The 198825-nt window shown below is 74.4% G+C and carries 190 protein-coding genes, 1 tRNA gene, 5 pseudogenes and 2 riboswitches; of the genes and pseudogenes, 82 read left to right on the top strand and 114 right to left on the bottom strand.

Going from position 1 to position 198825, the window contains the following annotated elements; translation table 11 throughout:
* The 6 genes from ACGF5G_RS20195 to ACGF5G_RS20170 all read right to left on the bottom strand — a co-directional run.
* On the bottom strand, positions 1 to 193 hold a 193-nt coding region (locus tag ACGF5G_RS20195; protein WP_393264821.1), incomplete at its 3' end, for a hypothetical protein.
* Positions 194 to 785: 592 nt separating this feature from the next.
* Entirely contained in the window at positions 786 to 1769 is a 984-nt protein-coding gene (gene hemB, locus ACGF5G_RS20190) for a porphobilinogen synthase (protein WP_393264819.1), read from the bottom strand.
* A 22-nt stretch (positions 1770 to 1791) separates the two neighbouring features.
* Entirely contained in the window at positions 1792 to 3372 is a 1581-nt protein-coding gene (locus tag ACGF5G_RS20185; RefSeq protein ID WP_357457454.1) for a uroporphyrinogen-III synthase, read from the bottom strand.
* Positions 3369 to 4364, bottom strand: a complete 996-nt coding sequence (gene hemC / locus ACGF5G_RS20180; RefSeq protein ID WP_393264816.1) for a hydroxymethylbilane synthase — start codon at positions 4362 to 4364, stop codon at positions 3369 to 3371. The genes ACGF5G_RS20185 and hemC overlap by 4 nt, the downstream gene beginning before the upstream one ends.
* Entirely contained in the window at positions 4361 to 5755 is a 1395-nt protein-coding gene (locus tag ACGF5G_RS20175) for a glutamyl-tRNA reductase (RefSeq protein WP_393264814.1), read from the bottom strand. Before ACGF5G_RS20175 ends, hemC begins: the two co-directional genes overlap by 4 nt.
* Entirely contained in the window at positions 5752 to 6522 is a 771-nt protein-coding gene (locus tag ACGF5G_RS20170; RefSeq protein ID WP_393264812.1) for a redox-sensing transcriptional repressor Rex, read from the bottom strand. The genes ACGF5G_RS20175 and ACGF5G_RS20170 overlap by 4 nt, the downstream gene beginning before the upstream one ends.
* Positions 6523 to 6987: 465 nt before the next feature.
* Between ACGF5G_RS20170 and ACGF5G_RS20165 the strand changes: the two genes are divergently transcribed.
* Both ACGF5G_RS20165 and ACGF5G_RS20160 read left to right on the top strand, forming a co-directional pair.
* Complete coding sequence (locus ACGF5G_RS20165; protein WP_393264809.1) at positions 6988 to 8289, top strand: sensor histidine kinase; 1302 nt, start codon at positions 6988 to 6990, stop codon at positions 8287 to 8289.
* 25 nt (positions 8290 to 8314) lie between these two features.
* Positions 8315 to 8968: a response regulator transcription factor gene (locus ACGF5G_RS20160; protein WP_350707040.1), complete on the top strand. Its 654-nt coding sequence runs from the start codon at positions 8315 to 8317 to the stop codon at positions 8966 to 8968.
* A gap of 9 nt (positions 8969 to 8977) precedes the next feature.
* Here the strand turns inward: ACGF5G_RS20160 and ACGF5G_RS20155 are convergent, their stop codons facing one another.
* From ACGF5G_RS20155 to ACGF5G_RS20145, 3 genes are read right to left on the bottom strand one after another with little or no spacing between them, the layout of a single operon-like run.
* Positions 8978 to 9628, bottom strand: a complete 651-nt coding sequence (locus ACGF5G_RS20155) for an HAD family hydrolase (RefSeq protein WP_393264807.1) — start codon at positions 9626 to 9628, stop codon at positions 8978 to 8980.
* A gap of 60 nt (positions 9629 to 9688) precedes the next feature.
* Positions 9689 to 9940: a glutaredoxin family protein gene (locus tag ACGF5G_RS20150; RefSeq protein WP_350707036.1), complete on the bottom strand. Its 252-nt coding sequence runs from the start codon at positions 9938 to 9940 to the stop codon at positions 9689 to 9691.
* Positions 9933 to 11729: an AMP-binding protein gene (locus ACGF5G_RS20145; protein ID WP_393264805.1), complete on the bottom strand. Its 1797-nt coding sequence runs from the start codon at positions 11727 to 11729 to the stop codon at positions 9933 to 9935. The genes ACGF5G_RS20150 and ACGF5G_RS20145 overlap by 8 nt, the downstream gene beginning before the upstream one ends.
* A gap of 561 nt (positions 11730 to 12290) precedes the next feature.
* Here ACGF5G_RS20145 and ACGF5G_RS20140 point away from each other — a divergent pair.
* From ACGF5G_RS20140 to ACGF5G_RS20130, 3 genes are all read left to right on the top strand, one after another.
* The gene (locus tag ACGF5G_RS20140) at positions 12291 to 13247 is read left to right on the top strand and encodes an ECF subfamily RNA polymerase sigma factor, BldN family (RefSeq protein ID WP_393264802.1); all 957 of its coding nucleotides are present in this window, start codon (positions 12291 to 12293) and stop codon (positions 13245 to 13247) included.
* A gap of 288 nt (positions 13248 to 13535) precedes the next feature.
* Positions 13536 to 14411 (top strand): DUF5667 domain-containing protein, encoded by an 876-nt coding sequence (locus ACGF5G_RS20135; RefSeq protein ID WP_393264800.1) that lies wholly within the window; start codon positions 13536 to 13538, stop codon positions 14409 to 14411.
* A gap of 120 nt (positions 14412 to 14531) precedes the next feature.
* On the top strand, positions 14532 to 15407 hold the full coding sequence (locus ACGF5G_RS20130; protein WP_393264797.1) for an HAD family hydrolase: 876 nt from the start codon (positions 14532 to 14534) through the stop codon (positions 15405 to 15407).
* An 18-nt stretch (positions 15408 to 15425) separates the two neighbouring features.
* Here the strand turns inward: ACGF5G_RS20130 and ACGF5G_RS20125 are convergent, their stop codons facing one another.
* The 6 genes from ACGF5G_RS20125 to ACGF5G_RS20100 all read right to left on the bottom strand — a co-directional run bounded on the left by ACGF5G_RS20125 (position 15426) and on the right by ACGF5G_RS20100 (position 21500).
* Positions 15426 to 16307 carry a lysophospholipid acyltransferase family protein gene (locus tag ACGF5G_RS20125; RefSeq protein ID WP_393265031.1) on the bottom strand — a complete coding sequence of 294 codons (882 nt, stop codon included), beginning with the start codon at positions 16305 to 16307 and terminating at the stop codon, positions 15426 to 15428.
* Positions 16308 to 16564: 257 nt separating this feature from the next.
* Positions 16565 to 17638: an NAD-dependent epimerase/dehydratase family protein gene (locus tag ACGF5G_RS20120; RefSeq protein WP_393264794.1), complete on the bottom strand. Its 1074-nt coding sequence runs from the start codon at positions 17636 to 17638 to the stop codon at positions 16565 to 16567.
* Positions 17639 to 17758: 120 nt separating this feature from the next.
* A complete protein-coding gene (locus ACGF5G_RS20115; protein WP_007465623.1) occupies positions 17759 to 17860 on the bottom strand; it encodes a 30S ribosomal protein bS22 in 102 nt (33 codons plus the stop codon).
* 219 nt (positions 17861 to 18079) lie between these two features.
* Positions 18080 to 18289, bottom strand: a complete 210-nt coding sequence (locus tag ACGF5G_RS20110) for a helix-turn-helix domain-containing protein (RefSeq protein WP_007465625.1) — start codon at positions 18287 to 18289, stop codon at positions 18080 to 18082.
* 486 nt (positions 18290 to 18775) lie between these two features.
* Positions 18776 to 20257: a hypothetical protein gene (locus ACGF5G_RS20105; RefSeq protein ID WP_393264792.1), complete on the bottom strand. Its 1482-nt coding sequence runs from the start codon at positions 20255 to 20257 to the stop codon at positions 18776 to 18778.
* 322 nt (positions 20258 to 20579) lie between these two features.
* A complete protein-coding gene (locus ACGF5G_RS20100; RefSeq protein ID WP_393264790.1) occupies positions 20580 to 21500 on the bottom strand; it encodes a proline dehydrogenase family protein in 921 nt (306 codons plus the stop codon).
* A 130-nt stretch (positions 21501 to 21630) separates the two neighbouring features.
* On the opposite strand from ACGF5G_RS20100, the gene ACGF5G_RS20095 reads away from it, so the two are divergent.
* From ACGF5G_RS20095 to ACGF5G_RS20085, 3 genes are read left to right on the top strand one after another with little or no spacing between them, the layout of a single operon-like run.
* Positions 21631 to 21903 carry a hypothetical protein gene (locus ACGF5G_RS20095; protein WP_393264787.1) on the top strand — a complete coding sequence of 91 codons (273 nt, stop codon included), beginning with the start codon at positions 21631 to 21633 and terminating at the stop codon, positions 21901 to 21903.
* Between the two features lies 1 nt (position 21904).
* Positions 21905 to 23071, top strand: coding sequence for a glutathionylspermidine synthase family protein (locus ACGF5G_RS20090; protein ID WP_393264785.1), 1167 nt, complete (start codon positions 21905 to 21907; stop codon positions 23069 to 23071).
* A gap of 19 nt (positions 23072 to 23090) precedes the next feature.
* A complete protein-coding gene (locus ACGF5G_RS20085) occupies positions 23091 to 23663 on the top strand; it encodes a CGNR zinc finger domain-containing protein (RefSeq protein ID WP_393264782.1) in 573 nt (190 codons plus the stop codon).
* Between the two features lie 145 nt (positions 23664 to 23808).
* Here the strand turns inward: ACGF5G_RS20085 and ACGF5G_RS20080 are convergent, their stop codons facing one another.
* On the bottom strand, positions 23809 to 24615 hold the full coding sequence (locus ACGF5G_RS20080) for a sugar phosphate isomerase/epimerase family protein (RefSeq protein ID WP_393264780.1): 807 nt from the start codon (positions 24613 to 24615) through the stop codon (positions 23809 to 23811).
* 61 nt (positions 24616 to 24676) lie between these two features.
* A complete protein-coding gene (locus tag ACGF5G_RS20075; protein WP_393264779.1) occupies positions 24677 to 25621 on the bottom strand; it encodes a Ppx/GppA phosphatase family protein in 945 nt (314 codons plus the stop codon).
* Positions 25622 to 25695: 74 nt separating this feature from the next.
* Between ACGF5G_RS20075 and ACGF5G_RS20070 the strand changes: the two genes are divergently transcribed.
* Entirely contained in the window at positions 25696 to 26505 is an 810-nt protein-coding gene (locus ACGF5G_RS20070) for a hypothetical protein (protein WP_393264776.1), read from the top strand.
* A 64-nt stretch (positions 26506 to 26569) separates the two neighbouring features.
* Here the strand turns inward: ACGF5G_RS20070 and ACGF5G_RS20065 are convergent, their stop codons facing one another.
* Together ACGF5G_RS20065 and ACGF5G_RS20060 are read right to left on the bottom strand one after the other, a co-directional pair.
* Positions 26570 to 27253: a response regulator transcription factor gene (locus tag ACGF5G_RS20065; RefSeq protein WP_350707007.1), complete on the bottom strand. Its 684-nt coding sequence runs from the start codon at positions 27251 to 27253 to the stop codon at positions 26570 to 26572.
* Between the two features lie 23 nt (positions 27254 to 27276).
* Complete coding sequence (locus tag ACGF5G_RS20060; RefSeq protein ID WP_393264774.1) at positions 27277 to 28563, bottom strand: sensor histidine kinase; 1287 nt, start codon at positions 28561 to 28563, stop codon at positions 27277 to 27279.
* A gap of 194 nt (positions 28564 to 28757) precedes the next feature.
* Here ACGF5G_RS20060 and phoU point away from each other — a divergent pair, with 194 nt between their 5' ends.
* Positions 28758 to 29411 carry a phosphate signaling complex protein PhoU gene (gene phoU / locus ACGF5G_RS20055; protein ID WP_393264771.1) on the top strand — a complete coding sequence of 218 codons (654 nt, stop codon included), beginning with the start codon at positions 28758 to 28760 and terminating at the stop codon, positions 29409 to 29411.
* Positions 29412 to 29479: 68 nt separating this feature from the next.
* Here phoU and ACGF5G_RS20050 read toward each other — a convergent pair whose 3' ends face one another.
* Positions 29480 to 30247, bottom strand: a complete 768-nt coding sequence (locus ACGF5G_RS20050; RefSeq protein ID WP_393264769.1) for a phosphoglyceromutase — start codon at positions 30245 to 30247, stop codon at positions 29480 to 29482.
* A gap of 151 nt (positions 30248 to 30398) precedes the next feature.
* Here ACGF5G_RS20050 and ACGF5G_RS20045 point away from each other — a divergent pair, with 151 nt between their 5' ends.
* Both ACGF5G_RS20045 and ACGF5G_RS20040 read left to right on the top strand, forming a co-directional pair.
* Positions 30399 to 31781 carry an MDR family MFS transporter gene (locus ACGF5G_RS20045; RefSeq protein ID WP_393264766.1) on the top strand — a complete coding sequence of 461 codons (1383 nt, stop codon included), beginning with the start codon at positions 30399 to 30401 and terminating at the stop codon, positions 31779 to 31781.
* Positions 31782 to 31906: 125 nt separating this feature from the next.
* Complete coding sequence (locus tag ACGF5G_RS20040; RefSeq protein WP_393264764.1) at positions 31907 to 33214, top strand: MFS transporter; 1308 nt, start codon at positions 31907 to 31909, stop codon at positions 33212 to 33214.
* A gap of 450 nt (positions 33215 to 33664) precedes the next feature.
* Here the strand turns inward: ACGF5G_RS20040 and ACGF5G_RS20035 are convergent, their stop codons facing one another.
* The 3 genes from ACGF5G_RS20035 to mshA all read right to left on the bottom strand — a co-directional run bounded on the left by ACGF5G_RS20035 (position 33665) and on the right by mshA (position 36735).
* The gene (locus ACGF5G_RS20035) at positions 33665 to 34639 is read right to left on the bottom strand and encodes a hypothetical protein (protein ID WP_393264762.1); all 975 of its coding nucleotides are present in this window, start codon (positions 34637 to 34639) and stop codon (positions 33665 to 33667) included.
* 79 nt (positions 34640 to 34718) lie between these two features.
* Positions 34719 to 35306 carry a YbjN domain-containing protein gene (locus ACGF5G_RS20030; RefSeq protein ID WP_393264760.1) on the bottom strand — a complete coding sequence of 196 codons (588 nt, stop codon included), beginning with the start codon at positions 35304 to 35306 and terminating at the stop codon, positions 34719 to 34721.
* Between the two features lie 73 nt (positions 35307 to 35379).
* Positions 35380 to 36735 carry a D-inositol-3-phosphate glycosyltransferase gene (gene mshA, locus ACGF5G_RS20025; protein WP_393264758.1) on the bottom strand — a complete coding sequence of 452 codons (1356 nt, stop codon included), beginning with the start codon at positions 36733 to 36735 and terminating at the stop codon, positions 35380 to 35382.
* Between the two features lie 182 nt (positions 36736 to 36917).
* Between mshA and ACGF5G_RS20020 the strand changes: the two genes are divergently transcribed.
* Positions 36918 to 37682 (top strand): SDR family NAD(P)-dependent oxidoreductase, encoded by a 765-nt coding sequence (locus ACGF5G_RS20020; protein WP_393264756.1) that lies wholly within the window; start codon positions 36918 to 36920, stop codon positions 37680 to 37682.
* A gap of 19 nt (positions 37683 to 37701) precedes the next feature.
* Positions 37702 to 38499 (top strand): class I SAM-dependent methyltransferase, encoded by a 798-nt coding sequence (locus ACGF5G_RS20015; RefSeq protein ID WP_393264753.1) that lies wholly within the window; start codon positions 37702 to 37704, stop codon positions 38497 to 38499.
* A 24-nt stretch (positions 38500 to 38523) separates the two neighbouring features.
* On the opposite strand, the gene ACGF5G_RS20010 is transcribed toward ACGF5G_RS20015, so the two are convergent.
* Positions 38524 to 39615 carry a UDP-N-acetylmuramate dehydrogenase gene (locus tag ACGF5G_RS20010; protein WP_393264752.1) on the bottom strand — a complete coding sequence of 364 codons (1092 nt, stop codon included), beginning with the start codon at positions 39613 to 39615 and terminating at the stop codon, positions 38524 to 38526.
* Positions 39616 to 39685: 70 nt separating this feature from the next.
* On the opposite strand from ACGF5G_RS20010, the gene ACGF5G_RS20005 reads away from it, so the two are divergent.
* The 8 genes from ACGF5G_RS20005 to ACGF5G_RS19970 all read left to right on the top strand — a co-directional run bounded on the left by ACGF5G_RS20005 (position 39686) and on the right by ACGF5G_RS19970 (position 47802).
* The gene (locus tag ACGF5G_RS20005) at positions 39686 to 40447 is read left to right on the top strand and encodes a maleylpyruvate isomerase family mycothiol-dependent enzyme (RefSeq protein WP_393264749.1); all 762 of its coding nucleotides are present in this window, start codon (positions 39686 to 39688) and stop codon (positions 40445 to 40447) included.
* A gap of 300 nt (positions 40448 to 40747) precedes the next feature.
* A complete protein-coding gene (locus ACGF5G_RS20000; protein ID WP_393264748.1) occupies positions 40748 to 42052 on the top strand; it encodes an ABC transporter substrate-binding protein in 1305 nt (434 codons plus the stop codon).
* Between the two features lie 77 nt (positions 42053 to 42129).
* On the top strand, positions 42130 to 43140 hold the full coding sequence (locus ACGF5G_RS19995; RefSeq protein ID WP_393264746.1) for a carbohydrate ABC transporter permease: 1011 nt from the start codon (positions 42130 to 42132) through the stop codon (positions 43138 to 43140).
* Positions 43137 to 43970, top strand: a complete 834-nt coding sequence (locus ACGF5G_RS19990) for a carbohydrate ABC transporter permease (protein ID WP_393264744.1) — start codon at positions 43137 to 43139, stop codon at positions 43968 to 43970. The genes ACGF5G_RS19995 and ACGF5G_RS19990 overlap by 4 nt, the downstream gene beginning before the upstream one ends.
* Positions 43967 to 45346 carry a GH1 family beta-glucosidase gene (locus tag ACGF5G_RS19985; protein ID WP_393264743.1) on the top strand — a complete coding sequence of 460 codons (1380 nt, stop codon included), beginning with the start codon at positions 43967 to 43969 and terminating at the stop codon, positions 45344 to 45346. Before ACGF5G_RS19990 ends, ACGF5G_RS19985 begins: the two co-directional genes overlap by 4 nt.
* Positions 45347 to 45365: 19 nt before the next feature.
* Positions 45366 to 46373 (top strand): LacI family DNA-binding transcriptional regulator, encoded by a 1008-nt coding sequence (locus ACGF5G_RS19980; RefSeq protein WP_393264741.1) that lies wholly within the window; start codon positions 45366 to 45368, stop codon positions 46371 to 46373.
* A 123-nt stretch (positions 46374 to 46496) separates the two neighbouring features.
* Positions 46497 to 46904: a RidA family protein gene (locus ACGF5G_RS19975; protein ID WP_393264739.1), complete on the top strand. Its 408-nt coding sequence runs from the start codon at positions 46497 to 46499 to the stop codon at positions 46902 to 46904.
* Between the two features lies 1 nt (position 46905).
* Positions 46906 to 47802, top strand: a complete 897-nt coding sequence (locus ACGF5G_RS19970; protein ID WP_393264737.1) for a GNAT family N-acetyltransferase — start codon at positions 46906 to 46908, stop codon at positions 47800 to 47802.
* Between the two features lie 14 nt (positions 47803 to 47816).
* On the opposite strand, the gene ACGF5G_RS19965 is transcribed toward ACGF5G_RS19970, so the two are convergent.
* On the bottom strand, positions 47817 to 48608 hold the full coding sequence (locus tag ACGF5G_RS19965; RefSeq protein WP_393264735.1) for an EI24 domain-containing protein: 792 nt from the start codon (positions 48606 to 48608) through the stop codon (positions 47817 to 47819).
* 74 nt (positions 48609 to 48682) lie between these two features.
* Here ACGF5G_RS19965 and ACGF5G_RS19960 point away from each other — a divergent pair, with 74 nt between their 5' ends.
* Positions 48683 to 49699: a helix-turn-helix transcriptional regulator gene (locus tag ACGF5G_RS19960; RefSeq protein WP_393264733.1), complete on the top strand. Its 1017-nt coding sequence runs from the start codon at positions 48683 to 48685 to the stop codon at positions 49697 to 49699.
* Here the strand turns inward: ACGF5G_RS19960 and ACGF5G_RS19955 are convergent.
* Complete coding sequence (locus ACGF5G_RS19955) at positions 49690 to 50604, bottom strand: SDR family oxidoreductase (RefSeq protein ID WP_357696349.1); 915 nt, start codon at positions 50602 to 50604, stop codon at positions 49690 to 49692. The two genes, ACGF5G_RS19960 and ACGF5G_RS19955, sit on opposite strands and share 10 nt — an antisense overlap.
* Before the next feature lie 78 nt (positions 50605 to 50682).
* On the opposite strand from ACGF5G_RS19955, the gene ACGF5G_RS19950 reads away from it, so the two are divergent.
* Complete coding sequence (locus ACGF5G_RS19950; protein WP_393264730.1) at positions 50683 to 51378, top strand: DNA polymerase beta superfamily protein; 696 nt, start codon at positions 50683 to 50685, stop codon at positions 51376 to 51378.
* Positions 51379 to 51610: 232 nt separating this feature from the next.
* Complete coding sequence (locus ACGF5G_RS19945; RefSeq protein ID WP_393264728.1) at positions 51611 to 52513, top strand: GNAT family N-acetyltransferase; 903 nt, start codon at positions 51611 to 51613, stop codon at positions 52511 to 52513.
* Positions 52514 to 52558: 45 nt separating this feature from the next.
* Here ACGF5G_RS19945 and ACGF5G_RS19940 read toward each other — a convergent pair whose 3' ends face one another.
* The 5 genes from ACGF5G_RS19940 to ACGF5G_RS19920 form a co-directional block, all read right to left on the bottom strand.
* A complete protein-coding gene (locus ACGF5G_RS19940; protein WP_393264725.1) occupies positions 52559 to 53296 on the bottom strand; it encodes an alanyl-tRNA editing protein in 738 nt (245 codons plus the stop codon).
* Between the two features lie 11 nt (positions 53297 to 53307).
* The gene (locus ACGF5G_RS19935; RefSeq protein ID WP_393264723.1) at positions 53308 to 54195 is read right to left on the bottom strand and encodes an alpha/beta fold hydrolase; all 888 of its coding nucleotides are present in this window, start codon (positions 54193 to 54195) and stop codon (positions 53308 to 53310) included.
* Positions 54192 to 54506: a DUF2516 family protein gene (locus ACGF5G_RS19930; RefSeq protein WP_357696340.1), complete on the bottom strand. Its 315-nt coding sequence runs from the start codon at positions 54504 to 54506 to the stop codon at positions 54192 to 54194. Before ACGF5G_RS19930 ends, ACGF5G_RS19935 begins: the two co-directional genes overlap by 4 nt.
* Before the next feature lie 71 nt (positions 54507 to 54577).
* Positions 54578 to 55330 carry a hypothetical protein gene (locus tag ACGF5G_RS19925; RefSeq protein WP_393264721.1) on the bottom strand — a complete coding sequence of 251 codons (753 nt, stop codon included), beginning with the start codon at positions 55328 to 55330 and terminating at the stop codon, positions 54578 to 54580.
* A complete protein-coding gene (locus ACGF5G_RS19920; protein ID WP_393264718.1) occupies positions 55327 to 55947 on the bottom strand; it encodes a helix-turn-helix domain-containing protein in 621 nt (206 codons plus the stop codon). Before ACGF5G_RS19920 ends, ACGF5G_RS19925 begins: the two co-directional genes overlap by 4 nt.
* A 113-nt stretch (positions 55948 to 56060) precedes the next feature.
* On the opposite strand from ACGF5G_RS19920, the gene ACGF5G_RS19915 reads away from it, so the two are divergent.
* Positions 56061 to 56858: an alpha/beta fold hydrolase gene (locus ACGF5G_RS19915; RefSeq protein ID WP_393264716.1), complete on the top strand. Its 798-nt coding sequence runs from the start codon at positions 56061 to 56063 to the stop codon at positions 56856 to 56858.
* A gap of 209 nt (positions 56859 to 57067) precedes the next feature.
* Here the strand turns inward: ACGF5G_RS19915 and ACGF5G_RS19910 are convergent, their stop codons facing one another.
* The 4 genes from ACGF5G_RS19910 to ACGF5G_RS19895 form a co-directional block, all read right to left on the bottom strand.
* On the bottom strand, positions 57068 to 58027 hold the full coding sequence (locus tag ACGF5G_RS19910) for an asparaginase (protein WP_393264713.1): 960 nt from the start codon (positions 58025 to 58027) through the stop codon (positions 57068 to 57070).
* 94 nt (positions 58028 to 58121) lie between these two features.
* Entirely contained in the window at positions 58122 to 58964 is an 843-nt protein-coding gene (locus ACGF5G_RS19905) for a 3-keto-5-aminohexanoate cleavage protein (protein WP_393264712.1), read from the bottom strand.
* 92 nt (positions 58965 to 59056) lie between these two features.
* Positions 59057 to 60169, bottom strand: coding sequence for a YgfZ/GcvT domain-containing protein (locus ACGF5G_RS19900; protein ID WP_393264710.1), 1113 nt, complete (start codon positions 60167 to 60169; stop codon positions 59057 to 59059).
* Positions 60166 to 60594, bottom strand: a complete 429-nt coding sequence (locus ACGF5G_RS19895) for a Fur family transcriptional regulator (protein WP_350706946.1) — start codon at positions 60592 to 60594, stop codon at positions 60166 to 60168. The genes ACGF5G_RS19900 and ACGF5G_RS19895 overlap by 4 nt, the downstream gene beginning before the upstream one ends.
* A gap of 146 nt (positions 60595 to 60740) precedes the next feature.
* Here ACGF5G_RS19895 and ACGF5G_RS19890 point away from each other — a divergent pair, with 146 nt between their 5' ends.
* Positions 60741 to 61589, top strand: a complete 849-nt coding sequence (locus ACGF5G_RS19890; RefSeq protein ID WP_393264708.1) for an aminotransferase class IV — start codon at positions 60741 to 60743, stop codon at positions 61587 to 61589.
* A gap of 27 nt (positions 61590 to 61616) precedes the next feature.
* Here the strand turns inward: ACGF5G_RS19890 and ACGF5G_RS19885 are convergent, their stop codons facing one another.
* Together ACGF5G_RS19885 and mtfM are read right to left on the bottom strand one after the other, a co-directional pair.
* Complete coding sequence (locus ACGF5G_RS19885; RefSeq protein ID WP_350706942.1) at positions 61617 to 62210, bottom strand: FABP family protein; 594 nt, start codon at positions 62208 to 62210, stop codon at positions 61617 to 61619.
* Between the two features lie 64 nt (positions 62211 to 62274).
* Positions 62275 to 62379: a small membrane protein MtfM gene (gene mtfM / locus ACGF5G_RS19880; protein WP_267897534.1), complete on the bottom strand. Its 105-nt coding sequence runs from the start codon at positions 62377 to 62379 to the stop codon at positions 62275 to 62277.
* Between the two features lie 12 nt (positions 62380 to 62391).
* Between mtfM and ACGF5G_RS19875 the strand changes: the two genes are divergently transcribed.
* The 3 genes from ACGF5G_RS19875 to ACGF5G_RS19865 are packed head-to-tail and all read left to right on the top strand — an operon-like array spanning position 62392 to position 65255.
* Positions 62392 to 62766, top strand: coding sequence for a DsrE family protein (locus ACGF5G_RS19875; RefSeq protein ID WP_393264705.1), 375 nt, complete (start codon positions 62392 to 62394; stop codon positions 62764 to 62766).
* Positions 62767 to 62820: 54 nt separating this feature from the next.
* Positions 62821 to 63201, top strand: coding sequence for an SCP2 sterol-binding domain-containing protein (locus ACGF5G_RS19870; protein ID WP_393264702.1), 381 nt, complete (start codon positions 62821 to 62823; stop codon positions 63199 to 63201).
* Positions 63198 to 65255 (top strand): glycogen debranching N-terminal domain-containing protein, encoded by a 2058-nt coding sequence (locus tag ACGF5G_RS19865; RefSeq protein ID WP_393264700.1) that lies wholly within the window; start codon positions 63198 to 63200, stop codon positions 65253 to 65255. The genes ACGF5G_RS19870 and ACGF5G_RS19865 overlap by 4 nt, the downstream gene beginning before the upstream one ends.
* 9 nt (positions 65256 to 65264) lie before the next feature.
* On the opposite strand, the gene ACGF5G_RS19860 is transcribed toward ACGF5G_RS19865, so the two are convergent.
* The 6 genes from ACGF5G_RS19860 to ACGF5G_RS19835 form a co-directional block, all read right to left on the bottom strand.
* Entirely contained in the window at positions 65265 to 66119 is an 855-nt protein-coding gene (locus tag ACGF5G_RS19860) for a hypothetical protein (protein ID WP_393264698.1), read from the bottom strand.
* 95 nt (positions 66120 to 66214) lie between these two features.
* A complete protein-coding gene (locus ACGF5G_RS19855) occupies positions 66215 to 66538 on the bottom strand; it encodes a DUF1416 domain-containing protein (RefSeq protein WP_393264696.1) in 324 nt (107 codons plus the stop codon).
* Between the two features lie 3 nt (positions 66539 to 66541).
* Entirely contained in the window at positions 66542 to 67390 is an 849-nt protein-coding gene (locus ACGF5G_RS19850) for a sulfurtransferase (RefSeq protein WP_357696311.1), read from the bottom strand.
* Between the two features lie 208 nt (positions 67391 to 67598).
* A complete protein-coding gene (locus ACGF5G_RS19845) occupies positions 67599 to 67676 on the bottom strand; it encodes an Ms5788A family Cys-rich leader peptide (protein ID WP_311202345.1) in 78 nt (25 codons plus the stop codon).
* Positions 67677 to 67810: 134 nt separating this feature from the next.
* Positions 67811 to 68599 (bottom strand): DUF2993 domain-containing protein, encoded by a 789-nt coding sequence (locus ACGF5G_RS19840; RefSeq protein ID WP_393264693.1) that lies wholly within the window; start codon positions 68597 to 68599, stop codon positions 67811 to 67813.
* Between the two features lie 81 nt (positions 68600 to 68680).
* Entirely contained in the window at positions 68681 to 69742 is a 1062-nt protein-coding gene (locus ACGF5G_RS19835; protein ID WP_393264691.1) for a hypothetical protein, read from the bottom strand.
* Positions 69743 to 69986: 244 nt separating this feature from the next.
* Between ACGF5G_RS19835 and ACGF5G_RS19830 the strand changes: the two genes are divergently transcribed.
* The 7 genes from ACGF5G_RS19830 to pstB all read left to right on the top strand — a co-directional run bounded on the left by ACGF5G_RS19830 (position 69987) and on the right by pstB (position 77612).
* On the top strand, positions 69987 to 70706 hold the full coding sequence (locus ACGF5G_RS19830; RefSeq protein WP_393264688.1) for a winged-helix domain-containing protein: 720 nt from the start codon (positions 69987 to 69989) through the stop codon (positions 70704 to 70706).
* Positions 70707 to 70873: 167 nt separating this feature from the next.
* Positions 70874 to 71734, top strand: a complete 861-nt coding sequence (locus ACGF5G_RS19825) for a polysaccharide deacetylase family protein (protein ID WP_393264685.1) — start codon at positions 70874 to 70876, stop codon at positions 71732 to 71734.
* Between the two features lie 121 nt (positions 71735 to 71855).
* Positions 71856 to 72782 carry a mycothiol synthase gene (gene mshD / locus ACGF5G_RS19820; protein ID WP_393264682.1) on the top strand — a complete coding sequence of 309 codons (927 nt, stop codon included), beginning with the start codon at positions 71856 to 71858 and terminating at the stop codon, positions 72780 to 72782.
* 618 nt (positions 72783 to 73400) lie between these two features.
* A complete protein-coding gene (gene pstS / locus ACGF5G_RS19815) occupies positions 73401 to 74507 on the top strand; it encodes a phosphate ABC transporter substrate-binding protein PstS (protein WP_393264680.1) in 1107 nt (368 codons plus the stop codon).
* A gap of 51 nt (positions 74508 to 74558) precedes the next feature.
* Positions 74559 to 75650 (top strand): phosphate ABC transporter permease subunit PstC, encoded by a 1092-nt coding sequence (gene pstC, locus ACGF5G_RS19810; protein WP_393264679.1) that lies wholly within the window; start codon positions 74559 to 74561, stop codon positions 75648 to 75650.
* A gap of 76 nt (positions 75651 to 75726) precedes the next feature.
* Positions 75727 to 76815, top strand: coding sequence for a phosphate ABC transporter permease PstA (gene pstA / locus ACGF5G_RS19805; protein WP_393264677.1), 1089 nt, complete (start codon positions 75727 to 75729; stop codon positions 76813 to 76815).
* 20 nt (positions 76816 to 76835) lie between these two features.
* Positions 76836 to 77612, top strand: a complete 777-nt coding sequence (gene pstB / locus ACGF5G_RS19800) for a phosphate ABC transporter ATP-binding protein PstB (protein WP_350684604.1) — start codon at positions 76836 to 76838, stop codon at positions 77610 to 77612.
* A gap of 168 nt (positions 77613 to 77780) precedes the next feature.
* Here pstB and ACGF5G_RS19795 read toward each other — a convergent pair whose 3' ends face one another.
* The 3 genes from ACGF5G_RS19795 to ACGF5G_RS19785 all read right to left on the bottom strand — a co-directional run bounded on the left by ACGF5G_RS19795 (position 77781) and on the right by ACGF5G_RS19785 (position 80361).
* On the bottom strand, positions 77781 to 78614 hold the full coding sequence (locus tag ACGF5G_RS19795; RefSeq protein ID WP_393264675.1) for an NUDIX domain-containing protein: 834 nt from the start codon (positions 78612 to 78614) through the stop codon (positions 77781 to 77783).
* Between the two features lie 111 nt (positions 78615 to 78725).
* Positions 78726 to 79730: an anion permease gene (locus tag ACGF5G_RS19790; RefSeq protein ID WP_393264673.1), complete on the bottom strand. Its 1005-nt coding sequence runs from the start codon at positions 79728 to 79730 to the stop codon at positions 78726 to 78728.
* Between the two features lie 4 nt (positions 79731 to 79734).
* The gene (locus ACGF5G_RS19785; RefSeq protein ID WP_350706910.1) at positions 79735 to 80361 is read right to left on the bottom strand and encodes a DUF47 family protein; all 627 of its coding nucleotides are present in this window, start codon (positions 80359 to 80361) and stop codon (positions 79735 to 79737) included.
* Positions 80362 to 80746: 385 nt separating this feature from the next.
* Here ACGF5G_RS19785 and sigJ point away from each other — a divergent pair, with 385 nt between their 5' ends.
* A complete protein-coding gene (gene sigJ / locus ACGF5G_RS19780; protein WP_393264671.1) occupies positions 80747 to 81712 on the top strand; it encodes an RNA polymerase sigma factor SigJ in 966 nt (321 codons plus the stop codon).
* A 126-nt stretch (positions 81713 to 81838) separates the two neighbouring features.
* Here the strand turns inward: sigJ and ACGF5G_RS19775 are convergent, their stop codons facing one another.
* Positions 81839 to 82345 carry a DUF402 domain-containing protein gene (locus ACGF5G_RS19775; protein WP_350706906.1) on the bottom strand — a complete coding sequence of 169 codons (507 nt, stop codon included), beginning with the start codon at positions 82343 to 82345 and terminating at the stop codon, positions 81839 to 81841.
* Positions 82346 to 82593: 248 nt separating this feature from the next.
* Between ACGF5G_RS19775 and ACGF5G_RS19770 the strand changes: the two genes are divergently transcribed.
* Positions 82594 to 84720: an ATP-dependent DNA helicase gene (locus tag ACGF5G_RS19770; protein WP_393265028.1), complete on the top strand. Its 2127-nt coding sequence runs from the start codon at positions 82594 to 82596 to the stop codon at positions 84718 to 84720.
* A gap of 14 nt (positions 84721 to 84734) precedes the next feature.
* Here the strand turns inward: ACGF5G_RS19770 and ACGF5G_RS19765 are convergent, their stop codons facing one another.
* Positions 84735 to 86033, bottom strand: coding sequence for an AI-2E family transporter (locus tag ACGF5G_RS19765; protein ID WP_393264668.1), 1299 nt, complete (start codon positions 86031 to 86033; stop codon positions 84735 to 84737).
* A gap of 160 nt (positions 86034 to 86193) precedes the next feature.
* On the opposite strand from ACGF5G_RS19765, the gene ACGF5G_RS19760 reads away from it, so the two are divergent.
* Together ACGF5G_RS19760 and ACGF5G_RS19755 are read left to right on the top strand one after the other, a co-directional pair.
* Positions 86194 to 86532: a co-chaperone GroES gene (locus tag ACGF5G_RS19760; protein WP_350686889.1), complete on the top strand. Its 339-nt coding sequence runs from the start codon at positions 86194 to 86196 to the stop codon at positions 86530 to 86532.
* Between the two features lie 102 nt (positions 86533 to 86634).
* Positions 86635 to 86802 (top strand): hypothetical protein, encoded by a 168-nt coding sequence (locus ACGF5G_RS19755; protein ID WP_350706900.1) that lies wholly within the window; start codon positions 86635 to 86637, stop codon positions 86800 to 86802.
* A 97-nt stretch (positions 86803 to 86899) separates the two neighbouring features.
* Here ACGF5G_RS19755 and ACGF5G_RS19750 read toward each other — a convergent pair whose 3' ends face one another.
* Positions 86900 to 88363, bottom strand: a complete 1464-nt coding sequence (locus ACGF5G_RS19750; protein WP_393264666.1) for a PrsW family intramembrane metalloprotease — start codon at positions 88361 to 88363, stop codon at positions 86900 to 86902.
* 63 nt (positions 88364 to 88426) lie between these two features.
* Positions 88427 to 88548, top strand: a riboswitch (SAM riboswitch).
* Between the two features lie 46 nt (positions 88549 to 88594).
* Between ACGF5G_RS19750 and ACGF5G_RS19745 the strand changes: the two genes are divergently transcribed.
* Entirely contained in the window at positions 88595 to 89893 is a 1299-nt protein-coding gene (locus ACGF5G_RS19745; RefSeq protein ID WP_393264663.1) for an aminotransferase class V-fold PLP-dependent enzyme, read from the top strand.
* A 38-nt stretch (positions 89894 to 89931) separates the two neighbouring features.
* Here ACGF5G_RS19745 and ACGF5G_RS19740 read toward each other — a convergent pair whose 3' ends face one another.
* Positions 89932 to 91188 carry an aromatic acid exporter family protein gene (locus ACGF5G_RS19740; RefSeq protein WP_393265025.1) on the bottom strand — a complete coding sequence of 419 codons (1257 nt, stop codon included), beginning with the start codon at positions 91186 to 91188 and terminating at the stop codon, positions 89932 to 89934.
* Positions 91189 to 91262: 74 nt separating this feature from the next.
* Between ACGF5G_RS19740 and ACGF5G_RS19735 the strand changes: the two genes are divergently transcribed.
* A complete protein-coding gene (locus tag ACGF5G_RS19735) occupies positions 91263 to 91898 on the top strand; it encodes a metal-dependent phosphohydrolase (RefSeq protein ID WP_393264661.1) in 636 nt (211 codons plus the stop codon).
* Between the two features lie 88 nt (positions 91899 to 91986).
* Here ACGF5G_RS19735 and ACGF5G_RS19730 read toward each other — a convergent pair whose 3' ends face one another.
* Entirely contained in the window at positions 91987 to 92310 is a 324-nt protein-coding gene (locus ACGF5G_RS19730) for a DUF4031 domain-containing protein (protein ID WP_393264660.1), read from the bottom strand.
* Positions 92311 to 92377: 67 nt separating this feature from the next.
* On the opposite strand from ACGF5G_RS19730, the gene ACGF5G_RS19725 reads away from it, so the two are divergent.
* Complete coding sequence (locus tag ACGF5G_RS19725) at positions 92378 to 93778, top strand: FAD-binding oxidoreductase (RefSeq protein ID WP_393264658.1); 1401 nt, start codon at positions 92378 to 92380, stop codon at positions 93776 to 93778.
* Positions 93779 to 93938: 160 nt separating this feature from the next.
* Here ACGF5G_RS19725 and ACGF5G_RS19720 read toward each other — a convergent pair whose 3' ends face one another.
* Complete coding sequence (locus ACGF5G_RS19720) at positions 93939 to 95756, bottom strand: glycerol-3-phosphate dehydrogenase/oxidase (protein ID WP_393265022.1); 1818 nt, start codon at positions 95754 to 95756, stop codon at positions 93939 to 93941.
* Positions 95757 to 95836: 80 nt separating this feature from the next.
* On the opposite strand from ACGF5G_RS19720, the gene ACGF5G_RS19715 reads away from it, so the two are divergent.
* The 3 genes from ACGF5G_RS19715 (at position 95837) to ACGF5G_RS19705 (ending at position 99670) form a co-directional block, all read left to right on the top strand.
* A complete protein-coding gene (locus ACGF5G_RS19715; protein ID WP_393264656.1) occupies positions 95837 to 98407 on the top strand; it encodes a S8 family serine peptidase in 2571 nt (856 codons plus the stop codon).
* A gap of 46 nt (positions 98408 to 98453) precedes the next feature.
* The gene (locus ACGF5G_RS19710; RefSeq protein WP_393264654.1) at positions 98454 to 99380 is read left to right on the top strand and encodes a GNAT family N-acetyltransferase; all 927 of its coding nucleotides are present in this window, start codon (positions 98454 to 98456) and stop codon (positions 99378 to 99380) included.
* 92 nt (positions 99381 to 99472) lie between these two features.
* Positions 99473 to 99670 (top strand): hypothetical protein, encoded by a 198-nt coding sequence (locus ACGF5G_RS19705; RefSeq protein ID WP_393264651.1) that lies wholly within the window; start codon positions 99473 to 99475, stop codon positions 99668 to 99670.
* A gap of 59 nt (positions 99671 to 99729) precedes the next feature.
* Here the strand turns inward: ACGF5G_RS19705 and groL are convergent, their stop codons facing one another.
* From groL to ACGF5G_RS19690, 3 genes are all read right to left on the bottom strand, one after another.
* Entirely contained in the window at positions 99730 to 101352 is a 1623-nt protein-coding gene (groL, locus tag ACGF5G_RS19700; RefSeq protein ID WP_350706882.1) for a chaperonin GroEL, read from the bottom strand.
* A gap of 275 nt (positions 101353 to 101627) precedes the next feature.
* Positions 101628 to 102713: a hypothetical protein gene (locus ACGF5G_RS19695; RefSeq protein WP_393264649.1), complete on the bottom strand. Its 1086-nt coding sequence runs from the start codon at positions 102711 to 102713 to the stop codon at positions 101628 to 101630.
* A gap of 507 nt (positions 102714 to 103220) precedes the next feature.
* The gene (locus ACGF5G_RS19690; protein WP_013288855.1) at positions 103221 to 103424 is read right to left on the bottom strand and encodes a cold-shock protein; all 204 of its coding nucleotides are present in this window, start codon (positions 103422 to 103424) and stop codon (positions 103221 to 103223) included.
* A 209-nt stretch (positions 103425 to 103633) separates the two neighbouring features.
* On the opposite strand from ACGF5G_RS19690, the gene ACGF5G_RS19685 reads away from it, so the two are divergent.
* Entirely contained in the window at positions 103634 to 104179 is a 546-nt protein-coding gene (locus tag ACGF5G_RS19685; protein WP_393264646.1) for a GNAT family N-acetyltransferase, read from the top strand.
* A gap of 47 nt (positions 104180 to 104226) precedes the next feature.
* On the opposite strand, the gene paaN is transcribed toward ACGF5G_RS19685, so the two are convergent.
* From paaN to ACGF5G_RS19670, 3 genes are all read right to left on the bottom strand, one after another.
* A complete protein-coding gene (paaN, locus tag ACGF5G_RS19680) occupies positions 104227 to 105900 on the bottom strand; it encodes a phenylacetic acid degradation protein PaaN (RefSeq protein WP_393264644.1) in 1674 nt (557 codons plus the stop codon).
* A 52-nt stretch (positions 105901 to 105952) separates the two neighbouring features.
* On the bottom strand, positions 105953 to 106972 hold the full coding sequence (locus ACGF5G_RS19675; protein WP_393264642.1) for a GNAT family N-acetyltransferase: 1020 nt from the start codon (positions 106970 to 106972) through the stop codon (positions 105953 to 105955).
* Between the two features lie 348 nt (positions 106973 to 107320).
* Positions 107321 to 107833 (bottom strand): hypothetical protein, encoded by a 513-nt coding sequence (locus ACGF5G_RS19670; RefSeq protein ID WP_393264640.1) that lies wholly within the window; start codon positions 107831 to 107833, stop codon positions 107321 to 107323.
* Between the two features lie 230 nt (positions 107834 to 108063).
* Here ACGF5G_RS19670 and ACGF5G_RS19665 point away from each other — a divergent pair, with 230 nt between their 5' ends.
* Complete coding sequence (locus ACGF5G_RS19665; protein WP_393264637.1) at positions 108064 to 109053, top strand: LysR family transcriptional regulator; 990 nt, start codon at positions 108064 to 108066, stop codon at positions 109051 to 109053.
* A gap of 27 nt (positions 109054 to 109080) precedes the next feature.
* Here ACGF5G_RS19665 and thrC read toward each other — a convergent pair whose 3' ends face one another.
* Positions 109081 to 110367, bottom strand: coding sequence for a threonine synthase (thrC, locus tag ACGF5G_RS19660; protein ID WP_393264635.1), 1287 nt, complete (start codon positions 110365 to 110367; stop codon positions 109081 to 109083).
* A gap of 10 nt (positions 110368 to 110377) precedes the next feature.
* Positions 110378 to 110513, bottom strand: a riboswitch (SAM riboswitch).
* A 280-nt stretch (positions 110514 to 110793) separates the two neighbouring features.
* Between thrC and ACGF5G_RS19655 the strand changes: the two genes are divergently transcribed.
* Positions 110794 to 111525 (top strand): hypothetical protein, encoded by a 732-nt coding sequence (locus tag ACGF5G_RS19655; protein WP_393264633.1) that lies wholly within the window; start codon positions 110794 to 110796, stop codon positions 111523 to 111525.
* A gap of 85 nt (positions 111526 to 111610) precedes the next feature.
* Here ACGF5G_RS19655 and ACGF5G_RS19650 read toward each other — a convergent pair whose 3' ends face one another.
* Positions 111611 to 112534, bottom strand: a complete 924-nt coding sequence (locus ACGF5G_RS19650) for a hypothetical protein (RefSeq protein WP_393264630.1) — start codon at positions 112532 to 112534, stop codon at positions 111611 to 111613.
* A 342-nt stretch (positions 112535 to 112876) separates the two neighbouring features.
* Between ACGF5G_RS19650 and ACGF5G_RS19645 the strand changes: the two genes are divergently transcribed.
* The gene (locus ACGF5G_RS19645; RefSeq protein WP_393264628.1) at positions 112877 to 113791 is read left to right on the top strand and encodes a DUF4232 domain-containing protein; all 915 of its coding nucleotides are present in this window, start codon (positions 112877 to 112879) and stop codon (positions 113789 to 113791) included.
* Positions 113792 to 113803: 12 nt separating this feature from the next.
* Here ACGF5G_RS19645 and ACGF5G_RS19640 read toward each other — a convergent pair whose 3' ends face one another.
* Positions 113804 to 114679 carry an ABC transporter permease gene (locus ACGF5G_RS19640; protein WP_393264625.1) on the bottom strand — a complete coding sequence of 292 codons (876 nt, stop codon included), beginning with the start codon at positions 114677 to 114679 and terminating at the stop codon, positions 113804 to 113806.
* Positions 114676 to 117540 carry an alpha/beta fold hydrolase gene (locus tag ACGF5G_RS19635; protein ID WP_393264623.1) on the bottom strand — a complete coding sequence of 955 codons (2865 nt, stop codon included), beginning with the start codon at positions 117538 to 117540 and terminating at the stop codon, positions 114676 to 114678. Before ACGF5G_RS19635 ends, ACGF5G_RS19640 begins: the two co-directional genes overlap by 4 nt.
* A gap of 407 nt (positions 117541 to 117947) precedes the next feature.
* On the opposite strand from ACGF5G_RS19635, the gene ACGF5G_RS19630 reads away from it, so the two are divergent.
* The 3 genes and pseudogenes from ACGF5G_RS19630 to ACGF5G_RS19620 all read left to right on the top strand — a co-directional run.
* Positions 117948 to 118502: a hypothetical protein gene (locus tag ACGF5G_RS19630; RefSeq protein WP_393265020.1), complete on the top strand. Its 555-nt coding sequence runs from the start codon at positions 117948 to 117950 to the stop codon at positions 118500 to 118502.
* An 88-nt stretch (positions 118503 to 118590) separates the two neighbouring features.
* A pseudogene (locus tag ACGF5G_RS19625) lies at positions 118591 to 119182 on the top strand (ATPase); the annotation flags it as partial.
* A gap of 71 nt (positions 119183 to 119253) precedes the next feature.
* Positions 119254 to 121005 (top strand): annotated as a pseudogene (locus ACGF5G_RS19620) (AAA family ATPase); the annotation flags it as partial.
* A 33-nt stretch (positions 121006 to 121038) separates the two neighbouring features.
* On the opposite strand, the gene ACGF5G_RS19615 reads toward ACGF5G_RS19620, so the two are convergent.
* The 19 genes and pseudogenes from ACGF5G_RS19615 to ACGF5G_RS19525 all read right to left on the bottom strand — a co-directional run bounded on the left by ACGF5G_RS19615 (position 121039) and on the right by ACGF5G_RS19525 (position 134037).
* Positions 121039 to 121449 carry a gas vesicle protein K gene (locus ACGF5G_RS19615; protein WP_393264621.1) on the bottom strand — a complete coding sequence of 137 codons (411 nt, stop codon included), beginning with the start codon at positions 121447 to 121449 and terminating at the stop codon, positions 121039 to 121041.
* A complete protein-coding gene (locus ACGF5G_RS19610; protein WP_393264619.1) occupies positions 121446 to 121700 on the bottom strand; it encodes a gas vesicle protein in 255 nt (84 codons plus the stop codon). Before ACGF5G_RS19610 ends, ACGF5G_RS19615 begins: the two co-directional genes overlap by 4 nt.
* A gap of 43 nt (positions 121701 to 121743) precedes the next feature.
* Positions 121744 to 122583, bottom strand: coding sequence for a GvpL/GvpF family gas vesicle protein (locus tag ACGF5G_RS19605; protein WP_393264617.1), 840 nt, complete (start codon positions 122581 to 122583; stop codon positions 121744 to 121746).
* 154 nt (positions 122584 to 122737) lie between these two features.
* A pseudogene (gene gvpJ / locus ACGF5G_RS19600) lies at positions 122738 to 122890 on the bottom strand (gas vesicle protein GvpJ); the annotation flags it as partial.
* A gap of 46 nt (positions 122891 to 122936) precedes the next feature.
* A complete protein-coding gene (locus tag ACGF5G_RS19595) occupies positions 122937 to 123293 on the bottom strand; it encodes a gas vesicle protein (RefSeq protein WP_393264614.1) in 357 nt (118 codons plus the stop codon).
* The gene (locus ACGF5G_RS19590) at positions 123253 to 123591 is read right to left on the bottom strand and encodes a gas vesicle protein GvpG (protein ID WP_393264612.1); all 339 of its coding nucleotides are present in this window, start codon (positions 123589 to 123591) and stop codon (positions 123253 to 123255) included. Before ACGF5G_RS19590 ends, ACGF5G_RS19595 begins: the two co-directional genes overlap by 41 nt.
* Before the next feature lie 3 nt (positions 123592 to 123594).
* On the bottom strand, positions 123595 to 124350 hold the full coding sequence (locus tag ACGF5G_RS19585; protein ID WP_393264610.1) for a GvpL/GvpF family gas vesicle protein: 756 nt from the start codon (positions 124348 to 124350) through the stop codon (positions 123595 to 123597).
* Positions 124351 to 124591: 241 nt separating this feature from the next.
* A pseudogene (gvpJ, locus tag ACGF5G_RS19580) lies at positions 124592 to 124768 on the bottom strand (gas vesicle protein GvpJ); the annotation flags it as partial.
* Between the two features lie 35 nt (positions 124769 to 124803).
* Positions 124804 to 126054, bottom strand: coding sequence for an SRPBCC family protein (locus ACGF5G_RS19575; RefSeq protein ID WP_393264609.1), 1251 nt, complete (start codon positions 126052 to 126054; stop codon positions 124804 to 124806).
* Positions 126055 to 126056: 2 nt separating this feature from the next.
* Positions 126057 to 126443, bottom strand: coding sequence for a hypothetical protein (locus ACGF5G_RS19570; RefSeq protein ID WP_393264607.1), 387 nt, complete (start codon positions 126441 to 126443; stop codon positions 126057 to 126059).
* Positions 126444 to 126714: 271 nt separating this feature from the next.
* A complete protein-coding gene (locus ACGF5G_RS19565; protein WP_393264605.1) occupies positions 126715 to 127224 on the bottom strand; it encodes a GNAT family N-acetyltransferase in 510 nt (169 codons plus the stop codon).
* A gap of 159 nt (positions 127225 to 127383) precedes the next feature.
* Entirely contained in the window at positions 127384 to 128283 is a 900-nt protein-coding gene (locus tag ACGF5G_RS19560; RefSeq protein WP_393264602.1) for a hypothetical protein, read from the bottom strand.
* Positions 128252 to 128914, bottom strand: coding sequence for a DUF3618 domain-containing protein (locus tag ACGF5G_RS19555; protein ID WP_393264599.1), 663 nt, complete (start codon positions 128912 to 128914; stop codon positions 128252 to 128254). Before ACGF5G_RS19555 ends, ACGF5G_RS19560 begins: the two co-directional genes overlap by 32 nt.
* Positions 128915 to 128936: 22 nt before the next feature.
* The gene (locus tag ACGF5G_RS19550; protein ID WP_363700859.1) at positions 128937 to 129332 is read right to left on the bottom strand and encodes a phage holin family protein; all 396 of its coding nucleotides are present in this window, start codon (positions 129330 to 129332) and stop codon (positions 128937 to 128939) included.
* A complete protein-coding gene (locus ACGF5G_RS19545; protein ID WP_393264596.1) occupies positions 129329 to 130060 on the bottom strand; it encodes a hypothetical protein in 732 nt (243 codons plus the stop codon). Before ACGF5G_RS19545 ends, ACGF5G_RS19550 begins: the two co-directional genes overlap by 4 nt.
* Positions 130061 to 130319: 259 nt before the next feature.
* Complete coding sequence (locus ACGF5G_RS19540) at positions 130320 to 130778, bottom strand: DUF3263 domain-containing protein (RefSeq protein ID WP_393264595.1); 459 nt, start codon at positions 130776 to 130778, stop codon at positions 130320 to 130322.
* Between the two features lie 298 nt (positions 130779 to 131076).
* Positions 131077 to 132093, bottom strand: a complete 1017-nt coding sequence (locus ACGF5G_RS19535; protein WP_393264593.1) for an ABC transporter permease subunit — start codon at positions 132091 to 132093, stop codon at positions 131077 to 131079.
* A complete protein-coding gene (locus tag ACGF5G_RS19530; RefSeq protein WP_393264590.1) occupies positions 132090 to 133100 on the bottom strand; it encodes an ABC transporter ATP-binding protein in 1011 nt (336 codons plus the stop codon). Before ACGF5G_RS19530 ends, ACGF5G_RS19535 begins: the two co-directional genes overlap by 4 nt.
* Positions 133101 to 133251: 151 nt before the next feature.
* Complete coding sequence (locus tag ACGF5G_RS19525) at positions 133252 to 134037, bottom strand: DeoR/GlpR family DNA-binding transcription regulator (RefSeq protein WP_357696204.1); 786 nt, start codon at positions 134035 to 134037, stop codon at positions 133252 to 133254.
* 195 nt (positions 134038 to 134232) lie between these two features.
* On the opposite strand from ACGF5G_RS19525, the gene ACGF5G_RS19520 reads away from it, so the two are divergent.
* From ACGF5G_RS19520 to nagA, 3 genes are read left to right on the top strand one after another with little or no spacing between them, the layout of a single operon-like run.
* Positions 134233 to 135162 carry an SIS domain-containing protein gene (locus ACGF5G_RS19520; RefSeq protein ID WP_393264587.1) on the top strand — a complete coding sequence of 310 codons (930 nt, stop codon included), beginning with the start codon at positions 134233 to 134235 and terminating at the stop codon, positions 135160 to 135162.
* Positions 135159 to 136079 carry an ROK family protein gene (locus ACGF5G_RS19515; RefSeq protein WP_393264585.1) on the top strand — a complete coding sequence of 307 codons (921 nt, stop codon included), beginning with the start codon at positions 135159 to 135161 and terminating at the stop codon, positions 136077 to 136079. The genes ACGF5G_RS19520 and ACGF5G_RS19515 overlap by 4 nt, the downstream gene beginning before the upstream one ends.
* Positions 136079 to 137188, top strand: coding sequence for an N-acetylglucosamine-6-phosphate deacetylase (nagA, locus tag ACGF5G_RS19510; RefSeq protein WP_393264582.1), 1110 nt, complete (start codon positions 136079 to 136081; stop codon positions 137186 to 137188). The genes ACGF5G_RS19515 and nagA overlap by 1 nt, the downstream gene beginning before the upstream one ends.
* Before the next feature lie 61 nt (positions 137189 to 137249).
* Here the strand turns inward: nagA and ACGF5G_RS19505 are convergent, their stop codons facing one another.
* A complete protein-coding gene (locus tag ACGF5G_RS19505; RefSeq protein WP_393264579.1) occupies positions 137250 to 138461 on the bottom strand; it encodes a DUF4032 domain-containing protein in 1212 nt (403 codons plus the stop codon).
* Between the two features lie 42 nt (positions 138462 to 138503).
* Between ACGF5G_RS19505 and ACGF5G_RS19500 the strand changes: the two genes are divergently transcribed.
* A complete protein-coding gene (locus ACGF5G_RS19500; protein WP_393264577.1) occupies positions 138504 to 139340 on the top strand; it encodes a phosphatase PAP2 family protein in 837 nt (278 codons plus the stop codon).
* Positions 139341 to 139350: 10 nt separating this feature from the next.
* Entirely contained in the window at positions 139351 to 140589 is a 1239-nt protein-coding gene (locus ACGF5G_RS19495; RefSeq protein ID WP_393264575.1) for an APC family permease, read from the top strand.
* A gap of 40 nt (positions 140590 to 140629) precedes the next feature.
* On the opposite strand, the gene ACGF5G_RS19490 is transcribed toward ACGF5G_RS19495, so the two are convergent.
* Positions 140630 to 142411 (bottom strand): potassium channel family protein, encoded by a 1782-nt coding sequence (locus ACGF5G_RS19490; RefSeq protein WP_393264572.1) that lies wholly within the window; start codon positions 142409 to 142411, stop codon positions 140630 to 140632.
* A 121-nt stretch (positions 142412 to 142532) separates the two neighbouring features.
* Between ACGF5G_RS19490 and ACGF5G_RS19485 the strand changes: the two genes are divergently transcribed.
* The 4 genes from ACGF5G_RS19485 (at position 142533) to ACGF5G_RS19470 (ending at position 146706) form a co-directional block, all read left to right on the top strand.
* A complete protein-coding gene (locus ACGF5G_RS19485) occupies positions 142533 to 143021 on the top strand; it encodes an MSMEG_6728 family protein (RefSeq protein WP_393264569.1) in 489 nt (162 codons plus the stop codon).
* A gap of 99 nt (positions 143022 to 143120) precedes the next feature.
* Entirely contained in the window at positions 143121 to 144653 is a 1533-nt protein-coding gene (locus ACGF5G_RS19480; protein ID WP_393264566.1) for an FAD-dependent oxidoreductase, read from the top strand.
* Positions 144654 to 144834: 181 nt separating this feature from the next.
* The gene (locus ACGF5G_RS19475; RefSeq protein ID WP_393264563.1) at positions 144835 to 146004 is read left to right on the top strand and encodes a hypothetical protein; all 1170 of its coding nucleotides are present in this window, start codon (positions 144835 to 144837) and stop codon (positions 146002 to 146004) included.
* A gap of 258 nt (positions 146005 to 146262) precedes the next feature.
* Positions 146263 to 146706, top strand: coding sequence for an HNH endonuclease (locus ACGF5G_RS19470; protein WP_393264561.1), 444 nt, complete (start codon positions 146263 to 146265; stop codon positions 146704 to 146706).
* Between the two features lie 96 nt (positions 146707 to 146802).
* On the opposite strand, the gene ACGF5G_RS19465 is transcribed toward ACGF5G_RS19470, so the two are convergent.
* From ACGF5G_RS19465 to ACGF5G_RS19450, 4 genes are all read right to left on the bottom strand, one after another.
* Entirely contained in the window at positions 146803 to 148434 is a 1632-nt protein-coding gene (locus tag ACGF5G_RS19465) for a serine/threonine-protein kinase (RefSeq protein WP_393264558.1), read from the bottom strand.
* A gap of 89 nt (positions 148435 to 148523) precedes the next feature.
* A complete protein-coding gene (locus tag ACGF5G_RS19460; RefSeq protein ID WP_393264556.1) occupies positions 148524 to 149297 on the bottom strand; it encodes an enoyl-CoA hydratase/isomerase family protein in 774 nt (257 codons plus the stop codon).
* Positions 149298 to 149506: 209 nt separating this feature from the next.
* Positions 149507 to 149926: a VOC family protein gene (locus ACGF5G_RS19455; RefSeq protein ID WP_357696176.1), complete on the bottom strand. Its 420-nt coding sequence runs from the start codon at positions 149924 to 149926 to the stop codon at positions 149507 to 149509.
* A gap of 35 nt (positions 149927 to 149961) precedes the next feature.
* Positions 149962 to 150366: an AraC family transcriptional regulator gene (locus tag ACGF5G_RS19450; RefSeq protein WP_350706794.1), complete on the bottom strand. Its 405-nt coding sequence runs from the start codon at positions 150364 to 150366 to the stop codon at positions 149962 to 149964.
* A 228-nt stretch (positions 150367 to 150594) separates the two neighbouring features.
* On the opposite strand from ACGF5G_RS19450, the gene ACGF5G_RS19445 reads away from it, so the two are divergent.
* Positions 150595 to 151380, top strand: coding sequence for a hypothetical protein (locus tag ACGF5G_RS19445; protein WP_393264554.1), 786 nt, complete (start codon positions 150595 to 150597; stop codon positions 151378 to 151380).
* Between the two features lie 324 nt (positions 151381 to 151704).
* Entirely contained in the window at positions 151705 to 152913 is a 1209-nt protein-coding gene (locus tag ACGF5G_RS19440; protein ID WP_393264551.1) for a low temperature requirement protein A, read from the top strand.
* Positions 152914 to 153148: 235 nt separating this feature from the next.
* On the opposite strand, the gene ACGF5G_RS19435 is transcribed toward ACGF5G_RS19440, so the two are convergent.
* Positions 153149 to 153225: transfer RNA gene (locus ACGF5G_RS19435), tRNA-Thr, on the bottom strand.
* 333 nt (positions 153226 to 153558) lie between these two features.
* Here ACGF5G_RS19435 and ACGF5G_RS19430 point away from each other — a divergent pair.
* Positions 153559 to 154650 (top strand): ABC transporter ATP-binding protein, encoded by a 1092-nt coding sequence (locus tag ACGF5G_RS19430; protein ID WP_393264549.1) that lies wholly within the window; start codon positions 153559 to 153561, stop codon positions 154648 to 154650.
* Between the two features lie 75 nt (positions 154651 to 154725).
* Here the strand turns inward: ACGF5G_RS19430 and rlmB are convergent, their stop codons facing one another.
* Together rlmB and cysS are read right to left on the bottom strand one after the other, a co-directional pair.
* Positions 154726 to 155859: a 23S rRNA (guanosine(2251)-2'-O)-methyltransferase RlmB gene (gene rlmB / locus ACGF5G_RS19425; RefSeq protein WP_393264546.1), complete on the bottom strand. Its 1134-nt coding sequence runs from the start codon at positions 155857 to 155859 to the stop codon at positions 154726 to 154728.
* On the bottom strand, positions 155859 to 157274 hold the full coding sequence (cysS, locus tag ACGF5G_RS19420) for a cysteine--tRNA ligase (protein ID WP_393264544.1): 1416 nt from the start codon (positions 157272 to 157274) through the stop codon (positions 155859 to 155861). Before cysS ends, rlmB begins: the two co-directional genes overlap by 1 nt.
* A 63-nt stretch (positions 157275 to 157337) precedes the next feature.
* Here cysS and ACGF5G_RS19415 point away from each other — a divergent pair, with 63 nt between their 5' ends.
* From ACGF5G_RS19415 to ACGF5G_RS19405, 3 genes are all read left to right on the top strand, one after another.
* Positions 157338 to 157985, top strand: coding sequence for an IclR family transcriptional regulator (locus ACGF5G_RS19415; protein ID WP_393264542.1), 648 nt, complete (start codon positions 157338 to 157340; stop codon positions 157983 to 157985).
* 134 nt (positions 157986 to 158119) lie between these two features.
* Positions 158120 to 159106, top strand: a complete 987-nt coding sequence (locus ACGF5G_RS19410; RefSeq protein ID WP_393264539.1) for a hypothetical protein — start codon at positions 158120 to 158122, stop codon at positions 159104 to 159106.
* A gap of 199 nt (positions 159107 to 159305) precedes the next feature.
* Positions 159306 to 160160, top strand: coding sequence for a BTAD domain-containing putative transcriptional regulator (locus ACGF5G_RS19405; protein ID WP_393264537.1), 855 nt, complete (start codon positions 159306 to 159308; stop codon positions 160158 to 160160).
* Between the two features lie 61 nt (positions 160161 to 160221).
* Here the strand turns inward: ACGF5G_RS19405 and ACGF5G_RS19400 are convergent, their stop codons facing one another.
* The 3 genes from ACGF5G_RS19400 to ACGF5G_RS19390 all read right to left on the bottom strand — a co-directional run bounded on the left by ACGF5G_RS19400 (position 160222) and on the right by ACGF5G_RS19390 (position 165004).
* Positions 160222 to 161931 carry a vanadium-dependent haloperoxidase gene (locus tag ACGF5G_RS19400; protein WP_393264534.1) on the bottom strand — a complete coding sequence of 570 codons (1710 nt, stop codon included), beginning with the start codon at positions 161929 to 161931 and terminating at the stop codon, positions 160222 to 160224.
* A 263-nt stretch (positions 161932 to 162194) separates the two neighbouring features.
* On the bottom strand, positions 162195 to 163901 hold the full coding sequence (locus tag ACGF5G_RS19395; RefSeq protein ID WP_393264531.1) for a vanadium-dependent haloperoxidase: 1707 nt from the start codon (positions 163899 to 163901) through the stop codon (positions 162195 to 162197).
* A 137-nt stretch (positions 163902 to 164038) separates the two neighbouring features.
* Complete coding sequence (locus ACGF5G_RS19390) at positions 164039 to 165004, bottom strand: DMT family transporter (protein WP_393264528.1); 966 nt, start codon at positions 165002 to 165004, stop codon at positions 164039 to 164041.
* A 76-nt stretch (positions 165005 to 165080) separates the two neighbouring features.
* Here ACGF5G_RS19390 and ACGF5G_RS19385 point away from each other — a divergent pair, with 76 nt between their 5' ends.
* A complete protein-coding gene (locus ACGF5G_RS19385; RefSeq protein WP_393264526.1) occupies positions 165081 to 165626 on the top strand; it encodes a CGNR zinc finger domain-containing protein in 546 nt (181 codons plus the stop codon).
* Positions 165627 to 165876: 250 nt separating this feature from the next.
* Here the strand turns inward: ACGF5G_RS19385 and ACGF5G_RS19380 are convergent, their stop codons facing one another.
* Positions 165877 to 167286, bottom strand: coding sequence for a class II fumarate hydratase (locus ACGF5G_RS19380; protein ID WP_363700898.1), 1410 nt, complete (start codon positions 167284 to 167286; stop codon positions 165877 to 165879).
* Positions 167287 to 167461: 175 nt separating this feature from the next.
* Between ACGF5G_RS19380 and ACGF5G_RS19375 the strand changes: the two genes are divergently transcribed.
* Complete coding sequence (locus ACGF5G_RS19375) at positions 167462 to 169000, top strand: hypothetical protein (protein ID WP_393264523.1); 1539 nt, start codon at positions 167462 to 167464, stop codon at positions 168998 to 169000.
* 51 nt (positions 169001 to 169051) lie between these two features.
* Here ACGF5G_RS19375 and ACGF5G_RS19370 read toward each other — a convergent pair whose 3' ends face one another.
* From ACGF5G_RS19370 to ACGF5G_RS19360, 3 genes are all read right to left on the bottom strand, one after another.
* Entirely contained in the window at positions 169052 to 170719 is a 1668-nt protein-coding gene (locus ACGF5G_RS19370) for a fumarate hydratase (protein ID WP_357702141.1), read from the bottom strand.
* A gap of 67 nt (positions 170720 to 170786) precedes the next feature.
* A complete protein-coding gene (locus ACGF5G_RS19365; protein WP_393264520.1) occupies positions 170787 to 172220 on the bottom strand; it encodes a PQQ-binding-like beta-propeller repeat protein in 1434 nt (477 codons plus the stop codon).
* A gap of 128 nt (positions 172221 to 172348) precedes the next feature.
* Positions 172349 to 172837 (bottom strand): Lrp/AsnC family transcriptional regulator, encoded by a 489-nt coding sequence (locus ACGF5G_RS19360; RefSeq protein ID WP_393264517.1) that lies wholly within the window; start codon positions 172835 to 172837, stop codon positions 172349 to 172351.
* Between the two features lie 158 nt (positions 172838 to 172995).
* Here ACGF5G_RS19360 and hppD point away from each other — a divergent pair, with 158 nt between their 5' ends.
* The 4 genes from hppD to hisC are packed head-to-tail and all read left to right on the top strand — an operon-like array spanning position 172996 to position 176957.
* Entirely contained in the window at positions 172996 to 174201 is a 1206-nt protein-coding gene (gene hppD, locus ACGF5G_RS19355; RefSeq protein WP_393264515.1) for a 4-hydroxyphenylpyruvate dioxygenase, read from the top strand.
* A gap of 11 nt (positions 174202 to 174212) precedes the next feature.
* Positions 174213 to 174938, top strand: coding sequence for an RDD family protein (locus ACGF5G_RS19350; protein WP_393264514.1), 726 nt, complete (start codon positions 174213 to 174215; stop codon positions 174936 to 174938).
* 22 nt (positions 174939 to 174960) lie between these two features.
* Positions 174961 to 175857 (top strand): RDD family protein, encoded by an 897-nt coding sequence (locus tag ACGF5G_RS19345; RefSeq protein ID WP_393264513.1) that lies wholly within the window; start codon positions 174961 to 174963, stop codon positions 175855 to 175857.
* Positions 175854 to 176957, top strand: a complete 1104-nt coding sequence (hisC, locus tag ACGF5G_RS19340; protein ID WP_393264511.1) for a histidinol-phosphate transaminase — start codon at positions 175854 to 175856, stop codon at positions 176955 to 176957. Before ACGF5G_RS19345 ends, hisC begins: the two co-directional genes overlap by 4 nt.
* Positions 176958 to 177287: 330 nt before the next feature.
* Here the strand turns inward: hisC and ACGF5G_RS19335 are convergent, their stop codons facing one another.
* The 5 genes from ACGF5G_RS19335 to ACGF5G_RS19315 form a co-directional block, all read right to left on the bottom strand.
* Positions 177288 to 178538 carry a PQQ-binding-like beta-propeller repeat protein gene (locus tag ACGF5G_RS19335; protein WP_393264508.1) on the bottom strand — a complete coding sequence of 417 codons (1251 nt, stop codon included), beginning with the start codon at positions 178536 to 178538 and terminating at the stop codon, positions 177288 to 177290.
* Positions 178539 to 178604: 66 nt separating this feature from the next.
* Positions 178605 to 179078: an SRPBCC family protein gene (locus ACGF5G_RS19330; protein ID WP_350706752.1), complete on the bottom strand. Its 474-nt coding sequence runs from the start codon at positions 179076 to 179078 to the stop codon at positions 178605 to 178607.
* Between the two features lie 102 nt (positions 179079 to 179180).
* Entirely contained in the window at positions 179181 to 179390 is a 210-nt protein-coding gene (locus ACGF5G_RS19325; protein WP_393264507.1) for a DUF397 domain-containing protein, read from the bottom strand.
* A 234-nt stretch (positions 179391 to 179624) separates the two neighbouring features.
* Positions 179625 to 180824 carry a fumarylacetoacetase gene (gene fahA, locus ACGF5G_RS19320; RefSeq protein WP_393264505.1) on the bottom strand — a complete coding sequence of 400 codons (1200 nt, stop codon included), beginning with the start codon at positions 180822 to 180824 and terminating at the stop codon, positions 179625 to 179627.
* Between the two features lie 151 nt (positions 180825 to 180975).
* Positions 180976 to 181887, bottom strand: coding sequence for a hypothetical protein (locus ACGF5G_RS19315; RefSeq protein ID WP_393264504.1), 912 nt, complete (start codon positions 181885 to 181887; stop codon positions 180976 to 180978).
* Positions 181888 to 181982: 95 nt separating this feature from the next.
* Here ACGF5G_RS19315 and ACGF5G_RS19310 point away from each other — a divergent pair, with 95 nt between their 5' ends.
* Positions 181983 to 183149 carry a homogentisate 1,2-dioxygenase gene (locus ACGF5G_RS19310; RefSeq protein ID WP_393264501.1) on the top strand — a complete coding sequence of 389 codons (1167 nt, stop codon included), beginning with the start codon at positions 181983 to 181985 and terminating at the stop codon, positions 183147 to 183149.
* Here ACGF5G_RS19310 and ACGF5G_RS19305 read toward each other — a convergent pair.
* Genes ACGF5G_RS19305 through ACGF5G_RS19290 form a run of 4 tightly spaced genes read right to left on the bottom strand, consistent with a single transcriptional unit; the run spans position 183146 to position 185918 of the window.
* The gene (locus ACGF5G_RS19305) at positions 183146 to 184171 is read right to left on the bottom strand and encodes a tetratricopeptide repeat protein (RefSeq protein WP_393264499.1); all 1026 of its coding nucleotides are present in this window, start codon (positions 184169 to 184171) and stop codon (positions 183146 to 183148) included. The two genes, ACGF5G_RS19310 and ACGF5G_RS19305, sit on opposite strands and share 4 nt — an antisense overlap.
* A 10-nt stretch (positions 184172 to 184181) precedes the next feature.
* Positions 184182 to 184664, bottom strand: a complete 483-nt coding sequence (ispF, locus tag ACGF5G_RS19300; protein ID WP_393264496.1) for a 2-C-methyl-D-erythritol 2,4-cyclodiphosphate synthase — start codon at positions 184662 to 184664, stop codon at positions 184182 to 184184.
* A gap of 16 nt (positions 184665 to 184680) precedes the next feature.
* Complete coding sequence (gene ispD, locus ACGF5G_RS19295; protein WP_357463422.1) at positions 184681 to 185376, bottom strand: 2-C-methyl-D-erythritol 4-phosphate cytidylyltransferase; 696 nt, start codon at positions 185374 to 185376, stop codon at positions 184681 to 184683.
* A gap of 56 nt (positions 185377 to 185432) precedes the next feature.
* Positions 185433 to 185918 (bottom strand): CarD family transcriptional regulator, encoded by a 486-nt coding sequence (locus tag ACGF5G_RS19290; protein ID WP_007073334.1) that lies wholly within the window; start codon positions 185916 to 185918, stop codon positions 185433 to 185435.
* Positions 185919 to 186244: 326 nt separating this feature from the next.
* Here ACGF5G_RS19290 and ACGF5G_RS19285 point away from each other — a divergent pair, with 326 nt between their 5' ends.
* Entirely contained in the window at positions 186245 to 186940 is a 696-nt protein-coding gene (locus ACGF5G_RS19285; RefSeq protein WP_393264494.1) for a hypothetical protein, read from the top strand.
* A gap of 59 nt (positions 186941 to 186999) precedes the next feature.
* Here ACGF5G_RS19285 and ACGF5G_RS19280 read toward each other — a convergent pair whose 3' ends face one another.
* From ACGF5G_RS19280 to ACGF5G_RS19265, 4 genes are all read right to left on the bottom strand, one after another.
* Complete coding sequence (locus tag ACGF5G_RS19280) at positions 187000 to 187779, bottom strand: hypothetical protein (protein WP_393264491.1); 780 nt, start codon at positions 187777 to 187779, stop codon at positions 187000 to 187002.
* A 38-nt stretch (positions 187780 to 187817) separates the two neighbouring features.
* Complete coding sequence (locus tag ACGF5G_RS19275) at positions 187818 to 188867, bottom strand: type III polyketide synthase (RefSeq protein ID WP_393264488.1); 1050 nt, start codon at positions 188865 to 188867, stop codon at positions 187818 to 187820.
* Positions 188868 to 188970: 103 nt separating this feature from the next.
* On the bottom strand, positions 188971 to 190137 hold the full coding sequence (locus ACGF5G_RS19270) for an acyl-CoA dehydrogenase family protein (protein ID WP_393264487.1): 1167 nt from the start codon (positions 190135 to 190137) through the stop codon (positions 188971 to 188973).
* Between the two features lie 43 nt (positions 190138 to 190180).
* Entirely contained in the window at positions 190181 to 191026 is an 846-nt protein-coding gene (locus tag ACGF5G_RS19265) for a methyltransferase domain-containing protein (protein WP_393264484.1), read from the bottom strand.
* A 45-nt stretch (positions 191027 to 191071) separates the two neighbouring features.
* Here ACGF5G_RS19265 and ACGF5G_RS19260 point away from each other — a divergent pair, with 45 nt between their 5' ends.
* From ACGF5G_RS19260 to disA, 4 genes are all read left to right on the top strand, one after another.
* Complete coding sequence (locus ACGF5G_RS19260; RefSeq protein ID WP_393264482.1) at positions 191072 to 191911, top strand: UbiA family prenyltransferase; 840 nt, start codon at positions 191072 to 191074, stop codon at positions 191909 to 191911.
* Positions 191912 to 192050: 139 nt separating this feature from the next.
* Entirely contained in the window at positions 192051 to 192794 is a 744-nt protein-coding gene (locus ACGF5G_RS19255; RefSeq protein WP_393264479.1) for a hypothetical protein, read from the top strand.
* A 90-nt stretch (positions 192795 to 192884) separates the two neighbouring features.
* Entirely contained in the window at positions 192885 to 194333 is a 1449-nt protein-coding gene (gene radA, locus ACGF5G_RS19250) for a DNA repair protein RadA (RefSeq protein WP_393264476.1), read from the top strand.
* Between the two features lie 143 nt (positions 194334 to 194476).
* Complete coding sequence (disA, locus tag ACGF5G_RS19245) at positions 194477 to 195658, top strand: DNA integrity scanning diadenylate cyclase DisA (protein ID WP_393264474.1); 1182 nt, start codon at positions 194477 to 194479, stop codon at positions 195656 to 195658.
* 22 nt (positions 195659 to 195680) lie between these two features.
* Here disA and ACGF5G_RS19240 read toward each other — a convergent pair whose 3' ends face one another.
* The 3 genes from ACGF5G_RS19240 to ACGF5G_RS19230 all read right to left on the bottom strand — a co-directional run bounded on the left by ACGF5G_RS19240 (position 195681) and on the right by ACGF5G_RS19230 (position 197637).
* Positions 195681 to 196406, bottom strand: coding sequence for a hypothetical protein (locus ACGF5G_RS19240; protein ID WP_393264472.1), 726 nt, complete (start codon positions 196404 to 196406; stop codon positions 195681 to 195683).
* 137 nt (positions 196407 to 196543) lie between these two features.
* Positions 196544 to 197128, bottom strand: a complete 585-nt coding sequence (locus tag ACGF5G_RS19235; protein WP_357463450.1) for a peptide deformylase — start codon at positions 197126 to 197128, stop codon at positions 196544 to 196546.
* Positions 197125 to 197637, bottom strand: coding sequence for an ACT domain-containing protein (locus ACGF5G_RS19230; protein ID WP_350686636.1), 513 nt, complete (start codon positions 197635 to 197637; stop codon positions 197125 to 197127). The genes ACGF5G_RS19235 and ACGF5G_RS19230 overlap by 4 nt, the downstream gene beginning before the upstream one ends.
* A 140-nt stretch (positions 197638 to 197777) precedes the next feature.
* Between ACGF5G_RS19230 and ACGF5G_RS19225 the strand changes: the two genes are divergently transcribed.
* The gene (locus ACGF5G_RS19225) at positions 197778 to 198689 is read left to right on the top strand and encodes an A/G-specific adenine glycosylase (RefSeq protein ID WP_393264469.1); all 912 of its coding nucleotides are present in this window, start codon (positions 197778 to 197780) and stop codon (positions 198687 to 198689) included.
* A gap of 55 nt (positions 198690 to 198744) precedes the next feature.
* Here the strand turns inward: ACGF5G_RS19225 and ACGF5G_RS19220 are convergent.
* Positions 198745 to 198825, bottom strand: a pseudogene (locus tag ACGF5G_RS19220) (phytochelatin synthase); the annotation flags it as partial.

The raw sequence follows: 198825 nt of genomic DNA, 5'->3' as shown, positions 1-198825 counted from the left end.
CGCAGCCGGGCTGGTCGTCGGAGCGCGGTTGGTCTTCGCAGCCGGGCTGGTCGTCGGAGCGCGGTTGGTCTTCGCAGCCGGGCTGGTCGTCGGAGCGCGGTTGGTCTTCGCAGCCGGGCTGGTCGTCGGAGCCGGGCTGCTCGTCATGGGACGGCCGGTCGTCGGCCCATGGTGTGGCGAAAATGTCGGTCATCCCGTCACGGTCCCGGCCGTACGGACCCGTTCGCAATCCCGCCTCCCCGGCCTGTGGACAACCCACCTACCTGTGGAGAACCGGCAGCACCCACTTCGACCGGGGTGGCTCCCGGCAACCCCACCAACCCTCACGCTGGGTAACATCCCCAACCGGAAGACTCAATGTGACTGTGAGTGATGGCGCTGGCGCCGCCGACCGAGCTTCGCGGCCGACGATCCGACTCATCACCGCCCTGACCAGTACATGTCCAAAGAACGCCCCGAGGAGCGGCTAACCCTCTATGCGCCCTTTGCTCTGCACCCACATACGCAACAGACACTCTCGGTTGCCGGCGCGTATCCGGGTGCAGAGCAAAGCGTTCGAGAGAGGGGTTCACGACTCGCTTGGATTGGTCGCTCTGGGTAACGGAAACCGCATGCGTGGACCGGGCACGCATGCGGTGAGCCGACATTGGCGTGCCGTCGCGGGTCGCGGGTCGTAGGTCGTCGGGCAGGGCTGCGTCCAGCGCGACCTGGCCGGGGCCGAGGCCGGGGCCGAGGCCGGGGCCGGGGCCGAGGCCGGGGCCGGGGCCGGGGGCGTCAGTAGGGCTTCAGTAGCCCTGGCGGAGGAGCTGGGCGGCCTCGACCGCCCAGTAGGTGAGGATGATCTGCGCACCGGCCCGACGGATCGAGGTGAGCGTCTCCAGCATCGCCCGCTCCCGGTCGATCCAGCCGTTCGCGGCGGCCGCCTCGACCATCGCGTACTCGCCGGAGACCTGGTAGGCCGCGACCGGGACGTCGACCGCCGCGCGGACCGCCGACACCACGTCGAGGTACGGCAGCGCCGGCTTGACCATCACCATGTCGGCGCCCTCGGCGACGTCCAGCTCGACCTCGCGCAGCGACTCCCGCAGGTTCGCCGGGTCCTGCTGGTAGGTGCGCCGGTCGCCCTCCAGGGCCGACTCCACGGCGTCGCGGAACGGGCCGAAGAAGGCCGAGGCGTACTTGACGGCGTACGCCAGCACGGCCACGTCCTGATGGCCGGCGGCGTCGAGCGCCCGGCGCACCACGCCGACCTGGCCGTCCATCATCCCGGACGGCCCGACCACCCCGACCCCGGCGGCGGCCTGGGCAACCGCCATCTCGGCGTACGCCGCCAGCGTGGCGTCGTTGTCCACGCCGCCGTCGGGGGTGAGCAGGCCGCAGTGCCCGTGCGAGGTGAACTCGTCCAGGCAGAGGTCGCTCATCACCACCGTGGCGTCGCCCACCTCGGCGACGATGTCACGGATCGCAACGTTGAGGATGCCGTCCGGGTCGATCCCGCCGGACCCGGTGGCATCCCGCCGCGTCGGCACCCCGAAGAGCATGATGCCGCCGACGCCCGCCTGGACGGCCTCGGCCGCGGCCTTGCGGAGCGAGTCCCGGGAGTGCTGGAGCACCCCCGGGAGCGACGCGATCGCCCGCGGCTCCGTCAGCCCCTCCTTGACGAACATCGGCACGACCAGCTCGGCCGGGTCGACGCGGGTCTCGGACACCAGCCGCCGGAGCGCCGCGTTGCGGCGCAGCCGGCGGGGCCGGATCTCGGGGTACGGCATCACGGGCCTCCTGCTACGACGACTACCGGAACCTCAGGGCGGTCGGCCCCTGGACCTTCGAGCCGCGGCGTTGCTTCGCCGGCATGGCGGCGAGCTTCTCGCGCAGCTCGACGGCGTAGGCGGCGAGCGCCTCCACCAGGTCGGGGACCGAGGCGTGCGGCGGCTGGACGTCGACCCGCAGGCCGAACTCCGTCGCCGTCTCCGCCGTCTTGGGCCCGATCACCGCAACAACGGTACGGGCGTGCGGCTTCCCCGCGATGCCGACCAGGTTCCGCACCGTGGAGGACGAGGTGAAGAGCACCGCGTCGAAGCCACCGGACTTGATCGCGTCCCGGATCTCGGCGGGCGGCGGGGCGGCCCGGACCGTCCGGTACGCGGTCACGTCGTCGACCTCCCAGCCGCGCTCGGTGAGCCCGGCGGCGAGGGTCTCGGTGGCGATGTCGGCGCGCGGCAGCAGCACCCGGCCGACCGGGTCGAGGATCTCGTCGTGCGGCGAGAACTCGGCCAGCAGCCCCTCGGAGGACTGCTCCCCCGACGGGATCAGCTCGGGCTGGATACCGAACGCGCGGACGGCGTCGGCGGTCGCCTCGCCGATGCAGGCGATCTTGACGCCGCCGAAGTGCCGGGCGTCGAGGCCGTGCTCGGCGAACTTCTCCCAGACGGCGCGGACCGCGTTGACCGAGGTGAAGATCACCCAGGCGTACCGGCCGTCGACGAGGCCCTTGACCGCCCGCTCCATCTGGGCCGGGGTCCGCGGCGGCTCGACCGCGATCGTCGGCACCTCGCAGGGAATGGCCCCGTACGCGCGCAGCCGCGCGCTCATCACGCCGGCCTGCTCCTTGGTGCGGGGCACGAGGACCTTCCAGCCGTACAGCGGCCGGTTCTCCCACCAGCTCAGCTTGTCCCGCTGGCCGACGCCCTCGCCGACGGTGAGCACGACCCGGCCGGTGAAGCCGAGCGCCGCCGCGACGAAGGAGTCCACGGTCGACGTGGTGGTGTACTGCGTCTCGCCGGTGCCGTCCCCGGTCACGCCGACGCCGGTGGCGCCGTCCACCCCGGCGGCGAGCAGCCCGTCCCGGATCGCGGCGAGGTCGCCGGCGTCCACGGCCAGGGCCAGGGAGCCCCGGCCGACGGCCGCGGCGAGGGCGTCGAAGTCCAGCGTGCTGACGTCCTCGACGTCGGCCGCCGTGCGTACGCCGGGCAGCGGCACGCCCGCGTAGGTCGCCACGCCCTCCGCCTGGCCGACGCCCGGGACCACCTCGAAGTGCGCGGCGGTACGCGCCACCGCCTGCACCTCCCGGACCACCGACTCGTGGCCGAACGGGTCGCCGGCGACCAGGTGCACCGCGTTCAGCCCGGAGCGGGCCGCCGAGATCAGCACCTTCGCCACGTCGCCCGGCGCGCCCTCGGCCGGGGTGAACTGGGCGTCGGACTTGGCCTGGGCACGGACGGCGTCGAGCAGCGACTCGGGGACTCCCCGGTCGTACACCACCTGGTCGGCGTCGACCAGGGCGTCGTGCGCCCGGCGGGTCAGCAGGCCCGGGTCGCCGGGACCGGCCCCGACGAATGCGATGCGGCCTACGGGCTTACGGGTGCGGGTCATTCTGTGCTCCCAAATTGCTGGGTCCCCGGGCCGGCGTGTCCTTCTTGGCCGAGGATCGAGTCGGCGCCGAGGTCGAGGAGTTCGGCGGCGAGTGCCTTGCCGATCTCCGCCGCGTCGGCGGGCGTTCCGGTGCGGGACAGCCGGAGGTCTCGCGAGCCGTCCGGGCTGATCACCGCCCCGCGCAGGTAGATCTCCTGGACAACATCGCCCTCGGCACCCGAGCCGGTTGGCTCGCCTTCGGCGACGACGGCGTAGGCGGCGACCGGAGCGGAGCATCCGGCCTCCAGGGTGGCCAACAGCGCCCGCTCCGCGACGACCGCGGCGCGGGACGGTGCGTGGTCGAGCACGGCGAGCAACTCGACCATGTCCGGGTCGTCGATCCGGCACTCCACCGCCAGCGCACCCTGGGCGGGCGCGGGCAGCATCAGCATCGGGTCGAGCGTCTCGGTGATCACCTCGGTCCGCCCCAGCCGGGCCAGCCCGGCCCGGGCCAGGACGACGGCGTCCAGGTCGGCCTCCGGGCCGAGCACCCGGGCGAGGCGGGTGTCGACGTTGCCCCGGATCGGGGCTACCTCCAGCTGCATCCCGAGAGCGTGCAGTTGGGCGATGCGGCGCAGCGCGCCGGTGCCGACGGTCGCGCCGGGCGGCAGCTCGGCGAGCGTCCGACCGTCGCGGGCGACCAGCGCGTCCCGCGGGTCCTGCCGGATCGGCACCGCCGCGATGTGCAGCCCGGCCGCCGTGGCGGTGGGCAGGTCCTTGTAGGAGTGCACCGCGAAGTCGATGGTGCCGGCGGTCAGCGCGTCGCGCAGGGCGGAGACGAAGACGCCGACGCCGAGCCGGTGCACCGGCGCGGAGGACCGGTCGCCGGCGGTGACCACCTCGACCAGCTCGACCGGGCGGCCGGTGGCGGCGGTCAGGGCCTCGGCGACGTGGCCGGACTGGGCCATCGCCAGTTTGCTGCCCCGGGTACCGAGGCGCAGGGGCGTGCTCATCGCTCACCTCCGGTGGGCGGGACGTCGGCCGGGCCGGCCGACGACGGGAAGTCGGCGAGGCCGAACGGCGGTACGACGTCGCTGTCCACGACGTCGGGAACGGTGTCGACCGGCGACGTCTGCGGCACCTGGAGGTCGAACAGCTCGCGCAGCAGGGCCGCGTACTGGTCGCCGCCGGGCTCTGCGGCGAGCTGGCGGACCCGCACGGTGGGCTGGTGCAGCAGACGCTGGACCACCCGGTGCACCGTACGGGCCACCTCGGCGCGCTGGTCGTCGGTGAGGTCCGGGCGGCGCTGGGCGAGCCGGCGCAGCTCGGCGGTGACCACGTCGTCGGCGCGGCCACGCAGGGCGGCCACGGTCGGCGCCACGTCGGCCCCGCGCAGCCAGGTGAGGAAGGCGTCGACCTCGCCGGCCACGATCCGCTCGACGGCGGCGGCGTCGGCGGCGGCCGGACCGTCGGCGAGCAGCGCCGCCATCCGGTCGATGTCGATCACCTCGACGCCGGGCAGCTCGGCGACGCCGGCCGCCACGTCGCGCGGCACCGCCAGGTCGAGCAGGACCAGCGGCCCCCGCCCGGGGTCGCGCCCGGCGAGCGCCCGGGTGACCACCTCGCGGGTGAGGACCGCTTCCGTGGCCGCGGTGGCGGCCACTACGATGTCCACTGTGGAGAGTGCGGTGGTGAGTTCCGTCATCGGCGTCGCGCTGGCCCCGTACGCCTCGGCCAGCCGGACGGCCCGGTCGGCGCCGCGGTTGGTCACGGCGAGCGGCCCGGCACCCAGCCGGGACAGCGTGGCCACGCCCAGCGAGCCCATGGCGCCCGCCCCGACCACCAGCGCCGGGCGGCCGGCCAGGTCGCTGCCGAGGTGCTCGGCGGCCAGTTCCAGCGCGGCGGTGACCACGCTCTGACCAGCCCGGTCGATGCCGGTCTCGGCGTGGGCGCGCTTGCCGACCCGCAGCGCCTGCTGCATCAGCTCGTGCAGCAGCCGCCCGGCGGTGTCGGCCCCGGTCGCCGAGTGGTACGCGTCGCGCAGCTGGCCGAGGATCTGCGCCTCGCCCACGACCATCGAGTCCAGCCCGGCGGCGACCCGGAAGACGTGGTCCACCGCGGCGGCGTCGAAGTGCACGTAGAGGTGGTTGGCGAGCCCGGCCGGCTGGCACCCGGCCTGCTCGGCCAGCACGGCGCAGATGTCGCCGAGGCCGCCGTGGAATCCGGACACGGCGGCGTAGACCTCCACCCGGTTGCAGGTGGAGACGAGCACGGCCTCGGTCACGTACGGCTGCGCGACCAGGCGGTCCAGGGTGCGGGTGAGATCGGCGGGGGCGACCGCGAGCTGCTCCAGCGTGGCGACGGGAGCGGTGCGGTAGGACGCACCGACGACGAGCAGTTTCACGTGCCGATCGCCTCCTGCGGGTCGGTGGCCGCGAGCCCGCCGGGCAGGGCGGTGAGGGCGGACCCGCCGGTGGCGGGAAGCGCGGTCAGCGATGCCTTGCGGTGCTCGTGGAAGGACAGGATCTGCAGCTCTATGGCCAAATCGACCTTGCGCACGTCGACCCCCTCCGGAACCGAGAGTACGCATGGAGCGAAGTTCAGGATGCTCGTCACGCCGACGGCCACGAGCTGGTCGGCGACCGCCTGGGCGGCCGGCGCCGGGGTGGCGATCACGCCGATGGCGATGGACTCCTCGACGGCGACCCGGGGCAGCTCGTCGATGTGCCGGACGACCAGCCCGTTGATCTCCTCGCCGACGCGTCCGGGGTCGGCGTCGAAGAGCGCGGCGATCCGGAAGCCGCGGCTGGCGAAGCCGTCGTAGCCGGCCAGGGCGTGACCGAGATTACCCACGCCGACCAGGGCGACCGCGCGGCGCTGGGTGAGCCCGAGCACGAACTCGATCTGGTCGACCAGCAGCGCCACGTCGTAGCCGACGCCCCGGGTGCCGTACGAGCCGAGGTGCGAGAGGTCCTTGCGGAGCTTCGCCGAGTTCACCCCCGCGGCACTCGCCAGCCCCTCGCTGGACACGGTCTCGTGACCGCTTTCGGCCAGGTTGTGCAGGGCACGGAGGTATTCGGGGAGCCGCGCGACGGTCGCCTCGGGCAGGTCCGGGAGCGCCGGTACGGCACCGGCGCGGCCGGGCGCGCCAGGGTGACGGTGCTGACTCATGAGACTCCGTGCGGTGCGATCCTCGGCCAGCTCCAGCGGCCGGCCGTTTCGGGACTCCCGCTGGCGACCGAGATTGCCGGCTGTGCTAGCAGGGCGCGTCGGAACTACAGAGTAGGCGCTTGTGAAGGCGTGCACAAATCGCGATCTTGACAGCTCGCGACGCGGCTCCACCTGGCCCTCCATCCCGCAAGATCGATACAGCGGCCTCCGCCGGCGCCGCTCGGCGATTATTGCTCAATTACGACTTCTCTGACCAATCGCGCGAGCGCGGCTCGCCGCCGATCACGTCACGCCGGGGCCGGCGGGGTCCGACCGCCGGCCCCGGGGCCCACCGCCGGTCGGACCCGGGGCGCCCATCCGCGGGCGGCGCCCGCCGCCCGGACCGTCGCGGTAGGGACAGCCCTACGCCGGAGAGGCCGGCCGGCGGGATGGGTCGGGCACCCCCGCGCTGCCTAGCCTCGTGGTATGACCGCCGTACCCGTCGCCGCCGGCCCGCCCGTGCCGGCGCCGACCATCTCCCGTCAGCTCCTCCTGGACTCCGGCTACGTGCTGCTCGGCCTCCCCCTGGCCCTGGCCAGCTTCGTGGTCCTGCTGGTCGGCCTCGCGGCCGGCCTCGGGCTGGTGGTGACGGTGATCGGCCTGCCCGTCCTCAGCGGCACCCTGTACGCCGCCCGGGGGCTGGCCGACATCGAGCGGCTCCGCCTCCCCGCCGTGCTGCACCAGTCCCGGATCCGCCCGCAGTACCGGCTCCCCGAGCCCGGGGCCAGCGCCTGGCGGCGGATCTTCGTGCCCATGGGGGACGCGCAGTCCTGGCTCGACCTGGCGCACGGCATCCTCAAGCTGGTCGTGGCCGTCGCCACCTTCGTGGTCACGCTGGTCTGGTGGGCCGGCGCCGTCGCCGGATCGCTCTACTGGGCGTACGACTGGACGCTGCCGCACGGCGACCCGGAGGACGTCGGCCTCCCCCAACTCCTCGGCCTGGGCGACTCGACCGTCGCCCGGATCGGGCTGCACACCGCGATCGGGCTGTTCTTCCTGATCACCCTGCCGATCGTGGCCCGCGGCTGCGCGCTGCTCCAGGCGAGCTTCGGCCGGGCCATGCTCACCGGCGTGGCGGAGATGCGCAACCGGATCACCGTGCTGGAGGAGCAGAAGCGGGCCGCCGTCTCCGCCGAGGCGAGCGCGCTGCGCCGGCTGGAGCGGGACATCCACGACGGCCCGCAGCAGCGCCTGGTCCGGCTCGCCATGGACCTCAGCCGGGCCCGCCAGCAGCTCGCCTCCGACCCCGACGCCGCGGCGCGGACCCTGGACGAGGCGGTCACCCAGACCCGGGAGACGCTCGCCGAGCTGCGCGCCCTGTCCCGGGGCATCGCGCCGCCGATCCTGGTCGACCGGGGCCTGCCCAGCGCCCTGGCGGCGCTGGCCGGGCGCGGCCTGATCCCGATCGAGCTGCGGGTGGACCCGGAGCTGGGCAGCCCCGCCGGCCGGCTCGACCCGGCGGTGGAGAGCACGGCGTACTTCGTCGTGGCCGAGGCGCTGACCAACGTCGCCAAGCACAGCCGGGCGACCGAGTGCCACGTCACCGTGGGCCGGCGCGACGGCCGGCTGGAGGTGGGCGTCGGCGACGACGGCCAGGGCGGCGCCCACCTGGCCAAGGGGCACGGGCTGGTCGGCATCGCCGACCGGGTGCGCGCCGCCGGTGGCCGGCTGGACGTGGTCAGCCCCACCGGCGGGCCCACCGAAATCCGCGCGGAACTCCCGCTGTGACCCCGACGTGGTAGACAACTCAACCATGCGGATCGTGATCGCGGATGACGCCGTGCTGCTCCGGGAAGGGCTGGTCCGGCTGGTCAGCGAGCGGGGGCACGAGGTGGTGGCCGCCGTCGCCGACGGCGAGGCGCTGGTGGCGGCGGTCGTCACGCACCGGCCGGACGTGTCGATCGTCGACGTCCGGATGCCGCCCTCGCACACCGACGAGGGGCTGCGCGCGGCGGTGGAGGCCCGGCGGCTGGTGCCCCGCACCCCGATCCTGGTCCTCTCCCAGTACGTCGAGGTGTCGTACGCCGACGACCTGCTCGCCACGACCGGCGGCGGCGGGGGCGGGATCGGCTACCTGCTCAAGGACCGGGTGGCCGCGATCGACGAGTTCCTCGACGCCCTGGACCGGGTGGCCGCCGGCGGGACGGTGCTCGACCCCGAGGTGGTCGGCCAGCTCTTCGCCCGGCGCCGCCGCGACGACCCGCTGCGCGAGCTCACCCCGCGTGAACGCGAGGTGCTCGCCCTGATGGCCGAGGGCCGCTCGAACACGGCGATCGCGCGCACCCTGGTGGTCACCGACGGCGCCGTCGAGAAGCACGTCCGGAACATCTTCACGAAGCTCCAGCTCCCGCCCGACACGGAGCAGCACCGCCGGGTCCTGGCCGTCCTCGCCTACCTGCGCAACTGACCCCGCCGGTCAGGGCAGGGCGGCCGCCAGGGCCACGGCCTCGGTGAGGGTGTCGGCGACCGGGTGGCCGGAGGCGCGCAGGCGGGCCGGGTCGGTGAACCCGCCGGTGTAGAGCACGGCGCGACCGCCCACCGACAGGGCGGCGTCGGCGTCGTCGACGGAGTCCCCGATCAGCACCACGTCCCGGCCGGCCACGCCCAGCTCGGCCAGGTGGTTGCGGAGCGACTCGGCCTTGCGGTCGCCGCCGACGGTGGCCCGCAGCCCGTCCACCCGGACGAAGTGCCCGCTGAGCCCGTACGTCCGCACCGTCGGCACCAGCTCCTCGTGGAACCACATCGAGAGCAGGGACTGGTTGCCCCGCCACGCCGCCATCGCGACCGTGGCGTCGTGCGCCAGCTCACAGGTGGTCAGCCCGGTCCGGTACGCGTCGTGGAAGATCCGGTCCAGCCGGCCGAACTCGTCGTCGTCGACCGCCTGGCCGAGCACGTCGGCGTAGTAGTCGGCGATCGGCCGGCGGAACCTGACCCGGTGCTCGTCGGCGGTGACCGCGGGCCCGCCGACGCTGGCGAAGGCGACGTTGGTGGAGGCGACCACCAGGTGGAGGTCGTTGAGCAGGGTGCCGTTCCAGTCCCAGACCAGGTGGCGGTGCGCAGGGGTCATCGCAGCACCATAAACCGGCGACACCGACCCGCCCTGACCGGCCCGGCGGTCCCGGCGGCGCTACAACTGCGGGGTCGTCAGGTCCCGCAGCAGCCGCTCCTCCTCCACCCGCCAGTAGCCGTGCTCCTTGCCGTCGAGCAGCACCACCGGCAGGCGGTCGCCGTACTCGCGTTCCAGCTCGATGTCGTCGGTGACGTCCTTCTCGGTCCACCGGTCCCCGGTGACCGCCACCACCCGGTCCAGCGCCGCCTTCGCGTCCTCGCAGAGGTGGCAGCCGGGCCGGGTGATCAGGGTGAGTCGGGGCTCACGCATCGGTCTCCTCCGTGGTGCTGGTGCCGGCCGGGGCCGGCGGACGGTTCTCCGGCGACGCCGCCGGCGACGGCGCCGGTGCCGCCGGGGACGACGCCGGCCGGAGCAGGGTCTTGCGTACCTTGCCGATCACCGAGTGCGGCAGCTCGTCGACGAACTCGACGGCGGTCGGGCACTTGAACCGGGCCAGGTTGCGGGCGCAGTGGGCGAGCAGCTCCTCGCCCGTGACCGGGCCCCCCGGCGCCGGCACCACGTACGCCCGGACAGTCTCGCCGGTCCGCGGGTGCGGCACACCCAGTACCGCCGACTCGGCCACGCCGGGATGGGCGGAGAGCACCAGCTCGACCTCGCGCGGGTACACGTTGAACCCGTTGACCAGGATCAGCTCGCCGACCCGGTCGACCAGGAAGAGGTCGCCGTCGGAGTCGGCGTACCCGACGTCGCCGGTGGCCCACCAGCCGTCGGCGTCCGGCCCGCCCCGGCCGTCCGGCCAGTACCCGGAGAAGAGGTTCGCCCCGCGCACCACGATCTGGCCCGGGTCCGTGCCCGGCGCGGCGTCGGAGAGGTCCAGCTCGTCGGCGTCCTCGTCCGGCTCGGCCGCGCCGTCGCGCCACAGGTCGGCCCCGTCCGTCCCGACCAGGCGCAACTCGACGCCGGGCAGCGGGCGGCCGATCGAGCCGGCCTTCGGCTCGCCGCCGACGAGGGTGGAGGTGAGCACCGGCGCGGTCTCGGTCAGGCCGTACCCGACGTGCACCGGACGGCCGGCGACCTCGGCGAAGCGGGCCGCGACGGCCGGCTCCAGCGGCGCCGCGCCGCAGACCACGAGCCGCGCCGACGCCATGGCCGCGGCGACCGCGCCGGCGTCCGCCGTGGACCAGGCGGCCACCATCGACGGTACGCCGACCAGCACGCCGACCCGGTGGCGGGCGATCTCGGCCAGCCCGGCGTCGGGGCCGAGGTCGTCGACCAACACCCCGGTCGCGCCATGGTGGACGACCGCGCCCAGCCCCGAGTTCAGCCCGTACGCGTGGAACAGCGGCAGCGCGAGCAGCACGGTGTCGCCCGGGCCGACGACCGGCGGGTCGATGCGGTCCACCTGCTCGTGGTTGGCCGCCAGCGCCCGGTGCGTGAGCATCGCGCCCTTCGGCCGCCCCTCCGTGCCGGAGGTGTAGAGCAGCACCGCCAGGTCGTCGCCGCCCCGGTGGGGGAACGGACCCCCGCCGTCCGTCATCGGCGGGGCGCCGTGCACGGCGGTGAGCGCGGGCAGCTCCCCGGCGACGTCGGCGACGAGGTCGCGCACCCGCTCCGTGCCGATCAGGACCGAGGCGCCGGAATCGGCCAGCACGTGCCGCAGCTCGGGGGCGGTGAGGCCGGGGTTGACCGGCACCGCCACCAGCCCGGCGCGCAGCGCGCCCAGGTAGCCGACCACGAAGTCCGGCGAGTTGCCGAGCGCGATGGCGACCCGGGGCGGGTGCCGGTCGACGGCGGCGGACGGGCCCGCTGCCGCCCCGGCGGGCGGGGTCCCGGTCGGTGCCGCCCCGGCGGGCGGGGCCTCGGTCGGCGCCGTCCCGGCGGGCGGATTCCCGGTCAGGTCCGCCAGGGCCCGGGCGGCGGCGGTCACCGAGGCGTCCAGTTCGGACCAGGTCAGGGTCCGCTCGCGCCAGTGCAGCGCGGGTCGGTCGCCGTGGGCGGCGGCCGCCCGGCGGACCCGGTCGGCGAGGTTCGACGCGATGCTGTCGGATGCGTCCTGCACGGTGGCTGAGTCTGGCACAGCGCCGGGGTCTCGGGCCATGCCCGCGACGGCCCGGGCCGCGCCCGAGGGACCGTCGGACGCGCCGCCGCCGCGGCGAGTCCCGCCGACAGGACGCCCCGGGGCGCGCGGACGAGACGGATCCGGTCCCGTGTACGGGACACGCCGGCGTGCCGTGCACCCGGGACGCTCCTGAGTCGACCTTCGCGTCGCCCGCCCGCCCCGCGCCGGCCGGCGTGCCCGCTGAGCTGGAAATCCCTTCAGGATCACGCGGCAATCCGAATGTCAACCGCACGCGACGGACAACCGGTCCGCCATTTGTGCGACGCGGCGGGAAATACTTCCGCCCTGTGTAACGGACTTGCCACGCGCGGGTGACGTTGGCCCTATCATCACTCGGGTCGGCTCACCCCATTTGCCGTGAGTCGACACCCCTCAGCCCGAGGAGGCCCCCGTGCCTGTGAGCGCATTGGACCAGCACCTCAAGGGGATCTGCCGCCCGTCGGCACGCCCCGAGCCAGCCCTGCCCGACCGCCCGGGTGGCGGCGCGACGGCGACGCGCCGACCAGCGCGGCCCGTGGCCGGCGGGACGGAGGCGGCGCGGTGACGACCTTCGGTTACGCGGAACGGCCGCTCGGCCTGACCAACCCGGCGACCCGCGCCCCGCTCAACGAGCGACCCGCCACCCGGGGCCCGCTGGACGACACGGGCAGCCTCGCGCTCCGCGGCGAGGGCACGTCGAGCCGGATCCGCCACCGGCCGCACCACAACGAACCGCCACCGCGTCCCGCGACACCGGGGGGCAACGCCAAGCCGGCCGGCGGCCGGGTGGTCGCGCCGGCCCGGCCCACCATGCCGGCGCAGGGCCGCCGCACGACGGAACCGTCGACGGCGTCCGAGCAGTCGGCCGCGGAGACGGCCGTGATCCCGGCGGTGCCGGCGACCGCCGCCCCCGCCGCCTCGACGGGCTTCCCCAGCCGACCGGACCCGTCCGACCCGGCGACCGAGGTCTGGGCCCTGGTCGAACGCGCCCAAGCGGGCGAGTCCGAGGCGTTCGGGCTGATCTACGACCGGTACGTCGACACGGTGTTCCGGTTCGTCTACTTCCGGGTCGGCAACCGCCAGCTCGCGGAGGACCTCACCTCCGACACCTTCCTGCGCGCCCTCAAACGGATCGGCAGCTTCACCTGGCAGGGCCGGGACCTCGGCGCGTGGCTGGTCACCATCGCCCGCAACCTGGTGGCCGACCACTTCAAGTCCGGCCGCTACCGGCTGGAGGTGACCACCGGCGACGTGCTGGACGCCGATCGCGAGGACCGGGGCCCGGAGGGCAGCCCGGAGGCGGCGGTCGTCGAGCACATCACCAACGTGGCCCTGCTCAGCGCCGTCAAGCAGCTCAACCCCGAGCAGCAGGAGTGCATCGTGCTCCGCTTCCTGCAGGGGTTCTCCGTGGCCGAGACGGCCCGCGCGATGGGCAAGAACGAGGGCGCGATCAAGGCGTTGCAGTACCGCGCGGTACGGGCGCTGGCGCGGCTGCTGCCGGACGGCTTCCAGCCGTAGTCCCGGCGACGGGACCGACGGGCGTCGATCCTCGTTCGCCCAGCTCACCACCCTCCCCGCGCCGTGACGGCAATCACTTTCCGTGATTTCGCACCCGGCGGGCCCGTAACCCATGCCCGGTGCGGACCGTTTCTCCGGGTGCGACCGGTGGTAGCCCCGGCATCCCCCCGGGTTCCGAGGTCCGGCAGCGTGGCCGGCCACGACGTTCGTCCGTGGTGTCACGCCGTCACCGGTCGCTGGCGACGACAGCGGCCGACCGGCCGTGACCAGCGAGAGGAGGTGCCTGCGGTGGACAGCGACCTCTTCTCCCGTCGGCGCGCGGAGCGCTTCGCGCAGCTTCTCGACGAGGCCAACGGCGGCCGGCGGCACCACGTCCGTTCCCGCGCCGACGACCAGCTCGCCGCGCTCGTCGCCGTCGGGCAGCGGCTCGGCGCCGCCCCGCCGGCCGTCGAGGTGGACCCGGAGTTCCGCACCGGGCTGCGCGCCATGCTGCTGGCCACGGCCGAACGCGAGGGCATCGGCGCCCCGGCGACCGCCGCCGCGCCGGAGCCGGGTGCCGCCGACACCGGTCGCAGCCGCCTGCTGCCTGCCGTCACCGCCCGCCGGGCCCGTGCCCGCGGCGCCATCCTGGTCGGCGTCGCGGCCGGCGCGGTCGCCCTCTCCGGCATCTCCGCCGCGAGCGAGAACGCGGTCCCCGGTGACGCGCTGTACGGCATGAAGCGCTCGACGGAACGGGCCCAGCTCGCGCTGGCCAGCTCGGACATCAGCCGAGGTCAGCTCTTCCTGGACTTCGCCCGCACCCGGCTGGCCGAGGCCGCCGCGCTGCACGGGGACCGGGACGGCTACAGCGCCGTGCTGGACGACATGGACGCGGGCACCCGCCAGGGCGTACGCCTGCTGACCACCGCCGCGGTGCAGCGCTCCGACCTGGCGGCGCTGGACGCGGTCAACTCCTTCCTCACCGGGCAGCGGCGGGCGGTCGGGGATCTCCTCGACGCCGGCACCCGGGCCGACCGGGACCGGACCCGCCGCTCGCTGGCCCTGCTGGACGCGGTCCGCAAGCGCTCCGACGCGCTCCGCGCGGCGATCTCCTGCGGCCTGCCCGCCCCCGTCGGCAGCGACTCCCTCGGCCCGGCCCCCGCCACCTGCCCCGGCGGTCGCTGACCTGCCCGGCGCGCCGTCCACGCCACAGTTCACCCGCCGGGCGGCCGTCGGCAACCGTCGCCCGGCTACCCTCGACCAGTGGCAGGCGCACGCCGCGCCCGGTCAGCAGAGGGAGGTCGCGTGGCCCGCAGCCGCAAGGTGACGGTCAGCACCGACGTCCACGGTCACACCGCCGGCTGGGCGGAGACCGACCTGGCACCCCTGGCTCCGCCGCAGCCGGATCCGACCGCGGCGGCCTTCTTCGACGTCGACAACACGATGATGCAGGGCGCGTCGATCTACTGGTTCGCCCGGGGCCTCGCCGCGCGCAAGTACTTCACCACGACCGACCTGGCCCGGTTCGCGTGGCAGCAGCTTCGCTTCCGGCTGCTCGCCACCGAGCACGCCGGGGACATGTCGCAGGCCAAGGAGGCCGCCCTCGCGTTCGTCGAGGGCTGGCGGGTGGACGACGTGGAGCGCCTCGCCGAGGAGATCTTCGACGAGCTGATGGCCCCCCGGATCTGGGGCGGCACCCGCCAGCTGGCCCAGCGGCACCTGGACGCCGGCGAACGGGTCTGGCTGGTCAGCGCCGCGCCCGTGGAGATCGGCCGGGTGATCGCCGCCCGGCTGGGCCTGACCGGCGCGATCGGCACGGTCGCCGAGGTGGTCGACGGGGCGTACACGGGCCGGCTGGTCGGCGACCTGATGCACGGCCCGGCGAAGGCCGAGGCGGTCACCCAGCTCGCCGCGGTGGAGGGGCTGGACCTGGCCCGCTGCACCGCCTACAGCGACTCCTGCAACGACCTGCCGATGCTCTCCACCGTGGGTCGGGGGGTGGCGGTGAACCCCGACGCCGCCCTGCTCAGGGAGGCCCGGCAGCGCGGCTGGCAGGTACGCGACTTCCGCACCGGCCGGCGCGCCGTGAAGATCGTGGTGCCGTCCACCGCCGCCGCCGGGTTGCTGGCCGGGGCGGTCACTGCCGGTATGGCCCTGCACCGGCGCCGCCGCAACGGCTGACGTCGCCGGCCGCCCGCGTCACGGGCCGAACGGGTCCGGCCGGCGTTCGAGCAGCTTGTGCAGGGTCTGCTGGATCGTCTCCCGCACCTGGTCGGCCAGGTTGAACACCACGAGCGGGTCGTCGGCGGAGTCCGTCAGGTGCGCGGTGGGGATCGGCGGGCAGAACTCGATCAGCCACTTGCTCGGCAGCGGCACCATGCCCAGCGGCCCCAGCCACGGGAAGGTCGGGGTGACCGGGAAGTAGGGCAGCTTGAGCAGCCGCGCCAGGGGCTTGATGTCGGCGAGCATCGGATAGATCTCCTCGCCGCCGACGATGGCGACCGGCACGATCGGGGTGCCGGTGCGCAGCGCCGCCGAGACGAACCCGCCCCGGCCGAAGCGTTGCAGCTTGTAGCGCTCGGCGTAGAGCTTGCCGATGCCCTTGAAGCCCTCCGGGAAGACGCCGACCAGCTCGCCGTTGCCGAGCAGCCGCTCCGCGTCCGGGTTGCAGGCGACCGTCCCGCCCGTCTTGCGGGCGAGCTCGGAGACGACCGGCATCCGGAAGACCAGGTCCGCGCCGAGCAGCCGCAGGTAGCGGTGGGCCGGGTGCTGGTCGTGCAGGGCGGCCGAAAGGATCAGCGCGTCCAGCGCCACGGTGCCGGAGTGGTTGCCGACGACCAGGCCGGCGCCCTCGGCGGGCACGTGCTCCAGGCCGGTGACCTCGGTGCGGAACCAGTCCCGGTAGAGCACCCGCAGCAGCGGGTGGAAGACCGCCTCGGTGATCTCCGGATCGAAGCCGAACTCGTCGACCTCGTAGTCGCCGGAGAGTCGGCGGCGCAGGAACGCAAGCCCCTTGGCGACCCGGCGGTCCCAGTGGTCGCCCGGTCGGTCCGGCACCGCCGGCCCGGTCGTCGCCGGCACGTCCCCGGCCCCGCCCGGCCGGTCGGCCTCCGTCGCGGCCGGCTCGCCGGGCTCGTCCGTGGCGCCCGACGCGGCAGGCCCGCCAGGCTCGTCCCTGCTGCCAGCGGTGGCCGCTACCGGCTCGTCGGTGGCGGCGGTGTCCGGCTCGTCGGCCGTGGCGGCCCGGCGGTGCCCGTTCGCCCGCGCCGGCTCCGCGCCCGGCTCGGCGACGGTCAGCGGAACGTCGTAGCGGCCGTCGCGCCGCTCCTCCGGCTCGCTCACGAACGCTCCCGCACGGCGGCCCGGACCTGCCGGATCCCCTCCAGCACGAGGTGCTCCGCGACCGCCAACTGGTCCCGGGTCACCACGACGCCACCGTGGTGGGCGCGGATGAAGTCGTCGAACGCGGCGGCGGTGGTGCGGGGCGTGAAGCCGTACTCCCGCTCCAGGCGGGTGGTGTCGACGACCCGGCCGTGCACGAAGAGGTCGACCTGGTCCAGGCCGTAGCGGCCGAAGCCGAGGTTGCGGGCGAACGCGACGGCCCCGGAGAGGCCGGGCTCCAGCACCGGCACGGCGACCCGGCCCGCCCGGCGGATCGCCTGGGAGAGGGAGAGCACCCCGGGACCGGCCACGTTGTACGTCCCCGGATGGTCCTCGACGATCGACCGGTGCAGCACCTCCAACGCGTCGTCGAAGTGCAGGAACTGCAGCCGGGGGTCGCGGCCGAAAACGGTGGGCACGACCGGCTGGGAGAAGTAGCGGGTGAGGGTGGTGTCGGCGGTCGAGCCGATGAACGGCGCGAAGCGCAGCACCGTGGCGGTGACGTCGGGCCGGCGGCGGCGGAAGCCGCGGACGTACCCCTCGATGTCGAGGATGTCGCGGCCGAAGCCGCCGCGCGGCACCTCGCGCGGCTCGGTCTCCTCGGTGAAGACGGCCGGATCGCGGAACGACGCCCCGTACGCGGCCGTCGAGGAGCGGACCACGAGTTTGCGCAGCCGGGGCGCCCGCTGGCAGGCGGCGAGGAGCTGCATCGTGCCGATGACGTTCTGCTCCTTCATCGCCGCGCGACCGCCGTGCTGCTGGTCCGGGGCGGTGACGAGGGCGAGGTGGACCACGGCGTCGACGTCGAGGTCGGCGAGGAGACCGCCGAGCGAGCCGGCGTCGACGCGGACGCGCTCGACACGGTCGAGCAGGTCGGTGAACTCGGCGGCCGGCTCCGACGGATCCACGCCGATGACCCGCTCGATGCGCGGGTCGGCGGCGAGCCGGGCGGCGACGTGCGCGCCGAGGTAGCGGCTGACCCCGGTCACGACGACGACCCCCGGGGCACCTGGGGTGCCACCGGGGGTCATGTCGCGCACCTCCCCCGGCAGGCGGGATCGAGCCGGGACATCCACGGCCTGATCACCTGAGCCTCCGAGGGTCGACAGTTGGCAAGTGACGACGGGTGCCGGGCAGCGGCCCGGCCCCGGTCACTTGCCGAGACGGCGACGCTGGACGCGGGTCTTGCGCAGCAGCTTGCGGTGCTTCTTCTTAGCCATGCGCTTGCGGCGCTTCTTGACCACCGAGCCCATACGACAGCCTTTCGATGCAACATGCGGGGCGACCGGATGACACCACCATCGGGTGCCGTCGACGACCGCGTGCGGACAGCGGACCGGGCCAGCGGGACATGCGGCGGGGCGCATCTGCGGTCACGGTCGGGGTCCAGGGTAGCGGGAGAGCGTCAGCAGGACCAACGCGCCCCCGTCGATGCCCGTTACGTCGCACTCGACGGGTGGCCCGCGGGCGGCTCAGGCGGTCTCCTGAAAGGCACCCCGCAGGTATTCGTGCACCGCGTGTTCGGGAACCCGGAACGACCGGCCGACCCGGACCGCGGTGAGCTCACCGCTGTGCACCAGGCGGTAGACCGTCATCTTCGACACCCGCATGACCGTCGCCACCTCGGCGACGGTCAGGAACTTGACCTCCGACAGCCGACCGTCGGACTGCGACCCGGCCATGGCTCACCGACCCATCCCATGCCCGGCGCGTGCCACCGGACGGGATCCTCCCCGCCCGGACCGGCGACGCGCGTGTTACCAGTACGGTAGCGGGGCGGCTGTGACCGGCGCGATCCCTTCGTACAACTGATCATGGTTCGGGGGGTCGGTCCACCCGACCGGCTACGTCGTTGTCGAACCTGTTGCGCCCGGCGTCCGGTCGGCCCTCGTTCCGCCCGCGGCGCGACCACCGGGAGCCGAGCGCCACCCGCCTCGCCGCGCTCACGAGCCGCCCCCGTCGCGCGGAAGGCGCCCGGTGGTTCCGGCGGCGCCACCGGAACCACCGGGCGGGTGCCCCGGGCCGCTTCCGGACGCGGACCGGGGCTCCGCGCTGGGAGCGGCACCAGTGTGTCAGGTCGGCCGGCACCGCCCGACAGCGGTCGATCATGAACGCCCCCGACCGCCCCTGGGCTGCGCCACCCAGGCGACGCCCACACGACGTGTCGCTCAGGCGGCCACGGCCCGGACGTACGCGACGCACTCGTCGTGCAGGGCGCTCCACGGCTCGCCGAAGGTCGCCTCGGCCGCGTCGGCCACCGGGCGGCGCTCGTGCACCACCGCCGCGAAGAAGGCCAGCAGCCGCTCCGGGCCGAACCGGTCGACCAGGTGCCGGACGGCCAGGTAGGAGATGCCGTAGCTGCCGCTGACCCGCTCGGCCGGCGCGTCGTCGGCCGGGTTGAGGCCGTCGAGCCGGCCGTCCCAGCCACCGGTCAGCCGCCGCACCTCGGCCAGTCCCTCGTACCGCTCGACCGGCTGGCCGTCGGCGCCGGCGTGCTCGGCCAGCCCCTCGACCAGCCACCAGATGCCCTTGCCCGGGTAGCCCCGCTCGGGCAGCGAGGCGGCGTGGGTCAACTCGTGCCGGAGGAGGTCGTCCACCCCGCTGGACACCAGCCCGTCGGCGTTGAGCACCACCTCGTGGTGGCCGCCGCCGACGGTGACCGCGTACCCGCCGGTCCACTTCGGCCGGCCCCCGCCGTACCAGCGCTGCCACTCCGCGCGGCCCGCGTAGAAGACCCGGTACCGGTCGGGCGGCCGGCCGGCGACGACGTACGTGTCGGCGACCGTGGCGGCCGCCTCGGCCTGGGCGAGCAGGCCGGGCAGTTGCCGGCGCAGGGCGGGGGTCGTGGCCACCAGGGTGCGCGGGCCGACGGCGACGACCAGCTCGCTGACCTCCCAGGGCCGGGTGCCGGTCTCCGCCGATCGGGACGGCTCCACGGCGAGCAGCCGGGGCCGCTCCCCCGCCCGCCAGCGGGTGCCGGTCAGCACCCGGCTGGTGCGGCAGTCCGGCACGACGAAGCAGTACCGGAATTCGACCGGCAACCGCCACTCGCCGGGCCGGCCCTCGACCGGGGTGGGCAGGCCGGTCGCCTCGGCCTGCCAGGCGGTCACCCGCAGCGCCCGCAGCGCGGCGTACCGGCGGCGCAGGTCCGGGTGCGCGACGGGTTCCGCGACGGCCAGGAACGCGGCCCGGTCCCCGGCGAGCAGCGCGGCCGACTGCCGCGCCAGCTCCGCCGTCATCCGCTCGCCGAGCTGGCGGGCGGCCCGCTCGGCGGGGTCGTCGGCCCGGGTGCCGGAGGCCCCCGGCATCGGCCTGGCGTCGTCGCGCACGAGGCCGGCCAGCAACGCCGTGGGCAGGCCGCAGGTGACCATCACCACGACCGCCGCGAGCGCCGCCCAGAGCGGCCACAGCCGCCGCGACGCCCGCTCCGCCTGCACCGCGACGGGACCGGGCTCGGCCGACGCCGTGGGCACGGTCGGCAGGCCCGGCCCGGCGGGCACGGGCGACGTGGCCGGCCCGGCGGGCGCGACAGGGGTGCCCGGCGTGGGCGGCTCGGTGGGCGTGGACGATGCCGCGGGCGGTGTCGTCGCGGTGGCCTGCGCGTCGTCCGTCGCCGGCCGACCGTCGGCCTCGGGCTGCCCGTCAGTCACCCGGCGAAGGGTACGACCATCCGGTCGCCCCGGCGACCACCGACCCGGCCCGACGCCGCACCCGGGCGGGTCGCGCCGGCACCGGTGGCGGCGGGCCCGCCGGGGCGGCTCAGGCAGGGCGGCCCGACCGCCGGAGCAGGGCGACGGTGAGCGCCCAGACGACGACCAGCGCGACGCCGACCAGCGGCCGTCCGAGCAGGGCGTACATCGGGGGACGAGGGTCTCCGCCGGCCCGTACTGGGACCGCTGGGGGGGGTGACGGTGGTCGATCCGGACGGCTACCGCCTGGTGCTGAGCACCCGGGGCTGGTCGAACGGCTGAGTCACTTCCTGCTGAGCACGGCCCGGCCGAAGAAGGCCAGGTTGGACGGGCGCTCGGCGAGGCGGCGCATCAGGTAGCCGTACCACTGGTCGCCGTAGGGCACGTAGGTGCGCACGGTGTAGCCCTCGCCGACCAGCCGGGTCTGCTCCTCCGGCCGGATGCCGTACAGCATCTGGAACTCGAACCGCTCGGGGCCGCGGTCGAACCAGCGGGCCCGGTCCTCGCCGATGGCGATCAGGCGCGGGTCGTGGGTGGCCAGCATCGGGTAGCCGTCGCCGGACATCAGGATGTTCAGGCAGCGGACGTACGACTTGTCCACCTCGCGGGCGGACTGGTAGGCCACCGACTCCGGCTCCTTGTACGCGCCCTTGCACAGCCGCACCCGGGACCCGGCCGTGGCCAGCTCGCGGCAGTCCGACTCGGTCCGCCGCAGGTACGCCTGGAGCACCGCCCCGGTGGACGGGTGGTCCTTGCGGAGCTTGGCCAGGATGTCCAGGGTCGAGTCGGTGGTGGTGTGGTCCTCCATGTCCACGGTGACCGTGGTGCCCGCCTCGTCGGCTGCGGCGCAGATCGCCCGGGCGTTGTCGTAGGCGAGCTGCTCGTCGAACATCTGGCCGAGCGCGGAGAGTTTGATGCTCACCTCGGCTGCCGGGGTCAGCCCCGCGCCCGAGAGCCGCGTCAGCAGCCGCAGGTATTCGTCCCGGGTGGCGTTGGCCTGCTCGGGGGTGACGGTGTCCTCGCCGAGGTGGTCGAGGGAGACCGCGAGACCGTCGTCGACGAGTTCGCGGGTCGCGCGCAACGCGTCGTCGGTCTTGGCGCCGGCCACGAACCGGCGGACGAGGTCCCGGGTGACCGGGGCCGTCGCGACGAGCCGCTCGACCTGGGATGACCGGGAGGCGGCGAGGATGACGGAACGGAGCATGGACCGAGCGTAACGCCCGACGACGCCTGCGCGCCGGGCGGCGGCGGCACTGCCCGCGCCCAGGTCCCAACCGCGTCACAGGCCCCGCCCGGGGCGGACGGCGCTGGTGTCCATCGGTTACAACCATGACGTGGAACATCGCCCCCGCCGCCGGCTCCGGTCGGCCTCCGTGCAGCTCGGCGCGCTCACCGCCTTGGCGCTCGCCCTCTCCGCCTGCAACACGACCTCCGACGACGACGATGACGACGACTGTGCCCTCGGGCCTGTCGGCGGCGGCGGCACCGTGGCCGTCGCGCTGCGGGTGCCCGAGGTCGCCGCCGGCGGCACCGCGCCGGAACCGGTCACCGCGGCCGTCCCCGACCGGGGCGGCTTCGGCACCCACCTCGCCGCCTGCGGCGGCTGACGTGCGCCGGGAGTCCGTCACCCCCCGCCCCGGCTGGGACGCGACCATCCGCTCGCAGGGCCTGGTGTACGTCGACACGGAGCTGCCCGACGGCGGGATCATGTCGTACTGGGACGAGACCGCCGCGTACGCCTTCGAGCTGGAGGAGGTGCTGCGGCTGGAGGAGGCGACGGAGGAGCTGCACCGGATGTCGGTGGCCGCCGCCGAACACGTCGTCGCGCGCCGCCGCCACGCCGAGTTCGGCATCCCGGACTGGGCGGCCGAGGCCGTGGCCCGGTCGCTGCGCGAGTCGCCGCCGACCCTCTACGGGCGCTTCGACCTCTGGTACGACGGCAGCTGGCCCCCCAAGCTGCTGGAGTACAACGCCGACACCCCCACCGCCCTGGTCGAGGCGAGCATCGTCCAGTGGTACTGGCTGGAGCACACCCGGCCGGAGCTGGACCAGTGGAACAGCCTGCACGAGCGCCTCGTCGGCGCCTGGGCGAAGATCGGCGCCGGCCTGCACGACCGGCGGGTGCACGTGGTCTGGTCGAACGAGGAGGAGTCCGGCGAGGACCAGATGACCGCCGGCTACCTCGCCGAGACCGCCCGGCAGGCCGGGCTGGACGTCGTGTTCCAGCCCGTCCAGGAGATCGGCTGGGACGGGCGGCGCTTCGTCGACGCGGCGGACCAGCCGGTCACCACCTGCTTCAAGCTCTATCCCTGGGAGTGGATGCTCGCCGAGCCGTACGGGTCGCTGGCGCTGCGGCCGGGCACCCCGACCACCTGGATCGAGCCGGCGTGGAAGCTGCTGCTGTCGAACAAGGCGCTGCTCGCCGTGCTCTGGGAGCTGTACCCCGGCCACGAGCTGCTGCTGCCGGCGTACCTCGACTCGCCGCGCGGCATGTCCGAGTACGTCGCCAAGCCGCTGCTCGGCCGGGAGGGCGGCTCGGTGCGGATCGTCACCGACGCCGGGGAGATCACCAATCCGGGGATCTACGGCGACGAGGGCTTCTGCTACCAGGAGTTCCGCGCGCTGCCGGAGTTCGAGGGCAACCGGATGGTGCTGGGCAGCTGGGTGGTCGACGGCGAGTCGGCCGGTGCGGGGGTGCGGGAGAGCGCGAGCCTCATCACCGACGGCTACGCGCGGTTCCTGCCGCACTACATCGACGCACCACGCGGCTCCTGAGTCGTCTACCGTTGTGGGCGTGAACTTCGACGCGTACGCCCGGACCGGCGTTGACCTCGTCAACGCCCGCCTGGACGACCTCGACGACCTGCGGGCCCTCTTCCCCGACGACAACGCGTGGATGCGTGACGAGGTGGCGGAGCGGGACCTCGCGACCTTCCGGCGGGCGCAGAAGCGCCTGCGCGACGTCTTCGAGTACGGCACCTCCGGGCGGGACGCCCACGCGGTGGCCGAGCTCAACGCCCTGCTGGAGGCGTTCCCGGTGCAGCCCCGCATCTCCGGGCACGACTCCAGCGACTGGCACATGCACGTGACCAGCCGGGGCGCCTCGGTGAGCGCCGAATACCTGGCCGGCGCGGTCTGGGGCCTCTCGGTCTGGCTCTGCGAGTACGGCAGCGCCCGGTTCGGGGTCTGCGCCGACGAACGCTGCGGCAACGTCTACCTGGACACCTCGTCCAACTGCTGCCGGCGGTTCTGCTCGGAGCGCTGCGCCACCCGCTCGCACGTGGCCGCGCACCGGGCCCGCAAGCGCGCCGCGGTGGGCGAGCAGGCCGGCGCCGCCAGCAAGGAATCCCTCACCACGGTCGCCTGACGCCCGGCCCGGGTCGGCCACCGGCCCGGGCCGGAGCTGTCGACCGGCACCCTGGACCGGCTCGCGGCGCGGCCCGCCGCGCCCGGTCTCCCGCCACGGCCCCGCCCGACCCGCGTGGTGCGGTGCCGCGTCGAGGGTAGGCGCGTCAGGCGTCGACGGGGGACGGGGTGCCGAGGTGCTGGCGGGCGAACTCCAGCGCCTCGCGCAGGTCGGCCTCCCGCACCGCGCGGCTCTTCGCGCCCCGGGTGGTGACCTCCACGGCGACCGAGCCGGTGAACCCTCGCCCGGCGAGCGAGGAGAGCAGCTCGGCGCAGGGCTGGGTGCCGCGCCCGGGCACGAGGTGCTCGTCGCGCCCCTCGCCGGTGCCGTCGCCGAGGTGGACGTGCGCCAGGCCGGCGCCCATCCGGTCGGCCATCGCCATCGAGTCGGTGTGCGAGGCGGCGCAGTGCGACAGGTCGAGCGTGTAGGAGGGGTAGCCGGTCTCGGTCGGGTCCCAGCCCGGGACGTACGGGACGAACTGCCGGCCGGCCATCCGGACCGGGTACATGTTCTCCACCGGGAAGTGCAGGCCTGGGAACTCGCCGGCGATCCTGGCCAGCCCGTCGGCGAAGTTGCGCGCGTAGTCGCGCTGCCAGGTGAACGGCGGGTGGACCACCACGGTGGGCGCGCCGAGCGTCGCCGCCATCTCCGCGGACCGGCGCAGCCGCTCCCACGGGTCCGGGCTCCACACCCGCTGGGTGACCAGCAGGCAGGGCGCGTGGACGGAGAGCACCGGAATGCCGTAGTGCTCGGCGAGCCCGCGCAGCGCGCCGACGTCCTGACTGACGGCGTCCGTCCAGACCATCACCTCGACGCCGTCGTAGCCGAGCGCCGCGGCCAGCTGGAACGCCGCCGCGGTCCGCTCAGGGAAGACCGAGGAACTGGACAGGAGCACGGGGACGCGGGAAGTCACACCATCGAGGGTAGCGGGGGTCGATTGACACCTCATGACGAGAACCCGCAAAGCGCCCGTATCACCCGGAACCGAGCTGGTCGAGCCGGCGCAGGATCACCCCCTCGCGCAGCGCCCACGGGCAGATGTCCAGCGCCTCCACGTCCAGCCGGCGCATCGCCGCCTCGGCGACCACCGCCCCGGCGAGCAACTGGTGGGCCCGGCCCGCGCTGACCCCCTCCAGCTCGACGAGCTGGGCCGGCGGGATGTGCCGGATGAACCCGAGCACCTGCCGCAGCCCGCGGCGGGTGAGCCGGCGGGGGGCCCACAGGCCCGCGCCGGAGGGGGCCGCACCGGCCAGCCGGGCCAGGGTCCGGAACGTCTTCGAGGTGGCCACCGGCCGCTCCCAGCCCACCGCGGTCATCCGCGCGACGACGGGCTCCAGCAGGCCGTCGGCGTACGCCCGCAGCTCGTCGACCGCCTCGGCCGGCGGCGGCGCCGCGCTGTCCGGTTCCACCCGGAGCCGGTCCCGGGTCAGCCGGCCGGCGCCGAGCGGCAGCGACACCGCCTCGTCCGGGTCCTCGTCGATGCCGGCCGCGATCTCCAGTGAGCCGCCGCCGATGTCCAGCACCAGCAGCCGCCCCGCGGACCAGCCGAACCAGCGCCGCACCGCGAGGAAGGTCAGCCGCGCCTCGTCCGCGCCCGGGAGCACCTCCAGGCGTACGCCGGCCTCCTCGCGGACCCGGGCGAGCACCTCGGGGGCGTTGGTGGCGTCCCGCACGGCGGAGGTGGCGAACGCGATCAGGTCGTCGGCGTCCAGCCCGTCGGCGGCCGCCCTGGCCATGCTGACCGCCTTGACCAGGCCGTCCGCGCCCGCCTCGGTGAGCGCGCCGTCCGGGCCGATCTGCTCGGCGAGCCGCAGCACCACCTTCTCCGAGTGCGCCGGCCACGGGTGCGCGCCGTGGTGGGCGTCGACCACCAGCAGGTGCACCGTGTTGGAACCGACGTCGAGGACACCCAGTCGCATGTCCAAGACACTAGGGGCAACGCGATCGCGCGGCTCGGCGGACCGGGCCGGGCTCCGGGCGTACGCTGGGCCGGGTGACAGGGCAGATCGAACTCCGAGTGCTGGTGGACGACCCGGACGACCCGCGCAGCCGCGAGGTCCCGCTGGACTTCCCGCGGGAGTGGATCGAGTTCGCCGACCCGGCGGACGAGAACCATCTGGTCCGGGCCGACCTGACCTGGCTGCTCTCCCGCTGGACGTGCGTCTTCGGCCGGGGCTGCCACGGCATCGTCGCCGGCCGGGCCGCCGACGGCTGCTGCTCGCACGGCGCGTTCTTCACCGACTCGGACGACGAGCAGCGGGTCCGGGCCGCGGTGAAGCGGCTGAGCCCGGCGACGTGGCAGCACCACCGTCGCGGGTTCAAGAACTGGACCGAGAACGACACCATCGACGGCAAGAACCCGGCCCGCCGCACCGCCACCCAGGCGGAGGACGGCCCGTGCGTCTTCCTCAACGACGCCGGTTTCCCGGGCGGCGCCGGCTGCGCGCTGCACGCCCAGGCGCTGCGCGACGGGGTGCACCCGCTGGAATACAAGCCGGACGTCTGCTGGCAGCTGCCGATCCGCCGCGACCAGGAGTGGGTCAAGCGGCCGGACAACACCAAGGTGCTGGTCTCCACGCTGGCCGAGTTCGACCGGCGGGGCTGGGGTGCCGGCGGGCACGACTTGGACTGGTGGTGCACCTCCTCCACCGACGCGCACGTCGGCGCCGAGCCGATGTACGTCTCCTACGGCCCGGAGCTGACCGCGCTCATCGGCGCGCCCGCGTACGCGAAGCTGGCCGAGCTGTGCGGGGCGCGCAGCCGGCAGGGCATGGTCGCCCCGCACCCGGCCGACGGCGCCTGACCGACGCCGCACCACGTACGAAAGGGGCCCGCGCCGGCGCGGGCCCCTTTCGCGCGTACGCCGATCAGGGCTCGAACTTGTAGCCCAGGCCCCGCACCGTGACGATGAAGCGCGGCGCGGACGGCTCCGGCTCGATCTTGGAGCGCAGCCGCTTGACGTGCACGTCGAGGGTCTTGGTGTCACCGACGTAGTCGGCACCCCAGACCCGGTCGATGAGCTGCCCCCGGGTCAGCACCCGGCCGGCGTTGCGCAGCAGCAGCTCCAGCAGCTCGAACTCCTTGAGCGGAAGCTGCACCGGGGCGCCGTCGACGGTCACCACGTGCCGCTCGATGTCCATCCGGACGGGGCCGGCGGCCAGCGTCGGCGCGCCCGACTCGGCGACCTCGGAGCTCTGCCGGCGCAGCACCGCCCGGATCCGGGCGACCAGCTCCCGCGGCGAGTACGGCTTCGTCACGTAGTCGTCGGCGCCGATTTCCAGGCCGACCACCTTGTCGATCTCGCTGTCCCGCGCCGTGACCATGATGATCGGCACGTGCGAGCGCTGTCGGAGCTGCCGGCACACCTCGGTGCCGGACATCTCGGGCAGCATCAGGTCGAGCAGCACGATGTCGGCGCCGGTCCGGTCGAACTCGGTGAGGGCGGAGGGGCCCGTCGCGGCGACGGACACCTCGAAGCCCTCCTTGCGGAGCATGTACGACAGGGCGTCGGAGAACGACTCCTCGTCCTCGACCACCAGAACGCGGCTCAACGGGGATTTCCTTTCCATTGCTGTCAGACCTGCCGGAGCTCGGCCGGGCCGGCCTCGATCCCAGCAGACGGCAGTGTCGCCAGGATCTCGTCGGGGGGACGGGCGGGCAGCCGCAGGGTGAACGTCGACCCACCACCAAGAGTGCTCGACACCTCGACCCGCCCGCCATGGTTGCCGGCGATGTGTTTGACGATGGCGAGCCCCAGCCCGGTGCCGCCGGTCGACCGGGACCGCGCCTGGTCGGCCCGGTAGAAGCGCTCGAAGATGCGGTCGACGTCGGTCGGGCCGATACCGATGCCCTGGTCGGCGACGGCGATCTCCACGTGTTCGTCGTCGGCGCGGGCGGTGATCCGGACGGTCGTGTCCTCGCCCGAGTAGTTGATGGCGTTCTCGACCAGGTTCGACACCGCCGTGGCGAGCTGGGTGTCGCTGCCGTGGACCGTGAGCCCCCGTTCCCCCTCGACGACCACGTCGATGCGGCGGGCGGCGGCGGAGGTGCGGGTCCGGTCGACCACCTCGGCGACCACCCAGTCGACGGCGACCGGCTCCGGGGGCGGCTGCGCCTCGGCGCCCTGGAGCCGGGTCAGCTCCAGCAACTCCTGCACCAGGCGCCCCAGCCGGGTCGACTCGTGCTGGATCCGCTCGGCGAAGCGTCGGGCGGCGACCAGGTCCTCGGAGAGGTCGGGCGCGCCCGCGCCGGCCGGCTCGGTGGCGTCGAGCAGCGCCTCGGCGAGGAGTTGCAGGGCGCCGATGGGGGTCTTCAGCTCGTGGCTGACGTTGGCCACGAAGTCCCGGCGCACCCGGGCCAGCCGGTGCGACTCGGTGACGTCCGCCGCCTCCACCGCGATGTAGCCCGCGCCGAGTCCCATCGCCCGCAGGTGCACCCCGAGCGGGTTCACCCCGGTGTTGTCGCGGCCCCGCGGCAGGTCCAGCTCGATCTCGCGCCGCACGCCGGTGCGCCGGACCTGCCCGGCGAGCGTACGGATCAGGGGGTGGGCGGCGATCGAGCCGGGGGTCGGGCCGGTGCGGAGCAGCCCCATCGCGCGGGCGGCGGGGTTGACCAGGACGGGCAGGTCGTCGGGGTCGAGCACCACCACGCCGGCGCGGAGCGAGTCGATGGTCCGGCGGCCGAGCCCGGACTGCGGATCCTCGGCTATCGGGAGCCTCCCACGCGTGAGGGGGAAGCCCGGCCGGCTCCCCGTCGAGGTGGAGCGCCCGCCCAGCCCGGGTACGAACCGGGGCAGCAGCACCCCGGCGACCAGTCCGGCCACCAGCCCCACGGCCAACGCGACCGTCACCGCCCACTCCACCCGGCGATCGTAGGGCGATTGTTAACCTGGCAACCACTACAAATAGGGTGAATCACGCTCGCTTCCGGGAAAATTCACTCCCGCGTCCGGCGTCGTTCACCGTGGTTCATCTGTGGTCCGTCCGTCCGACCTACCGTGGGCGGCGCACCTGCTCCCTCGCCGCCCTCGGCGACCACCGACCACAGGACGTGACAATGCGCGACGAGTTCCGGGCTGACCTGCAGATCGTCAGCCAACTGCTGGTGGACATGGCGGAAGGGGTCCGGGCCGCGATGCGGCAGGCCACCCGCGCCCTGCTCACCGCGGACCGCCGGGCGGCCGAGACGGTGATCGAGCGGGACGCCGAGATCGACGACCTCTACCGGCACGTCGAGGAGCGGGTCTGCGACCTGCTCGCCCGGCAGGCGCCGGTCGCCTCCGACCTGCGCGCGATGATCACCGCGCTGCACGTCGCGGCCGACCTGGAGCGGATGGGCGACCTGGCCGACCACGTCGCCAAGACGGCCCTGCGCCGGCACCCGTCGCCGGCCGTGCCGGCCGAGCTGCGGCCGATCTTCACCGACATGGCCGCCACCGCCGACCGGATGGCCGTCAAAATCGGCTCGGTGCTCGCCAAGCCCGACGCCGACCTCGCCGCCGAACTGGACCGCGACGACGACACCATGGACGACCTGCACCGGAGCCTGTTCGGGGTGCTGCTCGGCGACGACTGGCCGTACGGCGTGGAAACCGCCATCGACGCCACCCTGCTCGGCCGCTTCTACGAGCGCTTCGCCGACCACGCCGTCAACGCCGGCGAGCAGGTGGTCTACCTGATCACCGGCCAGACCCCGCCCCCCGCAAGCTGAGTTGTAAGGAAGGGCCCCTTGTTAACGCTATGCGTTAACAAGGGGCCCTTCCTTACACGGCACGTGGGTCAGCGGCCCTGGTTGGCTACAGCGGCGGCGGCCGCCTTGGCGGCGGTCGGGTCGAGGTAGGTGCCGCCCAGCGTCAGCGGGCGCAGGTGCGGGTCGAGGTCGTAGCGCAGCGGGATCCCGGTCGGGATGTTGAGCTTGGCGATCGCCTCGTCGGAGATCTGGTCCAGGTGCTTGACCAGGGCACGCAGCGAGTTGCCGTGCGCGGCCACCAGCACCGTCCGGCCGGCCAGGATGTCCGGCACGATCGAGTCGTACCAGTAGGGCAGCATCCGCTCGACGACGTCCTTGAGGCACTCGGTGCGCGGCATCAGCTCGCTGGGCAGCAGCGCGTAGCGCGGGTCGCCCACCTGCGAGAACTCGTCGTCGTCCGCGATCGGCGGCGGCGGCGTGTCGTACGAGCGGCGCCAGAGCATGAACTGCTCCTCGCCGTACTCCTCCAGGGTCTGCTTCTTGTTCTTGCCCTGCAACGCGCCGTAGTGCCGCTCGTTGAGCCGCCACGACCGCCGCACGGCGATCCAGTGCCGGTCGGCCGCGTTGAGCGCCAGCTCGGCGGTGCGGATCGCGCGGCGCATGACGCTGGTGTGCACCACGTCAGGCAGCAGGCTGTGCTCGCGCAGCAGCTCGCCGCCGCGGCGCGCCTCGTTCTCGCCCTTCTCGGTCAGGTCGACGTCGACCCAGCCGGTGAAGAGGTTCTTGGCGTTCCAGTCGCTCTCGCCGTGCCGCAGCAGGACCAGCGTCCCGACGGTGGGCCCCTCGCTCGCAGTCATGCCGATCATCCTGCCGCACCCGGCGCGGGGACACGCGGGCGGTGGTCGTGACGACCACCACGTGGAAAAGGCGGTGACCGGAAAACTGGCCCCACACTAGGTTGTAAGGCGCAACAGTCAGGACGGTCATTACGCGAGCGGGGGCGCCGACGTGCGGACGATGCGGGGTTGGTTCCGGGACACGACAGGTGGCCTGCCGGTCACCTTCTGGTACCTCTGGGCCGGCACGCTGATCAACCGGCTCGGCTCGTTCGTCCTGGTCTTCCTCGCCATCTACCTGACCCAGGAGCGCGACTTCTCCGCGTCGCAGGCGGGCCTCGTGATCGGCCTGTGGGGTGTCGGCGGCGCGGTCGGCACCACCGTCGGCGGCACCCTGACCGACCGCTGGGGCCGCCGGCCGACCCTGCTCACCGCGCACCTCGGCGCGGCCACCATGATGCTCGCCCTCGGCTTCGCCCGGGAACTCTGGGCGGTGGCGCTCGGCGCGCTGCTGCTCGGCATGTTCGCCGAGGCCGCCCGCCCGGCGTTCGGGGCGATGATGATCGACGTGGTGCCGGAGAAGGACCGGCTGCGCGCCTTCTCGCTGAACTACTGGGCGATCAACCTCGGCTTCGCGTGCGCCGCCGTCCTCGCGGGCCTCGCCGCCGAGGCCGGCTACCTGCTGCTCTTCGTGGTCGACGCGACCACCACCGTGATCACCGCGCTGATCATCTTCGCCAAGGTCGGCGAGACCCGGCGGGCCCCCGCCGTCGGCGCCCGCCACAAGGGCCCCGGGGCGCCGGCCGGGGCGCTGCGCACCATCCTGACCGACCGCGTCTACCTGGGCTTCGTGACGCTCAACCTGTTCGGCGCGCTGGTCTTCCTCCAGCACATCTCGATGCTGCCGATCGCGATGGGCGAGGACGGCCTGAGCCCCGCCACGTACGGCTCGGTGATCGCGCTCAACGGGGTGCTGATCGTGGTCGGCCAGCTCTTCGTACCCCGGCTGATCAAGGGCCGGAGCCGGTCGCACGTGCTCGCCCTCGCCTCCGTGGTGATGGGCGTCGGGTTCGGTCTCACCGCGTTCGCGGACGCGGCCTGGTTCTACGGCCTGACCGTGCTGATCTGGACCGTCGGCGAGATGCTCAACTCGCCGTCCAACGCCACCCTGATCGCCGAGCTCTCCCCCGCCGAGCTGCGCGGCCGCTACCAGGGCGTGTTCTCGCTCTCCTGGCAGGTCGCCGGCGCCGTCGCGCCGGTCCTCGGCGGCCTGGTTCGTGAGCAGGCCGGCAACGGCGAGCTCTGGCTCGGCTGCGCGTTGGTCGGCGGGCTGATGGCGATCGCCCACCTGGTCTCCGGCCCGGCCCGGGAACGGCGGGCCGTCGCCCTGCGCGGGGCCACCGAGACCGTCGTGCCGGTGGTGGCGGTCCGACCACCCGCGCCGGAGGCGGCCGAGGCGGCGGCCACCGCGCCCGCCGAGCCGCTGGTGCCCGGCGCGGACGCCGGCCCGCCCGCCGACCCGCGGCGGACGGCCGAGTCGACAGGCGTGCGGTGAGTCGAGCGCGCGCCCGGGAGGGCCTGACCGGAGTGCGGTGATCAGCGACACGCTGGCGCGCCGGACCCGGGCTTCCTACGGTCGAACCTGAAACCGTTAACAAACACAACTGTCTGGAGGGGCGGGTGCGGTCCCTGCGTCGCTGGCTGGACGACACCGCGGGCGGCCTCCCCGCCACCTTCTGGTACCTCTGGGCCGGCCTGCTGATCAACCGGGCCGGCGCCTTCGCGATGCTCTTCCTGTCGCTCTACCTGACCGCTGCGCGCGGCGCGAGCGAGGCGCTGGCGGGCACGGTGGTCGGGGCGTACGGGCTGGGCGGGGCGGGCGGCGTGCTGCTCGGCGGGGTGCTGGCCGACCGGTGGGGACGCCGGGCCACCCTGCTCGCCGCCCACCTGGTCACCGCCGGGCTCATGGTCGCCCTGGCCTTCAGCCGGCACCTGGTGGTGATCGCCGTGCTCGCCGCCCTGGTCGGGATGGCGCACTCGATGCCCAGCCCCGCCTTCGTCGCGGCGATCGTCGACGTGGTGCCCGAGCGGCGCCGCGCCCGCGCGTTCAACCTCCAGTTCTGGGCGTTCAACCTCGGCATGGCGGTGGCCTCACTGCTGGCCGGCCTGCTCGCCGAGGCCAGCTTCCTCGCGCTCTTCCTGGTCGACGCCGCCGCCACCCTGGTCGCGGCCCTGGTGATCGCCTGGAAGGTCCCGGAGACGCTGGCGCGGGTGCGGGTCGGCCGGGCGGCGGGACACCGGGAGCGGGCGGCGCGGCGGCGGGGGCGTCCGCGCCCGCCCGGGCTGCACACGGCCCTGATGGACCGCACCTTCCTCACCTTCGTGGGCCTGACCTTCGTGCTGGCCGTGCTGACCATGCAGACCTCGACGATCATGCCGCTGGCGATGCGGACGGACGGGCTGCGCCCGTCGGCGTACGGCGCGGTGGTCGCGCTCGGCGGGGTGCTGATCGTGGTGGGGCAGCTCTTCGTGCCGAGGCTGATCGAGCGGCACCGCAAGCACCACGTCCTGGCCGTGTCGACCGTGCTGCTGGCGGCCGGCTTCGCCGTCCTCGCCGTCGCCGACGACCTGGCGGTGTACCTGGCCGCGGCGCTGGTCTGGACGGTCGGCCAGATGCTCGCCGCCCCGCCGAACGCCCAGATCAACGCCGACCTCGCCCCGCCCGAGCTGCGCGCCCGCTACCAGTCGGTGTTCTACCTGGCATTCCCGGCGGCGTCGTTCGTGGCGCCCACGCTCGGCGGGGTGAGCCTGCAGTACCTCGGGGACGGGCACTGGCTCGTCGTCGGCGGGTTGGGGCTGCTGGCGGCCGGCTGCCACCTGCTGACGGGCCCGTCCCGCGACCGCCGGGTGGCCGCCCTCCGCGCCGCCCACACCCAGGCCCGCCCCCGGCCCGCGGCCCCGGCCCGGACGCCCGCACCGGCGCGCTGACCCGTACGGCCGGGGGCGGTCAGGAAGGGCCGGCATCGCCGCGCACCCGGCGAGAGACGGGCGCGTCCCCCGAGGAAAGCAGAGCGCCCATCACGGCCTGTGGTCGTGATGGGCGCTCGCACGGTATGACCGGCGGCGGCGGGCGATACCCACCCCCGTAGGCGTCGCCCGCTCGCGCCGCCGGTCCAAACAGGTGGCCACCGTCCCCCAACGGTGTTGTTCCACCCGTCCCCTGCACCTCGCTCGGTGCACGGATCTGATCGATCCGCCGCTCCCCCGAACGTTTCCGAGCGTGGTGCGGTGCAATAAAGTTAGTTCGCCCGGATTCCCGATTCAAGCTGGATCGGCTGTCTCGCCGGTCACAGCACCCGGTGTCCCACCCGGATGTAGTTGCCTCGGTCCTCCGTCGTGGCCAACGGTGGATACCCGTCGGCCATTCCCCCAAACACGTCAGGCGTCCTCACGATCCGGGGATTCCGTACGGAAGAAGTTGCTGGGCCGGCCGTCGCGGAGCTGCTCCTGGTAGATCAGGTTCAGCTTGCGATCGTCGAAGGTGCGGAACCACTCGTCCCAGGTGATCTCGCGCACCCGGCTGCTTTCCCGGTAACCGGGGATGTTGAACGTGAGCACGCCGGCCCGGCCCTCCCGCTCGGTGCCCGCGATCGTGGCCGGCGTCGCGCCGCGCTCCTGCGCCCAGCGCCGGATCACGTCGTGGTTCGCGGTGACCAGACTGCGGCCGGGGCGCTCGGGCCGGTCGGCGATCGAGGTGATCACCTGCGAGGAACGCACCGACCGCGAGGAGGCACGGCCGGTCCGGACCGGGGTCGCCTTCGTCGCCGTACCGCCACCCGCCAGGCCGGCCCGCGACGACGCCGGCGCGGACTTCCTCGCCGCCGTGGTCTTCCGGGCCGGCGCGATCTTCTTCGCGGGCGCGGTCTTCTTCGCCGCCGCCTTCTTGGCGGGGGCCGCCTTCTTGGCGGGGGCCGCCTTCGCGGCGGCCTTCCGGGCCGGGGCCTTCTTCGCCGGGGCCTTCTTCGCCGGGGCGGTCTTGTTCGCGGCCTTCGCCCGGCTCGGGGCGGCCTTGCCCGCGGCCCGTCCGGCAGCCGCCTTCTTCGTGGCGGCGGCCCGGCCGGCCGATGCCTTCGTCCCCGTCGCGCGGCCGGCGGGCCCGGTGCTGCGGCGGGCGGCACCGCCCGCGCGGCGCTCCGCACTCAGGGCCCGCACCAGGGTCTTCACCAGTTCCGGCTTGCGCAGCGCGGAGATCCCGGAGACCCCGCGCCGGCGCAACTGCCCCCGGATCTCGTCCACCTTCATCCGCGAGATGTCGGACTCGGAGATCCCCGGCGTGTTCGGGGTCTGGTTGCCCGCCTGCCGTTTCGTCCTGGTCGCAGTCCCGCCGCGACCTGAGCTGTTCCGCTGAGCCATGGGACGCTCACGCTCCTCGACAGTTGGTCCTCGGCGCGCGGCGGGTCCCAGTGCCGCGCCGCGCGGTGCGGCATACCCGTCAGGACCGGTCCGAACCTCCCGCCGGGGCACCCGCACCGGGAGCGCCGCCCCCGGTGCCGGCGGCCCCCGCGGAGCCCGCGCCGGCGGCGGCCGGGGACGGCTCGAAGAGGTGCGCGAACGCCGCGAGGTTCGCGGTGGATTCGCCCCGCTTGACCCGCCACTCCCACTCCCGGCGGATCGAGCTGCCGAAGCCGATCTCCAGCATCGTGTCGAAGGACTCGTCGGCGTACGTCAGCACCGCGCCGAGCAGCCGGTCCAGCTCGTCGGCGTCGATCCCCGCCGGGTTGACCCGGCCGGTCAGGTAGACGTCGCCGACCGCGTCGACGGAGAAGGACACCCCGTACATCCGGGCGTTGCGTCGCAGCAGCCAGGCCCACAGCTCCTCGCGGCGCTCGTCCGGCTGGCGCATCACGAACGCCTCGATCCGCAGCGCGTGCTCGCCGACGATCAGGTTGCAGACCGTCTTCAGCTTGTGGGTGCCCGGCAGCGTGACCGCGTACGAGCCCGGGCCGGTCGACTCCCAGGCCAGCTCCCGCTCGTCGCAGACCGCCTCGATCAGGGCCGCCAGATCGTCCTTCGCGCTCATCGGCCCACTCTACGGCCGCCCCCGCCCCGGCACCCGGTGGCGACGGACGGCCCGCCACCGGCGACCGGGCCGATCACCAGGAGCAGGACATCGCCGCGTCGCCGGCCAGCTCGGAGGCGAGCCGGGCCCGGTGGCCGGCGATCGCGTCGCCGTAGACGGCGAGCAGCCCCGAGGCCGTCCGCTGCCAGGAGAACGCGCGGGCGTGCCGGGCCGCGCCCCGGGACAGCTCGGCCCGGCGGAGCCGGTCGGGCAGCAGACGGCCGAGCGTACGGGCCCAGTCGACCGGGTCGTGGCCGTCGACGAGCAGGCCGCTGACCTGGTCCCGGACCGCGGTCACCAGCCCGCCGACGGCGGCGGCCACCACCGGCGTGCCACAGGCCTGGGCCTCCAGCGCCACCAGCCCGAAGGACTCGTTGTGCGACGGCACCGCCACCAGGTCGGCCGCCCGGTACAGGGCGGGCAGGTCGTCGCCCGTCTGCGGCGGCAGGAACCGCACCCGGTCGGCGACGCCGAGCGAGGCGGCCAGCTCCATCAGGGCGGTCGGCCGGTCCAGGCCGCTGCCGCTGGGGCCGCCGCAGATCACCACGGTCACCTCGTCGGCGAGCGCCGGGTCGCGCTCGCGCAGCGCGGCCACCGCGCGGACGAGCACGTCCGGGGCCTTCAGCGGCTGGATGCGGCCGACGAAGGCCACCACGTACCCGGTGGCGGGCAGCCCGAGCCGGCGGCGGGCGGCGCGCTGGTGACCCGCGGGGGCGGGGCGGAACCGGTCCAGGTCCACGCCGGGCTCGACGATCGCCACCTGGGTCGGGTCCGCGTCGTACCGGTCGATCAGGTCCCGGGCCTCGACCGCGGTGTTCGCGACGAGCCGGTCGGCCTCGGCGACCACCTGTTCCTCGCCGATGACGCGGGCCTTGGGTTCCGGCCGGTCCCCGGCGGCGAGCTGGGCGTTCTTGACCTTCGCGAGGGTGTGCGCGGTGTGCACCAGCGGCACGCCCCAGCGTTCCTTGGCCAGCCAGCCGACCTGGCCCGAGAGCCAGTAGTGGGAGTGGATCAGGTCGTAGTGGCCCGGTGGGCGGGACGCCTCGGCGCGCAGCACGCCGGCGGTGAAGGCGCAGAGCTGACCCGGCAGCTCCTCCTTCGTGAGCCCTTCGAGCGGGCCGGCGGTGACGTGCCGGACGTGCACGCCGGGGGCCGTCTCGACGACCGGGGGCAGGTCGCCGGAGGTCGCCCGGGTGAAGATCTCCACCTCGACGTCCGCCTCGGCGAGCCGCCGCGCGACCTCGAGGATGTAGACGTTCATGCCGCCCGCGTCGCCGGTGCCCGGCTGGTGCAGGGGCGAGGTGTGCACCGAGACGGTGGCGATCCGCCGGGGGCGGGGCCACGGACGCGCACCGCGCTGACGACCCACACCGGTGTGCACTTCCGCCACGTCCGCTCCCTCTGTCACGGTTTATGCCGTCCCGCACGCCCGGCGCTTTTCGGACAACGTCCTCGCCGGATGTCATCTTCCCGATCCCGCCCCGCTGATGCGCGGGGGCGACCCCCGGGCGTGACGGACCTCATCACCGCGCCGAGGGCGCCCGGCGCGGCCGGCCGGGTGAGAATGGCCGGATGACCTCTGTCGCCGTCGTCACCGGAGCGTCCAGCGGGATCGGCGCGGCCACCGCCCGCCGGCTCGCCGCCGAGGGCTTCCACGTGCTCGCCGCCGCGCGGCGTACCGACCGGTTGGCCGCCCTGATCGCGGAGATCGAGGCGGCGGGGGGCGCGGCCACCGCCGTGCCCTGCGACGTCACCTCCGACGAGTCGGTGGCCGGGCTCGCCGAGGTCGCGGCCGCTGCGCCGGGGCCGGTCACCCTGCTGGTCAACAACGCCGGCGGCGCGCGCGGCCTGGACCCGGTCGAGTCCGGGTCGGTCGGCGACTGGCAGTGGATGTACGACGTCAACGTGCTCGGCACGCTGCGCGTCACCCAGGCGTTGCTGCCCGCGCTGGAGGCGTCCGGGGCCGGCACCATCGTGATCGTCTCCTCGACCGCCGGCCTCACCGTCTACGAGGGCGGTGGCGGCTACACCGCCGCCAAGCACGCGCAGACGGCCGTCGCCGGCACCCTGCGCCTGGAGTTGTGCGGCCGCCCGGTCCGGGTGGTGGAGATCGACCCCGGCATGGTGAAGACCGACGAGTTCGGGCTGGTGCGCTTCGGCGGGGACGCCGAGAAGGCGGCGGCGGTCTACGCCGGGGTCGCCGAGCCGCTGGTCGCCGAGGACGTCGCCGACTGCGTCGCCTGGTGCGCGACCCGCCCGCAGCACGTCAACGTCGACCGCCTCGTGGTACGCCCGCTGGCGCAGGCCGCCCAGCACAAGGTGCACCGGGTCGGCTGAGCCGGACCGGCGGTCGACGATGGCGGGCACGGCGCGGCACCGGCCGCTCGGCGTGGTGACCCGGGGGACGACCAACCCCAACCGGCTCCGCCGGGTGGACAACTGGATCGTCGAGACCTGCGGGGAGGCGCTGCGCGACGCCGCCGACCCGCTGGTGGTGGACCTCGGCTACGGCGCCACCCCGGTCACCGCCGTCGAGCTGCGCGCCCGGCTCGCCGCCGGGGTCCGCGCCGACGTGCGGGTGGTCGGGCTGGAGATCGATCCGGTACGCGTGGCCGCCGCCCAGCCCGCCGCCGACCCGCCCCGGCTGACGTTCGCCCGGGGCGGGTTCGAGCTGGCCGGGCTGCGTCCCGCCCTGGTCCGCGCGTTCAACGTCCTGCGCCAGTACGACGAGCGCGAGGTGGCCGACGCCTGGCGGACGATGACCGCCGCGCTGGCCCCGGGCGGGCTGCTGGTGGAGGGCACCTGCGACGAGCTGGGCCGGCTCGGCGGCTGGGTGCTGCTCGACGCGGAGGGCCCCCAGACGCTCACCCTGGCCGCGAAGCTCACCACCCTGGGCACCCCGGCGGAACTGGCCGAACGGCTACCCAAGGCGCTCATCCACCGCAACGTCCCCGGCGAGCGGATCCACGACCTGATCGGGGCGCTCGACGACGCCTGGCACGCCGCCGCCGGCTACGCCCCGTTCGGCCCCCGCCAGCGCTGGCTCCACGCGGTGTCCGCCGTACGCGCGTCGGGCTGGCCGATCCTCGACGGCCCCCGCCGCTGGCGCCACGGCGAGCTCACCCTCCCCTGGCCTGCCGTCTCCCCCACCTGACCGCGCCAGCCGCCGGGGCGAGCATCAGATGGTGCAGTTGACGAGGACGGGTTCGGGGTGGAGGGTGACGCCGAAGCGGCGGTGGACGCCGTCGCGGATCTCCCGGGCCAGCTCGACCAGGGCGGCGGTGCTGGCGGTGCCGCCGCGGTTGGTCAGGGCGAGGGTGTGCTTGCCGGAGATGGCGGTGCCCTCCGGGCCCGGGTGGCCCTTGCCGAAGCCGGCCTTGTCGATCAGCCAGGCGGCGCTGATCTTCACCATGTCCCCGGGGCAGGGCCACGACGGCGGCTCGCCCAGGTCGGCGGCGCGCTCGCACAGCAGCTCGTACGCCGCGCGGTCCAGCACCGGGTTGGTGAAGAACGAGCCGACCGACCGGGTGTCCGGGTCGGTCGCGTCGAGCACCATGCCCTTGCCGGCGCGCAGCCGCAGCACCGTGGCCCGGGCGTCGGCCAGCGGCACCCGGTCCCCCACCTCCACGCCGAGCGCCCGGGCCAGCTCGGCGTAGCGCACCGGGCCGGACAGCGGCGAGCGGGCCAGCCGGAAGTCGACCGACAGCACCACCCAGCGGTCGCTGTACTTGAAGACGCTGGAGCGGTAGGCGAAGCCGCAGTCGGCGGCGGCGATCCGCCCGACCGTCCCGTCGACCCGGTCGTGGACCCGCACGCCGGTGATGGTCTCGGCGACCTCCTGCCCGTACGCGCCGACGTTCTGGATCGGGGTGGCGCCGGTCGAGCCGGGGATGCCGGAGAGGCACTCCAGACCGGACCAGCCGTTGGCCACGGTGGCGGCGACCAGGTCGTCCCAGGGCTCGCCGGCCTCGACGCGTACGGTGACGGTCGCGGCGTCCTCGTCGACCACCCGGAGGCCCCGGGAGCGGACCAGGACCACGGTGCCGGGGAAGCCGGCGTCACCGATCACCACGTTGCTGCCGCCGGCGAGGACCAGGACCGGCTCGTCCCGTTCGCCCGCCTCCCGCACCGCCCGGACGATCTCGTCCGCGTCGGTGCCGGCCACGACGCGTCCGGCCGGTCCACCCAGGCGCAATGTGGTGTATCGCGCCAGTTCGCACGTAGCGGCGGGTTCGGTGCCGGTTGTCGGCTGGGCGTAGACGTCAGACACGCCTTTCACCCTAGGCTGAGGGGTAGCCGCGGCGCCCACTGGTGGCCCGGTCACCCCCGGGAGGATGGCGATGAGCAGACTGCACGGCACGAAGGACTTCTGGATCGGTGCGCTCCGGGCGGAGGGCCCGGCGTTCGCCGCGGCCGTGGCGGAGGCGCCACCGGAGACCCCGGTGCTGTCCTGTCCCGGCTGGACCGTCGCCGACCTGACCCTGCACCTCGCCGCCATCTACCGCTGGGTGCACTCGTTCGCGGGCGCCGGCGCGGCCAGCCGGCCGCCGGGCCGGCCCGAGCGGATCGAGCCGGAGGCCGGCGTCGCCCCGCTCCGGCTCTGGCAGCAGGAGTACGACCAGCTGATGACCCTCTTCGACGCCCTCGACCCCGAGGCCCCGGCCTGGAACTGGGCCCCCCAGCCGAAGAAGGCGGGCTTCTGGCCGCGCCGGATGGCGCACGAGACCGCGGTGCACCGCTGGGACGCCCAGCTGGCGATCGCCGCCGGTGAGCCGGTCGAGGCCAAGCTCGCCGCCGACGGGGTGAGCGAGGTGCTGGACACCTGGCTGCCCGCCGGCCGGCGCCGCACCGCCGGCCAGTGGCACGGGGTGGTGCAGCTCTCCGCGGTCGACGCCGCCCAGCAGTGGTTCCTCCGGCTGCGCGGCGAGGGGGTGGCCCTGCTGGACACCGCCACCATCTTCGACCACGACGACCACCACGCCCGGGCGCAGGTCAGCGGCACGGCGAGCGACCTGCTGCTCGCGCTCTGGGGCCGGGTCAGCTTCGACACGCTCGACGTGGCCGGCGACCCCACCCTGCTGGAGGGTCTGCGCGTCGGCTGACCTCCGCGCGGAGCCGGGCCCCGAGGGCTCCGCGCGGTTACGCCGCACGTCCGCCAGTGGCCGCCCCCGTCCCGGGGGCGGCCACTGGCGTCGCAGCCCTCGCCGGCTCCGGTCGGCGGCCAACTCCGCCTCGGCCGTGCGGTCCGTGGCCGGCCCGGCGGCGGCGGTCTCCGTACGGCATTGAGAGCGCTCTCTTGACACCGCCCCCACCAGGCACCACCCTGTCGTGAGAGCGCTCTCTCAGCTCTGTTCCACCACCTGCCTCGCCACCTCAGACGACCTGAGAGGGGTCCGACAGAAATGGGTGTCTTTCCGCGCCGCCGCCTGGCGGCGGTGGCTCTCGTCGCCGCCACCGCACTGTTCGTCGCCGCCGGCTGCGCCGGCGGCGACGAACCCGCCGACAACGGCCAGATCACGCTGACGGTCGACGTGTTCAGCCAGTTCGGCTACGAGGAGCTCTACAAGGAGTACATGGCCAGCCACCCCGGCGTGAAGATCGTCGAGCGGGGCACCGGCACCAACCTCGACGACTACTCGCCGAAGCTGACCCAGTGGCTCGCCGCCGGCAAGGGCGCGGGCGACGTCGTCGCCATCGAAGAGGGGTTGATGGTCGAGTACAAGGCCAACCCCGACAACTTCGTCAACCTGCTCGACCACGGCGGGGCCGAACTCCAGGGCAACTTCCTGGAGTGGAAGTGGAAGGGCGGGATGACCCAGGACGGCAAGCTGATCGGCCTGGGCACCGACGTCGGCGGCATGGCGATGTGCTACCGCAAGGACCTGTTCGCCAAGGCCGGCCTGCCCACCGAGCGCGACGAGGTGTCGAAGCTCTGGCCGACCTGGCAGGACTACATCAAGGTCGGCGAGCAGTTCAAGGCGAAGAACACCGGCGCCTCGTTCCTGGACGCCGCGACCAACATCTTCAACACCATCGTGCTCCAGACAGCGGGCAACGCGCAGGGCTACCACTACTACGACACCGCCGACAACCTGGTGGTGGACAGCAACCCGGCCGTCCGGCAGGCCTGGGACACCACGATGGACATCGTTGACTCCGGGCTGTCCGGCAAGTACGGCTCCTGGTCCGAGGAGTGGGTCTCGGCCTTCAAACAGGCCAAGTTCGCCACCATCGCCTGCCCGGCCTGGATGACCGGCGTCATCGAGGGCAACGCGGGCGCCGAGGCCAAGGGCAGGTGGGACATCGCCCGGGTGCCCGGCAACGGCGGCAACTGGGGCGGGTCCTGGCTCGCCGTGCCCGCGCAGAGCAAGCACCGCGCCGAGGCGATCGAGCTGGCGAAGTTCCTGACCAGCGCCAAGGGCCAGATCGGGGCGTTCAAGGCCAAGGGCCCGCTGCCCTCCTCGCCGCAGGCACTCGCCGACCCGGCGATCGTCGACGCCAAGAACGCGTACTTCTCGGACGCCCCGGTGGGGCAGATCTTCGGTGAGGGCGCCAAGACCCTCAAGCCGGTCTACATGGGGCCGAAGAACCAGGCCGTCCGCACCGAGGTCGAGAACGCCGTCCGCACGGTCGAACTCGGTCAGCGCAGCCCCGAACAGGGCTGGACGGACGCGGTGAACAACGCGAAGAAGGCCGCCGCCAAGTAGCCCGAACCGGAAGTGCGGGCGGGTGGGCGCCGGGGGCGCCGATCCCGCCCGCACCGGGAAAGGAGTGTGGTTCGGGCATGACCGCCCAGCTCGACGCGCGCCCACCGGTCGCACCGGCGCCCCGCACCGGCCGACGTACGCCGGGGATGCGGCTCAGCCGCCTCGACACGAAGTTCTCGCCCTACCTCTTCGTCGCCCCGTTCTTCGTGCTCTTCGCGGTGTTCGGGGTCTACCCGCTGGCCTACACGTTCTGGGTCTCGCTGCACGACTGGGACCTGCTCGGCAGCGACCACCCGTTCGTCGGCCTCGACAACTACAGCCGCCTGCTGGCGGACACCGACTTCTGGCACGCGGTCGTCAACACCCTCGGCATCTTCGTCATCTCCACGGTCCCGCAGCTACTGGCCGCGCTCTGGCTGGCCAACCTGCTCAACCGGCGGCTGCGGGCCCGGACGACGTTCCGGATGGCGGTGCTGATCCCCAACATCACCTCGACCGCCGCCGTCGCGATCGTCTTCGGGGTGCTCTTCGGCCGCGAGTTCGGCATGGTCAACTGGCTGCTCGACCTGGTCGGGATCGACGCCGTCGAGTGGAAGTCCAACCGGTTCGCGTCCTGGGTGGCCATCTCGGCGATGGTCGACTGGCGGTGGACCGGCTACAACGCGCTGATCTTCCTGGCCGCGATGCAGGCCGTCCCGCGCGACCTGTACGAGTCGGCCGCCATCGACGGCGCCGGCCGGGCCCGGCAGTTCTGGTCGATCACCGTGCCGCTGCTCAAGCCGACGATCATCTTCACCGTCATCATCTCCACCATCGGCGGGCTCCAGCTCTTCACCGAGCCCCGGCTCTTCCACTCCGGGACCAACCCGATCCGCGGCGGGCCGCTGCGGGAGTCGCAGACCGTGACCATGTACATGTTCGAGAACGCCTTCGCGCCCCACTACAACTTCGGGTACGGCTCGGCGGTGGCGTGGCTGCTCTTCGCGCTGATCGCGGTCGTCGCGGCGGTCAACGTGCTGCTCCTGCGCCGGCTCGGTGCCTCGCGGCCCCCGAAGGTGGACGCGAGGCCGAAGGAAGGACCCCGATGACCCGCCTCTGGGCCGCCAGCCGGCTCACCTACGCCGCGCTGATCGCCGCCGGGGTCCTGTCGATCTTCCCGATCTACTGGATGTTCGTGGTGGCGAGCCGCTCCAACGACGCGATGGGCCAGCTCCCGCCCCCGGTCACCCCCGGCGGCAACCTCGGCGCGAACATCTCCCGCCTGCTCGGCAACACCGACGCGTACTTCGTCACCGGTTTGGTCAACTCGGCGATCGTGGCGTCCACGGTCACCGTCTCGGTGGTCTTCTTCTCCACCCTGGCCGGGTTCGCCTTCGCCAAGCTGCGGTTCCGGGGACGCAACGCACTGCTCATGGTCATCATCGCGACGATGATGGTGCCCACCCAGCTCGGCGTCATCCCGCTCTACCTGCTGATGACCAGGCTGAACTGGAACGACCGGCTGCCGGCGGTGATCGTGCCGGCCCTGGTCACCGGCTTCGGGGTGTTCATGATGCGGCAGTACGCCGGCCAGGCCGTCAGCAACGAGCTGATCGAGGCGGCCCGGATCGACGGCTGCGGCACCGCGCGGATCTACTGGAACGTGGTGCTGCCGGCGCTGCGCCCGGCCGCCGCCGTGCTCGGGCTGCTCACCTTCATGACGACCTGGAACGACTTCCTCTGGCCGTACGCCGTCCTCAACGATCCGGAGAACCCGACCGTGCAGCTGGCGTTGCGCACCCTCTCCGACGGGTACTACACCGACATGTCCCAGGTGTTCACGGGGACGGCTATCGCCACCCTTCCGCTGCTCCTGGTCTTCGTCCTGTTCGGCCGCCAGATCATCGGCGGCATCATGGAAGGTGCGATCAAGTCGTGAGCACTCTGCGATTCCCCGAGAACTTCGTCTGGGGCGCGGCGACCGCCGCGTACCAGATCGAGGGCGCGGCCACCGCCGACGGTCGCGGCCCGTCGATCTGGGACACCTTCAGCCGTACGCCGGGCAAGGTCCACCACGGGCACACCGGCGACGTCGCCTGCGACCACTATCACCGGTACGCCGACGACGTGGCGCTGATGGCGGAGCTGGGGCTGAAGGCGTACCGCTTCTCGGTGGCCTGGCCACGGATCCAACCCGACGGCAGCGGCCCGGTCAACCCGCGCGGCCTGGACTTCTACGACCGGCTCACCGACGCGCTGCTGGACCGGGGCATCGACCCGATCATCACGCTCTACCACTGGGACCTGCCGCAGAACCTCCAGGACCGGGGCGGCTGGACCAACCGGGAGACCGCCGAGCACCTCGCCACGTACGCCACGGCGGTGCACGCCCGGCTCGGCGACCGGGTGCGCACCTGGACCACGCTCAACGAGCCGTGGTGCTCGGCGTACCTGGGCTACGGCAACGGGGTGCACGCCCCCGGGGAACGGGACCCGGGCGCGGCCTTCGCCGCCGTACACCACCTGTTGCTCGGGCACGGCCTGGCGGCCCGCGCGCTGCGCGCGGCCGGCGCGGAGACCGTCGGGATCACCGTCAACCCGGCCGACGTGCGCCCCGCCGACGCCGACAGCGCCGCGGACGCGGCGGCGGTCCGCCTGGTGGACGGCCTGCACAACCGGATCTTCCTCGACCCGCTGCTGCGGGCGGCCTACCCGGAGGACGTGCTGGAGCACGTGGCCCGGATCGTCGAGCCGACGTTCGTCCGGGACGGCGACGAGAAGCTGATCGCCGCCCCGATCGACCTGCTCGGGGTCAACTACTACGCGCCCACCTACGTCGCCGGCCGGCCGGACGGCGCGGGCGGCAGCGCGTATCCGGGCACCGACGGCGCGGTCGAGTTCCTGCCGCCGGTCGGGCCGCTGACCGACATGGGCTGGATGATCGAGCCGGCCGGGCTGACCCGGCTGCTGGAGCGGCTCGCCACCGACTACCCCGGCGTGCCGCTGCTGATCACCGAGAACGGCGCCGCGTTTCCCGACAAGGCCGGCACCGACGCCCCCGACGGCGCCGGGCAGGTGCTCGACGCCGACCGGATCGCCTACCTCGACGGGCACCTGCGCGCCGCGCACGAGGCGATCTCCCGAGGGGTGGACCTGCGGGGCTATCTCGTATGGTCGTTGTTGGACAACTTCGAGTGGGCCGAGGGGTACCGCCGACGGTTCGGGATCATCCACGTCGACTACCTGACCCAGCGCCGCACACCGAAGTCCAGCGCCCGGTGGTACCAGGAGGTGATCTCCCGGAACGGGCTGTGACGAGGCGGTGGTAACGGGGATGACGACGGCGCAGCGGCCGACACTGGAGGCGGTGGCCCGGCGGGCGGGGGTCTCGCGGGCGACCGTCTCCCGGGTGGTGAACGGCTCCACGACCGTCGCCGAGCCGATCCGGGAGGCGGTCCGCCGGGCGGTGGCCGAGCTGGGATACGTGCCGAACCTGGCCGCCCGCAGCCTGGTCACCCAGCGGACCGACTCGGTCGCCCTGGTGCTGCCGGAGGCCGCCACCCGGGTCTTCTCCGACGACCAGGTGTTCCCGGGCATCATCCGGGGCGCCGCCCAGGAGCTGGAGGCCGCCGACAAGCAGCTCGTGCTCATGCTCGCCGGCTCGCCGGCTGGGCACGACCGGGTGGAGCGCTACACCACCGGGCGGCACGTGGACGGGGTGCTCTTCGCCTCGCTGCACGGCGAGGACCCGCTGCCCGGCCGGCTCGCCCGGCTGGGCATCCCGGTGGTGTGCAGCGGTCGCCCGCTCGACGGCGCCGACGTGCCGTACGTCGACGTCGACCACGTCGGCGGGGTGACCACGGCGGTCCGGCACCTGATCGCGGGCGGTCGCCGGCGCATCGCCACCATCGCCGGCCCGCAGGACATGGTGGCCGGTATCGAACGGCTCACCGGCTATCGGAACACGGTCGCCGAGGCCGGGCTGCCGGAGCTCGTGGCGACCGGCGACTTCACCCGCGAGTCCGGGACGACGGCGATGCGGCAGCTCCTCGCCGAGCACCCCGACCTGGACGCGGTCTTCGCCGCCTCCGACCTGATGGCGCACGCTGCCCTGCGGGCGCTGCGCGAGGCGGGGCGGCGGGTGCCGGACGACGTGGCGGTGATCGGCTTCGACGACATCGAGACGGCCGCGTACACCGAGCCCCCGCTGACCACCGTCCGCCAGCCGATCGTGGAGCTCGGCCGGCGGATGACCCGGCTGCTGCTGCGGCTGGCCGCCGGGGAGGCGATCGAGCGGGCCGTGGTGCTCCCCACCGAGCTGGTGGTCCGCGGGTCGGCCTGATGTGTAAGGAAGGGCACCTTGTTAACGCCTTCTGTATAGGAAGGGCCCCTTCCTAACGCCGCACCCGTCCGGTGCCGGATTAATCCGTAGAGGCGCAATACGGGCGCCGGTAGCGTCGCGCGCGTGACCGCGAACCTGATCCGCGTACCTGCCCTCTCCGACGTCGCCGAGTACGCGTACGCGGCCACGGTCGAGCCGCCGGCCCGGCTAGTCTTCACCGCCGGCGCCTGCCCGCTCGACGCCGAGGGGCGGACCGTCGCGCCCGGCGACCCCGTCGGCCAGGCCCGGCAGGTGATGGCCAACCTGGAGACCGCCCTCGCGGCGGCCGGCGCCCGGCTCACCGACGTCGTCAAGACCACCGTCTACGTGGCGTCGTCCCGCCAGGCCGACCTGGTGGCCGTGTGGGAGGTGGTCCGGGACGTGTTCGGCGACCACGAGCCGCCCAGCACCCTGCTCGGGGTGGCCGTGCTCGGCTACACCGACCAGCTCGTCGAGGTCGAGGCCGTCGCCGCCGTCCGCGAAGGGGCCTGACATGCGGGTCCGGACCGCCCGCCCCGACGACGCGCCGGCCGTGGTGGCGCTGCGCGCGCTCGTGCATCCCTACCTGGTGCGCGGCGTCGACTCGACCCGACGCATGATCGCCCAGCCCCCGCCCAGTGAGGACTGGACCGCGTACGTCGTCGAGGTGGACGACACGGTGGTCGGCTGGGTGTCGGCGTACCGCAACGACCGGACCTCGGAGCCCGACGTCGGGGAGGTCTCCACCCTGCACGTGCACCCGGAGCACCGGGGCCGGGGCGGCGGCACCGCGCTGCTGACCGCCGCGCTGGGGCACCTGCGGGACATCGGGGCGCGCCGGGTACGTACCTGGGCGCTGCCGGAGTCGCTGCCGTTCGCCCGCCGGCACGGGTTCACGCCGAGCCGGGAGCTGCGTTACTCCGCGCTGGACCTGCGGCCGGCCCCGCCGATGCCGGAGCCGCCGCCGGGCGTACGGCTGCTCCCGCTGACCGACGTGGACCCGCGTCGGGTCTACCTGGCCGAGACGGCGGCGGCGGCCGACGAGCCGGGGGACGTGCCGGCCGACTCGATCAGCTACGAGAGCTGGCGCTCCGAGGTCTGGGACAACCTGGGCCTGGACCGCGCGGCCAGCACGGCGGCCGAGGTCGGCGGCGAGGTGGTGGCGTTCAGCCTCGTCAAGCGGGACGGCGACCGGATGTGGTCGGACTACACCGCCACGGTGCCGGAGCACCGGGGGCGCGGGCTCGCCCGCCTGGCCAAGACGGCGGCGCTGCACCGCGCCGCCGCCACCGGGGTACGCGTCGCCTACACCTCGAACGACGAGGCGAACGCGCCGATGCTGGCGGTCAACGTCCGGCTCGGCTACCGCCCGGTCGGATCGAGCTGGTCCTGCCTGCGCGAGCTGTCCTGACGGCCCCGCACGCGTCAGCCCGCCGTGATGGGCTGGCCTAGCGAGCGGCGGGCCAACAGGGTCGCCCCGGCGACGGCGGCCGGCATGACCAGCACCGCGCCGAGCGGGATCAGGAAGCAGACGAAGACCGCCACCCCGAAGCCGAGCGTGGTCGGCCGGTCCGCCTTGAGGATCGACCGGCGCTCCGGCAGCCGCATCCCGCGCCGGTAGAAGGGGGCGCCGACCAGTTCCACGGCGAGCAGCCAGCCGCCGACCGCCGCGCCGATCACCGGCACCACGGTCTGGCCGACCACCGGGACGAACCCGACGGCGAAGAGCGGGATGCCGAACAGCACCGACAGGCCCACCAGCCGTACCGAGTCGGCGAGGCTGCGCCGCAGCGACGGCCAGAACGCCACGTCGACCGCGCCGGGCGTGCCGCCGAGGCGCTCCTCGACCCGTTCGGAGATCTTCTCGTAGAACGGGTCGCCGATGACCAGGGTGACCGCGGTGAAGCTGACCACCGCGAGCAGGCCGCCGATGCCGAGGAAGGCCAGCCCGGCGACCACCCGGACCAGGTTGCGCCAGGTGGCCGACCAGTCGTCGGCGAACGGCGTGACCAGCGCGGCCAGGTCGTCGACGAAGTACGCCAGGGTGGCGAACGCGGCCACGAAGAGCACACCGGAGATCAGCGCCGGCACGATACCGAGCAGCATCAGCCCGGGGCTGCGGACGTAGAGGCCGAGGCCGCGCAGGAGCAGGCCCACGCCGGTGAAGAACCGGCCGACGGCGCCGGTCACGGGCGCGGCGATACGGGGTGCGTTCACGACCGCAGAGCCTAGTGGTCGCCGACGGCCGATGCCCCGACAGCGGTCGTACGGCACCGGGGCAGGATGGACGGGTGCGGGCGGCCCGGTTGATCTCGTTGGTGTTGCTGCTCCAGGCGCGGGAGACGATGACCGCGGCCGAGCTGGCGCGGGAGTTGGAGGTGTCCGAGCGGACCGTCTACCGGGACGTGCTGGCGCTCTCCGCCGCCGGGGTGCCGGTCTACTCCGACCGGGGGCGAACCGGCGGCTACCGGCTGCTCGGCGGCTACCGGACCCGGTTGACCGGGCTGACCCGGGACGAGGCGGAGGCGCTCTTCCTGGCCGGGCTGCGCGGGCCGGCCGGCGACATGGGGCTCGCCGACGCGGTGGCCTCGGCCGAGTTGAAGGTGCTGGCCGCGCTGCCGCCCGCGCTGCGTGACGCGCCGGCCCGCACCGGGCAGCGGTTCCACCTGGACGTGCCGGGCTGGTTCCGGGAGGTGGGGCCGCCGCCGTGGCTGACCGAGCTGGCCGGGGCGGTCTGGCGGGACCGGGTGGTCGAGCTGCGCTACCGGCGCGGGGACCGCGAGGTCACCCGGGAGCTGTCCCCGTACGGCCTGGTGCTCAAGAGCGGCGTCTGGTACCTGGTCGGCCGGGTCGGCGACGACGTGCGCACGTACCGGGTGGACCGGGTGACCGAGGTCGCGGTGCGCGGGGAGACGTTCGACCGGGACGAGGGCTTCGACCTGGCCCGGTACTGGCGGGAGCAGGCCGAGGCGTTCCTCCGGGGCATGCTGCGGGACCGGGTCACCGTCCGGCTGAGCCCCGCCGGCCTGCGCCAGCTCCGGCACCTGGCCGACGCCCCCTTCGCGTACGACGAGGCGGTCGCCGCCGCCGACGGTCCCGACGGGCAGGGCTGGGTGACGACCCGGCTGCCCGTCGAGTCCGTCGACGTGGCGTACAGCCAGTTGCTGGGTTTGGGGCCGGAGGTCGAGGTACTCGACCCGCCGGGGCTGCGGGCGCGACTGGCCGAGGCCACGTCCCGCGCCGCGGCGCTCTACGCGACGCGGCCTCGGCCCGGGACGGCGCGGGCGGACGCCGACGGTCAGCGGTAGCCGGTGACGTCGGCCGGCCGACCGGGGTCCTGCACCTCGACCAGGTACCGCCAGGCGTCCGGGCGGCTGCCGTCGAGGTCGGTGAAGCCGTACACCTTGGCCAGCTCGCCGCTGGACACGGACCGGCCGTTCCAGCGGGCCCGGTCCTCGTCGGCGGCCAGGGCAGCCACCGCGCGCCCGACGAACGCCGGCGACTCCGAGATGGCGAAGTGCGGCTGCTTGTCCAGGGCGTCCCGCCAGTTCTCCTCGGTGACCCCGAAGAGCTCCAGCATCGCCTCCGACCGGAGCCAGCCCGGGGTCAGCGCGACGGCCGTGCACCCGTGCGGCCCCACCTCGTGCGCCCAACTCGCCGCGAGCCGGTTCACGGAGACCTTCGCGAGGTCGTAGAAGACCGAGAGCCGGTAGTTGGCGTCGTTGTACTCCCTGGTGCCGTCGCCGACCTCCACCACCAGGCCGCCGGGGCGGCGGACCAGCAGCGGCAGGGCGAAGTGGCTGGTGATGATGTGCGTGTCGACCGCCAGCCGCAGGGTGCGGAAGCCGGCGTCCAGCGGCTGCTCCCAGACCGGCTTCTCCCAGGTGATCAGCGGGTCGCCGCCCCAGATGTCGTTCACCAGCACGTCGAGTCGGCCCTGCTCGGCGTCGATCCGGGCGACCAGGTCGCGCACCTGCTCGGGGACGAGGTGGTCGACCCGGACGGCGATGCCGGTGCCGCCGGCCGCCGTGACCAGCTCGGCGGTCTCCTCGATGGTCTCCGGCCGGTCCATCTCGGAGCGGCCGGCCCGGGTGCTGCGGCCGGTGGCGTAGACGGTGGCGCCGGCAGCGCCCAACTGGACGGCGATCTGCCGGCCGGCGCCCCGTGTCGCCCCGGCGACGAGCGCGATCTTCCCTGTCAGCGGTGTCGTCATGCCCGCCAGCCTGTCAGCAATACCTGACAGCGGAAGTCCGGTTTTCCGCACCCGGGGCCGTGCGTCATGCTCGGCGGCATGCACCTGCTGCTCTCCGGCATCGTCGGCTCGGTCGCGTACGGGCTGGCCGGGCCGGGCTCCGACGTCGACCGGATCGGCGTCTTCGCCGCGCCCACCGTCGCGTTCCACGGCCTGCGCCCGCCCCGCGAGTCGGTGGTGACCACCGCCCCCGACACGACCCTGCACGAGGCCGCGAAGTGGTGCCGACTCGCGTTGAGCGGAAACCCGACCGCCACCGAGCTGGCCTGGCTGCCGGACGACTGCTACGAGACCCGGACGGAGTTCGGTGACCGGTTGATCGCCATCCGGTCGGCGTTCCTCAGCGCGCCCCGCGTCCGCGACGCCTACCTCGGCTACGCCGGCCAGCAGTTCCGCAAGCTGGAGTCCCGGGGCGACGGCACGTTCTCGGCCGACACGCGGCGGCGGACCGCCAAGCACGCCCGGCACCTGGCCCGGCTGGTGCACCAGGGCCGGCTGCTCTACACGACCGGCGTGCTGGAGATCCGGCTCGCCGACCCCGGGTGGTTCCGGGCATTCGGCGAACGGGTGGCCGACGGCGAACTGGAGGAGGCGCGCACGCTCCTCGCCGAGACGGAACGCGACTTCGACCGCGCCCGCTCCCCGCTGCCGGACCGCCCCGACGAGGCCACCGTGGAACGCTGGCTGCTCGACGTCCGCGCCGCCCACCTGCCGCCCGAGCTGACCGCGCCCTGACCCGGGCGGCGGGCGGCGGGCGGCGGGCGGCGGGCGGCGGGCGGCGGGGCATTCGAGGACCGGGCCGGAAATTCGGTTGGACCGGCCGGTGGCCATTGCTAGCCTGCTCGGGCGTCCTCGATCTTGGAAGGGAGGTGGGCACCGTGTTCATCACGACATCGCTGTGCTCCCACCCGGCCGCGAGGACGCCACGGTCCTGACCCGGGAGCACGTCACACCCGGAAGGATCCCCATGACCGACCTGGTCATCCGCCCACTCACCGTGGGCGAGGAAAAACTGTTCGACTCGCTGCCCGACCCCGGGCTGGTGGGCCGCGCCGCGTTCGGCCAGAACTACTCCGACATGGCCACCGACGGCCAGTACCGTCCCGAGTGGAGCTGGGTGGCCCTGCGCGGCGACGTGGTGGTGGCCCGCGCCGCCTGGTGGGGCGGGCCGGACGACGCCGCGCCGCTGGCCCTCGACTGGTTCGACTTCACCGACCGGGAGGCGGCGGTCCGGCTGCTCCGGACCGCGCCGCTGCGGGCCGAGTACTCGCTCTCGCTGCCGCCCGGCTGGCGGGACGACCCGGCAGTCCGCGCCCAGGCCGAGGCCCGGATCGACGCCGCTACGGCAGCCGGCATGTCGGTGCTCGTCGAGCGGTACCGCTACCGCTGGAAGCCGGAGCGCGGGCTGCCCGCCCGCCCCGGCCGGCTGGAGTTCCGACCGGAGCCGGACGACGCCGTGATCCTCGACGTGCTGCGCCGGGTGGGCGAGGGGAGCCTCGACGCGCACACCCGGCACACCGCCGCCGAGCACGGGCCGGACGCGGCGGCGCAGGAGGAACTCGACCTGTTGCGCTGGCTGCCGAGCCCGCGCGACTGGTGGCGGCTGGCCTGGACGCCCGAGGGCGAACTGGTCGGCGTCACCGTGCCAGCCCGCAACCACAGCGACCCGATCGTCGGCTTCGTCGGCGTGGTGCCCGAGCAGCGCGGGCACGGGTACGCGTACGACCTGCTGGTCGAGGCAACCAACCTGCTGGTCGAGGCGGGAATGAAGGAGATCGTGGCGGCCACCGACCAGACGAACCACCCGATGGCCGCCACCTTCGCCAGGGCGGGCTACCCGATCGAGCGGGAGCGGATCGACCTGGTGTGACGGCTCGGCTCCCGGCGTCGGTGTCCGGCGCCGGGAGCCACCGGATCAGTCGGTCAGCCGTACGCGGACGCGACGGTTGGCGCGACCCTTGCTCTCCACCTTGACCACCTGCACCTTGCCGATCTGCGCGGTGGACGCGACATGCGTGCCGCCGTCGGCCTGGACGTCCAGCCCGACGATGTCGACGATCCGGACCTCCTGCTCGCTCGGCGGGATCAGGTTGGACTGGGTCCGGATGATGTCCGGCAGGGCGAGCGCCTCGGCCCGGGGCAGCACCCGCACGGCGACCGCCCGGTCGGCGGCCACCTCGGCGTTGACCAGCTCCTCGATGCGGCTCTTGAAGTCGGGCGGTACCTCGGGCAGGTTGAAGTCCATCCGGGCCTCGCCCGGCTCCATGTTGCCGCCGGTGACGAGCGCGCCGAAGTCGCGGAACACCACTCCGCAGAGCACGTGCAGCCCGGAGTGGGTCCGCATCAGCCGGGTGCGCCGCTCGTCCTCGACGGCACCGGTCACCGCGGTGCCGGCCGGCGGCAGCGGGTCGCCCTCGGCCGGGATCAACCAGAGGTCGTCGCCCTTGCGGGTGCCGACGATCCGGGTCTGCACCCCCTGCCAGAGCAGTACGCCGTGGTCCGGCGGCTGTCCGCCACCGCCCGGGTAGAACGCCGACCGGTCCAGCACGATCCCCTGCTCCGGGTCGGCGTGCAGCACGGTGCACTCCCACTCCCGCAGCGTCGGGTCGGCGAGGTCCAGCCGGTGCGTACGACCGTGGTGTGTGACGCCCATGTCAGGGCACATTACTCGTTGAGGAAGGCGGATATCCGGCTGCGCAGGTCTGCGCGTTCCGTCCAGAGGACGCCGGGCCGGTCGTACACGTGCAGTGTGGCCCGGGGCAGTGTGGCCGCGAGCTGCTCGGCGACCTCGGCCGGGTGCAGGTCGTCGCCGGCGCAGCCGATCACCAGGGCGGGCGCGGTGACCGCGGCCAGCGACCCGGCGTCGCGCAGCGGCGCCTGCTCGGGCAGGCTGGCGAGCCCGGGGGCGAGCCCGTCGCGGAGGAGCTGGTCGAGCCGCTGGCGCAGGTAGGCCCAGCCGGCCGGGGTGTTGCGTACCGCCGACGGCAGCTCCGCCTGGACCACGTCGGCGACGGCGGAGGCGTCCCCGCTCTCCACGGCGTCGAACAGCGCGGTCAGCCGGGCCCGGGCGACCTCGCCGCGTGGCCGGTCCAGCACCGCCGGCAGGAAGAAGACCAGCCGGTCGAAGCGTTCGGGGCTCTCGGCGAGCAGCCGGCAGAGCGCCCCCGCGCCGAGGCTGGCGCCGAAGGCCCGGGTGGCGCCGCCCAGGTCGGCGACCGCGCGCAGGTCGCGGGCGAGGTCCAGGTAGCTCCACGGGCCGGGTGGCGCGTCGGAGCGGCCGTGCCCGCGGAACTGGAAGAAGAGCTTGCGGCCGGTCACCCCGCTGCCGAACGGCCGGGTGGTGGCGATGCCGTTGCCCAGGCCGTGGGCGAACACGGTGGTCGGGTCACCCGCGCCGGTGACGAGCTGCTCCAGCCGTACGCCGTGCGGTGTGGCGACCAGCTCGGTCTCCGGCTCGGGCAGGGCCGGCCTGCCGGTGCGTGGGGCACCGGGGCCGGGCCCCCAGGTGCGGGGCCCGCCGTCCGGCGGGGGCGGCCAGCGGAAACCTCTCACCAGAACCCTCTGCCGTCGCTCAGGTCGCGCAGGCCGACCCGGACGTCGAGCAGGTAGATGAGACCCGCCGCGATGCCGATCAGGCCGAAGAGGCTGATCGGGCCGAAGCCGAGCAGGGTCAGCACCAGGCAGACGGCGAGGATGGCGACCCAGCCACCCTTGGGCAGGGTGCCGATGGCGGCGAAGGCGTCGGAGCGCTGGGTGATGGCGTGCACCAGGGCGACGCCCTGCACGATCAACGCGAACACGAGCAGGATCAGCTCGATCACGTAGCGGACTTCGAAGGCGAAGAGCGGCGCGGCGTGGGCCATGACGGCAAGCTTATGCCGGCGACCCCGGAAACGTCCGACAGGACGCCTCCGGGGTCGCCGGCGCAGCGGGACTACTCGGCGGCCGGGCGGGTCCGCTTGGTGGCCCGGGGCAGCTTCGCCGACGGCGTGGCGGCCGGCTTGGCGGCGGCCTTGGTGGCCCGGGGCGCCCGGGTCGCCTTCTTGGCGGCGGCCGGCTTGGCCTCCACGACCTCGGCCACGTCGGCCGGCGTCGGCACCTCGGCGGTGGTCGGGGTGGTCGGCGTCGTCGCGGCCGGCTTCGCGGCGGTCCCGGCCGGCTCGACCTCGGCCTCGGTGGCCTCGATGTCGGCGTTCACGGTCTCGGCGGCCTCCAGCACGCCGGCGCCGACGACCCGCTCACCCCGGGCGACCAGCGCGACGTACGCGGCCTGCGCCCGCTCCTGCGCGGCCTGGGCGCCGGCGACCACCACGGCGGCGTTGCGGGTCGCCACCTCGCGCAGCTTGTCCAGGTCGGCGACCTCGCGCAGCTTGTTCAGGTCGGCGACCTCGCGCAGCTTGTCGAGGTCGGCCGCCTCGCGGAGGCGCTTCAGGTCGAGGTCGGACGAGGCGGCCTTCTCCCGCAGGCCGCTGGCGGTCAGGTTCGCCGTGCGGAGCGTGTCGTTGGCCTTCTGCCGCAGCTCGAAGCCGGTGACGACGGCCTTGCCGCCCAGGTCGGCGACGACCCTGGTGCCGAGGTCGGTCACCACGGCGGGAAGCTTGCGGAGCTGCTGGAGGGCCAGTTCGCCCGCGCCGGCGGCGGCGTAGATCGGGGCCGGGATGCGGTGGGTCTTCGGCTGGGTCATCACTTCTCCTCTTCGGCCGCGTCGGCGGCCTTCCGGACCGCCCTGCGGGCGGCCTTCTTCTCGGGCGTGTCGGTCGGAGCGGGGGCGGGGCCGGCCTCGGTGACGGCGACCGACTCGAGGACGGCCTCGGTCGGGGTGCCCTCCGGCGTGGTGGGCCCGGTGGCGGCGAGGTTGGCCAGGTCCGGCGCCTCGGCGGCCTCGGGCGCGCCCGGGATGGCGCCCTCCGGCGTGGCGCCCTCCGGCGTGGCGCCGGCGGCCGCCGCGGTCGCCTCGACGAGCCGCGCGTTCTCCCGCCGGAACGTCTCGTAGATCTGGGTGAGGGACTGCTTCTGCGCCATCGTCAGGTCGGGGTCGACCGCGATGGCCGCGAGCACGCCCTGGCCCTCCTTGTCGTCGAGCAGCCCGGCGCGCAGGTACATCGCCGGGGTGGAGACCCGCAGCGCGCTGGCGAGCTGCTGGAGCACCTCCGCGCTCGGCTTGCGCAGGCCGCGCTCGATCTGGCTGAGGTACGGGTTGCTGACCCCCGCCTGCTCGGCGAGCTGTCGGAGCGAGATCTTCGCGTTGCGGCGCAGATCGCGAATGAACCCGCCGACGTCGGGAAGGTCTTTACCAGTGGCCATACCCCGACGGTAGCCCGCCCCGCTAGCTCTTGCAAGCAAAGTGCTAACCAGAGTTAGCGAGGTCTCACGTGTGCAAGTTGCGTGCCCGATCGCCACCTGCGTACCTTCCTGCGATGACCAAGATCGAAGTGAACGGCGCGCTGCTCGCGTACGACGACACCGGTAGCGGCACCCCCGTCGTCCTGCTGCACGCGGGGATCGCGGACCGCCGGATGTGGCGGGGACAGATCGGCCCGCTGGCCGAGCGGCACCGGGTGATCGCCCTGGACCTGCGCGGCTACGGCGACTCGGAGCTGCCACCCGCCCCGTTCGCCCACCACGACGACGTGGCGGGGCTGCTCGACGCGCTCGACCTCCCCCGGGCCGCCCTGGTCGGCTGCTCGTTCGGCGGCGCGGTCGCCATCGACACCGCACTGGCCCACCCCGACCGGGTGACCGCGCTCGCCCTGCTCGGCACCGCCGTCTCCGGGCACGAGTGGTCCGAGGAGGCGAACGGCCTCTGGGACACCCTGGTGGGCGAGGTCGACCCGGAGGACTTCGCCGCGAGCGCCGCCGGTGAGGTGCGGTTCTGGGTGGTCGGCCCCGGACGCCGCCCGGAGGACGTCGACCCGGAGCTGGTCGCGTTCGCCGTCGAGATGGACCGGCGGGCGCTCGCCGCCGAGCAGGCCCTCAGCGCGGTGGACGTCGCCGAACTCGACCCGCCCGCGATCGGGCGCCTCGGCGAGCTACGGGTGCCGGTCCTGGTCACCGCCGGCGCCGCGGACGTACCCGACATCAACCGGCTCGCGGACCGGATCGCAGCCGAGGCACCGGGCGCGACCCGCCTGCCCGACGTGCCGGACGCGGCCCACCTGCTGCCGCTGGAGCGTCCCGCCCCGGTCAACGCCGCCCTGCTCGATTTCCTGCCCTGACGCCCGACCCGGCCCGGTGCTCGGCGGTCGGTGCGCTGACCGTCGCGGCGCCGGCCGGGCGTCCGGCGTCGGCGGGCTGGGCGTCGCGGCATCGCCGGGCTGACCGTCGCAGCGTCGCCGGTTGACCCTCGCGGCATCGCCGGGCTGGCGTCCGGCGTCGGCGGGTGACCGTCGGTCGCGGCGTCGCCGGGCAGGGCGCGCGGCGGCGGCTACCAGACGGGGCGTACGGCGCCGACCGGGAGGCCGCCGCCGAAGAGCGGCACCTCGGCGTACTCGGCCAGCACCGGGGCGTCCAGGCCGAGGCGGCGCAGGGCGGAGACCAGCACCGGCATCCGCGCCCGGCCCGCACCGTCGTCGATCTTGACGGCGACCGCGCCGGTCCCGGGCACCGCGGCGGCGATGACGCCCTCGGCGCCCACCTTGGCGAGCAGCCTGGGGACGCCGCGCATCAGCCGGGTGTCGTCGGCCTGGGTGCCGCCGACGATCTCCGGATGGGCGCGCATCGCGTCGGCCACCGTCCGGGGCACGGAGCCGGGCTCCGCCGAGACCAGCCGGAGGTACGCCCCGGCCAGGCCGGTCAGCGACACCGCGAGCACGGGAGCGCCGCAGCCGTCCACCCCGACCGCCGCCGCCCGCTCACCGGCGAACTCCTCGACCGCGTCGCGGAGCCGCTGCTGCAACGGGTGCTCCGGGCGCCAGTAGCCGTCGAGCGGCCAGCCGGCCGCCAGGCAGGTCAGCAGCATCCCGCTGTGCTTGCCGGAGCAGTTCATCTGCGTACGGGTGGGACCGCCGCCGGCGCGCAGCACGGCGGCCCGCGCGTCCTCACCCACCGGCAGGTCCGGCGGGCAGTGCAGGGCCGACTCGTCCAGCCCCGCGCCGGCCAGCAGCGCGCCGACCCGGGCCAGGTGGAAGTCCTCCCCGGCGTGGCTGGCCGCGACCAGCGCCACGTCCGCCGGGTCGGTCAGCGCCAGCCCGGCGCGGAGCATCCCGACCGCCTGCATCGGCTTGTTGGACGAGCGCGGGAAGACCGGGGAGGTCACGTCCCCGGCACCGGCCACCGACGCGCCGTCGGCGTCGAGCACCACCACCGAACCCCGGTGCACGCCCTCGACGAACCCGGACCGGACCACCTCGGCGAGCGGCACGCCGCCCTCGTACGTCTTTCCCACGGTGTGGACGGTACCGACCGCCCGGCCACCCCCGGCGGGCGGGTGACCAGGCAGTCGACACCCGGGCGTACAGGAGTGCCGGCGGGGCCGCCGCTTACCGCCCGGCGGCCGGCACGCCGAGCAGCCCACGCGCCTCGGCGGTGGTCAGCGGCGGCCGCTGGGCGAGCTGGGCGAAGCCGACAGCCCGGGCGACGAGCTGCATGTTGGACTCCACCGGGCGGCCCTTGGCGTAGGTCACCGTGTCCTCCATGCCGACGCGCAGGTGCCCGCCGGCCGAGAGCGACGCCAGCATGACCGGGATGGTGCTGCGGCCGATGCCGGTGGCCGAGAAGGTCGTGCCCTCGGGCAGGTCGCGCAGCGCCTGGTGGGCGGCGACCAGCGCCGAGGTGGTGCCCGGCATGCCGCCCGGCACGCCCATCACGAAGTCGACGTGCACGTGCCCGCCGGCCGGCAGGCCGTACTTGCCGAGCAGGCGCTGCAACGCGGTCAGGTGGCCGAGGTCGAAGATCTCGTACTCCGGCACGATGCGGCGCTCCTGCATCCGGGTGTGCAGGTCGACGATGAACTCCCACCGGTTGAGGAAGACGTCGTCGCCGAAGTTGAGCGTGCCCATCGTGCAGGAGGCCATGTCGGGCCCCGCGTCGAGCACGGCGAGCCGGTCGGCCTCCGGGTCGGTCACCGCGCCGCCGGAGGAGAGTTGCACGATCAGGTCGGTGCTCTCCCGCAGCGCCGCCACGGTCTCCCGCAGCCGCCCCTGGTCCAGGGTCGGCTTCGCCTCGTCGTCGCGGATGTGGACGTGGATCACGGCGGCGCCGAGCGCCTCGCACTCCTTGGCGGTGAGCAGCAGCTCGTCGAGCGTCACCGGCAGCGCCGGCACCTCCGCCTTGGCCGACTCCGCGCCGGTGGGGGCAACCGTGATCAACGTCCCTGTCGTCATGCCCGGATCCTAGACCGAGGTCAGGGAGCCAGTCGACCGGAACTTTTCCGGCCTCGGCGCCGCGAAGGAGAGATTCTTTCGCCGCCGGAGTGTTAGGCCGGATCGATCGCGGCGGCGGTCTCGCCGACGAGGAGGCGGGCGTCGTCGGCGACGTTGCGCTTGACCACGGCCAGGGCGACCTGGCCCAGCTCGTGGTGGTGCACGGCGGTGCCGACGAAGCCGACCGCCCGGCCGTCGAGGGTCACCGGCGTGCCGGCGACCGGCGGCTGGTCGGTGGTGACCCCGTCCAGGTGCAGCAGGACGAGCCGACGCGGCGGCCGGCCCATGTTGTGCACCCGGGCCACGGTCTCCTGGCCCCGGTAGCAGCCCTTGTCGAGGTGCACGGCGGGGGCGACCAGGTCCACCTCGGCCGGGATCGTCCGGTGGTCGGTGTCCACCCCGACCCGGGCCCGCCGGGCGGCCACCCGCACCGCCTCGTACGCCCACAGCCCGGCCACCGGCACCCCGTTGCCGCGCAGCTGGGTAACCACCTGTTCCATCGCGGCCCGGGGCACGAGCAGGTCCACGCCCAGCGGGCCGCGTCGCGCCCACCCGCCGACCGGGAGCGGCTTGACGTCGTACAGCGCGGTCGGCCGGGGCGGCACCTCGCCGGAGCGGAACTTCGGGCCGGGCACCGCGACCACGTCGGGGGCGGCCAGCCCGGCCGCGCCGAGCGTCTCCACCGCGGCGGGGGCCTCCGGCCCGACCAGCGAGAGCAGCGCGTGCTCGCCGGTCGCGTCGCGCGGCTCGACCCGGCTGAAGAACCGCATCTTCTCCAGGTAGGACAGCAGGCCGGTGGTGGCGCCCGGCTCGGTGTCGAGCCAGGTGGTGATGCCGTCCTCGGCCACCATGGCGTGCTGCTCGACGTGCCCGTGCGGCGAGAGCACCAGCAGCTCGGTGCCCTGGCCGGCGGCGAGCTGCGCCAGGTGCTGGGTGGTGAGGGTGTGCAGCCAGCCGATCCGCTCCTCGCCGGGCACCGCGACGACGCCCCGGTGCGAGCGGTCGACCAGGCCGACTGCGGTCTCGAGGGTGCGCTGCTCGCGCATCGGGTCGCCGTAGTGCGCGGCCACCCCCCGGACGCCGGCCGCCACGTGCGCCGGTTCGGGCTGGTCCCGGCTGGCCTCGTCGATGCTCTCGACGCTCACCGCGCCCGCGATGTCGATCATTTCCGGTCCCCGTTCTCGCAGCGGTCGCAGACGCCGAAGAGGGAGACGTGGCCGATGTCCACCCGGAACCCGCGCTGCTGCGCCAACCGGTCGGCCAGCGGGCGCAGCAGCTCCGGATCGATCTCGTCGATCGCGCCGCACTCCCGGCAGACAAGGTGGACGTGCTGGTCCTCGCCGGCCGCGTGGTAGGTCGGCGAGCCGTGCGAGAGGTGGGTGTGGGTGACCAGGCCGAGCCGTTCCAGCAGCTCCAGCGTGCGGTAGATGGTGGTGATGTTGACCCCCGCGGCCACCTCCCGGACGGCCGTGTGCACCTGCTCCGGGGTGGCGTGCCCCAGGTCGAGCACGGCCTGGAGGACCAGTTGCCGCTGCGCCGTCAGCCGCAGCCCACGGGCGCGGAGCATTTCCGCGAGGGAGGATTCGGACACCGTCCGATCATAGTTCGCCCGACCGCCCCGGCCGCCGGGTCGAACGGCCCGTCGAGTTCCCGCGCCACCGGCGACCGCGTCGGGCGGGCGGTGGCCTCCCGCCCGGGCGGCGGCGGTACGCAGGCCCGCCGCTACGCTCGGCGGTCATGGTGGCGTCGAGGATCGCCGTGCCGGGGCGCGGGCTGGTGCCGCCCGGGGAGCCGGTGCTGCGCGGCGACGACCGGGGTGTGCTGCACGGCGACGGGCTCTTCGAGACCATGCACCTGCGGGGCGGGCGTCCGTGGCTGCGCGACGCCCACCTGGCCCGGCTGGTTCAAGCGGCGACGGCCGTCGAGCTTCCCCTGCCCCCCACCGACGTGCTGGTCGGCCTGCTGGAGACCGTGAGCGCCGGCTGGCCGGCCGAGGTCGAGGGCGCGCTGCGGCTGGTCTGCACCCGAGGCCCGGAGGGCGGTGGCCCGCCGAGCGTCCACGCCACGCTGGGCGAGGTGCCGGCGGCGACCCGGGCGGCCCGCCGGGACGGGATCACCGTCGCCACCCTGCCGCTCGGCGTCGCGGCGCGGGCCCGCGCCGCACTCGACTGGCTGCCCGCCGGGGTCAAGTCCACGTCGTACGCGGTGAGCACCGCCGCCCGCCGCTGGGCGGCCCGCAGCGGGGTGGACGACGCGCTCTGGGTCTCCTCCGACGGGTACGCCCTGGAGGGCCCGACCGCCAACCTGGTCTGGCTGGCCGGCGACACCCTCCGCACCGTGCCCGCCGCCGAGACGGGCGTCCTGCCGGGCGTGACCGCCGCCTGGCTCCTCGCCCACGCCCACGAACTGGGTCTACGCGCCGACGAGCGCCTCGTCACCCCGGCCGAGCTGCACTCCGCCGACGGCGTCTGGCTCACCTCGTCCGTCCGTGGCCTGGCGGAGGTCCGCACCCTGGACGACGTCCCGCTGCGCCGCTCCCCGCACACGCCGGCCCTCCAGTCCCTGCTGGGCTTCCCCCTCCCCTGACCGGGGAGGGGCGACGGGTCGGGCGGGTCAGCCGGCCACGCGGGTGAGGCGGGCGGAGAGGTGCGGCGAGAGGCCGTGGCCGACGGCGGCCATCTCCTGGGCGTAGAGCAGCGCGCCCTCGACGATGCCGAAGAGGCGGTGACCGGCGGTGACCTCCTTGGCGGTCGCCGTCCGGACCACCGCGTCGGTCACGAACTCGAGCTGGGTGCCCTTGCGCTTGCCGATGTGCAGCTCCATGACCCCGGTCGGCGTGGTCATCAGCGCTTCCAGCTCGTCGGTGACCCGCTCGCCGTCCATCACCGGCCGCCACCAGCCGACCTCACGGCCCGCCGGACGGACCGGCCGGCTCTGCTCGTCCAGGATCCAGGCGCGCGACTCGTAGAACAGGAACGGCCGGCCGTCGTGGCTGATCCGGATCTCCTGGGCGTAGTCGAAGTCCTCGATCGTGGGGAAGCCGCCCCGGCCACGGCCGCGCCACACCCCGACGTACGGCAGCAGGCCGTCCAGCGACGGGTGCAGCTTCGGGCCGACCCGCAGGTCGTGGCTCTCCTCGTAGGGGTACGGGTCGACCGGCGGCGCGTTCAGCCACGGCGGCGGCTGCAGGGGGTTCTCGTCGCTCACCGGTTCACTCCGCCTCTCCTCGTTCGCGACTGCGGGGCTCGCAAGACCGGCTCACTCCTCGCGCTCACCAACGTCCTCTCGATATGCGTACGGCAAGGTAGACCAGGCCACCGGCGAGCGCGCCCAGGCCGGCGACCAGCAGGCTGACGAACCCGATCTCGGTAACCATCGCGACCATCCTATGCTGGGCCCCATGGCCCGCACTCTCGTCGTCAAGGCCACCGCCGGCGCGGACGCCCCCGAGCGGTGCGCCCAGGCATTCACCGTCGCCGCCACCGCGGCCGCCGCCGGGGTGCACGTGTCGCTCTGGCTGACCGGGGAGTCGACGTGGTTCGCGCTGCCGGGCCGGGCGCAGGAGTTCGAGCTGCCACACTCGGCCCCGCTGGCCGAGCTGCTGCACGTGATCCTCACGACCGGCACGGTGACCGCCTGCACCCAGTGCGCCGCCCGTCGGGACATCGGCCCGGACAACGTGCTGCCGGGCGTCCGCATCGCCGGCGCGGCGGTCTTCGTCGAGGAGGCGATGGCCGAGGGGGCGCAGGCGCTGGTCTACTGACCCTCGCCCCTCGATACCGTCCCGGCACTTCGGGCGAATGCCTACGATTCAGATGTGACCGAGGCGACGGAGCGGTTCTTCGAATCACTGCCGGCGCGCGCCCCGCAGGTGCTGCGCAGTCCGGTCAGCGGGACGATGCAGATCGACCTCGCCCGGGGCAACCAGACGGTGCACTGGCTGGTCCGGCTTCAGCTGGGCGCGATCGACGTCAGCCGCAACCGGGGGCCGGCCGACGCGATCTGGTACACGAGCGAGGAATTGTTCGACCGGCTCGTCACCGGCCGGACCCAGGCGATCTCGAGCGTGCTGCGCAACGAGAGCAGCTTCAGCGGCGAGGTCGTGCTCTTCCTGGCGTTCCGCCGGTTCTTCCCCGACCCACCCGGCACCCGGGATCCCCGCGAGGTCGTCCGCGAGCAGGCCGGACGGCTGCGGTGAGGGAGTCGGTCAGCATCCTGGACGGCAACACCTTCCTGGTCAGCGACCGGCACGGCGACATCGAGCCGTCCCTCGACTTCCCGACGGGGCTCTTCTCCTTCGACACCCGGTTCCTCTCCACCTGGGTGTTGACCCTCGACGGCGAGCGGCTGCACGCGCTCAGCGTCGACGACGCGGAGTCCTTCCGCACCCGCTTCTTCCTCGTCCCCGGCGAGCCGACCCACTACCTGGACGCGAAGGTGTCGGTGATCCGGCGCCGGTCCATCGGCGACAGCTTCGAGGAGGAACTGACGCTGCTCAACCACGCCGGGAGGGAAACGGAGTTCACCGTCCGGTTGGACATGGGGGCCGACTTCGCGGACCTGTTCGAGATCAAGCACGTCCGGCAGAAACACGGCCACACCACCGCCACCGTCGGCGACGACGAGCTGCGCCTCACCTACCGCCGGGAGAACTTCCACCGCGAGACGGTGATCAGCTCCAGTGCGCCCGCGCACGTCGAGGTGTCCGGCATGACCTTCCGGATCCGCCTCGCCCCGCACGGCGAGTGGCGCACCCGGCTGCGGGTGGCCACCGTCGTCTACGGGGCGCGCGGCGAGGACGTCCGGGCCAGCCTGCCGCTCTACGGGGGCAGCCGCACCTCGGCCGCGATCCGGGCCGAGCACGACGAGCTGATCGCCCGGGCGCCGAAGCTCGGCTGCGACTGCCAGCCGCTGGCCGGGGCGTACCGGCAGAGCCTGGCCGACCTGGCGGCGCTGCGCTACGAGTCGATCACCCTCGGCGTGCGGCTGATGGCCGCCGGGCTCCCGTGGTTCATGACCCTGTTCGGTCGGGACAGCATCATCACCTCGCTCCAGGTGGTGCCCTTCCTGCCGGAGCTGATCCCGGCGACGATCTTGATGCTGGCCGGCCTCCAGGGTTACCGGATCGACGACTTCCGGGACGAGGAGCCGGGCAAGGTCCTGCACGAGCTGCGCTACGGCGAGACGGCGGGCTTCGAGGAGCAGCCCCACTCGCCGTACTACGGGTCGGCGGACTCCACCCCACTGTTCGTGATCCTGCTCGACGAGTACGAGCGGTGGACCGGTGACGCCGGGCTGGTGCGGCAGTTGGAGGCCCAGACCCGCGCCGCGCTCGCCTGGATCGACACGTACGGCGACCTGCTCGGGACCGGATACCTGTGGTACCAGACGCGCAACCCGCAGACGGGGCTGCAGAACCAGTGCTGGAAGGACTCCTGGGACTCGATCTCCTACCACGACGGCCGGCTGCCCGGCTTCCCCCGCGCCACCTGCGAACTCCAGGGGTACGCGTACGACGCGAAGATCCGCGGCGCGCGGCTGGCCCGGACGTTCTGGGGCGACCCCGCGTACGCCGACCGGCTGGAGCGGGAGGCGGCCGAGCTGAAGATGCGGTTCAACCGGGACTTCTGGATCCCGGAACGAGAGTTCTACGCGCTCGCCCTCGACGCCGACGGCCGGCACGTGGACGCGCTCAGCTCCAACATGGGGCACCTGCTGTGGAGCGGCATCGTGGACGAGTCGCGGGCCCACCGGGTCGCCGAGCACCTGCTGGGCCCGCGGCTCTTCTCCGGCTGGGGCGTACGGACCCTCGCCGACGACCAGGGGCGGTACAACCCCGTCGGCTACCACGTGGGGACGGTGTGGCCGTTCGACAACTCGATCATCGCCTGGGGCCTGTGGCGGTACGGGTTCCGCCGGGAGGCCAGCGAGATCTGCGAGGCGATGCTTGCCGCGTCCCGGTTCTTCGGGGGGCGGCTGCCGGAGGCCTTCGCCGGCTACGAGCGGAGCCTCACCGAGTACCCGGTGGAGTACCCGACCGCGTGCAGCCCGCAGGCCTGGTCGGCGGGCACCCCGCTGCTGCTGCTACGGGTGATGCTGGGGCTGGAGCCGCAGGGCGAGCACCTGATCATCGATCCCGCCGTGCCCGAGGGAATGGGGCGGGTCGAGCTGCTCGACATCCCCGGCCGCTGGGGTCACGTCGACGCGCTCGGGCGCAGCCGCAGCCCGCACGACCACGCTCCCGGCCACTGACCGCCGGTCTCAGGCCGGACAGCCGGTGGTGGCGGAGAGGGCGACCCGGTCACCCGAGAGACCGGCGATGACCATGACGCCGCCGCGCCGGTAGGCGTACGCCTCGGGGGTTTGCAGCATCGGGACGCGGGCGACGGGGGCCAGCGCGGCGGCCAGGGACGGCGGGGCCGGGACGGCGGCGGCGCGGGCGGTGCGGGCGGCGCCGCCGGCGGGGCAGGGCGCGACGACCACCTCGGGGGCCGCTCCGGCCGGGCCGCCGAGGGCCCGCAGCGCCACCGCCAGGGCCTCGGTCTCCGCGCCCGTGGTGCCGGTCGCCGGCGCGGCGTAGCCGTCGCCGATCGGCCGGCAGCCCGTGTCGGCGGTCAGCCGGACCCGGCCGTCCCCGGCGACCGTGCCCTCGACGGTGACGAACTCGCCCGCGTCGGCGCGCAGCCGGGGGCCGGCATCCGAGGTCACCCGGACGCCGGCCCGCCAGTGCCCGGGGAGCCGGTCCGCGACCCGCTCCAGCAGGGCCCGCTCCAAGCCGACGGGGACGAACACGTCCACCCCGCGGGTCAGGATGGCGCCGTCGGCGAACGGCGTGACCCGGCAGCCCCGCTCGATCTCGGGCGGGGTCAGCACGGCGGTGTCGCCGGCCGCCGCGACCAACTCGCCGGCCGCGCGGTCGACGACCGGGCCGGCCTCGGCCAGGCTGCGCTGCTCCCGGACGGTCGGCGGGTCGTCCCGCACCGACGCCCAGGTGAGCACCGTCAGCAACACCGCCCAGGCCACGGTGGCGGCGAGCAGCCAGGGCAGCCACCGCCGGGACGCCGGCCGGTCGGGACCGGTGGGCGGGGCCTGCCCCGCCGCTACGACACCGTTCACGACGCCATCGTGTCACGCCGGTGGAACGCGCCCGGAGACGGTCGTGGCCCGCCCCCTCGGCGAGGGGGCGGGCCACGGGCCGATCGGAGCGTGGGTCAGGAGGCGACGGTGACGGCGACCTCGTTGATGCCCCGGCTGGCGGTCACGGCGGTGTCGCCGTTGCCGTGCCGGGAGAGCGCCCGCAGGGTCCAGGTGCCCGGCGCGGCGAAGAACCGGAACTGGCCGGCCGGCGAGGTCACCACCTCGGCGGTGAACTCACCGGTCGAGTCGAGCAGCCGGACGTACGCGCCCGGCACGGCCTCGCCCGCGTGGGACCGGACGACGCCGGTGATCACGGTCTCCTTCTCCAGGTCGAGGCTCGCGGGCAGCGGGGCGGCCTGGTCGGGAGCGGCGCAGCCGGCAGCGGTGGGTGCGGTCATGGCTCAGGCCTCCCCGGGCTCGTCGCCGAGCGCGACCGGCACGCCGACCAGCGAGCCGTACTCGGTCCAGGATCCGTCGTAGTTCTTCACGTTGCGGTGCCCGAGCAGCTCCTGGAGCACGAACCAGCTGTGCGAGGAGCGCTCGCCGATCCGGCAGTACGCGATGGTCTCCCGGCTGTCGTCCAGCCCGGCGTCGGCGTAGATCTTGCGCAGCTCGTCGTCGGACTTGAAGGTGCCGTCCTCGTTGGCCGCCTTCGACCACGGCACGCTGATCGCGGTGGGGATGTGCCCGGCCCGCTGCGCCTGCTCCTGCGGCAGGTGGGCGGGGGCGAGCAGCCGGCCCGCGAACTCGTCGGGGCTGCGCACGTCGACCAGGTTCTTGGTGCCGATCGCGGCCACGACCTCGTCGCGGAAGGCCCGGATGGAGGTGTCCGGCTCCTGCGCCACGTACTGCGTCGCCGGGCGGGTCACCGCGTCGGTCACCAGCGGGCGGGCGTCCAGCTCCCACTTCTTGCGGCCGCCGTCGAGCAGCTTCACGTCGCGGTGGCCGTAGAGCTTGAAGTACCAGTACGCGTACGCGGCGAACCAGTTGTTGTTGCCGCCGTAGAGGATGACGGTGTCGTCGTTGCCGATGCCGCGCTCGGAGAGCAGGGCCTCGAACTGGCTCTTGTTGACGAAGTCCCGGCGCACCTGGTCCTGCAGGTCGGTCTTCCAGTCCAGCTTGATCGCGCCGGCGATGTGGCCGGTGTCGTAGGCCGAGGTGTCCTCGTCGACCTCGACGAAGACGACGCCCGGGGCGTCGATGTTCTTCTCGGCCCACTCGGCCGAGACGAGTGCGGTGTCGCGACTCATCAGATCACTCCCTGGTGAGGATGGATGGTGAGCCAACGCGCGGAGAGCGATGAACATGACTGTCGCACCACGCGCGGGACCCATAGCGAGAAACGGATCACGGGTTCGTGCGACGGCGCCGCTGCCGGGCGTTCGGTGGGAGAGCACCGGGGGTACGCGGACCCTGAGTGCCGCTGGCTGCGCCAGGCAGCCGAGGACAGCCCCGCCGTCAGATGACGGGGCGACACAGGCAGGTGGCCACGCGGCACAGGTCGACCGCGCGCCGTTTGGTGAGGAGCGTCCCCATGGGCAGGGAGCCTATCAGCCACGCCCGATGACGCCACCGGACCGACCAGCATCCGGGACGCCGCCGCGCCACCGGCCCGTCACTCCCGGTCGCGTCGCCCCCGCGCTCGCGCCGGCGGGCGGACCGCCGGCGGCTCAGCCGGCGGCCGAGTTGATCGGCACGTTCTTCGCGTCCGCGGTCACCGCCAGCCCCTCGGGCAGCGGCCGGACCTCCCGGATGGCGAGCTGGAACGGCAGGTCGGGCAGGGGTACGTCGACCGAGATGCTCTTGGCGTAGTTGTTGAGCATCGCCCGGGCCAGCGGCACGTTCGGCAGCCCCTCGGCGTTCAGGTCGTTGAAGCGCAGCGCCACCTGCCCCTCCTTGCCGACGATGATGTCGGCGGTGCCGGTCACGGTGAGCCGCTGGCCGAGGATGTCGACCGGGGCGGTGACGGCGAGCCGGCCGCCCTGCTCGCCGAGGGTCAACCCGGGCCGGTCGAGCAGCTTGGCGAGGCTGTCGTAGCTGATGGTGCCGGTGCCGTCGACCGTCTCGGCGACCACGTCACCCTGCCCGGAGCGGATCGTGTCCAGCGACGCGCGGACGTTGCGGGCGTCCACGTCGAGCTTCGGCAGCGCGACCACGTCGCCCTGCACCGGGCCCTGCACGTCCCGCAGCCCGATGGAGATCCGCTCGTACCGGCCGTCGAGCACCTGGGTGAGGAACGGGAAGCCGCCGACCTCGACCTCCGGCGCCGAGGACTGCGCCCCCTGCTTGGCGACCTCCTGCCGGATCTGGTCGGCGATGGCGCGCTCGGCCACCCCGGCCGCGACCCGGTCGGCCACGACGAGCAGGCCGCCGACGACCAGCAGCAGGACGACGAGGGTGACGAGCACCTTGCGCCCGCGTCGACGGGGCCGCTCCTCGTACGTGTGATCCTGCGCCACGCCGCCTCCTGTCGTGAGTGCCCGGGGTGCCGCGTAGCGGCCTATCGGTGGTACCCGGACGGGGAAATCCTCAACCGCGCGTCAGAGGACCAGCTTGCACATGGCGTACGCGGCCGGCGCGGCGAGGGCGAAGCCGCCGAGTGGCCCCTGCATGTGCCGGGCCACCCACATGGTCGGCGGCTCCCCCGCCATCAGCCGGCCCGCCTCCGCGTACCCCACGGCGAGGTCGGCCAGCACGGCGGCGACCGCCGCGACCAGGCCGATGATCGCGGCCCTGGTGGGGGTGAAGGGCGTCACCAGGTAGCTGCCGAGGACGGCGCTGACCAGCGTGCCGACCATGGCGCCGCCGACCACGCCGGCCGCGCCCCGGGGCACCTGCGGTGCCAGCCGTGGCCAGGGCGCCACCGCGTCGGTGAGCCGGGCGACGGTGAGCGCGACCCCGCTGGCGGTGAGGCAGACGGTGATGGCCTGGGTGCCGGCCGGGATCCGGCTGAGCGTGATCAGGGTGGCGAAGGCGACGACGCCCACCACGATCAGCAGGGTGCCGCCCAGGGAGTCGGTCACCCGCACGCGGTCGACCCGCCGGACGAGTTGGCCGAGCACCCCGAGGAGGAAGGCGCCCGCCGCGACGTAGCCCAGCGGCGCCAGTCCGGCGACGTCCGTCTGCACGGCGGCGGCGTCGGCCGCGACCGCGGCGGCCACGCTGACCAGGGCGACCAGCAGCAGCGCCGGCGGCCGCATGGCCATCGTCCAGGCCAGCACGAAGAGCAGTTGCACGCCGAGGACGATGCCCGCGAACGGCAGCCGGTGGCCCGGGCCGGAGGTCTGCGCCCCGAGCACCAGGCCGATGCCGAGCAGGACCGCGAACCCGGCGACGGCCAGCGCGAGCGGGCGGCGCACCTCGACCGGCTCGACCACCTCCTCGTCCGGCTCGGCGTCCGCCTCGTCGTCGGGCCGGCGCGGCGGCTCGCCACCGCGGCGGGCGCGACGCGGCCCGCCGCGCTCGCGGCGGGCGCCGTCGTCGTCTGGGGCCGGCCCGGTGCGCGGCGCCGGCGGCTGGCCACGGGACGGGCCCGACGGCCCCGGGCGGGGCCCGTCGGACCACGGGTCGCGGCCGGTCTCGGGCGAACTGGAGGGAAACACGCCCCGATCGTGCCAGACCGGCCGGCCGGCGCGGAGGTCACGGTTTCGGCAACGTTAAAACCTGAGGCGCGATCATGGGCAAGCCGGGCAAACGGGAAAGGACGCGGAGGTGACGCCGGGGCCATCGGTTACGCTCAAGCCGCTACCCGCCCGTCAGCGACGCCGGGACCCACGCAAGTTCATCAGCGCCACACCCCCTGCGGAAAGCGCTGGTCGCGCGCGGCCGACGGCCGCCGGGACGGAGGTGATCGTGGAGATCCTGCTGCTGGTGACCGCACGCGCCGGCGAAGCATCCGCTGTGCTGCCGGCACTCGACCTGCTGCCGCACTCGGTCCGCACCGCGCCGCGCGACGTCCGCACCCTGGTGGCCGGCCCCAGCCCGGACGCGGTGCTGGTCGACGCCCGTTCCGAGCTGAGCGAGGCCCGGGCCACCTGCCGGATGCTGCACGCCACCGGGCTCGGCGTGCCGCTGGTCGCGGTGGTCACCGAAGCCGGGCTGATCGCGCTCAACGCGGACTGGGGCGTCGACGACGTCATCCTCGCCTCGGCGGGCCCGGCCGAGGTGGAGGCCCGGCTGCGGCTGGCGGTCGGCCGGCTGAGCAACGCGACGTCCGGCGCCGGCGGCTCGATCCGCGCCGGCGAGCTCACCATCGACCCGGACACGTACGCCGCGAAGCTGAAGGGCCGGCCGCTCGACCTGACCTACAAGGAGTTCGAGCTGCTGAAGTTCCTGGCGCAGCACCCCGGCCGGGTGTTCACCCGGGACCAGCTCCTGCGGGAGGTCTGGGGCTACGACTACTTCGGCGGCACCCGCACGGTCGACGTGCACGTCCGGCGGCTGCGGGCGAAGCTCGGCTCCGAGTACGAGTCGATGATCGGCACGGTGCGGCAGGTGGGCTACAAGTTCGTCGTGCCGCCGCCCCGGTCGCTGCCGGAGTCGGAGCACGCCCCGCTGCCCGTCTGACCCTCCTCCCCTTCCGGGGAACTATTCGCGTACGCCACCTTTGGCATAGCTCGTCGGTTTTAGTCTGACTGCCGGGTTTGCTAGCAAAGGGGGGCGGCGGCGTGCGCATCGACCACGGGGGCAACGGTTCGGCACGGACAGGCACGACTATCCGGGACCCCTCCGCCGTGCGCGCCGTCGGCATCGTCGTGCTGGTTGTGACCGCCCTGCTGGGCACCGCGTACGCGCTCGGCCGCAGCCTGGTCCCCGACCGGCCCGCCTCCGACGTGACGACCAGCACCGGCCAGCACTACGCTGACCAGCCGCCGACGGACGACCCCGACCGGCCCACGCCCGGCGACGACCGGAGCACCGGGCCCGCGGTGGCCGGGCAGGACGGCGCCAGCCCGAGCGGCACCCCGAGCGGCACCCCGACCGCGGCCGACGGGCCGTACGGCACGCAGACCACCAGCGGCACGTCGCAGGTCGCGCTGACCTTCGACGACGGACCGGACCCGCAGTACACCCCGCAGGTGCTCGCCCTGCTCCGCGAGCACCACGTCCGGGCCACCTTCTGCGTGGTGGGCGAGAACGCACAGAGCCACCCCGACCTGATCCGGGCGATAGTGGCCGACGGGCACACCCTGTGCAACCACACCTGGAACCATGACGTCACCCTCGGTCAGCAGTCGCCGAACGCCATCCGGGCGGACCTGCTGCGTACCAGCGAGGCGATCCGGGCGGCCGTGCCGAACGCCCCGATCGCGTACTACCGCCAACCCGGCGGAGCCTGGACCCGCTCGGTGGTGTCCGTGGCCCGGGAACTCGGGATGACCCCGCTGCACTGGACGGTCGACCCGGCGGACTGGGAGACGCCGGGGGCCGACCGGATCGCCGGGATGGTCCTCACCAGCGTCGAACCCGGCTCGGTCGTGCTGCTGCACGACGCCGGCGGCGACCGACAGGGCACAGTGGACGCGCTGCACGAGATCCTGCCGGCCCTGACCAGCCGGTTCAAGGTGGCGGCGCTGCCCAACGGCGCGACGTGAGGCTCGGCGGACCGCCCGGCGTGGTCGCCCGCCCGGCCCGCCGGCGTGACCCCCGCTACACCAGCCGGCGGGCCGGTTGAAGGTCGGCGGGACCGGCGGCCGACCGGACTACGGTGACGACATGAGCAGCGCCGCACCGACCAGCCAGCAGGTGACCCGGACCGACCGCCTCAGCCCCGCGCAGATCGCCGACGTACTGGCGCTCGCGGGGGCCGCCGGCGACACCGACGGGGCGGACCCGTTCGACGAGCACGTCCTGCTCCGGCTGCGGGACCCGGACGCGGCCGCGGTGCACCTGACCGCCCGGGCCGCCGACGGGACGCTGACCGGGTACGCCCACCTGGACACCACCGACGGCGAGGCCGGGACCGGCGTGGAGTTGGCGGTGCACCCGGCATACCGGCGGCGCGGGACGGGACGGGCGCTGGCCCGGGGCGTGCTGGCGGCGGCCGTCGGCCCGCTGCGGGTCTGGGCGCACGGCGACCACCCGTCCGCCGCCGCCCTCGCCGTCGACCTGGGCCTGCGCCGGGCACGGGTGCTCTGGCAACTGCGCCGGCCGCTGACCGCGCCGATCCCCGAGCCCCGACTGCCGGACGGGGTGACGCTGCGCGCGTTCCGGCCGGGTGACGACGACGACGCCTGGCTCGCCCTCAACGCGCGGGCCTTCGCCGAGCACCCCGAGCAGGGCCGCTGGTCCCCCGCCGACCTGCGGGTACGCCTCGCCGAGCCGTGGTTCGACCCGGACGGCTTCCTGCTCGCCGTCGAGGCGGCCACCGGCCGGCTGGTCGGCTTCCACTGGACGAAGGTCCACGAGCGCCCCGGCTCGGCCCGGATCGGCGAGGTCTACGTCCTCGGGGTGGACCCGGCGACGCACCGGGGCGGGCTGGGCCGGGCGCTGACGGCGGCCGGCCTGGCGTACCTGCGGGACCGACGGGGCCTGGACCGGGTCATGCTCTACGTCGACGAGTCGAACACCGCCGCGGTGGCCCTCTACGAGCGGCTCGGCTTCGCCCGCTGGTCCGCGCACGTGAACTACCAGTCGGCCTGACCGACACCGGCCGGGCCACACCCCGTCGGTGGTCGCGTGACGTCCGTGCCTGGATGTCGGTTGTGCGGTACGGCTGTGGCGAGGCGTCCGCAAAGCGGCGTTGTGAGGCGTCGGCGTGGCTTTGGGGTGGTGTCGGCTGCGGGGTGGCGACCCGTCGACCCGCTGTCGGCAGATCCGGGTGGGTCGGGTGGCGTGGGCGCTGTCGAGCTGCCCCATCTGTGGGACCATCCGTCACGCCAAGCTCGGCCGTCTGCGGCGGCACGTCTGCCCCATCTGTGAGGGCAGCTCGACAGCGGCCGGGCGGCGGCACCCGTGAGGTCCGGTTGTGTCCGACACGCCCGGGCCAGCGGGTCACCGGCGGATAACGGCGGCGCGTCGGCGAGATAACGGCCTACCGGAAAAATCCCCATACTTCCGACAGGGGCATCCGAGTTCACTTAACGGACAACTCACCCTCAGCGAGCGGTCACCTGCACTGCCGCACCTGTTCACCTCGCGTTCACGTGCGACCGGCGAACCGGCTACCTGGCGCTCCTAACTTTTGGACCAGCCGGTCAGCGCCGGCACCCCGGGCCCCCAATCCGGGTGCGAAGTCAGACGTGAAGGGAAACCCCTCAGGTGAAGCTCCAGCGGCACGGCACTCTCGCCTGCCTCGCTCTTACCGCGACGCTCGCTCTCAGCGCATGCGGCTCGGACAACAACGAGCCCGCGAGCAGCGCCTCCGCCTCCGGGTCGGCCGCCGCCGCCGACTGCGCCACCGGCACGCTGAACGCCCAGGGCTCGTCGGCGCAGAAGAACGCCATGGACGAGTGGATCAAGGCGTACCAGCAGAAGTGCTCCGGTGCGAAGATCAACTACGAGCCGTCCGGCTCGGGCGCCGGCATCCAGGCCTTCATCGCCGGCACCGCCGACTTCGCCGGCTCGGACTCCGCCCTCAAGGAGGAGGAGCAGCCGCAGGCCAACGCCAAGTGCGTCGGCGGTGCCGCGATCAACCTGCCGATGGTCATCGGCCCGGTCGCCATCGCCTACAACGTCAACGGCGTGGACAACCTCCAGCTCAAGCCGGCCACCCTGGCGAAGATCTTCGCAGGCAAGGTGACCAAGTGGGACGACCCGGCCATCAAGGCCGACAACCCGGGCGCCACCCTGCCGTCGACCGCCATCAACGCGGTGCACCGCTCGGACTCCTCCGGCACCACCGACAACTTCACCGACTTCCTCGCCAAGACCGCCGCGTCCGACTGGACCTTCGGCAAGGCCAAGGAGTGGAAGGCCCCGGGCGGCACCGGTGCGGCCAAGTCGGACGGCGTGGCCAGCGCCATCAAGGGCCAGGACGGCACCATCGGCTACGTCGAGTGGTCGTACGCCGAGAACGGCGGCCTGAAGACCGCCAAGGTCGGCAACGGTGCGGGCGAGTTCGCCGAGCTGACCGCCGAGTCGGCCGGTAAGACCATCGCCGGCGCCGAGGTGGTCGGCCAGGGCGACGACCTCAAGATGAAGATCGACTACAACACCAAGGAGGCCGGGGCCTACCCGATCGTCCTGGTGACCTACGAGATCGTCTGCACCAAGGGCCTCGCCGCCGACAAGCTGCCGCTGGTCAAGGGCTTCCTCGGCCACGCCGCCAGCACCGCCGGCCAGGCCGACCTCACCGAGCTGGGCTACGCCCCGCTGCCCGAGTCGGTCCGCACCAAGGTCGAGGCCGCGGTCAAGAACCTCGCCTGACCCGCCTCACCGACACCATCACCACCACCTCAACTCGAAGCGAGCGAGCAGATGGGTGAAACCCCTCAGCGCTCGGCCGACGCCGGCACCGGCGGGACCCGCGTGACCAAAGGTCACGAGCGGCCCGCCGGTGCCTCGGCGCGTCTGGCCGAGCCACCAGTCAGCACCCGTACCCCGGACGGAGCCGGGCTGGGCGGCGGTGGCGCGCTGCCCCGGGCCCGGGCGTTCGGCGCAGAGCGGGCCTTCCGGGGCCTCACCCTGGCCGCCGGCGTCGCCGTCCTGGTCATCATCGCCGCGATCGCGGTCTTCCTGATCGCCAAGGCCGTGCCGGCGCTGCGGGCCAACACCGAGGGCTTCTGGACCTTCGAGGGCTGGTTCCCGAACGACGCGGAGCCGAAGTTCGGCATCGGGGCGCTCGCCTTCGGCACCGTGCTCAGCTCCGCCCTGGCCCTGCTGATGGCGGTGCCGGTGGCCCTGGGGATCGCGCTCTACCTGTCCCACTACGCGCCGCGCCGGCTCGGCACCACGCTGGGCTTCCTGATCGACCTGCTGGCCGCGGTGCCGAGCGTGGTCTTCGGCCTCTGGGGCCGGGACGTCTTCATCAACCCGGTCCGGGACTTCTCCGCCTGGCTGAACACGTACTTCGGGTGGATCCCGATCTTCGGCGGCGACGGCCCGTTCGGGAAGTCCATCATGCTGGGCGCGCTGGTCCTGGCGATCATGGTGCTGCCGATCATCACGTCGCTCTCCCGCGAGGTGTTCCTGCAGACCCCGACCGCCAACGAGGAGGCCGCCCTCGCCCTCGGCGCCACCCGCTGGGAGATGATCCGCACCGCGGTGCTGCCCTACGGCCGCCCCGGCATCGTCGCCGCGGTGATGCTCGGCCTGGGCCGGGCGCTCGGTGAGACCATCGCCCTGGCGATGACCCTCGGCATCACCTTCAACATCTCGTTCAACCTCATCGAGAGCGGCGGCAACACCATCGCCGCCAACATCGCCAACACGTTCGGCGAGGCGAACGACACGGGTCGGGGCGCGCTGATCGCCTCCGGTCTGGTGCTCTTCGCCATCACGCTGATCGTCAACATCACGGCGCGGGCGATCATCCACCGCCGCCGGGAGTTCACGGAGTCGGCCGCATGAGCGAGCGTCAGCGAGCGAATCATCGTCACAGCGCATCGGTGCCTCATGGCGCCACGGAGCGAAGCGGAGTGGCGGCATGAGCACCACCGTCACGTCGCACCGCACCCGCCCGCCGGCCCAGCCGCCCACCCTGAAGGCCCGGCGGCTGCCGAGGTACGCCGCACCGGCCATCGCGGCGGCCGCGCTGCTGGTCGCCGCCGCGGTCGTGTACGGCGCCGGCATCGGCGGCCCGGTGCTGGTCGTGGTACTCGGCGCGGGGCTCTACCTGGTCGGTCTCTTCGCCGCGGCGAACGCGGTCGAGGGGCGCCGGTCGGCGCGCAACCGCACCTGGAGCGCGCTGATCCACTCCGCGTTCGTGCTGGCCGTCCTGCCGCTGGCCTCGGTGGTCTGGACGCTGGTCAGCAAGGGCGCCGAGCGGCTGGACGGCGACTTCTTCCTCACCTCGATGAACAACATCGGCGCCCGCGACCCGAACGGCGGGGCGTACCACGCGATCGTCGGCACGTTGCAGCAGGTCGGCATCGCCGCCCTGATCACCGTCCCGCTCGGCATCCTCTGCGCGATCTACGTCGTCGAGTACGGCCGGGGCCGGTTCGCCTTCGCGATCCGGTTCTTCGTGGACGTCATGACGGGCATCCCGTCGATCGTCGCCGGCCTGTTCGTGCTGGCGTTCTGGGTGCTGATCGTCTCGCCGTGGTTCAACGACGGCCGGCCGAGCTTCTCCGGCTTCGCCGCCGCGCTCGCGCTGAGCGTGCTGATGCTGCCCACCGTGGTCCGCTCCACCGAGGAGATGCTGCGTCTCGTCCCGGCGCCGCTGCGCGAGGGGGCGTACGCCCTCGGCGTGCCGAAGTGGAAGACCATCCTGCGGGTCGTGCTGCCCACCGCGCTGCCGGGCATCGTCACCGGCGTCATGCTCGCCATCGCCCGCGCGGCCGGCGAGACCGCTCCGGTGCTGCTCGTCGCCGGCGGCGGCGCGGCGATCAACTTCAACCCGTTCGAGAACAACCAGTCGTCGCTGGCCCTCTTCGTCTACCAGCAGGCGGGCGACGCGTCCCGGTACGCGCCGGCGCGGGCGTGGACGGCGGCACTCACCCTGGTCGCCCTCGTGCTGATCCTGACCGTCGCGGCGAAGCTGCTGGCCCGCCGCAACCGGCTCGGCCGATGAACCCCGGAGGTACCACCACCATGGCCAAGCGCATCGAAGCCTCGAACGTGACCGCCTACTACGGCGCCTTCAAGGCGATCGAGAACATCAACCTGACGGTCGAGCCGAAGACGGTGACCGCCCTGATCGGCCCGTCCGGCTGCGGCAAGTCCACCTTCCTCCGATCGATCAACCGGATGCACGAGGTGCTTCCCGGCGCCCGGGTCGAGGGCAGCCTCACCATCGACGACCAGGACATCTACGACCGGGACGTCGACGTCACCGCCGTCCGCCGCATGATCGGCATGGTCTTCCAGCGGCCGAACCCGTTCCCCACCATGAGCATCTTCGAGAACGTGGTGGCCGGCCTGCGGCTCAACGGGGTCCGCAAGAAGTCGATCCTGGACGAGGCGGCCGAGAAGGCGCTCCGCTCGGCCAACCTCTGGGACGAGGTGAAGGACCGGCTCGGCAAGCCCGGCGCCGGCCTCTCCGGCGGTCAGCAGCAGCGGCTCTGCATCGCCCGGACCATCGCGGTCGAGCCGCAGGTGGTGCTGATGGACGAGCCCTGCTCGGCGCTCGACCCGATCTCCACGCTGGCCATCGAGGACCTGATGTTCCAGCTCAAGGACAAGTTCACCATCATCATCGTCACGCACAACATGCAGCAGGCCGCCCGCGTCTCGGACCGGACCGCCTTCTTCTCCATCGAGAAGACCGGCGACCCGGGCCGCCTGATCGAGTACGACAACACGCAGAAGATCTTCAGCAACCCCGGGGTGAAGAAGACCGAGGACTACATCACCGGCCGCTTCGGCTGAGCCGGCCCCGTCCCCGCCCACCGGCGTCCCGTCCCCGTCCCGGGCGGGGCGCCGTCGGCGTCTGCGCCCCCGGCTCCCGACCCCGACGGCCGTCGGCCGACCCCCGTCCCGTCGGTCCGGGACCCGGGCGCACGGCAGTGCCGGCACACGGCGGCGCGGGTGCGGCGGTCAGGCCAGCACGAAGCGGGGTTCGCCGTCGTCGGGCACGTCGAGGCGCGGGGTGACCGGGGTGGCGGCGTCCCGGGTCGCCGCCGCCGCGGCGACGCCGGCCAGGTCGCCGCCGGCCGCCACCTGGGCCAGGGTCACCAGGGTCGGCGGCAGCATGGTCAGCTCGCCCGCCTCCGCCCGGGCCAGGGCGTCCGCCGGGCGGATCCACAGGGTGTGGTCGGCCTCGCCGGAGACGTCCCGGGTCCGCTGCCCCTCGGGCAGGAGGGCCACGAAGAAGTACGTGTCGAAGCGGCGCGGCTCGAACTCCGGCGTGATCCACCGGCTCCACGGCAGCAGCAGGTCCGATCGGAGGGTGAGCCCGCGCCGGGCGAGCAGGCCCGCGAAGCCGCCCCGGCGCTGCTCCAGCGCCACCCGGTCGGCCTCCCAGTCGTCGCCGCTCACGTCGCCCACCACGGCCCCGGCGTCGGGGCCGGCGAGCAGGACTCCGGCCTCCTCGAACACCTCGCGGGCGGCGGCGCAGACCACCGCCTGGGCGGCCGCCGGGGTCAGCCCCAGCCGCTCGGCCCAGCCGGCCGGCGTCGGGCCGGCCCAGTCCAGGTGTGCCTGCGAGTCCGAGGGGTCGACTCCGCCGCCGGGGAAGGCGTACATCCCGCCGAAGGCCATCGCGGCGACCCGTCGGATCAGGTACACCTCGAAGTCGTCGCCGGCCGGGCGGAGCAGCAGCACGGTGGCCGCGACCCGGGGCGCCGCCGGGGTGGCGCCCTCGGCGCGGAACCGGCGGGCGTGCTCCACCAGCGCCGGGGGTGCGGGGAAGCCGTCGGCGTGGATCGTCATGCGCCGAGCCTAGTTCCTGTCTCACGGCCGGCCGGGCGGTGCTGCCGGGAGCCGTGTAAGGAAGGGCTCCTTGTTAACGCTATGCGTTAACAAGGGGCCCTTCCTTACACGTCAGCTGAAGAGCGGGCGGGCCAGGAAGTACATCAGGGCGCCGATCGAGCCGGCGGCCGGGAAGGTGAGGATCCACGCGCCGACGATGTTGCCGGCCACGCCCCACCGCACGGCGGAGAGCCGCTTGGTGGCGCCGACACCCATGATCGCCGAGGTGATCGTGTGGGTGGTCGAGATCGGGGCGCCGAGGACCAGCGCGTTGAAGTAGAGCACCGAGCTGGCCACGGTCTCGGCCGCGAAACCCTCCGGCGGCTTCAGGTCGATGATCTTCCGGCCGAGCGTCCGGATGATCCGCCACCCACCGGCGTACGTGCCGGCGGCCAGCACGGCCGCCGAGGTCCAGAACGCCCACTCCGGGATGAAGCTCGGGTCCTTCTGGTAGCCGCCCACGTAGAGGGCGAGCACCACGATGCCGATGGTCTTGGCGGCGTCCTGCATGCCGTGGCCGACCGACATCGCGGCGGCCGACGCGGTCTGCGCCCAGCGGAAGCCCCGGTTGAGCTTGCCGGGGTGACCCTTCCGGAAGATCCACTGCACGGCGATCATGACGATGTAACCGAGCAGGAAGCCGACCATCGGCGAGAGGACCATCGGGATGATCACGCTCTCCCCGATGCCGCTCCAGAGCACGGTGCCGGACGCGGCGACGGTCGAGCCGACCAGTCCGCCGATCAGCGCGTGCGACGAGGACGACGGCAGGCCGAAGTACCAGGTGATCAGGTTCCACACGATCGCGCCGATCACGCCGGCGAAGACGATGCCGAGGCTGGCCTGCCCGGTGGGTAGTTTCACCAGGCCGCTGCCGACGGTCTTGGCCACCTCGGCGCCGAAGTGGGCGCCGATGAAGTTGCCGACCGCCGCCATGGCCAGGGCCACCCGGGGTGTGAGCGCCCGGGTGGAGATGCTGGTCGCGATCGCGTTGGCGGCGTCGTGGAAGCCGTTGGTGTAGTCGAACGCCAACGCCACCGCGATCACCGCCAGCACGGCGATGAGTTCGGGGCTCACAGGATCAGGACTCCTTGACCGCGATGGTCTCGACGGTGTTCGCCACGTGCTCGAAGGAGTCGCAGGCGGCCTCCAGCTCGTCGGCGACCTCCTTCATCTTCAGCACGGTCAGTGCGTCGTACTCGCCGGAGAAGAGGCGGACCAGCAGCATCCGGTACGCCTGGTCGCCGTCGTTCTCGAGCCGGTTGCACTCGATCCAGTAGTCCTCGAGGTCCTTCATCGACTTCAGCCGCGGCATGGCCTCTGCGGTCAGCTTCGCCTGCGCGTCGAGGACGTTGATCAGCTCGTGCATCTCCCGGGGCAGCGACGGGATCTTGGTGAGCCCGTAGAGGTAGAGCAGGTTGCCGACCGCCTCGAGGTGGTCCATCACGTCGTCCAGCAATGAGCCGAGCCGGTAGATGTCCTCCCGGTCGAACGGCGTGATGAAGGTGGAGTTGATCTTCTTGTAGAGCTCGTGGGTGATCTGGTCGCTGTCGTGCTCCACCTCGGTGAGCCGCTCGCTGACCGACTGCACCTCCACACCGGGCAGGGCCAGCTCGTTGAGCAGTTCGGTGCCCTTCACCAGGTTCTGCGCGGCCCTGGTGAAGAGCTCGTAGAAGGCGCCCTCGTTCGGGCGGAAGGAAAACTTCACAGCACGGACCTCGTCGTGTCGGTGGAAGGGTACGGCCGCCCGGAGGGATGCCCGACTGGGAATGCTAGGAAACGACGGAAGCGGGAATTCCGCGGCCTCCCCCTGGTCAGGCCACATTCATCGGTCGTTCACCTGCCGTTCACCTATGACGTTTCCCTCAGATCCCAGCAGCCGCTCCCGTTCCCGCCGGACGTCGAAACCGGCAGGCGGATACCCCAGATCGAGGGGTGCCGAACGTCTCCCTGAGCAGGTGCGCGACCGCCCGGTCGCGGTACCACTCGCGGTCCGCCGGCACCGCGTACCAGCCCCGCCCCGTCGAGGCGGGACGGTGGGTGGGACGGGGTGGCGGGAGAATGGGGCGACGGATCGGTGCTGGGAGGTTCGGGTGCGGGATCTGGCGACGGAGTTCGAGGCCGAGCGGGGGCGGCTGCTGGCGGTCGCGTACCGGATGCTCGGCAGCCGCGGCGAGGCCGAGGACGCCGTGCAGGAGACCTGGCTGCGGTACGCCGCCGCGCTCGCCGACCCGGCGGCCCGCGCCGAGATCCGGCACCTCGGCGCCTGGCTGACCACCGCCTGCGCCCGGATCTGCCTGGACGTGCTGCGCTCGGCGCGGGTGCGGCGGGAGACGTACCCCGGCCAGTGGCTGCCGGAGCCCGTGGTGACCCCGCTCGACCAGGGCCCGCGCACCGACGGCTTCGCGCCCGACCCGGCGGAGCGCGCGGTCCGCACCGACCAGGTCGGCACGGCGCTCATGGTGGTGCTGGAACGGCTCACGCCGGAGCAGCGGGTCGCCTTCGTGCTGCACGACGTCTTCGCCGTGCCCTTCCCCCGGATCGCCGAGGCGCTCGGCACGACCGACGCCGCTGCCCGCCAGCTCGCCTCCCGGGCCCGCCGGGCGGTGCAGGCGCCCGACGCGCCCCGAGACACCGCCGACCCGGCAGAGCAGCGCCGGGTCGTCGCCGCGTTCGTCGCCGCCGTCGAGTCGGGCGACCTGGACGCGCTGGTGCGGGTGCTCGCCCCGGGCGTGGTCCTCATCGGCGACAGCGGCGGCCACTTCCCGGCGGCCCGCCGCCCGGTGGTCGGCGTCGACGCGGTGGCCCGGTTCGTCCTGGGCCTCTTCGGCCGAGCCGGCCGCTACAGCGCCACGGTGCGCGCCCGCCCGGTGCTCGTCGACGGCGCGCTGGGGATGCAGATGGAGATGGTGTACTCCGACGGCCGGCCGCTGCGGCTGGTCGCCGCCCTGGCGGTGGACGGTGGCCGGGTGACCGGGATCTTCCACCAGCTCAACCCGGAGAAGCTGCGCGACGTGCCGCCGCTGGGGGCCGAAGACGGCTGGCCGCCACGCTGGTGACCCCGGCGCCGGGTCGGCGACATCCCGGCACCGCGTCACGGGCACCCGGACGCCGCGTCGGTGCCCCGTGGGCCGCCGTGTCGGTGGCGGCGCTCGGGCGCGCCCGGCCACGGCGACCGCGCCGGCTCAGACCACCAGGGCGAGCCATTTCCGGTACGACGTGGCGAACGGCTCGGTGCCGTCGCCGAGCGCGCCGAGGAGCCACCGGGCCGCCGCCTCGGCCTCCGCCACCACGTCGTCCGGATAGCCGAAGCGGGCCCGGTGCTCGGCGAACTCGTCCTCGTCGCGCAGCTCGACCGCGCCGGTGGCCCGGCGGCGCACCACGTCCAGGTCCAGGTCGATCAGGTGGACGGTGTGGTCGTCCTCCCAGCGGGCCGGGCTGGCGATGTCGCAGTAGACCTCGCTGGTGCGCGGCGGCGGGTTGAACATGCCGGTCCACCAGCCCTGGTGGGGCACCAGGAGCACGAACGGGATCTGCTCGACCGACGGCCGGCCGTGGTAGACCGACTTCGTGCCCTCGGTAACGCCGAGCCAGACGCCGAGGTCGTCCTCGGCCAGCCGGCGGGCCGGGTAGTCGCGGTGGGCGCTGCCGTCGTACTTGCGGTAGATCACGCGGACCACGTCGCTCGGCATGAGTCGCACCCTAGCCGATACCGCCCATCGGTCGCCGCACGGAAGTTACCGGACTCGGCCCGTGGGATTCCGTACCGTGACGACGCCACGCCCGGATCGGCACGGCCGGTGTCGGCGGCGGCGGGTACCGTCGCACGGTGACTCCGCGCCTCGCCACCGGTTCCACCGCCCCCTCGCCCCGCACCGGAGGCCGCCGGCGGGGCTCCCGGCCGAGCGGGGCCGAGCTGCTCGCCGCCGCGGTCGGCGCGGTGCCCGGCGGCGCCGCGCGCCCAGGTCAGCAGCAGATGGCCACCGCCATCGAGGAGTGCGTGCGGGCGCGCGAGCACCTGCTCGTGCAGGCTGGCACGGGCACCGGCAAGTCGCTGGCCTACCTCACCCCGGCGCTGACCGTGGACGGCCCGGTGGTGGTCTCCACGGCCACCCTGGCGTTGCAGTCCCAACTGGTCGACCACGACCTGCCCCGGCTCGCCGACGCCGTGGAGCCGGTGCTCGGCCGCCGGCCCACCTTCGCCGTGCTCAAGGGGCGGCACCACTACCTCTGCCTGGCCCGGCTGGACAACTCCACGGAGGACGAGCCGGAGGACACGCTCTTCGACGCCCCGGCGGCGCGCCCCGCCGGCGGCACGAAGTGGCTCGGCGAGGCGGGGCGGCTCGGCAAGCAGATCCAGCGGCTGCGCGACTGGGCGGAGAAGACCGACACCGGCGACCGGGACGAGCTGGACCCGGGCGTCGACGACCAGGCGTGGCGGTTGGTCTCCATGCCGGCCCGGGAGTGCGTCGGCGCGGCCCGCTGCCCGTTCGGCGCGGAGTGCTTCGCCGAGGCCTCCCGCGCCCGGGCCCGCGAGGCCGACATCGTCGTCACCAACCACAGCCTGCTGGCCGTGGACATGCTCGCCGGCCGGCACATCGTGCCGCCGCACAAGCTGCTCATCGTGGACGAGGCGCACGAGCTGGCCGACCGCGTCTCCTCGGCCGCCCAGGCCGAGCTGGTGCCGGAGCTGATCGACCGCTCCGCGAAGCGGGCCCGCCCACTGCTGCGCCCGGAGACCGCCGAGTCGCTCACCGCGGCCGGCGACGCCCTGGCGGTCGGGCTGGCGGAGGCGCCGGCCGGGCGGATCACCTCCGGCTTGCCGGCCGCGCTGCGCGAGGCGTGCACCCTGCTCGACGCGGCCACCCGGGCGGCGCTCGACGGCATCGGCGAGATCAAGGCCGACGACCCCGATCCGGTGCGCAAGCAACAGGCCAAGGCGGTGCTCGACGAGCTCTCCGCCACCGCCCAGCGACTGTTGGAGGAGGCCGACCACGACGTGGCCTGGGTGGAGAAGAACGACAACACCGGCCGCCGGGCGCTGGTGGTCGCGCCGCTGTCGGTCGCCGGCACCCTCGCCACCCACCTGTACGACGAGCGCACGGTGGTCGCCACCTCGGCGACCCTGACGCTCGGCGGCCGGTTCGACACGGTGGCCCGGGCGCTCGGGCTGGAGGCGCCCCCGGCCGACCCGCCGTCACCGGCCGCCGCGGCCCTCGCCGCCCGCTCCGCCGGCCGCACCGACCCGGCGGGGCGCGCCGGGGTCACATCGGCCGCCGGGGCCGGCCCGGTCGGGGCCACGGGTGGCGGCGAGGCGACCGGACGCGCCGGGTCGGCGGGGAGCGAGCCGCCTGGTCCTGCGACCGGCACGCCCGGGCTGCCGGCGACGTCGGGGCCCGGGTGGCGCTCGCTCGACGTCGGCTCGCCGTTCGACTACGCGCGGCAGGGCATCCTCTACGTCGCCGCGCACCTGCCCCGGCCCAGCGTCTCCGGGCTGCCCGACGCGGCCGGCGAGGAACTGCTCGCGCTGGTCACCGCGCTCGGCGGGCGTACGCTCGGCCTCTTCTCCTCGCGACGGGCCGCGCAGCAGGCGGCGGAGCTGCTGCGCGCGCGGACCGACCTGCCCGTCCTGCTCCAGGGCGAGGAGGCGCTGCCGCTGCTGGTACGCCGGTTCCGGGAGGAGAAGGCGAGCTGCCTGTTCGGGGTGATGTCGCTGTGGCAGGGCGTCGACGTGCCCGGCGACTCCTGCCAACTGGTGGTCATCGACCGGCTGCCCTTCCCCCGGCCGGACGAGCCGCTCGCGGCGGCCCGGGCCGCCGCGGTCGACGCCAACGGCGGATCCGGTTTCGCCGCGGTGAGCGTGCCGATCGCCGCGGTCCGGCTGGCGCAGGGGGTGGGGCGGCTGATCCGGTCGACCGGCGACAAGGGCGTGGTCGCGGTGCTCGACTCGCGGCTGGAGACCGCGCGGGGCTACGGAGCCTTCCTGCGCCGCTCGCTGCCGCCGTTCTGGTACACCACCCGGCCGGAGGTCGCCCGCGGCGCCCTCGAACGCCTCGCCAAGGTCTGACCCGCCCAGGCGGGTCAGGGGGCCTTGGAGGCGACGACGACGGCGTCGGGCGGGGTGTCCGGGACGGTGCGGGCGGCGAGCCGGCGGACGGCCGTGTTCAGCACGGCGATCAGCGGCACCGAGACGAGCGCGCCGGTGATCCCGGCGAGCACCACGCCGGCCGCGATCCCGATGATCACCGCGAGCGGGTGGATGGCCACCGCGCGCCCCATGATCAACGGCTGGAGCACGTGCCCCTCCACCTGCTGCACCCCGATCACCACGCCGAGAATGATCAACGCGGTCACCAGGCCGCTGTCGACCAGCGCGACCAGGACCGCGACGACGCCCGACAGGGTCGCCCCGACGATCGGGATGAACGCCCCGAGGAAGACCAGCGCGGCGAGCGGGAAGGCGAACGGGATGTCGAAGACGACCAGGAAGATGCCGATGCCGACCGCGTCGATGAAGGCGACCAGCACGGTCGCGCGTACGTAGGCGACCAGGGTCGACCAGGAGGCCCGGCCGGCGTCGTCGACCTTCCAGCGGGCGGCCACCGGCAGCAGCCGGACCAGGAAGCGCCAGATCCGGCTGCCGTCACGCAGGAAGAAGAAGGTGGCGAAGAGCACCAGCAGCGTGCCGGTCAGCACCTCGGCCAGCGTCGTGGCCGTGGAGAGGGCGCCGCTGGTGAGCTTCTCGGTGTTGTCGTTGACCCACTTCTGGCCCTCTTCGATGTAGCGGTCGAGCTGGCCGTCGGAGAGGTGCAGCGGGCCCGTCTTGAGCCAGTCCTGGATCTGCCGGACGCCCTCCGACGACTTCTTGCTCAGCTCCGGCACGCCCTGGATGAACTCGTTCACCACCAGGGTCAGCGTGCCGATCACCGTGGCCAGGCCGCCGACCAGCACCACCGCGGTCGCCAGCGAGCGGGGGAAGCGCGCCCGCAGCAACCAGCCGACGGCCGGCGCGAGCAGCGCCGAGAGCAGCAGCGCGACCGCCAGCGGGATCACCACGATCTTGATGGTGCCGACGATCTTCAGCAGCGCCCAGGCGACGATGCCGATCACGATCAACCGCCACGACCAGGCGGCGGCGATCCGCAGCCCGCGCGGCACGTCGGCGTCGTCCCGGCTGGAGGTGGAGGTGTGCATCGCTGCGGGCGGCTCCGCCCCGACCACGGTCGCCGACGGCGCCGCCACCGGCCCGGGGGACGCCGGCGAGGCCACCCCGGCCGACTCGGGAGCCTCGACCGGGTCCGTACGACGGGGGCGCACCGATTTCCGGCCCGACTCGTACGCGCGACGGAGCCGTCCGCGTACCCGCTCGAAGCGGCTCAAGCGCACCTCCTGGCTTCAGAACCTGGCCGTGCCCGCCCCGGTGGGCGGACAGGATACGTCCGACCACGCCACCGTAGGGCAGTTCCGCCACCCGGTGCCCCCCGCCCCCGGCGCGTAACCGCTCACGGCCGCCCGACCGGGACACGGTAGCGTTTCCGGCGTGACCGCCGACAAGAATCTCGACTCCGGCCTGCCGATCCGCCTGCTGCACGACCGCGTGCTGGTGCGGATGGAGGGGAGCGAGGGTGAGCGCCGCTCCACCGCCGGCATCGTGATCCCGGCGACCGCCGCCGTGGGCAAGCGGCTCGCCTGGGCCACCGCTGTCGGGGTGGGGCCGAACGTCCGCGCCATCGTCTCGGGCGACCGGGTCCTGTTCGACCCGGACGACCGCTCCGAGGTCGAGCTGCACGGTCGCGGGTACGTGCTGCTGCGCGAGCGCGACGTGCATGCCGTGGCCGCCGAGCGCGTGGAGAACGACTCCACCGGCCTCTACCTCTGAGCCCTCCCCGCCCGCCCCGCCGCGCGTGGCTGCGGGTGCCGGTGTCGTTTGCGGCGCTCCCGGCCGGGAAGCCAGCCGCACCACCGGCCCTGGGGAGGGACGATGCCGGTATTCGTAAAGAAGCTGCTGCTCTGGGGAAGCGTCGCGTTCCTGATCTACTTCATGGCGTTCCGGCCGGAGGGCGCGGCGGAGATGTTCAAGGCGATCGGGGCGGGGCTGATGGCGATGGCGCAGGGCCTCGGCGACTTCCTCACCAGCCTGATGACCTGACGACCCGGACCACCACGGGGCGACCCGGGGCGCCGCCTCAGCGGTGACCGCCGGCCGGGGACCGGGGCAGTGGTGGCCGGGCGGCCAGGGACCGGAGTCAGTGGTGACCGGGCGGCCAGGGACCCGCGGGTCGCGCGCCGGGCCAGCCGGGCGGGCCGTAACCAGGGGCCCCGTAGCCGGCGGGGAAGGCCGGGGGCGGCGGGGCGAGCACCACCGGGATCGGCACCACCGGCTCGTCCGGCGCCTCGACCGGCCGCTGCGAGCCGTCCGGGAACCGCAGGTGGTAGCGGTGCCCGTCCCAGATCCCGGTTGGCGCCTGCGGATCCCTCCCCACGAAGAACGACCGGTACGCGGCGATCGCCTCCAGCAGCTCCCGTTCCTCCCGCGCCGTCCGTTCCCGGTCCGCCGGCCTGCGGTCCAGGCCGCGCAGCGCGCCGTCGCGCAGCAGCGCCAGCCGGGTCGCCGCGAACTGGTAGCCGCGCATGGCCCGCACGCCGGCGTCCCCGGCCACCCGCTTGGCCCACACCCGGGCCGCGTGCCGTCGCCCCAGGCTGCTCAGCGCCGCCACCTCCGGCGGGGTCAGCCAGCCGGCCCGGACGTAGTCCGGCAGGGTGCGTTCGGTGAGCCGCCCCTCCCAGGCCCGCAGCCACACGGCCAGCCCGACCATGCCGAAGAAGATCGGCACCATCACGCCGATGAAGCCGTACAGCATGATCAGCGCCTCGCCGGTGGCCTGGGTGAGCGTGGGCAGCAGGTTCCACAGGCCGTGCAGCATCATCGCCAGCAGCAGGCCGGCGATCGGGGCGAGCACCCGGACGCGCCGGTCGGCGGTGCGGGCGGCAATGCCCAGCCCGACCCCGGTCATCGAGGTGAACAGCGGGTGGGCGAAGCCGAAGAGCAGGATCCGGACGATGAAGATCGCGATGACCTGCTGCGTGCCGGTCGCCGGGCCGTACCGTTCGACGCCGGTGGCGTAGCCGTAGCCGCCCAGGTAGAGGATGTTCTCCACCATGGCGAACCCGATCGCGGAGAGCCCGCAGTAGACCAGGGCGTCGGTGATCCCGGAGATCTCCCGGCGGCGGAAGATCAGCAGCAGGATCGGCCCGAGCGCCTTGGTGAGCTCCTCGATGAACGGCGCGACCAGCACCGCCGTCAGCGCGGTCGGCAGCCCCCAGTCGTCGAAGAGCCCGGACGAGAACTCGTTGACGGTCAGCGAGGCGGCGGTCGAGACGAACGCGCCCCAGGCGAAGCAGAAGATCAGGTATTTCAGCGGTTCCGGTTCGTACCGGTCGAGCCAGAGGAAACAGCCCACCAGCACCGGAACCGGGAGGATCGCCGCGACCAGGCCGATCAGCAGCGCCTGCACGCCGAGGCTCTCGCCGAGCGTGAAGACCATGAACACCGCGCAGGCGGCGATCAGCAGGACGACCCCGGCCAGCACCAGGGCCCGCCGCCAGCCCAGCCGGCGCAGCGGCATCCGGGGAGCGGCCGCGCCCGACGGCGGGACGGCGGGCACGGTCGGCGACGGCGGCAGGGGTGCGCCGGGCGGGGTGTCGGCCATGCGGTCAGCGTAGTCACCCCCGGCCGGCTGGACCGGGCGCATCCGCGCGCTATGCTGCTGGCAGGTCACGAGCGCCAGCGTCAAGCCCCGGCTTGCTGGCCGGCAACCCTCGTCGAGGTTCGCGGTGGGGTGCCCCGGGTGATGACCGGGCCCGGCCCGATTCGCGTGCCGGGCAAGCGCGGACCCCGCCCGGTGTGCCCACCCGGGGTCCCCGGACCCGGAGGTCGGCCGATGACCGTCACCCTCGTACCCCCGCCCGCTCCGCACCCGACGCGGACCGCGCCGCCGCCCGCGGCCGCCGGGCCGCTCGACGTGCTCGGCGTGCCGGGCCAGGTCAACCTGGACTACGCGGCCACCGCGCCGTGCGCGCGGGCCGCCGCCGACGCGGTGGCCGAGCTGCTCCCCTGGTACGCCAGCGTGCATCGCGGCGCGGGGGCCCTGTCACGGCGCTGCACCCTCGCCTACGAGCGCGCCCGGCAGACCGTCGGCGACTTCTTCGGCGCCCGCGCCGGCGACCACGTGCTCTTCACCCGCAACACCACGGACGCGCTGAACCTGCTGGCCCGGGTGCTGCCCGCCGGCACCACGGTGGTGACCTTCGGCGGGGAGCACCACGCGAACCTGCTGCCCTGGCCGCGCGGATCGGTCCGGCTGCCGGTGCCGCGGGAGCCGGCCGAGGCGGTCCGGGCGCTGGACGCCGCCCTCACCGAGCTGCGCAGGCCGGGCGCGGGGGGCGGCCCCGGCGCCGACCGCCACCCGCCCGTGCTCGTCGCGGTGACCGGGGCGAGCAACGTGACCGGCGAGCGCTGGCCGGTGGCGGAGCTGGCCCGGGTGGCCCGGCGGCACGGGGCCCGGATCGCCGTGGACGCCGCGCAGCTCGCCCCGCACGCGCCGGTGGACATCGCCGCCCTCGACGTCGACTACCTCGCGGTCTCCGGCCACAAGCTGTACGCGCCGTTCGGCGCGGGCGTGCTCGTCGGGCGGGCGGACTGGCTGGACGCCGCGCCGCCGTACCTGGCCGGCGGGGGCGCCACCGGTCACGTCGGCGCGGCCACCCACGACGTACGCTGGGCGACCGGACCGGCCCGGCACGAGGCGGGCACGCCGAACCTGCTCGGCGCGGTCGCCCTCGCGGCGGTCTGCGGCGCCCTGGCCGGGGCCGACCGGGCGGCGCTGCACGACGCCGAGCAGGCCCTGCTGGCCCGGCTGCGCCGCGGCCTGGCGGCCCTGCCGCACGTGGTGGAGCTGCGCACCTTCGGGCCGGACGCGCCGCGGGTGGGCATCGTGTCGTTCGTGGTGGCCGGCCGGGACTCGGCGGACGTGGCGGCGGACCTGGCCGGCAACCACGACATCGGGGTGCGCGACGGCCTCTTCTGCGCCCACCCGCTGGCCCGGCGACTGCTCGCCGAGGCGGCGGCGCGCAGCGGCCGGCGGGACCTGCCGCCGACCGCCCTGCGCGCGAGCGTCGGCCTGGGCAGCACGGCGGAACACGTGGACCGGCTGCTCGCCGCCCTCGCCGCGGCGGCCTGAACGACCGCCGCCGCACGGCTGGCCCGCGGGGCGGCGGGTCAGCCGACCGGCGGGGCGGTGGGCGGCTTCGGGGCGGCGGCCGGCTCGGCCTGGCCGCTCGGGGTGTCCTGGTCGCCGAAGGACTCCCGGACCAGGCGGTTCGCCTCCTCCTGGCTGATCCCGGAGGCCACCAGCAGGTCGCTGGCCGTGGTGCGCACCTGCGCGATCACCACGCTGCCGGAGAAGCCCACCCCCGCGGCGTACGCCCGGCCGGCCTCGCTGACCGCGCGCAGCGCCCGCTCCCGTGCCTTCTCCGGCTCCTCGCCGACGGCGAACTCGTGCTTGAGCAGGCGTACCGACTCGGCGAGGTGGGCCGCCGCATCCGGCATCGGCTCCGGCACGGGCTCCTCGTCCTCGATCAGGGTGACCGCGCGCCGGATCAGCGTGCCGGCGTTGCGCATCGCCCGGTCGATCGGGTCGGCGGCCTCGGCGTAGTGGGTGAGTTCGTCCCGCCGGTGCCACCGGGCCGGCGAGAGGACGGCGGTCTCCTTCGCCCCCTCGATCGCCTCGGTGAAGGTGGACAGCTCCTCCTGGTTGTTGCGCAGCCGGTCCAGGGCTTGTTGGGCCTTGTCGCGGTCCCGTTGGCGGAGGGCGTCGGCGGCGCCGTCGAGCTGGGCGGCGAGCAGGTCGAGCGCCGGCCGGGCGGCCCGGTTGATCACGCGGAGCGGATTGAGCGGCAGCAGGACCGAGGTGACCAGCAACGCGATCCCGCCGCCGACGAACGCGTCGACGAACCGGGGGATCTCCAGGTTCGCGGTCTTCGGGCTCAGCGTGACGATCAGCACGGCCGTGGCCGCCGCCTGGATGACGATGGAGACGCTGGCGCCGGCGAAGATGGTCAGCACGATCGACCCGGTCACCACGAGGCCGAGCTGCCACGCCCCGGCGCCGACCAGGTAGATGAGGAAGTCGCCGACGGCAACGCCGACCGCGACCCCCACGATCAGCTCGACCGTGCGGCGGAGCCGCTGGCCGACCGAGGCGGCGAGGGTGCCGACCGCGGAGATCGGCGCGAACACCGGCTCCGGGTTGCCCAGCAGATTGTGCGCCGCCCACCAGGACAGGCCGGCGGCGAGGCCGGCCTGCACGGCCAGGCCCCACGCCATCCGCACCCGGTGCAGCCGGTCGTGCAGGGTCGCCCTGCCGCGGTGCCGCAGCTTCTCCATCGCGTCGGCGATGCGGGCCGCGTCGATGTCCGTTCCGCCGTCGCGTCGGATGGCGCGCCGCACCAGCGAGAGTCGACGGTCCCGGGCCACGGCCATGGCGGGGACTACCCGTACCGGGGCGGGTGAATCCTCCGTGTCGGCGGCGGTGCGGCAGACTCGGCCGCATGGCCGACCTTCTCGACCGGTGGCGGGCGGCGGCCCGGGGCGCCGGGGCGACCGACCCGGCGCAGCGGGACCGCGCCGGGGCGGAGCTGCTGGGGCGCTGGCGGGAACCGCACCGGCACCACCACACGGTCGCCCACCTGACCGTCGTCCTCGACGTGGTCGACGCGCACGCGTCGTCCGCCGCGCGGCCGGACCTGGTGCGCCTCGCGGCCTGGTGCCACGACGCGGTCTACGACCCGCGCGCCGAGGGCGACGCCAACGAGCGGGACAGCGCGGCGCTCGCCGACGCCCTGCTCACCCGGTCGGGGCTGCCGGCCGACGCCGTGGCCGAGGTCCGCCGGCTGGTCCTGCTCACCGCCGGGCACGCCGTCGACCCGGGCGACGCCGACGGCGCGCTGCTCTGCGACGCCGACCTCGCCGTCCTGGCCGCGCCACCCGGGGCGTACGACCACTACGCCGCCGCGATCCGCCGGGAGTACGCGCACGTGCCCGACCCGGTCTTCCGGGCCGGCCGCGCCCGGGTGCTCGCCGGGCTGCTCGCCCTGCCGGCCCTGTTCCGGCTGCCGCCGCTGGCCACCCGCTGGGAAGCCCGGGCCCGCGCCAACCTCACCCGCGAACTGGCCACCCTCCACTGACTCCCGGCCCCCACCCTCGGCCCCCACCCCCGGCCCCCACCCTCGGCCTCCGCGATCTTGCAGTTTCGGCACGGGCGAAAGCCGTGAATCACCGCATAGACAGGGCCGGAACTGCAAGATCGCCGGAGGGGTGGGCGGCGGGGGTGCGGGGGCGGGTCAGGTGCTTCGGTCGGCGCAGGCCGGCCTGCCGGAGCAGGCGCACGAGCTCCCGGCTCGGCACCACCCGGGCACCCAGCCAGACCGCCGCGGCGAACCGCTCGGCGGGAATGTCGTAGTGGTCCCGGTCGAAACCCCGGCGGGGCACCCCCAGCGCCTCGGCGAAGGCGTGCAGCTCCGCGTGGGAGACGTCGCTGATCAGGTGGGACCAGAGCCGCCCCCGCCACGGCCAGGCGGGCCGGTCCAGGTAGAGCATGCCGGCCAAACTACCCGGTGCGAGGGCCGGTTGTCGGTCGCGTGCGGCCGACCGTAGCCTCGGCGGCATGGCCGGACCCCCTCTCCTCGACGACCTGCGGGCGGCGCTCGGCGACGACGCCGTGCTGACCGACCCGGACCTGCTCCGGATGCACGAACGGGACGAGGCGGATCTCTGCGCCGCCGGCACGCCCCTGGTGGTCGTTCGTCCCCGCAACACCGCCCAGGTCTCCGCCGTGCTGCGGGCGGCCGCCCGGCACGGCGTGCCGGTGGTCCCGCAGGGGGCGCGGACCGGGCTGGCCGGCGCGGCCAACGCGGTCGACGGCGCGGTGGTGCTCAGTACGGTCGCGATGGACGCCATCCTGGAGATCGACCCGGTGAGCCGGATCGCCGTGGTGCAGCCCGGCGTGGTGAACGCGACGCTCGCCGCCGCGGTGGCGAAGCAGGGGCTGTGGTACCCGCCCGACCCCGGCTCGTGGGAGTCCTCCACCATCGGCGGCAACGTCGCCACCAACGCGGGCGGCATGTGCTGCGTCAAGTACGGCGTCACCACCGAGTACGTCCTCGGCCTGGAGGTGGTGCTCGCCTCCGGCGAGGTGCTGCGCACCGGCCGGCGCACGGCCAAGGGCGTCGCCGGGTACGACCTCACCCGGCTCTTCGTCGGCTCCGAGGGCACCCTGGGCGTGATCACCGAGGTGACCGTCGCGCTGCGTCCCGCCCCGGCGGAGTCGCTGACCATGGTGGCGGTCTTCCCGTCCACCGCCGCGGCCGGCGCGGCCGTCGCCGAGATCGCCGCCCGGGGCCTCTCCCCCAGCCTGCTGGAACTGCTGGACCAGACCCACCTGCGGGCGATCGAGGCGTACCGGCCGATGGGCCTGCGGACGGACGCGCAGGCGCTGCTGCTGGCCGCCGCCGACACCGGCGCCCGGGCGGCCGACGACCTGGCCGGGCTGGCCGCGGTCTGCGAGGCAGCCGGCGCCGACGAGGTGTACGCGGCCACCGACGCCGTGGAGGCGGCCGCCCTGTTGCAGGCCCGCCGGCTCGCGCACCCGGCCATGGAGAAGTTCGCCGCGGACGCCTACCCGGGTGGCAACGGCGGCCTGGTCATCGACGACGTGGCGGTGCCCCGGGGCGCGCTGGCGGCGCTGCTGGACGGGGTGGCCCGGATCGCGGCGGAGTGCGACGTGCCGATCGGCGTCGTCGGTCACGCCGGCGACGGCAACATGCACCCGAACATCGTGGTGGACCGGGCCGACCCGGCGAGCCTGGAGCGCGGCCGGCGCGCCTTCGACGAGATCATGCGACTCGGCCTGGAGCTGGGCGGCACCTGCACCGGCGAGCACGGCGTGGGCCTGCTCAAGCGGGACTGGCTGGCCCGCGAGATCGGCCCGGTGGGCGTCGCCGTGCACCAGGCGATCAAGGCCGCGCTCGACCCGACCGGCCTGCTCAACCCCGGCAAGGTCCTCTGACGGTGAAGATGTGGGAGCGGGTCACCCCGCCGGTCTGACTCACCCTCTGACCGGCCCCTGCCGGGGCCGACGCGCGGCGGTAGCCGCCAGGCGTGGCGGGGCGCCGCGCGGGGCGGCGGGACACCGCGGTCGGCCGTCGAAGGTTGGGGTGGGGGAACGGTCAGCGGGACGACGACGGTAGTTCGACGGGATCGTCGTCCGAGCCGCGGTCGGCCGCGAAGCCCCGGACGTCGGGCGCGCCGAGCCGGGCGGCGTCCGCCGTGGCGTCGTCGGGCATCAGCTGGGACTGGCGTTCCGCCTCCACCCTGGCCCGGTAGTGCTCCACCTCACGGGCCCGGGTGGCCTCGTCCCAACCGAGCACCGCGCCCATCAGCTCGGCGGCGTGCCCGGCCGACTCCAGGCCGCGGTGCGCGGTCTCGATGGAGATCCGGGTCCGCCGGGTGAGCACGTCCTCCAGGTGCAGCGCCCCCTCCGCCCGGGCCGCGTACGTCACCTCGGCCGCGAGGTATTCCGGGGCACCGGCCAGCGGGGAGGCGAGCAGCGGGTCGGCGTCGACCAGCGCGAGCAGCTCCACGGTGAGGGTGCCGTAGCGCTCCAGCAGGTGCTCGACCACCCCGACCGGCATCCCGTGCCGGCGGGCCAGGTCCGCCCGGCCCCGCCACATCGCCGGGTAGCCGTCCGCACCCAGCAGCGGCAGGTCGGCGGTACGCGAGGGGCGTACGGCGCCGAGCCGGTGGGCGGCCCGGTCGACCACGTCCGAGGCCATCACCCGGTACGTCGTGTACTTGCCGCCGGCGACCAGCAGCAGCCCGAGCATCGGCTCGAAGACGGCGTGCTCGCGGGACAGTTTCGAGGTGGAGTCGGCCTCGCCGGCCAGCAGCGGCCGCAGCCCGGCGTAGACGCCCTCGATGTCGGCCGTGGTGAGCGGCCGGTCCAGCACGGTGTTGACCTGCTCCAGCAGGTATTCGATGTCCCGGGCGGAGGCGGCCGGGTGGGACCGGTCGAGCCGCCAGTCGGTGTCGGTGGTGCCGATGATCCAGTGCCCGCCCCACGGGATGACGAAGAGCACGCTGGTCGCCGTACGCAGGATCAGCCCTGCCTCGCCGGTGATCGCCGAACGGGGCACCACCAGGTGCACGCCCTTGGAGGCCCGGACGCGGATGCCGGGGCGCAGCCCGACGTCGTTCAGCATCCGGGACATGTCGTCGCTCCACACGCCGGTGGCGGCGATGACGGTGCGGGCGCGCACCTCGAACTCGGCGTCCGGGGAGCCGGCCGGCGCCTCCAGGTCGCGGACCCGGACGCCGGTGACCTCGCGGGCCTGCCGGATCAGCCCGACCGCCCGGGCGCTGGGCACCACGGTCGCGCCGAGGCTGGCCGCGGTGCGGGCCAGGGTCACCACCAGCCGGGCGTCGTCGACCTGCCCGTCGTAGTAGCGGATCGCGCCGGCCAGCGCGTCGGCCCGCAGGCTGGGAAAGACCCGGCGGGCGCCCTCGCGGGTCAGGTGGCGGTGCAGCGGCATGCCCCGGCCGCCGCCGAAGATCCCGGCGAAGGCGTCGTACGCCGCCACTCCGGCACCGTAGTAGGAGCGGCGGAACAGCCGGCCGGGCAGGTCGCGCGCCCCGCGCCCGCCGGGCAGCGGGACCAGGATGGGCACCGGCCGCACCAGGTGCGGGGCGAGCCGGGTGGCGAGCAGGCCGCGCTCGGTGAGCGCCTCGTGCACCAGGTGGAACTCCAGCTGCTCCAGGTAGCGCAGGCCGCCGTGGATCAGCTTGCTGGAGCGGCTGGAGGTGCCGGCGGCGTAGTCGCGCGCCTCCACCAGGGCCACCTTCAGCCCCCGCGAGGCCGCGTCCAGGGCGGCGCCCGCCCCGGTCACCCCACCGCCGATGACCAGCACGTCGAAGCGTTCGGCCCGCAGGCGGCGCAGGTCGGTGGCCCGGCGCTCCGGGGAGAGCTGGCTGGCCTCGGTTCGGGACACGTTGGGGTCGCGCACCCGTCCACGGTAACCGTCACGGCCACACCGGCGGCACACACCGTCCGCGTCGTACTGTCTGAGGAATGGAGATCGGCCCCCCGTTCCCCGCTGGTCAGCCCGCCCCGCTCCCGCCGGCCGCGCCGGCCCGGTCGAGCCCGTGGCCCGTGGTGGCGGCGGTGGTCGCCGGTTGCTGGACGGTCGGGTTCGTGGTGGTCAGCCAGCTCGGCGGGTGGCTGGCCGACCAGATCGTGCTGGCCTCCGGGCTGCACCGCGTGGTGTGGCTCTGGCCGGCGACCGTGCTGTTCACCGTGCTGCTGGTCGGCGCGCCCGCGCTTTCGCTCGCCCTGCTGCCCCGCTCGCCGGCGGTCCGCGCCACCGGCCGGGCCTGGCTGGCCGCGGCGCTCGTGCTCGGCGCGCTGGGGCCGCTCCGGGCGCTCCCGCCGGTGCACCACGAGGCGTACCTCGCGGCGCTGGCCGCCACGGCCGCCCTGGCCGCCCTCGTCCTGCGGGCGCTCGCCCGCCGCGCCGCCGCCTCGCGCCGGCCCTCCGCCCCGACCGCCACCCTGCTCGGGGTGGCCGGCGGGCTGGCGCTGCTGCTGCCGTGGGTCTGGCTGGGGGCGCTCGGCGGGCTGCTGGAGACGGTGCTCGCCGGGCTCGCCGCCGCCGCCCTGGGCGTGCTGGCCGGGGCGCTGCTGGACGACGCCTTCTGGTCCCGCTTCGCCGTCGGCGAGCCGCCCCGGCCAGCCCGGCTGGTGCTGGTCGGCGGGCTGGTCGCCGGGGTCGCGCTGCTCGTCCTCGCCGCCGGGGTCGGGCAGTCCGGGGCGCAACTGTCCCTGCTGCTGACCCTGCCGCCGGCCGGCTTCGCGCTGGCCGCCCTGCACGCGGCGGCCCGCCGCCCGGCCGCCGCCACCCCGGCCGCGCCGCCGGACACGGCGCCGGCCGACCCGTCGGGCACCGCCCCGGCCGCCCTGTCGGGCACCGCCCCGGCCGGCCCGTCGGGCACCGCCCCGGCCGGCCCACCGGGCACCGCAGGAAGTGAGCCGGGCGGGCGCGAGCCGGGCGGGCGGGCCGGGGTCCGCGCCGCCACCCGCTGGCTGGTCGGGCTCGCCGTGTTCGGCCCGCTGGCCTTCACCGATCCCGAGGAGATCACCCTCGTCCTGGCCAACACCCGCGACGTGCCGTTCTGGGTGGCGGCAGCCGCCGGCGCCGGGCTCGCCGTCGCGGCCGTGCTCGCCGTGGCGTACGGCGTGCTGCTGGCCCGGCCCCGCAGCCGGCGGCCGAGCCGGCGGGTGGCCGGGGTGACCGCCGCGGCCCTGCTGGTCACGGTCGGCGCGGTGGCCGTCGGCGCGGGTCAGCCCGGCCTGCACGGCGAGCGGCTGTTCGTGGTGCTGCGCGAGCAGGCCGACCTGGACGGGGTGCCGGCGACGGCCGGACGGGCCGGCCGGGACGCGCGGGCCGGCGAGGTCTACCGGCGGCTGGTCGACACCGCCGAGCGGACCCAGGCCGACCTGCGCCGGGACCTGCGCCGGCTGCGGCTGGACCACACCCCCTACTACCTGGTCAACGCGGTCGAGGTGGACGGCGGGCCGGCGGTGCGGGCCTGGCTGTCCCGCCGGCCGGAGGTGGCCCGGGTGCTGGTCAGCCAGCGGGTGCGGCCGCTGCCCGCGCCGGCCGGCCGCAGTCGGGGCACCGCGCCCGCGCCGGCCGGCCCGGAGTGGAACGTCCGGATGATCGGCGCGGACCGCGTCTGGTCGCAGCTCGGGGTGGACGGCTCCGGGATCGTGGTGGGCAGCTCCGACTCCGGGGTGGACGGCGGGCACCCGGCGCTGGCCGCCGGCTTCCGGGGCGGCGACGACTCCTGGTACGACCCGTGGGACGGCACCCGCTCCCCGACGGACCAGGGCGGGCACGGCACGCACACCGTGGGCAGCGCGGTGGGCCGAGGGGGGATCGGGGTGGCCCCGGGCGCGCAGTGGGTGGGCTGCGTCAACCTGGACCGCAACCTGGGCAACCCCGGGTACTACCTGGGCTGCCTCCAGTTCATGCTGGCGCCCTTCCCGCCCGGCGGGAACCCGTTCACGGACGGGCGCCCGGCGCGCGCCCCGGAGATCCTCACCAACTCGTGGGGCTGCCCGCCGATCGAGGGCTGCGACCCGCGCGCGCTCCGGCCGGCCACCGCCGCCCTGGAGGCCGCCGGCATCCTGGTCGTCGCCGCCGCCGGCAACACCGGCCCGTACTGCGGCTCGATCGACGACCCGCCCGCGCCGTACGCGGACGTGCTGACCGTCGGCGCGGTGGACCAGCGGCGCCGGGTCACCGACTTCTCGTCCCGTGGACCGGTGGCGGGGGCGGCGAAGCCGGACCTGGTCGCCCCCGGCGACGAGGTGCTGTCGGCGATGCCCGGCGGCGGGTACGCCGCCCTGAGCGGCACCTCGATGGCGACCCCGCAGGTGGCCGGCGTCGTGGCGCTGATGTGGTCGGCCAACCCGGCGCTGGTGGGCGACCTGCCGCGCACCCGGCAGATCCTGCGGGACACCGCGACCCCGGCCGACGCGACGTACGCCTCCCGGACGGAGACCTGCGGCGGCGACGCGAACATCACCGGCGCCGGCCTGGTCGACGCGTACGCGGCGGTGCGGGCGGCCCGCGGGTGAGCGGCCCCTGCCCTCCCCCGCACCCCGTGCTCTAGGGTCGGCGACCATGGATGCGGAGATCGTCGAGCTGACCGCCGACCGGGCGCCCGCCGTGGTGGAGCTGTGCCGCCGGGCGCTGGACCTGCCCGAGGACGCCGCCGAGGCACCGGCCCTCGTGGCCGCGCTCTGGGCCCGGGCGGCCGCCGACCGGCCGGTCGTCGCGCTGGGCGCGTACCGGGGGGCGGAGCTGGTCGGGGCGCTGGTCTGCTCCCTGTCGGGGCGGGACGCCGGGCTCGGGCACGTGGACCTCGTGGTGGTGCACCCCGACCACCGGCGCCGGGGCGTGGGGCGGGCGCTGCTGTCGTCCGCCGAGCGGACCCTGGCCGGTCTCGGCGCGGCCGAGGTGCTGCTGGCGGGGAACCCGCCGTACTACGCCTGGCCCGGGATCGACGTGCGCTACACCCCGGCGGTCTGCGCCGCGCTGGCGCTCGGCTACCGGCAGGACCGGACGGCGTGGAACATGACCGCCGACCTGTCGTACGACGACTCCCCCGCGTTGCGCTCCACGGAGGCGGCGGAGGCACGGCTGGCCGGCCGGGGCGTCTCGGTCCGCCGCGCCGAGCCGGCCGACCTGCCGGCGCTGGCGGAGTTCGCCCGCGCCACGTTCGGCGGCGCCTGGGACGCGGAGCTGGCCGGCTCGGTGGGCCGGGAAGGGGCGGGCTGCCACCTGGCCGAGCGCGACGGCGAGGTGCTCGGCTTCGCGGCGTACGGGTCGTCCCGGCCGAGCTGGTTCGGGCCGATGGGCACCGCCCCGGCGGCGGAGGGCTCGGGGATCGGCGGGGTGCTGCTGCGCCGCTGTCTGCGCGACCAGCGGGCGGCGGGCGTGACGGCGGCGCAGATCGGCTGGGTGGGGCCGGTGCCGTTCTACTCGGGCAGCGCGGGCGCCCGGGTCGAGCGGGTCTTCTTCCTGTACCGCAGGACGCTCGGGGAGTGATGGAAGGGGGCGAAGGGGATATAGACGCCGATAACCCCATTCGCCCCCATCTTTGATCGACGCCCCCTACCGTTTCGGTAGAGGAGGCAGCCATGACCACGGACGACGAACGCCCCGGCCCGTTGCCGTTCGACCGGCTCGACTACGGCGACGCCGAGCAGCAGGCGGAGATGAGCGGCGCCGACGAGCCGACCGACGAGCCGGTGGCGCTGGTCGACGAGCCGGTCCAGATCCCGCAGCCGTACGGCCGGGCGCAGAAGAGACGCAACCAACGACCACTGCCGACCTGACGGCGGAAGGGGCGGACCGCTGACGCGGCCCGCCCCTTCCGGCGTACGTGGAGCTGGACTCAGAAGTCCATGTCCCCGCCGCCCGGACCAGCCGGGGCGGCCGGGGCCTTCTCCGGCTTGTCCGCCACGACGGCCTCGGTGGTGAGGAAGAGCGCCGCGATCGACGAGGCGTTCTGCAGCGCCGAACGGGTCACCTTGGCCGGGTCGATGATGCCCGCGGCCAGCAGGTCGACGTACTCGCCGTTGGCGGCGTTGAGGCCGTGACCCGGCTCGATGTTGCGGACGTGCTCGACGACCACGCCGCCCTCGAGGCCGGCGTTGACGGCGATCTGCCGCAGCGGGGCGTCCAGCGCGATCTTGACGATCTGCGCGCCGGTCGCCTCGTCGCCGGTCAGGTCCAGCTTGTCGAAGGCGGTCTTGCCGGCCTGCACCAGCGCGACGCCACCACCCGGGACGATGCCCTCCTCGACGGCGGCCTTCGCGTTGCGGACGGCGTCCTCGATGCGGTGCTTGCGCTCCTTCAGCTCGACCTCGGTGGCCGCGCCGACCTTGATCACCGCGACGCCGCCGGCCAGCTTGGCCAGCCGCTCCTGCAGCTTCTCGCGGTCGTAGTCGGAGTCGCTCTTGTCGATCTCGGCCCGGATCTGGTTGACCCGGCCCTGGATCTGCTCGGCGTCGCCGGCACCGTCGACGATGGTGGTCTCGTCCTTGGTCACCACGACCTTGCGGGCGCGGCCCAGCATGTCGAGGCCGACGGCGTCCAGCTTGAGGCCGACCTCCTCGCTGATGACCTGGCCACCGGTGAGGATGGCGATGTCGGCCAGCATGGCCTTGCGGCGGTCACCGAAGCCCGGCGCCTTGACGGCGACCGACTTGAAGGTGCCCCGGACCTTGTTGACGACCAGGGTGGCCAGGGCCTCGCCCTCGATGTCCTCGGCGATGATCAGCAGCGGCTTGCCCGACTGCATGACCTTCTCGAGGATCGGGAGCAGGTCCTTGACCGACGAGATCTTGCTGTTGACGATCAGGAGGTAGGGGTCGTCGAAGACGGCCTCCATGCGCTCCGGGTCGGTCATGAAGTAGGCCGAGATGTAGCCCTTGTCGAAGCGCATACCCTCGGTGAGCTCCAGCTCCAGGCCGAAGGTGTTGCTCTCCTCGACGGTGATGACGCCTTCCTTGCCGACCTTGTCCATCGCCTCGGCGATGATCTCGCCGACGGTGCTGTCACCGGCGGAGATGGAGGCGGTGGAGGCGATCTGCTCCTTGGTCTCGACGTCCTTGGCGAGCTTGGACAGCTCCTCCGAGACGCTGGCCACGGCGGCCTCGATGCCCCGCTTCAGGGCCATCGGGTTGGCACCGGCTGCCACGTTGCGCAGACCCTCGCGGACGAGGGCCTGGGCCAGGACGGTCGCCGTCGTCGTGCCGTCACCGGCAACGTCGTCGGTCTTCTTGGCGACCTCCTTGACCAGCTCGGCGCCGATCTTCTCGTAGGGGTCCTCGAGCTCGATCTCCTTGGCGATGCTCACACCATCGTTGGTGATGGTGGGGGCACCCCACTTCTTCTCGAGCACGACGTTGCGGCCCTTGGGGCCGAGGGTCACCTTCACGGCGTCGGCGAGCTGGTTCATGCCCCGCTCGAGGCCCCGGCGCGCCTCTTCGTCGAACGCGATCATCTTGGCCATACGGCGTTGTCCTCCTGGACACTCACGGGCCACCCGGAGGTTGTGTCCCGGATGGGCCGCCTGGTGTACGCACCTTGGGGACGTCGCCACCTGGCGACGACGACGTCTCCTCGGCCGGGCCGGATAGCCCGCGACGACCGGCCATGTGCCGCACCGACGTGTGGACGCCCGTGCGGCCGTGGCCCTACCGCCCCGACCATTGGCACTCACGGTATGCGAGTGCCAATGACTTGTTTAGCACTCTCCCCTGCCGAGTGCAAGCACGACCGCCCCGCTCAGCCGAGTTCACCGGCTAGCCGCGCGCTGTCCACCGGCCCCTCGTGGGCGCGCTGCTCGGCGTACGTGACGACCAGGCCGACCAGCTGGGCGAGGTGGGTGGGCAGGCCCAGCACCCCGCCGAGCACCGCCACCGCGATCGCGCCCACCGCCGTGCCCGGCGACTCCAGCGGGGTGACGCCGAACGGCAGCGAGCCGATGCCCTCCACCAGGCCGGCCGCCCCGCCCCCGACGATCACCGCCGCCGCGACGAGCGCCACCCGGCCGAGCAGCAGGCCCAGCCGGTCGTGGAACATCCGGTACGAGCGGCCGATCGGGTGCTGCCGTTCAAAGAGGTAGACCGGGCCGGCCATGCTCAGCGCGAAGGCGAAGTAGATGCCGGGGATGACGCAGAAGCACACCCCGAGCCCGATGATCACGCTCATCAGCAGGGTCCAGCCCCAGAGGCCCGGCGCCCGGCGCAGGCCGTAGCCCAGCGCGGCGCCGACGGTCACCGGCTGGCCGGCCGCCTGCCGGGCGACCACCCAGGTGCCGGCGGCCCAGCCGAGGCTCTGCACCAGGCCGAAGACCAGTGCGCCGCCGATCAGCACGGCCATCATGGTGCCCAGGTCGGCCAGGAAGGTGTCGGGCAGCGCGGCCGGGTCGTCGGCCATCGACTCGTCCCACTTGGCCGACGGGTCGACCACCAGCGCGAGCACCGACAGCACCACGGCCGGCAGCACCTGGGTGAGCAGCAGGATCGGCAGCAGCGTCCGCCAGCCCCGGCGCACCGCGCCGACGCACCGGTCGAACCAGCCACTCACGCTGCCGCCGGGCGGCGTGACCAGCGGGTCGGCCGGGTCGAGGCCGTGGCCGGGCGGGTACCACCCGTGGACCGGCTGCCCCGGGTACGCGACCGGCGCGCCCGGATACACGACCGGCGCGCCCGGATACCACGGCTGCCCGCCGTACGGGCCGGAGCCGGCCGGGAACCCGCCGGTGGGCGGGAAGACCCACCCCTGCGGCTGCGGCGCGCTCGCATCGCCGGCCGTGGCGGGGTCGGGATCCCCCGACGGCGGCGTGCCCTGGGGTGGCTGGTCGGACATGAACCCTCCTCAGCGACGGCTGAACCGGCTCACGATCTTCCCTGCCTGGCACCCCGTACCGCAGCCCGGGGTGCCACGACCACGGGCCACGACCACGGGCCACGACCACGAACCACGACCCGTCCCGGCCACGGTTCGCGTCCAACGATGCCGCAGGTCACACCCCGAAACCGGACCCCGCCGGTGCCGCTGCCCGGCCCCTGTCGAGCTGCCCTCACAGATGGGGCACACCACGCCTCGCAGGCGGCCGAGCCGGATGCGAGGCATGGTCATACCGAGACGGGTGGTCCTACAGACGGGGCAGCTCGACAGCGCCCACCACACGCCACCATTTCGCCCGCCGAACCCATGTGTCGAAGCGGGTCACCCGACCGGCTCACCCGCCGGAGCGGATCGACGGATGTCGTTGGCACCGCCGCGCGGGGCGGTCGGCGGCGGAAAGGGCCCGGCCTGCGGCGGAAGGGCCCAGGTCTATGGCGGACGGGCCCGGTCTGCGGCGGACGGGGGTCAGGCGATGACGCGTACGCGCTCGGCCTGGGGGCCCTTCTGGCCCTGGGCGATCTCGAACTCCACCCGCTGGCCGTCGTCCAGCGCCTTGTAGCCGTCCATCTCGATCGCGGAGAAGTGGACGAAGACGTCCTGCCCGCCGTCGACGGCGATGAAGCCGTAGCCCTTTTCGGCGTTGAACCACTTAACGGTGCCCTGTGCCACGGTCCACTTCCTCACTCTGCACGGCGTCTCACAACCCCGGAGGCCGGCGGACCGGCACCGGAGGACCACCGAACCGGCGGTCGGGGAGGCCGCTGCATTCGGTGACCGAAATCGCACGCTACACGAGGCGTGACGACGGCGCACGACCCCAAATCGGGCATATTCCGATCGAGGGGCATCGTCATCCGTCGCTGTGGTAGGCATTCGGCATGACGAGGACGCCGGACGGGCCGGAGCGGGGGTCGGCGGTCACCCGGCACGCGGAGATCCGGCGGGTCCGGCCCCGGGACGCCGCCCGGATGCGGGCGCTGCGGCTGGAGATGCTCGCCGACGCGCCGCTGGCCTTCCTGGAGACCCTCGCCACCGCGGCGGCCCGGCCGCACGCCGACTACGCGGCCCGGATCGCGCACGTGTCGGCCGGCACGGACACCGCGCAGTTCGTCGCGGACCCGGGCGGCCGGCTGGTCGGGCACGCCGGGGGCACGGTGACCCCGGAGGAGCCCGGGCTGACCGTCGTCTACGCCGTCTACGTCACCCCGTCCTGGCGCGGCACCGGCCTGCTCGGCGAGCTGGTCGAGGCGGTGGCCGCCTGGTCCCGGAAGTGCGGCCGGCCCGAGCTGATGCTGGAGGTGGTGGTCGGCAACGACCGGGCCTACCGCGCCTACCGGCGGCTGGGCTTCGTCGACACCGGCGTACGCGTGCCGCACCCCACCGTGCCGGCGCTCACCGAACTCCAGATGCGCCGCTCCGCCTGACACGGGAGGGTTTCCGGGGCAGCCCACCCCGGAAACCCGACCGCGACTCAGGCGTGCCGACGGGACTGCACGATGCGGAACCGGTTGGCCACGTAGGCGCCGTCGGTGAGCGCGGAGTTGGCCGCCGCGTTCGCGCCGCTGCCGTGGAAGTCGGAGAAGGCCGCCGACTGGTTCACGAAGACCCCGCCGGTCAGGTTGCAGGACAGGTGCACCCCGACCTCGATCGCCGCCGCCTCGGCCGCGTCGAGGACCGCCTCGTCGGTGGAGTAGACCGCCGCGGTGAGCGCGCCCTTCTCGCCGACCGTCGACCGCAGGATCTCCAGACTGTGCGCCGTCGAGTCGGTCGCGATGGCGAACGAGATCGGCCCGAACCACTCCTTCGAGTAGGTCGCCGTGTCGCCGGCCGCCAGCTTGACCAGCGTCGGGGTGCGGACCACCGCGCCGGGGAAGGCCGGGTGCTCGACCGTACGCGACTCCAGCACCGTCTCGCCGACCTTGGTGACCTCGTCGAGGCGCTCCAGCACCCCGTCGTTGACGATCGCGCCGGTGAACTCCACCCCGCGCGCCGGGTCGGCGGTGAGCTTGCCGATCGCGGCGGCGATCCCGCCGGCCACCTCGTCGAAGCTCTTGTGTCCCTGGTCGGTGGCGATTCCCTCGGCGGGGATGAGGATGTTCTGCGAGGTGGTGCACATCTGGCCGCTGTAGAGGGTCAGCGTGAAGCCGAGGTTGCGGCACATCCCGGCGAAGTCGTCGGTGGAGTCGACCACCACCGTGTTCAGGCCGGCCTTCTCGGTGTAGACCGCCGCCTGCCGGGCGTTGGCCTCCAGCCAGTCGCCGTACTCGGTGGAACCCGTGAAGTCGACGATCTTCACGGCCGGGTGCAGGGCCAGCGTGGAGGCGAGCTTCTCGCCGGGGGCCTCGGGGGCGAGCAGCACCAGGTTCGGGTCGAAGCCGGCCTCGGCGAGCACCTCCCGGGCGTACCTGACGGTGATGGCCAGCGGCAGCACCGCGCGCGGGTGCGGCTTGACCACCACCGGGTTGCCGGTGACCAGCGAGGCGAACAGCCCCGGGTACGAGTTCCAGGTCGGGAAGGTGTTGCAGCCGATCACCAGCGCCACGCCGCGGGGCACCACGTGGAAGGTCTTGGTCATCCGCAGCGGGTCGCCCTTGCCGGCGGCCTTCTCCCAGCCCGCCGTCCCCGGGTGCCGGGTCATCTCCGCGTACGCGTAGGCGACCGCCTCCAGCGCGCGGTCCAGCGCGTGCGCGCCGCCGGCCTGGAAGGCCATCACGAACGCCTGGCCGCTGGTGAACTGCACCGCGTTGGCCAGCTCGAAGATGTGCTTGTGCAGCCGGTCGAGGATCTCCAGGCAGACGCCCACCCGGGTCTGCGGGCCGGCGTCGCGCCAGCTCGGCAGGGCGGCGGAGGCGGCGGCGACCAGCTCGTCGGCCCCGGCGTGCGGGTAGCGGACGCCCAGCTCGACGCCGAACGGGCTGGTCTCGGTGGCGACCCGGTCGCCGGCGCCCGGCTGGTCGAGGGGGAAGTCGCCGCCGAGGTACGCCTCGAAGGCGGCCTTGCCGTCGGCGGCGGCGGTCTCGCCGTAGACCCGTGGGCTGGGCGACTCGGGGTAGGCGGACCAGTACCCGCGCTCCGTGATCGCGGTCAGCGCACGGGTCAGGGTGTCGGCGTGCCTGTCGTACAGGGGGTGCGGGGTCTCCGTCATGCCCGCCATCATGCAACAGGAAGCCCCAGGATCAGTAGGGCCGTGTCACAACTCAGATCGTGAGCTGCCAGTCGGTCCAGCCGTCGACCCGGCGGAATCCGAGCTGCTCGTTGATCGCGATCATGTAGCTGTTCTCGGCCGCGTTGAAGGTGTCGATCGCGCGGACCGCCGGCTCGTGGGCGAGCAGGTGCCGCAGGTTCTCGATCTTGACGAGCAGACCGAGCCGGTGCCCCCGGTGAGCGGGGTCGACGATGGTGATCTGCTGGAACGCGTGCCAGTCGGCGGAGGCGCCCACGTCGAGCAGCGTCCAGGCGGCCACCCGGCCGGACGCCTCGTGGCGCACCGCCGTGTGGTAGCGCCGCCGCCCCCGCGCCTCCAGCGCCCGCTCGATGCCACGGACCCGTTCGACGTCGATCCGCTCGGGCTCCCACTCCACGTCGCCGAGGGGCGCGTCGGCCATCAGCCGGCCGTCGAGGTAGGCGATGTCGGCGACGTACTCGTCGGGGGTGCGCCCCTGCCAGCGGAGGACGCGGTAGCCGTCGGCCCGGGTGCGGGCGTCGGCCAGCGCGGCGTCCAGCCCGTCGTGGTCGAGCCGGGTGGTGTCGAGCCGGCTGCGGATCTCGGCCAGCGCCGGCCGGGCGCCGGTCGACGCGGCGAAGGCGGCGCCGGCCCCGGACCGGGGCGGGCCGCCGGGCAGCGCGGCGACCGCCATCCCCAGCACCCGCTTGCGGCCCCGCTCGCGCAGCAGCCGCACGGCGTGCTCGTGCAGCGCCCGGCCCACCCCGCGGCGCCGGTGGGCCGGGTGCACGATCAGGTCGGCGCTGGCGTTCTCGGTGTTGTCGAGCTGCGGCAGGTCCAGCGCGAGGTAGCCGGCCGGCACGCCGTCGAGCCGGGCCAGCGCCCAGATCGCAGCGCTGCCGGGCATCGGGTGCCGGATCGCGGCCTCGAAGCGCCGCCGGCAGAAGGGTGGGAAGTCCGGCAGGTCGGCGTCGTTGGCCGCCGCCCCGATCCGGTAGGCCGCGTCGATCGCGGTCTGGTCGGCGGCGTCGATCGGCGCGATCGTGATGCTCATGCCCCGAGGGTGGCCCGGGAACGACGATCGGGCCAGCGATTTAACCGCTGGCCCGATCGGACGTTGGTCGGGAGGGACACTCGCACAACGCCTCCGGCGTTGGGTCGCAAGAACTAAAAGTCTCCGGCGAGACGCCCTCCCGCACGAAGCATCTTGCGCCGCCCGGTTCCTGCCGTCAAGTCCTTGTCGGCGCGTTTTCCGCACTCACAGCGAAAAGCCAGTTACCCGGCGGATCGACCCGATCCCCCGTCCGGGTGGGTCGCCCCTCCCCCGTTCCTCCCGGCCCCCCGTCCCGGGACGACAACGGGCGGCCGGCGCCCCGTGGGTGCCGGCCGCCCGTTCGCCGCGTCAGCCCGCCTTGCTGAACTCGATCGAGATCGACTCGACCGCCTTCTTGCGGGTCATCGACCGCTCCAGGCCCATCGCCTCCAGCGCGTCGTTGACGCTGTCCACGTACGCCGTCAGGCTCGGCGTGGCGGCGTAGTAGGTGCCGGTCGTGGTCTGGGTGGACGCGCACGTCGTGTCGGTGATCCCACACGCCATCGTGTAGTGCGTGGCGCTGGTCCACTGGGTCGAGGCGCCCTGCACGAACAGCCGGGTGTTCACCCGGCACGCCGCGAACAGGTACGGGTTGCGGACCGTGGTGGTGAACGTCGCGGTGTCGGTGCCGGGCCAGTAGCTCACGGTCGACTCCGCCACACAGCCGCCGTCGAAGCTGCTCGACGACTTGCTGACGGTGTACTTGTCCAGCGTCCCGGCCGCCGCCGGCGTGGCGCCGAGGGCCACCACACCGAGGGAGGCGGCCAGCATGGTGAAGGCGGTCACGGCCGCCCGGGTGACGCGGGCCGGTGCTGCGTTCATGGGAACCCCTCTCGTGCCGGCCGGGTGGTCGCGGCCGACCGCAATTCGTCGCCAATGTGACAGGCGGCGGTGGACCCCGGGAGATTCCGGGTGCCGCCACCTGCAGATTCTTCGGCCGGGTCGGGAGGGCTGTCCAAGACGCGACACCGATGGGCCATAGGACGGACCTATGAGTACTGGTAGATCTTCTGATCGTCGATGCCCGCGGGGGTCGGGCGAGGGGGATCGTCATGGTGGAACTACGTCAACTCCGGTACTTCCTCGCCGTCGCCGAGGAGCGGTCCTTCACCCGCGCCGCCGCGCTGCTGCACGTCAGTCAGCCGACGCTGAGCCAGCAGATCCGCGCCCTGGAGCGGTCGGTGCGCGCGCCGCTGTTCCACCGGGAGCCGGCGGGCGTCCGACTCACCGAGGCCGGATCCGCGCTGCTCGAACCGGCCCAGCGGGCCGTGGTCGGGGTCGCCGACGGCGTGCGGGCGGCCCGGGACACCGTCGGCACCGGCGACGGCACGCTACGCGTCGGCTTCAGCACCGGCGGGGCGGGCGACCTCATCGCGTCGATCCTGCCCGCCTGGCAGCGGGCCGCTCCCGAGGTACGGCTGGTCCTGCGCGAACTGACCGTGGGCGGGCTGTACACCGCCCTGCTGGAGGACCAGATCGACGTGGCGCTCACCCGGCTGCCGCTGGACCCCGAACGGCACGACTGGACGGTGCTGTTCGCCGAGCCCCGCGTCCTCGCGCTCAGCGCCCGGCATCCCCTGGCCGACGCCGGCGCGGCGGTGTCGCTGGCGGACGTGCTCACGCTGGCCATGCCCCGGATCGAGGACGTGCCGACGATCCGCGACTACTGGCTGCTCAACGACTACCGCGACGGCTGCCCGCCGCAGCAGCGCGGGGTGACGGTCACCTCGCCGGCGGAGATGGCGTACCTGATCCTCCAGGACCCGGCGGTGGTGGCCGTGGGCCCCCGCACGGCACGCGGGCTCTCGCCCCTCGCGGAGCTGCGCTTCGTGGAGCTGTCCGAGGTCGCCCCGGTGCCCTTCGTCGCGGCCGCCCGGCGGCACGACCGCCGTGCCGCCGTGCTCGCCTTCCGTCAGGTCGCCGCGACGGTCGCGCGCCACCTGCACGGCGCGACCACGCCGGCCGGTGGCAGACCGGACCGGGTGGCCGGCGTCGGGACGCGTCGCGCGACCGGTGCCGGGGCGGGCCGGGCCGGCGGCTGAGCCGCGAGCGGTCACCGGCCTCGGACCTCAGCCGAGGAGGCCGGCGTCGCGGGCGGCGCGCAGCGAGGGCCTGATGCGGTGGGTGGGGCCGGCCTGGGTGGCGATCGCGTCGAGGGTCTTGAGCCCCTCGCCGGTGTTGAAGACGACGGTCTCCGCGGTCGGGTCGAGCCGGCCGGACTCGACCAGCTTGCGCAGCACCGCCACCGTCACCCCGCCGGCGGTCTCGGCGAACACGCCGGTGGTGCGGGCCAGCAGCCGGATGCCGGCGCGGATCTCGTCGTCGTCGACGTACTCCATCCAGCCCCCGGTGCGGCGCACCGCCTCCAACGCGTAGAGGCCGGCGGCCGGGTCGCCGATGTTCAGCGACTTGGCGATGCCCGTCGGCTTGACCGGGGTGATCGTGTCGGTGTCGGCGTGCAGGGCGGCGGCGATCGGGTTGCAGCCGGCCGACTGGGCGCCGAAGACCTTCCAGCCGCCGGCCGGCGCCTCGACCAGGCCGATCTCGACCAGCTCGGCGAACGCCTTGTCGATCTTGGTGAGCAGCTCCCCGGAGGCCATCGGGATGACCACCTGGGCCGGGATCCGCCAGCCGAGCTGCTCGGCCACCTCGTAGCCGAGCGTCTTCGACCCCTCGGCGTAGTAGGGGCGGACGTTGACGTTGACGAACGCGGTGTCCTCGAACTCGTCCGTCTCCACCAGCTCGCCGCAGAGCCGGTTCACGTCGTCGTACGAGCCGTCGACGGCGACCAGCTCGCCGCCGTAGACGGCGGTCGTGACGACCTTGCCCTGCTCCAGGTCGCCGGGGATGAAGACCACCGACGGCGCCCCGGCGCGGGCGGCGTGCGCGGCGACCGAGTTGGCCAGGTTGCCGGTGGAGGCGCAGGCGTAGCGGCTGAAGCCGAGCGCCCGGGCGGCGGTCAGCGCGACCGAGACCACCCGGTCCTTGAACGAGTGGGTCGGGTTGCCGCTGTCGTCCTTGACCCAGAGCGGGGCGGTGATGCCCAGCTCGGCCGCGAGGTGCGGGGCGGCGACCAGCGGGGTGAAGCCCGGGTCGAGGGTGACCCTGGTCGCCGGGTCCTGGCCGGCGGGCAGCAGCGCGGCGTACCGCCAGATGTTCTGCGGACCGGCCTCGATCTGCTCCCGGGTGACCGTCGCCAGCGCGGCGGCGTCGTAGTCGACCTCCAGCGGGCCGAAACACTCGTAGCAGGCGTGCTGGGCGGCGAGCGGGTAGCGGGCCGAACAGGCGCGGCAGACCAGGGCGCGGGCGGGGCTGGTGGTGGTGTCGATGCCGGAGACGGCGAACGTCGACGTCATGTCGAGGGTCCTCTCATCTTTCCCCGCATCGCACCCTGCGGCGGGGACGGAATTGGCACCTGCCCCGTCGGTCGCTCAGCGGTGAGCGCGCGGGGTGGTTGCCGGGGCGTCGTCGGGCCGTATCCCTCAGCCCCTCTGGATGAGGTATGCAGTTGTACCTGCGAGTTTAAGCACCGACGCCGCCCGGATCGATGGCAGATCCCAGGATGTGAGCGATCCCGCAGTCGCCGCCGAGCCGCAGGGGCGGCCTCTCCTCGACGGTACGGATTCAGGCTGCCGCGGAGCGGGAACCGGCGGCGGGGCGCCGGGCGCGCAGCAGGGTGTCGCGCCCACCTGCCCGGACCGAACACGGCGACCAGCAGCGGTCGTGTGCCCCTGGCGCGCTCCCGTTACCGTGCAGGCACATTGACGGAAAGGAACGCGCGAATGCGTCGCAAGCTCGTCCCGGTGGTGGCGCTCTCCATGGCCTGCCTGCTGGCGGTGACCACCGCCTGCTCCGCGGGCAACCGGAAGAAGCGGGACCGGTCCGCCGACCGGCCCGCCAGCGCGAAGCGGGACGACGTCGACGCCGCCTGGGCGACCCCGACCCCCCGCCGCACCGGCGACCAGCTCACCTGCCTCGAACTGCGCAACACCCGGATCGGCAGCAGCCGGGTCCGCTACCGCGGGTACGCCGCCCCGATCCGCCTCGCCGCCGGTCGCTGGTCCGACCGGGACGGCACGACGGTGGAGTTGCAGCGGCCGTGCGCCATCGGCGACCTCGACGGCGACGGCGCGGGCGACGCGATCGGCGTGATCATGCTCGACGGCGGCGGCACCGGCCGCTTCTTCACTCTCGCCGCCTGGCGCAACGTCAAGGGCGAGCCGGACTACCAGGCCCAGGTCGACCTCGGCGACCGTACGCCGGTGGAGAGCATCAGCGTGCGCGACGGCAGGGCGACGGTGGTCTACCTGACCCGGCCCGCGGACGGCCCGACGGCCGAGCTGAGCATCCGGCGTACCGCCGTCTACCAGCTCAGGGGAACGACGCTGGCCGAGCTGAGCCACACCGACGCCCGGGTTGCCGACGCGTCCGACGACGGGGAAACCGTCGGCTCCGGCACCGCGCCAGACTCCCCCGACTCCCCCGACCGCAAGCGCAGGCCCCGTTCCCGCTGACGTCCCGCCGGGGGTCGTACCGGGCCCAGGACCGCGCCGGCCGATCCGCCGGCGCGGGCTCCGGTCGTGCCGGGCGGGGGCCAGCTCAGCCTGGAACCGGCCGGTGGGCTGGTGGCCTCGGTAGCCGTATGGACCCGGTGGACGGGCAACCCTGCTGACTCACCGCGCCGAGGCAGCCCCACCCCGAGGCCGGGGGACGCTCGAAGTACTGGACGGGCTGCGACGGGATGGCCTCGGTGGTGAACGTGGCGGCGCCGCTCGGGATGCGTTGCTCGTGGGCACCGGTCGTGTCGGTGTAGGAGGCGACGATGTGCCACTCGCAGGTGTGGGTGGACACCTCCGGCTGGATGCGGAACGCCATGTTCGACTGACCGTTGCCCAGCTCGACGACGTTGCGGCGGAAGTACAGCCGACCCTCCTGCGGCTCGCCCTCGTCCAGGACGTACGGGCCGTGCGGCTCGTCCGTCGGCCCACCGGTCAGGTCCCACAGCAGCCCCTGCCGGGACTCCGCGCCCGCCGGCGGAAGGGTGACGACGGTCTGCGCCGTGGGTACGCGGCACGAGTCCTTGACGGCGGTCATGTTGTTGATCGTGAGTCCGGCGGCGCGATCGCTGTTCAGGTTCAGGTCGAACGTCTGGGCGTGACCGCGGTTCTCGTTGCCGTCCTCGAACGGCGCCACATAGGACGCGTGCTCGACCACCCGGCCGCCGAGCGGCTTCAGGAACTCCCACACCTCTGACGCGTCGCCGTTCAGGGCGGTGAGGATGGCCTGCTCGCCTTCGGTCAGCGGCCGGTCGAGCAGCACACTGAAGGCCTCGGGCAGGTCCCGGTCGTAGTCGAGGGGAGTGACGGTGGACACGAACGCGGCCTGCTCACGGTCCACCGCCTTCTCAGCCTGCCTGTCCGAGCGGGCCCGCTCGGTGGCCGTCGACCGGTCCAGGAGGAAGTTCGCCTGGTAGGCGAACAGCATGCCGACCACGACGATGACGGCGGCGGCGGTCGCGTACACCGCGCGCTGCTTCGGCGAAAGCCCGCGAAACCCGGGCAGTCGCTCATCCGCCAGCACGGCCCAGGCTTTCGGCCCGGGCGCCCGCCCGGACGGCTGCTCCGGTGGCGGTGCGGACGGCGGCGCGGGCGACGGCGCAGCCGCCGGCACGGACGGAGACGCGGGCAACGGCGCAGCCGCCGGCACGGACGGCGGCGCAGGTGGCGACACGGACGGCGGCGCAGGTGGCGACACGGAGCGGGACGTGGACGGCTCAGCCGGTGGCACGGGCGACGGCTCGGCGGGCGGCTCAGGCTGCGGCACGGCGGGCGAGGTGGGCATACCCGATTCTCACTCACCGGCGCCATGCCATTACGGACCGCTCGGCGCCGCCTGGGTCCGCACACCGATCACCTCGCCCAAGTTGGGACGGGTGATGTCGTAGACGATTCAGCTCGACAGGCACCGCGCGGGTGGCCCGGTCCGGCCGGCCCCTCAGGTGGGGCAGCTCGACAGCACCGCCGGACCCTCCGCCGGCCGGGTGTCCGAGGCTCGGCGACGCACCGGTGCGATGATCAGGCGATGGCGACCCCCGCGCACCGACCCGTACCGTGCTCGCGCGGTGGAGTTCCAGGACCGGCACGGGCACTCGGGGTCGCGATGGCCGGCCTCGTCCTGCTCGGCGCCTGCTCCCCGGCGACCGAACCGCCGTCGGCCGATCCGGCACCGAGCAGGATGCCGAGAGCGGGCGCGCCAACGCCGAATTCCGGGGGCGCCCCCGCCGCCGAGTGCCCGGAATCCGGCGTTCGGATCAGTTCGCCGGGCTCCAACGCCGCGATGGGTCTGCGGGCCCTCGGGCTGGAGCTGGTCAACTGCGGCACGGAGCCCTACCCGTTGAACGGCTACCCGGCGCTGCGTCTGCACGACGGCGACGGCAACCCGATACCGGTCCGGGTGGTCAACGGGGCCAAGGAGATCACGCCGGGCTTCGACGCCCCGTCCCGACCGCTGACCCTGCGGCCCGGCGAACGGGCCGGGGCCGCCGTGCTCTGGCGCAACCTGGTCACCGACCCGACGGTCGTCGCCACCAACGGCGAGCGCCTGGAGGTCGCGCCCGCCGCCGGCCGGCCCGCGCAGGTCGTCGACCTGGACGGACCGATCGATCTCGGCAACACGGGCCGGATCGGGGTCAGCGCCTGGAAGAAGATGGCGACCGACCCGACGCCGACCCGGCCGGTGCCGGGCACCTCGGCGCCGAGCAGCTCCATGCCGCTGCCGTGAGTGTCCGGTGCCTCAGCTGGTGACGTCCTTGCGGGTGAAGCGCCAGAAGGCGAGGCCCCAGAACAGCGTCGCGTAGCTGATCGCGGAGATCGCGCCGCGTACCACGTCGTCGGTCTGCACCGGCGTCGACAGCAGCCCCAGCCAGGCGTTGGCGTAGTGGGTCGGCAGGAACGCGCGCAGCGCGCCGAGCGCGGTGATCTGGTCGAGGATGCTGGAGAGGATCCAGAGCAGCACCGCGCCGCCGACCGCGCCGAGCGCGGCGTCCGTGACCACCGACAGCAGGAACGCCAGGCCGGCCACCACCAGGAGTACGACGGCCAGGTAGCCGAGCACGCCCAGCAGCCGCAGCAGTCCCTCCCCCGGTTCGAGCTGGGCGGCGACGGTGCTGCGCAGCGGCTCCCACCCGTAGCGCAGCGTGCCGATCAGCAGGGCCGTGCCGGCGAGCAGCGCCAGCGCCAGCGCCGAGTAGACGAGCGCGACCAGCAGCTTCACCGTCAGCAGCCGGGCCCGGGGCACCGGCACCGCGAGCAGGTAGCGCAGGCTGCCCCAGCTCGCCTCGCTGGCCACCGTGTCGCCGAAGAACAGCGCCACCACCACGACCAGCAGGAACGACGCCGAGACGAAGATGGTGAACAGGGTGAAGTTCAGCCCGCCCGAGGTGGCGAACTCGACCAGGCTGCCGAACTCCCCGCGCCCGTTGTCGTCGTCGTCGCCCGTGTCGAACTGGAAGGCGATCAGGATGATCAGCGGCAGCAGCACCATGAACCCGAGCGCGAGCTGCGTACGCCGCCGGGATGCCTGCCGCCGGAACTCGGCGCCGAACGGCAGGGTGGCCGACGGCCGGTAACCCGCCGCCGCGCCCACCGTGGGTGACGTCCCCGCCATCATCGGTCCCCGCTTCCCCGAGAGTTCTCACCGACCAGGGCGAGGAACGCGTCCTCCAGGCGGCGCCGCGGCACCACCCGGTCCACCCCGATGCCGGCCCGGACCAGCTCGGCGACCACCTCGCTGCGGGCGGTCCCGTTGGTGTCCACCACGAGCTGGCCCTCGCCGTCGGGAAGCACCCGCACCCCGTGCAGGCCGTCCAGCACCGCGCGGGCGGCCGCCGGGTCGGTCACGTCGAAGAGCACGCTCGGCGACTCGCCCACGATCTCCTCGACCGGGCCCGAGGCGACGATGCGGCCCTTGTTCACCACCACCGCGTGCGTGCAGGTCTGCTCAACCTCGGCGAGCAGGTGGCTGGAGACCAGCACCGCGCGGCCGTCGGTGGCGTAGCGCTGCAACACCCGGCGCATCTCGGCGATCTGCGGCGGGTCGAGCCCGTCGGTCGGCTCGTCCAGCACCAGCAGCTCGGGCAGGCCCAGCATCGCCTGCGCGATGGCGAGGCGCTGCTTCATGCCGTGGCTGTAGTTCTTGATCCTGCGGTGCACGGAGTCGCCCAGGCCGGCGATCTCCAGGGCCTCGTCGAAGTGCGCGTCCCCGGCCGGCCGCCCGGTGGCCCGCCAGTACGCCCTCAGGTTCTCCAGACCGGACAGGTGCGGCAGGAAGCCGGGGCCCTCGACCAGCGCGCCGATCCGGGACAACACCGGCGAGCCGGGTACCAGCCGGTGCCCGAAGACGTAGATCTCGCCGGCCGTGGGCTGGGTCAGCCCCATCAGCACCCGCAGCGTGGTGGTCTTGCCGGCGCCGTTGGGACCGAGCAGGCCGACGACCTGGCCGGGGTGCACCTCGAAGTCCACGTTGGAGACGGCGACGAAGCCGTCCGCGTACTCCTTGCGGAGCTGCCGCACGGCGAGCGGGACGCCCGCGTACGCCGGGTGGACGGAGCTGTCCTGGCGGCGGTGCCGGCGGCGGGCCACGGTCACGACCGCGACGAGCCCGACCGCGATCGCGGCGACCAGCCCGACCAGCACCCAGCGCCACACCGTGGCGGCGGTGGGGATCGGTTCGCCGGCGACGGTCGGCAGGGCGACCGCGCCGCCGGCCGCGACGGTGTGGACGGTGGGCTCGACCGGGGTGGCGTACGCCTGGTCGGAGGTCGCCACCACGACGCGCAGCCGATGCCCCGCCTCGACGCGACGGACGATCGCCGGCAGCGTGACGGTGACCGGCTGCGCCGCCTCGATCTCGCGCGGCAGGCCGGTGAGCCGGACCGGGGCGACCAGGCCGTTGGGCAGGGTGGCCGCGCCGTTGGGGTCGACGTCGTAGAGCTTGACGAAGAGCACCGCCTCGCCGGTCGGCGACGCCGCCCGGATGTCCACGGTCGGCGCGCCCACCACGTCCACCGCCTCGGTCAGCGGCTCCGACTCGAACCGGGCGTGCTGGCCGGGGATGTCCCCGGCGACGCCGCCGAGCAGGGACGACAACTCGCCGGCGAAGGGCACCGAGGAGATGGCGGCGGGGTTGCCGGCCGGCGGATTGGCGACCGGCTGGGCCGGGCCGGCCACCGGAACGTCGCGGCGGGCCGTGCCGGCGACGCCCGGGTAGTCGGCGGTGCGGTAGCCGGTGGCCACCAGGCCCCGGTCGAGGGCGTCGAAGCCGGCGATGCGGGACCAGGTGAAGTCGGCCCCCGGGGCCTCGCCCTCACCCTTGACGTAGTGGTCGAGCCACTGCACGGTCAGGAACTTCACCCGGTCCGAGTCGGTCCGCGGGCCCTCGCCGCCGTCGTGCCCGCCGGTGAACCAGGCCACCCGCACGGGCGTGCCGGCGGCGGCGATGCCGCGCGCATTGGCGTCCGCCTCGCCGAGCGGGAAGAGGGTGTCCGCCGCGCCCTGCACCAGCAGGGTCGGCGCCTTGATGCGGTCCAGCACGCCGGCCGGGCTGGACCGGCGCAGCAGGTCCACGGCGGCCTGGTCGGCCCGGCCGGTGGTGGCGATCCGCAGGTACGCGGCGCAGATGTCGGCGGCGAACCGGCCGCACGACGGGTCGGCGGCCCGGGCCGGCGCCCGCCCCGGACCGGTTCCCGGGCCGGCGCCCGGCCCCGGGCTCGGCGGGCCGGCGGAGGCGGGCGCCCCCTCGGGCTCGGTGGCGCCGGCCCCGGAGAGCCCCGCCGGCCCGGAGCCGACGTTGCCGCCGCCGCCAAAGAAGAGGCCGGCCCAGCCGGACTTGAAGACGCCCTCGGTGGGCTGCTTGCCGGTGCTCTCGGGCAGGAAGGAGCGGGACAGGTCGTGCCAGGTGATCATCGGGACGATCGCGTCGACGCGCTGGTCCTGTGCCGCGAGCAGGAGCGCCAGGCCGCCGCCGTACGAGCCGCCGACCACGCCGACCTTCGGGTCGCCCGTGGCGTCGGTGCGGATCTCGGGGCGGGCGGCGAGCCAGTCCAGCAGGCGCTGGGCGTCCCGGACCTCGTAGTCCGGGTGGTCCAGGTGGATCTGCCCGCCGCTGCGGCCGAAGCCGCGCGCCGTCCAGGTGAGCACGGCGTAGCCGCGCCCGGCGAACTCCTCGGCGTCGGCGCGGACGGACTCCTTGGTGCCGCCGAAGCCGTGCGCCAGCAGCACCGCCGGCACCCGCCTCGCCGCCGAGGCGCCCTCCGGCAGGTAGAACGTGGTGTCCAGGTCGACGGGCTGGTCGCCGGCCGGTCCGGAGCGGACCGTCAGCATCGCCGACTCGGCGCGGACGTCCGGCCCCTGCGGGACCACCGCCCAGGTCACGGCGGCGGCGAGCAGCACCACGGCCGCCGCCGCGGCGACCGCGCGCCGGCGGGTGGGCAGGGCACGCCGGATCCACGCGGCCGACGACGGCGATCTCATGCGGCACACGGTACGGCCCGAACCCTGAGCGTTGGCTGAGATCCTCCGTACGGCCGTCCGGTTGGTCCGATCGGCGGCCGGACCGGTGCGACCGCCGCAGGTCCCCGACCCTCCCGGAGAGACGGATTCGGATCACGTGAATTCCGATTTTCGGTGAGAAATCCCCTCCGATCCATCCATGCCACTCTCCCGAACGGCACCCAGCGTGGCCGGTTTCGGGACGAACGGTCACCTGGCACCTCATGACGGAAAGCTGACCGTTCGACGGCCGGACCACCCCTCGCTGTTCGGTTAGTTTCCGGTCCGATGCACGGGACTCCACGGTCGATGCCCGATCGGGCCACCCGGGGAGGAAGACCGGGGTCGGCCGGGGGGTTCGACCCGTTCACGTGAAGGGGGCGGTCGTGATGAGAGGTGGACTGGACGAGACACTGGCCCGGTTGGCCCGGCGCGAGGAGGCGCTGCGCCGGCGGGCCGCCGACCAGGGCGGGGCGGCGGACGGGGAGGCCGCCGCACCGCCGGCAGTGCCGGACGGGGTGGCCCGGGCCCGCGCCCGGGTCCGCACGTCGCACTCGGAGCAGCTCGCCGACGGCCGGGGCGAGACCCCCAACGCCGGGCCCGGCTGGGGCGACGCCCGGCGGGCCGGCGAGCCCCGCGACCCGGTGGCGGAGGTCGCCGACGCGGTCCGCCGGGTGGTGGTGGGCCACCCCGGCATGGCCGTCACCATTCGGGTCGAGCACGACCGGAAGGCGTACCCGCTGCGGATCGCCTGGACCGGCACGGGCGTGACGGTCGGCGCTGAGACGCCCGCCGTACCGCCGCCGCCGGCGGGGCCGGCGTTGGGCAGGACGCCGCCGGCCTGGACGCCCGGCCGGGAGGGGCCGAGCGCCGACCCGGCGGCGCGGCTGACCGAACTGCTCCGCGGCGACCCGTCCCTGCTCGACGACGGTTCCGCCGGTTAGGCAGCGCGTCGTGCGGGGAGCGCGGTGCAGGGCTGCCTGCCTCGGAGCACGACGGGTGCCGGATGACATCGGGAGCTAGGGTCGGGCGGTGGCGGAACCCGACCTGACCCTGACCGCGAGCCTGCGGCCGGCCGCGCTGGACGCCCGACGGGGCATCGTCCGGCTGCACCCGGAGGTGCTCACCGCGCTGGCGCTGCGCCCGGGCGACCCGGTGCGCCTGGCCGGCCGGCGGGTGACCGCCGGGATCGTCGCGGCCGATCCGACCGCGAGCACCGCCCTGCTCCACGCCGACGACCTGATGCTGGGCAACCTCGGCGTCCGCGACGGCGGCCAGGTGACCGTGAGCCCCCTCCCGGTCACCGCGGCCCGCCGCGTGCTCCTCGCCGGGCCGGCGCCGGTCGCCGCCGTGGTCTCCCCCGAGATGCTCCGGCTGGCCCTGCTCGGCAAGGTGGTGACGACCGGGGACGACGTGTCGCTGCTGCCGCAGGACGTCCTGCCCGACGCCTCGGTACGCAGCCTGGTGGAGGCCGCCCGACGCAGCCTCTCCAACAGCGTCGGCTACGCCTGGACCAGCACCCTGCTCACGGTGGTCGCCGCCGAGCCCGGCACCGGCTCCCTGGTCACCATGGACACCGTCGTCGGCTGGGAACACGGCCCGGCGACCCACGGCTCCGCCGGCACGGCGGGCTCGCCGGTCGCCCGGGCCGCCGGCACGGCGGGCGGGTCCGGTCAGGCCGCCGGCGCGGCAGGCCCAGGCCGGGCCGCCGGCCCCGGCAGCGCGCCGGGGGGCGGGCCCCGCCCGGCGCACGTCGGCGCGGCCGACCTGGGCACCGGCGGCCCGGCCGCCGGCACGCACCGGGCCCGGCGTGAACCGGCGACCGCGGACGCCACGAGCCGGGCCGGCGCGGGCGACGGCGCCACGAAGACGGACGAGGAGGCCGTGCCGTCGGTGGACGAGCTGCCCGGGCTGCGGTCCCAGGCCGAGGAGTTGACCGAGCTGCTCGACCTCGGCTTCCACCACCGCGAGGTGCTCGGCCGGCTGGGCACCACCGTCTCGCTGGGCGTACTGGTCGCCGGGCCGGCCGGCTCCGGCAAGGCGGCGCTGGTGCGCGCGGTGGCCGCCCGGGTCGGGGCCCGGGTCTGCCCGCTCTGGGCACCCGAGTTGGCCGCGCTGACCAACCAGGCCGCCGCCGACCGGCTGCGCGCGGCCGCGGCCGAGACGCAGACGGGCGGCCCCGCGGTGCTGCTGGTCACCGACGTGGAGGCGCTCGCCCCGGCCGACGGGCCGGGACCGCTGGCCACCGTGTTCCGCCAGGTGGTCGCCGAGACCGTCCGGTCCGGCGCGGCGGTGGTCTGCACCACCGGCCGGCCCGAGGCCGTCGACCCGGCGCTGCGCGCCCCGGACCTGCTCTCGCTGCGGATCGGCGTCCCGCTGCCGGACCCGGCGCTGCGCCGGGAACAGTTGACCGTGCTGACCCGGCAGGTCCCGCTCGCCGAGGACGTGCGGCTCGACGAGGTCGCCGGGCGTACCCCCGGCTTCGTCGCCGCCGACCTGGCCGCGCTGGTGCGCGAGGCCGGGGTGCGCGCCGCGCTGCGGCAGAAGTCGGCCGAGACGCCGACGGTCGCGATGACCGACTTCACCGCCGCCCTGGAGGTGGTCCGGCCGACCTCCATGGCGGCGTCCACCCTGGAGCTGGCCTCGGTGACCCTCGACGACGTGGGCGACCTGACGGAGGTAAAGGAGACGCTGACCGAGTCGGTGCTCTGGCCGCTGACCTACCCGGACACCTTCGCCCGGCTCGGCGTGCAGCCACCACGCGGGGTGCTCCTCTACGGCCCCCCGGGCTGCGGCAAGACCTACCTGGTCACCGCGCTGGCCGGGTCGGGCCGGGCGAACGTGCTCTCGGTCAAGGGCGCGGAGCTGCTGTCGAAGTGGGTGGGCGAGAGCGAGCGCGCCGTCCGCGAGCTGTTCCGCCGGGCCCGCGAGGCCGCGCCCACGCTGGTCTTCCTCGACGAGGTGGACGCGCTCGCGCCGGTGCGTGGCCAGGCCAGCGACGGCGGTACGACCGACCGCGTGGTCGCCGCGCTGCTCACCGAGCTGGACGGGGTGGAGGCGCTGCGCAACGTGGTGGTGGTCGGCGCGACGAACCGGCCCGACCTGGTGGACCCGGCACTGCTGCGCCCCGGGCGGCTGGAACGGCTGGTCTACGTGCCGCCGCCGGACGGGCCGGCGCGGGCGGAGATCCTGCGCGCCGCGTCGCGGAACGTGCCGCTGGCGCCGGAGGTGGACCTGGCGGCGCTGGGCGCGGAGCTGGACGGCTTCTCGGCGGCGGACTGCGCCGCACTGGTACGGGAGGCGGCGCTGGCCGCCATGCGGGAGTCGCTGACCGCCTCCACGGTCACCGCCGCGCACGTGGCGACGGCCCGCTCCCGGGTCCGCCCGTCCCTGGACCCGGCCCAGGTCGCGTGGCTCGCGGCGTACGCCGAGAAGCGCGCCAGCTGACCACGGGCGCGGTCTTCCCGGGCCGGCCGCCGGTCAGTCGGTGGGCAGCAGGGGGCCGAGCGGGCCCAGGTCGAGGTTGAGGTCCTCGGGGGCCAGGCCGAAGTACTCGCGCAGCCCCGTCATCTGCTCCTCCAGCGCCATCAGCGTCGTGCCGATCCGCTCGACCTGCTCCTCGGTGAGATCGCCGAGGTCGACGCGGCGCAGCGCCTGCCGCTCCATGAGCTGCCGCAGCAGCTCGATCACGGTGAGCACGAGGCTGGCCAGCCCCCGCTCGACGGAGTCCCGGTCGACCGCGAGCCGGCGGTCCAGCGGGGTCACCCGGGGCGGCTGCCACCGGGTGTCCCCGAGCGCGGCGGCCAGTTCGGCGGCCTCGTCCCGGCGGGTCCCGGCACCTGAGGCGGTGATGCCGCCCGGGGCGTTCGGGCCGCCGTCCGGGGCGGTCATGCCGGTGCCCCTGGTGACGAGGCGGCCTCGGCCACGGCAGCGTCCCGCAGCTCCGGCGGGGCGAGCGCGCCGACGGAGGCGACCAGGGCGCGCAGGGAGATCCGGACCAGGTCGACGTCGGCGATGGCGATGGTGATGTCGCCGCTGATCACCACGCCGGTGGCGAGGACCCGGTCCAGCAGGTCCACCAGCGCCACCGGCCGGTAGGCCAGCGGGTCGTCGGCGCTGCTCGGCGCGAGCGAGGTGGTCACCACGCCGGCCCCCGGGCGGTCGGCGCGGCGGCGCGGCGGGCGGTCAGCACGCCGGCTCCCGCACGGTCAGCGCGGGCTCGGGCGGTCGCTCCTCGGCGAAGGAGTACGGCGGCCACGGCCCGGTCAGCTCCAACCGGATCTCCGGGTGCCGCCCGGCGAGCGTGTCGACCAGCCGGCTGAAGGCGGCGAGCGCCTCCTGCCCGACCAGGTACGCCCCGTTGAGCACCATGGCGGTGGGCGCGCCGGAGAGCCGGCGGTCCTGCGGTGGGTGCCGCCGGGCGGCCACCGCGTGCCCGGCGAGGGCCGCGTGCACGGCGGCGGCGGCGTCGGCGGCGATCCGCTGCCCCTCCTCCCGGGCGGTGAGCTGGGCCCGGCGCCGCCGCAGGTACGCCGCCCCGGCCCCGCCCGACCCCCCGGGCTCCGCCGCCCGGGGCGTCGCGCCGGGCACGACGTAGCCCTTGACGCCCCACTCGTCCCGGCCGGCGAGCCGGTCGAGCAGGGCGGTCAGCTCGGTCCGCCGGGCGGCGAGCTGGCCCGCCACCCGGGCGTCGTCGTGGTGCACGGTGGCCAGCCGGGCGGGCACCACCGCGCCGGCCCGGGACAGCGCGGCCACCACCGCGTGGTGCGCCCGGGCGGCGCGCTCCAGCCAGGCCAGGTCCTCCAGGTTGCGGCGCAGCGCCTCCTCGCCGTACTCGGTCAGCGGCGCGGTGCTGACCACGGCGACCAGCCCGGCGGCCGGCACCGCGCGTACCGGCGCGCCGTCCATCCCGGCGGTCGCGGCGAGGAGGGCCCGGTCCGCCTCCCGCGTCACGCCGTGCAGCCACACCCCGGCGTCCAGGTGCGCCGCCGGGCCGGCGGACGCGAGGTCAGCCGTCGATCTCATCCCACTCCTCCCTCCGGGCGGCCCGCCGGGCGACCCGGGGGCGGCGCTCCGCCTCCACCTGCTCCGGGTCCCGCGGGCCGGGCTCGACCGGCGGCCTCGCCCGCGAGCTGAGCCACGGGTCGTGTTCCCACCAGTCGATGCCGATCTGCCGTGCCGTGTCGACGGAGGCGATGACCAGCCGGAGCTTGAGCGTCAGCAGCTCGATGTCGAGCAGGCTGACCCGGATGTCGCCGGCGATCACGATGCCCCGGTCGAGCACCCGTTCCAGGATGTCGCCGAGGTTGGCCGGCTCGTGCCCGGCCGGCAGGACCTGGCCGGAGTTCTGCACCACCGGTGGCGGTTGCACGGTCATCTCAGCCCACCTCGCCCTTCCCGCGCTGGTAGCGCCGCACCCGCCGGTAGCCGAGCAGGCCGCCCTCCAGGTCCAGCTCCACCTCGTAGAGGCCGAGCAGGTCGGTGGAGGCGGGGATCCGGCGGTCCTCGATCACCTCCACCCCGACCAGCCAGCCGTCCCGCACCGACTTCAGCGAGGTGGTCCCCACCGGGTCCCGGCCGGTCAGCTCGACGATCTGCCGCATCCCCTCGCGGGCGGCCTCGGCGGCCGAGATCGGTTCGAGGTACTCCTCCTCGTCGTCGTACCGGTCGTCGTACCGGTCGTCCGGCTCGTTCCTACGCGCCCGGCCGCCGTCGCCGCGGATCCGGTCCGCCATGCCGCTCACCTCCCTCGCCGCCGTCGCGCGGCACCCGCCGCGCCCGTTCCGCGCCGGCCCCCCGGCGGGGGCGGGTGCCGCCGGTCAGCCGCTCCAGCACCTGCTGCTGCCCCCGGTCCCGCTCCGCGGCGGTGATCTCCCCGGCGGCCTCCGCCGCGTCCAGCGCCTCCAGCTCGCGCCGGACGTCGACCGGGTTGCGCTGCCGCGACTCCGCCTCCCGGGCGATCACCTTGACCACGGCGGTCACCCCCCGCACCGGCGCGTACGGCAGGGTCAGCAGCGTCCAGAGAATGTCCACCGGTCACTCCACCAACTGGTGGGCGCTGACGAAGTCGTACGGGGCGAGCGGGCCGAGCAGGCGCGTGTGGAGCAACTCCCGGCGCTGCTCGGCGTACTCCTCGACGGCCGCGACGAACTCGTCCTCCCGGTCCCGTTCGACCAGGAAGGCGGCGTTCGCCGCGTCCAACTCGTTGCTCGGCGGTCGCGGCGCGCTCGCCACGACGAGCGGGCCGAGAGCGTCGACGAGCTGCCGGTTCTCCGCCTCGCGGCGCAGCTCCACCGCCTGGCTGATGATCTCGCCGAGCCGGATCCGCTGCGGCCGGGTGGCCGCCTCCGGCTGCCCGCGCACCTGGTCGGCCAGCTCGGCCGCGGCCGGGTTCTCCGCCAGGATCTCCGCGATCAGCTCCGGCTCGTGGTAGCGGCCGTGCACGACGTACTGGATCCGCCCCTCGAACTCGTCGAGGGCCGCGGCGAACCGTTCGTGGTGCGCCTCCAGCAGGTCGGCCACCGCGTCGGGGCCGGTGACGACCGTGCCGAAACGCACCGGCAGCACCGGGGCCACGGCCGCCGTGCCGTCCACGAGTTCCTGGTACGCGGTCAGGTCCGCCGGCCGGCCGATCGGCTCGGTCAGGCTCACCTCGCTGACCAGCGCGGCCAGCTCACCGTGCCGGATCGCGGCCACTTCCCCGGGCGGGTCGCCGATCCCGGGGGCGTCCGGGGTCGGCTCCACGTCGGAGGGCACGATGCCGTAGATGAACAGTCCGGTCTCCTCGGCCATCTCAACGCTCCTCGTCCCGGCGCCGCCGGGGTCGGTCGAGGTCGCGATCCCGGTCGCGGTCACGGTCGCGGTCGCGGTCGTCGGAGCCGAGTTCGCCGACGGCGTCCCGGACCGCACCGCCGATCGCGCCGACGGTCTTGCCGATCCCGGACGCCGCCTTGCGGGCGCCGACCGCCCCGGAAGCACCCTCGACCAGGTCGGGCAGCCCCTTCTGACCCTTCGGCGTGATGTCGAACCGGTCGACCGCCTCGGCGAAGCGCAGGTACGTCTCCACGCTGGCGATGACGATCCGGGCGTTGATCTCCAGCAACTGGATGCCGACCACGGCGACCGACACCTGCGCGTCGATCACCACGCCCTTGTCCAGGACCGTCTCGACGACGTCGGCCAGGCTGGAACCCGCTCCGCCGCGCTCCAGCGCGCCGCCGACCTGATCGTCACTCGTTGCGATCGTCACTCCCGCTCCTCCCGTCGACGGCGGACCACGGGCCGGCGGGGCGCCTCCGGGGCGCGTCGCGGCCGGGCCTCCTCGCGGGGCAGCGGCTCCTCGCGCGGCTGCGGGCGCCGGGCCCGCTCCGGGGCGCGGCGACGCGGCGGCGCCTGTTCCTCCTCCGGCTCCTCCTCGTACTCGCCGTAGTCGCCCTCGTCGTACTCGTCCTCGTACTCCTCCTCGGCGGGACGGCGCCGCAGCGGCGGCCGACGGCGGCCACGCTCGACGGGCCGGCGCTCCGCGCGCGGCTCCTCCTCGACCTCCTCCTCCGGCTCCGGTTCGGGCTCGCCCCGGCCGCGCTCGCGCTCCGGTCGCCGCCGCCCGCGCTCCTCCCGCTCGGCCTGTTCCCGCTCGGCCTGCTCCTGCCGGTCGCGCTCCTCGCGCAGGGCGGTCTCGTGGTCCGTGACCACCTGCCCGTCCTCGATCTCGCCCCGCCAGCCCTGCACGGAGTCCGGGTCGAGGACGGTCTGCGTCATCACGTGCCGGACGAAGTGCTTCAGCTCCAGCCGGACGCGGCGGCCCTGCGCGCGCCACAGGTTGCCGGTGTGCTCGAAGAGCCCCTGCGGGTGGTACTCCAGCACGACCAGGATGCGGGTCAGGTCGGACGACAGCTCGTGGAAGCTGACCGTGCCGTCGACCGAGCCCTTCTCGCCCTTCGAACGCCAGTGGATCAGCTTGTCGGGGATCTGCCGGACGATGGTCGACTCCCAGGTGCGGTGCGACCAGAAGACCTGCGCCTTCCAGGTCAGCTTCTCGTCCGCCTCGGTGTCGACGTTCTCGACCTTCTTCATGAAGCTCGGGAAGTCGCCGAACTGGGTCCACTGGTTGTACGCGACCCGGACGGGCACACCGACCTCGATCGCCTCCACGATGTTGGTGACCTTGAGCTTCTTCCCGCCGCCCTTGCCGCCCTTGCCGCCCTTGCCGAGCGCCGACATCACCTTCTCCTTACCGCCGGCCAGTCCGGCATGGACCAACGCCTTCACCGGCGACCCGCCCTCGGCGAGCTTCTGCGCGCCCGTCGCGGCGGCGATCAGGCCGGGGCCACCGCCCTGCTTCGCGTAGTCGCTGAGGCGTCCGGTCGCGCCGGTGATCCGCTCCGTCACCACCTGCACGGCGCGTTCGCCGATGGCGCTCGCCAGGTTCCGCGCCTCGCCGGCGAGCTGGCCCCGGACCTTGTCGCCGAGGGCGCCGGGATTCGTCGTGCCCACCATGGTCACCGCCCCCGCTGGTCGGCGTCGGTGTCCCGGTCCGGCCGGTCGTCGTCCGACCCGTCGTCGGGCGCGCCGGCGCCGCCCCTGCGGCGCAGCGCGTCGGCCGAGCCGCGCAGCTTGCCGCTGATCGCGTCGATGCCGCTGCCGGCCGCGGCGGTCGCAGCCGCCTTGGAGGCGGCGGCGAGCGGCCCGCCGAGGCGACCGAGGTTGGCCAGCTGGGGGGACGACTGCAGCAGGTTGCCGCCCGCCTTCAGCAGCCCGCCCGGCTCCCGGCTGGCGCGGCCGGCCGCGACCGCGGCGGCCAGGGTGAGGGCGGTACGCAACCTGCGCCGGCGGCCGAGCAGATAGCCGAAGCCCACCGCGAGCCCGATTCGTGCTCCGCTGTTCATCAGTTCTCCTTCGCTCCCCGGAGCGGCAGACACCTGACGGCAGCGGTCGAAAATGGCCGCCGGGGATCAGCACGTGCCGGACCGCAATCAGGTGTCCCGTTCAATCGGACCCGGCGGGCAGTACCCGATGGCCTATCGGCGAAACATTTCCGCCTTTTCTCGGAACCATTTCCGGAGCCCACGGCACGGCCCTCGTCAACCGCGCAAATCGGGCAGTCGAACCGCTACGAGCAGCGAGAACCTCAGAAAGGAAAGATCTGACGAATGGTCGTCACAAAGCGGGCGGCGTCGAATCGAGGCATATCTCGGCGTGCACCTTGCCGTCACCCTCGCGCAATTTTGCCCCGCACTTGGAGAGCACCGACAACGCCCCGTGATTGTCGACGGTGGTCTCGGCGACCACGAGCCGCATTCCGGCCGCCGCCGCCTCGTTCAGCAGCTCACGCAAAGCGGCCGGGCCGATGCCCTGGCCCCGGGCGGACCGGCCGAGCCACATCCCGGTCTCGACGGCGCCCGGCTCGTCGCGGCGGCTCATCCGGATCATGCCGACCACCTCGCCGCCGGCGAGGATCGCGTACATCTGGGTCCCGGTGGGACCGCTCAGGCCGGCGAAGCTCGCCCGGTGGAACTCGCGGAACGCCTCCCGGCGGGCGTGCGACCAGCCCGCCGGAGCCTCCACCGGCGGCATCACATCGCCGGGCTCCGCCTCGGCAGCCGCTACGGAGAGCAACGGCTCCAGGTTCCGCTCGTCCACCGGCTCCAACCGGACCGTTCCCGCCACGTGCCGCAGTCTGCCGGCCCCACCGGCCCAAGTCCACCCCATCGAACTCCGACTAGCGGTCCGGCGGAAGGTATCGGCCGGTCGGACCGCATCGTGTTCCACCTCACGCTCCGCTGTCGGCGGGCGCCCACCGGCGCCCCGGCCGCCCGTCCCGCGCGGTCACGGAGCGTCGGCGTCGAACTCGCAGAGCACCACCGAGGCGTCGTCGGCCGGCTTGTGCCGGCGCAACCGGTCCGGGTGGTCGCGCTCCGCCGCGCGTACCCGGTCCACCAGCGCGCCCGGGCCGTCGGCGCTCACCACGTCCAGCAGCCCCGCCCAGTCGAGGAGACCGAACTGCTCCACCACGGCCGACGCGCCGTCGCTGAGCAGCGCCGCCCGACGTACGGCGCCCGGCCCGCGCAGCGGCAGCGTCCCGGTCACCGCGTGGAACGCCGCGTCCGGGTCGGCGGCTGCCACCCAGTAGCCGTGGGTCCGGTTCATCCGCTCCCGCTGCACGGCGACCGCCTGCCGGAGCCGGGTGGCCCGGTCGGCCGGGCCGGCCGGCACCGCCGCCGCCGTGTCCCGCAACTCCGCCATCGCGGCGTCCAGCCGGTCGTCGGTGACCACGCTCACCCGGCCGCCGGCCTCCAGCACCAGCGGGCTGTCGCAGAGCACCAGGTAGTCGAGGTGGTCGCCGCCGTCGCGCAGCAGGCAGACCGTGCTCGACGGGGTGCCCGGATGGCCCAGGTCGCACTCGTCGCCGTGGTCGGACCGGACGGCCAGGATCGCCGCCGCCAGGTTGCTCGTCAACGTCGCCGTCGGCCGGATCGCCTCGGCCAGCCCGAGCCGGGCCGCGAGGTGCCGGACGTACCAGGACGGCCCGTGCACGCAGCCGGTGTCGAAGCCCTCCGGCACGGTGGCGCCGTCCAGCACGCCGACCAGCGGCCCGAACCGGAAGACCAGGTCCTCGTTGACCGGCCGGCCGGGGGGCGGCGCGGACGCGGAGCTCACCCGCATCGTCCGCGCCGCCCCGACCACCCGGGTCGCCTCAGCGGCGACGGAGGTCGTCGGCGGCCGCATGCGCCTGCCCCTGCACCTGGTGGGCGGCCGACCGGCCCTGCTCCCGTACGGCCGACGCGCCCCCGAGGGCCGTGGAGCCCACCGACTGCGCCGCCCGCTGCGCCGGCCCGCGCATGTTGTCACGCAGGTTGTCGCGCATCTGGTGGCCGACCTGGCTCGCCTGCTGGCGCAACTGCCCGGAGTGCTCGGTCACCTTGCCCCTGGCCTGCCCGGCCAACTGCCGTTCGGGCCGGCTGGGCGGAATCAGCGACGAGACCAGCAGTCCGGCGCCGAAGGCGATCAGGCCGGCGGCGAGGGGGTTGCCCTGCGCCTGCTGGCGGGACTGCTGCCCCAGCGAACGGGCGTCGTCCCGCACCGACATGGCCGCGTGCGACATCTGCTCGCGGGACTGCTCCCCGAACGCCCGCGCCGACTCGGTCGCGTGCGACATGCGCTGACCGGCGCCGTGCCCGTCCGACTGCACGCCCATCACCTTCTCCCTGGCCCGGGTGAGCGCGCCACGGGCCTGCCCGACGCGCTCACCGGCGACCCGCCGCGGGTTGACCTTGTCGGCCAGCGCGTCGACGTCGCTGCTCAGTTCGTTCCGGGTGTTCTCGATCTCCCACCGGATCCGGTCCGGATCGTTGGACATGATCTGCTCCCTCCCGGCTGGTTCACCGGCCTCGCACCGCGTTCGGCATCTCCCGTGCGGTCTGTCTCGTCCTGGGCAGCACCGAGCGGAGCTGCGCCATCTTCGTTCGCGCGTTGGCGAGCAGGCCACCGGCGACCGCGGCCCAGATGACGGCCACGATCAGCGCGGCCCAGCCCTGGTCCATCACGTTCGACAGTCCCCACCACAGCGCGTACGACACGAACAGCACCGTCAGGAAGCCGGCCAGTGCGGCACCGCCGAACATCCCAGCGGCCTTGCCCGCCCGGGTCGCCTCCTCGCGCAGCTCGGCCTTGGCCAGTTCGATCTCCTTGCGGACCAGCGTGGAGACGTCCCGGGTCACGTCGCCGAGCAGGTCGCCGACCGACGCCTGGGTCCGCTCCTTCTCCGGGGCGCTCACGGCGCCACCCCGCCCGGGATGTCCGGCCCCGGCCGGCCGGGCGGCGAGGCGTTGCGCACCCGGGCCATCCCGGTGTACGCCTCCTCGCGCGGGTACGCCTCGCTACGCGGGTACGCCTCCTCTGCGGTGTACGGCGCCTCGACCGCCCGCTCGTACGGCTGCGGCCCGCCAGTCCCGGGCTCGGCGCCCGGCTGCGGCGTCGACGGCTGGCCGGCGCCCCCCGCCCCGTCACCGGAGGCGGTGAGGTTCCGGGTGAGCCGCCCGACGAGCACCCCGGCCACGGCCGCGCCGGCCAGGAACGTCCCCGGGTTCCGGCGCGCGTACGACCGCACCTCGTCGACCACCGCCCCGGGCTCGCGTTCGTCGAGCCAGCCGGCCGCCTGCTGGGCGGCGTCCGCCGCACGGCGGACCATTTGGGCGGCCGTCCCGGAGTCCTCGCTCCGCTCCGCCATCGAGCCGAGTTCGCGCCCGATACCGCGCAGCCCGTCGGCGGCCCGCCGCTGCTGCGCCTGGGCCTGGTCGCGCAACTGCGTACCGGCCTCACCGGTCAGGTTCCGCGCCTGCCGCCGGGCCTCGGAGACGACCTGTCCGCCCTGTTCCGCGGCGGCGTGCGCGACCTGCCCGCCGGCCTGGGCCGCGTGGTGCCCGACCCGGGATGCCTGCTGCCGGGCCTGCTGCCCGGTGCCGGTCGCACCGTCCGGTGGCCGGCTCGGGTTGATTCCCGTCATCGCCCGCTCCCTCCGTCGGCCCCGGGCCGCAGGGTCACGACCCGGAACGTGAACCAGCCGCGGGACGCGGCGGGTTCGTCAGCCGCCTACCCGCGCGGCTCGTCGACATTCCGTCCCGCCGGTCCGGGCAGGACGGGAAACCGGACCGGAACGACCGACCCGTACGGAACCGGCCACAGGGCGCGGATGGCAGTGCCGAACACCGCCCAGGAGGCCAGGCATGGCGCTGCGGCGCGGCTCCGGGGCGGCGGGACGGCGGTCAGCGGCGGCGGTTACGGGCCCGGGAGGAGCGCAGCCGGCGCAGCCGGCCGACCAGCACCGGCTCGGCGGCCAGCGCGGCCGGGTTGTCCAGCAGCGCGTTCAGCAACTGGTAGTAGCGGGTGGCGGAGAGGCCGAAGGTGTCCTGGATGGCCTGTTCCTTGGCGCCGGCGTGCCGCCACCACTGCTGCTCGAAGGCGAGGATGCCCCGCTCCCGCTCCGTGAGCCCGCCGGCCGGCCGGCCGTCCGCCGGGGCGTCGGTCTCGCCGGGCGGCGTCCCGGCCGCGCCCGCGCCCGGCTCGGCCGCCGTGCGGGGCTGCGGCACGGCCGGCACCCCGGGGTCGGAGCCCGACCGGGGCTGGGGGACGAGGGCGCCCGCGTCGTGCGCCTCGCCGGTCGCGTCCGCCCGGTCCGCCGTGGACGGCTCGGTGGCGGCCGGGGCGGCGTCGGCGGGCTGCATGGCGCTCCTCATGGGCAGGCCGGCGGCACAACACGACGCCGACCGGGGGGACCTCAGCCTAACCAGGGCCCACCCGGTTCGCATCGGACGACAGTGCCGCAACGTGACCGGGCCGGTTCGCCCCGTGTCCGCCGGCCAACGGCACACACGCCGTCGGCGGCGGCGGTGTGCCGATCGTCACCGGGACGATCGGTGGCCCGGTGGAGGGCGCGGCGGGTCGTCGGGCGCCCGCCTGTCACGTCCCGCCCGGGGCGGTGCGACCGGGGGCCGGGGAGAGCCGCCGGTCGCACCGCCGGGATCAGGAGATGTCCCGCCGGCGCATCGCCCAGAGCGCCGCGCCGAGGATCACCGTCAACCCGACCGCCAGCAACACCGAGGAGTGCTGCCAGGTGATGTCCAGGGTCTCCGGCTTGCACTCGCCGAAGTAGGTGGCCTGGCAGGCGTTCCAGTCCTCCAGCGTCACCTTCTTCTGCATCCACGCCGCCGCGTAGGTGGGCAGCAGCCACGCCTCGGCGAACTGCACCCCGGCCATCTGCAGCAGGATGCCGAGGCCGAACTGCCCGACGACCATCAGGCCGATCGCCCCGCCCAGCGCCATCGCGGTGTGCCGTCCCAGCGAGGCGAGCGCGAAGCCGATCGTCGCGGTGATCAGGGCGAGCACCACCCCGCGCAGCCCGGTGAGGGCGAAGGACTGCCAGACACCGGAGGTCATCTTCTCCGTGCTGCCGCGGAAGGTGGCGACCAGCCAGAAGCTGCCGAACCAGACCGCCGTCGTCGGCACCGCCAGGGCGAGCAGCCCGGTGAGCAGCGCCGCCAGCTTGGTCAGCAGTACGGTCAGCCGCTTCGGCCGCCACAGCAGCAGGTTCATCATGCCGCCGGTGTTCCACTCCGCCCCGACGAAGGAGGCGCCGACCACGAACCCGACCAGCGCCAGGATCGCCGCGAGCGGCAGCAGCGTGAAGCCGAAGTTCTCCCGGAAGTCGAAGGTGGAGGGCAGGAACCACCGCGACTCGACCGCCTCCCGGGGCGGCGGCTGGATCAGCGCGCAGTCATCCGGGAAGCCGCTGGCCTGGCTGTTTCCGGCGGCCTTCGCCCGCTCGCACTCGGCGCGGTACTCCTCGTTGCGGATCACGTCCTGCTGCCACTGCTGCTCGGCGGCGCGCTCGGCCTTCGCCAGCGCGGCGGCATCGATCTTCTCGTTGGTCAGGAAGACCCCGACCACCACGGCCGCGAGCACCAGCAGGCCCAGCAGGCTCATCCAGCGGGTGAAGCGCCGCTTGGCCAGCCGGCGCAGCTCCGTACGGTAGAGGCTCACGCGCCCCACCCTCCTCCGGCGGCACCGGGTTGCCCCGCCCCGCCTACCTTCGTGGACTGGTCGACCTGCCGGTGCTGGCCGGGTACCGGCGCGGTGGCGGTCAGTTCGAGGAAGACGCTCTCCAGGTCGACGGCGACCGGGGCGAGCTCGCTGACGTAGAGGCCCTGCTCGGCGAGGATCCGGGTCACGGTGGCCGGCTTGTCGACGCCGGCGAGCATCAGGTGGTCGGGCTGGCCGTCCACCCGGATCCCGGCGCGGGTCAGCGCCTCGGCGGCGATCGGCAGGTCGGTGACCGCCTCCAGCCGCACCCGGACGGCGCCGGACGAATGCCGGGCGAGCACCTCCTCGACCGGGCCGAAGGCCACCCGTCGGCCCAGCGAGATGATGGTGACCGAGTCGCAGATCAGCTGGATCTCGCCGAGGATGTGGCTGGACAGCACCACGGTCATCCCCGACTCGGCGAGGGTGCGCATCAGCGTGCGCATCTCCCGGATGCCGCCCGGGTCCAGCCCGTTGGCCGGCTCGTCGAGGATCAGCAGCTTCGGGTTCTTCAGCAGGGCCGAGGCGACGGCGAGCCGCTGCTTCATGCCCAGCGAGTACGTCTTGACCCGCTCGCCGGCGCGGTCGCGCAGCCCGACCAGCTCCAGCACCTCGTCGATCCGTCGCGGCGGCACGTCACCCGCGCCGGCCAGCAGGGACAGCGTGTCCCGCGCGGAGAAGTGCGGGAAGAACTGCGGGCTCTCCACGATCGCGCCGACCTGGCCCGCGACGGCGGGCAGCGCCTCGGGCACCTCGTGGCCGAGGATGGCCATCCGGCCGCCGTCGGGCCGGATCAGACCGAGCAGCGTACGCAGCGTGGTGGTCTTGCCCGACCCGTTGGGGCCGAGGAAGCCGTGCACCTGCCCCACCTCGACCCGCATGTCGAAGCCGTCGAGCGCGTTGCGGGTGCCGCGCCGACGACTCTTGTACGTCTTGCGGAGACCTTCGATCTCCAGGACAGCTGGCAAGCTGCACCTCCCCCGATGGGCGTATGACACGCGACACCATACGCGGTATGCAGCGGAGTGCAATACCCGGTATGCATCGCCACGCCGATCGGATGAAAGGAAGGGCCCCTTCCTATGCACCAGACGTTAGGAAGGTGCCCTTCCTTTCACGTCAGGCGCAGATGACGGTGACGCCGGCGGCGCGGAACGCCGCGACCACGTCCGGGTTGGCGCCGGAGTCGGTGACCAGCGTCTCCACCCGGTCCACCGGGCAGATCCGGGCGAAGGCGTGACCGCCCAGCTTGGACGAGTCCGCGATGATCACCACCCGCTTGGCCCGGGCCACCATCAGGTTGTTCATCGCCGCCTCACCCTCGTGGTGGGCGGCGGCGCCGAGCTGGGGGTCGATCGCGTCGACGCCGAGCAGGGCGACGTCGAGGGTGACCTCGCGCAGCAGCGCCCCGCCCAGCGGGCCGACCAGCTCGAACGACTTGGGGCGGACCACGCCGCCGGCCACCACGACCTTCATCCGGGAGCGGACGAGCAGCTCGTTCGCGATGTTCAGCGCGTTGGTGACCACGGTGAGCTGGGCACCTTCGGCGCTGGTGTTCAGGTCGGGCCGCACGGCGAGGGCCCGCGCGACCTCCGTGCTGGTGGTGCCACCGTTGAGGCCCACCACGGTGCCCGGGGAGACCAGCGCCGCCGCGGCCGCGCCGATCCGCTGCTTCTCGGCCGAGTGCTTGGCGGTCTTGTAGCGCAGCGGCAGGTCGTACGAGACGCCGTTGGCGACCGCGCCACCCCGGGTCCGGGTGATCATCTGCTGCTGGGCGAGCTGGTCGAAGTCACGCCGGATGGTGGCCTGGGAGACGTCCAGCCGCTCGGCGGCCTCCTCGACGCTGACCCGGCCGCTGTCGGTCAGCATTTCGAGCAGGGCGTTCCATCTGGCGTACCGGTCCACCCCAGGGCCTCCAGTTACTGCGCGGTCGGTGATTGATTGCGTGCACAGTAGTGCGCGAAACTACGAGGGCGCAAAACCATGTCCTGCTCGATGACGGGGCTGGTTGCCACGGCCAGCCGAGTTCGCGCAGAATAACGCGCGAAAGACGGCTTTAACGAGCCGTATTGCGCACCGCTCCCCTGCGTAGGAGTTCTCATGTCGTACGTCGACGCGGAGATCGCGAGCCAGCCCGACTGCTGGCGGGAGGCGGCGCGGGTCGCCGCCACCGCGGCCGACCACCTCCCCCGCCAGGGCGAGCGGGTCGCCGTCGTGGGCTGCGGCACGTCGTGGTTCATGGCGATGGCGTACGCGGCCCGCCGCGAGCAGGCCGGCCAGGGCGAGACCGACGCCTTCCAGGCCTCCGAGTTCCCCGCCGGGCGGCGCTACGACCGGCTCGTCGCGATCACCCGTTCCGGCACCACCACCGAGGTCACCGAGCTGCTCGCCGCGCTGCGCGGGCGGGTGCCGACGACCGTCCTGGTCGGCGACCCCGCCTCCCCCGCCGCCTCGCTGGCCGACGCGGCGGTGCCGATGCCGTTCGCCGACGAGCGCTCGGTGGTGCAGACCCGCTTCGCGACCACCGCGCTGGCCCTGCTCCGCGCCCACCTCGGCGACAACATCACCGCGCTCTCCGCCGACGCGGAGGTGGCGGTGCGCGCCCCGCTGCCGATCGAGCCGGCCCGGATCGAGCAGGCCACCTTCCTCGGTCGGGGTTGGACGGTCGGGCTGGCCCAGGAGGCGGCGCTGAAGTGCCGCGAGGCGGCCACCTTCTGGGCCGAGGCGTACCCGGCCATGGACTACCGGCACGGCCCGATCTCGATCGCCGCTCCCGGCCGGTTGGTCTGGGCGTTCGGCGAGCTGCCCGACGGGCTGCCCGAGGACGTGGCGGCGACCGGCGCGGCGTTCGTGCACAGCCGCACCCACGGCTGCCGCACGGTGCTCGGCAGCTGGGCCGCCGGTCGTACGCCGGTCGACCCGATGGCCGACCTGATCCTGGCGCAACGCTTCGCCGTCGCGCTCGCCACCAGCCGGGGCCTCGACCCCGACGCGCCCCGGCACCTGAGCCGGTCCGTGGTTCTCGCATGAGCGCAGGCGACGTCGTCGTCGCGCTGGACGTCGGCGGCACCGGGATGAAGTGCGCCCTGGTCCGGCCGGACGGCGCCGTGCTGCACGCCGAGCGGCACCCCACCGACGCCGGGCGCGGCCCGGACGCCGTGGTCGACACCGTCCTGGCGGTCGCCGAGGGGCTGGCCGGCAAGGCCCGCGCCGACGGGCTCACCCCGGTCGCGCTCGGCGTCGCCGTGCCCGGCGTGATCGACGAGGCGCGCGGGGTCGCGGTCTGGTCCGCGAACGTGGGCTTCCGGGACGTACCGCTGCGGGACCTGGCACGGGCGCGGCTCGGGCTGCCGACGGCGCTCGGCCACGACGTGCGCGCCGGCGGCCTGGCCGAGGCGCGGCTCGGCGCCGGCCGCGACTCCGCGCACGTCCTCTTCGTCGCGATCGGCACCGGGATCGCCGCGGCGCACGTGGTCGACGGCACGGCCGTCACCGGCGCGCACGGCGCCGCCGGGGAGATCGGCCACATCCAGGTACGCGCTGGCGGGCCGGCCTGCGGCTGCGGCCGTCCCGGCTGCCTGGAGGCGGTGGCGTCGGCGGCCGCGATCGGCCGGCGCTACACGGCCCTGGCCGGTGTCCCGGCGACCGCCGCCGACGTGGCCGACCGGGCCGCGGCCGGCGAGCCGCTGGCGGCGGACGTCTGGCGGGAGGCCGTCGAGGCGCTCGCCGACGGCCTCGCCACCGGCCAGGCCCTCTTCGACGTGGAGACCGTCGTGCTCGGCGGCGGCCTGGCGCAGGCCGGCGCGCTGCTGCTCGAACCGCTGCGGGCCGCGCTGCACGAGCGGATGACGTTCCACCGGGAGCCGCGCCTGGTCGCGGCGGCCCTCGGCGACGAGGCCGGCTGCCTCGGCGCCGCCCTGCTCGCCCTCGACAGTCTGGAGAAGTGATGGCCACGCGGGTGAACGGCAAGGTGGTGACCCCGACCGGCGTGATCCGGCAGGGCTGCGTGGAGCTGGACGGGGGCCGGATCACGGCGGTGGCCGAGTACCCGTCCGTGCGCGACGGGCACTGGATCGTGCCCGGCTTCGTCGACATGCACACGCACGGCGGCGGCGGGCACACCTTCACGACCGGCGACGCCGAGCAGGCCCGGCAGGCCGCCGACTTCCACCTGCGGCACGGCACGACGACCCTGCTGGCCAGCCTGGTCAGCTCGCCGTTCGAGCTGATGCGCGCGGCCACCGCGGCCTTCGCGCCGCTGGTCGGCGAGGGGGTGCTGGCCGGCATCCACTTCGAGGGGCCGTACCTCTCCTCGGCCCGCTGCGGCGCGCAGAACCCCGAGTTCCTCCGCGACCCGTCCCCGGACGAGCTGGCAGAGCTGATCGAGCTGGGCGACGGCGCCGTCCGGATGGTCACCCTCGCCCCCGAGCGGGACGGCGCGTTGGAGGCGGTCAAGCTGCTCGTCGCGCACCGGGTGGTCGCCGCGGTCGGCCACACCGACGCCACGTACGACGAGACCCGCGCCGCCGTCGCGGCGGGCGCGAGCGTCGGCACCCACCTGTTCAACGGGATGCGGCCGGTGCACCACCGCGAGCCCGGCCCGGTGGTGGCCCTGCTCGACGCCCCGAACGTGGTCTGCGAGCTGGTCGCCGACGGAGTCCACCTGCACGACGGAATGCTGACCTTCGCCACCTCGACGGCGGGCCCGGAGCGGGCCGCCCTGATCACCGACGCCATGGCCGCCGCCGGCATGCCCGACGGCGACTACGAGCTGGGCGGCCAGGCCGTCACGGTGGCGGGCGGGGTGGCCCGGCTGGCCCGCGACGGCGCGATCGCCGGCAGCACCCTGACCATGGACGAGGCGCTGCGGCACGCGGTGGCGGCCGGCATCCCGATCGCGGACGCCGTGCGGATGGCGGCCACCACGCCGGCCCGCGCGATCGGCCTCGGCGACCGGCTGGGCGCGCTCCAGGTCGGGCTCCGGGCCGACCTGGTGGTGCTCGACGACGACCTGAACGTGGTCCGGGTGATGCGCGGCGGCTCCTGGGTGGAGTGACCGACCGGCGCCGGGACGGCTCGGTTCCCGGACGGCCACGCCGGCGGGCCGCGCCGGCGGGTCAGCCGGCGGTGGGGACCTCGACGCCGAGCACGGCCTGCTCGTCGGGGCGGTGCACGAGCACGTCGGAGAGGTACGAGTGCACGGCCGGAGCCATGCCGACGTCCCGGCCGGCCTGCTCCGAGAGCAGCCACTTGTGCTCGATGATCTGGGCGAAGAGTTCCTGCGGCTCCAGCTTGCGGCGCAGGTGCGCCGGGACCGCCCGGACCACCGGCTCGAAGACCTCGGTCAGCCAGCGGTGCGCGGCCTGCTGCTCGTCGGTGAGGTCGCTCTCGGCCCGGTAGGCGTCCAGGTCGTTGAGCAGCCGCCGGGCCTGGTTCTCCTCGGCGTCCAGCCCGGTCAGGCGGAGCAGCCGCCGGGTGTGGTACCCGGCGTCGACCACCTTCGGCCGGACCAGGTAGCGCCCGTTGTCGATGGTCGACATGGCCACCTCGGCGACGTCGAAGCCCAGCTCGTTGAGGCGGCGGATCCGCCCCTCGATGTCGTGCCGGGCCTCCCGCTCGACCTGCTGCTCGTAGGTGATCTCGTGCCACAGCCGCTCGTAGCGCTGCACGACCTCCTCGCAGACCACCTCGGGGTCGATCGACTCGTGCAGCAGCCCGGCGGCCTGGAGGTCGAGCGCCTCGCCGAAGATGTTGACCCGGGCGATCTCCAGGTCCTCGCCGCGCTGACCGTTGGAGAGCGAGCGGTGCAGCGCCCCGGTCTCCGCGTCCACCAGGTAGGCGGCGAACGCGCCGGCGTCCCGGCGGAACAGCGTGTTCGACAGCGAGCAGTCGCCCCAGAAGAAGCCCGTGAGGTGCATCCGCACGATCAGGGCCGCCAGCGCGTCGAGCAGCCGACCCATCGTCTCCGGGCGCAGCGTGTGCGAGAAGAGCGCCCGGTAGGGCAGCGAGAACTGCAGGTGCCGGGTGATCAGCACCGGGTCGAGCGGCTCGCCGTCGTCGGTCTGCCGGTCGGCGACGATCGCCACCGCCTCCACGGAGGGGAAGTCGATCCGCTCCAGGGCGCGCAGCAGGTCGTACTCGCGCTCCGCGACCCGCTCGCCGGTTTCCTTGACGGCGTAGACGTAGCCGCCGAGCCGGACGAACCGGACGATGTGCCGCGAGATGCCCTGGGGCAGCGCCACCAGGTGCTGCGCAGGCCACTGCTCCAGCGGGGTCGACCAGGGAAGGTCGAGCAGCGCCGGGTCGACGAGGGCCGAGGTGATCCGCACGGCCCCAAGTCTGACGGTCGTCCGGGCCGAGCGCCTCCCTTCGTGGCTCGGCACACAGCCGCCCCGGGCCGCGCCGGCCGGCCGCCGCGCCGGGCCGGTAGCGTGGTCCGGGTGCGGGAGACCACGACGGTACGGCCCAGAGCACGGCTGAGGCCGGTCCGGCCGGCCGGCTGGTGGTTCGACGCGCTCCTGCTCGCCGCCCTGTTCGGGCTGACCGTGGCGCTCACCGCCGAACGGTTCTTCGGGATCGACCGCGCCATCGCCGACTGGTCGGAGGCGCACCGGCCCACCGCCGCCCGCGTGACGGCGGTGTTCCTCAACTACCTCGGTCAGGGCACCCCGCTGACGTTGATCGCACTCGGTCTCGGGGTGCTGCTCGCGGTCCGGCTGAGATCGTTGCGACCGGTGCTGCCGCCGGTGCTCGCCTTCGTCCTCAGCTACCTCACGATCGGGCCGCTCAAGGTGTGGACCGCCCGGCCCGCCCCCAGCGCGAGCGTCAAGGAGCCGTTCCTTCCGCCCGAGCAGACCCTCCCGCTGTTCCAGGACGAACTGCCGCTGCGGTTCGCCCAGTCCTACCCCTCCGGCCACGTCGCGAACGCGATCCTCTGGTACGGCGTCATCGCGCTGCTGCTCGCCCCGCTGCTGCGCACCTACGGCCGGACGGTGCCGCCCCGGCTGGTCACCGTGGTCCGGGTGGTGCCGCCGGTCGTGGTGCTGTGCACCACCACCTACCTGGGCTGGCACTGGCTGACCGACTCGGTGGCCGGGCTGCTGCTCGGGCTCGTCCTCGACCGGGTGCTGCACCGGGTGCCCTGGGACGACCTGCCGTTGCCCGGGGCGCCGCGCGACTGGGACCGGCCGTTCATCTCGACCCCCTAGGGTGCCCGCTGTGGATCAACTGGCGCGCCGGCTGGGCGTACCCGACGCGGTGGTCATCGGGCTGGGGTCGATGCTCGGCGCGGGCGTCTTCGTGGTCTTCGCGCCCGCCGCCGCGGCGGCCGGCGGGGCGGGCCTGCTGGCGGCGCTGGTGCTGGCCGGCTTCGTCGCCTTCTGCAACGCGACCAGTTCGGCCCGGCTCGCGGCCCGCCACCCCGAGTCCGGCGGCACCTACGTGTACGGCCGGGAACGGCTCGGCCCGTTCGCGGGTTTCCTGGCCGGCTGGGGCTTCGTGGTCGGCAAGACGGCAAGCTGCGCGGCGATGGCGCTGACCATCGGGGCGTACCTCTGGCCGGGGCAGGCCCGGCTCGTCGCCGTCGGCGCGGTGCTGGCGGTGACCGTCGTGAACCTGCGCGGCATCGGCAAGACCGCGACCGCGACGAAGGTGCTGGTCGGCGTGGTGCTGGCGGTGTTGGCCCTGGTCGCGGTGGCCGGGGCGGTCGGCGGCGACGTCTCGCTGGCCCGGCTCGGTGACCTCGACACTTCCGGGCGGGGCGTGCTCACCGCCGCCGGGCTGCTCTTCTTCGCCTTCGCCGGGTACGCGCGGGTCGCCACCCTCGGCGAGGAGGTACGCGACCCGGAGCGGACCATCCCCCGGGCGGTGCCGCTGGCGCTGGGCGTGGTGCTGGCGATCTACCTGGTGCTGGCGGTGGTCGCCGTCGGCGTGCTCGGGGCCGATCGGCTGGCCGCGTCCGCCGCTCCCCTGGCCGACGTGGTGACGGCCGCCGGGCTGCCCGGCCTCGCCTGGCTGGTCCGGGCCGGGGCGACCGTGGCGGTGACCGGGGTGCTGCTCTCCCTGCTCGCCGGGGTCGGGCGCACCGCGCTGGCGATGGCCCGCCGCCGCGACCTGCCCGGGGCCCTCGCCGCCGTCCACCCGGTGCACCGGGTGCCGCACCGCGCCGAACTGGCCGTCGCCGCCGTGGTGGTGCTGGTCGTGGCGCTCGGCGACGTCCGGGACGCCATCGGCTTCTCCAGTTGCACCGTGCTGGTCTACTACGCGATCACCAACGCGGCCGCGCTGACCCTGGGCCGCGACCCGGGGCGGCGGCTCCCGGTGCGGGCGCTCGCCGTGCTGGGGCTGGCCGGCTGCCTGCTGCTCGCCGTCAACCTGCCGCTGTCCAGCGTCCTCGCCGGCTTCGCCGTGCTCGCCGTCGGCGCCGCCTGGTACGCCCTGCGCCCCCGCCGGGCCTGACCCGCCGAGCCCCGGACCACCGGACCGTCGGAACGGACGGTCACTCCTCCGGCTGCCGAGGCGCCGGCGCGGCGGGATCCTCCGGCGGGGGCGGCGCCGCCTCGCGGAGCAGGGCGTTCAGGCCGGCCCGGCGGGCCACCACCGTCAGCCGGTCCCCCGCGACGATCACCAGGCGCGGGTCGGGCGCCCAGTCGAGGCGTTGACCGGCCCGGGCGTGCGCGAGCAGGCGTACGCTCTCGGCCCGCCCGACCACGGCGAGCGGCCGCCCGTCCAGCGACGATCCGGCGGCGACGGAGACCTCGGTGACCAGCAGCGCGTGCCGGCCGACGGGGATGGTGGCGATCACCGCGCGGTCCAGCAGCGCGGCGGCGAACGACGGCGCGGCCAGGTACGACACGCTGCGCGAGACGCCGATGCCGAACGCCTGCTGGACGCGCTCGGCGAAGTGGCCGTCGAAGAGGCGCAGCACCACCTGGAGTTCGGGGTTGACCGCCCGGCCGTTCAGCGCCGCCTGGAGGTTCGTCTCGTCGTCGGTGGAGACCACCACCAGCGCCTGGCAGGTGCCCACGGACGCCGCCTGGAGGGTCTCCTCCAGCGCGGCGTCGCCCACGATCAGCGGCACGCCGAGCCGGCGGGCGAGCGCCGCACCGCGCGGCACGGGCAGCTTGTCGATCGCCACCACCTCGACGCCGAAGTCGCAGAGCTGGGCCATCACCCGGGTGCCGACGTTGCCGAGCCCGACCACGACCACGTGCCCGGACCGCTCCGGCTGGATCCGGCCGGAGTGCAAGGCCAGCCGGGCGTTGACGATCCCGTCCACCACCACGGCGGTGATCAGCGGGATCAGCGCCAGCCCGGCGAGGTTGAGCACCACCTGCATGACCTGCTGGGCGACCGGCTTGTTCGGATCCGGGTCCTGGCCGCTCAGCGCCGTCACGAGCGTGAGGTAGAGCGAGTCGCCCCAGTTGGCGTTCGTGGCGCTGCCGTTGAGCCAGCCGAGCACCCCGATCACCGCCAGCAGCGTGATCACCGCGATGCCGATCTTGCGGGTGGCGAAGCTGCGTACCGCGCGGAGCAGCACGGCCACCGGGCGGCGCCGCCGCCGGGCCCGCACCAGCCGGCGCGCGGCCAGCTCGGTGCCGGGCGGCGCCCCGGTCGCCTCGGCGAGCACCACGTCCGCGGCGGACTCCTCGGCGGGCAGCACCCGGACCTGCTGCGGGTCGTGGGTGTCGGCCACCCCGCAGACCACGTCGCCCGGGCGTACGTCGTCGCGGCGGGCCACGTAGAGGGTGCGCCCGCCGTGCCGGAAGTGGGTCGGGGCGACCTCGCCGAGCGCGGCGGCCACGAAGGCGGGGGCGGCCATCGACGCGTCGGAGAGCACCGCGGAGTCGGGGAAGATCTGCCGCACCCCGTTGGCGAGCCCGGTGTTGAACATCCGCACCACCAGCCGCAGCCGGGGCTCGACCTCCTGGGCACAGAGCGCGGCGTGCATGTTGCCGACGTCGTCCTGGTGCAGCAGGGCCAGCCCGTCGGCGCCGGCCAGCCCGGCCCGCTGGAAGGTGACCTCGTCCAGCCGGTCGGCCCGGACCACCTCGACGCCCTGGAGGTCCCGCCCGTCCGGCTCGTCGGAGCGCGGTCGTTCCGGCACCACCAGGGTGATCCGGACGCGACCCGTCGCCTGCAACTCGGTGGCGAGCAGCGCGCGCACCACCCAGTAGGCGAGGGCGTCCCGCCCGCAGACCACGTAGTGCGCCCGCGCGTCCCCGTTGACCCGGAGCCGACGCCCCGCCCGCCGCGCACGATCCAGCAGGGGCTCCGCCATGCGCCGCATCGTAGTCAGCCGGTCGCGCCCCGCGCAGCCCCGCGATCATGAATGCTGGTCGTCGGTCAGGTCGCGCCGCGAGGGGCAGATTCCGCAGCCCCTCGGCGGGTAGACCAGCGGCATGCAGACGTTCCTGCCGTACCCGGACTTCCTGGCCAGCGCCCGGACGCTGGACCAGAGGCGGCTGGGCAAGCAGCGGGTGGAGACCATCCAGGTGCTGCGCGGGCTGACCCGCCCCACGTACGGCTGGCGCAACCACCCGGCGGTGAAGATGTGGGCCGGGTACGAGGAGGCCCTCACCCGGTACGGGCTGGACGTGTGCGCGGTCTGGTGCGAGCCCGGCCGGGCTGACACCTGCGCGACCACGATGACCACCGACCTCGCCGCCGCCTGCGGGCTGACCCGCGTCCGCACCCAGGCGGAGCTGGCCGAGGCCGGCGAGCTGCCGCCCTGGCTGGGCCGCGACGACCTGCACCTGAGCCACCGCTCGTCGCTGCTGCGCAAGGACCCCGGGCACTACGGCCCGATCTTCGGCGACGACGTCCCGCCCGACCTGGAGTACGTCTGGCCGGCCTCCGACCGCGAACGCCGCTGCCTCCCGCCGCGGTGAAAGGAAGGGCACCTTGTTAACGCCTGCGGTAGAGGAAGGGGCCCTTCCTAACGTCCGAACGGGGCAGACTGGAGGGTCCCCCGGGGCGGGAAGGTGCACATGGCGCTGTCGCAGGTGGTCGGTCGGCTCCTCGGCGTACGCCAGCACGAGGTGGACCCGGGCGGCGGTGGCGCCCCCCGCGTGCCGCGCCCCGTCGAGGTGGTGGTGGTCGGTGGCGGGATCGCCGGCATGTCGGCGGCGGTGGTGCTGGCCGAGCGCGGCGTGGCGGTGACCGTGCTGGAGGCCGCGCCGACCCTCGGCGGCCGGCTCGGGGCCTGGCGGGAGACGCTGGTCGACGGCACGCGCCAGACGAACGAGCACGGCTTCCACGCGTTCTTCCGGCAGTACTACAACTGGCGGTCGATCCTGCGCCGCGCCGACCCGGGGCTCGGCTTCCTCCGCCCGGTCCCCGGCTACCCGATCCTGAGCGCCCGCTGGCCGACCGAGGAGTTCGGCCGGTTGCCGCCCGCTCCTCCGGCGAACCTGCTGGCCCTGCTGCTGCGCAGCCCGAGCCTGCGCCTCGGCGACCTGCGCGGCATGGACCGGGACGCGGCGCTGCCGCTGCTCACCTACGACCCGGTGCGCACCTACGCCGAGTTCGACGACACCACCGCCGACGAGCTGCTCACCTCGCTGCGGCTGCCGGACCGGGCCCGCGCGATGCTCTTCGAGGTCTTCTCCCACTCGTTCTTCAACCACGAGGCGGAGATGTCGGCGGCGGAGATGATCGCGCAGTTCCACTTCTACCTGCTGGGCAACCCCGAGGGGCTGGCCTTCGACTGCCCCGACGAGGACTACGCGACGGCGATCTGGGGGCCGCTGGCCCGGCACGTGGAGAGGCACGGCGGCCGGGTGCGCACCGGGACCTGCGCCACCGCGCTGACCCGCGACGGCGCCGGGTGGCGGGTGGCCACCGCCGACGGCACGTCGTACGCCGCCCGGCACGTGGTGCTCGCCGTCGACCCGCCCGCCCTGGCCGCGCTGGTCGCCGCCTCGCCCGGCCTGGTCGACCACGCGCCCGCGCTGGTGGAGCGGATGCCCGCGTTCGGCCGGCCCGGTCCGCCGTACGCGGTGGCGCGCTACTGGTGCGACGGGGACGTGGCCGCCGGGCGGGCGGTGTTCAGCGGGGTGTCCCGGCAGCCGACCCTGGACTCGGTGACCCTCTACCACCGGCTGGAGGACGAGCCCCGCCGCTGGGCCGCCCGCACCGGCGGCTCGGTGCTGGAGCTGCACGCGTACGCGTGCGAGCCGGGCGTGCCCGCGACGGAGCTGGCCGAGCGGATGCGGGCCGAGCTGACCGTGCTGTGGCCGGAGGCGGCCGGGCTGCGGGTCCGGGAGGTGCGCGCCCGGGTGGCGGCGCAGGCGCCGGCGTTCACCCGGGGCAGCCACGCGTGGCGGCCGGGGGTGCGCACCGAGGCCGACGGGCTCTACCTGGCCGGCGACGGCATCCGGACCGACTTCCCGAGCGCGCTGATGGAACGCGCGGCGGCGACGGGGATCGTCGCGGCCAACCACGTCCTGCGGGCCGAGGGCGGCGCGGCCGAGCCGGTCCGCTCGATCCGGCCCCGGGGCCTGCTCGCCCGGCGACGGTGACGACCACGGCGACGGGCACCGGGTGGCGGGTTGCGGGTGGGGGTTGCGGGTTGCGGGTGGGGGTCGGCGGGCGGCGGGCGGCGGGCGGCGGGCGGCGGGCGGCGAGGGTAACGAAAACGGGCAAACAGGTCGCTGGGCTCGCCTAGGCTGATCGCCTGGGGTGAGGCGGGAGGTCAGCGGGATGTCGCCGCGCGGGGACGACGGCCCGCTCGTCGCCGACGTACCGCGGGACGACGCGTACCCGCTGATCCGGGACGAGCGGGCCTGCATCGTGACCGCCCTGCGGCTCGGGTGGTGGATGGCGGACGCGTACCACCACGCCCAGACCGCCGAGCTGCTCGACGCCGGAGACGGCCGGCCGGCGGGCGCGCCGGCGAAGCTGTCCAACCTGACCGAGATGTCGGGGCGGCGGCGCATGCAGATGTACCTGGACGGGGTGGAGGTGGCGCTCGGCCAGATCGCCGAGCTGACCCGGCGCGACGCCCCCGCGCCGTCCACGGCCGGGGCGAGGGAGCGGGTGACGGGCGGAGCCGGGGAGGACCTGCTGCTCGCCCTCGACGACCTGAACGTGGACGTGCTGCGCTGGACGATGGCCACCAACCACCGGGTCGGGCTGGCGTACCGGCTGGGACGCTCGCTGGCCGACACGGTGCGGCACGGCGACGCCGACCAGGTGGCGGGGCGCTTCGGCGGCCGGCAGATCCAGCTCAGCCGCTGGCTGGACGAGTTGGCCACCGTGCTGCCGCCGTACTCGGCCGCGGTGGTCCGCCGGTCACTGTCGGCGTGGGCGTCGGCGGTCACCCGGGCCGGCGTCGGCGACCCGACCGAGGCGGGGCTGCCGGACCTGGCCCGCGAGCTGCGCAACCAGGGCGACCTGTGGCGGGGCGTGCTCACCGGCGGCCTGCACCCGAGGGACCTGCTGGACGAGGAGGACTACGCGGTCGTCGCCCGGAACCTGATCATCCGGGACCGCCGGCTGGTGGTGCAGGCCGCCCGGGGGATCTTCTGGCCGGTGCTCGTACCGCTGCTCGCGGTGCTGTTCGCCGTGGTGGGGGTGAGCGCGCTCGCGGCGGCCGGCTCGCCGGCGACCCGGGCCGCCGTGGCCCTGCTCGGGCTGGGCGCGGGAATGGCCGCGATCTGGCGCACGGTCTCCGGGCCGGCGCTCGCGGTCGCCGGGGAGGTCAACCGGCCGCTGCTGGAGAGCGAGCTGACGGTACGGATGGCGCTGCGGATCGACCGGCCGCTGGCCGCCGCGCGGGCCGCCGGCCGGGCCCGCCGGCAGCGGCGCCCCGACGAGACGGTCGCTCGATCGAAATCCGTTGCCCGTCTCTCGCCCGCCGACCTACCGTGATCCCGCAAGGTCAACCACCGCCGCGGGAGCCGTCCATGTCGATGTCGCACGTCACCTGTGTGCCGTCGTGGCTGCCCGGCCCGGCGCGCCCGGCGTCGTCGGCGGGTGGCGGCGGTTGCCGAGCCGAAGGCCCCGAGGGTGGCCGGCCCGGCTGACGCGTGCCCGCACGCCGTCGAGCCGCCCGTCCGCACCCCGGACCGGGCGGCTCTTTCGCTGTCCGGCCCGTCCAGATCGTCACCGCCACGAAGGGAGACACCGGTGGACGCCGTCCTCGTCGTCAACGCCGACCTCGGCCCGCTGCACCGGGTCACCGTCCAGCACGCGATCCGGATGCTCTGCCGCCGGGTCGCCGAGATCCACGAGGCCGAACCGGACCGGGTGATCGGGGTCTTCCCGGTCCCCCGGGTGGTCCGCCTCGTTCGCTACGTGGTGACCCGCTGGCGGTTCAGCGCCGGGCCGGCGTGGTCGCGGGCCGGGGTGCTGCGCCGGGACGGGCGGTGCTGCGCGTACTGCGGCAGGCCGGCCGGCACCATCGACCACATCCTGCCCCGCTCGCGCGGCGGCCGGAACACGTGGCGGAACACGACCGCCGCCTGCTACGACTGCAACCAGCGCAAGGGCGACCGGACGCCAACCGAGGCGGGCATGCCGCTGCGGCGCGAGCCGGCGACCCCGAGCTGGGCGGCGCTGGCCGGGCGGTGACGGACCGGCCGGCGGGAACGGGGGGCCGCGTCGGGGGTACGACCCCTGGCGCGGCGCCCGCCGGCCCCTCCCCGGGGCGCGGCCCCGCCGCCCCGGCTACCGGGACTCCCTGGTCCGGGACTCCCTGGTCCGGGACTTCTTGGTCCGGGACTCCTTGACGCGGGGCACCGGGCGGCCGTCGGCGCAGCGCACGGTGATCACACTGCGGCGGTCGGCGGCGACCAACTCGACCCGCACCTCCCGCGCCGGGCCCGGCGCGTACTCCTCGACGTGGTGGCCGGCGGCGGGCGCCACGTCGACCACCTCGGCCAGTTTCCCGTCGCAGCGGACCGTCACCACCCCGCCGCGCGAGTTCACGTCCACCCCGGACGGCCGGCCAGGCGTGGGAGACGGCTCGGCGCTACCGGTCGGCGCCGGGGCGGTCGGGCTGGCTCCGGTGGGGGCGACCGGCCCGGGGCTGGACCGGCCCGCGGTGGCCGACCCGGCCGGCGGGCCCGCGCCGGGGGCGGCCGGCCGCTTCGGCGCGTCGGCGGTGACCGGCAGGGCGACGCTGGTGGAGCCCCCCGTGCCGATGCCTGTGCGGGGCTCGTGGGGCAGGCCGGGCCGCCGGACGGCGGGGTCGTCGAGCGTCGCGGCCACCGCCACCACGCCGACCACCGCCGCGCCCACCGCCACCAGCACCCACGAACCCCGCCTCGACCGCCAGCCCCGGTGCCCCGGGCGGGCGTCGCCCCCGACGGCCGGCGCGGTCCCGACCGGCGCCGGCTCGGCACGGTCACGCCCGCCGCCGGGCCCCGCCGGCACGCCCCGGTGTCCCGCCGGCACCTCGCGGCGACCCGCCGGCAGGTCCGCGCGGCCCGCCGGCACGTTCGCATGGCCCGCCGGCACGTCCGCGTGCCCCGTCTCCGAATGCGGCATCCGGGCGAGCGCCCCGGCGAGGACGCGCGCCGCCTCGGCGGCCGAGGGCCGGTCGCTTGGGTCCTTGGCCAGGCACCGCCGGTACAGCCGGCCGACCTCGGGGGGCACGCCGTCGACCTCCGGCAGCGGGCCCGGCTCGGCGTACGCGTGGGCGCGCAGCATCTCGGTCTGCGTCTCGCTGTGCCACGGCAGCCGGCCGGCGAGCGCCTGGTGCACGAGCAGGCCGAGCGCGTAGACGTCGGAGGCGGGCAGTACCTCGCCGGCGGCGAGCCGCTCGGGGGCCAGGTAGGCCGGGGTGCCGAGCAGCCGTCCCTCGAAGTCGATCTCGGGCGTGCCGGCGACGGCGGCGATCCCGAAGTCGACCACCTTCGCTCCCGTCGGGGTCAGCACGACGTTCTCGGGCTTGACGTCGCGGTGCACCAGCCCCTCGGCGTGGGCGGCGCCGAGACCGGCGGCGACCTCCGCGCAGACCCGCAGGGCGTCCCGGGGCGGCAGCGGCCCGGTGGCGAGCCGCTGCGCGAGCGTACGGCCGGAGAGCAGTTCCATGACCACGAAGGGCGCGTACCGGTCGAAGAGGAGGGACTCCCCGTAGTCGTGGACGGCGGTGACGTTCGGGTGCGAGAGCCTGGCCGCCGCCTTCGCCTCGGCCTGGATCCGCCGTCGGGCCGACGGGTCCGCCGCCACGAGCACCTTCACCGCGACGTCGCGCTCCAGCACCTCGTCGTGCGCCCGGTAGACCTCGGACATGCCGCCCCTGCCGAGACGCCCGCCCAGCCGGTAGCGGCCTGCGAGCAACTGATCACGCTGCACAGCGGACAGCCTGCCCCACCGCACCGCCCGGCACCACCCATGCGCGGACCGTGTCCGGCACGCGGCCCGGTCGGGCCGGTCGGCGGCGGTCAGTGCCGGGCCGGCGGTGTCCAGCCGAAGCGGGGCGGGCGACGCTCGTGGACGGCCGCGACGCCCTCGCGGGCCTCGCCGCTGGCCCGCACCTGCCCGTGCCACCAGGCGACCCGGTCCTCGTCCGCCCGACCGTCGATGATCTCCTTGGCGGCCGCCACGGTGAGCTGCGACCGGGCGACCACGGCGGCGGTGACCTCGTCCACCCGGGCGGCGAGCCGGTCGACCGGCAGCACCTCGTCGACCAGCCCGATCCGCAGCGCGCGGTCGGCGTCGATCAGCTCGGCGGTGAAGAGCAGGTGCTTGGCCGCGGCCGGCCCGACCAGCCGGGCCAGCCGGCGGGTGGTTGGCGCCGGATAAACCAGGCCCAGCCGCGCCGGCGGCACGCCGAACCGCGCGTCGGTGGCGGCGATCCGCAGGTCGCAGGCGACCGCGAGCTGGCAGCCGCCGCCCACGCAGGCGCCCTGGACGGCGGCGACGGTCGGCTTGGCGAAGGCGGCCAGCCGTTGCTCGGCGGCCACCACCGTGTCGAGGTCGCCGTCGTCGAGCAGGTCGTCCAGTTCGGCCAGGTCCGCGCCCGCGCAGAAGGTGCCCTCGGCGCCGGTGAGCACCAGGACCCGGACGGCCGGGTCGGCCTCCAGCTCGTCGAGCAGCCCCGGCAGCCGCCGCCACATCCCGGCCGTCATCGCGTTGCGCCGCGCCGGGTTGTGGATCACCACCGTCGCCACCGCCCCGGTCACCTCGACGAGGAGTTCCGCGTCCGCCACCGTCACCACCCCTTCGCCTGTGCCGCCGGCTCGCCGCGACGCCGGCCGCCCTGGTCGGCGGCCCCGGTGCGGCGACCATAACGGCGGGAGCCCGGCGACCATCCGCGCGGGGTGGCAGGTCAGTAGAGCAGGCGGGTCCCCACGTCGTCTCCCCACGTGCGATCGGTAGGCGTGCTGCCGCAGCGCGCCCACCGATCGTGCCGGGCCGTCGCCAGTCAGCCCCGGGGGAACATCTGGCCGATGCGGATCTTGTTGCCGAACGGGTCGCGGATGCCGAAGTCGATCCCGTACGGGCGTTCCATCGGCTCGTCGGTGATGTCGACTCCCTTGGCGACCAGATCCTCGTACGTCTTGTGGGCGTCGTCGGTGGTCATGAAGAGGAACCCGCCCAGCGCCCCCTTGGTGAGCAGCTCGCGGACCTGCTCGGCGGTGGCCGGGTCGAGGGCCGGCGGGCCGGGCTTCTCCAGCAGGATCTCGCGCTCCGGGTCGCCGGGCAGGTTCACCGTCAGCCAGCGCATGAAGCCGAGGTCCTGGTCGGTGTTGACCTCCATGCCGAGCTTGCCGACGTAGAAGTCGAGGGCCTCGTCCTGGTCGAGGACGTAGATCTGGGAGCGGGAAATCGCGTTCATCGTCATGCCGAAGACGCTACGGGGCGACCCTGACCTGCTGCTTATCCAAAACTGCTGGGCCGGGTCCAGGCCTTGGTGAAGCAGCTCGGCACGACCGCGGCGACCGGGGCCCTGCGCCTGCGGTACTCCGACGGCGGTTCCCCGACGATCTGGCGGAACGTGCGGCTGAACGTGCCCAGGCTGGAGAAGCCGACCGCGTAGCAGATGTCGGTGACGTCCCGGTCGGAGTGCAGGAGCAGGTACATCGCCCGCTCCACCCGCCGCCGCTGGAGGTAGCGGTGCGGGGTCTCGCCGAAGGTGGCCCGGAAGGTGCGGATGAAGTGCGCCTCGGAGACGTACGCGATGCGGGCCAGCGCCGGAATGTCCAGCGGCTGGTCGTACGCCCGGTCCATGGCGTCCCGGGCGCGCAGCATGGCCCGGTTCGACTCCTCCGCCGCCCTGCTCACCGGCCCAGCATAGGCGCTGGTCACCGGGTGACCCGACCCTGCCGGCCCGGCGGACGGCGCCCGCGGCGGGCACGGCATCGACGGACGTGGAGCAGATTCGGGGGGCGCCGGCGCGGCGGAACCACGGTACGGGGACAGCCCGCTGCCTGAGCGCCCGTACGACGGGACGGCGGGAGCGACGGTGTCGGCGTACGATCCGCTCTCCCATACCGGACGACGAGGGTGGCCATGACGACCAGGGACGGGCGCGACGAGCGCACCCGACGGACCACCCTCGCGGCGGCGACGGCCGTCATCGCACTGGCGCTCGTCGGCGGTCTCCTTCTCCGGCACCGGGCCACCGACGAGGCAGCACCCGGGCCCACCGCCGAGGCGGCAGCGTCGCCCGACGGGTCGTCCCGGGTACCGTGGTCGGCGGCGGTGGTCGGCCGCGACGACACCACGGTCACCGTCCACGTCGGCCCCGGCGACGCACGGTGCAGGGACCTCGTGCAGCCGCGGGCGACGATCACCGCGCGGGACGACGCCCAGGTGGTCGTCGCGGTCGAGGCCCGAATCGTGCCGGTCGCCGACTGCACCACCAGCGGCGCCCGGGTCCCTCTCGTCGTGTCCCTGGCGGAGCCGCTCGGCGACCGGGTGCTCCGCGACGCGGCCGGCACGCTGCCGCCGCCGACCTACTTCGAGCGCCATGTGCCGGACCTGCCCGCCGACAAGCGGTGGAGCCCCTTCTCGACCGGATGCGACGAGGGCTGGTGCCAGGGCTACAACGGCCCGGGCGGTGCGACGCTGCTCGTGACCGCGCGCCGCACCGCCGACGTGGCACGCCCTGCGCCTGTGGCGACCGTCCGCGTCGGCCCGCACCGGGGTGTCGTCACCGGCGCCCCGGAACGCTCGTGGACGGTGTGGTGGGAGGCCGGGGACGCGACCTACAGCCTGCGGCTGGCCCCTGCCGAGGGTGCCTCCTTCACCCTCGCCCAGTTCGAGCGGGAACTCGCCAGGCTGAGGTGGAGCTGACGACCCTCGCCGCAGGGCGCCCGGCGACGCGGGGTGGGCGACCGGTCGGAGTCGCACCCTCCCCGGCGGGCACACGCCCGCGCCGGGCGCGGGACGGCCGACGGAATTGGAGCCCCCGGCCGGGATCGAACCGGCGACATCTCGCTTACGAGCTCTGTGCACCACGTCCGCGTTCGTTCGGGAACGATCGCATGCTCGAACTGACGTCTCTCGCTGGGCTTGCCTGCGCGTCGCCGTCCTGGCCGGTTGCTGTCGGCGTTGCTGTCGAGCCGCCGCGAACGCATTCGGCGACCTGCCTGAAGCGATCAAAAGTAGCGTCACCACATGGCCATGGAGAGCAGGGCGGGTGAGCAGCCGGGGACGTACAAGCAGTCCCAGCGGGCCGGCTTCGTGGAGCTGCTGTTCGACGTGGTTTTCGTGTTCGCGTTCACCCGACTCTCCGACCGACTGGTCTCTGACCTCAGCTTGCGAAGTGGCTACGCCACATTCGTACTGACGCTGGCGCTGTGGTGGGTGTGGTACCGGCTGGTATGGGCGACCAACAGGTACGACTCGACCCGGCCAGCAATCCAGATACTGGTCATCGGCACCACGCTCGGCAGCCTGCTGATGGCCATCGCAGTGCCCGGGGCCTACGGCGACAGTGGTTTCCTCTTCGCGGGGGTCTACGTCACGATCCAGATCATCCGTCCGCTCTGGATCATTCTGATCGGCACGAACAAAGAGATACGCCTGGTCAGCGTCCGGAACCTCTTCTGGGCCCTCATCTCAGCGGTGCCGTGGATCGCCGGCGTTTTCACACAGAGCGGAGCGCGACTGGCCTGGTGGAGCGTGGCCGTCGCCCTGGACTACATCGCGGGCGTCCTCGACTACCCCACGCCGCGACTCGGCCGGGCCGGGTTCCGAGCCCATCCGATCCAAGAAGACCATCTCACAGAGCGCTACCGGCAGCTCCTCATCATCGCGTTGGGCGAGGCGATTCTGATCTCCGGCATCCAGATAAGCCCGTACGGCCTCGAGCGGGACCGAGCCGTAGCGCTGCTGGTGTCGTTCGCCACCACGGTTCTGCTGTGGCAGATCTACTTCTACCGGGCCGGCGAGTTGCTGGCCGTCGCGATCGCATCGGCACCGTCTCCGGCATACGTCGGCAGACTCGCGTCATACGCGCACCTCATCATGATCACCGGCGTCGGCCTCACCGCCGTCGGCGACGAACTGATCATCTCGCACCCGCTCGGTCACACCGAGCCGCCCTGGGTCCTGGTTATCCTCGGCGGTCCTGCGGTGTTCCTGTTCGGGCGGGCCCTGCTCGACTACGTGACCTTCAGCCACGTCTCCTGGTCCCGACCGATCGGACTGCTAACGCTTGCCGTACTGGCACCCGTGACGCTCCTGCTCCCCCCGGTCCTGGTCGCCGTCGCGGCCACCGCCGTACTCACCGGAGTCGCCATCTCCAACGTGATCTCATGGCGGCTGTTCCCGCGGGTACCCAAGCCAGCAGCACCCGGCCACATGTTCTCCTACCGACCGTGAACTGACTGCGGCGCGAGAACGTGAGGAGCTGGGCGTCCCGCCGCACGTCGTCCAAGCGATCGCCCGGCACGCCGACGTGAAGATCACCCTCAAGGTCTACGCCATGCCAACCTCGACGCGATGCGTCAGGCGCTCGGGAAGCTCGACGGGCGGCTGTCGTGACCCCGGCTGCTGTCAGCGTTGCTGTCAACCGGCCGGCTCACGACAGTGCCCGGCGAGGTATGCCTGATGAAATTGGAGCCCCCGGCCGGGATCGAACCGGCGACATCTCGCTTACAAGGCGAGTGCTCTGGCCAGCTGAGCTACAGGGGCGCGTGGTGCCGACGTCAGCATAGCGACTGACGTCCGGATTTCCCGCTCGGCAGGCCCTGCGAGCACCGGAAACGTCCACGCGCCGGCCCGACACTCGAAAGAGCGGGGGCGATTGATGTCCGCCCGTGCCCGAGTGCCCGGAATGTGTATGCCATCCGTCCCATCCGATGCTCCGCGCCTTGGCATGCCGGGGAAAGCCGTTTACCGTGCAGTGACACGGATGACACCTCGATCATCGGCGCGTCGCCCGTGGGCCGGTGCACACACGTGCCGGCCGCTCCTTCCACTCGGATCGTCCGGCACGTTCCTGCCGGTGAAAGGAAGCACCTGACCATGGCTACGGTCACCTACGCCAAGGCGTCCCGGATCTACGCGGGCACCGAGCGTCCCGCCGTCAACCAGCTCGACCTGGAGATCGGCGACGGCGAGTTCCTCGTCCTGGTCGGCCCCTCCGGTTGCGGCAAGTCCACCAGCCTGCGCATGCTCGCCGGCCTGGAGGACGTCGACCAGGGCTCGATCTACATCGACGACCGGGACGTCACCCACCTGCCGCCGAAGGCCCGCGACATCGCGATGGTCTTCCAGAACTACGCCCTCTACCCGCACATGACGGTGTACGAGAACATGGCGTTCGCGCTGAAGCTGCGCAAGACCTCCAAGGCCGAGATCGACCGGCGGGTCAAGGAGGCGGCGGGGCTGCTCCAGCTCGAGGATTTCCTGGGCCGCAAGCCGAAGGCCCTCTCCGGCGGTCAGCGCCAGCGGGTGGCCATGGGCCGGGCGATCGTCCGCGAACCGCAGGTCTTCCTCATGGACGAGCCGCTGTCGAACCTCGACGCGAAGCTGCGTGTGCAGACCCGTACGCAGATCGCGTCGCTGGTGGCGAAGCTGGGTGTCACCACCGTCTACGTCACCCACGACCAGGTCGAGGCCATGACCATGGGCCACCGGGTGGCGGTCATGCTCGACGGCGTCCTCCAGCAGGTGGACACCCCGCGGGCGCTCTACGACACCCCGGCCAACGTCTTCGTCGCTGGCTTCATGGGCTCCCCCGCCATGAACATCAAGACCGTGCCGCTGAGCGAGCGGGGCGCCTCGTTCGCCGACCTGACCATCCCGCTCACCCGTGAGCAGGTCGAGGCGGCCCGCGTCGACGGCGGCGAGGGCAAGGTGACCGTCGGCTTCCGGCCGGAGGACTGCGACCTGGTCAGCCCGACCGAGGGCGGCATGCCGGTCGTCGTCGAGCTGGTCGAGGATCTCGGCTCGGACGCCAACGTCTACGGCCACGCCGCGCTGGAGGGCAACAACGAGCGCTTCGTGGTGCGTAGCGACCGGCGCACCATGCCGAAGATGGGCGACACCGTGTTCGTCAAGCCGCGCGAGGGCCGCAGCCACGTGTTCAACGCGGCCACCGGCAACCGCATCTGACGTACGGCGCTGAGCTGACGTAAGCGAGAACGGGCGGCCCGCCACCGGCGGGCCGCCCGTTCCGTGTCTGCGGGCTCAGCCCTCGGCGGCCCGGCGGCGGGCCACCTCGGCGAGGGTGACCGCGGCGGCGACGCTGGCGTTGAGCGACTCGACGTCGGACACCATCGGGATGCTCACCGTGAGGTCGCAGGTCTCGCCGACCAGCCGGGACAGCCCCCGACCCTCGGAGCCGACCACGACCACCAGTGGGCCGACCGCGGCCTCCAGGTCGTAGAGGTCGGTCTCGCCGTCGGCGTCCAGGCCGACCACCACGAAGCCGGCGTCCTGGCAGGCCTTCAGTGACCGGGTCAGGTTGGTGACCTGGGCGACGGGCACCCGCGCGGCCGCGCCGGCGCTGGTCCGCCAGGCGGTCGCGGTGATCCCGGCCGCCCGCCGCTCCGGTACGAAGACACCCTGCGCGCCGAAGGCGGCGGCGGACCGGATCACCGCGCCGAGGTTGCGCGGGTCGGTCACGCCGTCCAAGGCCACCAGCAGCGGGGCGGTCTGCTCCAGCGCCGCCGCGACGAGGTCCTCGAAGGGCTCGTACGCGAACGGCGGCACCTGGAGCCCGATGCCCTGGTGCAGCACCCCGCCGGTCATCCGGTCCAGCTCGGCGCGGCTGATCTCCAGGATGGCGATGCCCCGGTCGGCGGCCGTCCGGACGATCTCGTTGACCCGGTCGTCCATGTCGATGCCCTGCGCGGTGTAGAGCGCGGTCGCCGGCACCTGGGCGCGCAGCGACTCCAGCACCGGGTTCCGCCCGACCAGCAGCTCCGGGGCGTCCTTGGCCGGGTTGGACTTGCGGCCCGGGGCCACCCGGGGACCGCCACGGCCGGCGGGGCGAGCGCCCCGGCCGGCGGTGCCGCGCCCGCCGCCGGCCGGCGTGCCACGACCGCCGCCCTTGCCCCAGGTGGTGTCCTTGGTGCCGGGCTGGCCGATCTTGGGGGCGCGCCCCTCCTCGGCCGCCGCCCGGCGCTCCTTGTCCTGCTTCCAGGCGGTGCGCTGGGGCAGCTTCTCGGTGCCCGAGTAGGCCTTGTGCCAGGGCCGCTCGTCGGCGGGCAGGGTCCTGCCCCGCCCGGCGAGGGCGTCCTTGTTCTTGCCGCCAGAGCCCTTCGGGGCTCCCGCCTTCGGCGTCAGTCGCCGGCCACGGCGCTGCGAGTTGCCGGCCATCAGTCCTGCTCTCCAATAGTCCAACGGGGGCCCTGGGGGGTGTCCTCGACCACCACGCCGGCCTGCTTGAGCTGGTCGCGTACCGCGTCGGCGGCGGCCCAGTCCTTGCGACCGCGGGCCTGCGCGCGCTGTTCCAGGGCCAGCGCGATCAGGGAGTCCACCACGCCGCGCAGGTCGTCCGCGCGACCGCCACCGGTCCACGCCGGGTCGAGGGGGTCGACCCCGAGGATATCCAGCATGGCGCGGGCGGCGGCCAGCGCCGTGCGGACGGTCACACCGTCGCCGCCGGTCAGCGCGGTGTTGCCGTCGCGGACCACCTCGTGCAGGACGGCGAGCGCGGCGGAGGTGTTCAGGTCGTCGTCCATCGCCGCCGCGAAGGCACCCGGCAGCTCGCCGAGCTGGCCGGCGCCGACGCGCTCGGCGGCCCGCTGCACGAAGCCCTCGATCCGGCGGTACGCGACGGCCGCCTCGCGTAGCGCGTCCTCCGAGTAGTCGATGCGGGAGCGGTAGTGCGCGGCGGCGTAGTAGTAGCGCAGTTCCACCGGGCGCACCCCGAGCGAGTCGACGTACGCCAGGTCGAGGGCGTTGCCGAGCGACTTGCCCATCTTGGCGCCGGCGATGCTGAGCAGCCCGTGGTGCACCCAGTAGCGGGCGAACGGCAGCCCGGCCGCCTGCGACTGGGCGATCTCGTTCTCGTGGTGCGGGAAGGTGAGGTCCAGCCCGCCGCCGTGGATGTCGAACTCGGCGCCGAGGTAGCGCCAGCACATCGCCGAGCACTCGATGTGCCAGCCCGGCCGGCCGCGCCCCCACGGCGACGGCCAGTAGGCGTCCGCCGGCTCGTCGGGCTTGGCGCCCTTCCAGAGCGCGAAGTCGCGCGGGTCCCGCTTGCCCCGTTCGGGAGCGTCCCCTGCCGACTGCATGTCGGCGGGTGACTGGTTGGACAGCGACCCGTACGCCGGCCAGGAGCAGACGTCGAAGTAGACGTCGCCGGAGCCGTCGGTGGCCGGGTAGGCGTGCCCGTCGGCGATCAGCTTGGCGATCAGCTCGTGCATCTCCGGGATGTGCCCGGTGGCCCGCGGCTCGTAGGTCGGGGGCAGCACGTTGAGCGCCCGGTAGGACTCGGTGAGGATCAGCTCGTTGGCGTACGCGATCGACCAGAACGGTCGCCCCCGCTCCACCGCCTTGACCAGGATCTTGTCGTCGATGTCGGTCAGGTTGCGGATGAAGGTGACCTCGTAGCCGGCGGCGAGCAGCCAGCGGCGCAGCACGTCGTAGTTGACACCGGAGCGAAGGTGGCCGATGTGCGGCGGGGCCTGGAGGGTGAGACCACACAGGTAGACCCCCACCTTGCCGGCTTCCCGCGGGACGAAGTCCCGCACCGATCGGGTGGCGGTGTCATACAGGCGTAGCGTCACCGTACAAGGGTAGCCGTCCACGCTTTCCCGGGTCGTCCGGAGCCGGGTCGTACGCTGCTGGGCGTGGACACGACGGCGCGGGGCGGGGAGACGGCGCAGACGCTGGACCGGGGGCTGCGGCTGCTGCACCTGGTCGCCGACGCGCCGGGCGGGCTGACCGTCACCGAGGCGGCGAACCGGCTGGGCATCGGCCGGGCGGCGGTCTACCGGCTGGTGGGCGCGCTGACCGCGCACGGGATGCTGCGCCGCGACGGCGAGGGCCGGCTGCGTCTCGGCGCCGGGGTGCTGCACCTGGCCCGGCGGGCCCAGCCGCTGCTGGCCGAGGGGGCGCTGCCCGCGCTGCGCCGCCTCGCGGAGCAGGCCGGCGCGACCGCCCACCTGACCGTCGTCGAGGGCGGGGAGGGGGTCGCGCTCGTCGTGGTGGAGCCGACCTGGACGGCGTTCCACGTCGCGTATCGGACGGGGGCACGGCACCCGTTGGAGCGCGGGGCGGCCGGGCGGGCCATCCTCGCCGGCCGGGCGGGCGCCGCCGGCCCGGTGAGCACCGCCGGGGAGCTCCAGTCCGGGGCGTACGGGGTGGCCGCCCCGGTGCTCGGGGTGCCGGGGCTGGAGGCGAGCGTCGGGGTGGTGGCGCTGGCGCCGCTGGACACCGAGGCGGTCGGCGCCCAGGTCCTCGCCGCCGCCACCGCCATCGCCACCGCCCTCTCCTGACCACCCGCCGACCGAGCGCCACTACCACATCCGCCGGCCGTCGTGTCGGTTGTCCACAGGAGGCTCCCGGGCGGGCGGGCCGGCTCGTCCACAGGGACGCCGGGGCGGGCGGCATGGTCGGCACCCTGGTCCACATGCCACCCTCACCGCACCGGCCCAGCGCCCTGGCCTGGCAGGTCTTCCGCGGCTCCGACGCGGTCCGGCGAGGTCTCGTCACCGAGCACCAGCTGCGCAGTTCCGCCTGGATCCGCCTCCGCCACGACGTGTACGCCGACGCCCGGCTCGACCGTGACCACGCCCTGGCGTGTCGGGCGGCCGCCCTGCGGCTGCCGCCCGAGGCGGTGGTGGCCGGCCCCTCGGCGGCGTACCTGCACGGCGTCGCGCACGCCGCCACCTTCACCGACGACGTCCACGTCCTCCTGCCGAGGACGATCCGGGTCGGCCCCCAGCGTGGTCTGCGCGCACACTCCGTGGGACCGGCCACGACGCCACCGACCGCACCGGCGGCGGTGGCCGGCCGGCCACCGGACCAGGTCCAGCCGTCCGCCGGTCCGGCCGACGGCACGACGCCGGCGCTGCCCATGACCGCCGGGCCACCGCCGAGGACGGCACCGGCCGCGGCGGCGTGGGAGTCGGCGGTCTGGTTGGAGCCGCTGCGTGCAGTCGGCATCGTCGACGCCCTGCTCAGACAGGGCCTCACCAGCCGCGACGCGCTCGCCGAGACCGCCGACCGGAACGCCGACCGCCCCGGCGGCAGGCGGGCGCGCTGGGTGTTCGGCCTGGCTGATCCGGGAGCTGGGTCGCCGGCCGAGTCGCAGCTGCGGGTCCGGCTGGTGCTGGCCGGGCTGCCGCGCCCGGTCACCCGGCACCCCGTCCGCCTGGCCTCAGGAGTCGTCCTGCACCCCCAGCTGGCCTGGCCTCGGCACCGGGTCGCCCTCGAGTACGCCGGACGCCGGCACGCCGGCACCGACCACCCGCAGCTCGACCGCCACCGGTCCGACCAGCTCGTCGGAGCGGGCTGGCTCGTGCTGCACGCGACGGGCCGACGCCTGCACCAGGAGTTCCCGGCGTTGCTGGTCGAGGTCCGCGCCGCCCTGGCGGCCCGCGGCTGGCGGCACTGACCCACGTGCCCGGTGCCGGCAGGGTGGCCGGGCCGCACCACCGTGGGCAGTCGGGTGCCGGGTGACAGATCCGACTCTCCGCAGCATTGTCATTGCATCGTGCAACTTCTATGGTTGCGGCAGCTTCGCGTTCTCCTCGATACGGGGGTGGAGGACTGATGGGGTGCCCGTGGTCTGCGCCGTCGCACGACGGATCGACATGAGGTTCCAACTGCTGGGCCCGCTCGCCATCGAGGCGAACGGTCGCCCGCTTCGCCTGCACGGCAAGCGGCCACGAGCGGTGCTGGCCCTGCTGCTGCTCAACCCGGGCGCGCTGGTCCCGGTGGACCGGATCATCGACGCGGTGTGGGGCGACTCCCCGCCGCGGACCGTCCGGACCCAGGTGCACGCCCAGATCTCGGTGATCCGGCGCTGCCTGCTCGCCCTGCCGGACGTGGAGATCCGCACACACGCCACCGGCTACCTGCTCCGGGCCGACCCGGACACCATCGACGTGGTGGTGTTCCGGGAACTGGCCCGTCGGGCCGGGACGCTCGCCGCACTCGGTCAGCCGGTCGCCGCCGCGGAGGCGTACCGGGCCGCGCTCGGGCTGCACGTCGGGCCGCCGCTGGGCGACGTCGACGCCCCCTTCGCCCGGGTCGAGGCGGCCCGGCTGGCCGAGGAGCGGCTCGGCGTCCTGGCCGAGCTGACGGGGCTCGACCTGCGCGCGGGCCGCTACCACGAGCTGATCCCGAGACTCACCAGCCTGGTGGAACAGCACCCCCTGCACGAGCCGCTCTGGCGCCACCTGCTGGTCGCGCTGCACCGCGCCGGGCGGCGCAGCGAGGCGATCGCCCGCTACCACCGGGCGCGCACGCTGCTCCGCGACGAGTTGGGGCTCGACCCGGGCCCGGAGCTGACCGCGACCTACCGGGCGCTGCTCAGCGACGATCCGGCCCCGCCCACCGGCGTACGCGACGACCTGCTCGACCGCACCCTCTCCCGGCTCGCCGAGGTCGAGCGGATGCTCCAGGACATCCGCCGACAGTTGGAGACCGGCGAGCTGAGCCACTGACGCCGTACGCGCCGCTGGCGCGGCCGGGAGCCCCCGGCCGCGCCAGCGCCAGTGAACCGGCTCAGACCACGTCGCAGTCCACCGTGATGGTGTGGCGGGAGCCGTCGCGCAGCAGGACCGAGAACGGCTGCGGTCCGCTGCAGCTCCGGTTGGCCGAGGCCGACACCTCGAAGCGGCCCTTGCTCGCGTTGAACGTCGGCAGCGCCAGCGACGACTGGGTGCCGCCGAAGTAGCCGTGCCAGCTCACCCCGACCACGGCCCCGGAGTCGGTCACCAGCTGGCCGGCGGAATTCCGCAGCGCGAACTCGAACGTGAAGGACTGCGGCGGTGCCGCGTAGACGACCTGACCCAGCGGCGTGGTGCCACCGGGGGCGTAGAAGCCGTCGAAGGTGTACGACGTGGCGGGCCGGAGGACGTTCGCCACGACGTGGTCGGCCAGTGCGGTGCCCGAGGAGAGCCCGGCGTCCGCGTCGAACTGGTAGTGCACGCCGAGGTAGATCCGGCTGCGGGCGTTCTCCGTGGCAGCGGAGCCGAAGCTCGCGAAGCGGCGGGTCACGCCCTCTGCCTGGTCGTCGTCGGTCGTGGCGGTGAACTGGTAGTCGTCCGTGCCGAAGAAGCCCCTCATCGCGCCCGCCCACGCCCCGGCGAAGGTGGCGTGGCCGGACGCGTAGGCCGGGAACGGGGGCGAGAAGCGGAGCCCGTTCTCGTCGATGGAGAGCGGCTTCCAGTCGGCGTCGGGCTCGGTGGCCGGGTTGCCGTCGGTGCCGGCCAGCGTGATGGCGCTCTGCGGCCGCCACAGGTCGACGGTGGTCTGGTACTTGGCGTCCCAGGCCACGATGGCGGCGTCGCCCATCGCGATGCCGACCAGCCCGAAGAGCCGGGCGTTGCCCGCCTGGGTGAGCTTGGCCGACTGCGACGCGATCCGGGTGTGCGCGAAGAGCTGGCCCGGCGGCTTGTACGTGCCGTCCAGGTCGTTGGCCCAGAACCAGGCGGCCTGGGTCTGGTCTGCCGTCCGGACCGTGCTGTCGTACGCGCCGAGGCTCTTCACCTCGTTGACCTGGGCCGCGTACGCGTCGCTGCCGAGCAGGCTCTCGTAGGTGGCGAAACCGGCCGGCGGACCGGGCCGGAACTGGGTGTTCGAGGTCATCGCGAACGGCTTGACCAGCCCCCAGTTCGGCGTGGCGGCCTGCCGCCCGGGGTCGGTGTCGGTCCTGCGCCACTGGCCCGGCACCGTGCCGTCGGCGTACGTCGAGGTGTCCGGCGCCCCGTCGCCGGCCCGGAAGCTGATCATCGCCTGCGCGCTGGCCGAGCCCATGCGCTGACCGTCGCTGCGGGCGGGGGAGCTGACGATGCCCTCCTGCGCGGCCGCCAGGTCGGCGTCGAAGTTGATGCCCGGGTAGACGCTGCGCAGCGTGTCGTACGCCGCGTAGTCGATCGCGGTCGCCAGGTCCGGGATGACCCCGGCGGTCGGGGCGACCTTGATCCGGTACTGCTGGCCCAGGCAGCGGTCGGTTCCGGTGGCGCAGAGCGCCGAGTTGGCGGCGTCGTAGATCGCGCCGTGCACCATCGCCCCGGCGCGGGCCAACGGCCCGGGAGCACCGCCCACCTGGCGGTATGTGCGGAGCAGGACGTCGTTCCAGTAGAGGACGTGGTCGGCGGGACCGGCTGCCGACGCGGGGGCGGTGGGCGCCACCGCGGCGACGGTGCCGAGACTGACGGCCGTGAGCGCCAGCGCGCTCCAGCGGCGAGGGGACGTACGAAGCCAGCCCAATGCGACTCCTCGATGAGATACCTGTATCGGCCGCTGATGATGTCCACGGCCACCGAGAGCGTCGACCGGTCCGCTACGCCCCCGCTACGCTGCGGCTACCGACCGGCAACGTGACGTGGTCGGCCGGCCGGCATCGCCACCCGCACCTCGGGCGGCGGACCGCCGGGACGGTGCACGCACGGGAGCCGTCCGGCACACCGTGGGCACCGCACGGAGGCTGGCGTGACCGGGGCGGTCACGCCAGCCTCGAGGCGCCGGTGGCGTCAGGCGGCGCAGCTGTAGCTGATGGGGTGGCTCGTACCGTCGCGGAGCAGGACAGTGAGGGTCCAGGTCTTGCCCGCGCAGGCCGGCCACGTGGTCACCGGGATCTCGAACCGGCTGGTGGTGGCGTTGAAGGTCGGGGTGCCGACGGAGCTGGGGCCCGTCCAGCCGTTCCACGAGGTGCCCACGATCGCCCCCGGGTCGGCGATCAGCGTGCTGCCGGAGCGGAGGCCGAAGCTGATCGTGTGTGCGCCGGGCGTGTGGTTCTGGACCGAGGTGAGCGGCCCGCTCCCGCCGAGGTAGAAGCCGTCGAACTCGTACGTGGCGGTCGGCCGCAGGTAGTTGGCGGTGACGTGGTTGGCCACCGAGGTGCCGGAGGAGAGCCCGGCGTCCGCGTCGAACTGGTAGTGCACGCCGAGGTAGACCCGGCTGCGGGCGTTCTCGGTGGCGGCGGCGGCGAAGGTGGTGAACCAGCGCACCTCGTCGGGCGCGGAGTTCGGGTCCTCGGTGGTGGCGTTGAACCGGAAGTTGTCGGAACCGAAGAAGCTCCGCATCGCACCCGCCCAGGCGCCGGCGAAGGTGGCGTGACCGGAGGTGTACGCCGGGAATGACGGGGAGAAGCGGACCCCGCCGTCCACCGAGAGCGGCTGCCAGGTCGAGTCCGGCACCGTCGCGCTGTTGCCGTCCGACTGGGGCTCCTGGATCGCCGTCTCCGGGCGCCACAGGTCGATGCCCGTCTGGTACTTGGCGTCCCACGCCGTGATGGCCGCGTCCGCCATCGCGAAGGCGACCAGCGCGAAGAGCTTCGCGTTACCGGCCTGGGTCAGCTTCCCCTGCGTCGCCATGATCTGGGTGTGCTCGAAGAGCTGGCCCGGAGGCAGGTAACCGCCGGGCAGGTCGTTGGCCCAGAAGAAGGCCTGGCGGGTTTGGCCCGGCGTCCGCTCGGTGCTGTCGTGGCGGCCGAGGCGGCGGACCTCGTCGACCTGGGCGGCGTAGCCCTCGCTGGCGAGCAGGGCGCCGATGTCCGGGATGCCGAGCGGCGGACCGGGCCGGAACTGCGAGCCGGAGGTGAGCGCGAACGGCTTGACGCGGCCCCAGTTCGGGGTGACCGCGGGCTTGCCCTGCGTCGGACGCCACGCGCCCGCGGTCTCGCTGTACGTGTAGGCGGTCGTGTCCGTGGAGCCGTCGTCAGCCCGAAAGTCGATCATCGCCTGGGCGGCGGCGGAACCCATCCGCTGGCCGTCCGTACGGGACGGCGACGCCGCGATGCCCTCCTGGGCGGTCGCCAGCTCGTCGTCGAAGTTCAGCGTCGGGTAGAGGGTGCGCAGCACGTCGTAGGCGGCGTAGTCGATCGCGGTGGCCAGGTCGGGCTTGACGCCGATCGTCCGCGGCACCTGGATCCGGTAGGGCGTGCCCAGGCACTGGAGGGTCCCCGACACGCAGAGCACCGAGTTCGCCGCGTCGTAGATCGCTCCGTGCACCATCGCGCCGCTGCGGGAGAGCGGGCCCGGCGCGGCGGTGGCCGGACCGGGGGTCATGCCGCTCGCCAGCCGGAACGTGTCGACGAGCACCTGGTTCCAGTAGAGGACGTGGTCGGCCGGCCCGGCGGCCTGCGCCGGACTGGCGGGAACGATGACGGCGGCGGTGCCGACGCTGGCGGTGGCGACGGCCACCGCCCCCCAGCGTCGGGTCTGCCTGAACCAGCCCATAGGACTCCCTGTCGAAGCCTCGAACGGTCACGGGCACTCCGTGATCCGCTCGAAGCCTGGGCCGGCCTGCTATCCGGCGACTACGCAGGCGCTACGGCTCCACTGGGCGCCGACCAGAGTCGCTCGACCCGACGGTCTCACGGAAGGGCGGGCTCGGCGGGGCGCGGCTCCGGGCGTTCCTCGGGCCGGGGCGCGCGCAGCTCGTCGACACGCACCAGCGCGACGCCGGCGACGATCAGGGCGCCGCCGAAGAGCTGGACGACGGTCGGCAGCTCGCCCAGCACCAGCCAGGCGATGAGGACGGCGAACATCACCTCGGTCAGCCCGACGAACGACGACAGGCGGGCCCCGAGGATGCGGGTCCCGGCGATCCCGGCGAGGTACGCGACCACGGCGGCGACCAGCGACAGGCCGACGATCGGGAGCAGCCAGCTGGTGCGCTGCCCCGCGAAGGTGACCTCGCCGAAGGTGGCCCGCAACGGCAGCGCCCCGACCGCCCCGAGCAGCAACAGGACGGCCGCGCCGACGGCCATGCCGCCGCTGGCCATGGCCACCGAGGGCAGGCCCGCGTCGACCCGGCCCGCGAGCACGAAGTAGCCGGCGAGGCCGACGGCCGCCGCCAGCCCCCACAGCACACCCACCGGGTCGAGCCCGGTCGCGCCGGTCAGGTCGAGGACGAAGAACAGGCCGGCGATCGCCGCCACCGAGCCGGCCACGGTCAACCGGCGGGGGCGGTGCCCGTGGACCAGCCACATCCAGCCCACGACCAGGATGATGCCGAGGTACTCCAGCAGCAGCGCGACGCCGACCGGCAGGTAGCGGACCGCGTTGAAGAAGCAGACCTGCGCGGTGGCGACCCCGAGCAGCCCGAACACGCCGATCGCGGCGAGGTTGCGCCGCAGCACGTCCCACTTCCCCCGCAGGGACAGCGCCGCGGGGATCGCCACCACCAGCGCGGCGATGCCGACCCGGGCCGCCACGGCGGCCTCGGCGGACCACCCCGCGTCGATCAGGGAGCGGGCGAACGTGCCCGACGTGGCGAACGTGACGGCGGAGAGCAGGGCGAGGCCGAGACCGAGCCCGGCGGCGGGTGGTTGGCGCATCGGTCCGCTCCTAGCTGTCATGAGTCAACTGCCGCTATGCTCATGACGCTAGGCCGGCACCCCGACAGGAGTCAAGTTGCCTTTCGCTCATGACACGGACTGCTCCCTGACCGCCGCCGCCGCACTCGTCAACACCGACCGCCCGGACGGCGAGGGGCTGCCTGACATCGCCGCCCTGGACGCCTTCTACGTCGCGCACGGCTACACCGGGCGGCACGAGCACACCGGGGCCGAACTGCGGTCGGTACGCGACCTGCGCCCCCGGCTGCGCCGCCTCTGGTACGCCGACACCGACGAGGTGGTCGCCATCCTCAACGGGCTGCTCCGCGAGAACCGCGCGTTGCCGCAGCTCATCACGCACGACGACGAGCCGTACCACTTCCACGCCGTGCCGCGCGACGCGCCGCTGGCGACCCGGATCGCCGTGGAGGCGGCGATGGCGATGGCCGACCTGGTGCGCTACGGCGAGCTGGGCCGGCTGCGGATCTGCGACCACCCCGACTGCGCGAACGTGCTGGTCGACCTGTCGAAGAACCGTTCCCGCCGGTTCTGCGACGCGGGCTGCGGCAACCGCGCCGCCGTCGCCGCCTACCGGGCCCGCAAGGGCCGCCCCCGGCCCTGACGCGGCCCCGAGCGGCCCTGAAGCGGCCCTGAGCCGGGCCCAGCGGTCGAGGGTCGGGGGTCGGGGGTCGGGGGTTCGCCGGCGACGCGACACCCGGCGCGCCTCGGCGCACGCTGTCGAACTGTCCCGTCTGGGCGACCGCAGGCGGGACGGAACCCCGGTCCTGTGGACGGGGCAGCTCGACAGCGCCCGGCCTACTGACGCGGCCCCCGCGACCGACCGGGGCTGAACCGACCGGCGACGGCGGGGCTCAGGGGTGGGTCATCCGGAGCAGGTCGAGCGCCTCGTCGAGCTGGGTTTCGCTCAGCTTGCCCGAGTCGACGTGCCCCCGGGAGATGACCACCTCCCGGATCGAGACCTGCTTGGCCAGCGCCTCCTTGGCGATCGAGGCGGCCTCGTCGTACCCGAGGTGGCGGTTGAGCGGGGTGACGATCGAGGGCGAGCCCGCCGCGTACGCCAGACAGACCTCGGCGTCCGCGACCAGGCCGACCACCAGGCGGTCGGCGAAGAGGCGGCTCGACGCGGCGAGCAGCCGGACCGACTCCAGCAGGTTGCGACCCATCACCGGGAGCATGACGTTCAGCTCGAAGTCGCCCTGCGAACCGGCGAAGCCGACGGCGGCGTCGTTGCCGATCACCTGGGCGCAGACCTGCCGCATCGCCTCGGCGACCACCGGGTTGACCTTGCCCGGCATGATCGACGAGCCGGGTTGGAGGTCGGGGATGCGCAGCTCGCGGAGGCCGGCCCGGGGACCCGAGCCCATCCAGCGGATGTCGTTGGCGATCTTGTAGAGGCCGACGGCGAGCGTGCGCAACTGCCCCGAGGTCTCCACCAGGGCGTCCCGGGCGCCCTGCGCCTCGAAGTGGTTACGCGCCTCGGTCAGCGGCAGCCCGGTCGCGCCGCGCAGCCGCTCGATGACCTTCGCGGCGAAGCCGAGCGGAGTGTTGATGCCGGTGCCCACCGCCGTCCCGCCGAGCGGCAGCTCGGCCAGCCGGGGCAACGCCCCCTCCAGCCGCTCGATGCCGTAACGCACCTGGGCGGCGTACCCGCCGAACTCCTGACCTAGGGTCACCGGGGTGGCGTCCATCAGGTGGGTACGCCCGGCCTTGACCACGGTCTCGAACTCCGCCGCCTTGCCCTCCAGCGCCTCCGCGAGGTGGGCCAGCGCGGGCAGCAGGTCCCGCGCGACGGCCTCGGTGGCGGCCAGGTGGATCGACGACGGGAAGACGTCGTTGCTGGACTGCGAGGCGTTCACGTCGTCGTTCGGGTGCACGTCCCGGCCCAGCTCCCGGCTGGCCAGGGTGGCGATGACCTCGTTGGTGTTCATGTTCGACGACGTGCCGGAGCCGGTCTGGAACACGTCGATCGGGAACTGGTCGTCGTAGCCGCCGTCGGCCACGTGGGCCGCCGCGGCGGCGATCGCCGCGGCCACGTCCGCGTCGATCACGCCCAGCTCGCCGTTGACCTGGGCCGCCGCCCCCTTGATCTGGGCCAGCGCCCGGATCTGGGCCGGCTCGATGCCCCGGCCCGAGATCGGGAAGTTCTGCACCGCGCGCTGCGTCTGCGCCCGCCACAACGCCTCGGCGGGCACCTCCACCTCGCCCATCGAGTCGCGTTCGATCCGGTAGCCCGTCGCCTCTGGAGTCGTCACGCGTACCATCCTGCCGCGCTGGTCGTCGGGCCGCAGGGAAAGCTGCCCGGCGCTGTGCGGGGCCGGCAGCCCGACGCCGCGGCGACGCAACTCGATCCTCCTCGTACGACCCGAAATCTCGATGCCGTCCTTGCCCGACGAATCTAAGGTCATAACAACTTTCCGCACCTCACTCGGAGGTTTCATGTCGATTCGACACGGGGGCTCGGCGCGCCGGGCGGCAACGACGGCGGCTGCTCTCCTACTGGCCACGGGCGGACTGGTGGCCGTAACCGGGCAGCCAGCGGCGGCCGTGATCGACTACGTCACCCCAACCAGCGTCACGTGGACCGACGCCCAGCAGCCGGCCGGGTCCTTCTCCCCTTCGGACGACACGGTGCCCGTGGGTAGTTGGGTGGCCGACGGGGAGATGCACACCGCCCGGGCGTACTTCACCTTCGACCTGACGCCCTACCAGGGGCAGCGGGTCATCTCGGCCCGCGCGATCACCGGTGAGACGAGCGTCAACGACTGCGACAAGCCGCGCGAGATCGAGCTGTGGCGGACCGACCCGCCCGCCAGCGCCCCGACATGGAACACCGCCCCAGCGGTACGGGAGAAGGTGGCGGACATCACCTATCCCAACCTGCCCTGCGGGAGCAGCTTCATCGGGGTGATGATCACGGAGGCGGTGCGCCAGGCGGTGGCGGACGGGCAGAACCAGCTCACGCTGATGGCCCGGATCGCCGGCGACCACGAGGGGAACAAGCACTACGGCCGCCGGATCAGGAGTGTCGGCATCTCCCTGGACCACAACACACCGCCGAACGTTCCCGACCAGCTCACCGTCGACGGCACGGCGTGCGACAACCCGCTGACGATCCGCAACACCGGGCCGGCGCTCCGGGCGCGCGTCTCCGACCCCGACGTCAACGAGACCGGGGGCCACGACCAGGTGGCCGCGACCTTCGCCTGGTGGCCGGTCGACCGGCCGGCGGAGCGGACGGAGGCGACCCTCGACGGTGTGGTCGCCCCGCACCAGTACGTGTACCAACTCCCGCGGGGCCAGCTCACCCACGGGAACACCTACGCCTTCTCGGTGCGGGCGTCCGACCGGCACGACAGCTCGGACTGGTCGCCGGAGTGCCGGTTCACCGTCGACACGGTGGCGCCGGCCGCCCCGACCGTCTCCTCCGCCGACTACCCGGAGCACAGCGGCGGGCCGGGCACCGGTGGCCCCGGCATCCCGGGCAGCTTCACCTTCACGGCCGACGCCGACGACCTGACGGGCTTCTACTACGGCGAATACGGTTCGGCCCGGCACTTCGTCCCAGTGGACGCATCGGGCCGGTCGGCGACAGTGAGCTACGCGCCCGAGCGGGACGGGCCGAACAGGCTCGTCGTGCAGAGCATCGACCGGGCTGGGAACTTCTCCGAGGACACCGTCTACGAATTCTGGGTCCGCTACACCGCGCCGACGATCACGGACGAGGACCCGGAGGCGCCGGCCGGTACGCCGCGTCGGTTCACCTTCGCTCCGACCATGGAGAACGTGGTCGAGTACACGTACCGGCTCAACGAGGGCGAGGAGACCACGGTCCGTGCCGATGCCGACGGCACCGCCCAGGTCACCATCACGCCGGGGGTCTCCGACGTGTACGTCCTGTACGTCCGCAGCAGGACCGCGGACGGGCTGCCCTCGGGCGAGGCATCGATGGCCTTCTGGGTGCCGGAAGCGGCATGACGACGTAGGGGCGCCGGGCTGACCGCCCGACGCCCCTACGGCATCCACGGGTCAGCGGCGGCCGACGGTGAGCACCGGCTTGGTGACCTCGGCGAAGAAGTCGTTGCCCTTGTCGTCGACCACGATGAAGGCCGGGAAGTCCTCCACCTCGATCTTCCAGACCGCCTCCATGCCCAGCTCCGGGTATTCCAGGACCTCGACGTGCTTGATGCAGTCCTGCGCGAGCCGGGCGGCGGGGCCGCCGATCGAGCCGAGGTAGAAGCCGCCGTGCTGCTGGCAGGAGCGGGTGACCTGGGCGGACCGGTTGCCCTTGGCGAGCATCACCTGCGAACCGCCGGCGGCCTGGAACTTCTCCACGTACGCGTCCATCCGGCCGGCCGTGGTCGGGCCGAACGAGCCGGACGCGTAGCCCTCCGGGGTCTTGGCCGGGCCGGCGTAGTAGACCGCGTGGTCGCGCAGGTACTGCGGCATGGGCTCGCCGGCGTCCAGCCGCTCGGCGATCTTGGCGTGCGCGATGTCGCGGGCCACCACGAGCGGGCCGGTCAACGACAGCCGGGTCTTCACCGGGTACTTCGACAGCTCGGCGCGGATCTCGTCCATCGGCCGGTTCAGGTCGACCCGGACCACCTCGGCGGCGTCGAGCTGCGCGTCGGTGACGTCGGGCAGGTACCGCGCCGGGTCGGTTTCGAGGCGCTCCAGCCACACGCCCGACGGGGTGATCTTGGCGACCGCCTGCCGGTCCGCGGAGCAGGAGACGGCGATCGCCACCGGGCAGGAGGCGCCGTGCCGGGGCAGCCGGACCACCCGCACGTCGTGGCAGAAGTAGCGCCCGCCGAACTGCGCGCCGATGCCGAAGTTGCGGGTCAGCTCCAGCACCTCCGCCTCCAGCTCCAGGTCCCGGAAGCCGTGCGCGGTCATCGAGCCGGAGGTGGGCAGCGCGTCGAGGTACTTGGCGCTGGCGTACTTGGCGGTCTTCAGCGCGTACTCGGCGGAGGTGCCGCCGATGACGATGGCCAGGTGGTAGGGCGGGCAGGCCGAGGTGCCGATCAGCCGCAGCTTCTCCTCCAGGAACTGCATCATCCGCGTCGGGTTCAGCAGCGCCTTGGTCTCCTGGTAGAGGTACGACTTGTTGGCCGAGCCGCCGCCCTTGGCCATGAAGAGGAACTTGTACGCGTCGGGGTGGCCGTCCGGGTCCTCGGCGTAGAGCTCCACCTGCGCCGGCAGGTTGCTGCCGGTGTTGCGCTCCTCCCACATGGTGAGCGGGGCGAGCTGCGAGTAGCGCAGGTTGAGCCGGGTGTACGCCTGGTAGACGCCGCGCGAGACGGCCTCGGCGTCGCTGCCGTCGGTAAGCACGTGCCGGCCGCGCTTGCCCATCACGATCGCGGTGCCGGTGTCCTGGCACATGGGCAGGACGCCGCCGGCCGCGATGTTGGCGTTGCGCAGCAGGTCGAGCGCGACGAACCGGTCGTTCGGCGAGGCCGCCGGGTCGTCGATGATCGACCGAAGCTGGGCCAGGTGGGCGGGGCGCAGGAAGTGCGCGATGTCGTGCATCGCCTCCGCGGTGAGGGCGGTGAGCGCCGTCGGCTCCACGGTGAGGAACCGGCGGCCTCCCGGGCCGTTGACGACGTCGACGCCCTCGTCGGTGACCAGGCGGTATTCCGTCTGGTCCGGACCGGTCGGCAGCAAGGGAGCGTACGAGAACGCGGCGGCACTGCTCATGAGCGGAAAGCCTAGGGCAGAAGGGTCGATCAGTTGCACCCGCCGGGTCGGTCCTGGGATGCCGCTCTCACCCGGGGCAGAGTTCCCGCTTCGGGCCGCAGCTGTCCGCCGGCCCGGGAACCCCCGCCGTGCCGCCCGGGACACCGCCGGGACCGGGTACGCCGCCGTCGCCCGGGCCCGCCGGGGCGCCGGCCGCGCCGCCGAAGCGGACGTACCCGATCTCCCGTCCCTCGCCGATGACCATGCCGTTCGGGCCGACCGCGAGCGCGTTCGCCGCGGTCCGCAGGCTCGCCAGCTCCCTCCCGGTACGCGGGTCGAGCGCCACCAGCCGGGACGGCTTCTCGTCGGCGAGCACCGCCGCGTACGGAGTGAGCGCAGCGCCCGCCTTCGCACCGGCCGGACGGGTCCACCGGACCCGCCCGGTGCCCAACTCGTGGCTGACCACCGCCCGCTTGTCGGCCGGGCGGACCAGGGCGTGGCGGTCGTCGACGGCGAGCAGCCGCTCCCCGGCGGCGGCCACCAGCAGCAGCCGCCCGTCGTACCCGTCGAGGACCGCCTCGCGGGCGTCCGGGGCGACGCCGATCAGCACGTTCCGCGCCCCCTGCGGGTCCTCCCGCTGCACGCAGCCGGCGTTGTCGGCGGTGCGCAGGTTGAGCCCGGCCCGCTGCCAGGTCTCCCGGCCCGTCGCCGGGTCGCGGCCGGAGATGGCGAAGTAGCAGGTGCCGTCCTGGGATCGGGCGGTGATCCGCAGGAGCCGACCGCCGACCACCGACAGCCGCTCGTCCCGGCCGGGCTCGACGTTCTGGAGCACCCGCCCGGTGGCGGTGTCGAGCACGTGCACCCGGCCGTCGATGGGGAAACCGAGCAGCGGCGGCACCGCCTCCGGCCCCGCCACCTCCTCGTCGATCCGGACGGCGTCGAGCCGGCGGGTGCCGAGCAGCCCCGGGTTGTCGCCGAGCAGCCCGCTGCGCACCCCGGGCACGAAGGCCGTCCACACCGGGGCGGTGCCGCGTGGCTCCCAGGCGCTGATCGTGCAGTCGGTGGCGTCGACGCAGCGGGCGTCGAGCAGCAGGTTGCGGTACGTCCAGACGGCCACCGCGTCGCCGTCGCGCCGCCGCGTGGCGCCGGTGGTCGGGTCGAGCACCTCGTACCCCTTGACCAGGAGCTTGCCCACGACGACGACCGCGTCCCGGTCGCCGCCGGCGACCGCGGACCAGTCGGCCTTGCGCTCCCACAGCTGGTCGCCGGTGGCGAGGCTGCGCGCCTCCACCCGGGTGCGCTGCTCGACCACCACGGTGTTTCCCGCGATGGTCACGCTGCGCGGGGTGCCGCCGACCCGCTGCTGCCAGACCACGTCCGGCTCGGAGATCGGCTCGCTGCGGTCGACCCAGTCCCACACGCCGGGGAACGGGTTCCACACCCCGGTCGCGGCGAGCGCGACGACCACGATCAGCGCGAGCAGCAGCCCGCCACGCCATCCGAGGCCGCCCGCCTTCGCCACACGCACACCGTAGCGACGACCGCCGCGCTCCCGCCGTCCCGCGCCGCCGTGTCGCCGCCCTTTCTCCGCGCGGGTGCGGTAAGGAAGGGCCCCCTGTTATCGCTTTCTGTATAGGAAGGGCCCCTTCCTTACCTCTCGGCGGCGGAGCGGACCAGGGGGAGGGTGCGGTAAGGGATCTGCTCGGCCAGCGCGATGATCGTCGAGGCGCGGCGGATGCCCTCGTACGAGACGATCTGGTCGATCACCCGCTGGAGGTCGGTGTTCGAGCGGGCCACGATCCGGCAGAGCAGGTCGCTGGAGCCGGTGATGGTGTGCGCCTCCAGCACCTCCGGGATCGCGGCCAGGTGCGCGGCCACCAGGTCGTGCCCATGCCGCTGGCTGATCTCCAGCGTGACGAAGCTGGTCACCCCGAACCCGATCGCCGCCGGGGAGATCTCCGGACCGAACCCGCCGACGACCCCCCGCTCGACCAGCTTGTCGAGCCGGGCCTGCACGGTGCCCCGGGCGACCCCGAGGCGCCGGGAGCACTCCAGGACCCCGATCCGCGGCTCCTCGGCGAGCAGTTCGATCAGCCGCGCGTCGAGGGCGTCGAGCTGTACAGACTGACCAGTGTTCATGACTGAACACCCTACTTAATGCGCAAGCTGACCAGCTTCCTGGCCGACAGTTGCCCAGTGCGCCGGGTCACCGCGATCCTCGCCACAGAAACAGCAGAACCACCCGCACCGACCACGGCGGCGGCCACGAGGCCGACCGGTACTTGAGGGAGACCGCGATGACCCAGGCGATCGACCGACCCCACGGGACCGACGACGTCGACATCGACGTGCTCGTCGGCGCCGTCGACCACGACATCAGCCGCGACCCGTTCCCCGTCAAGGGCCTCGACCACGTGCACTTCCTGGTGGGCAACGCCAAGCAGGCGGCGCACTACTACTCCACCGCGTTCGGAATGACGTGCGTGGCGTACCGGGGGCCGGAGCAGGGCTACCGCGACCACGCCCAGTACGTGTTGACCAGCGGCTCGGCCCGGTTCGTGCTGACCGGCGCGGTCCGCCCGGACGCGCCCGGCGCCGAGCACGTGACCAAGCACAGCGACGGCGTCTCCGACATCGCGCTGGAGGTCCCGGACGTCGACGCCGCGTACGCGCACGCCACCGCGCAGGGCGCGACCGGCCTCGTCGAGCCGCACGACGTCAGCGACGAGCACGGCACCGTCCGGCTGGCCGCCATCGCCGCGTACGGCGACACCCGGCACACGCTGGTCGACCGGTCCCGCTACACCGGCCCGTTCCTGCCCGGCTTCGTGGCCCGCAAGCCGATCGTGGACCGGCAGCCGATGATCGACGCCGGCGTCCAGCCGAAGCGCTTCTTCCAGGCCGTCGACCACGTGGTCGGCAACGTCGAGCTCGGCCGGATGGACGAGTGGGTCGAGTTCTACAAGCGCGTCATGGGCTTCTCGAACATGGCCGAGTTCGTCGGCGACGACATCGCCACCGACTACTCGGCGCTGATGAGCAAGGTCGTCGCCAGCGGCACCCGCAAGGTGAAGTTCCCGCTCAACGAGCCGGCGATCGCCCGCAAGAAGTCGCAGATCGACGAGTACCTGGAGTTCTACCAGGGCCCGGGCGCCCAGCACATCGCCGTGGCCACCAACGACATCCTGGCCAGCGTCGACGCGATGCGCGCCGCCGGCGTCGAGTTCCTGGACACCCCGGACTCGTACTACGACGACCCGGAGCTGCGCGCCCGGATCGGCCAGGTGCGGGTGCCGATCGAGGAGCTGAAGGCCCGCAAGATCCTGGTGGACCGGGACGAGGACGGCTACCTGTTGCAGATCTTCACCAAGCCGGTGCAGGACCGCCCGACCGTCTTCTTCGAGCTGATCGAGCGGCACGGCTCGCTCGGCTTCGGCAAGGGCAACTTCAAGGCGCTCTTCGAGGCCATCGAGCGCGAGCAGGAGAAGCGCGGCAACCTGTAACACTGTCGAGCGTGACGCAGCCTCCGTCGTACCCGACGCCGCCGGCCGGTGGGCCCACGCCCGCCGCCGGCGGCTTCGCGCCGCCCTCCGGCCCGACCAGCCAGGGGTACGCGGTGCCGCCGCAGTACGCCCCACCCGGACACGTCCCGCCGCCGGGCTGGGTTCCGCCGCCCCCGGGCTGGGGCGGGCCGCCCCGCCCGACCCCGACGCTCGCGCCCGGCGGTCAGCCGCTCGCCAGCTTCGCCGACCGGCTGCTCGCCGCGCTGATCGACGTCGGGCTGAGCACGCTGGTGGCGATGGTCCTCTTCCTGCCGGCGTTCCTGCTGCTCTGGTGGAACATGATGACCGAGCTGACCCGGACCAACCCGGACGGCACCCTCGTCGAGCCGGACCCCGGGTCCTTCATGACCGACTTCATGCTGCCGATACTCCTGCTCGAACTGGGCCTGTTCGTGCTGATGCTCGGGCTCTACTGGCTCTACCACGTGGAGTACATGAAGCGCACGGGGCAGACCTTCGGCAAGCGGGTGATGAAGCTGCGGGTCGTGCCGCTCGACCCGGCCGCCACGCTGGACCGGCGGATGGCCGGCAAGCGGTACGCCGTGCAGCACGTCGCCGCGATGTTCCTCCCCGGCCTCAGCTACCTCGACGGGCTCTGGCAACTGTGGGACAAGCCCTGGCAGCAGTGCCTCCACGACAAGTTCGCCGGCACCGTCGTCGTTAAGGTGTCTGCGTGAGCGAGCGCAGCGAGGCCAGGCCGTGAGCGTCGAACCGGGCTGGTACGTCGACCCGGCCGATCCGGACACCCGACGCTGGTGGGACGGCGAGGGCTGGATCGGCGCGCCGATCCCCGTCGACGCCACCCCGCCCGAGGGACCACCGCCGCCCGCGCCCGCGCCCGCCCCGACGCCGCCCGCGGCACCGGTCTCCGCGCCGGGCGCGCCCGCGGGCCGGCAACCCCACCCCGGGCAGCCGTACCCGTGGCAGCCGCCGGGGGGCCACGGTCATCCGCAGGGGCCGCCGCCCGGCTGGGCGCCGGGGAACTGGCCGGGACGGCCGCCGGAGCCCCGCCCGCACGGGCTCCCGCTGGCCGGCTTCGGCGCCCGGCTGGTCGCCCGGCTGATCGACTTCGCCATCGTGTTCGCCCTGAACGCCGTGGTGAACGGCTGGTTCGTGTGGCGGCTGGTCGAGGAGGTCACCCCGTACTGGCGGGAGGTGTTCCGGCGGGCGCTGGCCGGCGACACCTCCACCGAGGGGCTGCCGCAGCCCAGCGAGCAGGCCGGCGGCCTCCAGGTCGTCATCCTGCTGATCGCCACCGCGCTCTGGCTCGCGTACGAGGTGCCGACGACGGCCGCCGGCGGGCAGACCTTCGGCAAGCGGGTGGTGGGCATCAAGGTGCTCCCGGTGGCCGCCGACGAGCCGCTCGGCTTCGGTCGGGCGCTGCGCCGGTGGAACACCCTCGGCCTGCCCACCCTGCTGTGGTACTGCTGCGGCCTCGGCCTGCTGCTCCAGCTCGTCGACGCGCTCTCCCCGCTCTTCGACCACCCGCTGCGCCAGGCCCTGCACGACAAGCGGGCGCAGACCGTGGTGGTCCAACTACCCCGCACCCGCCGGACCACCCCGGACCGCACCGACCCCTCGGGAGACACCCCATGACCGACACCGGACGCCACCAGCCGGCGCTGCGGCTGACCCGCGCCGACCTGGACGCGCTGCCCAACTACGTGCCCGGCCGCAGCCCGGCCGACCTGGCCCGCGAACTCGGGCTCCCCGAGGCGATCAAGCTGGCCAGCAACGAGGTCCCGTACGGGCCGCTGCCCGGCGTGGTGGAGGCCGTCGCCGAAGCCGTCACCGGGGTGCACCGCTACCCGGACATGGGCGTGGTCGCGCTGCGCGAGGCGCTGGCCGAGCGGTACGGCGTGGACCCCGACCGGATCGCCACCGGCTGCGGCTCGGTGGCGCTGGCCGAGCACCTCGTCCGGGCCACCTGCCTGCCCGGGGACGAGTTGCTCTACTCGTGGCGCTCCTTCGAGGCGTACCCGATCATCGCGGCGACCAGCGGCGCGACCAGCGTGCGGGTGCCCAACGACGCCGGGCACGGGCACGACCTGGCCGCGATGGCGGCGGCGGTGACCGACCGGACCCGGATGATCCTGGTCTGCAACCCGAACAACCCCACCGGCACCTCGGTACGCCGGGCCGAGCTGGACCGGTTCCTCGACGCGGTCGGCGAGGACGTGCTCGTGGTCATCGACGAGGCGTACCGGGAGTTCGTCACCGACCCCGATGTGCCGGACGGGCTCACCTACCTCGACCGGCCGAACGTGGTCGTGCTGCGGACGCTCTCCAAGGCCTGGGGCCTGGCCGGCCTGCGGATCGGCTTCCTGGTCGCCCAGCCGGCGGTGGCGGCGGCCGTGCGCAAGGTCGTCACGCCGTTCTCCACCAGCATGGCCGCGCAGGCGGGCGCGCTCGCCGCGCTCGGCCAGGCCGACGAGGTTCAGCGGCGGTGCGGCCTCGTCGTGGCGGAGCGCGACCGAGTGACCGAGGCGCTGCGCAAGCTCGTCCCGGACGTGCCGGACAGCCAGGCGAACTTCGTCTGGCTGCCGCTGGGCGACCGGGCGGTGGACTTCGGCAAGGCGTGCGAGGCCCGGGGCGTGATCGTCCGGCCGTTCCCCGGCGACGGGGTCCGGGTCACCATCGGCACCCCGGCCGAGAACGACGCCTTCCTCGCCGCCGCCGAGGCGGCGCTGGCCTGAGCCGGGTCGCCCCGATCCGGCCGGCTGCGGGACGCCCGTCGGCCGGCCGGGTCGGGCGCCCGGCGGTGACCGGGCCGGTCCGCCATCCCCCCGCGGACCGGCCCGGACGTCTCAGGCGGCCGGGCACTGGCGGCCGGAGACCAGGGACCGTCGGGCAGGCGGCGGTCCAGGACGACCCGGACGGTGGCCGTCCGGCCGGACGGCGCGGCGTCGGCAGGCGAGGCGGTGACCAGGATCAGGATCGCGCCCAACAGGGCAGCCAGGAGACGCACAAGTGGGACTATAGGTAACTTATGTCCGTTTTGTCGAGTAGCCGGGCGGGCGGCGTCCTCACGTCGCGGCGAGGATCACCGGTTCCGAGGTGAGGTAGTAGCGCTGATCGTCCCCCGTCGGGTCGACCGGCTCGCGGAGCCGCTCCACGGCCACGAAGCCGTCCGCCGCGTACGCCGCGCCGGGCACCCAGCCGATCCCGTCCGAGCCCGCGTTCAACGCGAACCAGGACCGCTGCGCCCCCGTCACCGGGTCCAGCGTCACCAGGTCGTTCGTCTCGGTCAGCAGGTGCACCCGGCCGGGCTGGACGGCGATCAGCCGCGCCGCCGGCAGGTCGGGACGGCGCCACAGCTCCGCGCCGGTACGGGCCGAACGGGCGACCGGCACCCCGTCGACCACCGCCACCGCCGTCCCGTCGACGAGTTCGGCGTCCGGCCGGTCCAGGGCGGGGACGGGGACCGGCTCCCCGTCGCCGACCAGCCACCCCCGGCCCGCGTCCTCCCCCGGCGCGGCGGTCCGCAGGGCGGTGCACCCGACCCGGCCGGTCCCGCAGCCCACCGGCGTCGCCACCAGCTCGTCGCCGGCCCCGGGCGGCCGCCAACGGACGCCGACCACGCCGGTCGCGACGTCGCGGAACTCCACCACGGCCGGACCCGCGCACGCGTCCACGGTGATCAGCTGCCCCGACGCCGTCGTGCCGACCGCCTCCCGGCAGCCGGGGTCCGCGTCGGCCCGCCAGAGCTCACGGCCGTCGGCCAGGTCGATGCCGCGGGCACCCACGCCCGTCGCCACCACCACCTGCCGGCCGTCGGCGGCCCGGGCGACGAAGACACCTCGGGGATCCCAGACCGTGGCCGCGCCGGTGCGCCGAACCGTCCGCTCCCCGACCGGCGCCGGCCCCGCCGCCTCCCAGGCCACCCGGCCGGTACGCGCGTCCAACGCCACGAGCCGCCCGTCCGACCAACGGCTGACCACCGTCGTCCCGCTCGCGACCACCCCGTCCAGCTCCGCCGGCCACCGCCGGTATGACCAGTACGGGGTGGTCCGGTGCCGGCCGCCGACCGGCCGGTCGGCGTAGATCTGGCGGTGGGCGGCGTAGACCCGCAGCCGGCCGTCCACGATCAGCGGGGCGACCGGGAGCCGGCCGACCACGCCGACGGCCGCGGCGGCGGCCGGCGGGTACGCGCCCCGGGCGGGCGTGCTGACCTCGGCGGGGGCGAGCACCCGGTGGACCGTCGCCGCGACGGCGGCGGTGGCGAGCAGCGCCGCGACCGCCACCACGATCCGTCGCCGGCCCTTCGGGAACCCCATGCGCACCTCCGCCCGGCACCCTACCCAGCGGGGCCGGTCAGGGCCCTGTCAGGTCGCCGCGCGCCCTCAGGCCGCCTCGGCGGTGCCGGTGGCCGCCGCCGCGGCCAGGTCGGCGAGGTCCTGCCGCAGGGCGCGCTCGACCGCCCGGGCGGCCAGCCCGCCGAGCAGCAGCGCGACCACCCGGCCGTACGGGGCGGTCGGCACCGCCTCCTGCTCGACGGTGACGGCGGTGCAGCCGCGGCGACGCCGCTCGACCGGGCGCAGCGTCCAGGTGATCCGGTAGTCCACCCCGGCGCCCCGTGAGCCGAGCACCAACCGCCGGGGCGGCTCGGCCTCGATGACGACGAACTCCTCGACCAGCGCCGTGCCGTCGGGCTGGGAACGGGTCTCCCGCCAGGCGGTGCCCGGGCCGAACGCGCCGGGGGTGAGCACCTCCACCGGGCCGGTGAAGCGCCGGGTGCGGGTGGTCAGGTCGGTCAGCAGCCGCCAGAGGTCGGCGTCGTGCGCCTCCACGAACTCCGTGACCGCCACCGTCGACATGCCACCTCCCGTGGCGTCGACGGTACGCCGGGTGAGCGCGGAACGGGGCCCCCGGGAGCGGAATTCCGCCGCCGGAGGCCCCGATCCCGGGCCGGGGCCCGGTCAGCGGCCGAACCGACCGGCCCGGATCCCGCCCACGAAGGCCGCCCACCCCGGCGGGCTGACCGCCAGCGTGGGGCCGGACTGGTCCTTGGAGTCGCGTACGCCCACCACACCGAGGACGTCGACCAGGTTGTCCGCCACCTCCACGCAGAGGCCCTGGTCGTTCGAGCGGCTGCTGGTACGCCAGACCGCGCCCGGGAGATCGTTCATCGTCGTCACCTTTCCTGTCGTCGGGACGCCCGCCGGCGGCCGGGACCGGGACCGGAAAAGGAGGCGTCCGGCTCGGCCCGGCGCGGCATGGCGACGGAATCCGCGACGATCAACGGGGAAACGACGGACCCCGGTCGCACCATCTGTGCGACCGGGGTCCGTCGTGCGCGGAGGTGGGCGGGGACGGGTTGGCGCAGGTGACGCCGGCCGTTCGCGCGCCCGTCGGCGGGCAGGTCAGCGCGCGGCGGTGACCGTCCCGGTCACCTCGCCCAGGGCGATGGTGGTGCCGTCCGGGCCGGGCGCGGTGGCCGTGATGCTCACCGTGTCGCCATCCTCCAGGAACGTGCGGGTCTCGCCCCCGGCGAACTTCACCGGCTCGGCCCCACCCCACGTCAGCTCCAGGAACGAGCCGACCTGCCCCCGCTCCGGCCCGGAGACGGTGCCCGAGGCGTAGAGGTCGCCGGTGCGCAGCGAGGCGCCGTTGACGGTCAGGTGGGCCAACTGTTGCGCCGGCGTCCAGTACATGGTGGCGAACGGCGGCTCGCTGACGCGCTCACCGTTCCACTCCACCGCAAGGCGCAGGTCCAGCCCGAGGTGCGGCACGTCGCGCAGGTAGTCGGCGACCGGCGGGTCCTGGTCGGGCGCGGGGACGAAGGCGTCGCCGAGCGCGTCCAGCGGGGTCACCCAGGCGGACACCGAGGTGGCGAAGGACTTGCCCAGGAACGGGCCGAGCGGCTGGTACTCCCAGGCCTGGATGTCCCGGGCCGACCAGTCGTTGACCAGCACCACGCCGAAGACGTGGTCGGCGAAGCCGTCGGCGGGGACCCGCGTGCCCAGCCGGCTGGGCACGCCGACCACGAAGCCGACCTCGGCCTCGATGTCGAGGCGTACGGACGGGCCGGTGACCGGGCCCTGCGCGGTGGCCCGCTGCCCGCTGGGCCGCACGACCGGGGTGCCGGAGACGACCACCGTGCCGGCCCGGCCGTGGTAGCCGATCGGCAGGTGCTTCCAGTTCGGCAGCAGGGGCGGCTGACCGGGGCGGAAGATCTGCCCCACGTTGCCCGCGTGGTGCTCGGAGGAGTAGAAGTCGACGTAGTCGGCCACGTCGAACGGCAGCACCATCCGCACCTCGTCCAGCGGCACCAGCAGCGGCTCCACCGCCGGCCGGTGGGCTGCGTCGGTGAGCAGCTCGGTCACCCGCTGCCGGACGGCCGTCCACTGTGGGCGACCGAGGGCCATGAAGTCGTTGAGAGTGGGCCGGCCCAGCGTGCCGGCCGCCAGCACCAGGCCGGCCGCCTCCGCGCCGGCCAGGTCGAGCACGAAGTCGGCGATCCGTACGCCGACGCGCGGCTCGCGCTCCCCCTGGCGGAACACCCCGTACGGCAGGTTGGCCACCCCGTACGGCGATCCGTCGGCACCCGTCACCCAGCTCATGCCGGCCCTCCGCTGCGCCGAACGGTCCGAGCCCCGGCCGCGTCGGTGGATGCCGCAGCATCGACACGGCCTCGGCCGGGGGTCGGACCGTGAGCAGTGCCGCCCTGAGGCGTCACCGGCCTGCAAAGATGATTCGCTCGCTGACGCTCGCTCATGCGTCGAAGCCCCCGTTCACCAGCCCCAGCCGGATCAGATCGGTCAGTGGTTCCAGGATGCTGCACGAGCCGAAGCCGACCCACAGCGGGCGCGCGGCGGCCAGCGCGTCCTCGACGCGCTGCACCAGCGGGCGCGGGTCGGTCGCGGTGAGCAGCTCGGCGACCCGCTCCACCCCGGCGCCCTCGGCGGCGGCCAGCGTCGCGGCCAGCACGTTGGCGAAGCCGTGGTGGGTGAAGCCGGTCTCCGGGTCGAGGTGCCGGACCGCCTCGTGCAGCCCGGCGGTCAGCTTGAACGGCAGGCCCCGGTCCCGGCAGGCGCAGATCACCGCGGCCAGCTCGGCCGGGGTCGGGAAGAGCTCGGCGGCCAGCCCGCCGGTGCGGAACTTCGCCGCGACCGGCAGCCCCTCGGCGCGGGCCGCGGCGAGCGCGTCCAGCGCCCCCATCAGCCCGAACGTCAACGGCACCTCGGCGTAGACGGCGAGCCCGCCGGCGGCGGGACCGTCGGCGGCGGGACCGTCGGCGGCGGGACCGTCGGCCCGGTTCGCCCGCCGGGCCAGCCCGACCAGCTCGGTCAGGCCCGGCAGCGGGTCCTCGCCGCGCTTCGCGACCGCGGCCTCGACCTGCCGGACGCGGATGCGCGGGTCGACCCCGGCCCGCGCCTCGTCGAGCCGGGCGACCGGCACGTCGCCGATGACGCCGACCTCGATCTCCTCCCCCGGGTCGAGCAGCCCGGCCAGCTCGGGCAGCCGCGAGGCGGGGACCAGGAGCGGGCCGACCAGGTCGGCGTACCAGGAGGCGCGGTGCCGCCGGTGCGCGGCGACGGCGTCGGGCAGCGGCGCGCTGCCGGGCGGGAAGACGGCGGCGTCGTCGACGAGGCCGTCGAGAAGCGCGGGCACCTGCGTTGACACGAGACAAGAATGTACGGGACGCTACGAGGAACGGACAACAGCGTCCGATTATCGGACGCCGTTGGATCGGTGAACGGGACGAACCGGGAGGCGAGATGCCGTACTACCGCAGCGTCGGCGAGGTGCCACGCAAGCGCCACACCCAGTTCCGTCAGCCCGACGGCAGCCTCTACGCCGAGGAGCTGATGGGCCAGGAGGGCTTCTCCTCCGACTCGTCCCTGCTCTACCACCGGCACGCGCCGACCGCGATCGTGGCGGCCGAGGAGTTCGCCCCGCCGGCGTTCACCCGGGTGCCCAACCTGCCGCTCAAGCCCCGTCACCTGCGCACCCACAAGCTCGACGGGGCCGGCGCGGACCCGGTGCTCGGCCGGCAGTACCTGCTCGCCAACGACGACGTGCGGATCGCGTACGTGCTGGCGGACCGCCCGTCGCCACTGTTCCGGGACGCGACCGGCGACCACTGCCTGTACGTCGAGTCGGGCACCCTACGGGTCGAGTCGACGTTCGGCGTGCTCGACGCGGTGGCCGGCGACTACGTGGTCATCCCCACCTCGACCATCCACCGGCTGTTGCCCACCGGCGACGAGCCGGTCCGGCTGCTCGCCGTCGAGGCGGCCGGCCACATCGGCCCGCCCAAGCGCTACCTCTCCGTCCGGGGCCAGTTCCTGGAGCACTCGCCGTACTGCGAGCGGGACGTGCGCGGGCCGGACGCGCCGCTGCTGGTGGACGAGACCGACGTGGAGGTGCTGGTCCGGCATCGCCGCGGCTGGACCCGCCACGTCTACGCCCACCACCCGTTCGACGTGGTCGGCTGGGACGGCCACATGTACCCGTGGGTCTTCTCCATCCACGACTTCGAGCCGATCACCGGCCGGATCCACCAGCCGCCGCCCGTGCACCAGACGTTCCAGGGCCCGAACTTCGTGATCTGCTCGTTCGTGCCGCGCAAGGTGGACTACCACCCGGACGCCATCCCGGTGCCGTACAACCACCACAACGTCGACTCCGACGAGATGCTCTTCTACACCGGCGGCAACTACGCGGCCCGGCGCGGCTCCGGCATCGAGCAGGGCTCGATCTCGCTGCACCCCTCCGGCTTCACCCACGGCCCCCAGCCGGGCGCCGCCGAGCGCTCGATCGGCGCCGACTTCTTCGACGAGCTGGCCGTCATGGTCGACACCTTCCGCCCGCTCGACCTCTGCGACGCCGCCCGGTCCTGCGAGGACGACGGCTACGCCTGGACCTGGGCGCGTCGCCCCTAGACCGTCGTACGCGACAGAACGGCGAGCTCGGCGGCGGTGGCCGTGGCGATGGCGAGGACCAGCGGCCACGGGGTGCCGACCAGGGCGTAGAGCAGGATCAGCGCGGGCGCGGCGGCCGCCGCGTAGACGGCCAGGGCCAGCGTGCGGTCGGAGCGCAGCAGGCCGGGCAGGATGGTCCGGGTCAGGCCGGGCAGCCTGGCGGCGAAGCGCCAGACCACGAGGGCCCCGCCGAGCGCCGCGAACGCCGCCGCGAACCGGGACAGCCCGGCGCTGCCCGGCGCCATGCACGCGATCAGCACGGCGGTGACCATGGTCCAGCCCGCGCCGTAGACCACGAGCTGACGCAGGCCGGTCGAGATGGTGCGGCCGGAGTCGACCCGGCCGGGGCTCATCGCGGCGGCCTCGGCGAGGTGTTCCAGCGCCTCGCTCCAGCGCCGCTGCTCCAGCCGGAGCACCCCGATGTCGTGCCGGGCCTCCGCGAGCTGCGGGTCCAGCCGCAGCGCCTCGCGGTAGGCCCGCTCGGCCAGGTCGAACAGCTGCATGTTGGCCGCCACCAGCCCGAGCACCAGATGTGCCTGCGGGTTCTCGGGGGCGAGCTCCACCCCGCGCCAGGCCGCGTTCAGCGCCGGCTGCCCGTTGCGCGAGCCGGCCAGGATCGCCGCGGCGCTGCGCTGGGCGTACGCGTCGTCGGGACCCAGCGCCAGGATCCGGTCGGCGGTACGGGCCGACTCCGCGTACTCCTCCAGGTCGCCGAGGGCCAGTCCCCGGGCGACCAGCGCCGGGACGCTGTCCGGGGCGGCGGCGACCGCGGCGTCGGCGGCGGTCAGCGCCTCCTTGGGCCGGTCGGCCGCGAGGTGGACCCGGGACAGCATGGTCAGGGCCTCGGCGTTCGCCGGGTCCAGGGCGACCGCGTAGGAGACCTCGGCGGCGGCCTCGTCGTAGCGGCCCAGTTCGGCGAGGAGATGGGCGCGCTGGAGGTAGCCGTCGGCGGCGGACCGGTCGGAGGTGGCGTCGCTGGACATCGCGGCGAGCCTAGGCGGCCGGAGCGTCGTACACCAGGGCCACCGCGATGCCGGTGAGGCCCTCGCCGCGCCCGGGGAAGCCGAGGCCGTCGGTGGTGGCCGCGGAGACGGTGACCGGCGCGCCTACCGCCTCGGAGAGCACCCGCTGGGCCTCCTCGCGGCGCGGACCGATCTTGGGCCGGTTGCCGATCACCTGCACCGACACGTTGCCGATCGCGAAGCCGGCGGCCCGTACCCGGCGGGCGCTCTCGGCCAGCAGCGCGACGCCCGACGCGCCGGCCCACTCGGGCTGTCCCACCCCGAAGTTGGCGCCCAGGTCTCCGAGGCCGGCCGCGGAGAGCAGCGCGTTGCAGGCGGCGTGCGCGGCCACGTCCGCGTCCGAGTGCCCGGCCAGGCCGTCCTCGTCGGGCCAGAGCAGACCGGCCACCCAGCACGGCCGGCCCGCCTCGAAGGCGTGCACGTCGGTGCCGATGGCCACCCGGGGAACGATCATGCGACGAGGGTACGCGTCAGCCGCCGGCGGCCAGCAGGTGCTCGGCCAGCGCCAGGTCGAACGGGCGGGTGACCTTCAGCGCGTACTCCGAGCCGGGGACGCAGAGCACCGGGACGCCCTGCTTCTCGACCAGGCCGGCGTCGTCGGTGAGCGGGTCGCCGGCGGCGGCGTGCGCGGCGGCCAGCACCGCCCGGCGGAAGCCCTGCGGGGTCTGCACCGCCCGCAGGGCGGAACGGTCGACGGTGCCGAGGACGACCTCGCCGGCGCCGACCTCCTTGATCGTGTCGACCACGGGGAGCACGGGGATCACCGCGTCGTGCCCGGCGCGGACGGCCGCCGCGACGGACTCCACCAGGTCGGGCGGGGTCAGCGCCCGGGCGGCGTCGTGCACGAGGACGATCTCCGGGCCGGCCGGCACGGCGGCGAGGGCGGCGGCCACGGAGGCCTGCCGCTCGGCGCCGCCGGGCACCACGGTCACCGGGGCGACCGGGCCGAGCAGGTCGCGGACGGCCGTCACCTCGGCGGCCGGAGCGGCCACGACGATGGTGTGCACCGAGGGCGCGGCGGCGAGCCGGCGGACGGCGTGCACCAGCAGCGGTTCCCCCGCCAGCAGGCGCAGGGCTTTGGGCCGGCCGGGCCCCAGGCGTACGCCGGCACCGGCCGCAGGCACGAGGACCGCGACGTCACCGCACGGATTGAGCTGCGCGGTCACGTCGCGGTCCTCGGTGGTTTCTTCGCTACGAATCGGGTACGACGATGCTGCGGGGACTAGGCCTCGGTGAGCACCTTGTCGAGCAGCGTCTCCGCCTCGTCCTTGGTGCTCTTCTCGGCCAGCGCGACCTCGCCGACGAGAATGTCGCGGGCCTTGGCGAGCATGCGCTTCTCGCCCGCGGAAAGGCCCCGCTCCCGCTCCCGGCGCCACAGGTCGCGGACGACCTCGGCGACCTTCAACGGGTTGCCCGAGGCCAGCTTCTCCAGATTCGCCTTGTAACGCCGCGACCAGTTGGTCGGCTCCTCGGTGTGCGGTGCACGGAGCACGTCGAAGACCTTGCCGAGGCCCTCTTCGCCGACCACCTCGCGCACACCCACGATCTCGGCGTTCTCGGCGGGCACCCGGACCGTCAGGTCACCCTGCGCGACCCTCAGGACGAGGTATTGCTTAGGCTCGCCCTTGATGACCCGAGTCTCGATTGCCTCGATGAGTGCGGCCCCGTGGTGGGGGTAAACAACGGTCTCGCCGACACTGAAAACCATAGGTTCGAAACCCCTTTCGCTGTGTCTAGGGTAACACGCTCAGGCACCGATGTCTCACCGCTGTCCTGACCGTTGGCGCAGCTCAGAGGCCCTGTGAGAGGTATTTCTTCGGCTTGACAGACCATCAAACCGATGATTCAAACACGCTCCGTAACCTGTGGATGACGGGCCGGTACGAGTGACGCGAACGTCGAGATCAAGGGCTATGCGCTCCTCCCATGGTATCCCGCCGCCCGCGTACGCGCCCAGGTGTAGCGGTACGAGAGCCCGTGCGGGACGCTGGAGGTCGAGCCGCTGTCCGCTCACCGAGACGTCCTGGGGGTCCGATGGGCAAGCCCGACGCAGACGGCCCCGAACTACCCGACCTGCCGCCGGAGTGGGGCCGGGTGGTCGTGCCGGACGACGCCTCCGCCCTGGCGGCCGAGGCCGAACAGGTCCGCCGCGAGCTGCGCGCGCGGGCCGGTCACGGCGGCCCCCGCCGGGTCGCCCGGTCCCCGCTCACCCTGCCCCTGCTGGTCCTGCTGGTGGCGGTGCTTGCCACGGTCGCCGGCCTGATGACGGTCACCTGGCCCCGCTCCGGCCGGACCGCCCCGGGGCCCACCCCCGCGCCGTACGCCCCGCCGGCCGGGATGACCGGACGGCCGCTGCCGGCGCTGGACCTGGTCGACGCGGGGCAGTCGCCGGTGCCGCTGCGCGGGCTGCTGCCCGCGATGATCATCCTGGTCGACGGGTGCACCTGCCCGGACGACGTGGCCACCGCCGCCGCCCTGGCGCCCGCCGGGGTCACGGTCGTCACCGTCGCCGGGGACCGGCCCGTACGCGTCTCGCCGCCGCCCGCCGGGGCGACCGTACGACCGCTGGCCGACCCGGCGGGCGGGCTGCGCGCGTTCCTGCACCTGCCGCCCCGCCCCGGCGTCGCCGCCGCGCTGCTGGTCGACCGGGCCGGGATGCTGGTCACGGTGGTGCCCGAGGTGCGCTCCGCCGAGGACTACCGCGCCGACCTGGCCGGCCTCGCCGCCTGACCCGGCGCCCGACGTCTCCCCGGCGGCCCGGCGGCACCGGGGCACCGGGGCACCGGCGGTCAGGGCAGGCCGACCAGCTGCGCGTCCACGCGGAGCGGTTCGGCGTCGGCGGTCGACAGCGAGACCCGGAACGGCCCGCCCGCGGCGGTCAGCTCGATCGACACCATCGACCCGTCGCACCCGACCGTCGGGACGGGAACGGCGGCCCTGACCCGCTCGAGCACGACCAGCAGCTCACCCGGCCCCGTGCAGCGGTACTCGAGCAGGAAGCGGGTGGCAGCCTCACCGGCGGCCTGCTTGACCACCCGACCGTTCTCCCGGCCGAGCGTCGCCCGCTCCTGCCAGATCGTGTTCGGAAGGCGGCCGAGCCGAGGCGCCTCGGGATCGACCCGGACGCCGGCCCGCCCGCCGGAGTCGACCCGGAACGCGGCACCGGTGAGCGGGTCGACCCGGAACGCGGCACCAGTACGCGGCTCGACCCGGAACGCGGCACCGGTGCGCGGATCGACCTGGACGGTGGCTCCGCCGTCGCGGTCGCCGGGCAGGGCCCAGACGGAGACGCCCCCCTCACCGTCGACGGTCACCATCGAGGAGACGATGGCGTCACCGTTGCCGGGCACGTACCGGCTCTGCGCGGACGGGGCCGGCGCGCCGGCCGCCGGGCCGGTGACCGGCGCGCTGGTCTGCCACCACCAGCCCCCGGCGACCAGAGCCGTCAGGGCCGACCCGGCCAGCACCGCCGCGCGCAGCCGGTCGCCGGCCGCCGCGGGTTCCCGGACCGCCCCGGCGCGCGGGCCATCCGCCTCTGTCCACGGCCGGTCTGCCGCCTCCGCGTCCATTACCAGAGGGTAACCTCGGCGCGCCCGCGGCGTCGCTGTCAGTCCTGCCGTTCGAGAAGCGCGGCGTAGAGGGTCAGGCCCGGCCCGAACGCCAGCATCACCACCCGCCGCGGCGGCGACGCGGCCCGGCGCAGCCGGTCGAGGATCAGCAGCACCGTGGGCGACGAGCAGTTGCCGTGCTCGGCCAGCGTCGCCCGGGACGCCGCCAGCCCCTCCGGCGGCAGGGCCAGCTCCCGCTCGACGACGTTGAGGATGCGCGGGCCGCCCGGGTGCACCGCCCAGCCGTCCACCCCGGACAGCGTCGCGCCGTGCCGGGCCAGCAGGTCGTCGACCAGGCCCCGGACGTGCCGGGAGAGCACCTGCGGCACCTTCGGCGACAGCCCCATCCGGAAGCCGGTGTCGGTGACGTCCCAGGTCATGTGGTCGGCGGTGGAGGTGTCCGTGACCGAGGTGACCTCGCGCAGGGCGTACCCCCGGCCCCCGGGGACGACCACGGTGGCGACCGCGGCGTCCGAGAAGAGCGCGTGGGAGACGATCTGCTGGGTGTCCACCCGGGCGCTGGACGGCTGGATGTGCAGGCTGGTCAGCTCCGCGCAGAGCAGCAGCGCCGGCCGGCCGCGGGCGGTCACGAAGTCGCTCGCCGCGCCCAGCCCGGGCAGGGCCGCGTAGCAGCCCATGTGGCCGACGAACATGCGCTGCGTGTCCGGGGCCATGCCCAGGTCACGGGCGAGCAGGATGTCGAGCCCCGGGGTGGCGTACCCGGTGCACGAACAGACCACGAAGAGCCCGACGTCCCCCGCGGCCAGGCCGGCGGCCGTCAGCGCCCGGCCCACCGCCTCCTTGCCCAACGGCAGCGCCTCGACCTGGTAGCGGCGCATCCGCCGCTCCGTCGGCCAGTCGGAGACGTCCTCCAGCAGCGGGTTGACCGCAGCCTGGCGGCGGGTGACCCCCGAGTGGGCGAAGATCCGCTGCGCCAGCGCCCGCGTGCTGCCGGCGAAGTGCTTCGAGAAGAAGCCGTCCCACAACTCGTCCTGCGCCGCCGACGGAGGGTGTGCCGTCCCCAGCCCCGCGATCACCGGTACGGCCACGATGCCCACCTCTCGTCCGGCCCTGCGCAGCGGGCAGCCCGCCCCGCCGCCGTCCCCCGTGCCGGGGGCCGCTCCGTCCGCCGCCCCGACGGACCTCCCACGCTCACCAACGAGGGACCGATCCGTCGCGGTCCGGGTCGCCGCCCAACGCGGCGATGCCCAGCCAGTCGGCGCAGACGTCCGAGGTGGCCGGGTGCAGCGAGCCGCAGCGGGCATCCCGGTAGAGCCGCTCCAGCGGATGCCCCCGCCGGGTGGCGGAGGTGCCGGCCGCCTCCAGCACGGACGCCGCCACGTCGGCGGCGGTCGTGCCGGCGAGCAGCTTGGCCCGCCACACCCAGCGGTTGGTCTCCGCGTCCCCCGGCGCCTCGTCCACCCGCCGGGCGGCCTCGGCGACCACCAGGTGGGCGGCCGCCACGGCGGCGTCGGCCCGGCCGAGGCGGGACCGGACGGCCGGCAGGCCGGCGAGGTTGCGGGCGTTCAGGTGCTCGGCCGCCGCGTCGACCGCCGCCCGGGCCACCCCGACGTAGACGGCGGCGTAGCTGGCCACCAGCCAGTGCGGCATGAGCTGGGCGACCACCAGGGCCAGGCCCTCCACGCCGCCGAGCAGCCGGTCGGCCGGCACGGTCACGTCCAGGTGCAGGTCGTGCGAGGAGGTCGCCCGCATGCCGAGCGAGTCCCACGTGGGCTCGACGGTCAGCCCGTCCCCGGCCGGCACCAGGAACTGGGAGACCACCGACTGGTCGACGGCGCTGCGGGCGGCCACCAGGTAGCCGTCGGCGTGCCCCGCCCCGGAGCAGAACGTCTTGCTGCCCTTGAGGTGGTATCCGCCGTCGACCGGCTCGTAGACGGTGCTGAGCTGGGACAGCCGCGCGCCGGCGCCGCGCTCGCTCATCGCCACCGCGTACCAGGAGCCCTGGGCGGCGGCGGTGAGGAGCCGGTCCCGGGCGGCCAGCGCCACGTCCGGCACGCCGAGCGCCTCGGCCAGTTCCTCGGTCACCGCGCCGAGGGCACCGGTGACCGAGGCGTGCATGTTGAACACCAGGGCCGTCGCCCCGTTGCCCCGGGCCAGCTCGGTGGCGACCGCCGCGTACTCCGCAAAGGTGGCGCCCGCTCCGCCCAGCTCGGTGGGGACCATCAGGCCGAACAGCCCGGCCTCGCGCAGATCCCGGAAATCCTCGACCGGGAACGAGCCGTCGCGGTCGTGCTCGGCCGCCCGGGCGGCCAGCCTCGGTGCCAGGCGGCGAGCCGCCTCCAGCGCGTGCAGCGTCATACAGCCCCCTCCTCGGCCCTGTCCTACCCAGGGACCCGTTCCGCTATCCGCTCCGCGTGCCCCGCCCCTGGTAGAGCACGGCGGTCGACCAGGTCGGCACGATCCGGGGCGCCGCGCCGGCCACCGTCGGCCGCGGACGACCGACCACAGTGCCGCCCGGGTGGACGGCGGCGGGCGCGGCGGGCCGGTCGGCGGCGGTCGCGCCCGGACGGTCGGCGTCGGCACGGTGGGCACGACCGGCGGCCCCGACCCGGCGGGCCAGCCAGCCGAGCAGCCCGGGCACGCCCGGCCGGATCCCCCGCAGCCGTAGCCGGACGCCGTGCCGGGCGCACTCGGCGACGAGCGCCCGGGCGTCCACGAACAACCGTGGGTCGTGGATGCCCCTCGGCACGGTCGGCAGCCGCTCGGCGATCCGGACGGCCAGCAGCCGGCTCAGCGCCGTGTCGTTCAGCGTGTCCAGCACGAGCAGGCCACCAGGGCGGAGCAGCCGGCACGCCTCGGCCACCGCCCGCCGCCAGTCCGGCACGTGCTCCAGGATCTCGCCCGCGGCGACCACGTCGGCGCAGCCGTCGGCCAGCGGGACGGCGGTGACGTCGCCGTTGACGGCGGTCACCCCGTGCGCGGCTGCCTGTGCCAGGGCCGACCGGGTGAGGTCGACGCCGACGTGCCGGTAGCCCTTGCCGGCCAGGTGCGGGGCGAGCAGCCCGGCGCCGCAGCCGAGGTCGACCAGGAGGGCGCCGGGACGGGACGCCGGCGGCACGAGTGCGGCACGCGCCTCGGCCAACCAGTGCAGCATCGCGAACGCGCCGTCCGGACGCCACCACTCGCCGGCCAGGTCGTCGTACTGGCGCGGATCGTTGCGCGGCAGGGTGCGGCCCGCGTCTCGCATGGACCGAGCGTGGCACGACTGCCCGGTAACGACCAGACTTTCCTCATGTCGTCAACGGTGCTAGGGCTGGTCAGGGCGAGCCACCCGGAGCCGGCCGCCGCGGTCACCACCGTGGCCGGGCTGCTCGCCTGGGGCGCCGGGCACCGGCCGGCCGGCGTCCTGGCCGTGGCGCTCACCGTGGCGGCCAGCCAACTCGCCGTCGGCTGGGCCAACGACGCACTCGACGCGGACCGGGACGCCACGGTGGGGCGTACCGACAAACCGGTCGCCACCGGCGCGGTGGGCCGGCGCACCACGGCCGTGGCCGCGGCGGTGGCCGCGCTCGCCACCCCGGCGCTGGCGCTGGCCACGGGCCCGGCCGCCGCGCTCTGCGTCACCGTCGCGCTGGTCTCCGCGCTGCTCTACGACTGGCCGCTGAAGTCGACCCCGGTGTCGGTGCTGCCCTACGCGGTGTCGTTCGGGTCGCTGCCCGCCTTCGTCGTGCTGGCGCTGCCCGGGGCGCCGGCCCCGCCGGTCTGGCTGGTCGCCGCCGCGGCCTGCCTGGGCGCCGGGGCGCACTTCGCCAACGTCCTGCCCGACCTGGCCGACGACGCCCGGACGGGGGTCCGCGGGCTGCCGCACCGGCTCGGCCCGACCGGCAGCCGCGCCGCCGCCGCCGGCCTGCTGCTCGCGGCGACCGCCACCCTGGTCCTCGGGCCACCGGGGCGGCCGTCGGGCGTCGGCGTGGCCGCGGTCGCCGCCGCCGTCGTGGTGCCGTCCCTGAGCTGGTACGGCGGGCGCGGCGCCGCCCGGGCCGGAGGTCGGCCCGTGGCCGCGTTCCGGGCCGTCATGTTGATCGCCCTCATCGACGTCGTCCTGCTGGTCACGAACGGGCGGCTGGTCTGAGGTCCGCCCCGGGGAGTGGCATTCCCGGGTCGGCGTGCGGGGGCGGATCAGGCCCAACTACCCTGGAGCGCGGTCTGCGCGGGCATGGCCACCGTGCCCGGCGTGAGCACCGGGTGGGATCGTGACGAGGAGGACCGACGTGACGCGCTCGATCAGGGGTTCCCGGCGGGCGGCCCTGCTGCTGTCCGGGCTGGCCGCGGCGACCGGGCTGCTGCTGTCCGGCTGCGGCGCCGGCCAGATCGCCGAGACCGCCAACAAGGAGCCGTCGGTCCAGGGCGTCAACCTTTCCGCCCGCAACGGCGACTACGCGGTCCGTGGCCTGCTGGTCGAGTTCCCGGGCGTCGAGGGCTACAAGGCGGGCGCCAACGCCGTCCTCAACGCCGTGATCTACAACGACTCGAAGGAACCGGTCACCGTGACCGTGACCACCGACAGCGCCCGCGAGGTCGTGATCACCGGTAAGGGGGCCGCGGCCAGCCCGTCGGCGTCGCCGTCCGAGTCCCCGTCGCCCACCCCGTCGGAGTCGGTGTCGGCCAGCCCGGGCGCCTCGGAGAGCCCGTCGGAGTCGGTCAGCCCCGGCGCCCCTGAGAGCCCGTCGGCCCCGGCGAGCCCGGCCTCGCCCGCCGGCCAGCCGGCCCGGATCGAGATCCCGCCGCTGAGCTACGTGCAGCTCAACACCGAGGCCGACCGCGTCCTCCAGCTCATCGGCCTGAACGAGGCGCTGCGCTCCGGGCAGAACGTCATCCTGACCTTCGACTTCGGCAACGGCAACACGGTCACCGGCCCGGCGCCGGTCGCCGTGCCGCTCACCCCGGCCGCGCCCCCGTCGCAGATCGTCGAGCGTTTGGGCGGCTACGACGAGAACGAGGGCGGCGGCCACTGACCCTCCGCCCGCTGTTTCCGACGACACCGTCGGCGTGGTGACCACCACGCCGGCGGTGTCTTCGTCGTACGCGGGGACTAACGTCCCAATGTGACCACCTCCCGATCGACGTCCCCGCGCGCCGCCAGCGGGCGCGGCCGGGCGTCCAGCCGCGAGCCCCGACCGGCCTATGAGTGCGACGCCTGCGGGCACCAGCCGCCCAAGTGGGTCGGGCGCTGCCCCGAGTGCGGCGAGTGGGGCTCGGTGGTCGAGTGCACCGTCACCGGCCCGACCGTCTCCGGCAAGGTGGTCAGCTCGCGGATGCCGGCCGAGCCGGCCCGGCCGATCGCCACCATCAGCGCCGCCCCGGCGCGGGCCCGGCCCACCGGGGTCAGCGAGCTCGACCGGGTGCTCGGCGGCGGCCTGGTCCCCGGCGCGGTGGTGCTGCTCGCCGGCGAGCCGGGCGTCGGCAAGTCCACCCTGCTGCTCGACGTGGCCCAGCAGTGGGCCGCCGGGGCCGGCAGCCCGTCGCTGGTGGTCAGTGGCGAGGAGTCGGTCAGCCAGGTCCGGCTGCGCGCCGAGCGGATGGGCACCCTGCACGACCAGCTCTACCTCGCCGCCGAGAGCGACCTCGCCGCGGTGCTCGGCCACCTCGACGCGGTCAAGCCGGGCCTGCTGGTGCTCGACTCGGTGCAGACCATCTCCACCACCGGCGCCGAGGGCGTGTCGGGCGGGGTGACCCAGGTGCGGGCGGTCACCGCCGCGCTGGTCGCGGTCGCCAAGGAGCGCGGCATCGCCACCGTGCTGGTCGGCCACGTCACCAAGGACGGCCAGGTCGCCGGCCCCCGGGTGCTGGAGCACCTGGTCGACGTGGTGCTGCACTTCGAGGGCGACAAGCACTCCTCCCTGCGCATGGTGCGCGGCGTGAAGAACCGCTTCGGCGCCGCCGACGAGGTGGGCTGCTTCGAGATGCACGAGGGCGGCATCAGCAGCCTGGCCGACCCGTCCGGGCTGTTCCTGACCCGCTACGCGGAGCCGGTCCCGGGCACCTGCGTCACGGTGGCGATGGAGGGCCGCCGGGCGCTGGTAACCGAGGTGCAGGCCCTGATCGGCGCGACGGTGGCCGGGTCGCCCCGGCGCACCGTCTCCGGGCTCGACTCGGCCCGGCTCGCGATGGTGCTGGCCGTGCTTCAGCGCCGCACCGAGCGGCTGACCCTGCACGACCGGGAGGTCTTCGCGGCCACCGTCGGCGGCATCCGGGTGGTGGAGCCGGCGGCCGACCTGGCGGTCGCCCTGGCCGTCGCCTCGGGCGGGCTCAACCTCGCCATCGCGCCCCACCTGGTGGCGATCGGCGAGGTCGGGCTCACCGGCGAGGTGCGCCGGGTCGGCGCGGTGCCGCGCCGGCTGGCCGAGGCGGCGCGGCTCGGGTTCCGGCTCGCGCTGGTGCCGACCGGGTGCGGGCCCGAGAGCACCGGCGTGACCCCCGGGGGGATGCGCGTGATCGAGGTCACCGACGTACGGTCGGCGCTCCAGGCCGTCGCCCGCGCGTCGGCGGAGTGAGCGGCGATGGCCGGGCGACGGGACCGCCGGGGCGATACCGGACAGCCGGGCCGCCGGCCCCCGGTCCGGGCGACGTGGGGCATCGCGACACATCACAGTAACCACGACAGCACCCACCGCAGGGCAGTCCGTAGACTGTGCCCGTGCCGATCGACCGCGATACCACCAAGCCTGCCGGCGCGACGCCCCACGCCCGCACCGGCGCCGTGGGCTCGCCCGCCCGCCCGATCAGCGTGAGCGTGACCGGTGGCGGCGGGGGTGCCGGTGACCCGCTGCGGGCCAACCTGGCACTGATGGCCCCGGGCACGGCGCTGCGCGACGGCCTCGAGCGGATCCTGCGCGGCCGCACGGGCGCGCTGATCGTCCTGGGCTACGACAAGGTCGTCGAGGGGCTCTGCACCGGCGGGTTCCCACTCGACGTCGAGTTCTCCGCCACCCGCGTCCGCGAGCTGTGCAAGATGGACGGCGCGGTCGTGCTTTCCAGCGACGGCACCCGCATCGTCCGGGCGGCCGTGCATCTGATGCCCGACCCGAGCATCCCCACCGAGGAGTCCGGCACCCGACACCGCACCGCCGAGCGGGTCGCCCGGCAGACCGGCTACCCGGTGATCTCGGTGAGCCAGTCCATGCGGATCATCAGCCTCTACGTGAACGGTCAGCGGCACGTGCTGGACGACTCGGCGGCGATCCTGTCCCGCGCCAACCAGGCGCTCGCCACGCTGGAGCGCTACAAGCTCCGGCTGGACGAGGTCTCCGGGACCCTCTCCGCGTTGGAGATCGAGGACCTGGTCACCGTACGGGACGCGGTCGCGGTGGTGCAGCGGCTGGAGATGGTCCGCCGGATCGCCGACGAGATCGCGGGCTACGTGGTGGAGCTGGGCACCGACGGCCGCCTGCTGGCCCTCCAGCTCGACGAGCTGATGGCCGGGGTCGATGCCGACCGCACCCTGGTCATCCGGGACTACCTCCCGGCCGGCCGGAAGTCCCGCACCCTCGACGAGGCGCTGGTCGAGCTGGACCTGCTCGGCGCGACCGAGCTGATCGACCTGGTCTCCGTCGCCAAGGCGATCGGCTACCCGGCCGCCTCCGACGCGCTGGACGCGGCGGTCAGCCCGCGCGGCTTCCGGCTGCTCGCCAAGGTGCCCCGGCTGCCGGCGGCCGTGGTCGACCGCCTCGTCGTGCACTTCGGCAGCCTCCAGCGCCTGCTCGGCGCCACGGTGGAGGATCTCCAGGCCGTGGAGGGGGTCGGCGACGCCCGCGCCCGCGGCGTCCGGGAGGGGCTGTCCCGGCTCGCCGAGGCGTCCATCCTGGAGCGCTACGTCTGACCCGGGCCGCTCGGCCGGCCGCTCAGCCGTCGGTTACGGTGAGCTTCACCGGCTCGCTGAGCTTGGTGCCCACCCGGGCGAAGACCTGGTACGTCCCGGCGGGCGGGTTCGGGCCCGCCGCCACCCCGTTGGCGCACTTGCTGCTGTCGCGGCCGTTCCAGCCCACCTGGTAGGAGCGCTCGAAGCCCGGCGTGAAGGACTGCACGTCGGAGCCCTTGCCGGTGCCGCAGGTGTCGGACGACCAGATCTTCTCGGCCCCCGACTTGATGAACAGCTCCTGCTCGTCGGCGCCGACGTCGCGGCTGCACGTCCGCTCGGACCGGTTCTTCACCTTCAGCTGGAGGTCCACCACGGCCCCGCGGACCACCGACGCGGGCAGGGCCACCGGCGTCACGGTGATCTCGGCGTCCGTGCAGGCGCCGTCGCCGGCGGCCGGCACGACCGGCGCCGCCGGCGGCGTGTCGGTGGTGGTCGGGCCACCCGACGGGTCGGCGGCGCCCGGGTCGCCCGACGCGCCCGGCGAGGGCCCGCCGGTCTGCGGGCTGAGCACCGGGCCGGTGGGTCCCGGTGTCGCACCGGGCGACGTCGCGCCCGACGCGGGCTGCGCGTCGCCGCTGTTGTCGGCCTTCCGGTCCGAACCGGTGCACGAATAGAGCAGGACAATCAGGAAGAGAAGCCCCGCTCCGAGCACGACGGCGCGACGCCGCCAGTAAACGGCGGGTGGCAGGGGGCCGACCGTCAGACGCATGATGCCCCCACCGTAGCGGCGCGGGGCTCGGCAGCCCGGCGCGACGCGCCGAGGTGTCCGCAGCTCACCGTTCCCACCTTCCACATGCGACGGTCATGTCCGCCGACGGTGTCCCGCCGGCGACCCAGGGGCGCGGGTCAGAGATACACCTTGCGCTGGTAGATGGCGTGGGCGCCGGCAACCCGGTCCAGGAAGAGCAGACCCGCACAGTGGTCGATCTCGTGCTGCAGGGCCCGCGCCTCGAACCCGTCGGTCACCAGCCGTACGGGCTTGCCGCTGCCGGGCAGCACGCCCTCCACCACCAGCCGGCTGGCCCGCTTCACGTCGCCGGTGAGGTCGGGCACCGACATGCACCCCTCCCGGGCCACCTTCCACCGGCTCGCCTCGACGACCCGGGCGTTGCACAGCACGAAGGTGCCGTGCACGGTGACCGCCTTCGGATGGCCGGTCACGTCGACCGCGAAGACCTGCGCGCCCACGCCGATCTGCGGGGCGGCCAGCCCGACGCAGCCCGGCGACACCCGCATGGTGGCGACCAGGTCGGCCGCCAGGCGTACGGTCTCCTCGGCCGTCGGGTCGACCTCGCCGCCGTGCCGGCTGAGCACCTGGTCGGGGGCGGACACCACCGGCCGCACCTCCCCCGGCGCGTCCAGTGACTCCGGGGTCCAGTCGCCGAGGCCGGCGTACGCCTCGCTCTCCGGGGCGCGCTCGTCGCCGGTCACAGCAGATCCGGGTCGGCCGGGCGGAGGGTCACCCCGACACCCAGGTCGGCGGCGGTCGACGCGAGCCGGCCGGCCACCTCGTCGGCCGTGCCGGGCGGCAGGTCCACCTCGGCGACCACCACGTAGAGCGACCCGGTCAGCCGGGTGCTCAGGTCGGTGACGTTGCCGCCGGCGTCGGCGAGCACGCGGGTCATCGCCGCGACGATGCCCATCCGGTCCGCGCCGTGCACCGCCATCACGTACGGCTCGCCGGCCGGAGCCGTCTCGCCGTCGGGGGTGACCTCGCGTACGGTCGCCAGCAGCTGGCCGTCGGCGGAGAGCGGCGCGAGCGCGGCCTCGACGTCGGCGGCGGCCGGGCCCACGCAGACCAGGGTCATCGCGAAGTGCCCCCGCAGCCGGGTCATCGTGCTGTCGGTGAGGTTCGCGCCGAGCCGGGCGAGCACCTCGGCGACGTCGGCCACGATGCCCGGCCGGTCCCGGCCGATGACGGTGATCGCGAGCTCGTTCATCCGGGCATTCTGCCCGATCCGCCGCGCGCCGCCGCAGCGCCCCGCCCAGGTCGCCCAGCCAGCGGGACGGTACGGCCGAGCCGCGAGCCCGCCGCCCGCGCCGCGTCGGGGGCGCGGCGCGTGACATCATCGGCGGCGCGATGTCTGAGCCCACTTTCGCCACCCTGGTCAGCCGGTGGTACGAGGAGAACGCCCGCGACCTGCCGTGGCGGAAGCCCGACGTCACCCCGTGGGCGATCCTGGTCAGCGAGGTCATGCTGCAGCAGACGCCCGTCGTGCGGGTGCTGCCCGCCTGGGCGGCGTGGCTGGACCGCTGGCCCGACCCGGCCGCGCTCGCGGCGGACAGACCGGCGGAGGCGATCCGGATGTGGGGACGGCTCGGCTACCCCCGCCGGGCGGTACGGCTGCGGGACTGCGCCGTCGCGATCGTCGAGCGGCACGGCGGTCAGGTCCCGGACCGGCTGGACCAGTTGCTGGCCCTGCCGGGCGTCGGGACGTACACGGCCCGGGCGGTGGCCGCGTTCGCGTACGGTCAGCGACACCCGGTGGTCGACACCAACGTACGGCGGGTGGTCTGCCGGGCGATCGCCGGCGAGCCGGATGCCGGCCCGGCCACCCGTCCGGCCGATCTGGTGGCCACCGAGGAACTGCTGCCCGTCGAGCCGGCCGCCGCCGCGCTTGCCAGCGCGGCCTTCATGGAGCTGGGTGCGGTGATCTGCACCGCCCGCTCGCCCCGCTGCGGAAGCTGCCCCGTCGAGGCGGTCTGCGCCTGGCGGGCGTCCGGCCAGGAGGCCCCCGCCGGCCCGAGCCGACGCCCCCAGCGGTACGCCGGCACGGACCGCCAGGTGCGCGGGCTGCTCCTCGGCGTGCTCCGGGAGGCGACCGGCCCGGTGCCGCACCAGCGTCTCGACCAGGTGTGGGCCGACGACGTGCAGCGGGCCCGGGCGCTCACCGGGCTGGTGGGGGACGGCCTCGTGGAGCCGGTGGGCGAATCGTCGTTCCGCCTCGTCGGCGACGGCCCACCGGTCCCCGGCGTGCGCCTCGGGGCATGACGAGAGGGCCGGCCCCGTTCGGGGCCGGCCCTTGTCGTTGGTGGTGGTGGTGGGATCAGGCGGCGTAGCCGCGGGTGGCGATCCAGTCGGCGAGGGCCTCGGTGGTGATCCAGTAGGAGGCCTGGGCGGGGTCGGC

The sequence above is a fragment of the Micromonospora sp. NPDC047730 genome (assembly GCF_043204765.1).
Lineage (GTDB): Bacteria > Actinomycetota > Actinomycetes > Mycobacteriales > Micromonosporaceae > Micromonospora.
The sequence above is the reverse complement of the archived record's forward strand: the minus strand, read 5'-3'. Positions and strand labels throughout refer to the sequence as shown.

Coding starts and splice junctions, on each gene's coding strand:
- pstC (WP_393264679.1), top strand. CDS start 74,559: ATGGGTGAAACCCCTCAGCGCTCGGCCGACGCCGGCACCGGCGGGACC.
- groL (WP_350706882.1), bottom strand. CDS start 101,352: ATGGCCAAGATGATCGCGTTCGACGAAGAGGCGCGCCGGGGCCTCGAG.
- thrC (WP_393264635.1), bottom strand. CDS start 110,367: ATGACGTCGACGTTCGCCGTCTCCGGCATCGACACCACCACCAGCCCC.
- ACGF5G_RS19930 (WP_357696340.1), bottom strand. CDS start 54,506: ATGGCCCACGCCGCGCCGCTCTTCGCCTTCGAAGTCCGCTACGTGATC.
- ACGF5G_RS19940 (WP_393264725.1), bottom strand. CDS start 53,296: ATGGGCGTCACACACCACGGTCGTACGCACCGGCTGGACCTCGCCGAC.
- pstB (WP_350684604.1), top strand. CDS start 76,836: ATGGCCAAGCGCATCGAAGCCTCGAACGTGACCGCCTACTACGGCGCC.
- ACGF5G_RS19875 (WP_393264705.1), top strand. CDS start 62,392: ATGCTGGGCCCCATGGCCCGCACTCTCGTCGTCAAGGCCACCGCCGGC.
- ACGF5G_RS19890 (WP_393264708.1), top strand. CDS start 60,741: ATGGTGGCGTCGAGGATCGCCGTGCCGGGGCGCGGGCTGGTGCCGCCC.
- ACGF5G_RS19795 (WP_393264675.1), bottom strand. CDS start 78,614: ATGACGATCCACGCCGACGGCTTCCCCGCACCCCCGGCGCTGGTGGAG.
- ACGF5G_RS20000 (WP_393264748.1), top strand. CDS start 40,748: ATGGGTGTCTTTCCGCGCCGCCGCCTGGCGGCGGTGGCTCTCGTCGCC.
- ACGF5G_RS19665 (WP_393264637.1), top strand. CDS start 108,064: ATGGTGGAACTACGTCAACTCCGGTACTTCCTCGCCGTCGCCGAGGAG.
- ACGF5G_RS19290 (WP_007073334.1), bottom strand. CDS start 185,918: ATGGTTTTCAGTGTCGGCGAGACCGTTGTTTACCCCCACCACGGGGCC.
- hisC (WP_393264511.1), top strand. CDS start 175,854: ATGACCGACACCGGACGCCACCAGCCGGCGCTGCGGCTGACCCGCGCC.
- ACGF5G_RS20115 (WP_007465623.1), bottom strand. CDS start 17,860: ATGGGCTCGGTGGTCAAGAAGCGCCGCAAGCGCATGGCTAAGAAGAAG.
- ACGF5G_RS19240 (WP_393264472.1), bottom strand. CDS start 196,406: ATGCGTCTGACGGTCGGCCCCCTGCCACCCGCCGTTTACTGGCGGCGT.
- rlmB (WP_393264546.1), bottom strand. CDS start 155,859: ATGGCCGGCAACTCGCAGCGCCGTGGCCGGCGACTGACGCCGAAGGCG.
- ACGF5G_RS19755 (WP_350706900.1), top strand. CDS start 86,635: ATGCCGGTATTCGTAAAGAAGCTGCTGCTCTGGGGAAGCGTCGCGTTC.
- ACGF5G_RS20110 (WP_007465625.1), bottom strand. CDS start 18,289: ATGGCCGGGTCGCAGTCCGACGGTCGGCTGTCGGAGGTCAAGTTCCTG.
- ACGF5G_RS20015 (WP_393264753.1), top strand. CDS start 37,702: ATGGCGGGCACGGCGCGGCACCGGCCGCTCGGCGTGGTGACCCGGGGG.
- phoU (WP_393264771.1), top strand. CDS start 28,758: ATGCGCGACGAGTTCCGGGCTGACCTGCAGATCGTCAGCCAACTGCTG.
- ACGF5G_RS20020 (WP_393264756.1), top strand. CDS start 36,918: ATGACCTCTGTCGCCGTCGTCACCGGAGCGTCCAGCGGGATCGGCGCG.
- hemB (WP_393264819.1), bottom strand. CDS start 1,769: ATGCCGTACCCCGAGATCCGGCCCCGCCGGCTGCGCCGCAACGCGGCG.
- ACGF5G_RS19615 (WP_393264621.1), bottom strand. CDS start 121,449: ATGACCGCCCCGGACGGCGGCCCGAACGCCCCGGGCGGCATCACCGCC.
- pstA (WP_393264677.1), top strand. CDS start 75,727: ATGAGCACCACCGTCACGTCGCACCGCACCCGCCCGCCGGCCCAGCCG.
- ACGF5G_RS19285 (WP_393264494.1), top strand. CDS start 186,245: ATGGGCAAGCCCGACGCAGACGGCCCCGAACTACCCGACCTGCCGCCG.
- ACGF5G_RS20030 (WP_393264760.1), bottom strand. CDS start 35,306: ATGAGCGCGAAGGACGATCTGGCGGCCCTGATCGAGGCGGTCTGCGAC.
- ACGF5G_RS20005 (WP_393264749.1), top strand. CDS start 39,686: ATGAGCAGACTGCACGGCACGAAGGACTTCTGGATCGGTGCGCTCCGG.
- ACGF5G_RS19575 (WP_393264609.1), bottom strand. CDS start 126,054: ATGGTGGGCACGACGAATCCCGGCGCCCTCGGCGACAAGGTCCGGGGC.
- ACGF5G_RS20155 (WP_393264807.1), bottom strand. CDS start 9,628: ATGACCCCTGCGCACCGCCACCTGGTCTGGGACTGGAACGGCACCCTG.
- ACGF5G_RS20075 (WP_393264779.1), bottom strand. CDS start 25,621: ATGCGACTGGGTGTCCTCGACGTCGGTTCCAACACGGTGCACCTGCTG.
- ACGF5G_RS19775 (WP_350706906.1), bottom strand. CDS start 82,345: ATGCCGAGCGACGTGGTCCGCGTGATCTACCGCAAGTACGACGGCAGC.
- ACGF5G_RS19855 (WP_393264696.1), bottom strand. CDS start 66,538: ATGACCGCACCCACCGCTGCCGGCTGCGCCGCTCCCGACCAGGCCGCC.
- ACGF5G_RS19260 (WP_393264482.1), top strand. CDS start 191,072: ATGTCGTCAACGGTGCTAGGGCTGGTCAGGGCGAGCCACCCGGAGCCG.
- ACGF5G_RS20185 (WP_357457454.1), bottom strand. CDS start 3,372: ATGACCCGCACCCGTAAGCCCGTAGGCCGCATCGCATTCGTCGGGGCC.
- ACGF5G_RS20050 (WP_393264769.1), bottom strand. CDS start 30,247: ATGACTGCGAGCGAGGGGCCCACCGTCGGGACGCTGGTCCTGCTGCGG.
- ACGF5G_RS19955 (WP_357696349.1), bottom strand. CDS start 50,604: ATGACGACACCGCTGACAGGGAAGATCGCGCTCGTCGCCGGGGCGACA.
- ACGF5G_RS19920 (WP_393264718.1), bottom strand. CDS start 55,947: ATGGCCACTGGTAAAGACCTTCCCGACGTCGGCGGGTTCATTCGCGAT.
- ACGF5G_RS19280 (WP_393264491.1), bottom strand. CDS start 187,779: ATGGACGCGGAGGCGGCAGACCGGCCGTGGACAGAGGCGGATGGCCCG.
- ACGF5G_RS19570 (WP_393264607.1), bottom strand. CDS start 126,443: ATGAACAGCGGAGCACGAATCGGGCTCGCGGTGGGCTTCGGCTATCTG.
- ACGF5G_RS19455 (WP_357696176.1), bottom strand. CDS start 149,926: ATGACGATGAACGCGATTTCCCGCTCCCAGATCTACGTCCTCGACCAG.
- ACGF5G_RS19695 (WP_393264649.1), bottom strand. CDS start 102,713: ATGTCCGACCAGCCACCCCAGGGCACGCCGCCGTCGGGGGATCCCGAC.
- ACGF5G_RS19990 (WP_393264744.1), top strand. CDS start 43,137: ATGACCCGCCTCTGGGCCGCCAGCCGGCTCACCTACGCCGCGCTGATC.
- ACGF5G_RS20145 (WP_393264805.1), bottom strand. CDS start 11,729: ATGGCCCGAGACCCCGGCGCTGTGCCAGACTCAGCCACCGTGCAGGAC.
- ACGF5G_RS19675 (WP_393264642.1), bottom strand. CDS start 106,972: ATGAGCATCACGATCGCGCCGATCGACGCCGCCGACCAGACCGCGATC.
- ACGF5G_RS19475 (WP_393264563.1), top strand. CDS start 144,835: ATGTCGCCGCGCGGGGACGACGGCCCGCTCGTCGCCGACGTACCGCGG.
- ACGF5G_RS19225 (WP_393264469.1), top strand. CDS start 197,778: ATGTCTGAGCCCACTTTCGCCACCCTGGTCAGCCGGTGGTACGAGGAG.
- ACGF5G_RS19360 (WP_393264517.1), bottom strand. CDS start 172,837: ATGAACACTGGTCAGTCTGTACAGCTCGACGCCCTCGACGCGCGGCTG.
- hemC (WP_393264816.1), bottom strand. CDS start 4,364: ATGAGCACGCCCCTGCGCCTCGGTACCCGGGGCAGCAAACTGGCGATG.
- ACGF5G_RS19430 (WP_393264549.1), top strand. CDS start 153,559: ATGGCTACGGTCACCTACGCCAAGGCGTCCCGGATCTACGCGGGCACC.
- ACGF5G_RS19380 (WP_363700898.1), bottom strand. CDS start 167,286: ATGGTACGCGTGACGACTCCAGAGGCGACGGGCTACCGGATCGAACGC.
- ACGF5G_RS19335 (WP_393264508.1), bottom strand. CDS start 178,538: ATGGGGTTCCCGAAGGGCCGGCGACGGATCGTGGTGGCGGTCGCGGCG.
- ACGF5G_RS20150 (WP_350707036.1), bottom strand. CDS start 9,940: ATGCGTGAGCCCCGACTCACCCTGATCACCCGGCCCGGCTGCCACCTC.
- ACGF5G_RS19980 (WP_393264741.1), top strand. CDS start 45,366: ATGACGACGGCGCAGCGGCCGACACTGGAGGCGGTGGCCCGGCGGGCG.
- ACGF5G_RS19950 (WP_393264730.1), top strand. CDS start 50,683: ATGCACCTGCTGCTCTCCGGCATCGTCGGCTCGGTCGCGTACGGGCTG.
- nagA (WP_393264582.1), top strand. CDS start 136,079: ATGGCCACGCGGGTGAACGGCAAGGTGGTGACCCCGACCGGCGTGATC.
- ACGF5G_RS19490 (WP_393264572.1), bottom strand. CDS start 142,411: ATGGCGGAGCCCCTGCTGGATCGTGCGCGGCGGGCGGGGCGTCGGCTC.
- ACGF5G_RS19905 (WP_393264712.1), bottom strand. CDS start 58,964: ATGACGACAGGGACGTTGATCACGGTTGCCCCCACCGGCGCGGAGTCG.
- ACGF5G_RS19995 (WP_393264746.1), top strand. CDS start 42,130: ATGACCGCCCAGCTCGACGCGCGCCCACCGGTCGCACCGGCGCCCCGC.
- ACGF5G_RS19545 (WP_393264596.1), bottom strand. CDS start 130,060: ATGACGGGAATCAACCCGAGCCGGCCACCGGACGGTGCGACCGGCACC.
- ACGF5G_RS19710 (WP_393264654.1), top strand. CDS start 98,454: ATGGATGCGGAGATCGTCGAGCTGACCGCCGACCGGGCGCCCGCCGTG.
- fahA (WP_393264505.1), bottom strand. CDS start 180,824: ATGAGCTGGGTGACGGGTGCCGACGGATCGCCGTACGGGGTGGCCAAC.
- ACGF5G_RS19735 (WP_393264661.1), top strand. CDS start 91,263: ATGGCCGACCTTCTCGACCGGTGGCGGGCGGCGGCCCGGGGCGCCGGG.
- ACGF5G_RS19520 (WP_393264587.1), top strand. CDS start 134,233: ATGTCGTACGTCGACGCGGAGATCGCGAGCCAGCCCGACTGCTGGCGG.
- hppD (WP_393264515.1), top strand. CDS start 172,996: ATGACCCAGGCGATCGACCGACCCCACGGGACCGACGACGTCGACATC.
- ACGF5G_RS19715 (WP_393264656.1), top strand. CDS start 95,837: ATGGAGATCGGCCCCCCGTTCCCCGCTGGTCAGCCCGCCCCGCTCCCG.
- ACGF5G_RS19685 (WP_393264646.1), top strand. CDS start 103,634: ATGACGAGGACGCCGGACGGGCCGGAGCGGGGGTCGGCGGTCACCCGG.
- ACGF5G_RS19970 (WP_393264737.1), top strand. CDS start 46,906: ATGCGGGTCCGGACCGCCCGCCCCGACGACGCGCCGGCCGTGGTGGCG.
- ACGF5G_RS19390 (WP_393264528.1), bottom strand. CDS start 165,004: ATGCGCCAACCACCCGCCGCCGGGCTCGGTCTCGGCCTCGCCCTGCTC.
- ACGF5G_RS20100 (WP_393264790.1), bottom strand. CDS start 21,500: ATGCTCCGTTCCGTCATCCTCGCCGCCTCCCGGTCATCCCAGGTCGAG.
- ACGF5G_RS19850 (WP_357696311.1), bottom strand. CDS start 67,390: ATGAGTCGCGACACCGCACTCGTCTCGGCCGAGTGGGCCGAGAAGAAC.
- ACGF5G_RS20160 (WP_350707040.1), top strand. CDS start 8,315: ATGCGGATCGTGATCGCGGATGACGCCGTGCTGCTCCGGGAAGGGCTG.
- ACGF5G_RS19485 (WP_393264569.1), top strand. CDS start 142,533: ATGCAGACGTTCCTGCCGTACCCGGACTTCCTGGCCAGCGCCCGGACG.
- ACGF5G_RS20165 (WP_393264809.1), top strand. CDS start 6,988: ATGACCGCCGTACCCGTCGCCGCCGGCCCGCCCGTGCCGGCGCCGACC.
- ACGF5G_RS19515 (WP_393264585.1), top strand. CDS start 135,159: ATGAGCGCAGGCGACGTCGTCGTCGCGCTGGACGTCGGCGGCACCGGG.
- ispF (WP_393264496.1), bottom strand. CDS start 184,664: ATGATCGTTCCCCGGGTGGCCATCGGCACCGACGTGCACGCCTTCGAG.
- ACGF5G_RS19640 (WP_393264625.1), bottom strand. CDS start 114,679: ATGATGGCGGGGACGTCACCCACGGTGGGCGCGGCGGCGGGTTACCGG.
- ACGF5G_RS19305 (WP_393264499.1), bottom strand. CDS start 184,171: ATGTCCAGCGACGCCACCTCCGACCGGTCCGCCGCCGACGGCTACCTC.
- ACGF5G_RS19655 (WP_393264633.1), top strand. CDS start 110,794: ATGCGTCGCAAGCTCGTCCCGGTGGTGGCGCTCTCCATGGCCTGCCTG.
- ACGF5G_RS19585 (WP_393264610.1), bottom strand. CDS start 124,350: ATGGCCGAGGAGACCGGACTGTTCATCTACGGCATCGTGCCCTCCGAC.
- ACGF5G_RS19845 (WP_311202345.1), bottom strand. CDS start 67,676: ATGGGGACGCTCCTCACCAAACGGCGCGCGGTCGACCTGTGCCGCGTG.
- ACGF5G_RS19265 (WP_393264484.1), bottom strand. CDS start 191,026: ATGCGAGACGCGGGCCGCACCCTGCCGCGCAACGATCCGCGCCAGTAC.
- ACGF5G_RS19480 (WP_393264566.1), top strand. CDS start 143,121: ATGGCGCTGTCGCAGGTGGTCGGTCGGCTCCTCGGCGTACGCCAGCAC.
- ACGF5G_RS19605 (WP_393264617.1), bottom strand. CDS start 122,583: ATGAGATCGACGGCTGACCTCGCGTCCGCCGGCCCGGCGGCGCACCTG.
- ACGF5G_RS19445 (WP_393264554.1), top strand. CDS start 150,595: ATGACGACCAGGGACGGGCGCGACGAGCGCACCCGACGGACCACCCTC.
- ACGF5G_RS20120 (WP_393264794.1), bottom strand. CDS start 17,638: ATGACCCCCGGTGGCACCCCAGGTGCCCCGGGGGTCGTCGTCGTGACC.
- ACGF5G_RS20035 (WP_393264762.1), bottom strand. CDS start 34,639: ATGGCTCAGCGGAACAGCTCAGGTCGCGGCGGGACTGCGACCAGGACG.
- ACGF5G_RS19440 (WP_393264551.1), top strand. CDS start 151,705: ATGGCCATGGAGAGCAGGGCGGGTGAGCAGCCGGGGACGTACAAGCAG.
- ACGF5G_RS19375 (WP_393264523.1), top strand. CDS start 167,462: ATGTCGATTCGACACGGGGGCTCGGCGCGCCGGGCGGCAACGACGGCG.
- ACGF5G_RS19595 (WP_393264614.1), bottom strand. CDS start 123,293: ATGGCGGACCGGATCCGCGGCGACGGCGGCCGGGCGCGTAGGAACGAG.
- ACGF5G_RS19915 (WP_393264716.1), top strand. CDS start 56,061: ATGACCAAGATCGAAGTGAACGGCGCGCTGCTCGCGTACGACGACACC.
- ACGF5G_RS19555 (WP_393264599.1), bottom strand. CDS start 128,914: ATGTCCAACGATCCGGACCGGATCCGGTGGGAGATCGAGAACACCCGG.
- ACGF5G_RS19325 (WP_393264507.1), bottom strand. CDS start 179,390: ATGAACGATCTCCCGGGCGCGGTCTGGCGTACCAGCAGCCGCTCGAAC.
- ACGF5G_RS19730 (WP_393264660.1), bottom strand. CDS start 92,310: ATGCTCTACCTGGACCGGCCCGCCTGGCCGTGGCGGGGGCGGCTCTGG.
- ACGF5G_RS19310 (WP_393264501.1), top strand. CDS start 181,983: ATGCCGTACTACCGCAGCGTCGGCGAGGTGCCACGCAAGCGCCACACC.
- ACGF5G_RS19405 (WP_393264537.1), top strand. CDS start 159,306: ATGAGGTTCCAACTGCTGGGCCCGCTCGCCATCGAGGCGAACGGTCGC.
- ACGF5G_RS19330 (WP_350706752.1), bottom strand. CDS start 179,078: ATGTCGACGGTGGCGGTCACGGAGTTCGTGGAGGCGCACGACGCCGAC.
- ACGF5G_RS20170 (WP_393264812.1), bottom strand. CDS start 6,522: ATGAGTCAGCACCGTCACCCTGGCGCGCCCGGCCGCGCCGGTGCCGTA.
- mshD (WP_393264682.1), top strand. CDS start 71,856: ATGAGCAGCGCCGCACCGACCAGCCAGCAGGTGACCCGGACCGACCGC.
- ACGF5G_RS19945 (WP_393264728.1), top strand. CDS start 51,611: ATGACCGACCTGGTCATCCGCCCACTCACCGTGGGCGAGGAAAAACTG.
- ACGF5G_RS19750 (WP_393264666.1), bottom strand. CDS start 88,363: ATGGCCGACACCCCGCCCGGCGCACCCCTGCCGCCGTCGCCGACCGTG.
- ACGF5G_RS19635 (WP_393264623.1), bottom strand. CDS start 117,540: ATGAGATCGCCGTCGTCGGCCGCGTGGATCCGGCGTGCCCTGCCCACC.
- ACGF5G_RS19725 (WP_393264658.1), top strand. CDS start 92,378: ATGGCCGGACCCCCTCTCCTCGACGACCTGCGGGCGGCGCTCGGCGAC.
- ACGF5G_RS19370 (WP_357702141.1), bottom strand. CDS start 170,719: ATGAGCAGTGCCGCCGCGTTCTCGTACGCTCCCTTGCTGCCGACCGGT.
- ACGF5G_RS19270 (WP_393264487.1), bottom strand. CDS start 190,137: ATGACGCTGCACGCGCTGGAGGCGGCTCGCCGCCTGGCACCGAGGCTG.
- ACGF5G_RS19410 (WP_393264539.1), top strand. CDS start 158,120: ATGCCACCCTCACCGCACCGGCCCAGCGCCCTGGCCTGGCAGGTCTTC.
- ACGF5G_RS19900 (WP_393264710.1), bottom strand. CDS start 60,169: ATGATCGACATCGCGGGCGCGGTGAGCGTCGAGAGCATCGACGAGGCC.
- ACGF5G_RS19670 (WP_393264640.1), bottom strand. CDS start 107,833: ATGAACGCAGCACCGGCCCGCGTCACCCGGGCGGCCGTGACCGCCTTC.
- ACGF5G_RS19705 (WP_393264651.1), top strand. CDS start 99,473: ATGACCACGGACGACGAACGCCCCGGCCCGTTGCCGTTCGACCGGCTC.
- ACGF5G_RS19630 (WP_393265020.1), top strand. CDS start 117,948: ATGAGAGGTGGACTGGACGAGACACTGGCCCGGTTGGCCCGGCGCGAG.
- ACGF5G_RS19645 (WP_393264628.1), top strand. CDS start 112,877: ATGCCATTACGGACCGCTCGGCGCCGCCTGGGTCCGCACACCGATCAC.
- mtfM (WP_267897534.1), bottom strand. CDS start 62,379: ATGGTTACCGAGATCGGGTTCGTCAGCCTGCTGGTCGCCGGCCTGGGC.
- paaN (WP_393264644.1), bottom strand. CDS start 105,900: ATGACGGAGACCCCGCACCCCCTGTACGACAGGCACGCCGACACCCTG.
- ACGF5G_RS19230 (WP_350686636.1), bottom strand. CDS start 197,637: ATGAACGAGCTCGCGATCACCGTCATCGGCCGGGACCGGCCGGGCATC.
- ACGF5G_RS19745 (WP_393264663.1), top strand. CDS start 88,595: ATGACCGTCACCCTCGTACCCCCGCCCGCTCCGCACCCGACGCGGACC.
- ACGF5G_RS19560 (WP_393264602.1), bottom strand. CDS start 128,283: ATGCGGCCGCCGACGACCTCCGTCGCCGCTGAGGCGACCCGGGTGGTC.
- ACGF5G_RS19540 (WP_393264595.1), bottom strand. CDS start 130,778: ATGCAGCCCGCCGACGCCGCCCCGGCCGCCACCGAGCCGTCCACGGCG.
- ACGF5G_RS19395 (WP_393264531.1), bottom strand. CDS start 163,901: ATGGGCTGGTTCAGGCAGACCCGACGCTGGGGGGCGGTGGCCGTCGCC.